Annotated in this window: 211 protein-coding genes and 1 pseudogene (1 of these 212 only partly in view); 95 read left to right on the top strand and 117 right to left on the bottom strand. The window is 72.3% G+C overall.

Going from position 1 to position 227,655, the window contains the following annotated elements; translation table 11 throughout:
* On the top strand, positions 1–579 hold a 579-nt coding region (locus ACZ7OH_RS22815), incomplete at its 5' end, for an integrase core domain-containing protein (RefSeq protein WP_470282611.1).
* Here the strand turns inward: ACZ7OH_RS22815 and ACZ7OH_RS22820 are convergent.
* The 5 genes from ACZ7OH_RS22820 to rpe form a co-directional block, all read right to left on the bottom strand.
* Positions 576–971, bottom strand: coding sequence for a PH domain-containing protein (locus ACZ7OH_RS22820; RefSeq protein ID WP_400893362.1), 396 nt, complete (start codon positions 969–971; stop codon positions 576–578). The two genes, ACZ7OH_RS22815 and ACZ7OH_RS22820, sit on opposite strands and share 4 nt — an antisense overlap.
* Before the next feature lie 35 nt (positions 972–1,006).
* Positions 1,007–1,513: a 6,7-dimethyl-8-ribityllumazine synthase gene (gene ribH / locus ACZ7OH_RS22825; protein WP_400890004.1), complete on the bottom strand. Its 507-nt coding sequence runs from the start codon at positions 1,511–1,513 to the stop codon at positions 1,007–1,009.
* Positions 1,510–2,778: a bifunctional 3,4-dihydroxy-2-butanone-4-phosphate synthase/GTP cyclohydrolase II gene (locus ACZ7OH_RS22830; protein ID WP_470282879.1), complete on the bottom strand. Its 1,269-nt coding sequence runs from the start codon at positions 2,776–2,778 to the stop codon at positions 1,510–1,512. Before ACZ7OH_RS22830 ends, ribH begins: the two co-directional genes overlap by 4 nt.
* Before the next feature lie 56 nt (positions 2,779–2,834).
* A complete protein-coding gene (locus tag ACZ7OH_RS22835) occupies positions 2,835–3,467 on the bottom strand; it encodes a riboflavin synthase (protein WP_470282612.1) in 633 nt (210 codons plus the stop codon).
* A 79-nt stretch (positions 3,468–3,546) separates the two neighbouring features.
* Positions 3,547–4,218 (bottom strand): ribulose-phosphate 3-epimerase, encoded by a 672-nt coding sequence (gene rpe / locus ACZ7OH_RS22840; RefSeq protein WP_470282880.1) that lies wholly within the window; start codon positions 4,216–4,218, stop codon positions 3,547–3,549.
* Positions 4,219–4,339: 121 nt separating this feature from the next.
* On the opposite strand from rpe, the gene ACZ7OH_RS22845 reads away from it, so the two are divergent.
* The 4 genes from ACZ7OH_RS22845 (at position 4,340) to ACZ7OH_RS22860 (ending at position 8,932) form a co-directional block, all read left to right on the top strand.
* Positions 4,340–5,539 (top strand): sensor histidine kinase, encoded by a 1,200-nt coding sequence (locus ACZ7OH_RS22845; RefSeq protein WP_470282613.1) that lies wholly within the window; start codon positions 4,340–4,342, stop codon positions 5,537–5,539.
* Complete coding sequence (locus ACZ7OH_RS22850; RefSeq protein ID WP_470282614.1) at positions 5,536–6,195, top strand: response regulator transcription factor; 660 nt, start codon at positions 5,536–5,538, stop codon at positions 6,193–6,195. Before ACZ7OH_RS22845 ends, ACZ7OH_RS22850 begins: the two co-directional genes overlap by 4 nt.
* A 157-nt stretch (positions 6,196–6,352) precedes the next feature.
* The gene (phoA, locus tag ACZ7OH_RS22855; protein ID WP_470282615.1) at positions 6,353–7,747 is read left to right on the top strand and encodes an alkaline phosphatase; all 1,395 of its coding nucleotides are present in this window, start codon (positions 6,353–6,355) and stop codon (positions 7,745–7,747) included.
* Between the two features lie 102 nt (positions 7,748–7,849).
* A complete protein-coding gene (locus ACZ7OH_RS22860) occupies positions 7,850–8,932 on the top strand; it encodes a serine hydrolase domain-containing protein (protein ID WP_470282616.1) in 1,083 nt (360 codons plus the stop codon).
* Between the two features lie 5 nt (positions 8,933–8,937).
* On the opposite strand, the gene ACZ7OH_RS22865 is transcribed toward ACZ7OH_RS22860, so the two are convergent.
* Genes ACZ7OH_RS22865 through fmt form a run of 3 tightly spaced genes read right to left on the bottom strand, consistent with a single transcriptional unit; the run spans position 8,938 to position 11,779 of the window.
* On the bottom strand, positions 8,938–9,435 hold the full coding sequence (locus tag ACZ7OH_RS22865) for a flavoprotein (RefSeq protein ID WP_470282617.1): 498 nt from the start codon (positions 9,433–9,435) through the stop codon (positions 8,938–8,940).
* Positions 9,432–10,856, bottom strand: a complete 1,425-nt coding sequence (locus ACZ7OH_RS22870; RefSeq protein WP_470282618.1) for an RsmB/NOP family class I SAM-dependent RNA methyltransferase — start codon at positions 10,854–10,856, stop codon at positions 9,432–9,434. Before ACZ7OH_RS22870 ends, ACZ7OH_RS22865 begins: the two co-directional genes overlap by 4 nt.
* Positions 10,853–11,779: a methionyl-tRNA formyltransferase gene (fmt, locus tag ACZ7OH_RS22875; RefSeq protein WP_470282619.1), complete on the bottom strand. Its 927-nt coding sequence runs from the start codon at positions 11,777–11,779 to the stop codon at positions 10,853–10,855. The genes ACZ7OH_RS22870 and fmt overlap by 4 nt, the downstream gene beginning before the upstream one ends.
* 137 nt (positions 11,780–11,916) lie before the next feature.
* On the opposite strand from fmt, the gene ACZ7OH_RS22880 reads away from it, so the two are divergent.
* Positions 11,917–12,861, top strand: coding sequence for a GNAT family N-acetyltransferase (locus ACZ7OH_RS22880; protein ID WP_470282620.1), 945 nt, complete (start codon positions 11,917–11,919; stop codon positions 12,859–12,861).
* Between the two features lie 34 nt (positions 12,862–12,895).
* On the opposite strand, the gene ggt is transcribed toward ACZ7OH_RS22880, so the two are convergent.
* Complete coding sequence (ggt, locus tag ACZ7OH_RS22885; RefSeq protein ID WP_470282621.1) at positions 12,896–14,698, bottom strand: gamma-glutamyltransferase; 1,803 nt, start codon at positions 14,696–14,698, stop codon at positions 12,896–12,898.
* A 214-nt stretch (positions 14,699–14,912) separates the two neighbouring features.
* Between ggt and ACZ7OH_RS22890 the strand changes: the two genes are divergently transcribed.
* From ACZ7OH_RS22890 to ACZ7OH_RS22900, 3 genes are all read left to right on the top strand, one after another.
* Positions 14,913–15,710 carry a lysozyme gene (locus ACZ7OH_RS22890; RefSeq protein ID WP_470282622.1) on the top strand — a complete coding sequence of 266 codons (798 nt, stop codon included), beginning with the start codon at positions 14,913–14,915 and terminating at the stop codon, positions 15,708–15,710.
* Positions 15,711–15,953: 243 nt separating this feature from the next.
* Complete coding sequence (locus ACZ7OH_RS22895) at positions 15,954–16,850, top strand: YncE family protein (protein WP_470282623.1); 897 nt, start codon at positions 15,954–15,956, stop codon at positions 16,848–16,850.
* A 79-nt stretch (positions 16,851–16,929) separates the two neighbouring features.
* Positions 16,930–18,276, top strand: a complete 1,347-nt coding sequence (locus ACZ7OH_RS22900; RefSeq protein ID WP_470282624.1) for a pyroglutamyl-peptidase I — start codon at positions 16,930–16,932, stop codon at positions 18,274–18,276.
* Between the two features lie 57 nt (positions 18,277–18,333).
* Here the strand turns inward: ACZ7OH_RS22900 and ACZ7OH_RS22905 are convergent, their stop codons facing one another.
* The 13 genes from ACZ7OH_RS22905 to pyrR all read right to left on the bottom strand — a co-directional run bounded on the left by ACZ7OH_RS22905 (position 18,334) and on the right by pyrR (position 32,968).
* Positions 18,334–20,430: a primosomal protein N' gene (locus ACZ7OH_RS22905; RefSeq protein ID WP_470282625.1), complete on the bottom strand. Its 2,097-nt coding sequence runs from the start codon at positions 20,428–20,430 to the stop codon at positions 18,334–18,336.
* Between the two features lie 90 nt (positions 20,431–20,520).
* Positions 20,521–21,723, bottom strand: coding sequence for a methionine adenosyltransferase (metK, locus tag ACZ7OH_RS22910; protein ID WP_470282881.1), 1,203 nt, complete (start codon positions 21,721–21,723; stop codon positions 20,521–20,523).
* A gap of 93 nt (positions 21,724–21,816) precedes the next feature.
* Positions 21,817–23,037, bottom strand: coding sequence for a bifunctional phosphopantothenoylcysteine decarboxylase/phosphopantothenate--cysteine ligase CoaBC (gene coaBC, locus ACZ7OH_RS22915; protein ID WP_470282626.1), 1,221 nt, complete (start codon positions 23,035–23,037; stop codon positions 21,817–21,819).
* Positions 23,030–23,299, bottom strand: a complete 270-nt coding sequence (rpoZ, locus tag ACZ7OH_RS22920) for a DNA-directed RNA polymerase subunit omega (RefSeq protein WP_470282627.1) — start codon at positions 23,297–23,299, stop codon at positions 23,030–23,032. Before rpoZ ends, coaBC begins: the two co-directional genes overlap by 8 nt.
* Positions 23,296–23,949 carry a guanylate kinase gene (gmk, locus tag ACZ7OH_RS22925; RefSeq protein ID WP_470282628.1) on the bottom strand — a complete coding sequence of 218 codons (654 nt, stop codon included), beginning with the start codon at positions 23,947–23,949 and terminating at the stop codon, positions 23,296–23,298. The genes rpoZ and gmk overlap by 4 nt, the downstream gene beginning before the upstream one ends.
* A complete protein-coding gene (gene mihF, locus ACZ7OH_RS22930; protein ID WP_003096398.1) occupies positions 23,946–24,263 on the bottom strand; it encodes an integration host factor, actinobacterial type in 318 nt (105 codons plus the stop codon). Before mihF ends, gmk begins: the two co-directional genes overlap by 4 nt.
* A gap of 107 nt (positions 24,264–24,370) precedes the next feature.
* Positions 24,371–25,219, bottom strand: coding sequence for an orotidine-5'-phosphate decarboxylase (pyrF, locus tag ACZ7OH_RS22935; protein WP_470282629.1), 849 nt, complete (start codon positions 25,217–25,219; stop codon positions 24,371–24,373).
* Positions 25,216–28,545, bottom strand: a complete 3,330-nt coding sequence (carB, locus tag ACZ7OH_RS22940) for a carbamoyl-phosphate synthase large subunit (protein ID WP_470282630.1) — start codon at positions 28,543–28,545, stop codon at positions 25,216–25,218. Before carB ends, pyrF begins: the two co-directional genes overlap by 4 nt.
* Positions 28,545–29,666, bottom strand: coding sequence for a glutamine-hydrolyzing carbamoyl-phosphate synthase small subunit (gene carA, locus ACZ7OH_RS22945; RefSeq protein WP_470282631.1), 1,122 nt, complete (start codon positions 29,664–29,666; stop codon positions 28,545–28,547). Before carA ends, carB begins: the two co-directional genes overlap by 1 nt.
* Positions 29,663–30,157 carry a PH-like domain-containing protein gene (locus ACZ7OH_RS22950; RefSeq protein WP_400889964.1) on the bottom strand — a complete coding sequence of 165 codons (495 nt, stop codon included), beginning with the start codon at positions 30,155–30,157 and terminating at the stop codon, positions 29,663–29,665. Before ACZ7OH_RS22950 ends, carA begins: the two co-directional genes overlap by 4 nt.
* Positions 30,157–31,443, bottom strand: a complete 1,287-nt coding sequence (locus ACZ7OH_RS22955; RefSeq protein WP_470282632.1) for a dihydroorotase — start codon at positions 31,441–31,443, stop codon at positions 30,157–30,159. Before ACZ7OH_RS22955 ends, ACZ7OH_RS22950 begins: the two co-directional genes overlap by 1 nt.
* Complete coding sequence (locus ACZ7OH_RS22960) at positions 31,440–32,372, bottom strand: aspartate carbamoyltransferase catalytic subunit (RefSeq protein WP_400880152.1); 933 nt, start codon at positions 32,370–32,372, stop codon at positions 31,440–31,442. The genes ACZ7OH_RS22955 and ACZ7OH_RS22960 overlap by 4 nt, the downstream gene beginning before the upstream one ends.
* Complete coding sequence (gene pyrR / locus ACZ7OH_RS22965; protein ID WP_400889960.1) at positions 32,369–32,968, bottom strand: bifunctional pyr operon transcriptional regulator/uracil phosphoribosyltransferase PyrR; 600 nt, start codon at positions 32,966–32,968, stop codon at positions 32,369–32,371. Before pyrR ends, ACZ7OH_RS22960 begins: the two co-directional genes overlap by 4 nt.
* A gap of 248 nt (positions 32,969–33,216) precedes the next feature.
* Here pyrR and bldD point away from each other — a divergent pair, with 248 nt between their 5' ends.
* Complete coding sequence (bldD, locus tag ACZ7OH_RS22970; RefSeq protein ID WP_003096372.1) at positions 33,217–33,705, top strand: transcriptional regulator BldD; 489 nt, start codon at positions 33,217–33,219, stop codon at positions 33,703–33,705.
* Positions 33,706–33,810: 105 nt separating this feature from the next.
* Here bldD and nusB read toward each other — a convergent pair whose 3' ends face one another.
* From nusB to ACZ7OH_RS22985, 3 genes are read right to left on the bottom strand one after another with little or no spacing between them, the layout of a single operon-like run.
* A complete protein-coding gene (nusB, locus tag ACZ7OH_RS22975; protein ID WP_470282633.1) occupies positions 33,811–34,266 on the bottom strand; it encodes a transcription antitermination factor NusB in 456 nt (151 codons plus the stop codon).
* Positions 34,266–34,829, bottom strand: coding sequence for an elongation factor P (gene efp / locus ACZ7OH_RS22980; protein ID WP_160703070.1), 564 nt, complete (start codon positions 34,827–34,829; stop codon positions 34,266–34,268). The genes nusB and efp overlap by 1 nt, the downstream gene beginning before the upstream one ends.
* Positions 34,830–34,872: 43 nt before the next feature.
* Positions 34,873–35,961 (bottom strand): M24 family metallopeptidase, encoded by a 1,089-nt coding sequence (locus tag ACZ7OH_RS22985; protein WP_400889958.1) that lies wholly within the window; start codon positions 35,959–35,961, stop codon positions 34,873–34,875.
* Between the two features lie 92 nt (positions 35,962–36,053).
* Between ACZ7OH_RS22985 and ACZ7OH_RS22990 the strand changes: the two are divergent.
* Positions 36,054–36,434 (top strand): annotated as a pseudogene (locus ACZ7OH_RS22990) (B-4DMT family transporter); the annotation flags it as partial.
* Positions 36,435–36,906: 472 nt separating this feature from the next.
* On the opposite strand, the gene ACZ7OH_RS22995 reads toward ACZ7OH_RS22990, so the two are convergent.
* The 10 genes from ACZ7OH_RS22995 to ACZ7OH_RS23040 all read right to left on the bottom strand — a co-directional run bounded on the left by ACZ7OH_RS22995 (position 36,907) and on the right by ACZ7OH_RS23040 (position 45,712).
* Positions 36,907–38,388 (bottom strand): glycoside hydrolase family protein, encoded by a 1,482-nt coding sequence (locus ACZ7OH_RS22995; RefSeq protein ID WP_470282634.1) that lies wholly within the window; start codon positions 38,386–38,388, stop codon positions 36,907–36,909.
* Between the two features lie 358 nt (positions 38,389–38,746).
* Complete coding sequence (locus ACZ7OH_RS23000) at positions 38,747–39,661, bottom strand: GNAT family N-acetyltransferase (RefSeq protein ID WP_470282635.1); 915 nt, start codon at positions 39,659–39,661, stop codon at positions 38,747–38,749.
* Positions 39,658–40,089 (bottom strand): type II 3-dehydroquinate dehydratase, encoded by a 432-nt coding sequence (gene aroQ, locus ACZ7OH_RS23005; protein ID WP_470282636.1) that lies wholly within the window; start codon positions 40,087–40,089, stop codon positions 39,658–39,660. Before aroQ ends, ACZ7OH_RS23000 begins: the two co-directional genes overlap by 4 nt.
* Complete coding sequence (gene aroB / locus ACZ7OH_RS23010) at positions 40,086–41,195, bottom strand: 3-dehydroquinate synthase (RefSeq protein ID WP_470282637.1); 1,110 nt, start codon at positions 41,193–41,195, stop codon at positions 40,086–40,088. Before aroB ends, aroQ begins: the two co-directional genes overlap by 4 nt.
* An 8-nt stretch (positions 41,196–41,203) precedes the next feature.
* Positions 41,204–41,725, bottom strand: a complete 522-nt coding sequence (locus ACZ7OH_RS23015) for a shikimate kinase (protein ID WP_470282638.1) — start codon at positions 41,723–41,725, stop codon at positions 41,204–41,206.
* A complete protein-coding gene (gene aroC, locus ACZ7OH_RS23020) occupies positions 41,722–42,909 on the bottom strand; it encodes a chorismate synthase (protein WP_470282639.1) in 1,188 nt (395 codons plus the stop codon). Before aroC ends, ACZ7OH_RS23015 begins: the two co-directional genes overlap by 4 nt.
* Positions 42,910–42,957: 48 nt before the next feature.
* Positions 42,958–44,034: a prepilin peptidase gene (locus tag ACZ7OH_RS23025; protein ID WP_470282640.1), complete on the bottom strand. Its 1,077-nt coding sequence runs from the start codon at positions 44,032–44,034 to the stop codon at positions 42,958–42,960.
* Positions 44,035–44,194: 160 nt separating this feature from the next.
* The gene (locus tag ACZ7OH_RS23030) at positions 44,195–44,830 is read right to left on the bottom strand and encodes an anti-sigma factor family protein (protein WP_470282641.1); all 636 of its coding nucleotides are present in this window, start codon (positions 44,828–44,830) and stop codon (positions 44,195–44,197) included.
* The gene (locus ACZ7OH_RS23035; protein WP_400889942.1) at positions 44,827–45,339 is read right to left on the bottom strand and encodes a sigma-70 family RNA polymerase sigma factor; all 513 of its coding nucleotides are present in this window, start codon (positions 45,337–45,339) and stop codon (positions 44,827–44,829) included. Before ACZ7OH_RS23035 ends, ACZ7OH_RS23030 begins: the two co-directional genes overlap by 4 nt.
* Positions 45,340–45,343: 4 nt before the next feature.
* Positions 45,344–45,712 carry a hypothetical protein gene (locus tag ACZ7OH_RS23040; RefSeq protein WP_470282642.1) on the bottom strand — a complete coding sequence of 123 codons (369 nt, stop codon included), beginning with the start codon at positions 45,710–45,712 and terminating at the stop codon, positions 45,344–45,346.
* 105 nt (positions 45,713–45,817) lie between these two features.
* Between ACZ7OH_RS23040 and ACZ7OH_RS23045 the strand changes: the two genes are divergently transcribed.
* A complete protein-coding gene (locus tag ACZ7OH_RS23045) occupies positions 45,818–46,252 on the top strand; it encodes a QcrA and Rieske domain-containing protein (protein WP_470282643.1) in 435 nt (144 codons plus the stop codon).
* 72 nt (positions 46,253–46,324) lie between these two features.
* On the opposite strand, the gene ACZ7OH_RS23050 is transcribed toward ACZ7OH_RS23045, so the two are convergent.
* Positions 46,325–46,780: a PTS sugar transporter subunit IIA gene (locus ACZ7OH_RS23050; RefSeq protein WP_470282644.1), complete on the bottom strand. Its 456-nt coding sequence runs from the start codon at positions 46,778–46,780 to the stop codon at positions 46,325–46,327.
* The gene (locus tag ACZ7OH_RS23055) at positions 46,777–47,016 is read right to left on the bottom strand and encodes a PTS sugar transporter subunit IIB (protein ID WP_372668022.1); all 240 of its coding nucleotides are present in this window, start codon (positions 47,014–47,016) and stop codon (positions 46,777–46,779) included. Before ACZ7OH_RS23055 ends, ACZ7OH_RS23050 begins: the two co-directional genes overlap by 4 nt.
* A 243-nt stretch (positions 47,017–47,259) precedes the next feature.
* Between ACZ7OH_RS23055 and ACZ7OH_RS23060 the strand changes: the two genes are divergently transcribed.
* From ACZ7OH_RS23060 to ACZ7OH_RS23080, 5 genes are all read left to right on the top strand, one after another.
* Complete coding sequence (locus ACZ7OH_RS23060; RefSeq protein ID WP_086678278.1) at positions 47,260–48,048, top strand: GntR family transcriptional regulator; 789 nt, start codon at positions 47,260–47,262, stop codon at positions 48,046–48,048.
* Positions 48,045–49,280 (top strand): PTS transporter subunit EIIC, encoded by a 1,236-nt coding sequence (locus ACZ7OH_RS23065; protein ID WP_470282645.1) that lies wholly within the window; start codon positions 48,045–48,047, stop codon positions 49,278–49,280. Before ACZ7OH_RS23060 ends, ACZ7OH_RS23065 begins: the two co-directional genes overlap by 4 nt.
* A 40-nt stretch (positions 49,281–49,320) precedes the next feature.
* Positions 49,321–49,587 carry an HPr family phosphocarrier protein gene (locus ACZ7OH_RS23070; RefSeq protein WP_013224593.1) on the top strand — a complete coding sequence of 89 codons (267 nt, stop codon included), beginning with the start codon at positions 49,321–49,323 and terminating at the stop codon, positions 49,585–49,587.
* A 79-nt stretch (positions 49,588–49,666) separates the two neighbouring features.
* Entirely contained in the window at positions 49,667–50,482 is an 816-nt protein-coding gene (locus ACZ7OH_RS23075) for a serine hydrolase domain-containing protein (protein WP_400889930.1), read from the top strand.
* The gene (locus ACZ7OH_RS23080; protein WP_470282646.1) at positions 50,479–51,960 is read left to right on the top strand and encodes an alpha/beta hydrolase; all 1,482 of its coding nucleotides are present in this window, start codon (positions 50,479–50,481) and stop codon (positions 51,958–51,960) included. The genes ACZ7OH_RS23075 and ACZ7OH_RS23080 overlap by 4 nt, the downstream gene beginning before the upstream one ends.
* Positions 51,961–52,146: 186 nt before the next feature.
* Here ACZ7OH_RS23080 and ACZ7OH_RS23085 read toward each other — a convergent pair whose 3' ends face one another.
* Positions 52,147–53,082 carry a D-2-hydroxyacid dehydrogenase family protein gene (locus ACZ7OH_RS23085; RefSeq protein ID WP_470282647.1) on the bottom strand — a complete coding sequence of 312 codons (936 nt, stop codon included), beginning with the start codon at positions 53,080–53,082 and terminating at the stop codon, positions 52,147–52,149.
* 105 nt (positions 53,083–53,187) lie between these two features.
* Between ACZ7OH_RS23085 and ACZ7OH_RS23090 the strand changes: the two genes are divergently transcribed.
* Positions 53,188–53,607, top strand: coding sequence for a hypothetical protein (locus ACZ7OH_RS23090; RefSeq protein ID WP_470282648.1), 420 nt, complete (start codon positions 53,188–53,190; stop codon positions 53,605–53,607).
* Positions 53,608–53,632: 25 nt separating this feature from the next.
* Positions 53,633–54,292 carry a TetR/AcrR family transcriptional regulator gene (locus ACZ7OH_RS23095; protein WP_470282649.1) on the top strand — a complete coding sequence of 220 codons (660 nt, stop codon included), beginning with the start codon at positions 53,633–53,635 and terminating at the stop codon, positions 54,290–54,292.
* Here the strand turns inward: ACZ7OH_RS23095 and ACZ7OH_RS23100 are convergent.
* The 7 genes from ACZ7OH_RS23100 to ACZ7OH_RS23130 form a co-directional block, all read right to left on the bottom strand.
* Positions 54,279–55,523 carry a GrpB family protein gene (locus ACZ7OH_RS23100; RefSeq protein ID WP_470282650.1) on the bottom strand — a complete coding sequence of 415 codons (1,245 nt, stop codon included), beginning with the start codon at positions 55,521–55,523 and terminating at the stop codon, positions 54,279–54,281. The genes ACZ7OH_RS23095 and ACZ7OH_RS23100 overlap by 14 nt on opposite strands.
* A 59-nt stretch (positions 55,524–55,582) precedes the next feature.
* A complete protein-coding gene (locus ACZ7OH_RS23105; RefSeq protein ID WP_470282882.1) occupies positions 55,583–56,410 on the bottom strand; it encodes a shikimate dehydrogenase in 828 nt (275 codons plus the stop codon).
* 16 nt (positions 56,411–56,426) lie between these two features.
* On the bottom strand, positions 56,427–58,724 hold the full coding sequence (mltG, locus tag ACZ7OH_RS23110; protein ID WP_470282651.1) for an endolytic transglycosylase MltG: 2,298 nt from the start codon (positions 58,722–58,724) through the stop codon (positions 56,427–56,429).
* Positions 58,721–59,149: a Holliday junction resolvase RuvX gene (ruvX, locus tag ACZ7OH_RS23115; protein WP_315863291.1), complete on the bottom strand. Its 429-nt coding sequence runs from the start codon at positions 59,147–59,149 to the stop codon at positions 58,721–58,723. Before ruvX ends, mltG begins: the two co-directional genes overlap by 4 nt.
* 64 nt (positions 59,150–59,213) lie before the next feature.
* Positions 59,214–61,874, bottom strand: a complete 2,661-nt coding sequence (gene alaS / locus ACZ7OH_RS23120) for an alanine--tRNA ligase (RefSeq protein ID WP_470282652.1) — start codon at positions 61,872–61,874, stop codon at positions 59,214–59,216.
* A 73-nt stretch (positions 61,875–61,947) separates the two neighbouring features.
* Complete coding sequence (locus tag ACZ7OH_RS23125; protein WP_470282653.1) at positions 61,948–62,253, bottom strand: hypothetical protein; 306 nt, start codon at positions 62,251–62,253, stop codon at positions 61,948–61,950.
* Positions 62,250–62,636, bottom strand: a complete 387-nt coding sequence (locus tag ACZ7OH_RS23130; RefSeq protein WP_400889913.1) for a DUF948 domain-containing protein — start codon at positions 62,634–62,636, stop codon at positions 62,250–62,252. The genes ACZ7OH_RS23125 and ACZ7OH_RS23130 overlap by 4 nt, the downstream gene beginning before the upstream one ends.
* Before the next feature lie 128 nt (positions 62,637–62,764).
* Here ACZ7OH_RS23130 and ACZ7OH_RS23135 point away from each other — a divergent pair, with 128 nt between their 5' ends.
* Positions 62,765–63,646 (top strand): hypothetical protein, encoded by an 882-nt coding sequence (locus ACZ7OH_RS23135; protein ID WP_470282654.1) that lies wholly within the window; start codon positions 62,765–62,767, stop codon positions 63,644–63,646.
* On the opposite strand, the gene ACZ7OH_RS23140 is transcribed toward ACZ7OH_RS23135, so the two are convergent.
* The 4 genes from ACZ7OH_RS23140 to ACZ7OH_RS23155 all read right to left on the bottom strand — a co-directional run bounded on the left by ACZ7OH_RS23140 (position 63,643) and on the right by ACZ7OH_RS23155 (position 68,125).
* A complete protein-coding gene (locus ACZ7OH_RS23140; protein ID WP_470282655.1) occupies positions 63,643–64,488 on the bottom strand; it encodes an NAD(P)-dependent oxidoreductase in 846 nt (281 codons plus the stop codon). The two genes, ACZ7OH_RS23135 and ACZ7OH_RS23140, sit on opposite strands and share 4 nt — an antisense overlap.
* A gap of 26 nt (positions 64,489–64,514) precedes the next feature.
* Entirely contained in the window at positions 64,515–64,892 is a 378-nt protein-coding gene (locus tag ACZ7OH_RS23145) for a VOC family protein (RefSeq protein ID WP_400889907.1), read from the bottom strand.
* A gap of 139 nt (positions 64,893–65,031) precedes the next feature.
* A complete protein-coding gene (locus ACZ7OH_RS23150; RefSeq protein ID WP_470282656.1) occupies positions 65,032–66,648 on the bottom strand; it encodes a purple acid phosphatase family protein in 1,617 nt (538 codons plus the stop codon).
* Positions 66,649–66,748: 100 nt separating this feature from the next.
* Positions 66,749–68,125 carry a replication-associated recombination protein A gene (locus tag ACZ7OH_RS23155; RefSeq protein ID WP_470282657.1) on the bottom strand — a complete coding sequence of 459 codons (1,377 nt, stop codon included), beginning with the start codon at positions 68,123–68,125 and terminating at the stop codon, positions 66,749–66,751.
* A gap of 142 nt (positions 68,126–68,267) precedes the next feature.
* On the opposite strand from ACZ7OH_RS23155, the gene ACZ7OH_RS23160 reads away from it, so the two are divergent.
* From ACZ7OH_RS23160 to ACZ7OH_RS23170, 3 genes are all read left to right on the top strand, one after another.
* On the top strand, positions 68,268–68,963 hold the full coding sequence (locus tag ACZ7OH_RS23160; protein WP_470282658.1) for a TetR/AcrR family transcriptional regulator: 696 nt from the start codon (positions 68,268–68,270) through the stop codon (positions 68,961–68,963).
* A 34-nt stretch (positions 68,964–68,997) separates the two neighbouring features.
* Positions 68,998–70,221, top strand: a complete 1,224-nt coding sequence (locus tag ACZ7OH_RS23165) for a cytochrome P450 (RefSeq protein WP_470282659.1) — start codon at positions 68,998–69,000, stop codon at positions 70,219–70,221.
* 62 nt (positions 70,222–70,283) lie between these two features.
* Positions 70,284–71,012, top strand: coding sequence for a metallophosphoesterase family protein (locus ACZ7OH_RS23170; protein WP_470282660.1), 729 nt, complete (start codon positions 70,284–70,286; stop codon positions 71,010–71,012).
* On the opposite strand, the gene ACZ7OH_RS23175 is transcribed toward ACZ7OH_RS23170, so the two are convergent.
* From ACZ7OH_RS23175 to sthA, 7 genes are all read right to left on the bottom strand, one after another.
* Positions 70,984–71,889, bottom strand: coding sequence for an SGNH/GDSL hydrolase family protein (locus tag ACZ7OH_RS23175; protein WP_470282661.1), 906 nt, complete (start codon positions 71,887–71,889; stop codon positions 70,984–70,986). The genes ACZ7OH_RS23170 and ACZ7OH_RS23175 overlap by 29 nt on opposite strands.
* Before the next feature lie 761 nt (positions 71,890–72,650).
* Complete coding sequence (locus ACZ7OH_RS23180) at positions 72,651–73,835, bottom strand: phosphotransferase (protein WP_470282662.1); 1,185 nt, start codon at positions 73,833–73,835, stop codon at positions 72,651–72,653.
* Positions 73,836–73,912: 77 nt separating this feature from the next.
* Positions 73,913–74,431, bottom strand: coding sequence for a DUF389 domain-containing protein (locus ACZ7OH_RS23185; protein ID WP_470282663.1), 519 nt, complete (start codon positions 74,429–74,431; stop codon positions 73,913–73,915).
* Entirely contained in the window at positions 74,431–76,206 is a 1,776-nt protein-coding gene (aspS, locus tag ACZ7OH_RS23190) for an aspartate--tRNA ligase (RefSeq protein WP_470282664.1), read from the bottom strand. Before aspS ends, ACZ7OH_RS23185 begins: the two co-directional genes overlap by 1 nt.
* A gap of 101 nt (positions 76,207–76,307) precedes the next feature.
* On the bottom strand, positions 76,308–76,910 hold the full coding sequence (merB, locus tag ACZ7OH_RS23195) for an organomercurial lyase (RefSeq protein ID WP_470282665.1): 603 nt from the start codon (positions 76,908–76,910) through the stop codon (positions 76,308–76,310).
* 323 nt (positions 76,911–77,233) lie between these two features.
* Complete coding sequence (locus ACZ7OH_RS23200) at positions 77,234–79,132, bottom strand: intein-containing Rv2578c family radical SAM protein (protein ID WP_470282666.1); 1,899 nt, start codon at positions 79,130–79,132, stop codon at positions 77,234–77,236.
* Between the two features lie 89 nt (positions 79,133–79,221).
* A complete protein-coding gene (gene sthA / locus ACZ7OH_RS23205) occupies positions 79,222–80,634 on the bottom strand; it encodes a Si-specific NAD(P)(+) transhydrogenase (protein ID WP_400889883.1) in 1,413 nt (470 codons plus the stop codon).
* Positions 80,635–80,724: 90 nt separating this feature from the next.
* Between sthA and ACZ7OH_RS23210 the strand changes: the two genes are divergently transcribed.
* Entirely contained in the window at positions 80,725–83,718 is a 2,994-nt protein-coding gene (locus ACZ7OH_RS23210) for an ATP-binding protein (protein WP_470282667.1), read from the top strand.
* A gap of 79 nt (positions 83,719–83,797) precedes the next feature.
* The gene (locus ACZ7OH_RS23215) at positions 83,798–85,186 is read left to right on the top strand and encodes an FAD-binding oxidoreductase (RefSeq protein ID WP_470282668.1); all 1,389 of its coding nucleotides are present in this window, start codon (positions 83,798–83,800) and stop codon (positions 85,184–85,186) included.
* 4 nt (positions 85,187–85,190) lie between these two features.
* Here the strand turns inward: ACZ7OH_RS23215 and ACZ7OH_RS23220 are convergent, their stop codons facing one another.
* Genes ACZ7OH_RS23220 through ACZ7OH_RS23235 form a run of 4 tightly spaced genes read right to left on the bottom strand, consistent with a single transcriptional unit; the run spans position 85,191 to position 91,283 of the window.
* Complete coding sequence (locus ACZ7OH_RS23220; protein WP_470282883.1) at positions 85,191–86,498, bottom strand: type I glutamate--ammonia ligase; 1,308 nt, start codon at positions 86,496–86,498, stop codon at positions 85,191–85,193.
* Positions 86,495–88,234 carry an IucA/IucC family protein gene (locus ACZ7OH_RS23225; RefSeq protein ID WP_470282669.1) on the bottom strand — a complete coding sequence of 580 codons (1,740 nt, stop codon included), beginning with the start codon at positions 88,232–88,234 and terminating at the stop codon, positions 86,495–86,497. Before ACZ7OH_RS23225 ends, ACZ7OH_RS23220 begins: the two co-directional genes overlap by 4 nt.
* Positions 88,231–89,508 (bottom strand): lysine N(6)-hydroxylase/L-ornithine N(5)-oxygenase family protein, encoded by a 1,278-nt coding sequence (locus tag ACZ7OH_RS23230; RefSeq protein WP_470282670.1) that lies wholly within the window; start codon positions 89,506–89,508, stop codon positions 88,231–88,233. Before ACZ7OH_RS23230 ends, ACZ7OH_RS23225 begins: the two co-directional genes overlap by 4 nt.
* Positions 89,505–91,283: a pyridoxal phosphate-dependent decarboxylase family protein gene (locus ACZ7OH_RS23235; RefSeq protein WP_470282671.1), complete on the bottom strand. Its 1,779-nt coding sequence runs from the start codon at positions 91,281–91,283 to the stop codon at positions 89,505–89,507. The genes ACZ7OH_RS23230 and ACZ7OH_RS23235 overlap by 4 nt, the downstream gene beginning before the upstream one ends.
* Positions 91,284–91,434: 151 nt before the next feature.
* Here ACZ7OH_RS23235 and ACZ7OH_RS23240 point away from each other — a divergent pair, with 151 nt between their 5' ends.
* Genes ACZ7OH_RS23240 through crcB form a run of 3 tightly spaced genes read left to right on the top strand, consistent with a single transcriptional unit; the run spans position 91,435 to position 92,530 of the window.
* Positions 91,435–91,827, top strand: a complete 393-nt coding sequence (locus ACZ7OH_RS23240) for a fluoride efflux transporter FluC (protein WP_470282672.1) — start codon at positions 91,435–91,437, stop codon at positions 91,825–91,827.
* A complete protein-coding gene (locus ACZ7OH_RS23245) occupies positions 91,827–92,159 on the top strand; it encodes a DUF190 domain-containing protein (protein WP_470282673.1) in 333 nt (110 codons plus the stop codon). Before ACZ7OH_RS23240 ends, ACZ7OH_RS23245 begins: the two co-directional genes overlap by 1 nt.
* Positions 92,156–92,530 (top strand): fluoride efflux transporter CrcB, encoded by a 375-nt coding sequence (gene crcB, locus ACZ7OH_RS23250; protein ID WP_470282674.1) that lies wholly within the window; start codon positions 92,156–92,158, stop codon positions 92,528–92,530. The genes ACZ7OH_RS23245 and crcB overlap by 4 nt, the downstream gene beginning before the upstream one ends.
* Here crcB and ACZ7OH_RS23255 read toward each other — a convergent pair.
* Genes ACZ7OH_RS23255 through ACZ7OH_RS23280 form a run of 6 tightly spaced genes read right to left on the bottom strand, consistent with a single transcriptional unit; the run spans position 92,527 to position 97,698 of the window.
* Positions 92,527–92,904: a hypothetical protein gene (locus tag ACZ7OH_RS23255; protein ID WP_470282675.1), complete on the bottom strand. Its 378-nt coding sequence runs from the start codon at positions 92,902–92,904 to the stop codon at positions 92,527–92,529. The genes crcB and ACZ7OH_RS23255 overlap by 4 nt on opposite strands.
* A 55-nt stretch (positions 92,905–92,959) precedes the next feature.
* A complete protein-coding gene (locus tag ACZ7OH_RS23260; RefSeq protein ID WP_470282676.1) occupies positions 92,960–93,910 on the bottom strand; it encodes an LLM class F420-dependent oxidoreductase in 951 nt (316 codons plus the stop codon).
* A complete protein-coding gene (locus tag ACZ7OH_RS23265) occupies positions 93,907–96,006 on the bottom strand; it encodes a S9 family peptidase (protein WP_470282677.1) in 2,100 nt (699 codons plus the stop codon). Before ACZ7OH_RS23265 ends, ACZ7OH_RS23260 begins: the two co-directional genes overlap by 4 nt.
* A 20-nt stretch (positions 96,007–96,026) precedes the next feature.
* Positions 96,027–96,878, bottom strand: a complete 852-nt coding sequence (locus ACZ7OH_RS23270; RefSeq protein WP_470282678.1) for a polyphosphate kinase 2 family protein — start codon at positions 96,876–96,878, stop codon at positions 96,027–96,029.
* Positions 96,879–96,895: 17 nt separating this feature from the next.
* On the bottom strand, positions 96,896–97,363 hold the full coding sequence (locus ACZ7OH_RS23275; RefSeq protein WP_470282679.1) for an SRPBCC family protein: 468 nt from the start codon (positions 97,361–97,363) through the stop codon (positions 96,896–96,898).
* Positions 97,360–97,698, bottom strand: coding sequence for an ArsR/SmtB family transcription factor (locus ACZ7OH_RS23280; RefSeq protein ID WP_470282680.1), 339 nt, complete (start codon positions 97,696–97,698; stop codon positions 97,360–97,362). Before ACZ7OH_RS23280 ends, ACZ7OH_RS23275 begins: the two co-directional genes overlap by 4 nt.
* 144 nt (positions 97,699–97,842) lie before the next feature.
* On the opposite strand from ACZ7OH_RS23280, the gene rocD reads away from it, so the two are divergent.
* Both rocD and ACZ7OH_RS23290 read left to right on the top strand, forming a co-directional pair.
* The gene (gene rocD, locus ACZ7OH_RS23285) at positions 97,843–99,075 is read left to right on the top strand and encodes an ornithine--oxo-acid transaminase (RefSeq protein WP_470282681.1); all 1,233 of its coding nucleotides are present in this window, start codon (positions 97,843–97,845) and stop codon (positions 99,073–99,075) included.
* A 493-nt stretch (positions 99,076–99,568) separates the two neighbouring features.
* The gene (locus tag ACZ7OH_RS23290; protein ID WP_470282682.1) at positions 99,569–100,918 is read left to right on the top strand and encodes a DUF2252 domain-containing protein; all 1,350 of its coding nucleotides are present in this window, start codon (positions 99,569–99,571) and stop codon (positions 100,916–100,918) included.
* Here ACZ7OH_RS23290 and ACZ7OH_RS23295 read toward each other — a convergent pair.
* A complete protein-coding gene (locus ACZ7OH_RS23295) occupies positions 100,905–101,783 on the bottom strand; it encodes an FAD-dependent oxidoreductase (RefSeq protein ID WP_470282683.1) in 879 nt (292 codons plus the stop codon). The genes ACZ7OH_RS23290 and ACZ7OH_RS23295 overlap by 14 nt on opposite strands.
* 62 nt (positions 101,784–101,845) lie before the next feature.
* Here ACZ7OH_RS23295 and ACZ7OH_RS23300 point away from each other — a divergent pair, with 62 nt between their 5' ends.
* Positions 101,846–102,403: a phosphatase PAP2 family protein gene (locus ACZ7OH_RS23300; protein WP_470282884.1), complete on the top strand. Its 558-nt coding sequence runs from the start codon at positions 101,846–101,848 to the stop codon at positions 102,401–102,403.
* On the opposite strand, the gene zapE is transcribed toward ACZ7OH_RS23300, so the two are convergent.
* Positions 102,357–103,376, bottom strand: a complete 1,020-nt coding sequence (gene zapE, locus ACZ7OH_RS23305) for a cell division protein ZapE (RefSeq protein WP_470282684.1) — start codon at positions 103,374–103,376, stop codon at positions 102,357–102,359. The genes ACZ7OH_RS23300 and zapE overlap by 47 nt on opposite strands.
* A 90-nt stretch (positions 103,377–103,466) precedes the next feature.
* On the opposite strand from zapE, the gene ACZ7OH_RS23310 reads away from it, so the two are divergent.
* The 11 genes from ACZ7OH_RS23310 to ACZ7OH_RS23360 all read left to right on the top strand — a co-directional run bounded on the left by ACZ7OH_RS23310 (position 103,467) and on the right by ACZ7OH_RS23360 (position 110,352).
* Positions 103,467–104,204 carry a pyrimidine reductase family protein gene (locus ACZ7OH_RS23310; protein WP_470282685.1) on the top strand — a complete coding sequence of 246 codons (738 nt, stop codon included), beginning with the start codon at positions 103,467–103,469 and terminating at the stop codon, positions 104,202–104,204.
* On the top strand, positions 104,201–104,755 hold the full coding sequence (locus ACZ7OH_RS23315; protein WP_470282686.1) for an RNA polymerase sigma factor: 555 nt from the start codon (positions 104,201–104,203) through the stop codon (positions 104,753–104,755). Before ACZ7OH_RS23310 ends, ACZ7OH_RS23315 begins: the two co-directional genes overlap by 4 nt.
* Positions 104,755–105,168, top strand: coding sequence for an Asp23/Gls24 family envelope stress response protein (locus ACZ7OH_RS23320; protein WP_470282687.1), 414 nt, complete (start codon positions 104,755–104,757; stop codon positions 105,166–105,168). The genes ACZ7OH_RS23315 and ACZ7OH_RS23320 overlap by 1 nt, the downstream gene beginning before the upstream one ends.
* 89 nt (positions 105,169–105,257) lie before the next feature.
* Positions 105,258–105,695 (top strand): Asp23/Gls24 family envelope stress response protein, encoded by a 438-nt coding sequence (locus tag ACZ7OH_RS23325; RefSeq protein ID WP_400889839.1) that lies wholly within the window; start codon positions 105,258–105,260, stop codon positions 105,693–105,695.
* Positions 105,692–105,931 carry a hypothetical protein gene (locus ACZ7OH_RS23330; protein ID WP_470282688.1) on the top strand — a complete coding sequence of 80 codons (240 nt, stop codon included), beginning with the start codon at positions 105,692–105,694 and terminating at the stop codon, positions 105,929–105,931. The genes ACZ7OH_RS23325 and ACZ7OH_RS23330 overlap by 4 nt, the downstream gene beginning before the upstream one ends.
* Positions 105,932–105,970: 39 nt before the next feature.
* Entirely contained in the window at positions 105,971–106,147 is a 177-nt protein-coding gene (locus ACZ7OH_RS23335; RefSeq protein ID WP_086674141.1) for a hypothetical protein, read from the top strand.
* Complete coding sequence (locus ACZ7OH_RS23340; RefSeq protein ID WP_470282689.1) at positions 106,144–106,494, top strand: Asp23/Gls24 family envelope stress response protein; 351 nt, start codon at positions 106,144–106,146, stop codon at positions 106,492–106,494. Before ACZ7OH_RS23335 ends, ACZ7OH_RS23340 begins: the two co-directional genes overlap by 4 nt.
* Positions 106,495–106,496: 2 nt before the next feature.
* The gene (locus ACZ7OH_RS23345) at positions 106,497–107,033 is read left to right on the top strand and encodes a DUF6286 domain-containing protein (protein WP_470282690.1); all 537 of its coding nucleotides are present in this window, start codon (positions 106,497–106,499) and stop codon (positions 107,031–107,033) included.
* On the top strand, positions 107,030–107,629 hold the full coding sequence (locus ACZ7OH_RS23350) for an Asp23/Gls24 family envelope stress response protein (protein ID WP_470282691.1): 600 nt from the start codon (positions 107,030–107,032) through the stop codon (positions 107,627–107,629). The genes ACZ7OH_RS23345 and ACZ7OH_RS23350 overlap by 4 nt, the downstream gene beginning before the upstream one ends.
* A 26-nt stretch (positions 107,630–107,655) precedes the next feature.
* Positions 107,656–108,735, top strand: a complete 1,080-nt coding sequence (locus tag ACZ7OH_RS23355; protein ID WP_400889829.1) for an ATP-dependent DNA ligase — start codon at positions 107,656–107,658, stop codon at positions 108,733–108,735.
* Between the two features lie 69 nt (positions 108,736–108,804).
* Positions 108,805–110,352 carry an alpha/beta hydrolase gene (locus ACZ7OH_RS23360; RefSeq protein ID WP_470282692.1) on the top strand — a complete coding sequence of 516 codons (1,548 nt, stop codon included), beginning with the start codon at positions 108,805–108,807 and terminating at the stop codon, positions 110,350–110,352.
* A gap of 45 nt (positions 110,353–110,397) precedes the next feature.
* On the opposite strand, the gene ACZ7OH_RS23365 is transcribed toward ACZ7OH_RS23360, so the two are convergent.
* Positions 110,398–110,640, bottom strand: a complete 243-nt coding sequence (locus ACZ7OH_RS23365) for a DUF2630 family protein (RefSeq protein ID WP_470282693.1) — start codon at positions 110,638–110,640, stop codon at positions 110,398–110,400.
* A gap of 83 nt (positions 110,641–110,723) precedes the next feature.
* On the opposite strand from ACZ7OH_RS23365, the gene trxA reads away from it, so the two are divergent.
* On the top strand, positions 110,724–111,095 hold the full coding sequence (gene trxA / locus ACZ7OH_RS23370; protein WP_470282694.1) for a thioredoxin: 372 nt from the start codon (positions 110,724–110,726) through the stop codon (positions 111,093–111,095).
* Between the two features lie 48 nt (positions 111,096–111,143).
* Here the strand turns inward: trxA and ACZ7OH_RS23375 are convergent, their stop codons facing one another.
* Both ACZ7OH_RS23375 and pruA read right to left on the bottom strand, forming a co-directional pair.
* Positions 111,144–112,073: a proline dehydrogenase family protein gene (locus ACZ7OH_RS23375; RefSeq protein ID WP_470282695.1), complete on the bottom strand. Its 930-nt coding sequence runs from the start codon at positions 112,071–112,073 to the stop codon at positions 111,144–111,146.
* Positions 112,074–112,087: 14 nt separating this feature from the next.
* Complete coding sequence (gene pruA, locus ACZ7OH_RS23380; protein ID WP_470282696.1) at positions 112,088–113,716, bottom strand: L-glutamate gamma-semialdehyde dehydrogenase; 1,629 nt, start codon at positions 113,714–113,716, stop codon at positions 112,088–112,090.
* A gap of 123 nt (positions 113,717–113,839) precedes the next feature.
* On the opposite strand from pruA, the gene ACZ7OH_RS23385 reads away from it, so the two are divergent.
* Both ACZ7OH_RS23385 and ACZ7OH_RS23390 read left to right on the top strand, forming a co-directional pair.
* Positions 113,840–115,393, top strand: a complete 1,554-nt coding sequence (locus tag ACZ7OH_RS23385; protein WP_470282697.1) for a PucR family transcriptional regulator — start codon at positions 113,840–113,842, stop codon at positions 115,391–115,393.
* Positions 115,394–115,423: 30 nt separating this feature from the next.
* Complete coding sequence (locus ACZ7OH_RS23390; protein ID WP_470282698.1) at positions 115,424–116,080, top strand: maleylpyruvate isomerase N-terminal domain-containing protein; 657 nt, start codon at positions 115,424–115,426, stop codon at positions 116,078–116,080.
* 30 nt (positions 116,081–116,110) lie between these two features.
* Here ACZ7OH_RS23390 and ACZ7OH_RS23395 read toward each other — a convergent pair whose 3' ends face one another.
* The 4 genes from ACZ7OH_RS23395 to ACZ7OH_RS23410 all read right to left on the bottom strand — a co-directional run bounded on the left by ACZ7OH_RS23395 (position 116,111) and on the right by ACZ7OH_RS23410 (position 119,324).
* Positions 116,111–116,329, bottom strand: coding sequence for a S1 RNA-binding domain-containing protein (locus ACZ7OH_RS23395; protein WP_400889811.1), 219 nt, complete (start codon positions 116,327–116,329; stop codon positions 116,111–116,113).
* 216 nt (positions 116,330–116,545) lie between these two features.
* Entirely contained in the window at positions 116,546–117,511 is a 966-nt protein-coding gene (locus ACZ7OH_RS23400) for an LLM class flavin-dependent oxidoreductase (RefSeq protein WP_470282699.1), read from the bottom strand.
* A gap of 48 nt (positions 117,512–117,559) precedes the next feature.
* On the bottom strand, positions 117,560–117,952 hold the full coding sequence (locus ACZ7OH_RS23405; protein ID WP_470282700.1) for a DUF6221 family protein: 393 nt from the start codon (positions 117,950–117,952) through the stop codon (positions 117,560–117,562).
* A gap of 352 nt (positions 117,953–118,304) precedes the next feature.
* Positions 118,305–119,324: a DNA polymerase domain-containing protein gene (locus ACZ7OH_RS23410; RefSeq protein ID WP_470282701.1), complete on the bottom strand. Its 1,020-nt coding sequence runs from the start codon at positions 119,322–119,324 to the stop codon at positions 118,305–118,307.
* 328 nt (positions 119,325–119,652) lie between these two features.
* Between ACZ7OH_RS23410 and ACZ7OH_RS23415 the strand changes: the two genes are divergently transcribed.
* The 9 genes from ACZ7OH_RS23415 to ACZ7OH_RS23455 all read left to right on the top strand — a co-directional run bounded on the left by ACZ7OH_RS23415 (position 119,653) and on the right by ACZ7OH_RS23455 (position 126,425).
* Complete coding sequence (locus tag ACZ7OH_RS23415; protein ID WP_470282702.1) at positions 119,653–120,375, top strand: TVP38/TMEM64 family protein; 723 nt, start codon at positions 119,653–119,655, stop codon at positions 120,373–120,375.
* A gap of 105 nt (positions 120,376–120,480) precedes the next feature.
* Entirely contained in the window at positions 120,481–122,091 is a 1,611-nt protein-coding gene (locus ACZ7OH_RS23420) for a serine/threonine-protein kinase (protein WP_470282703.1), read from the top strand.
* 53 nt (positions 122,092–122,144) lie between these two features.
* On the top strand, positions 122,145–122,450 hold the full coding sequence (locus tag ACZ7OH_RS23425; RefSeq protein ID WP_372668090.1) for an aminotransferase class IV: 306 nt from the start codon (positions 122,145–122,147) through the stop codon (positions 122,448–122,450).
* Between the two features lie 19 nt (positions 122,451–122,469).
* Entirely contained in the window at positions 122,470–122,892 is a 423-nt protein-coding gene (gene msrB / locus ACZ7OH_RS23430; protein WP_470282704.1) for a peptide-methionine (R)-S-oxide reductase MsrB, read from the top strand.
* A gap of 90 nt (positions 122,893–122,982) precedes the next feature.
* Positions 122,983–123,888: a TIGR04222 domain-containing membrane protein gene (locus tag ACZ7OH_RS23435; RefSeq protein WP_470282705.1), complete on the top strand. Its 906-nt coding sequence runs from the start codon at positions 122,983–122,985 to the stop codon at positions 123,886–123,888.
* A gap of 66 nt (positions 123,889–123,954) precedes the next feature.
* Positions 123,955–124,869, top strand: a complete 915-nt coding sequence (locus ACZ7OH_RS23440; protein ID WP_470282706.1) for a TIGR04222 domain-containing membrane protein — start codon at positions 123,955–123,957, stop codon at positions 124,867–124,869.
* A complete protein-coding gene (locus ACZ7OH_RS23445) occupies positions 124,862–125,662 on the top strand; it encodes an MbnB/TglH/ChrH family RiPP precursor modification enzyme (RefSeq protein ID WP_470282707.1) in 801 nt (266 codons plus the stop codon). Before ACZ7OH_RS23440 ends, ACZ7OH_RS23445 begins: the two co-directional genes overlap by 8 nt.
* Positions 125,659–125,997, top strand: a complete 339-nt coding sequence (locus ACZ7OH_RS23450) for an SCO6045 C-terminal-like domain-containing protein (RefSeq protein ID WP_470282708.1) — start codon at positions 125,659–125,661, stop codon at positions 125,995–125,997. The genes ACZ7OH_RS23445 and ACZ7OH_RS23450 overlap by 4 nt, the downstream gene beginning before the upstream one ends.
* A gap of 98 nt (positions 125,998–126,095) precedes the next feature.
* Complete coding sequence (locus tag ACZ7OH_RS23455) at positions 126,096–126,425, top strand: hypothetical protein (RefSeq protein ID WP_470282709.1); 330 nt, start codon at positions 126,096–126,098, stop codon at positions 126,423–126,425.
* 60 nt (positions 126,426–126,485) lie between these two features.
* On the opposite strand, the gene ACZ7OH_RS23460 is transcribed toward ACZ7OH_RS23455, so the two are convergent.
* From ACZ7OH_RS23460 to hemE, 4 genes are read right to left on the bottom strand one after another with little or no spacing between them, the layout of a single operon-like run.
* Positions 126,486–127,826, bottom strand: a complete 1,341-nt coding sequence (locus ACZ7OH_RS23460; RefSeq protein WP_470282710.1) for a CoA transferase — start codon at positions 127,824–127,826, stop codon at positions 126,486–126,488.
* Entirely contained in the window at positions 127,826–128,518 is a 693-nt protein-coding gene (gene hemQ / locus ACZ7OH_RS23465; RefSeq protein WP_470282711.1) for a hydrogen peroxide-dependent heme synthase, read from the bottom strand. Before hemQ ends, ACZ7OH_RS23460 begins: the two co-directional genes overlap by 1 nt.
* Positions 128,519–128,575: 57 nt before the next feature.
* Positions 128,576–129,976, bottom strand: a complete 1,401-nt coding sequence (gene hemG / locus ACZ7OH_RS23470; protein ID WP_470282712.1) for a protoporphyrinogen oxidase — start codon at positions 129,974–129,976, stop codon at positions 128,576–128,578.
* Positions 129,973–131,043 (bottom strand): uroporphyrinogen decarboxylase, encoded by a 1,071-nt coding sequence (gene hemE / locus ACZ7OH_RS23475; RefSeq protein WP_470282713.1) that lies wholly within the window; start codon positions 131,041–131,043, stop codon positions 129,973–129,975. The genes hemG and hemE overlap by 4 nt, the downstream gene beginning before the upstream one ends.
* 88 nt (positions 131,044–131,131) lie before the next feature.
* Between hemE and ACZ7OH_RS23480 the strand changes: the two genes are divergently transcribed.
* From ACZ7OH_RS23480 to ACZ7OH_RS23495, 4 genes are all read left to right on the top strand, one after another.
* The gene (locus ACZ7OH_RS23480; RefSeq protein ID WP_470282714.1) at positions 131,132–131,695 is read left to right on the top strand and encodes a DUF3000 domain-containing protein; all 564 of its coding nucleotides are present in this window, start codon (positions 131,132–131,134) and stop codon (positions 131,693–131,695) included.
* Between the two features lie 722 nt (positions 131,696–132,417).
* Entirely contained in the window at positions 132,418–133,134 is a 717-nt protein-coding gene (locus ACZ7OH_RS23485; RefSeq protein ID WP_033261886.1) for a response regulator, read from the top strand.
* Positions 133,135–133,232: 98 nt separating this feature from the next.
* Positions 133,233–134,456: an HRDC domain-containing protein gene (locus tag ACZ7OH_RS23490; RefSeq protein ID WP_470282885.1), complete on the top strand. Its 1,224-nt coding sequence runs from the start codon at positions 133,233–133,235 to the stop codon at positions 134,454–134,456.
* 110 nt (positions 134,457–134,566) lie between these two features.
* Positions 134,567–135,742 carry a toll/interleukin-1 receptor domain-containing protein gene (locus tag ACZ7OH_RS23495; RefSeq protein ID WP_470282715.1) on the top strand — a complete coding sequence of 392 codons (1,176 nt, stop codon included), beginning with the start codon at positions 134,567–134,569 and terminating at the stop codon, positions 135,740–135,742.
* Positions 135,743–135,755: 13 nt separating this feature from the next.
* On the opposite strand, the gene ACZ7OH_RS23500 is transcribed toward ACZ7OH_RS23495, so the two are convergent.
* Entirely contained in the window at positions 135,756–136,421 is a 666-nt protein-coding gene (locus tag ACZ7OH_RS23500; RefSeq protein WP_400889776.1) for a TetR/AcrR family transcriptional regulator, read from the bottom strand.
* A gap of 180 nt (positions 136,422–136,601) precedes the next feature.
* On the opposite strand from ACZ7OH_RS23500, the gene ACZ7OH_RS23505 reads away from it, so the two are divergent.
* The 9 genes from ACZ7OH_RS23505 (at position 136,602) to ACZ7OH_RS23545 (ending at position 150,115) form a co-directional block, all read left to right on the top strand.
* The gene (locus ACZ7OH_RS23505) at positions 136,602–138,071 is read left to right on the top strand and encodes an amino acid permease (protein ID WP_470282716.1); all 1,470 of its coding nucleotides are present in this window, start codon (positions 136,602–136,604) and stop codon (positions 138,069–138,071) included.
* Positions 138,072–138,083: 12 nt separating this feature from the next.
* Positions 138,084–138,917, top strand: a complete 834-nt coding sequence (locus tag ACZ7OH_RS23510; protein WP_470282717.1) for an urea amidolyase associated protein UAAP1 — start codon at positions 138,084–138,086, stop codon at positions 138,915–138,917.
* Positions 138,914–139,549, top strand: coding sequence for an urea amidolyase associated protein UAAP2 (locus ACZ7OH_RS23515; RefSeq protein WP_400889770.1), 636 nt, complete (start codon positions 138,914–138,916; stop codon positions 139,547–139,549). Before ACZ7OH_RS23510 ends, ACZ7OH_RS23515 begins: the two co-directional genes overlap by 4 nt.
* The gene (gene uca / locus ACZ7OH_RS23520) at positions 139,546–143,073 is read left to right on the top strand and encodes an urea carboxylase (RefSeq protein WP_470282718.1); all 3,528 of its coding nucleotides are present in this window, start codon (positions 139,546–139,548) and stop codon (positions 143,071–143,073) included. The genes ACZ7OH_RS23515 and uca overlap by 4 nt, the downstream gene beginning before the upstream one ends.
* Entirely contained in the window at positions 143,070–144,662 is a 1,593-nt protein-coding gene (locus tag ACZ7OH_RS23525; protein WP_470282719.1) for an allophanate hydrolase, read from the top strand. Before uca ends, ACZ7OH_RS23525 begins: the two co-directional genes overlap by 4 nt.
* A gap of 30 nt (positions 144,663–144,692) precedes the next feature.
* Entirely contained in the window at positions 144,693–145,928 is a 1,236-nt protein-coding gene (locus ACZ7OH_RS23530; RefSeq protein WP_470282720.1) for a hypothetical protein, read from the top strand.
* Between the two features lie 59 nt (positions 145,929–145,987).
* Positions 145,988–146,617: a DUF998 domain-containing protein gene (locus ACZ7OH_RS23535; protein WP_470282721.1), complete on the top strand. Its 630-nt coding sequence runs from the start codon at positions 145,988–145,990 to the stop codon at positions 146,615–146,617.
* 187 nt (positions 146,618–146,804) lie between these two features.
* Positions 146,805–148,004: a thiolase family protein gene (locus ACZ7OH_RS23540; RefSeq protein ID WP_470282886.1), complete on the top strand. Its 1,200-nt coding sequence runs from the start codon at positions 146,805–146,807 to the stop codon at positions 148,002–148,004.
* A complete protein-coding gene (locus tag ACZ7OH_RS23545; RefSeq protein ID WP_470282722.1) occupies positions 148,004–150,115 on the top strand; it encodes a 3-hydroxyacyl-CoA dehydrogenase NAD-binding domain-containing protein in 2,112 nt (703 codons plus the stop codon). The genes ACZ7OH_RS23540 and ACZ7OH_RS23545 overlap by 1 nt, the downstream gene beginning before the upstream one ends.
* Here ACZ7OH_RS23545 and ACZ7OH_RS23550 read toward each other — a convergent pair.
* Positions 150,112–150,552, bottom strand: a complete 441-nt coding sequence (locus tag ACZ7OH_RS23550; RefSeq protein ID WP_470282723.1) for a hypothetical protein — start codon at positions 150,550–150,552, stop codon at positions 150,112–150,114. The two genes, ACZ7OH_RS23545 and ACZ7OH_RS23550, sit on opposite strands and share 4 nt — an antisense overlap.
* A 57-nt stretch (positions 150,553–150,609) precedes the next feature.
* On the opposite strand from ACZ7OH_RS23550, the gene ACZ7OH_RS23555 reads away from it, so the two are divergent.
* Positions 150,610–152,136, top strand: a complete 1,527-nt coding sequence (locus ACZ7OH_RS23555; RefSeq protein ID WP_470282724.1) for a twin-arginine translocation signal domain-containing protein — start codon at positions 150,610–150,612, stop codon at positions 152,134–152,136.
* Complete coding sequence (locus ACZ7OH_RS23560; RefSeq protein ID WP_470282725.1) at positions 152,130–153,194, top strand: alpha/beta hydrolase; 1,065 nt, start codon at positions 152,130–152,132, stop codon at positions 153,192–153,194. Before ACZ7OH_RS23555 ends, ACZ7OH_RS23560 begins: the two co-directional genes overlap by 7 nt.
* Before the next feature lie 4 nt (positions 153,195–153,198).
* Here ACZ7OH_RS23560 and ACZ7OH_RS23565 read toward each other — a convergent pair whose 3' ends face one another.
* The 3 genes from ACZ7OH_RS23565 to ACZ7OH_RS23575 are packed head-to-tail and all read right to left on the bottom strand — an operon-like array spanning position 153,199 to position 156,546.
* The gene (locus ACZ7OH_RS23565) at positions 153,199–154,323 is read right to left on the bottom strand and encodes a sensor histidine kinase (protein WP_470282726.1); all 1,125 of its coding nucleotides are present in this window, start codon (positions 154,321–154,323) and stop codon (positions 153,199–153,201) included.
* Positions 154,320–154,997: a response regulator transcription factor gene (locus tag ACZ7OH_RS23570; protein WP_372668141.1), complete on the bottom strand. Its 678-nt coding sequence runs from the start codon at positions 154,995–154,997 to the stop codon at positions 154,320–154,322. Before ACZ7OH_RS23570 ends, ACZ7OH_RS23565 begins: the two co-directional genes overlap by 4 nt.
* A gap of 43 nt (positions 154,998–155,040) precedes the next feature.
* A complete protein-coding gene (locus ACZ7OH_RS23575) occupies positions 155,041–156,546 on the bottom strand; it encodes a PucR family transcriptional regulator (RefSeq protein ID WP_470282727.1) in 1,506 nt (501 codons plus the stop codon).
* A gap of 98 nt (positions 156,547–156,644) precedes the next feature.
* Between ACZ7OH_RS23575 and ACZ7OH_RS23580 the strand changes: the two genes are divergently transcribed.
* Genes ACZ7OH_RS23580 through ACZ7OH_RS23600 form a run of 5 tightly spaced genes read left to right on the top strand, consistent with a single transcriptional unit; the run spans position 156,645 to position 163,470 of the window.
* Positions 156,645–158,093: a sodium:solute symporter family protein gene (locus ACZ7OH_RS23580; protein ID WP_470282728.1), complete on the top strand. Its 1,449-nt coding sequence runs from the start codon at positions 156,645–156,647 to the stop codon at positions 158,091–158,093.
* The gene (gene speB, locus ACZ7OH_RS23585) at positions 158,086–159,030 is read left to right on the top strand and encodes an agmatinase (RefSeq protein ID WP_470282729.1); all 945 of its coding nucleotides are present in this window, start codon (positions 158,086–158,088) and stop codon (positions 159,028–159,030) included. Before ACZ7OH_RS23580 ends, speB begins: the two co-directional genes overlap by 8 nt.
* Positions 159,027–160,670 carry a thiamine pyrophosphate-binding protein gene (locus ACZ7OH_RS23590; protein ID WP_470282730.1) on the top strand — a complete coding sequence of 548 codons (1,644 nt, stop codon included), beginning with the start codon at positions 159,027–159,029 and terminating at the stop codon, positions 160,668–160,670. The genes speB and ACZ7OH_RS23590 overlap by 4 nt, the downstream gene beginning before the upstream one ends.
* Positions 160,667–162,025 carry an aminobutyraldehyde dehydrogenase gene (locus ACZ7OH_RS23595; protein ID WP_470282731.1) on the top strand — a complete coding sequence of 453 codons (1,359 nt, stop codon included), beginning with the start codon at positions 160,667–160,669 and terminating at the stop codon, positions 162,023–162,025. The genes ACZ7OH_RS23590 and ACZ7OH_RS23595 overlap by 4 nt, the downstream gene beginning before the upstream one ends.
* Entirely contained in the window at positions 162,022–163,470 is a 1,449-nt protein-coding gene (locus ACZ7OH_RS23600; RefSeq protein ID WP_470282732.1) for a purine-cytosine permease family protein, read from the top strand. The genes ACZ7OH_RS23595 and ACZ7OH_RS23600 overlap by 4 nt, the downstream gene beginning before the upstream one ends.
* 47 nt (positions 163,471–163,517) lie before the next feature.
* Here the strand turns inward: ACZ7OH_RS23600 and dxs are convergent, their stop codons facing one another.
* Positions 163,518–165,437, bottom strand: coding sequence for a 1-deoxy-D-xylulose-5-phosphate synthase (dxs, locus tag ACZ7OH_RS23605; protein WP_470282733.1), 1,920 nt, complete (start codon positions 165,435–165,437; stop codon positions 163,518–163,520).
* Between the two features lie 185 nt (positions 165,438–165,622).
* On the opposite strand from dxs, the gene ACZ7OH_RS23610 reads away from it, so the two are divergent.
* From ACZ7OH_RS23610 to ACZ7OH_RS23625, 4 genes are all read left to right on the top strand, one after another.
* Entirely contained in the window at positions 165,623–167,092 is a 1,470-nt protein-coding gene (locus tag ACZ7OH_RS23610; RefSeq protein ID WP_470282734.1) for an aldehyde dehydrogenase family protein, read from the top strand.
* Positions 167,093–167,176: 84 nt separating this feature from the next.
* Positions 167,177–167,599, top strand: a complete 423-nt coding sequence (locus tag ACZ7OH_RS23615) for a hypothetical protein (protein ID WP_470282735.1) — start codon at positions 167,177–167,179, stop codon at positions 167,597–167,599.
* A 43-nt stretch (positions 167,600–167,642) separates the two neighbouring features.
* On the top strand, positions 167,643–168,080 hold the full coding sequence (locus ACZ7OH_RS23620; protein ID WP_470282736.1) for a MarR family winged helix-turn-helix transcriptional regulator: 438 nt from the start codon (positions 167,643–167,645) through the stop codon (positions 168,078–168,080).
* A gap of 2 nt (positions 168,081–168,082) precedes the next feature.
* The gene (locus tag ACZ7OH_RS23625) at positions 168,083–168,535 is read left to right on the top strand and encodes a hypothetical protein (protein WP_470282737.1); all 453 of its coding nucleotides are present in this window, start codon (positions 168,083–168,085) and stop codon (positions 168,533–168,535) included.
* Here ACZ7OH_RS23625 and ACZ7OH_RS23630 read toward each other — a convergent pair.
* The 3 genes from ACZ7OH_RS23630 to ACZ7OH_RS23640 are packed head-to-tail and all read right to left on the bottom strand — an operon-like array spanning position 168,532 to position 172,340.
* A complete protein-coding gene (locus tag ACZ7OH_RS23630) occupies positions 168,532–169,089 on the bottom strand; it encodes a TIGR03086 family metal-binding protein (RefSeq protein WP_470282738.1) in 558 nt (185 codons plus the stop codon). The genes ACZ7OH_RS23625 and ACZ7OH_RS23630 overlap by 4 nt on opposite strands.
* A 33-nt stretch (positions 169,090–169,122) precedes the next feature.
* Positions 169,123–170,310: a class I SAM-dependent RNA methyltransferase gene (locus ACZ7OH_RS23635; protein ID WP_470282739.1), complete on the bottom strand. Its 1,188-nt coding sequence runs from the start codon at positions 170,308–170,310 to the stop codon at positions 169,123–169,125.
* Entirely contained in the window at positions 170,307–172,340 is a 2,034-nt protein-coding gene (locus tag ACZ7OH_RS23640; RefSeq protein ID WP_470282740.1) for an APC family permease, read from the bottom strand. The genes ACZ7OH_RS23635 and ACZ7OH_RS23640 overlap by 4 nt, the downstream gene beginning before the upstream one ends.
* 93 nt (positions 172,341–172,433) lie before the next feature.
* Here ACZ7OH_RS23640 and ACZ7OH_RS23645 point away from each other — a divergent pair, with 93 nt between their 5' ends.
* Both ACZ7OH_RS23645 and ACZ7OH_RS23650 read left to right on the top strand, forming a co-directional pair.
* Positions 172,434–173,099: a potassium channel family protein gene (locus ACZ7OH_RS23645; RefSeq protein WP_400889725.1), complete on the top strand. Its 666-nt coding sequence runs from the start codon at positions 172,434–172,436 to the stop codon at positions 173,097–173,099.
* A complete protein-coding gene (locus ACZ7OH_RS23650; RefSeq protein WP_372668168.1) occupies positions 173,096–173,752 on the top strand; it encodes a potassium channel family protein in 657 nt (218 codons plus the stop codon). Before ACZ7OH_RS23645 ends, ACZ7OH_RS23650 begins: the two co-directional genes overlap by 4 nt.
* Before the next feature lie 112 nt (positions 173,753–173,864).
* Here ACZ7OH_RS23650 and ACZ7OH_RS23655 read toward each other — a convergent pair whose 3' ends face one another.
* Together ACZ7OH_RS23655 and ACZ7OH_RS23660 are read right to left on the bottom strand one after the other, a co-directional pair.
* A complete protein-coding gene (locus ACZ7OH_RS23655; RefSeq protein ID WP_470282741.1) occupies positions 173,865–174,587 on the bottom strand; it encodes a DUF3159 domain-containing protein in 723 nt (240 codons plus the stop codon).
* Between the two features lie 9 nt (positions 174,588–174,596).
* Positions 174,597–174,977, bottom strand: coding sequence for an OB-fold nucleic acid binding domain-containing protein (locus ACZ7OH_RS23660; RefSeq protein ID WP_072480405.1), 381 nt, complete (start codon positions 174,975–174,977; stop codon positions 174,597–174,599).
* A 136-nt stretch (positions 174,978–175,113) separates the two neighbouring features.
* Between ACZ7OH_RS23660 and ACZ7OH_RS23665 the strand changes: the two genes are divergently transcribed.
* Positions 175,114–175,797, top strand: a complete 684-nt coding sequence (locus ACZ7OH_RS23665) for an alpha/beta fold hydrolase (protein ID WP_470282887.1) — start codon at positions 175,114–175,116, stop codon at positions 175,795–175,797.
* Positions 175,798–175,840: 43 nt separating this feature from the next.
* Here the strand turns inward: ACZ7OH_RS23665 and ACZ7OH_RS23670 are convergent, their stop codons facing one another.
* Both ACZ7OH_RS23670 and dut read right to left on the bottom strand, forming a co-directional pair.
* Complete coding sequence (locus ACZ7OH_RS23670; protein ID WP_400889721.1) at positions 175,841–176,503, bottom strand: DUF3710 domain-containing protein; 663 nt, start codon at positions 176,501–176,503, stop codon at positions 175,841–175,843.
* Complete coding sequence (gene dut / locus ACZ7OH_RS23675) at positions 176,503–177,006, bottom strand: dUTP diphosphatase (RefSeq protein WP_470282742.1); 504 nt, start codon at positions 177,004–177,006, stop codon at positions 176,503–176,505. The genes ACZ7OH_RS23670 and dut overlap by 1 nt, the downstream gene beginning before the upstream one ends.
* Positions 177,007–177,030: 24 nt before the next feature.
* Here dut and ACZ7OH_RS23680 point away from each other — a divergent pair, with 24 nt between their 5' ends.
* Positions 177,031–177,513 carry a DUF3093 domain-containing protein gene (locus ACZ7OH_RS23680; protein WP_470282743.1) on the top strand — a complete coding sequence of 161 codons (483 nt, stop codon included), beginning with the start codon at positions 177,031–177,033 and terminating at the stop codon, positions 177,511–177,513.
* A 139-nt stretch (positions 177,514–177,652) separates the two neighbouring features.
* On the opposite strand, the gene ACZ7OH_RS23685 is transcribed toward ACZ7OH_RS23680, so the two are convergent.
* Positions 177,653–177,961 (bottom strand): DUF4193 domain-containing protein, encoded by a 309-nt coding sequence (locus tag ACZ7OH_RS23685; RefSeq protein WP_013224476.1) that lies wholly within the window; start codon positions 177,959–177,961, stop codon positions 177,653–177,655.
* A gap of 515 nt (positions 177,962–178,476) precedes the next feature.
* On the opposite strand from ACZ7OH_RS23685, the gene cei reads away from it, so the two are divergent.
* Complete coding sequence (cei, locus tag ACZ7OH_RS23690; RefSeq protein ID WP_470282744.1) at positions 178,477–179,160, top strand: envelope integrity protein Cei; 684 nt, start codon at positions 178,477–178,479, stop codon at positions 179,158–179,160.
* A 233-nt stretch (positions 179,161–179,393) separates the two neighbouring features.
* On the opposite strand, the gene ACZ7OH_RS23695 is transcribed toward cei, so the two are convergent.
* Positions 179,394–180,212, bottom strand: coding sequence for an inositol monophosphatase family protein (locus tag ACZ7OH_RS23695; protein ID WP_470282745.1), 819 nt, complete (start codon positions 180,210–180,212; stop codon positions 179,394–179,396).
* A gap of 64 nt (positions 180,213–180,276) precedes the next feature.
* On the opposite strand from ACZ7OH_RS23695, the gene ppgK reads away from it, so the two are divergent.
* Entirely contained in the window at positions 180,277–181,044 is a 768-nt protein-coding gene (ppgK, locus tag ACZ7OH_RS23700) for a polyphosphate--glucose phosphotransferase (RefSeq protein ID WP_470282888.1), read from the top strand.
* A gap of 185 nt (positions 181,045–181,229) precedes the next feature.
* Entirely contained in the window at positions 181,230–182,642 is a 1,413-nt protein-coding gene (locus ACZ7OH_RS23705) for an RNA polymerase sigma factor (RefSeq protein WP_470282746.1), read from the top strand.
* Between the two features lie 59 nt (positions 182,643–182,701).
* On the opposite strand, the gene ACZ7OH_RS23710 is transcribed toward ACZ7OH_RS23705, so the two are convergent.
* The 11 genes from ACZ7OH_RS23710 to malQ form a co-directional block, all read right to left on the bottom strand.
* Entirely contained in the window at positions 182,702–183,886 is a 1,185-nt protein-coding gene (locus ACZ7OH_RS23710) for a hypothetical protein (protein ID WP_470282747.1), read from the bottom strand.
* 40 nt (positions 183,887–183,926) lie between these two features.
* Positions 183,927–184,319 carry a hypothetical protein gene (locus ACZ7OH_RS23715; protein WP_400889707.1) on the bottom strand — a complete coding sequence of 131 codons (393 nt, stop codon included), beginning with the start codon at positions 184,317–184,319 and terminating at the stop codon, positions 183,927–183,929.
* Between the two features lie 135 nt (positions 184,320–184,454).
* Positions 184,455–186,689, bottom strand: coding sequence for a 1,4-alpha-glucan branching protein GlgB (gene glgB / locus ACZ7OH_RS23720; protein ID WP_470282748.1), 2,235 nt, complete (start codon positions 186,687–186,689; stop codon positions 184,455–184,457).
* Positions 186,690–186,693: 4 nt separating this feature from the next.
* The gene (locus ACZ7OH_RS23725) at positions 186,694–188,067 is read right to left on the bottom strand and encodes a maltokinase N-terminal cap-like domain-containing protein (protein ID WP_470282749.1); all 1,374 of its coding nucleotides are present in this window, start codon (positions 188,065–188,067) and stop codon (positions 186,694–186,696) included.
* Positions 188,068–188,072: 5 nt separating this feature from the next.
* Complete coding sequence (gene treS, locus ACZ7OH_RS23730) at positions 188,073–189,881, bottom strand: maltose alpha-D-glucosyltransferase (protein ID WP_400889701.1); 1,809 nt, start codon at positions 189,879–189,881, stop codon at positions 188,073–188,075.
* Between the two features lie 39 nt (positions 189,882–189,920).
* The gene (locus ACZ7OH_RS23735; protein ID WP_470282750.1) at positions 189,921–191,903 is read right to left on the bottom strand and encodes a maltotransferase domain-containing protein; all 1,983 of its coding nucleotides are present in this window, start codon (positions 191,901–191,903) and stop codon (positions 189,921–189,923) included.
* 254 nt (positions 191,904–192,157) lie between these two features.
* Positions 192,158–194,305: a glycogen debranching protein GlgX gene (glgX, locus tag ACZ7OH_RS23740; RefSeq protein ID WP_470282751.1), complete on the bottom strand. Its 2,148-nt coding sequence runs from the start codon at positions 194,303–194,305 to the stop codon at positions 192,158–192,160.
* Positions 194,306–194,357: 52 nt separating this feature from the next.
* Positions 194,358–196,079 (bottom strand): malto-oligosyltrehalose trehalohydrolase, encoded by a 1,722-nt coding sequence (gene treZ, locus ACZ7OH_RS23745; protein WP_470282752.1) that lies wholly within the window; start codon positions 196,077–196,079, stop codon positions 194,358–194,360.
* A complete protein-coding gene (gene treY, locus ACZ7OH_RS23750) occupies positions 196,076–198,352 on the bottom strand; it encodes a malto-oligosyltrehalose synthase (RefSeq protein ID WP_470282753.1) in 2,277 nt (758 codons plus the stop codon). Before treY ends, treZ begins: the two co-directional genes overlap by 4 nt.
* On the bottom strand, positions 198,349–200,469 hold the full coding sequence (gene glgX, locus ACZ7OH_RS23755) for a glycogen debranching protein GlgX (RefSeq protein WP_400889691.1): 2,121 nt from the start codon (positions 200,467–200,469) through the stop codon (positions 198,349–198,351). The genes treY and glgX (ACZ7OH_RS23755) overlap by 4 nt, the downstream gene beginning before the upstream one ends.
* Positions 200,470–200,562: 93 nt before the next feature.
* Positions 200,563–202,512, bottom strand: a complete 1,950-nt coding sequence (gene malQ / locus ACZ7OH_RS23760; protein WP_470282754.1) for a 4-alpha-glucanotransferase — start codon at positions 202,510–202,512, stop codon at positions 200,563–200,565.
* 127 nt (positions 202,513–202,639) lie between these two features.
* Here malQ and ACZ7OH_RS23765 point away from each other — a divergent pair, with 127 nt between their 5' ends.
* Positions 202,640–204,079, top strand: a complete 1,440-nt coding sequence (locus ACZ7OH_RS23765) for an APC family permease (protein ID WP_470282889.1) — start codon at positions 202,640–202,642, stop codon at positions 204,077–204,079.
* Here ACZ7OH_RS23765 and ACZ7OH_RS23770 read toward each other — a convergent pair.
* The 3 genes from ACZ7OH_RS23770 to ACZ7OH_RS23780 form a co-directional block, all read right to left on the bottom strand.
* The gene (locus ACZ7OH_RS23770; protein WP_470282755.1) at positions 204,057–204,839 is read right to left on the bottom strand and encodes a DUF6885 family protein; all 783 of its coding nucleotides are present in this window, start codon (positions 204,837–204,839) and stop codon (positions 204,057–204,059) included. The genes ACZ7OH_RS23765 and ACZ7OH_RS23770 overlap by 23 nt on opposite strands.
* 31 nt (positions 204,840–204,870) lie before the next feature.
* The gene (locus ACZ7OH_RS23775) at positions 204,871–206,223 is read right to left on the bottom strand and encodes a type I glutamate--ammonia ligase (RefSeq protein ID WP_470282756.1); all 1,353 of its coding nucleotides are present in this window, start codon (positions 206,221–206,223) and stop codon (positions 204,871–204,873) included.
* Between the two features lie 843 nt (positions 206,224–207,066).
* Complete coding sequence (locus ACZ7OH_RS23780; RefSeq protein ID WP_470282757.1) at positions 207,067–207,864, bottom strand: EamA family transporter; 798 nt, start codon at positions 207,862–207,864, stop codon at positions 207,067–207,069.
* 342 nt (positions 207,865–208,206) lie between these two features.
* Here ACZ7OH_RS23780 and ACZ7OH_RS23785 point away from each other — a divergent pair, with 342 nt between their 5' ends.
* Positions 208,207–208,386, top strand: a complete 180-nt coding sequence (locus ACZ7OH_RS23785; protein WP_086862682.1) for a DUF7455 domain-containing protein — start codon at positions 208,207–208,209, stop codon at positions 208,384–208,386.
* A gap of 130 nt (positions 208,387–208,516) precedes the next feature.
* On the opposite strand, the gene ACZ7OH_RS23790 is transcribed toward ACZ7OH_RS23785, so the two are convergent.
* The 5 genes from ACZ7OH_RS23790 to ACZ7OH_RS23810 form a co-directional block, all read right to left on the bottom strand.
* Complete coding sequence (locus ACZ7OH_RS23790) at positions 208,517–209,698, bottom strand: ROK family protein (protein ID WP_470282758.1); 1,182 nt, start codon at positions 209,696–209,698, stop codon at positions 208,517–208,519.
* 11 nt (positions 209,699–209,709) lie between these two features.
* Positions 209,710–211,173: a sugar ABC transporter permease gene (locus ACZ7OH_RS23795; RefSeq protein ID WP_470282759.1), complete on the bottom strand. Its 1,464-nt coding sequence runs from the start codon at positions 211,171–211,173 to the stop codon at positions 209,710–209,712.
* A gap of 20 nt (positions 211,174–211,193) precedes the next feature.
* Entirely contained in the window at positions 211,194–211,967 is a 774-nt protein-coding gene (locus ACZ7OH_RS23800) for an ATP-binding cassette domain-containing protein (RefSeq protein ID WP_400889675.1), read from the bottom strand.
* Positions 211,968–212,093: 126 nt separating this feature from the next.
* Complete coding sequence (locus tag ACZ7OH_RS23805) at positions 212,094–213,230, bottom strand: sugar ABC transporter substrate-binding protein (protein WP_470282760.1); 1,137 nt, start codon at positions 213,228–213,230, stop codon at positions 212,094–212,096.
* 975 nt (positions 213,231–214,205) lie between these two features.
* The gene (locus ACZ7OH_RS23810; RefSeq protein WP_470282761.1) at positions 214,206–215,942 is read right to left on the bottom strand and encodes a DEAD/DEAH box helicase; all 1,737 of its coding nucleotides are present in this window, start codon (positions 215,940–215,942) and stop codon (positions 214,206–214,208) included.
* Between the two features lie 225 nt (positions 215,943–216,167).
* Between ACZ7OH_RS23810 and ACZ7OH_RS23815 the strand changes: the two genes are divergently transcribed.
* Together ACZ7OH_RS23815 and ACZ7OH_RS23820 are read left to right on the top strand one after the other, a co-directional pair.
* Positions 216,168–217,328: a YihY/virulence factor BrkB family protein gene (locus ACZ7OH_RS23815; protein ID WP_470282762.1), complete on the top strand. Its 1,161-nt coding sequence runs from the start codon at positions 216,168–216,170 to the stop codon at positions 217,326–217,328.
* A 90-nt stretch (positions 217,329–217,418) separates the two neighbouring features.
* The gene (locus ACZ7OH_RS23820; protein ID WP_470282763.1) at positions 217,419–220,565 is read left to right on the top strand and encodes an efflux RND transporter permease subunit; all 3,147 of its coding nucleotides are present in this window, start codon (positions 217,419–217,421) and stop codon (positions 220,563–220,565) included.
* A 53-nt stretch (positions 220,566–220,618) separates the two neighbouring features.
* Here ACZ7OH_RS23820 and ACZ7OH_RS23825 read toward each other — a convergent pair whose 3' ends face one another.
* The gene (locus tag ACZ7OH_RS23825; RefSeq protein WP_470282764.1) at positions 220,619–221,455 is read right to left on the bottom strand and encodes a hypothetical protein; all 837 of its coding nucleotides are present in this window, start codon (positions 221,453–221,455) and stop codon (positions 220,619–220,621) included.
* 163 nt (positions 221,456–221,618) lie between these two features.
* Positions 221,619–221,861, bottom strand: coding sequence for a DUF3039 domain-containing protein (locus tag ACZ7OH_RS23830; protein ID WP_167379801.1), 243 nt, complete (start codon positions 221,859–221,861; stop codon positions 221,619–221,621).
* A 58-nt stretch (positions 221,862–221,919) separates the two neighbouring features.
* Between ACZ7OH_RS23830 and ACZ7OH_RS23835 the strand changes: the two genes are divergently transcribed.
* From ACZ7OH_RS23835 to ACZ7OH_RS23855, 5 genes are read left to right on the top strand one after another with little or no spacing between them, the layout of a single operon-like run.
* Complete coding sequence (locus ACZ7OH_RS23835; protein ID WP_470282765.1) at positions 221,920–222,708, top strand: sporulation protein; 789 nt, start codon at positions 221,920–221,922, stop codon at positions 222,706–222,708.
* Positions 222,708–223,199 (top strand): TIGR03618 family F420-dependent PPOX class oxidoreductase, encoded by a 492-nt coding sequence (locus ACZ7OH_RS23840; RefSeq protein WP_470282766.1) that lies wholly within the window; start codon positions 222,708–222,710, stop codon positions 223,197–223,199. Before ACZ7OH_RS23835 ends, ACZ7OH_RS23840 begins: the two co-directional genes overlap by 1 nt.
* Entirely contained in the window at positions 223,196–223,813 is a 618-nt protein-coding gene (locus ACZ7OH_RS23845) for an HD domain-containing protein (RefSeq protein ID WP_470282767.1), read from the top strand. Before ACZ7OH_RS23840 ends, ACZ7OH_RS23845 begins: the two co-directional genes overlap by 4 nt.
* 9 nt (positions 223,814–223,822) lie before the next feature.
* A complete protein-coding gene (locus ACZ7OH_RS23850) occupies positions 223,823–224,728 on the top strand; it encodes a pseudouridine-5'-phosphate glycosidase (protein ID WP_400889657.1) in 906 nt (301 codons plus the stop codon).
* Positions 224,725–225,597, top strand: coding sequence for a carbohydrate kinase family protein (locus tag ACZ7OH_RS23855; protein ID WP_470282768.1), 873 nt, complete (start codon positions 224,725–224,727; stop codon positions 225,595–225,597). Before ACZ7OH_RS23850 ends, ACZ7OH_RS23855 begins: the two co-directional genes overlap by 4 nt.
* Here the strand turns inward: ACZ7OH_RS23855 and ACZ7OH_RS23860 are convergent.
* Positions 225,594–225,908, bottom strand: coding sequence for a DUF3099 domain-containing protein (locus ACZ7OH_RS23860; protein WP_470282769.1), 315 nt, complete (start codon positions 225,906–225,908; stop codon positions 225,594–225,596). The two genes, ACZ7OH_RS23855 and ACZ7OH_RS23860, sit on opposite strands and share 4 nt — an antisense overlap.
* 38 nt (positions 225,909–225,946) lie before the next feature.
* Positions 225,947–227,221, bottom strand: coding sequence for an amidohydrolase (locus tag ACZ7OH_RS23865; protein WP_470282770.1), 1,275 nt, complete (start codon positions 227,219–227,221; stop codon positions 225,947–225,949).
* A 19-nt stretch (positions 227,222–227,240) separates the two neighbouring features.
* Here ACZ7OH_RS23865 and ACZ7OH_RS23870 point away from each other — a divergent pair, with 19 nt between their 5' ends.
* Positions 227,241–227,655 carry the 5' end (the start) of a DUF7782 domain-containing protein gene (locus ACZ7OH_RS23870; RefSeq protein ID WP_470282771.1) on the top strand. The gene runs 1,088 nt beyond the window's last position, so only the first 415 of its 1,503 coding nucleotides appear in the window; its start codon is at positions 227,241–227,243; its stop codon lies off the right edge, out of view.

Here is a 227,655-nt window from a genome sequence, read left to right on the forward strand (position 1 = left end):
CACCAGCAGCGGTGGAAGCGGTATGAGAAGCAGCGTCCCGGCCACCAGCTGCAGATCGACGTCAAGTTCGTCGAACCGATCACCGACGACGCCGGTCGGAAGAAGCGGTACTACCAGTACACCGCGATCGACGACTGCACCCGTCTGCGGATCTTGCGGATCTACCCCCGTTCCGATCAGAAGACCGCGATCCAGTTCCTGGACTATGTGCTGTCCCGGTTGCCGTTCCAGGTCGAGAAGATCCAGACCGACAACGGCGCCGAGTTCCAGTCCGCATTCCACTGGCACCTGCTCGACCAGGGCATCGGGCACGTCTACATCAGGCCCGCCACACCGCGACTCAACGGGAAGGTCGAGCGTTCGCATCGCATCGACGCCGAAGAGTTCTACCGCCTGCTCGACGGCGTCGTCCTCGGCGACATCGGAGCGTTCAACGACAAGCTCAAAGAGTGGGAGGACTACTACAACTACCACCGCCCGCACGGGAGCCTGGCCGGCCAGACCCCATATGAGAGGCTGCTACAGAAAACCCAACCCCCATCCCAGGGTGTCAACGACCTGAAACAGCAGTACAGCTAGCCGCCGGTGGCTGCGCGGTGCAGTTTTCGCAATGCCCGCACCGCTTCCACCGCGCGGGCCCGGTCCACGGCCTGGATCGCCATCACCGCGTGGTACTCGTCGTCCGGCAGTTCCAGCCGTGCCCACGAGGCGCCGTCCGGGAAGCTCACCGAAAGCACTTCCTGCCAGGCGAACCGGCGGGTGACGAGCACGTTCCGGACCTCGATGCCCTCTTCGTCCGCGCGGACCCGGGCGATCGCGAACAGCATCACGCCGCACGCCAGCAGGATGCCGATGCCGATCATCGCCGCCTGGTCGGACCGCTGGAAGTGGACGCCCGTGTCGCCGTTGCGCAGCAGCACCGCCACCACCACGAACACCGCCAGCAGCGCCACCGCCAGCACGCTGCACATGATCAGCGCACGGCGCGGGCGGATCACCAAGAGCGTCACACGAAACCCCGCTCGGTCCACGGCTGGCGCAGGCTCCGCAGCACGTGGGCCGTGTCCAGGGCCGCCACCGTCGCCTCGTAGCCCTTGTCTTCCTTCGCGCCCGGGCGGCCCGACCGGTCGACCGCCTGCTCGTGCGTGTCGCACGTCAGGACGCCGTTGCCGACCGGGGTGCTCTCGTCGAGCGCCACCCGGGTCAGGCCCGCCGTCACCGCGTCGCACACGTACTCGAAGTGCGGGGTGCCGCCGCGGATGACCACGCCCAGCGCCACCACCGCGTCGTGGTTGCGGGCCAGCGCCTGCACCACCACCGGCAGCTCGATCGCGCCCGCGACGTGGACGACCGTCGGGTCCTCCTCCAGCTCCGCCTCACGGGCCGCCACCAGCGCCCGCTCCAGGAGGACGTCGGTGATGTCCGAGTTCCACTTCGTGGCCACGATGCCGAGCTTGAGGGACTTGCAGCCGGTCAGGTCCAGGGAAACGTCCGGACGGCCGTCACCGCTCACTGTGGTCCTCCATCCGCGTGCTCGGTGCCGGCGCCGACCTGGTCGTAGTGCTCCAGCTGGGCCAGGTCGTGGCCCATCCGGTCGCGCTTGGTGCGCAGGTAGCGCAGGTTCTCCGGGTTCGGCGAGATCGGCAGCGGCACCCGCCCGGTGACGCGCAGGCCGTAGCCCTCCAGGCCGATCCGCTTGGCCGGGTTGTTCGACAGCAGCCGCATGGTGCGGACGCCGAGGTCGCACAGGATCTGCGCGCCGGTGCCGTAGTCACGGGCGTCGGCCGGGACGCCGAGGGCGAGGTTCGCGTCGACGGTGTCGGCGCCGTCGTCCTGCAGCTGGTAGGCCTGCAGCTTGTGCAGCAGCCCGATGCCGCGGCCCTCGTGGCCGCGGATGTAGAGCACGACGCCGCGGCCCTCGGCCGCCACCGCTTCCAGGGCCGCTTCCAGCTGCGGGCCGCAGTCGCAGCGCAGCGAGCCGAAGACGTCGCCGGTCAGGCACTCGGAGTGGACGCGCACCAGGATGTCCTGGCCGTCGCCGATCTCGCCGTAGACGAACGCGACGTGCTCGATGCCGTCCAGCAGCGAGTCGTAGCCGACCGCGCGGAACGTGCCCGCGGCCAGCGGGATCCGCGCCTCGGCGACGCGCTCGACCTGCTTCTCGGTGCGGCGGCGGTAGGCGATCAGGTCGGCGATGGTGATGATCGCGAGGTCGTGGTCGGCGGCGAACACCTCGAGCTCGTCGCGGCGCGCCATGTCGCCTTCGTCCTTCTGCGACACGATTTCGCAGAGCACGCCGGCGGGGGCGAGCCCGGCCATCCGGGCCAGGTCGACCGACGCCTCGGTGTGCCCGGGGCGCCGCAGCACGCCGCCCTCCTTCGCCCGCAGCGGCACGACGTGCCCGGGGCGCCGGAAGTCCTTCGCCGTGGACGCGGGGTCGGCCAGCAGCCGGATCGTGTGCGCGCGGTCGGCGGCGGAGATGCCGGTGCTGATGCCCTCGGCGGCGTCGACCGTGACGCTGTACGCGGTCCCGCGCGCGTCCTGGTTGGTGTGGTACATCGGCGGCAGGTCCAGCCGGTCGGCCTCGGCCTCGGTCAGCGCCACGCAGACGTAGCCCGACGTGTAGCGGACCATGAACGCCAGCAGCTCCGGCGTCGCCTTCTCCGCGGCGAAGATGAGGTCGCCCTCGTTCTCGCGGTCTTCGTCGTCGACCACGACGACCGGCCGGCCCGCCGCGACGTCCGCGATCGCCCGTTCGATGGCGTCGGCGTCGAACATCGCCCCGGTGCCGCAGGGGGTCCAGCCCGCTTCGGGCTCTGCCGCACTCGACTCACTCATGACCGCTCCTCCGTGCCGCCGCCGTCCCGATTCTGCACCTGGTCGCGGATGTGTGCCTCGGCCAGCTTCTCCACGTACTTCGCGACCACATCGACCTCGAGGTTGACCTGGTCGCCGGCTTCCCGGCCGCCGAGGGTGGTCGCTTCGAGCGTGGTCGGGATCAACGCCACCTGGAACCGGTCGTCGGTGACGGCGGCGACGGTCAGGGAGATCCCGTCGACCGCGATCGAGCCCTTCTCGACCACGTACCGCGCGAGGTGCGCGGGCAGCGAGAAGGTCGTGACGCCGTTCTCGTCGCGGCCGAGGTACGTCCCGGTGCCGTCGACGTGGCCCTGCATGATGTGCCCGCCGAGCCGTCCGCCCGCGGGCGTGGCGCGTTCCAGGTTGACCCGGTCGCCGGTCGCGACCTTTGCCAGGCTCGAGCGCTGCAGCGTCTCGTTCACGACGTCGACGGTGAACTCGCCGCCAGCCACCTCGACGACCGTGAGGCACACCCCGCTGACCGCGATCGAGTCGCCGTGCCCGGCGTCGCTGGTGACCAGCGGGCCGCGTACGCGCAGCCGTGCCGCGTTGGTCAGCTGCTCGACCGCGGTGACCTCGCCGATCTCCTCGACTATGCCGGTGAACACGTCCGCTGCCTCCTTGTGAGCCGGTCTTCCCATCCAACACCCGCCGCGGCGCCGGGGCTTCCCCGGTGCCGCCGCGAGGTCAGCCCGCCCGGCCGCGGGCCGCCTGCTCGCGCAGCGCGGCGACCGCCTTGCCCGGGTCGCCGGCGCCGTAGACGGCCGAACCCGCGACGAAGCAGTCGACGCCCGCTTCGGCGGCCTGCTCGATGGTGTCGGTGTTGATCCCGCCGTCGATCTCGACGACCAGCTTCAGGTGCCCGGTGTCGACGAGCCGCCGCGCGGCGCGGACCTTGTCCAGGACCTCGGCGATGAACGACTGGCCGCCGAAGCCCGGCTCGACGGACATGATCAGCAGCGTGTCGTAGTGCTTGAGGACGTCCAGCCACGGCTCGAGCGCGGTGCCCGGCTTGAGGGACAGGCCGGCCTTCGCGCCCGCGGCGCGCAGGTTCTTGGCCAGCGCGACCGGGTCTTTCGCGGCCTCGGCGTGCACGGTGACGTTGTAGGCGCCGGCCTCGGCGTAGCCGATCGCCCAGCGGTCCGGGTCGTCGATCATCAGGTGGCAGTCGATCGGCACGTCGGTGCTCTTCAGCAGCGCCTTCACCACGGGCAGGCCGAGGGTCAGGTTGGGCACGAAGTGCGCGTCCATGACGTCGACGTGGACCCAGTCGGCGCGGGTCTCCCCGGCGCCGGCGACGGCGGCGATCTCCTCGCCGAGCCGGGCGAAGTCCGCGGACAGGATGCTGGGGGCGATCAGGGGTCGGTCTGCCACGTCCTGAGTGTAGGAGGAGCGTGCTAACGCTCACTAACCGGTTGTGACCAGGATCTGGCTCCGCGGAGGGAGGCGGCGGCCACACCGGCCGCCCTACGCTCGCCGCATGTCCGGATTCTTCCGCTCCCTGGCGAGGCTCGGCAGCTACCGCGCCCTCCCGTTCGCCGTCGCGGGTGCCCTGGTGATGATGCCGGTGTCCCCCTTCGCCTTCGCCGCGGCGGTGTCCGTCGAAGCCGATTCGCGGGTGCGGGCGCTGCTCGCCCTGGTGGCGATGGCGGCGCTCACGGGCCTGCTGGGCCTGCTGGGGCCGGTGCGGCGCGCGGGGATCGGGCTGGCGAACCTCCTGCTCGGGACCACCGTCCCGGCACCGGCCGGGCGCCCCGACGCGGGCTCGCGGCTGCGCTCGGGGCTGTGGCTCGCCCTGCACACGCTGCTGAGCGGCGTGCTGCTCACCGCGCTCGCGTTCCTCGGGCTCGGCCTGCTGGTCCCCGCGGTGTGGCTGGCCGGCGGGCAGGACCGGATCAGCCTGTTCTGGGACGACGTCCCGCTCGGCGGGTGGACGGTCCCGTTCGGCCTCGTACTGCTCTTCGGCACGTTCGTGCTGATCGCGGGCGCCACCCGCGCGTTCCGGGCCGGCGCGGAGGCGCTGCTCGGACCGTCCGACACCGAACGCGCGGCGCTCGCCGAGCGCCGCGCCGCCGTGCTCGCCCAGCGCAACCGGCTGGCCCGCGAGCTGCACGACTCGATCGGGCACACGCTGACGACGTCGACCATCCAGGCAGCCGCGGCGGCCGAGCTGGTCGAGGCCGACCCGGCCCAGGTGCGGCGTGCGCTCGGCACGATCGAAGAAGCCTCCCGATCCGCCCTCGAGGACCTCGACCACGTTCTCGGCCTGCTGCGCGAGGAACCGGCGGCGAAGGAGCCCACCCGGACGCTCGCCGAGGTGGACGTCCTCGCCGTGCGCGCCCGCGAAGCCGGGATCGACGTCCATCTGACCGTCACCGGGCCGGTCGCCGCGCTGCCCGCCGCCGTGTCGCGCGAGGGGTACCGGATCGTCCAGGAAGGCTTGACCAACGCGCTGCGCCACGCCGGCCCGGGCGCCGTCGAGGTCCGCGTCGAAGCCGGGCCGGAGCAGCTCGCGATCGCCGTCGTCAACGCGCTGCCCGGCGTCGGGCCGCGGCCGGGGCGGCGCGGGCTGGCCGGGCTCGCCGAGCGCGTCGAAGCCCTGCGCGGCGAGCTCGACGCGGGCCCGGACGGGCCGCGGTGGCGGCTGTCCGCGACGATCCCGCTGCGGGCGGGCGCGTGACGCCCACCGTCCTGCTCGCCGACGACGAGCCGCTGGTCCGCACCGGCCTGCGGGCGCTGCTGGAGCAGCAGGGCATCCCCGTGGTCGGCGAAGCGGCCGACGGCGCCGAAGTGCTGCCCGCGGTGCGCCGCACCCGGCCGGACGTCGTGCTGATGGACGTCCGGATGCCCGGCACGGACGGCATCGAGGCGACCCGGCAGCTGCTCGCCGAGCTGGCCGAGCCGCCGAAGGTCCTCGTCGTCACGACGTTCGACAACGACGACTACGTGCACGAGGCGCTGCTGGCCGGCGCGAGCGGGTTCCTGCTGAAGCGGGCGCGCAAGGAGGAGATCGCGCACGCCGTCCGGACCGTCGCGACCGGGGAGTCGCTGCTGTTCCCCGAGGCGATCCGGCGGCTGGTGGCCGGCCGGGCGGCCGGCGGGCGGTACGCGCGGGCCGCGAAAACGCTCACCCGGCGCGAAGCCGAGGTGCTCCGGCTGGTCGCGCGCGGGCTGTCCAACCAGGACATCGCCGCCGAGCTGGTGATCAGCCTCGAGACCGTGAAGACCCACGTGGGCAACGTCTTCGGCAAGCTCGGCGCGGCCAACCGCAGCCAGGCAGTGGTCATGGCGTACGAATCGGGCGTCGTCCGGCCGGGGCACCTCGCCGGTCGATGACCGACGTGCTTCCGGTCACCCGCGGGAAGCCATGAGTTCGATCAGCGGCCACCCGGCGGTCACCTTCAGTCTCTTCGCACCACACATGCAGAAGGACTAATAGCGCTTGTCCGAAATCCGGGCAGTTATCCCCCGAAGTCCCCCAATGAGGAGAAACATGGCTTCGCTGTTCGCCGGCCGCCGCCGGTGGCTGGTCGCGGGCGCACTCGGCGCCGCATTGGTCGCCGCCGCCCCGGTCGCCTTCGCCACCAGCGGTTCCGACAACGCCGACGCGCGCTCGTCGGCCGGTACCGGTGACCGCACCAACGACGTCCGCTCCGCGATCCAGGGTGGGCACGCCCGCAACGTGATCCTGTTCCTCGGCGACGGCATGGGCCAGTCCGAGATCACCGCCGCCCGCAACTACGAGCGCGGCGCCGCGGGCCGGCTCGCCATGGACGAGCTGCCGCTGACCGGCGACTACACGACGTACGCCGTCGAGCAGAACAACCCGGCCAAGCCGAACTACGTGACCGACTCGGCCGCGTCCGGCACCGGCTGGGCCACCGGCACCAAGACCTACAACGGCGCCATCTCCGTCGACGCGTACGGCAACGACGTCCCGACGATCCTGGAGATCGCCAAGCGCAACGGACTTCGCACCGGCGACGTCACCACCGCCGAGGTCCAGGACGCGACTCCGGCCGTGCTCGGCGCGCACGTCGTCAGCCGCGACTGCAAGGGCCCGGTCGAGACGACCGCGAAGTGCGCGAAGAACGCCAAGGAGAACGGCGGCCTCGGCTCGATCTCCGAGCAGCTGGTGCAGACCCGCCCCGACGTCCTGCTGGGTGGCGGCGCGAAGTACTTCAACCAGCCCGCGACGACCGGCAAGTTCAAGGGCAAGCCCGTGCTCGACCAGGCCAAGGCGGCCGGCTACAACGTCGTGAACACCGCGGCCGACCTGGCGAAGGCGCCGAAGGGCAAGCCGGTCCTCGGCCTGTTCGCCGACGGCAACATGCCGGTCAACTGGACCGGCCCCGCGGCCGTGCACGGCGGCACCGCGCCGACCCGCTGCACCCCGAACCCGAAGCTGCCGTCGACCCAGCCGAAGCTGGCCGACCAGACCCGCAAGGCGATCGAGCTGCTCGACGACCGCCGCAGCGACAAGGGCTTCTTCCTGCAGGTCGAGGGCGCGAGCATCGACAAGCAGGACCACGCGGCCGACCCGTGCGGCCAGATCGGCGAAACGATCGACTTCGACGCGGCCATCGCGGCGGGCACGGCGTTCGCCCGCAGCCACCCGGACACCCTGGTGCTGGTGACGGCCGACCACGGCCACAGCAGCCAGATCGTCGAGCCCACCGCCACCCCGGGCCTGACCGCGACGCTCATCACCAACGAGGGCGCGAACATGACCCTGGCCTACGGCACCGCGGAGGCCGGCGGCTCGCAGTCGCACACCGGTACCCAGGTGCGCATCGCGGGCCTCGGCCCGCAGGCGGCCAACATCGTCGGGCTGACCAACCAGACCGACCTGTTCGGCACCCTCAAGCGCGCACTCAAGCTGCGCTGACCCGGTGGGGCAGGCCCCCGGAGGGTTCCGGCGGCCTGCCCCATGCCCCCTGGTGTCCCGGCTCCCTAGCGTGGGAGTACCGAGACACCAGGGGGTTCTTTCATGCGGAAGTCAGTGCGGATCGCCGCCGCCGGCACGCTGGTCGTGCTGCTCGCGGCGACCACGGCGGCGCCGGCGCTCGCCGCCGGTTCGGTGCAGGGGAGCTTGGACGTCCTCACCGCCCAGGACGGCGTACCGGGCGCCGAGGCGGTGATCCAGGACGGCCACCGGACGCGGGTGGTACGCAGCGGCGTGGGCGACGTCAAGACGGGGAAACCGTTCCCGCGCAACGGTTCTTTCCGGGCGGGCAGCGTCACCAAGTCGTTCGTGGCCACGGTCGTGCTGCAGCTCGTCGGCGAAGGCCGGGTCAAGCTGGACGCGCCGGTTTCGCGGTACCTGCCGGGGTTGCTGCCGGATCGGCGGATCACGGTCCGGCAGCTGCTGCAGCACATGAGCGGCCTCTACAACTACACCGACGACCTGGACCTGTCGGATCCGGAAGCCCTGCGCCACCGCGGCGCCGAGCCGGCCGAGCTGGTGGCGATGGCGCTGAAGCACCCGGCGTTGTTCCCGCCGGGCACGAGCTGGTCGTACTCCAACACGAACTACATCGTGGCCGGGATGCTCGCCGAGAAGGTCACCGGGCACGCGCTGAGCGATCTGATCGCCCAGCGGATCACCCGCCCGCTCAGCCTGCGCGACACGTACTTGCCGCGCCGCGGAGACGAGCGGCTGCCGGACCCGCACGCGGTGGGCTACACGCCGGATCTGGTGGATTTCAGCGACTTCGACGCGACGATCGCCGGGGCGGCGGGCGGCCTGGTCTCGACCCCGGCCGACCTGGACCGGTTCTACGGAGCCCTGCTGGGAGGACGCCTGTTGCGCCCGGCGGAGCTGGCCGAGATGCGGCGGACGGTGCCTGCTGAGCTCGGCGTGCCGGGAGCTCGGTACGGGCTGGGGTTGGGCAGCATCCCGTTGTCGTGCGGGGAGTTCTGGGGGCACGAGGGCGGGATCATCGGCTTCACGAACCTGGCCGGCGTCGGTCCGGGCGGCCGCCGGGTGACGGTGGTGCTGAACGAGAACCCCACCCCGGCCGAGACGAACGGCCACCTGCTGGCCGCGACCGACGCGGCGGTGTGTTCATAACGACCTCAGGGCAGCAGGTCGAGGGCCTCGGTCCACGGGCGCCCGATGTCCAGCCGGTGCAGCGTCACCCCGGCTCCCGCGAGGGTGTCGAGGTGGCGCTGCCACGCCGGGTGGAACACCCGCGTCTCCTGGATCTGGTACGCCACCACCATCGTGATCCCCGGCGCGCCCAAGACATCTCCCAGCACCGTCAGCGCCTGGTTGTCCGCGATCCCCAGCGCCAGCTTGGCCACCGAATTGGCCGACGCCGGCGCGAACAGGAACACCGACGGGTCCGGGTGCGGCCGCGGCTCGCCCGGCAACCGCGAGACGCTCCGCACCGGCAAGTCGCAGCAAGCGGCCACCTCGGCCAGCCCACCCGTCGACTCCAGCCAGCGCGAAGCCGTCGGCGTCAACGTGATCGCCGGGCGCCAGCCGCGCTCGGCCGCGGGCCGGACCAGCTCGGCGGCGAAGCGGGTGTCCAGCCCGCCGCACGAGCCGGCCACCAGCCCGAGATCCCTCACGGCTTGCGGAGCACGGCGCAGAACATCGCGTCGGTGCCGTGGCGGTGCGGCCACAGCTGCACGTACGGCCCGTCGCCCAGCTCCGGCACGCCCGGGAACAGCTCGCGCGCGTCCAGCACCTCGGCCTTCAGCCGCCGCGCCGTCTCGCCGAACACGCCCTCGGTCTCGGCCAGGTGCGGCGAGCAGACGACGTACGTCAGCGCGCCGCCGGGCCGCAGCAGCTCGTAAGCCGCGGCCAGCAGCTCGCCCTGCAGCTTCGTCAGGTCCGCGACGTCGGACGGCTGACGGCGCCACCGCGCCTCCGGCCGCCGCCGCAGGGCGCCGAGCCCGCTGCACGGCGCGTCCACCAGGATCCGGTCGTAGCCCGGCTCCAGCCCGGACTCGCGGCCGTCGGCGACGTGCACCTTCACCGGCAGGCCGCCCGTGGCCTTCTCGACGAGCTTCGCGCGGTGCGGAGCCTTCTCGACGGCGTCCACGGTCGCCCCGCTCAGCGCCGCCAGCGCGCCGAGCAGCGCGGCCTTGCCGCCGGGGCCGGCGCACAGGTCGAGCCACCGCTCGTCGGTGCCTTCGACGGGCACCTTCGTCGCGGCGATCGCACACAGCTGGCTGCCCTCGTCCTGGACGGCGGCCAGCCGCTCGCGGACCGGCTCGGCGTCGGCCGGGTCGCCGGCGCCCGCGGGCAGGCGGACGCCGTAGGGCGAGTACGGCGCCGGGTCGCCGCCGGTGATCGCGGCCAGCTCGTCGGCGCTGATCTCGCCCGGCCGGGCGACCAGGTGCACCTCGGGCCGGGCGTCGTCGGCTTCGAGCGCGGCCTTGAGGCCCTCGCCCTTGTCCCCCAGCGCTTCGGCGAACGACCGGGCGATCCAGCGCGGGTGCGCGGTGCGCAGCGCGTAGGCGCCGATCGGGTCGGTGGAGTCGTCCGGCGCCAGCTCGTCCAGCCACGCGGCTTCGTCCTTTTCGGACACCTTGCGCATGATCGCGTTGGCGAAACCGGTGGCCCACGAACCGGCCTCCGCGCGCACGAGGTCCACAGTGGACGTCACGGCGGCGTGCTCGGGGATGCGCGTGCGCAGCAGCTGGTAGGCGCCGAGGCGCAGCGCGTCGAGCACCGCCGGGTCGGTCTGCGACAGCGGGCGCTCGGCGCAGGCCGCGATGACGGCGTCGAGCAGGCCCTGGGCCCGCGACGCGCCGTACGCGAGTTCGGTGGCCAGTGCCGCGTCGCGGCCGGTGATCCGCCGCTCGCGCAGCAGGTCGGGCAGGACGAGGTTGGCGTACGCGTCCTTCGTGCGCACGGCCGCGAGGACGTCGAACGCGGCCTGCCGGGGCGCGTCCACCGCCGGCGGGCGACGCGGGCCTTCCTTGCGCGGTGCGGGGCGGCCCCGTTGCGGCCGCGACGGACGTCGTTCCCTGTGGTCGTTCACCGGAGGCGTTCTCCCTGCTCGATGCGTGATCCGCGAGCCCAGTCGGTGGCCGCCATCCGTTTCTTGCCGGGTGCCTGGACCTCGCCGAGCCGCAACGGCTTTGTCGCCGTCCCGACCAGCACCCGCTTGCGTTCGACCACGATCTCGCCCGGCGGCGGGCCGGGTTCGTCGAGCACCGTGACCGGGCCGAGCTTCAGCCGTTCCCCGCGGAACTCCGCCCACGCGCCCGGGTCCGGGGTGACCGACCGGATCTGCCGGTCGACCGCCGAGGCCGGGTCGGCGAAGGACACGCGCGCGTCCTCGACCGTCACCTTCGGCGCGTAGCTGACGCCCTCGGCGGGCTGGTCGCGGGCGACCAGGCTGCCGTCGGCCAGACCGTCCATGGTGGACAGCAGGAGCTTGGCCCCGGACTCCGCGAGCCGCCCGAGCAGGCCGCCCGCGGTGTCGGTCGCGCCGATCGCCTCGGTGACGACGCCGTAGACCGGGCCCGCGTCCAGCTCCTTGACGATCCGGAACGTCGAGGCGCCGGTGATCTCGTCGCCGGCGCGGATGGCGGCCTGCACCGGCGCCGCGCCCCGCCACGCGGGCAGCAGCGAGAAGTGCAGGTTCACCCAGCCGAGGCGCGGGATGTCGAGTGCGGCCTGCGGCAGCAGCGCGCCGTAGGCGACGACGGGACAGGCGTCCGGCGCCAGTTCGGTCAGGCGCGCGAGGAAGGCCGGGTCGCCGGCGCGCGCGGGCGTCAGGACCTCGATGCCGTGCTCGTCGGCGAGGGCGCCGACCGGCGACCGGACGACGCGGCGGCCGCGCCCGGCCTGGGCGTCGGGCCGGGTGACGACGGCGACGACCTCGTGGCGGCCGGAGTCGAGCAGGGCGCGCAGCGCGGGGACGGCCGGCTCGGGGGTGCCGGCGAAGACGAGCTTCATCGGCCCACCCCCGGTGGGGAGGGTTCAGGTGGCTGGAACATCGCGCCTGAGTCTAGAAGGCCCCCGTGATCGCGGCGCGCCCGCGCCCGCCGGTAAACGAGGCGACAGCCCGCCGGGGCCCGGTTAGCGTCGCCGGTATGCACGGACTGACGTGGCGCCCGCTCACCCGCGAAGACGCCCAGGCGGCGGCCGACCTGCTCAACGCCATGGAATCCGTGGACGGGATCGGCGAGCACTACACCGCCGAAGACACCCTCCAGGAGCTGGCCGACCCGTACGCCGACCTGGAGCGCGGCAGCCTCGCGGCCTTCGACGGCGACGTCATGATCGGCTTCATGAAGATCCGCTTCAAGCCGGCCGCGCAGGAGGTGCACCGGGTCTTCCTGGACGGCGGCGTCCATCCCGGCCATCGTCGCCGCGGTATCGGCACCAGGCTCGTCGAGGCCGGGGTCGCCGCCGCGAAGGTCCTGCACGCCCGGCACCACCCGGGCCTGCGGCTCGCGGTGGACGTCCACCGGCCCGGGCACATCGCCGGGCTGGGCGAGCTGATGCGGTCCCGGGGCTTCGCGCCGGTCCGGTACTTCCGGCGCATGGAGCACCCGCTGCGGGACGTCTCGCCGGTGCGAGCGCGGATCGAGCCGTGGTCGGCGGAGACCGACGAGGACTTCCGGCGGGTCCGGAACGCGGCTTTCGAGGACCACTGGGGCGCCGTGCCGATGCCGCCGGACATGTGGCGGAACAAGATCGTCAACCAGACGTTCCGCCCCGAGGTCAGCTTCCTGTTCCGGGACGCGGACGGGACGCCGGCGGGCCTGCTGGTGACGCTGTCGTGGGACGCCGACACCGAGGCCACCGGGATCCGCGACGCGCACTTCATGGTCGTCGGGACGCTCCCCGAGCACCGCAAGCGCGGCATCGCCGGCGCGCTGCTGGCGCACGCGTTGCGCGCCGCGGCGGAGCAGGGTTACGACCGGGCGAGCCTGGTCGTCGACTCGGCGAGCCCGTCCGGGGCTTCCGGGGTGTTCGAGAAGGCCGGGTTCGTGCCGAAGACGCGGTACATCCGCTGGGCGCTCGAACCCTGAGCCGGCGGTCGCCCGCCGGCCCAGGGCCTCCGCGCTACCAGTGGGCCGGCCACACCACCTGCGCCGCGCCCTGGCCGCGGCGGACCGGTTCCGCCGCCGCCAGCCAGCGGCCGTCGCGCAGGTGCTCGACGCCGGTGGCCGCGCCGATCTCCGCCGGGGCCGTCGAGAAGCGCTGGCCGCGGGCCTTCAGGTCCGCGGTCTCCGGCTGGTCCAGGAACGCCTGCTCGACCTGGGCGGCCGCCGAGTTCCGCTGCGACGCCCGCGGCGCCGCGATCGCGTCCTCCAGGGACAGCCCGCGGTCGAGGCGGCCGAGGATCACCTGCAGCACCGTCGTGATGATCGACGCGCCGCCCGGCGAGCCCGTCGCGAAGAACGGGCGGCCGTGGTCGAGCACGATCGTCGGCGCCATCGACGAGCGCGGCCGCTTGCCCGGGCCGGGCAGGTTCGGGTCGGGCACGCCCGGCGTCACCGGCGTGAACGAGAAGTCGGTCAGCTCGTTGTTGAGCAGGAACCCGCGACCCGGCACGACGATCCCGCTGCCGCCCTCCTGCTCGATGGTCAACGTGTAGGCGACGACGTTGCCCCACTTGTCGGCGACCGTCAGGTGCGTGGTGTTCTCGCCCTCGTACGGCGTCGGCGCGGCCGTCGTGCCCGCCGCGCACGGCGTGGGGTGCTTCGGGTCGGCCGGGGCGACCGGGCTGGTCGCGGCCTTGTCCTTCGAGATCAGGCACGCGCGGGTGTCGGCGAAGCGCTGGCTCAGCAGCTCCTTGGCCGGGACGTCGATCACGGCCGGGTCGCCGATCCAGCGGTTGCGGTCGGCGAAGGCGAACCGCGTCGACTCCAGGAAGTACTGCAGGTAGTCGGCCTTGCTCGCGTGCTTCAGGTCGAAGTTCTCGAGGATGTTGAGGGCCTCGCCGACGGTGAGCCCGCCGGAGGACGGCGCCGGCATGCCGTAGACGTCGAGGCCCTCGTAACGCACGTGGGTCGGGTCGCGCTCGATGGCGCGGTAGGCGGCGAGGTCCGCGGTGCTCAGCTTGCCGGGGCGCACGTTCAGCGTCGAAGCGGGGTCCTTCGGCGGCTGCTGGACGGTCTTCGCGACGTCGGCGCCGATCGGGCCGCGGTACAGCGCGTCGACGCCCTGGCGCTCGAGCTGCGCGTACGTGTCCGCGAGGTCGGGGTTGCGGAAGACGGTCCCGGGCACCGGCGGCGCGCCGCCGGGCAGGTACAGCGACCGCGTCGAGGGGAACGCGGCGAACCGCGCGGCGTTGTTCGAGACCTGCGTCTGGAACGTCTGGTCGACGACGAATCCCTTGCGCGCCAGGTCTTCCGCGGGCTTCAGCGACTTCGCCAGTGAGCGCGTCCCCCACTTGCGCAGGGCCTCGGACCAGGTCGCGGGCGTGCCGGGGACGCCGACGCTGAGCCCGCTCGTGACGGCGTCGGCGAACGGCAGCGGCTGGCCGTTCTCGACGAAGAGGTTCGCGTCGGCGGTCTTCGGCGCGGTCTCCCGGCCGTCGAGCGTGTGGACGCGGTGGGTCTTCGCGTCGTAGTAGACGAAGAACCCGCCGCCGCCGACGCCGGCGGAGAACGGGTCGGTGACGCCGAGGGCGGCGGCGACAGCGACGGCCGCGTCGACGGCGTTCCCACCGTCGCGCAGGACCTTGGTGCCGATCGCGGTGGCATCGGCGTCGATGCTGGCCACGGCGCCCCCGAACCCGACCGCGACCGGGGACTTCGGCGTCGGGGTGGCGGCGGAGGCCGGCCCCGCCGCGACGACGGTGGAGGCGAGCGCGGCGGTGGCGGCGAGGACGAGGACTCGGCGGCGTCTGAGCGGCGGCATGCGGGCGAGTCTGCCCCTCGGATCAAGCGCCTTCAAGACGCCAAAGGCGCGGATCGGGCGGATTCGCCCGGTTTGCCAAAATTTTACAAGTTTCCCCAGACTTCGAAATTGCTTCACATGGAGCAGTGACGTTGTGGTACTCGCTGTAACAGAATCATGCCGCGCGGCCTGCACACCGCGCGTTCGCGAGGGCAACCGAAAGGAACAACCGAAGATGACTGCACCACGGAGATGGCGCCGCCTGCTCGGCGCCGCTGTCGCGGTTTCGGCCTCCCTGCTGGCCGTGACCGCCCCCGGCGCGTCGGCGGCGCCGGACCCGGACAACCACGAGATGGGCGCGTCGATCCGCGCCCACGACGGAGTGGCTTCGGGAGGGCTCCTGCCCGCGTCGGTCGACGCGAGCGTCCCGGGCATCGACGTCAGCTCCTACCAGGGCAACGTCAACTGGGCGTCGTACTGGAGCGCGGGCAAGAAGTTCGCCTACGTCAAGGCGACCGAGGGCACCGGCTACCAGAACGCGTACTTCAGCCAGCAGTACACGGGCTCGTACAACGTCGGCATGATCCGTGGCGCGTACCACTACGGCCGCCCGGACACCTCGGGCGGCGCGGCCCAGGCGGACTATTTCGTCGCCCACGGCGGCGGCTGGTCGAAGGACGGCAAAACGCTCCCGGGCACACTCGACATCGAGTGGGGCCCGAACAACGCGTGCTACGGCAAGACGCCGGCCCAGATGGTGGCGTGGATCAAGGCGTTCAGCGACGAGTACCACGCGAAGACAACCCGCTGGCCGGTGATCTACACGGCAACGAGCTGGTGGAGCCAGTGCACCGCCAACACGGGCGACTTCAGCTCGACGAACCCCCTGTGGGTGGCGCGGTACGCGTCCTCGGCGGGGACGCTGCCGTACAACTGGGGGTTCTATACGTTCTGGCAGTACAGCTCTTCGCCCATTGACCAGGACCAGTTCAGCGCGGACATCACGCGGTTGAAGGTCCTCGCGACCGGCTGATTCCAGTGGTCGGGAGCACGCGCTGTGTGTGCTCCCGACCCGACACCGGTCGCCGCCGTAGCACCGTCAGGCTCGCCGGCCACACCGACGCCATGCGAAGCCGACGGTTCTTTCCGGGCAGGACATCGACCCCGGCCGGGTGTCTGGTCACCTTCGTGCTGGTCGTCACCGCAACGGCCTGTGCGCCCTCACCTGCCCGCGACGGATCCGGAGCGGCCGACCCGCGCTCCCGTGAGGTACGAGGTGATCGCCGCAGTCGCCGCCGGACGTCAACCGTTCGGCGTCACCGTCGATCCCACCCTGCGAAGGGTTTTCGCCGCCGACGACGCCATGGACTCCAGTCGCAGCGTAACGACGTTCGACGTCGACAGCACCAGGCGGTTGTCGTCGTTTCCGGCGCAGGTCGGAACTGACACCGTCCTCGACATCACGGTCGATCCGCTGACGCACTCCGTCTACCTGCCGCACTACTCCGAGGAAGCCCGTGGCGGGGTCAGCGTGATCAACGCCGAAAAGGGAGCCGTCACGGCCGACATTCCCGTGGGCTCCGCCCCCTACGCCACCGACGACGATCCTGGCGAACACGTGCTCTACGTCGCCAACCACGGTGACAACACCGTCTCGGTGATCGACGAGCGGAGCAACACGGTTTCGGCCGTGCTCCCGGCGGGGGAAAGCCCGATGGACATCGCCGTCGATCCCACGACGCACTTGGTGTATTGCGTGAACCAAGCCGGTAGCGTCACCGTCATCGACGGAATCGCCCGCTCGGTGCGGAAGACCATTCCAGTCGGGCGCAACGCCAGCAGCATCGCCGTCGCACCGGACACGCACACCGCCTTCGTCTCCAACCACGGTGACAACACCATCTCCGTCATCGACGGTGCCGAGAACGTCGTCACAGCAACAGTCGCGATCCCCGGCCAACCCGGCCGTCTCGCCGTCGACCCCGGTCGCCGCGTTTTGTACGTGGGGAGCTCCGATACCTCGGTCTCGGTGGTCGACACGGTGAACTACTCGGTCATCGCAACAGTGCCGGTGGGCCAGTACCCGACCTCGATTGCGGTCGACCCGGTCACCCACCACGCCTACGTGACGAGCAGCAAGACCGACACCCTCTCGGTCATCGCGAATCGCTGATCCCGACTTCCGCGGGTTACGCGGCCGGCGCGGTCGACGGAAGACTCGACCGCGTCACCCACGCCGTGGAGGGAAACCCGTGCGCCTGACCGCTCTGCTCCCCCTGCTCGCCGCCGTTCCGCTGTTCGCCTCCCCCGGGGTGGCCGCCGCCGCGCCCGGGTGCTTCGACTCCGCCGCGCCCCTCACCGTCGAGGAACAGCGCCTGACCGCGTCGCTGCCCGCGGGTGGGCCCGCCGTCGGCCCGGAGCTCGTGCGGCTGGCCGGCCTCGATCCCTTCGTCGCCGAGGTGAAGCACGACCTCTGCGCGGCGCGGACGCCGCGCCGGGCCGAACGCGTCGTCACGCAAGCCGGTGATCGGCTGTGGCGGACGGCCGTCGACCGCGCGCAGGGCCGGCGGCCGGACCTCGGCGCCTGGGACCGGTTCGACGACCGGCCGCTGTACTGGGCGCGGCTGCAGCTCAGCAGCGCGATCCGCCAGTGGACGCCGGCGTTCCCCACACGGCGGGACGCGCTGCTGACGGCGTTCGACCGCGGTTCGCGCGGCCTCGACGACGTCCGGTTCCCGCTCGGGCCGACGCGGCGGATCATGGTCAGCGGGTTCGACCCGTTCCAGCTCGACGGCCGCGGCCTGTCCATCTCCAACCCGGCGGGGGCGTCGGCGCTGCAGCTGGACGGGCGCGTCCTGGACACGCCGTCCGGCCGGGCGGTCGTGCAGGCGGTGAGTTTCCCCGTGGTGTGGGGGTATTTCGACGAAGGGATCGTCGAAGCGGCCTACGGAACGGCGTTGCGCGACCGCGCGCGGCGGCCGGACGTGGTCATGACGATCAGCCAGGGCCGCCCCGGCCGGTTCGACATCGAGCGCTGGGCGGGAGCGTGGCGCGGCGGCTTCCCGGACAACAACAACGCGTCGGTGACGGGCGGCGTGCCCCCGGCGGCAGGCTGGCCGCAGCCGGACGTCCAGTTCATCGAGACGACGTTGCCTTACCAGAAGATGCTCGAGGTGCCGGGCGCGTACCCGGTCAACTTCAACCAGGCGTTCTGCGTGTGGCCGGATTCCGCGCACCCGGGCGTGGGGACGCCGGTGTGCCGCTCGGACGCTCCGTTGCCGGGCGAAATCGCACAGTCCGGTGGCGGCGGCAACTACCTGTCCAACGAATCGATGTTCCGCGCGAACCGGATCCGGCTCGGGCTCGGGTTGACGTCGGTGGCGGGCGGGCACCTGCACACGCCGGTGCTGGGCCAGCCGGCGGACCCGGCGGCGTTGACGGACCCCGCGTTCGAGGAGCGGCGGCAAGCGATCGCGGCCCAGGTGATCGCGTTGACAACGGCGGCCGCCGACGGCTCCCGGCCGGCGAACCCGCCTCAGGCAACGGAATCCCCGCGGGCGGCGCTGGAGTCGTTGCCGGGCACGGTGTTGGACCGCTGATCCGGCCCGTTCCGCCCGCACGCCAACGGATTCCCGCGCGCGAGCGAGGCGGAACGGCTAAATCAGGTCCAGCGGGTCCAGCTGGATGCGAATCGGTTCCGTGGCCTTCTTCGCGTCCCGCCGGGCGGCCGCCGCGTGGATCGCCGACGACAGCGCCTTGCCCTCGGCGCGGGAAACCCTGACCAGCGCCCGCTCGCGAGCAGCGTTGCCCTCTTCGTCCACCTCTCCCAGCGGCACCGGACCGAGTACCTCGCCGGACGGGGGCAACGGCAAGTCCGCCAGCAGCGCGGCCACCGCGTCCGGGCTTCCCTCCACGCTCGCCATCCGCATCGCGGGCGGGAAGCCCAGCTCGCGTCGCTCCGCCAGTTCCTGTCCCGCGTGCCACGCCGGATCCCAACGGACCAACGCCTGGACCACCGCCAACCCCGCCTCCGCCCCCACGATCACCCGGCCGCCGGAAGAACCCGGGCGCACCAACGCCGCCGCCGCCATCCAGCGGCGCAGCGTCTCCTCGCCCGCTCGCAAGTCCTGGCGGCCCAGCAATGCCCAGCCGTCCAGCAGCAGAGCCGCGCCGTAGCCGCCTTCGGCCACCGGCTCCGCCCCCGGCGTGCACACCACCAGTGCCGGCTTGCCGGGGACCGACGCCAGCACCTCCGCCGCTCCCGACGTGCGGACCGGGATGCCCGGGAACGCCCGCCCCAGCTCCTCCGCCGTCCGCTTCGCGCCGACGATCACCGCGCGCAGCCGCACCGAGCCGCACGCCGTGCAGCGGAACGCCGTCTCCGGGACGCCGCACCAGCGGCACGCCGGGGGCTTCGGCTGCCCGTCCACCGAACCGCCCGGCAGCGCCAACGGCCCCGCGCACCGGCGGCAGTGGGCCGGCGTTCGGCAGTTTCCGCAGGCCAGACCCGGGACGTACCCGCGCCGCGGGACCTGGATCAGTGCCGGGTGGCCCGCCGCGAACGCCTGGCGCGCCGCTTCGAACGCCACCGCCGGCAGGCGCGCCACCCGCGCCGCCTCGTCGCGGGCCACGTCGAAGTCTTCGCCGACCGGTGTGACGCGCGGGGCCGCGGACCGCAGCACCGTGCGGTCGGCCAGCACCGGCGCGGCCCAGCCCGACTCGACCAGCAGCTGCGCCTCGGCCGTCCGAGCGAACCCGCCGACCAGCAGCGACGCCTTCGCCGCGTGCGCGCGGTCCATCAGCACGTCCCGCACGTGCGGGTACGGCGCGTGCTGGTCGAGGTGCAGGTCGTCGCCGTCGTCCCAGACGACGAACAGGCCCGGGTCGTGGACCGGCGCGAACATCGCCGCCCGCGTGCCGACCACCACCCGCACCGCGCCGCGCAGCACCGCCAGCCAGCGCCGGTAGCGCTCCGCGGGCCCGAGGCCGGCGATCAGCGCCACGACGGCGTCCTCCCCCACGACCGCCGCGCACGCGTCGTGGACCCGGGTCAGGTCGCGGTGGTCCGGCACCACCAGCACCGCGCCCCGGCCCGACGCGGCCACCACGCCGGCGGCCTCGGCCAGCCGGCTCGGCCAGTCCTCGCCCGGTAGGGCCTGCCAGACGGCGTTCGCGGGCTTCCCCTCCCCCAGGGCCTCCAGGAACGCCGGACCGCGCTGGTAGCGCGCCCAGGCCGTCGTATCGGGCGCGTCCGGAGGAGCCGCCGGCGCCACGGCCGGCTCCCCTTCGGCCTTCGCGTGCCGGGGCGGGATCGCCAGGCGCAGGACGTCGGACAGCGTGCCGCCGTAGCGGTCGGCGACCGCCCGGCAGAGCGCGTGCAGCGACGGCGGCAGCACCGGCTCCGGCGAGGTGACGCGGTCGAGGAACGCCAGCTTGCTGCCGTAGTCGCTGGTCTCGCCGCGCTCGATCAGGTAGCCGTCGACGAGCTGCCCGGCGAACCGGACGCGCACCCGGCACCCGGGCACGGCGGTCTCGTGCAGCTTCTCCGGCACGAGGTAGTCGAACGTGCGGTCCAGGTGCGCGAGGGGGATGTCGACGACGATCCGCGCGACCGGCCGCTCGGGCGCGGGCTTTTGCGCGCCCTTGGCCTTCGCGCCCGGCTTCGGCGGTTTCCGGGCACGCGAGGGGGCCGCCTCGGGGGCAGGCGGCGTCTCCGGGAGGTCCCAGAGAGCGGCGGGCTCGGAGCTACTCACGCCACGATCTCTACCAGACCCCTCCGACAGCCCGGACGCCAGGAAGGCCCACCCCGCGCTGCTCGGGGTGGGCCTTCACCGGATCGTGCGTCAGGCGCCGGCCGCGGCCTTCAGGGCCTCGGCGCGGGCCGTGCTCTCCCACGGCAGGTCGAGCTCGGGCCGGCCGAAGTGGCCGTACGCCGCCGTCGGGGCGTAGATCGGGCGCAGCAGGTCGAGGTCGCGGATGATCGCGGCGGGCCGCAGGTCGAAGACCTCGGTGATGGCCTGCTGGATCTTCGACGGGTCGACCGTCTCGGTCCCGAACGTCTCGACGAACAGGCCGACCGGGGCCGCCTTGCCGATCGCGTACGCGACCTGCACCTCGGTGCGGGAGGCCAGGCCCGCCGCGACGACGTTCTTGGCCACCCAGCGCATCGCGTACGCGGCGGAACGGTCGACCTTCGACGGGTCCTTGCCGGAGAACGCGCCGCCACCGTGGCGGGCCATGCCGCCGTAGGTGTCGACGATGATCTTGCGGCCGGTCAAGCCCGCGTCGCCCATCGGGCCGCCGATGACGAACCGGCCGGTCGGGTTGACCAGCAGCCGCGCGCCGGAGGTGTCGATGCCCAGGCCGTCGAGCTCGGGGCCGACGACGTGCTCCTTGACGTCGACGCTGAGCATCCGGTCGAGGTCGATGCCGTCGGCGTGCTGCGAGGACACGACGACCGTGTCGAGCCGGACCGGCTGGTCGCCGGCGTACTCGATGGTGACCTGGGTCTTGCCGTCCGGGCGCAGGTACGGCAGCACGCCGTCCTTGCGGACCGCGGTCAGCCGCTTCGAGAGCCGGTGCGCGAGCGCGATCGGCAGCGGCATCAGCTCGGGGGTGTCGGAGCAGGCGTAGCCGAACATCAGGCCCTGGTCGCCGGCGCCCTGGCGGTTGATCTCGTCCTCGTCGGACTCGACCCGCGACTCGTAGGCGGTGTCGACGCCCTGCGCGATGTCGGCCGACTGGGAGCCGATCGCGACGTTGACGCCGCAGGAGTTGCCGTCGAAGCCCTTGGCCGAGGAGTCGTAGCCGATCTTCAGGATGACGTCGCGGACGATCGTGGGGATGTCGGCGTACGCCTCCGTGGTCACCTCGCCGGCGACGTGCACCTGGCCGGTGGTGATCAGGGTTTCGACCGCGACGCGGCTGCGCGGGTCCTTCGACAGCAGGCCGTCGAGGATCGAGTCGCTGATGGCGTCGCAAATCTTGTCGGGGTGCCCTTCGGTCACCGACTCCGAGGTGAACAATCTGCTGCTAGACGCGGTCACGGTGGCCGTCACTTCCTCACCTTGTCGTCGGATGCCCCGAAAGTTAGGCACCCCTTACCTGTGCAAGCGTACTGACTATCGCTCGGAGGACGGTCAACGCTTCATGAAGCTCACAACAGCGTCCCACAGAGTGGACGCCAGTTCAGCCTTCGCGCCCAGAGGTATAGGGATTTCCGTGCCGTCGGACCCGAGCAGCCAGCCCGAATTGTCCTCCGTGCCGAACGCCTTCCCGTCGCCGACGGCGTTCACCACCAGCAGATCCGCGCCTTTTCGCTTGAGCTTCACGCGGGCGTGGTCGAGGACGTCGCCGTGCTCGTCCCCGGTTTCCGCGGCGAATCCCACGACGACCTGACCGGGACGCCGGTTTCGCACCAATTCGGCGAGGATGTCGGCGTTGCGGTCGAGCGTGATCACCGGGTCGGGCTGGTCGTCCGACTTCTTGATCTTGTGGTCGGCCCGGTTCGCCGGCCGGAAGTCGGCGACGGCGGCGGCCATCACGACGACGTCGGCGCTTTCCGACGCCGCGTGCACCGCCTGACGCAGCTCCTCGGCCGTCGAGACATGCTCCACGGTCGCGCCCGCCGGGTCGGGCAGCGCGACGGTGTGCGCGGTGACCAGGGTGACCCGGGCGCCGCGCTGGGCGGCGACGCGGGCCAGCGCGTAGCCCTGCTTGCCGGACGAGCGGTTGCCGAGGTAGCGGACCGGGTCGAGGGGCTCGCGCGTGCCGCCGGCCGACACGACGACGCGGACGCCTTCGAGGTCGCGCGGGAGGGCGTCCGGGCGGGCCAGCAGCAGCTTGGCGAGGTCGACGATCTCGGCGGGGTTCGCGAGGCGGCCCTTGCCGGTGTCGACGCCGGTCAACCGGCCCGAGTCGGGCTCGGTGACGATGGCGCCGCGCGAGCGCAGCAGGGCCACGTTGTCGCGGGTCGCGGGGTGCTCCCACATCTCCGTGTGCATCGCCGGGAAGAAGGCGACCGGGCACCGGGCGGTGAGCAGGGTGTTCGTCAGCAGGTCGTCGGCGAGGCCGTGGGCGGCCTTGGCGAGGAGGTTCGCCGTGGCCGGGACGACCAGGACGAGGTCGGCTTCCTTGCCGACGCGGACGTGCTGGACCTCGGGCACCTCGGTGAACACGCCCGTGTGCACCGGGTGCCCGGAGAGGGCTTCGAAAGTCGCCGCGCCGACGAAGTTCAGCGCGGCTTCCGTGGGGACCACGCGGACGTCGTGACCGGACTCGGTCAGCCCGCGCAGGACCTCACAGGCCTTGTAGGCGGCGATCCCGCCGCCCACGCCCAGGACGACCTTGGGTTTACTCACCCTCGGTGTGCTCGAGCAGGCCGCCGTGGATCTCGCGCAGCGCGATCGAGAGCGGCTTCTCGCGCGGGCCCGGCTCGACGAGCGGGCCGACGTACTCGAGCAAACCCTCGCCCAGCTGGGCGTAGTAGTCGTTGATCTGGCGGGCGCGCTTGGCCGAGTAGATCACCAGCGCGTACTTCGAGCTGACCTTCTCGAGCAGGTCGTCGATCGGGGGGTTGGTGATGCCCTCGAGCTCTTCGGTCAAGGCGATCTGGGTGGTCACGCGTGGTGCTCCGATTCGTCGGAAGACTGATCAGTTATCAAGTTTAGCAAGTGCTCGGCCGCCTCCCGCACGTCGGCGTTGACGAGGCGGTGGTCGAACTCCCCCGCCGCCGCCAGCTCGCGCTCCGCTTCGGCCAGCCGGGCCTGCACCGCGGCCTCGCTTTCGGTGCCGCGCCCGGTGAGCCGGCCGACCAGTTCCTCCCAGGACGGCGGCATCAGCATCACCAGCCGGGCCTCCGGCATCGCCGCGCGGACCTGGCGGGCGCCCTGCAGCTCGATCTCCAGGACGGCCGGGCGGCCCTCGGCGAGGGCCTTCTCGACGGGCTCGCGCGGGGTGCCGTAGCGGTTGCCCGCGAACTCGGCCCACTCCAGCAGCCTGCCGTCGGCGACCATGGCGTCGAACTCCACCCGGTCGACGAAGTGGTAGTGCGCCCCGTCGATCTCACCGGGGCGTGCCTTGCGCGTGGTCACCGAGACGCTGAACCAGACGTCGGGCTCCAGCTTCCGCAGCTCGCCCACCACGCTCGACTTCCCGACCCCCGAAGGCCCCGATACGACGGTGAGCCGGTGCCGGGGGATGTCCCCCGCCACCGGCTCACTGCCGCGGTCGGTGCCCGGGTTCACCGGGTAGTCACGACCGGCGCCGTTCACTCGCCGCTGAACTCGGCCAGCAGCGCCTTGCGCTGCCGGTCGCCGAGGCCGCGAAGGCGACGGCTGGGGGCGATCTCCAGTCGTTCCATGGTCTGCTGCGCGCGGACCTTGCCGACGCCCGGTAGGGCCTCGAGCAGAGCCGAAACCTTCATCTTGCCGAGGACTTCGTTCTCCTCGGCCTGCTTCAGCACGTCGACCAGAGTGGTACCGCCCCGCTTCAGCCGCTCCTTCAGCTCAGCACGGATGCGGCGAGCGGCGGCGGCCTTCTCCAGCGCCGCAGCGCGCTGTTCCTCTGTCAGCTGGGGAAGTGCCACGTTTTCCTCCGGTAGTTCTCAAATCTGGGTGGGTGACGCGACGGTACCCACCCGTGAGCACCGGCCACAATGCGGGGGTGCCTGGTGGGACCCGGTTCCGGGCCCTGCTATTGGCCGTTTTCCTGCGGGTCGGCCAGCAGTTCGGCGACCCGTTCGACCGCTTGGCGCAAAGCCGCTTGCTCCGGACCGTGCTTCAGGATGTCCCGGGACGACGCGGGCAGCACGCCCGGCAGTCCGGCTCCGAAAAGCGCCTTCAAATCGGCCACAGTGGCTCCCTGGGCCCCGAAACCGGGCGCCAGCACCGGACCGTTCAGCCCGGAGAGATCCAGGTCCCCCGGCGCGATGGTGGCGCCGACGACGACCCCCACATCGCCGAGCGGTGCCGCGGATGCGTTGAGCGCCGCCGCGGAATCGACGATCGACTGCCCCACCGTGCGGCCGTCGGGGAGCTTCGCGTTCTGCACGGCGGCCGCTTCGGGGTTCGAAGTCCGCGCAAGCACGAAGATGCCGCGCCCCGCCGAGACGGCCGTTTCGGCGCATTGGGCCAAAGAGCCGAACCCGAGGTACGGCGAAACGGTGATCGCGTCGGCCGCGATCGCCGCCCCGTCGGCCACGTACGCGGCCGTGTACGCCGCCATCGTCGAGCCGATGTCGCCGCGCTTGACGTCCAGCAGCACCAGCGCACCCGCCTCGCGGGCCGTCTCGACGACCCGCTCCAGCACGCGGACGCCGGCCGCTCCGAAACTTTCGAAGAACGCCGACTGCGGCTTCACGACCGCCGCGCGGGCCGCCAGGACCTCCGTGGCGGACAGCGCGAACCGCTCCAGGCCCGACGCGTCCACCGGGAGCCCCCAGGCCTCGATGAGGCCCGGGTGGGGGTCGATCCCGGCGCACAGCGGGCCCCGGGCCGCGACGGCCTTCGCCAGCCGCGCCCCGAACCGCTCCCGCGTGCTCACGACCGCGCCTTCAGCGCCGCCTGGAGCTCCTGCAGGGACTTGACCCCGATGTCGCCCCGGATCAGCGCTTCGATGCCGTGCACGGCCGCCGCGGCGCCCTGCACGGTCGTCACGCACGGGATGTCGCGGGACACCGCCGCGGTGCGGATTTCGTAGCCGTCGACGCGCGGACCGCTGTTCCCGTAGGGAGTGTTGATCACCATGTCGACGTCGCCGTTGAGGATGACGTCCACGATGTTCGGCTCGGCTTCGGTCGAACCCTCGTAGTGCTTGCGCACGACCGTGCACGCGACCCCGTTGCGCCGCAGCACTTCCGCGGTGCCGGACGTGGCGAGGATCTCGAACCCGAGGTCCGCCAGGCGCTTCACCGGGAACACCAGCGAGCGCTTGTCGCGGTTGGCGACCGAGACGAACACGCGCCCGGACGTCGGCAGCGAGCCGTACGCGCCGCTCTGCGACTTCGCGAACGCCTTGCCGAAGGAGACGTCGACGCCCATCACCTCGCCGGTGGACTTCATCTCCGGGCCCAGCAAGGAATCCACGCCGTGGCCTTCCGGGGTGCGGAAGCGGTGGAACGGCAGGACCGCTTCCTTGACCGCGACCGGCGAGTCGGCCGGCATCCGCCCGCCGTCACCCTCGGCCGGCAGGACACCGCTCGCGCGCAGGTCCTTGATCGTCGAGCCGGTCATGATCAGCGCGGCGGCCTTGGCCAGCGGCACGGCCGTCGCCTTGGACACGAACGGCACCGTGCGCGACGCGCGCGGGTTGGCCTCCAGGACGTACAGGACGTCGTCCTTGAGCGCGTACTGGACGTTCAGGAGCCCCCGCACGCCCACCCCGCGGGCGATCGCCTCGGTGGAGCGGCGGACGGCCTGCAGGTCCGTGTGCCCGAGGGTGATCGGCGGCAGCGCGCAAGAGGAGTCGCCGGAGTGGATCCCGGCCTCCTCGATGTGCTCCATGACGCCGCCGAGGTAGAGCTCCTCGCCGTCGAACAGGGCGTCGACGTCGATTTCGATGGCGTCGTCGAGGAAGCGGTCCACCAGCACCGGGTGCTCGGGGTTGATCTCCGTCGCGCGGCTGATGTAGCCGGCCAGGGTCTCCTCGTCGTAGACGATCTCCATGCCGCGGCCGCCGAGGACGTACGACGGCCGGACGAGCACCGGGTAGCCGATCTCGTCGGCGATCCGCTTGGCGCCCTCGAAGGACGTCGCCGTGCCGTAGCGCGGTGCGGGCAGCCCGGCGTCGGTGAGGACCTCGCCGAACGCGCCGCGGTCCTCGGCCAGGTTGATCGCCTCCGGCGGCGTCCCGACCACCGGCACCCCGGCGTCGGCGAGCTTCTTCGCCAGGCCCAGCGGGGTCTGGCCGCCGAGCTGGACGATGACGCCGGCGACCGTGCCGGACGCCTGCTCGGCGTGCACGACCTCGAGGACGTCCTCGAAGGACAGCGGCTCGAAGTACAGCCGGTCGGACGTGTCGTAGTCGGTGGACACGGTTTCCGGGTTGCAGTTGACCATGACGGCCTCGAACCCGGCCTCCCGCAACGCGATCGCCGCGTGCACGCAGGAGTAGTCGAACTCGATGCCCTGCCCGATCCGGTTCGGGCCGGAGCCGAGGATGAGCACCTTCGGCTTGTCGCTCTGCGCGGCCACTTCGGACTGCGCTTCGGGGTCGGACTCGTAGGCCGAGTAGTGGTACGGCGTCTTGGCCGCGAACTCGGCCGCGCAGGTGTCCACGGTCTTGAACACCGGCCGCACGCCGAGGCGGTGGCGCAGCGCGCGGACGCCGTCCTCGCCGGCCAGTTCCGGCCGCAGGGCGGCGATCTGGCGGTCCGAGAGGCCGGTGCGCTTGGCGCGGCGGAGCAGCTCCCCGTCCAGCACGGGCGCGTCGCGGACCTCGGCGCCGACCTCGCCGATGAGGGCGATCTGGTCGATGAACCACGGGTCGATGCCGGAGGCCTCGTGGACTTCCTGCACGGAGGCGCCCAGCCGCAGCGCGCGTTCCACTTCGTACAGCCGGCCCTCTTGCGGCGTGCGCAGTGAGTCCAAAGTGGACTCCACGGTCGCGCCCTCGGGGTCGGGCAGCGTCCAGAACCCGGTCGCCTTGGTCTCGATCGACCGCATCACCTTGCCGAGCGCCTCGGGGAAGCTGCGGCCGAACGACATCGCCTCGCCGACGCTCTTCATCGTCGTGGTCAGCGTCGGGTCCGCGCCCGGGAACTTCTCGAAGGCGAACCGCGGCATCTTCACGACGACGTAGTCCAGCGCGGGCTCGAACGACGCCGGCGTCTCACCGGTGATGTCGTTCCGGATCTCGTCGAGCGTGTAGCCGATGGCGAGCTTCGCGGCGATCTTGGCGATCGGGAACCCGGTCGCCTTCGACGCCAGCGCGGAGCTTCGCGAAACGCGGGGGTTCATCTCGATGACGACCATCCGGCCGTCGGCCGGGTTGATCGCGAACTGGATGTTGCAGCCGCCGGTGTCGACCCCGACCTCGCGCAGCACCGCGATGCCGACGTCGCGCATCACCTGGTACTCGCGGTCGGTGAGCGTCATCGTCGGGGCGACGGTGACCGAGTCGCCGGTGTGCACGCCCATCGCGTCGACGTTCTCGATCGAGCAGACGACCACGACGTTGTCGCTCTTGTCGCGCATCAGCTCGAGCTCGTACTCCTTCCAGCCGAGCACGCTCTCCTCGATGAGCACCTCGGTGACCGGGGACTCGGTGAGCCCGGTGGAGGCGAGCCGCTCGAGGTCCTCGGGCGTGTGCGCCATGCCGGACCCGAGCCCGCCCATGGTGAACGACGGCCGGATGACGACCGGGAGACCCAGCTCCTTGACGGTGTCGCGGACCTCGTCCATGTCGTGGCAGACGCGGGAGCGCGGGACCTCGGCGCCGATGGTGCGCACGATGTCCTTGAACTTCTGCCGGTCCTCGCCGCGCTGGATGGCGTCGATGTCGGCGCCGATCAGCTCGACGCCGTACTTGTCGAGCACGCCGCGCTCGTGCAGCGCGACCGCGCAGTTCAGCGCGGTCTGCCCGCCGAGGGTGGCCAGAAGAGCATCGACGGGCGTACCCCGTTGACTTTCACACGCGATGACCTTCTCGACGAAGTCCGGCGTGACCGGCTCGATGTAGGTGGCGTCGGCGAACTCGGGGTCGGTCATGATGGTGGCCGGGTTCGAGTTCACCAGGGACACGCGCAGGCCTTCGCTGCGCAGCACCCGGCAGGCCTGGGTGCCGGAGTAGTCGAACTCCGCGGCCTGCCCGATCACGATCGGCCCGGAGCCGATCACCAGCACGTGCTGGATGTCCGTCCTCTTCGGCATCAGGCCTTCTTCTCCATGAGCGAAACGAAATCGTCGAACAGGGGGGCCGCGTCGTGCGGGCCGGCCGCGGCTTCGGGGTGGTACTGCACCGAGAACGCCGGGACGTCGAAGGCCCGCAGGCCCTCGACCGCGCCGTCGTTGGCGCAGTAGTGGCTGACCTGAGCCGCGCCGAAGGGCGACTCGAAGCGCTGCCCGGGCTCGCCTTCGAGGGCGAAGCCGTGGTTCTGCGCGGTGATCGCGACCCGCTGGGTCGCGACGTCGATCACCGGGATGTTGATGCCGCGGTGGCCGTAGCGCATCTTGTACGTCCCCAGGCCGAGCGCGCGGCCCAGGACCTGGTTGCCGAAGCAGATGCCGAACAGCGGGATCTCCCGGCCGAGGACCTGCTTGGTCAGCTCGGTGGCGTGCGTCGTCGTGGCCGGGTCGCCCGGGCCGTTGGAGAGGAAGACGCCGTCCGGCTCGACCGCCAGCAGCTCGTCCAGCGTCGACGTCGAGGGCAGCACGTGCACCTCGATGCCGCGCTTGACCATCTGGCGCGGGGTGTTGGACTTGATGCCCAGGTCCAGCGCGACGACCCGGAAGCGCGTCTCGCCCTCGGGCGAGATGACGTACGGCTTGGGCGTGGTGACCTGGCCGGCCAGGTCGGCACCCTCCATCTTCGGGCTGGCCAGCACCTCGGCGACCATCTCGTCGACGGTGCCCAGCGCGTCGCCGGAGAACACCCCGGCGCGCATTGCGCCGAGCTCGCGCAGGTGGCGGGTCAGCGAGCGGGTGTCGACCTCGGCGATGCCGACGATGCCCTGGTTCACCAGCTCCTCGTCCAGCGTGCGCTTCGAGCGCCAGTTGGACGGAGTGCGCGCGGGGTCGCGCACCACGTAGCCGTTGACCCAGATCCTCGAGGACTCGTCGTCCTCGTCGTTCCAGCCGGTGTTGCCGATCTGCGGCGCAGTCTGCACCACGATCTGCCCGTGGTAGGACGGGTCGGTCAGCGTCTCCTGGTAGCCGGTCATGCCGGTGCAGAACACCGCCTCGCCGAGGGTTCGCCCCTGCGCGCCGTAGGCAGCGCCGCGGAACACCCGGCCGTCTTCGAGTACCAGTGCGGCCTGAGCGCGCGCGTTCACTGGGCACCTCCCTTGATCTTGAGCTGTTCGATCCACTGTGGATAGTCGTCGAGGTCGTCGCCGCGGAAGCCGGTGTCCAGCTCGGCGTCGCCGAGCCGCCAGGTGAGCACCAGCAGCGCGTCGGTGCCCATCACCTTCCCGGCGATCTTCGTGTCCCGCCGGACGCCGGTGACGGCGTCGCGCGGGATCCAGAAGTCGGGCGCTCCCCCGCGTTCGACCGCGATCCCGTCGGCGTGCAGGCGCCACACCGCGCCGGTGCGCAGGCCCGCCCCCCGGGTGACGATCCGGTTCTGCCACTCCCCCGCGACCGTCGTCGCCAGGTAGACGCCGGTCGACTCCAGCAGCACCTCGCCGGTGTCTTCGGGGATGGCGGGGAACGGCGGCACCTGCGCGCTCTGCGAGCGGGACTTGCGCCGCCAGCCGACGTACATGCCCCAGAGGCAGAGCAGGAAGAAGGCGACGATCGCCAGCACCAGCCAAAGGCGTTCCATCAGCAGATCTTCCCGTCCCGGGCGGTGACCCGCCCGCGCAGCAGCGTGGCGGTCACCACGCCGGGCAGCCGCATTCCCTCGTACGGGGTGTTGGCCGCGATGCTGGCCAGCTCGGCGCCCCGGACCGTCCACTCGGCGTCCGGGTCGACGAGCGCCAGGTTCGCCGGCTCGCCGACCGCGATCGGCCGGCCCTGGTCGGCCAGGTTGCCGATCTCGGCCGGGCGTTCGCTCATCACGCGGGCGACGCCGCGCCAGTCGAGCAGGCCGGTCCGGACCATGGTTTCGGCCACGATCGACAGGGCCGTCTGGAGCCCGAGCATGCCCGGCCGGGCCGCGGTCCACTCGGTGTCCTTGTCCTGCACGGCGTGCGGCGCGTGGTCGGTGGCGACGCAGTCGATGACACCCTCGGCCAGGGCCGCGCGCAGCTTCTCGGCGTCGGACTCCGTGCGCAGCGGCGGGTTCACCTTGTTGACCGGGTCGTAGGTGGCCAGGCGCTCGTCGGTGAGCAGTAGGTGGTGCGGGGTGACCTCGGCCGACACCTTCGTGCCGCGGTCCTTCGCCCAGCGCAGCACGTCGGCGGTGCCCGACGTCGAGACGTGGCAGACGTGCAGCCGCGCGTTGGCGTGGAGCGCCAGGAGGCAGTCGCGGGCGACGATGGACTCCTCGGCGGCGGCGGGCCAGCCGGTGTAGCCCAGCCGGGCCGCGCGCTCGCCCTCGTGGGCCTGGGCGCCGACGGTCAGCCGCGGCTCCTCGGCGTGCTGCGCGATGACGGCGTCCAGCGCCGTCGAGTACTCCAGCGCGCGGCGCATGAGCAGCGGGTCGGCGACGCAGAGGCCGTCGTCGGAGAACACCGTCACCCGGGCCTGCGCATTCGCCATGGTGCCCAGCTCGGCGAGCTTCTCGCCCTTGAGCCCGACGGTGACCGCGCCGACCGGGTGGACGTCGACCAGGCCGACCTCCTGCCCGCGCCGCCACACGTGGTCGACGACCACGGCGTTGTCGGCGACCGGGCTCGTGTTGGCCATGGCGAACACCGCGGTGTAGCCGCCGAGCGCCGCCGCGGCCGAGCCGGTGTCGATGGTCTCGGTGTCCTCGCGGCCGGGTTCGCGCAGGTGGGTGTGCAAGTCGACGAAGCCGGGCAGCAGCACCTGACCGGCGGCTTCGATGATCTCGGCGTCTTCGGGTGCTTGGACGGTGCCGATCCCGGTGATCACCCCGTCCTCGACCAGGACGTCGACCGGGTCACCCTCTCCGTACGGGCGGGCGCCCTTGATCACGGTGCTCACGCAGCGGCTCCTTCGCTGGCCAGGAGGTGGTAGAGGACCGCCATGCGCACGTGGACGCCGTTGCGGACCTGTTCGGTGATGGCCGAGGCCGGGGAGTCGGCGACCGCGCTCGCGATCTCCATCCCGCGCAGCATCGGGCCGGGGTGCAGCACGACCGCGTGGTCCGGCAGCAGCTTCTGCCGCTTTTCCGAGAGGCCGTACGCGATCGAGTACTCGCGCGCGCTCGGGAAGAACCCGCCGTGCATCCGTTCCGCCTGGACCCGCAGCATCATCACCGCGTCGACCGCGGGCAGCTCGGCGTCCAGGTCGTGCGAGACGGTCACCGGCAGGCTCTCGACGCCGTAGGGCAGCAACGTCGGCGGCGCGACGAGCACCACCTCCGCGCCGAGCGCCGAGAGCAGGTGGATGTTCGAGCGGGCGACGCGGCTGTGCAGGACGTCCCCGACGATCGCGACCCGGCGGTCCTTCAGCGAGCCGAGGCGCTCGCGCAGGGTCGCCGCGTCGAGCAGCGCCTGCGTCGGGTGCTCGTGGGTGCCGTCGCCGGCGTTGACCACCGAGGTGCCCGGCTCGGCCAGCCACTCCGAGAGCCGCTGGGCGGCGCCGCTGGCGGGGTGCCGGACGATCACGCAGTCGGCGCCCGCGGCGGCCAGCGTCAGGGCCGTGTCGCGCAGGGATTCGCCCTTGTTGACCGAGGAGCTGGACGCGGAGACGTTGATCACGTCCGCGCTCATCCACTTCCCGGCGATCTCGAACGACACCCGCGTGCGGGTCGAGTTCTCGTAGAACAGGGTGATCACCGTGCGGCCGCGCAGCGTCGGCAGCTTCTTGACCTCGCGCCCGAGCAGCGTGTGCTTCAGCTCGTCGGCGGTGTCGAGCACGGCCGTGGCGACCGCCGGGTCCAGGCCGTCGGTGGCGAGCAGGTGCTTCACGAGTCCTCTCCAGGGGCTTCCGACGGGCGCAGCAGCACCGCGTCGCGGCCGTCGATCTCGGCCAGCAGGACGGACACACCCTCGGTGCGCGCGGTCGGGACGTTCTTGCCCACGTAGTCGGCGCGGATCGGCAGCTCCCGGTGACCGCGGTCGACCAGCACGGCCAGCTGCACCGCGCGGGGGCGGCCGTGATCACGGAGGGCATCGAGCGCGGCCCGGATCGTCCGGCCGGAGAAGAGCACGTCGTCGACCAGGATCACCACACGGTCGTCGATGCCGTCGGCGGGCAGCTGCGTCTGCTCGAGCGCGCGCGGCGGGCGGCGGCGGAGGTCGTCCCGGTAGAGGGTGATGTCGAGGGCGCCGGCGGGCGGCCGGACCCCGGAGAACTCGCCGATCTTGTCGGCCAGCCGGACGGCGAGCGGGGTGCCGCGGGACGGGATCCCGAGCAACACGGGCGGGGTAGTGCTTTCCGCACCGTTCGCGGTCTTTTCGATGACCTGATGGGCCATTCGGGCGATCGTGCGCGCGACATCGCCGGCCGTCAGGAGCTCGCGCTCCCCGGCCGAACCAGCCGCGCCACGCGGACGTGACGACACTTCGGACTCCTTCCCCGCCTCACCGGACGGGTCCTTAAAGGACGTCTGTTCCCCTGCTGGTCGGGGCTTTCCCACCGACAGTAGCAGGCACTTTGCTCAGTCTTACGGGTGGTGTGGCGTGATTCGCGGCAAGCTCGCGCTTGACCTGGTGACAACAATGCGTAACCATTACTCTGAGTATTCGACTCGAAGAGTCCCCTGGACCGGTCACCCCGACCGGGAGGGGGTGGAGAACGGAGAACGACCAGATGGGCGATTACGCCAAGGCGCTCGGGGCCAAGCTCCGCGGGATCCGCCAGCAGCAGGGCCTGTCCCTGCACGGGGTCGAGCAGAAGTCCGGTGGGCGCTGGAAGGCCGTCGTCGTCGGCTCGTACGAGCGTGGCGACCGTGCCGTCACGGTGCAGAAGCTGGCCGAGCTGGCCGACTTCTACGGTGTGCCGGTGGTCGAGCTGCTGCCCGAGGGCCGGGTCCCCTCCGGTGCCGAGCCCGCCACCAAGATCGTCATCAACCTCGAACGCCTGCAGCAGCTGCCGGCCGAGAAGGTGGGCCCCCTGGCCCGCTACGCGGCGACGATCCAGAGCCAGCGCGGCGACTACAACGGCAAGGTGCTCTCGATCCGCACCGAGGACCTGCGGTCCCTGGCGATCATCTACGACATGACCCCGGGCGAGCTCACCGAGCAGCTCATCGACTGGGGCGTCCTGCCGCCGGAGGCCCGTCCTTCCAAGGAGGACTGATCGCCGGATGTGCTGTGACCGACGCAGTGAGCGTTCCCGGCGGGGCACCGGAGACGCTCACTGACTCGTCGGGGGGCACGCAGCACCCGGATGTTCTTCTCTTCGTCAGAGCACGGCGCGGAGGCGGTCGGCGATCGTGCCGATCCGGCCCAGCACGCCGTTGACGAACCGCGGCGAGTCGTCCGTGGACAGCTCCTTCGCCAGGCCGACGGCCTCGTCGATCGCGACCGGGTCCGGCACGTCCTCGGCCCAGAGCAGCTCGTAGACCCCGACCCGCAGCACCGCGAGGTCGACCTTCGGCATCCGCTCCAGGGTCCAGCCCTGCGCGTGCTCGGCCAGCAGCTCGTCGATCTGCGCCTTCCGGGCGGTCACGCCCTCGACCAGGCTGATCGTGTAGTCCGCGATCGGGTCGACCTCGGTCGCGCCGACGCGGTCGGCCAGCAGCGACACCGCGTCGGTGTCGCGCTGCACGGCCTCGTACAGCATTTCCACCGCGCGGCGGCGCGCCTGCCTGCGGCTGATCGCGCCGCCGCGGTTCGGGTGGGGCTTCGAAGTCGGCATCAGCTGGAGACGCGGCCCAGGTAACGGCCGTCGCGGGTGTCGACCTTGATCTTCTCGCCGGTGGACAGGAACAGCGGGACCTGGATCTCCGCGCCGGTCTCCAGCGTCGCCGGCTTGGTGCCGCCGGTCGAGCGGTCGCCCTGCAGGCCCGGGTCGGTGTGCTGGATGATGATCTCGACCGACGTCGGGAGCTCGACGTACAGCGGCTCGTTCTCGTGCACCGCGACCTGGACCTCGGTGTTCTCGAGCATGTAGTTGGCGTTGTCGCCGACGACCTCGGCCGGGACCGTGATCTGGTCGTAGGTGTCGCCGTCCATGAAGACGAAGTCGGCGCCGTCCTTGTACAGGTACGTCATGTTCCGGCGGTCCACCGTGGCCGTGTCGACCTTCGTGCCCGCGTTGAACGTCTTGTCGACCACCTTGCCGGTGAGCACGTGCTTGAGGGTCGTGCGCACGAAGGCGCCGCCCTTGCCCGGCTTGACGTGCTGGAACGCGGTGACGGTCCACAGCTGGCCCTCGAGGTTGAGGACGAGCCCGTTCTTCAGGTCGTTGGTCGTGGCCACGAGCTTGCAGTCTCCTGTGTCGATCTACGGTTCGCGGCCGCTGTCAGACGACCACGAGGTTCTTGGTGCTCAGGGTGAGGAGTTCGGGCTCCCCAGCCCGCACGACGAGCGTGTCCTCGATGCGCACGCCACCGCGCCCCGCGAGGTAGACGCCGGGCTCGACGGTGACCGCCATACCGGCGGACAGTGTACCGACGCCCGTGGCGGCGAAGCTGGGCGCCTCGTGGATCTGCAGGCCGACGCCGTGCCCGAGCCCGTGGGCGAAGTGCTCGCCGTGGCCCGCGTCCGCGATCACCTTCCGCGCCGCGGCGTCCACATCGGACACCTCGGCGCCCGGCACGACGGCGTCGACCCCGGCCGCCTGGGCGGCGTGCACGAGGTCGTACACCTCCCGCTGCCAGTCCGCGGGCTCGCCGAGGACGAAGGTGCGGGTCATGTCCGAGTGGTAGCCGTCGACGGTCGCGCCGAAGTCCATCTTCACGAAGTCGCCGCGCTTGAGCTCGGCGTGCGTCGGCTGGTGGTGCGGGATGGCCGAGTGCGCGCCGGCGGCGATGATGGAGGCGAAGCTGGGCTCGCTCGAGCCGTGCTCCAGCATCCGGTTCTCCAGGTCGCGGGCGATGTCCAGCTCGGTCCGCCCGGGGCGCAGGCCGCCCGCGGCGACGAGGTCGTCGAGCGCCCGGTCGGCGGCGGCGCACGCCTGGCGCAGCGCGTCGATCTCGGCTTCGTCCTTGACCAGGCGCAGCCGCTCCACGAGGCCGGGAGAGCGTTCGAGGGCCACGTCCTTCTTGAGGGCCTCGTACTCTTCGACGCTGACGTGCTGGCTCTCGAAGCCGACGCGCCCGTAGGTCTTGGCGTCCTTCGCGGCTCTGGCGACGAGGGCGGCGGCGCTGGCCCGGTCGACGACCTTGTCGAGGTCGGGCACCTCGGCGGCCGACTGGGTCGTGTAGCGGCCGTCGGTGCAGAAGAGCGTCTTCGCGTCACCCTCGGCGTGCAGCAGCACGGCGGCGTTCGACCCGGTGAACCCGGTGAGGTAGCGGATGTTGAGCAGATCGGTGACCAGCAGCGCGTCCAGGCCGGCTTCGGTCAGAAGCCCGCGCAGCGCCGCCCGGCGTCGTCCATGGGTTTCAGGCACGGGCCCAGCCTAGTGGGCGCTTGCCGGGCAACTCGCCAGTAACCTGGCCTACACTCCGCAGGATGAGCGCTTGGGTGATCCGCGGACTCGGGATGGCGCTGCTGCACGGCGTGGCGCTGACGCTGCTGGCCAAGTACGCCGTCTACCACCCGACGGACCAGACGCTGATGACCTCGGTGGCCCTGGCGGTCCTGGTCGGCGCGGCGGCGCTGTGGAGCGCGTTGGACGCGTGGCGGGGGCTGCCGGATCGCGGCCGCGCGTGGTTCATCGCGGCGCTGGTGGCGGGAGTCGTGTCGGGGATCCTGTACGTGATCGGCCGGGCGGTGTTCGTCGACCAGACGGGGGTTTCGGAGCTGGGCGCCGCGTTGACCGGAGGGGCGGCGTTTTCGGCGTTGCTGGTGCTGATCCCCGCCGGGTTGGGGCTGTTCGTGGGCGGGCGGATCGGACGTGCCCGGCCGGTGGATGAAGAGCCTCGCGAGGTGCCGTCGCCTCGGCCTCGAAGTGGGGAGGCTTCGCCTTCGCCGCGCTCGCGCCGGCCGGTCGAGTCTTCCGGCGAAGCGCCTTCGCCCCGGCCCCGACGGCGAGCTGAGCCGTCCGAGGAAGTCTCGCCCCGACCGCGCCGGCGAGCTGATGACTCCGGCGAAGAAGCCTCGCCGCGGCCCCGCCGGCTTGGTCAGCGAAGCCGGGAACCCCGCGTCTAGCTGCTCACCGGCCGGCCCGGTCACCGGCGCGCTCGCCTGACCGGCCGAACCCGCCACAAGGGCCCTCGAACCCTGTCCCAGGCCCGGCTCGGCGGCGCTGAACTGGCTGAACACCCGGCTCCAGCCTGCTCGCCCGCACAGCGGCCCTCGCTGGCCGAACCCGCCGCCGACGGAGCAGCCCTGGCCTGCTCGCCCAGCCGAGTCACCATCGCACTCGTTCGAGCGGCCGACCGCGAGCGCTGTGTCAGCCGACCAGTGAGGGGCCTTGCTGGGCGCCGTCCCACTGGGCGTCTGTCACCGGCTTTGTCGCCGAGCCGTTGCCGGCCACTATTCCGCCGTCCGGGATGCGCCACAGGCGGCGGTCGTCGAGGACCAGTGCCAAGCCGCGGCCCGGGGCCTGGAGCGCGTCCGCGCCGGAGCGCAGCCGCGTTGCCACCGGGAGCCCCGCCACCTCGGGCGGCTCCTTCTCCAGCAACTCTCCGGCCAGAGCCGCCGCGACCCCGCGCCGGTCCACCCGCACCCGCTGCCCGGCGCGGACCAGGTCCATCGTGCGGTCGGGCGAGGGCATCGTCACGCCGTCGAACGTCGCGGCCACCCGGCTCGCGCTCGCGCAGGCCTGGCTGCCCACCAGGTCGAGCCCGTAGTGCCGCAGATCGGTCGGCGCCCCGGCGGAGCCGATGACCGTCGCGCGCACGACGTCGAGCGGCACCCGGTCGCACGGCACGGCCGACGACAGCGGTGCGTGCCCGTCCGCGCGCCGCACCAGCCCCGGCCCCTCCTTCCAGGGGCCCGGGACGACCACCGGCTTGTACGGGTTCTCGGTGAAGTCCGCGGTCCAGAACGTCAGCGTGGTCCCTGTGTCGGTCTCGTGCGCGATGACGAACGCGTCCAGCGCGCCCACCCACATCAGGTCCGCGCTGAACCCCTCGACGACCGAACGGCCGCGCGGCGCCGACGTCGTCGCGACCGGCACGAACCCGCCGACGTCGAGCGCCTGCACCCCGGAGCCGAACGCGGGATCGCGCGACCGGAGCACGAACTGCCCGGCCCCGTTCCACGCGGCGGCGCGGCCGGTGGTGTCGGTGAACATCAAGTAGAACCAGCCGTCGAGGTAGACGGCCGAGGGCTGGCCGGCGCCGTAGACGTTGTCGCGGTGCACGTCGTGCGACGGCCCGAGGATCGGTTTCCCGCCCGCGGCGCGGGTCCAGTGGACGCCGTCCGGGCTGGTGGCGAGCCCGACGGCGTTGCCGAGCGCGTGGTCGCCCGCCGCCCCGGTGTAGTAGAGGTAGTAGGTCGTGCCGACGCGCAGCACGGACGGGTCGCAGGTGTGCATGCCGTCGAACTGCCCGGGCGCCCCGGAGAAGACGGCGGCCGGGATCCCGCCGCCGGGCCCGGTGAACGGCCCGTCGATCGACTGGGCCTGGGCGTAGAGGATGTCGTCGCCGGCGGGTCCGGCGCCGCCGTACTGGCTGCACCACCACATCCGGGTCTGCCCGCGGTCGAGCATGACGGAGGGTCCGTAGTTGTAGACGGCGTCCGCCCCACCGGCGGCGATCACGCCGCCACTCTGCCGGGGGTCACCCGAAGCGAGCTTGACATCGACAGGCCGAGGCGCAGCGGAGGTCTTGCCGCCCGCGATGGCGGGTTTGTCCCCCGCGGCTTGGGGCTGGGCGTAACCCTCGGTGCACCCGGCGACGAGCAGCCCGGCCAGAACACTGGCGAGCAAGGCACGAGCGGGTCGCCGACCCCCACGACGAAACGGGCGCACGACATCGGAGTGTAGCGAGAGCCGCCCCGTACGGGTGACGGCACGCCTGGTCGACGGTCGCTCGATCGCAGCCAAGATCGCGGGTGGGGCAAGGGGTTTCGGAGTGTGCGCCGGTCAGACCGGGTGGCCGGCCGCCGGGCGGTGGCCGGGTTCGCGCTGCCGGGCCCTCTGGTGTCTTGAATGAGTCATTCAGGTCGCCGGCAGACTCGGCGCGGGGGCAGCCTCCGGCGGGCACGCGGGTCAGGCCCCGGCCGACTGGGCTCGGATCAGCCTCCGGCCGACCAGGCGCGGTCAATCCCGGCCGACTCGGCGCGGGTCAGTCCTCGGCCGGTGGGCCTTCGAGTGCGACCAGCTCGACCTCGAAACCCGCCTCGTTCTCGAGGTACGCCGCGTAATGCGCCTCCCCTCCCGCGTACGGGTAGCGGTCGGCGAACATCCCGTGCCAGCCGTGGTCTGGTGCGCTCTCGACCAACGCGTCCACCTCGGCTCGGGTGGCCACGTGCAGCGCCAGGTGGTTCAGCCCCGGCCGCGTGCGCTCGTGCGCCGAAGCGCTCATCGCCGGGGACTCCTCGACCACCAGGTACGTGCCGCCGCGGCGCCAGCTGACTCCCGCCGGCCAGCGTTGGAACTCTCGCCAGCCCAGCTCGCCCAGCAACCAGCCCCAGCTCCGCTCCGCCTCGGCCAGGTCCGGCACCCACAGCTCGATGTGGTGCGGCCGCCCGTGGACCGGCGCCGTCGCGACCAGGACCCGGTGCAGGTCGCCGTAGTGGATTCCGCTGCCCACGTCGAGGAAACCCAAGCGCCCGGCCACTTTGCGGCTCGCCGCGTTGTTCTCGTGCACCAGGGCCCAGATCGCCGGGAGCCCGAGCGCGTCGAGGCCGTGGTCGAGCACCGCCCGGGCCGCCTCGGTCGCCAACCCCTGGCCCGCGTGCGCGCTCGCGACGTAGTAGCCCAGCTCGGCCACCCCGCCCGGCAGCTCCGACGACGGCCGCAGGTGCGCGACGCCGATCACCTCGCCGTCGCGCTCGATCACCCAGTGGCCCTGGCCCGCCGGGCCGCGGTAGGACAGGCGGCGGTCGACCATCGCGCTCGCCGCGGCCGGGTCCGAGAAGTCCGCCGCGAAGAATCGGCTCATCTCCGGGTCGGAGAACACCTTCACGACGGCTTCGCGGTCGGCCTCGACCAGCTGACGCAGCTTCAGCCGCGCCGTGGTCAGCTCCGGCAGCGTCATCCCGGGTGCGCGGCGAGCCACCGCAGGGCGAGCGGGTATCCGTCGACGCCCAGGCCGGCGATCACCGCGGTCGCCATGTCCGACAGCACGCTGTGGTGCCGGAACGCCTCGCGCTTGTGCACGTTCGAGATGTGCAGCTCGATCAGCGGCGCGGACAGCTGCGCCGCGGCGTCGCGCACCGCGATCGAGTAGTGCGTCCACGCGCCCGCGTTGAGCACCACCGGGTGGCCGCCGTCGGCCGCCTCGTGCAGCCAGCCGACCATTTCGCCTTCGTGGTCGGTCTGCCGGACCTCGACCTCGATGCCGAGCTCTTCCCCCGCCTTGACGCACAGCGCCGCGAGGTCGTCGTGGGTGGTCGAGCCGTACACCGAGGGCTCGCGCTTCCCGAGCCGTCCCAGGTTGGGGCCGTTGAACACGAACGCCTTCACAGCAGCACGCTCCCGCCGCTCTTCGGGGCGTCGGCGGCGATCGCCGAATACGCCGCGGCCAGCAGCGACGGGTCCGGGCCCTCGAGCCGGCCGGGCTTGGCGAGACCGTCGAGGACGACGAACCGCAGCACCCCTGACCGGGTCTTCTTGTCGCCCTTCATGGTTTCCAGCAGCTGCGGCAACGCGTCGGCGTCGTACGTCGTCGGCAGGCCGAGCAGCTTCAGCACGGCGGCGTGCCGCTCGGCGGTGGCGTCGTCGAGCCGCCCCGCGAGGCGCGCCAGCTCGGCGGCGAAGACCAGCCCGACGCTCACCGCGGCGCCGTGGCGCCACCGGTACCGCTCGCGGCGCTCGATGGCGTGACCGAGCGTGTGGCCGTAGTTGAGGATCTCCCGCAGGTCCGACTCGCGCAGGTCGGCGGCGACGACGTCGGCCTTGACCTGGATCGACCGGCGGACCAGCTCGCCCAGCACCTCGCCGCTCGCGTCGAGCGCCGCGGCCGGGTCGGCTTCGATCAGCTCGAGGATCCGCGGGTCGGCGATGAAGCCGGTCTTCACGACCTCGGCCATCCCGGCGACGAGCTCGTTCGGCGGCAGCGTCTCCAGCGTCGCGAGGTCGACGAACACCGCGCTCGGCTCGTGGAACACCCCGACGAGGTTCTTGCCCGCCTCGGTGTTGATGCCGGTCTTGCCTCCGACCGCGGCGTCGACCATGCCGAGCAGCGTCGTCGGGACGTTGACCAGCCGGACCCCGCGCATCCACGTGCCCGCGACGAACCCGGCGAGGTCGGTGACGGCGCCGCCGCCGAGCCCGACGACCACCCCGCGGCGGTCCAGCCCGATCCGGCCGAGCACCTCCCAGCAGAAGCTCGCGACGCTGAGCGCCTTGCCGTCCTCGGCGTCCGGGATTTCGACGCGGTGGGCGTCGAGCCCGGCCGCGATCAGCTCGTCGCGGATGGCCTCGGCCGTGGTGGTCAGCGTCGGCGGGTGGATCAGCGCGATCTTCGAGGCGTCGGCCAGCTGCGTGGTGAGGTCGCCGAGCAGGCCGCGCCCGACCACGACGTCGCAGGGATGGGCAGTGGCGACCGGGATGCGCACCGGATCGGACACGGGGTGATTCACTCCTTGGCTTCGGCGGGGGCGAGCCGCGCGGCGAGGTCCGCGACGATCTCGGCGGGCGTCCGGTCGTCGGTGACGACCTCGACGGTGGCGACCTCGCGGTAGACGGGCACGCGCTCGTCGAGCAGTTTCTTGAACGTGGCGCGGGGGTTCACCCCGGCCAGCAGCGGCCGCGCACTCGACAGCCCGGTGCGCTGCACGCCGGCGGCGAGGCCGACGTTGAGGAACACGACGGTGTGTTCGGCCAGCCGCGCCCGGGTGCCCGGGGTGAGCGGGGCGCCGCCGCCGAGCGACAGCACTCCCCCGTGTTCCGCCAGCGCCGTCGTGACCGCTTCTTCTTCCAGCGCGCGGAAAGCGGGTTCGCCGTCCTCCGCGAAGATGTCGGCGATGCTGCGCCCGGTGCGCGCGACGATGTCGTCGTCGCTGTCGCGAAATTCGACGCCGAGTGCCTTGGCGAGCAGCGGTCCGACCGTGCTCTTGCCCGAGCCGGGCGGGCCGACGACCACCGCGCGAGGGCTCACCAGCGCTCCTCGAGGGCCTTCAGGTACGCCTCGGCGTTGCGCTTGCTTTCGGCGAGGGAGTCGCCGCCGAACTTCTCGAGCGCGGCATCGGCGAGGACGAGCGCCACGACCGACTCCAGCACGACGCCGGCGCGCGGCACGGCGCAGACGTCCGACCGCTGGTGGATCGCGACGGCCGGCTCGCCGGTCTTGACGTCCACTGTGGACAGTGCTTTGGGGACGGTCGAGATCGGCTTCATCGCGACGCGCACCCGCAGCGGCTCGCCGTTGGTGATGCCGCCTTCGAGGCCGCCCGCGCGGTTGGACCGGCGGGTGACGCCGACCGGGCCGGTGCCGCGGTCGATCTCGTCGTGCGCCTGGCTGCCCCAGCGGCGGGCGGTGGTGAAGCCGTCGCCGACCTCGACGCCCTTCATGGCCTGGACGCCCATCAGCGCGCCGCCGAGGCGGGCGTCGAGCCGCCGGTCCCAGTGGACGTGGGAGCCGAGGCCCGGCGGGAGGCCGTAGGCGAGGACCTCGATCACGCCGCCGACGGTGTCGCCCGCCTTCCGCACGGCGTCGACCTCGGCGACCATGGCGTCGGTGCCTTCCTGGCCGAACGCGCGCACCGGGCTTTCGTCGATGGCGGCCAGGTCGGCGGCGACGGGCAGCGGGCCCTCGGGAGCGTCCGCGCCGCCGATCGAGACGACGTGGCTGAGGATTTCGACGCCGAGCAGCTGCTTCAGGTAGTTGCGCGCGACGGTGCCGAGCGCGGTCCGCGACGCCGTTTCGCGGGCGCTGGCGCGCTCGAGGACGGGACGGGCCTCGTCGAAGCCGTACTTCTGCATGCCGGGCAGGTCGGCGTGGCCGGGGCGGGGGCGGGTGAGCGGTTCGTTGCGGGCGAGGCCTTCGAGGACCTGCGGGTCGACCGGGTCGGCCGCCATGACCTGCTCCCACTTGGGCCACTCGGCGTTCTCGATCTGGATCGCGACCGGGCCGCCCTGGGTGAGGCCGTGGCGGACGCCGCCGAGGAAGTCGATGTGGTCGGTCTCGAAGCCCATCCGCGGGCTGCGCCCGAAGCCCAGGCGGCGCCGGGCGAGCTGCTCGGTGACGTCGGCGGTGGTGACGCCGACGCCGGCGGGCATGCCTTCGAGCACGGCGGCCAGCGCGGGTCCGTGCGATTCACCTGCGGTGATCCAGCGCAACATGGGCTCAATCCTGTCACGGGGGCCGGGCGGGCCCGAAGAGTGTTCCGGTCATGGCGCACCCGGGAAGAGGGCGCACAGCCAGGTGGCGGCGAGGAGGGCGGGACCGTGGGGCACGCGGGGGCCGCTGAAGGGAGCAGCGGGGCGCGGGGTGGGCGCTGGTCGGGAGGCTGACGCGGGGTTCCGGGCGGGTCGGGGGTCGCGGGTCGGGGCCGCTCGCGGGCCGGGTGCCGGTGGCGCGGCCGGGTGCTGGGCACCTGCCGGCGAGGCAGGGCCAGCGGGGTGCAGGTCGGCCGCGAGGTGCGGGCTGGGCGGGGAGTTGCGGGTCGGGACCGCTCGCGGGTTGGGTGCGGCCGGGCGCCGGGCAGGTGCCGGCGATGCAGGTCCGGCCAGGTGCAGGTCGGCCGCGGGCTCCGCGGGGTGCGGGCCGGGCGCTGGTCGCGGAGGGGGTGCCGATCCGGCGGGCTGCAGGTCGGCCCTCGGCTCCGTCGGGCGCGGGCTGGGCGCCGGTCGCGGTCTGGCGGCCTGCAGGTCGACCGCGGCGGGGTCCCGAGCCGTCGCGCGGTGTGCTCGTGCGCTGGCTCGGCTTCGGGCCGTCTGCGCGAGCGCGAGGGCCAAGCTGAACAACGCCGCCAAGACCGCCGCCAACGCGAGCGCGGGCCAGCCTGCCGCTCCCAGCACCATGCCCAGGCTGCCGGACAGCTTCACGTCTCCCGCGCCCAGACTGCCCGGCGCCAAGCGGGCCACCAGCGCGTGCGCACCACCGAACAGCACGGCGCCCGCGACCGCGCGCGCCGCGAGGGATGGGCCTCCGCCGCCGAGGGCGGCCGCGCCGATCGCTGCCCCTAACAGCGGGTACGCCGGCAACGTCAAGATGTCCGGGAGGCGCAGGTGACGAAGATCGGCCAACCCCAGCGGGACCGCGACGACCGTCAGCGCCACCGGGACCGGCAGCCACCACGTCGGCCAAGCCCCGGCCAGCCAGCGTGTCGAGACCACCGTGACACCGAGAGCCGCCAGCATCGCCGCTAACCCGCGCGGGATCGGGGCACCGGCTCGGTCGAGGGCACGGGCCGTGATGGGCGCCGTGGCCAGCGCGGCGGCGAGGAGCAAGATCGTCGAGGACATGACCCCAGGCTGCCGCCACCCGGCTGAGCTGGGCAAATGCCGGGCGTAGCGAAAGGACCGTTCGCGACGTTCCGCACCGGTTTTCACTCCTGTGAGCGACACGAAAACAAAAGACCAGGGCTCGTCCGGGACCCCCTGCGTCCCGGACGAACCCCACCCGTCACAACGTCAACCGCAGCAACGGGCGCCCACTGCCCCCGCGCACCTCCAGCGCCGCCAGGTCGGTCCTCTTCAACGCCGTCCCGATCACGATGCGGGCCGTGTTGTCGGGCACCGCCTTCCACGTCGCCAGCTGCGTCTCGGCTCCCGACCGCGAGATCGCCACCAGGACGTACTCGCCGCTGCTGCGGTCGCCCGTGTAGCTGCACGACATGTCGACCTGGGTGCCCCAGTCGAACGCGTCGAGGCGGGCGTCCGCGCGGACCGGGAACGCGCCCAGCGCCGTCATCGCGATGCCCGGGGACGGGGCAGGCGCCGACGCCACCACCGCCAGCGCCACGCACGCCGACACCGCGAGCGCCGCCGAGGCCGACGTCACGGCCAACCGGATCCGGCGGCCACGACGGACCCGGCGGAGCACCTTCGGCAGCAGATCCGGCGGGGGTGCCGCCAGCTCGGGCGTGACCGCCGGCGCGTCCACCCTGGCCAGCAACCCCGGCAGCCCCGCCAGTTCGCGCACCGATGCCGCGCAGCGGTCGCACGTCCGCAGGTGCGCCTCGAACCGCTGGCGGTCCTCGGGGGCCAGCGCCCCGAGGACGTACGCCGCGTCGAACGTCGCGAACGGGTCCTCGCTCACTGGGTCACCCCCCTCTCCTCGAGCACCAGGCGCAGGGCGCGCAACGCGTAGTGCGTGCGCGACTTGACCGTCCCTTCGGCCACGCCCAGGCGCGTCGCCGCGTCCGCTACGGAATAGCCCTGGAAGTAACACAGGAGCAGCACCTCGCGGTGCCGCTCCGACAGCTCGGCGAGCGCCTCGGCCACCAGCCAGCCCTGCACCGCGCGGTCGGTGCCGTCCGCGACCGCCCGTTCCGGCGGCTGGTCGGTGACCACCTCGGAGCGGGCCGACGCCGAGCGCCAGCCGTCGATCGCGATGCGCCGCGCGACCGTGAACAGCCACGCCCGCGCCGAACCCGTCGACTGGTCCAGCACCGTCGTCGACCGCCAGGCGCGCAGCAGCGTCTCCTGGACGACGTCCTCGGCCCGGATCCGGTCCCCGGACGTCAGGTGGAGCGCGTACGACCACAGCGCGGCGGCGTGCTCCTCGTGGAGCGCGCGCATCAACGCGTCTTCGGCGACTTCCCCCACGAACTCAGGCCGAGACCCGGCGCCGGTCCTTCACGAACAGCAGCGCGAGGCCGCCGACGATGCAGACCGCCTCGGTGATCACGCCCCAGTACTCCGGCTGGCTGTTGAACTGGTCGTGGTTCCCGGCGAACCCGACCGTCGCGGCCAGCACGTACGCGCCGAGCGTCAACACACCGAACCCGACCGCGCCCAACGCCGGCAGCCAGTGCCGCCAGGCCAGCACCGCGATCGCGAGGACCAGGCCGCCGATCGCGTCGAGCAGGAACAACGGCCCGACGATGCCCGGGTAGTCCTCGGTCCACAAGAGGTAGTGCACGCCCGCCGAGCCGAGCAGCGCGGCCGCCACGACGATGCGTAGAACCCAACCCACCATGATCGTTCCTCCACTCCACACCCACTCGGGTACATACACGGAACAGGGGCCGATCGGGTTCACCGCGGATTGAACCGATGCGGTGTCGATCTCGTTCATTAGGGCATGACTGCCGAACTGCACTCCCGCCGCACCGTCCTGACCACGGGTGCCGCCGTCGCCGGTGCCGCCGTCGGCGCCGTCGCGCTCACCGCCTGCTCTTCGGACAACGCCAAGTCCGGCACCGCCCAGGCGCCGATCGCCGCCGGGACGCCGCTGGTCGCGCTCGCCGACGTCCCGGTCGGGCAGGCGAAAGCCGCCAAAGCGCCGGACGGCTCCGACGTGATCGTGGCCCGGACATCCGAAACGGCCTGCGCCGCCTTCAGCGCGATCTGCACGCACCAGGGCTGCACGGTCGCGCCGAAGGGCGCCGACCTCGTCTGCCCGTGCCACGGCTCGGTGTTCAACGCCCTCACCGGGGAGGTCAAGCAGGGCCCGGCTAAGAAGCCGCTGCCGAGCGTGCCGGTGAAGGTCGAGAACGGGAAGGTCGTCGCCGGCTGACGAGCCGGGAACGCCGGAGAGCCCTTGTGGACGGTCCCCGTCCGCAAGGGCTCTCCGTGTGACAGAAGCGACTCAGGCGTCCCAGCCGAACAGCTTCTCGCCGGCCGCGACATCGCGCTCGGCGTCCAAACCGGACAGAACGTCGGCCGAGGCGTCCAGTGCGACGACCGGGACGATCGCCGAATAGCCCGCCGCGGTCACCGCTTCCGGGTCCCAGCTGACGATCGGCTGCCCGGCCCGCACCTGCTCGCCCTTGACGACGTGCAGCGTGAAGCCTTCGCCCTTCTCCTTGACCGTGTCGATCCCGAGGTGCACCAGCACGGCCTTGCCGTCCTCGGTCGCGACGACGTAGGCGTGCGGGTGCAGCGTCGCGACGGTGCCGTCGACCGGCGCGACGGCGTCCGATCGCCCTCCCGTGGGCTGCACGGCGATGCCCGGACCCACCATGGCCTGCGCGAACACGGGGTCCGGGACCTCGGTGATCGGCACTACGCGCCCGGCCACCGGGCTGAGGATCTCCAGGCTCACAGCAGGTCCTCGATGTCGCTGGCGATCGTGTCCGCCTCCGGCCCGACGATCACCTGCAGCGCCGTCGACCCCATCTTCACGACGCCCATCGCGCCGGCCTTCTTCAGCGCCGCTTCGTCGACGAGGCTCATGTCCTCGACCTCGCAGCGCAGCCGCGTGATGCAGCCCTCGATCTCGGTGAGGTTCTCCGTGCCCCCGAGTGCGGCGAGGATCTTTTCGGGCCTGTCATCCGCCATCGCGGTCTCCTTGATCACTGTTTGTTCCCAACCTGACGCGAACCGCGTGTCCACCTGTACTACGCCGTTCGTCGGCATGCACCCCGCCGCGGGCCACGAACGGATAACGGTGGTTGACACCCGTCCGCACGGCGGAGCATCCTGCCCCATCGGATCATTGGTCTAGACCGGAACGTACCAATGTTCCGGGCCGGATGCGAGCACCGGTCCCCCGGTGACAGGAGAACGAGGAGGGTGACGCCGATGAGCGCGGCCGCGCACGTCCCGCCACCCGACCGGGTTGTCAACGGGCCCACGCCCAAGCACGCCCAGCTGCGGGAGATCCTCCGCCGCACGGTGGAACGGGAACTCCCGCCCGGCGCGCCGATCCCGTCGGAACGCGAGCTCGCCCAGCGCTACGGCGTGTCGCGGCTCACGGTCAGATCGGCGATCGGCAAGCTGGTCGAGGAAGGGCTGCTCGCCCGCGTCCGGGGCAAGGGCACGTTCACCGCGGCCCGGCGGATGGAGCTGCAGCTCTACCTGATGTCGTTCACCGACGACATGCGGCGGCGCGGGCTCACCCCGACGACCGAGGTGGTCTCCGCGGCCACCGAGGTCCCGCCGACCGCATCGGCGCACGCCCTCGGCCTCACCGAGGGCGCCCCCGCGCACCACCTGGTGCGGTTGCGCCACGCCGACGGCGTGCCCCTGGCCGTCGAACGGGGCTGGTACCACGCGGGCCGGGCTCCCGGCCTGCTCGAGCTCGACCTGACCCAGTCCATCTACGCGCAGCTGGCCGAGACGTACGACGTGCGTCCCGACCAGGCGTGGCAGACGGTCTGGGCCGAAGGCGCGGACCGCGAGACGGCCCGGCTGCTCGGCATGCGCGCCGGCAGTCCCCTGCTCGTGTTCCGCCGGGTCTCCAGCGCAGGCGGGGACCCGATCGAAGACATCACGTCCTGGTACCGGGGAGATCACTACCAGGTGACCATGCAGTTGGACCGGAACACCCCGGAACCCGGTCAACCACCCCACTATGGAGGATCCAGATGAGCTCCACCACCGCGGAGGGGGCGAAGAAGAGCGGCAGCGGTCTCGCCGGTCTTCAGCGCTTCGGCCGTAGCCTCATGCTCCCGATCGCCGTGCTCCCCGCGGCGGGCATCCTGCTCCGCTTCGGGCAGGACGACATGCTCGGCAAGGACGGCCTCGGCTGGAACAAGGTCGCTTCGGTGCTGGGCGCCGCGGGCGGCACGCTGTTCAACTGGCTGCCGCTGCTGTTCGCCGTCGGCATCGCCGTCGGCTTCGCCAAGAAGGGTGACGGCTCGACCGCCGTCGCCGCGGTCGTCGGCTTCTTCGTCTTCAGCGCCGTCGTCCAGGTGTTCGCCCCGCTGAGCGACCTGCCCGGCTACAAGGCGGGCGCGACCGAGCTGGCGCCGATCAAGTGGCCGTACTCGGTGCTCGCCGGTGTCGTGGTCGGTATCGTGGCCGCGCTGCTGTGGCAGAAGTACCACCGCATCAAGCTGCCCGCCTACCTGGCCTTCTTCGGCGGCCGCCGGTTCGTCCCGATCATCACCGCCGGCGTCATGGTGCTCCTCGGCGTGATCTTCGGCCTGGTCTTCCACTGGGTCGACCAGGGCATCCAGGCCGCCGGTGACGCGGTCACCGCGTCCCCGATCGTCGGTGGCGGCATCTACGGCGCGCTGAACCGCCTGCTCATCCCGGTCGGTCTGCACCAGCTGCTGAACGTCCCGGTGTGGTTCATCTTCGACGGCGGCGACATCAACAACTTCGTCGCGGGCAAGATGTCGGCGGGTTCGTTCACCACGGGCTTCTTCCCGATCTTCATGTTCGCGCTGCCCGCGGCGGCGCTGGCGATCTGGCAGACGGCCCGCCCGGCGCAGAAGAAGGTCGTCGGCGGTGTGATGATCGCCGGCGCGCTGACCTCCTTCCTCACCGGTGTCACCGAGCCGATCGAGTTCTCGTTCATGTTCGTCGCGTGGCCGCTGTACCTGTTCCACGCGATCATGACCGGCACCTCGCTGGCGATCTGCAACGCGCTGGGCATCCACCAGAGCTTCAACTTCTCGGCCGGCGCGATCGACTACCTGCTCAACTTCGGCGCCCCGGCGGCGCAGAAGCCGTGGCTGCTGATCCCGATCGGACTGGTCTACGCGGTGATCTACTACGTGGTCTTCCGGTTCGCGATCGTCAAGTTCAACCTGCGCACCCCGGGCCGCGAGGACGACTCGATCGAGTCGGACCTCGAGCGCACGGCCGCCGCGTAACATCCGTACCGACGTAAACCCCAGAAGCGAGAGGACGAACATGCCGGAGAAACGCGTCGCCGTGGCGAGCAAGGTGGGCCTGCACGCCAGGCCGGCCGCGCTGGTGGCGAAGGCGGCCGCGGCGCAACCCGTCGCGGTGCAGATCGCCAAGGCCGGCGGGAGCCCGGTGGCCGCCGGCAGCGTGCTCAACCTGATGACCCTCGCCGCCGGCTACGGCGACGAGGTCGTGATCAGCGCCGAGGGTGAGGGCGCCGAGGAGGCCGTGGAAGCGGTCGCCCAGCTGGTCGCCACCGACCTCGACGCCTGAGGTACCCCACCGCGAAGGCCTTCGCACCGGTCCCCGACACCGGTGCGGAGGCCTTCGCGGCGTTTCGTAGGGTGGACGCATGGAGAGCGTGCGCCTGATCGACGAGTGGCCGGTGGACACCGCCGCGACGGCCGTGGTGACGGCGGACGGCACCGTCGCGGGCCGCCACGGCGACACCGCGCGGAAGTTCCGGCTGGCCTCGGTCAGCAAGCCGCTGACCGCCTACGCGGCGCTCATCGCGATCGAAGAGGGCGTCGTCGACCTGGACACCCCGGCCGGTCCCGAAGGCTCGACCGTGCGGCACCTGCTGGCCCACACCTCCGGTCTCGCGTTCGACGCGCACAAGGCCATGGCCGAGCCCGGCACCCGGCGGCTCTACTCCAACGCCGGGTTCGAAGAGCTCGCCGACGCGCTGGCCGAGCACTCCGGCATCCCCTTCGCCCAGTACCAGGCCGAAGCGCTGTTCGCCCCGCTCGGCATGACGAGCACCACGCTCGACGGCTCGCCCGCCGCCGACGTCGTGTCCACTGTGGACGACCTGGCCGCGTTCGCCGCCGAGCTGCAGTCCCCCAAGCTGCTCGACCCGGCCACCGTCGCCGAGGCGACGAACGTCGTGTTCCCCGGCCTGTCCGGGGTGCTGCCCGGGTTCGGGCACCAGAAGCCCAACGACTGGGGCCTCGGCTTCGAGATCCGCGACCACAAGAGCCCGCACTGGACCGGCGCGAACAGCTCGCCGCGCACCTTCGGGCACTTCGGCCAGTCGGGCACGTTCCTCTGGGTCGACCCGGACGCGGGCGCGGCCTGCGTCGCGCTGACCGACCGCGCGTTCGGCCCGTGGGCCGCCGAGGTCTGGCCGCGCTACACCGACGCCGTCCTGGCGGAATTGAGCGCGTGAAGCCGCTCCTCCCCGCGCTGCTGCTCCTGCTCGCCGCCTGCAGCGCGCCCGCGGCCGCGCCCGCTCCCCCGTCGGCGTCCCCGGCTGCGGCCGCGGTCCCGCCGGCGCTCGGGACGAACGGCGCCGCCGTGCCGGCCCTGCGCTGGACGCCGTGCCACGGGAAGTACCAGTGCGCGGCCGCGTCCGTGCCGCTGAGCTACCGCGAGCCCCGGGGCGAGTCGATCACGCTGTCGGTGATCAAGCTGCCGGCGGGCGACCCGGGACGGCGGCTCGGCTCGTTGTTCTTCAACTTCGGCGGCCCGGGCACCGACGGCGTCGGCGAGCTGACGCGGTTCGCCGACCGCTACCCCGCCGAGGTCCGGGCCCGGTTCGACCTGGTGAGCTTCGACCCGCGCGGGATCGGCGGGTCTACGCCGATCAGCTGTCCGGGCGCCGACCACGTGCCCGCGCCGGGGTCGCCGCTGCGGCAGCCGGACGCGTTCTTCGCGGCGAGCGCCGCGACCGCCCGGGCCTGCGCCGCCTCGGGTGCGTTGCCGAGCCACCTGTCGACGGCGAACGTGGCGCGCGACCTGGAGCTGCTGCGCCAGGCCGTCGGCGACGCGACGCTGAACTTCTACGGCTACTCCTACGGCACCTACCTGGGCGGCACGTACGCGAACCTGTTCCCGGACAAGGTGCGCGCACTGGTCCTCGACGGCACGCTCGACCTGGTCGCGAACGCGACCGGCAAGCCGGGGCAGGAGAAGGAGCCGGTCGACGTCCGCGCCGACGTCGCCGGCGCGCAGCAGCAGGAGCTGGCCCAGTTCTTCGCGGTGTGCGCGGCGGCCGGCCCCGAGTGCGCGTTCTCCGGCGGCGACCCGAAGGCGAAGTTCGCCGGGATCTTCGCGCGGGCGTCGCGCACCACGGGCGTCGGATCGCTGATGCGGACGGTCGACAGCGCGCTGTACCAGTCCGGCCGGTGGAAGCGGCTCGCGCAGACCCTCGCGGCGATGCCGGCGGATTCCGGCCCCGCTTCGCCGGTGCTCGATCCGTACGTGCCGACGCACTCCGCGGCGTTCCTGGCGGTCCAGTGCGTCGACAGCGACAACCCCGGCTCACCCGCGGACTACGCGGCTCTGGCGGCTCGGGAGAGCAAGCGTCAGCCGTATTTCGGGCTGGGCGCGGTGTTCTCGATGGCCCAGTGCGTCGGCTGGCCGGCGCACGACGCCGACCGGTACACCGGGCCGTGGAACCGGGCGCGAAAGAACCCGATCCTGGTGCTGAACAACCGGTTCGACCCGGCGACACCGTTGCCCAACGCCCAGGCGACGGCGACGGAGCTGGGTGACGGCCGGGTGCTCGTGGTCGACGGCTACGGCCACACGTCACTGGACGCGCCGAGCGCGTGCGCTTCGGCGGCCGTGACGCGGTATCTGACGGACCTGGCGGCACCCGCGGAAGGGACGACCTGCGCGCCGGACGCGGTCCCGTTCTCGTGAGTGAGAAACGGTGTTCTGACACTGTTTCTCACTCACGACCAGCGAGCGCCCGCCGTTCAGCCGAACGGACGCCCCCACCAGGGTCTTTGGACCCTGCCGGGCGCGGTTTCCGGGTGGTGTCATGGTTCTCGTGCGGGCCCGCCGCCGGGCCGGTGCGGGGACCTCGGGCCCCGGCGGGCCGCACGCCTAACCCTCCATGACGCGGATCGGTTCCCCCGCCTGGTAGGCCGCGATGTCCTCGACCGCGTCGCCGTAGAAGATCTCGTACGTCTCGCGCGCGACGAACCCCAGGTGCGGGGTCAGGACCGCGTTGTCCATTGTCCTCAGTGGATGGTCGGCCGGGAACGGCTCGACGTCGTAGACATCCAGCGCTGCCGCCCGGATCTCCTTGCGCCGCAACGCGTCCACCAGTGCCGCCTCGTCGACGATCGGGCCGCGCGAGGTGTTCACCAGCACCGCGCTCGGCTTCATCGCGGCCAGCTCGGCCGCGCCGACCAGGCCGCGCGTGCGCCCGCTGAGCACCAGGTGGATCGACAGCACGTCCGAGCGGGCGAAAAGGTCCTCTTTGGACACCGCCGTCACGCCGTGCGGATCGGCCTTCTCCTGCGTGAGGTTCTGGCTCCAGGCGATGGTCTCCATGCCGAAGGCCTGCCCGATCTTCGCCGCGCCCGCCCCGAGGCGGCCGAGGCCGAGCAGCCCGAGCGTCTTGCCGTGCAGCATGGTCCCGACCGTCGTCTGCCAGCCGCCCTCGCGCATGGACCGGAACTCCTGCGGCAGGTTCCGCGCCGCGGCCAGGATCAGCGCCCACGTGTGCTCGGCGGTCGGCTCGCCGAGGTACCCGGTCCGCGACACGACGACGCCGTTGCGCTTCGCGGCCGGGACGTCGATGGCCGCGTTGCGCGGGCCGGTGCTGACCAGCAGTTTCAGGTCCGGCAGCCGGTCGAGCACCTCGGCCGGGAAGCGGGTGCGCTCGCGCATCGCGACGATCACTTCGAAGCCCCGCAGCTGCTCGACGACGTCGGTGAGGGGCTCGGTGAAGACGGTGATGTCGGCCTTCAGCGAGTCCCAGTCACCGAAGGTCAGAGCGACGTCCTGGTAGTCGTCGAGGATCGCGATGCGCATGTCCTCACCGTAGTGGCACGAAGTGGCCGGCACCGCCCCAGGGCTTGAACGTGTTCAAAAACAGGGCTACCGTCCTTCTTGAACACGTTCAAAAGAGGAGTAACCATGGACCGAGTAGTCGTCGCCTACGCGCTCTACCTGCTGATCAGCATCCCGCTGACCGTGCTGGTGGCCCGGACGCTGAGCAAGCACGGCCGCACTTTCCTGACCGAGGTCTTCGCCGACAGCCCCGGCCTGGCCAACGCCGTCAACCAGCTCCTGGTCGTCGGCTTCTACCTGGTCAGCCTGGGGTTCGTGACGCTCTTCCTGACCAGCCACGCCGACGTGACCACCGCGCGGCAGGTGTTCGAGCTGCTCTCGGTGAAGATCGGCGTCGTCGCGCTCATCCTCGGTGTGATGCACCTGACCAACGTGCTGGTCTTCAACGGCATCCGGCGCCGCCACCTGGCCCCGAAGCCCGAACCCCGGCCGCTGCCCGTGCCCTACCCCGGCATGCCGCAGGTGCCGCCCTTCCCCGCGCCCTGACGTGCCCGGCGCTAACGTGCCGCACGTGGCCAAGAGCGAGGAAACGCGGTCCCTGATCGTCACGACCGCGATGCGGCTGTTCACCGAGAACGGCTACGACCGCACGACGATGCGCGCGATCGCCGCCGAAGCGGGCGTCTCCGTCGGGAACGCGTACTACTACTTCTCGTCGAAGGAACAGCTCATCCAGGGCTTCTACGACGAGATCGCCCGCCAGCACCTCGACGAGGGCCGCGCCCGGATCGAGGGCGAAAGCGCCTTCGCGGTCCGGCTGAAGACCGTGCTGCTGTGCTGGCTGGACATCGCCGAGCCCTACCACCGCTTCGGCACGCAGTTCTTCGTCAACGCGGCCGACCCGGAGTCGCCGCTGAGCCCGTTCAGCGACGACTCCTCGGCCGCCCGCGAAGCGTCGATCGGCCTCATGCGCGAGGTCGTCGACGGCTCCGACGTCAAGCTCGACCCCGAGCTGCGCGACCAGCTGCCCGAACTGCTGTGGCTCTACCAGATGGGCGTGGTGCTGTACTGGATCCACGACCGCTCGGCCGCCGCGATGCGCAGCCGGATGCTGGTGGAGCGCAGCGTCCCGCTGATCGCGCGGGTGGCCGCGCTCTCCCGGCTGCGGGTGTTCCGCCCGGTCAGCCGGGAGATCGTCGACCTCATCCAGGACCTGGCTAAGCGGGACTGACCGCCCGGAAGTAGAGGAACCGCGGCTTGGTCCGCAGGTTCTCCGCCCACTTCGGGTCGGCTTCGGCCGCTTCCGGCGCCGGCATCGGCTCGACCAGCTGGTCGACGGCGAAGCCCGCGTCGCGGACCGCCTGGAACGTCCAGCTCAGCGGGCGCCGGTAGAAGCGCACCCGCTGACCGGGCGGGAACTCATCCTCCAGCAGCTCCACCTCGAAGTAGTTGTCCTTGTCGAACCAGTGCCAGTCCTCACCGGGGTGGTGCACCGAGAACACCAGCGCGCCCCCGGGTTTCAGGACCCGGCGGAACTCCGCGAGCGTCGGCCCCCAGTCCTTCAGGTAGTGCAGCACGAGCGACGCGGTGATGACGTCGATCGAGCCCGGCTCGAGTGGGAGCGGCCGGGTCACGTCGGCGACTTCGAAGCGCGCCACCTCGCCGAACTTCCGCTGGGCGGAGGAAACCATCCCCGCGCTCGCGTCGACGCCCAGGACGTCGGCGCCCCGCTCGGCCAGGAGCGCGCTCAGGTGCCCGGCCGCGCAGCCGACGTCCAGGACGCGCCGGCCCGACACGTCGCCGGCCAGGTCGAGGATCGCCGGGCGGTCGTACAGCGCGTTCATGACGTTCTTCTCCGCGTGCTCGGCATACGCGTCGCTGAACGCGTCGTACTGCGCCGCCCGCGCCCGGCCGAGGATCTCCTCGATCACCTCGGTCTTCGCGTCTGCGTAGTTCTGGACGTACTTCCACTCCTTCGCGGCGAGTTCGCGCTTCTTCGCCGCGTACAGGTCACGCTCCTCCGGGTGCGCGCGCATCCGGTCGCGCAGGAGCCGGTAGCGCTCGGTCTGGCCGTTGCCGGGCGAGTACACGTGCAGGTTGACGTTGGTGTCCGGGCCCTTGAAGCAACGGTGCTTCTCCCAGTCCGGCTCGCGGATGACGAGCCGGTAGCCCGCCTCCTCCAACGCGGGGACGTAGGCGTCCTCGTCGTCGGAATCCGGCACCACGAGCAGGATGTCGACGCACGGCTTGGCGCACAGGCCCGGCACCGACGTCGAGCCGACGTGCTCGAGGACGAGCACCTGGTCGCCGAGCACGTCCCGGATCCGCTCGGCCTCGCGCTCGAAGAGCTTCGGCCACTCCGGGTCGTAGTCGGCGAGCGTAACGGTCGAGTTGTGCTGCGGTGCTTCGCCGACCCAGATCCCCTGGATTTCGTCGTCGCTCAACGCGTCTTGGCTGGTCATTCCGGTTGACCCCCTTCTTGAAGGCAGTCGACCAGATTATCAACGCGCGCAAGCGATTTTCAGCTGATCGGCAGCGGCAGCAGGTTCCCGGTCGCTTCGCGCAGCGCGTCGCGCATCGCCGCGCGCGGGGCGGGCTGCCCGGTGAAGTGCTCGGCCTGCCCGAACGCCTGGTGCAGCAGCATGTCCAGCCCGGTCGCGAGCCGGCCGCCCCGCGCCGCGACGGCTTCGGCCAGCGGCGTCGGCCACGGGTGGTAGATGACGTCGAGGACGTGCGCGACACCCGCCAGCTCGGCCACGTGCGGGAGGACCGCGTCCGGCGGCACGGTGTTCACCAGCACCGTCGCGGTGCCGAGGTCCGCGAAGTCCGTCTCGGACCAGCGAAGCACGTCGACGTCGAGCGAAGCCCGCTTCGCCGCGTCGAGCGTTTCGCCCGCCCGAGCGGGTTCCCGCACGACGAGCCGGACCTGCCGCACGCCGAGCGCCGCGAGCCCGACGACCGCCGCGGCCGCCGTGCCGCCCGCGCCGAGCACGACCGCGGTGTCCGACGGGCTCGGCTCGTAACCGCCTGCCGCGCGCAGCGCCCCGGTGACGCCGTCGACGTCGGTGCAGTCCGCGAGCCAGCCCTTCGCCGTGCGGACCAAGGTGTTGGCCGCGCCGACCGCGGCCGCGCGCGGGGTCACCTCGTCGGCGTGGTCCAGCGCCGCGCGCTTGCCCGGCATGGTGACCGAGAGCCCGGCCCACTCCGGGCCGAGGCCGTCGACCAGGCCCGGCAGCTCGTCGGCGCCGGTCTCGATGCGCTCGTACGTCCAGCCGGTCAGGCCGAGCGCGGCGAACGCGGCGCCGTGCAGCACCGGCGACAGCGAGTGCGCCACCGGCTTTCCCAGCACGGCGGCGCGGCGAGGCTCAGAAGACACCACGTTGCTGGGCCAGCTTGACGTTCGCCTTGTGGTCGTCGAACGTGACCGCGAAGCAGGACAGGCCGTTCTTCTCGCACTTGACGAAGAACATCCAGTCGCCGGCCACCGGGTGCACCGCCGCCTGGATCGCGTCGGGACTCGGCACCGAGATCGGCGTCGGGGTCAGGCCGGTGTTCTTGTAGGTGTTGTAGGCCCCGGCGCGGTTCCGGTCGTCGTCGTTGGTCGCCAGGGTCGGGCGGTCCAGCACGTAGTTGACCGTGGAGTCCATCTGCAGCCGCATGTTGTTCGCCAGCCGGTTGTAGATGACCCGCGAGAGCTTCCCGAAGTCGGCCTTCACGGCTTCGCGTTCGATGATCGAGGCGATGATCAACGTCTGGTACGGCGTCATCCCGGGGCCGGTCGACTGCGGGCTCAGCCCCGCGTTCTGGATCGCCTCGGTCGAGCTGCGCACCAGCTGCCCGATGATCTCCTGCGCGGTCGCCCCGGGCCGGACGTCGTAGAGGCCCGGCGCGATCAGACCTTCCAGCCGCCGGTCCTTGCGGTCGGCCTTGTTGGCGGGCTCGATCGCCCAGTCGGGCACGCCGAGCGTCTTGAGGTCGGCGCTGTCGACGACCTTGCGCAGGTCGTCGGCGGTCACGCAGGTGCTCTTGCCGTTGATCTGCGCGCAGGACGCCTTCGCCATCAGGCTGTACACGCCGGGCGTGACCTTGCCGTCGGGCTGGGTGATGTCGTCGAACTGCGTGTACGGCCGGATCTCCAGCTGGCCGACGCGCGCGGCCGCGTCGGTGATCCGGTCGACCGCGCTGGCCCCCGACATGTGCGACTTCATCACGTAGAAGCCGTGCTGGATCCGGGCCAGCTTCGGGTTTTCCTCACCGGCCTTGACGAACGCCTTGCTGCTGGCGACGACCCCGGCCGTGGTGAGCTTCGCGCCGATCGCCGACGTCGAGTCGCCGTCGTCGACCTGGAACAGCACGTCCCCGTCGCCGGCGCCCTCGAAGTCGTCGTAGCCGAAGATCTTGTTGAAGCCGTAGTAGGCGCCGCCGGCGAGCAGCACGATCACGACCAGCGCGGCGACCCAGCCGAAGGCGCGCTTGCCCTTCTTCTTCTTCTTTCGCGGCTGTTCCGGCTCGTCGTCGTACTCGTCGTACTCCGCGTCGTCGTACTCGGCGTCGTCGTAGTCGTCGGCGTACTCGTCGTAGTCGTCGTACTCGGCGTCGTCGGCGAAGAACTCTTCGGGCTCTTCGTGCACCGGCTCCGGCTCGGTCTGGGCCGGGATGATGTCGGTCGGCGGGTCCTCGCGCGCCGGCGGGGGCGGCGGGCGGCGGCGCCGCGGCGGCTCCAGCCCGGGTTCGGGCACGCCGACAGACCGGTCACCCGGCTGGACGGGCCGCCGAGCGGGCGGCGGGGCTTCCGAGGCCCCGCGGCGGGGGTCGGCATCGGGGTCGAGCGCCGCGCGCCGCCGGTGTGACTCGCCGGCTTCGCCCGGGTCGGGCGCGGCACGCCGGCGTCCCGCCGGTGGCTCGACCGCCTCGGCTGGATCGGGCGCGGCACGCCGACGACCGACCGGTGGCTCGGCCGCCTCAGCTGGATCGGGCGCGGCACGCCGGCGTCCCGCCGGGGGCTCAGCGACCTCGGCCGGGTCGGGCTCGGCCCGGCGGCGGCGGCGTGGGGCCTGCCCTTCCTCCGGTGCGCCGCGCAGACGAGCGGCCTGTGCTTCGGCCGCCTCTTCCAGGTCGAGCATCGCCTGGTGCCGGCGGGCGGCGTCGGCTTCGGCCAGCTCTTCGGGACTCGGGCGGCGACGGCGGGCGTCGGCCTCGTCCGGGTTCGGCGCGGGACGGCGGCGGCGCGGCTGCTCTTCGGGGGCCGCGCGGCGGCGCCCGGGTTCGGGGGCCTCCGGAGCCGCCCGGCGGCGGCGTGGGGCCGGGCCGTCGGCACCGTCGTCGAGCCCGTGGCGGGCGCGGACGGGGGCCGAGCGCTCGGCTTCGCGGGGGTCGAAGTCGTCGTCGGCCGGGGGCAGCGTGCCCGGCGGCTCGAGGCGGCGACGGCGGCCGGACGGCGGCGCGTCGCGGCGGGGGTCGTAGCCCGGCTCGGGCCGCGCCCGGCGCGACGGCTGGGGCAGCTCGTGGGAGCCGCTGCGCCGCGACGGCTGCGGAAGCTCCTGGTACCCGCTCGCGCGCGGGTCCTCGCGGTTCGGTGCGGGCCGGGACGGCGGCGGGGTCGCCGCTTCCGGCTCGCGCAGTCGCCGGCGCCCGCGTGGGGGCTCAGGTGGCTGCTCGTTCATCGGTCTCCCTCCCGGGCGCGGTGCGCAGCGGCGGCGTCGATCCAGGCCTGCAGGATCTCCACGGCGGCGGCCTGGTCGACCACCGCGCGCTGCTTGCGGCCTTTGACCCCGCGCTGGGAGAGGATGCGGGATGCGGTGACCGTGGTCAGCCGCTCGTCGCCCAGCCGGACCGGCACGGGCGCTATCCGCCCGGCCAGGCGTTCAGAATACGCGATCGCCAGCTCGGCCGCCGGTCCCTGGCGGTTGGCGAGCGTTCGCGGCAGGCCCACGATCACCTCGACCACCTCGTGCTCGGTGACGAGGGCGGCCAGCTGGTCCAGATCACTGTCGTCGGTCGCATCGCGGGAGAGGGTAACCAATGGCGAGGCGAGCACGGGGGCCGGATCGCTCAGCGCCACTCCGACCCGGACGGATCCGACATCCACTCCGAGCCGACGGCCGCGGCCCGGATCGTCCTTGCCAGGCCGATCCGGGCCGCGGTTTCCGCGGTTAACCAATGCCGGCAATCGCCGCGCGCAGGGCCGTGACCGCGTCGGCCGCGCCGGCCGGGTTCGTGCCGCCGCCCTGGGCCATGTCGGGCTTGCCGCCGCCCCGGCCGCCGATCTTCTCGGCGAAGGACGGGACGAGCTTGCCCGCCGCGATGCCCTTGTCCTGGGCCGCCTTGGTCGTCGCGACGACGAAGCTCAGCTTCTCGCCGGCCGGCGAGAACAGCGCCACCACCCCGGGCCGGGAGCCGAGCCGGCCGCGGATGTCCGAGGCGAGCGCGCGCAGGCCGTTGCCGTCGACGTCCGGGACGACCTCGGCCACGACCGTGACGCCGCCGATCTCCTGCGCCTTGTCGACCAGCGCACCCGCCGAGCCCAGCACCTGCTGGGTCTTGAGCTGGGTGATCTCCTTCTCGGCGTTCTTCAGCCGGGTCAGGACGTCCTCGATGCGGCCGGGCAGCTGGTCCGACGGCACCTTGAAGGTGTTCGCCAGCTGCGAGACCAGCAGCTGCTCCTTGCGGACGTACTTCAGCGCGTCCGTGCCGACCAGCGCCTCGACGCGGTGGACACCCGAGCCGATGGAGGCGTCGGAAACGAGCTTGACCAGGCCGAGCTGGCCGATCCGCTCGACGTGCGTGCCACCGCAGAGCTCGCGGGAGTAGTCGCCCATGTCGACCACGCGGACGTCGTTGCCGTACTTCTCGCCGAACAGCGCGACCGCGCCCAGCTCGAGGGCCTTGTCCTTGGTCGTGGTGTAGCTCTGCACCTCGACGTTGGTCTGCAGGTAGTCGTTGACCTCCTGCTCGACCTCGGTCAGCACGTCCGCCGACACCGAGCCCGGGGTGGTGAAGTCGAACCGCATGCGGCCCGGCGAGTTCAGCGAACCCGCCTGCGCCGCGCGCTTGCCGTACGCGCCGCGGACGGCCGCGTGCACCAGGTGCGTCGCGGAGTGCGAGCGCTCGATGGACAGGCGGCGGTGCGCGTCGACCGAACCGGTCAGCTTGGTGTCCAGGCCGACCTCGCCCTCGGCGACCTCGACGCGGTGCACGTACAGGCCGGGGACGATCTTCTGGACGTCGAGGACCTTCAGCTCGACGCCGTCGCCGAGGAGCACGCCGGTGTCGGCGACCTGGCCACCGCTTTCGGCGTAGAACGGCGTCCGGTCGAGGACCAGCTCCGCCTTCTTGCCCGCGGAGACGCTGCGGACCGGCTGCCCGTCTTCGAGCAGGGCGACGACCTTGGCCTCGGCCTGCAGGTCGGTGTAGCCGAGGAACTCGGTCTCGCCGTGCTGCTCCAGGACCTTCCGGTACTCGGAGAGGTCGCCGTGGCCGGTCTTGCGGGCCGCCGCGTCCGCCTTCGCGCGGGTGCGCTGCTCGTTCATGAGCGTGCGGAAGCCGTCCTCGTCGACGGTCAGGCCCTGCTCGGCCGCCATCTCGAGAGTCAGGTCGATCGGGAAGCCGTAGGTGTCGTGCAGCTGGAACGCCTTGTCGCCGGCGAGCACGTCACTGCCGCCGCGCTTGGTCTCCTCGGCCGCGAGGTCGAAGATGCGCGAGCCGCTGGTCAGGGTCGAGAGGAAGGCCTCCTCCTCGATCCGGACGACCTCGCTGATGCGGTCGAAGCCGGAGACGAGCTCCGGGTAGGTCGGGCCCATCGTGTCGCGCACGACCTTGGCGAACTCCTGCAGCACCGGCTCCTGCACGCCCAGCAGGCGCGTGGAGCGGACGATGCGGCGCAGCAGGCGGCGCAGCACGTAGCCGCGGCCGTCGTTGCCCGGGGTGACGCCGTCGCCGATCAGCATGACGCCGGTGCGGGCGTGGTCGGCGATGACGCGGAAGCGGACGTCGTCGGCGTGGTTGACGCCGTAACGCCGGCCCGAGAACTCCTCCGCGCGGCCGATGACCGGGCGGACGAGGTCGGTCTCGTAGACGTTCTCGACGCCCTGCAGGATCGTCGCCACGCGCTCGACGCCCATGCCGGTGTCGATGTTCTTCGCGGGCAGCTCACCGAGGATCGGGAAGTCCTTCTTGCCGCTGCCCTCGCCCCGGATGTTCTGCATGAACACCAGGTTCCAGATCTCGATGTAGCGGTCCTCGTCGACGACCGGGCCGCCCTCGCGGCCGTACTCCGGGCCGCGGTCGTAGTAGATCTCCGAGCACGGGCCGCAGGGGCCGGGGATGCCCATCGACCAGAAGTTGTCGACCATGTCGCGCGCCTGGATGCGCTCGCCGGGCAGCCCGGTGAGCTTGCGCCACAGCCCGGCCGCCTCGGCGTCGTCCTCGTAGACGGTCGCCCAGATGCGGTCCGGGTCGAGGCCGAAGCCGCCTTCGCTCTGGGGCTTGGTGATCAGCTCCCAGGCGTACTCGATGGCGCCTTCCTTGAAGTAGTCGCCGAAGGAGAAGTTGCCCGCCATCTGGAAGAACGTGTTGTGCCGGGTGGTCTTGCCGACCTCGTCGATGTCCGGCGTGCGCACGCACTTCTGCACGGAGGTCGCGCGCGGGTACGGCGGCGGCGCCTCACCGAGGAAGTACGGCTTGAACGGCACCATGCCGGCGTTGACGAACAGCAGGTTCGGGTCGTCGAGGATCAGCGGCGCGCTGGGCACGCGCGTGTGGCCCTTGCTCTCGAAATGGCGCAGGAAACGATCGGTGATTTCGTGTGTGTCCACGGGTCAGTCCTTGTACTGGTGGCGACGAACGGGGTCGGACGGCGGCGGCGGAAGGGCTCCGGGCAGGCCCGGATCAGCCTTCCGCCCGGCGAGCTCGCCGGACCGGGCGCCGGGCGGCGGCCGCGTGGCGCCCCTCGGCGCGGGGCGGGGTCACGCCCGTCCGCTCCTCGACCATGTCGTGCAACTCCTGCTCCCGCTCGTTCATGCCCGCGCGCACCTCGGCGCCGAACGAGCCCACGGCGCCGGCCAGCTCGCGCACGGCGTCACCCAGGTTCGATGCTATCCCCGCCGGAGTGGCCTGACGAGCGGTTTCGGCGGCCTTGCGGGACAGCGCGACGCCCGCGACCACGCCGACGCCGAGCCAGAACAGCCGCTTCACTTGCCGGCCTTCTTCGCGGCCTTCAGCGCGTTCTTCTTCCGGCGCGCCCTGATCGCCTTGCTGAGCCCGTAGGACAGCGCCGCGGTCTTGACCAGCGGGCCGCCCAGCGTCGCGGTGAACACCGACGTCAGCGCGGAGACGTTCCCGGTGACCGCCTGCGCGTTCGACGTGATCCCGTCCACCCGCTCGAGCTGGGTGTTGACGTGCGTGATCGTCTGGTTCGCGCCGATCAGCAGCGGGTCGGTGTTGCTGTTGGTGCGCTCGATCGCCTCGGTGGCCGCGTCCAGCGTCTTGCCGAGCTTGATCAGCGGGATCGCCAGCAGGACGACCAGCACCACGAATGCTCCTGCGGCGATCAACGCGGCGATCTGCCCTGCCGACACGGGCCCTCCTCGGTTCACGGGTCTTGGGTGCCGATGAGGTTACCGCCTGGCCGGGTCCCCGACCGTGTCACCCCGCGCGGGCCGGAAAACGCGTCGACCCGGCGGTCGCGGGGCGGTACACCTGGGCGATGGGACACGACGGCGGACCGGTTTCGTTCAGGGTCCTTTCCGGGCCGGGCGGCACGGCGGCCGACGTGCTGGCCGCGTTGCCCGGCGCCGACCTGACGACGGTCCAGCTGGAGGTCGCGCGCCGCCGCGCGGCCCGGCTGTCCGGCCCCGACGTGCTGCGCCGCCACCGCGAAGACCGGTTCGCGGCGCCCAGCCCGTTGTCGTTCGCTTCGCTGCGGCGGGTCGAGGACGCGCTGCTCGGCGCGGCGGCGGCGTTCGAGCCGGTGGTGCTTTCCCCGCTGACGCCGCTCGGCACCCACTCGGCGGTGGCCGGGCTGGCCCAGCACCGGGTGGTCCCGACCGGCCGCGGCACCGAGGTGGCCGCGGATCCCACGACGGGCTTGGCCCTGGAAGCGGCGGTCCGGCGCGCTTCGGCTTCCGTGGTCCGCTTGGCGACGGTGCAGCGGGTCGTGCGCGCCCAGCGGGTCGCACCGGGGCTGTTCGCGCACTTCTCGCTGTTCGGGGCGGTGACGGCGGGCCGGGACACCGGCAACCTCGCGTTCGAACGGACCGCGCTGGCCGAGCACGCGCGGCTGGTGGTCGCCGGGTGCCGCGCGCTGGGCGCGACGGACGTCTCGCTCGGGGTCACGGTGCTGGACCCGCGGTTCGAGGACCTGCTCGACGCCGTGGAGGTACCGGTCCACCCGTTCCCGGACCGCGAAGGCGGCCGGGGCGGGTACTACGAAGGGCTGTGCTTCAAGGTGTACGCGGCCTTCGGCGGTTCCCCGGCCGAAGTCGGCGACGGCGGCTTCACCCCGTGGACGCGCAAGCTGCTCGGCAACGCGAAGGAGCGGCTGATGACGAGCGGCTTGGGCGTCGACCGGCTCGCGACGCTCGTCTAAAGCTCCTTCACGACCGCGCGGTAGAGCGCCGCCATGTCCTCGTCGCCGTGCCCCGCTTCCACCGCGGCTTCCAGGTGCGAGAGGACCGCGCGGGCGCCCGCGACGTCGACGTCGTCGCCCGCGGCCTCCACCACCAGCCGCGCGTCCTTCGCCGCCAAGCCCGCCGGGAACGACGGCGCGTAGTCGCCGGACAGCATCGCGCCGCCCTTCACGTGCGCGTAGCCGACGTCGAGGCCGCCGCCCTTGATCGTCTCCAGGAACAGCGCCGGGTCCAAGCCCAGCCCGGCGGCCAGGCCCAGGCTCTCCGCCGTGCCGTTGGTCAGCGCCAGCACCCAGGCGTTCATCACCAGCTTCAGCCGGCTGCCGTTGCCGGCCGGGCCGAGCCATTGCGTCTTCACGGCGACCGCGTCGAACACCGGTGTGGCCTTGGGCCGGGCTTCTTCCGGGCCGGACGCCAGGACCTGCAGCTGCGCCTGTTCCGCCGGCTGCCGCGTGCCGAGCACCGGCGCGTCCACGAAGACCACGCCCGCCTTCTCCGCCAGCGCGGCGAGCCGGTCGGTCCAGTCGAGGCCGACCGTGCTCATCTGCAGCCACAACGTGCCTGACGCGGGCGAAGCCGCTTCGAACGCTTCGGCGACCGCGGGTCCGTCGGCGAGCATCGTCACGAGGGTGTCCGCGCCCTCGGCCGCCGCGGCCGCCGAATCCGCGACCGCGGCGACGTCGGCGAGGGGCTCGGCTTTCGCCCGGGTCCGGTTCCAGACCCGGACGTCGAGGCCCGCCTTCGCGATGTTGGCCGCCATCGGCGCGCCCATGATTCCGGTTCCGAGAAACGCGACACTCATGCTCTCCACATTCCCGGAGAGTGCCCTCAGTAATCGCCGAGGAGGCAGAACGGGTGACCCGCCGGGTCGGCGTAGACGCGCCAGCCGCGCCCGCCGAGGTCGGGGTCGAGCAGCCGGCCGCCGTTCACCAGGACGGCGTGGTGCGACTCCCGGAAGTCGTCCACCTCGAAGTCGAGGTGGAACTGCTGCGGGCGCGCCGGGTCCGGCCAGCGCGGCGGCTGGTGGTCCGGCGCGCGCTGGAACCCGAGGACCATCCCGTTCACGTGCAGCGTCGACCAGTCCTCGTCGACCCGCCAGCGCGGGTCCGGCCGGTCCACCTCGCCGCCGAGCAGGGCCTGGTAGAACCGGGCGAGCACGGCCGGTTCCGGACAGTCCAGGACGATGCACTGCAGCGTCGCGGGCACGGGCACGCCTCCTGCCGTCGCCGGGCCCGGTTTCCGGGCCACCCCGAGGAAGCGGAGTGTACGGAAGCCGATCATGCCGCTGTGCGCCGGTCACCGGTGCACAGCCGGGGCGGGGATTTTCCCGCCCCGGCCGCGTCGCTCAGGCGTCGCCGGCGTCCGCGCCGAGGCCCGTGGCGGTCGCGCGCGGCGCGACGCCGAACCCGGTGTGCAGGCCCGCCGTGCGGCGCACGGTGAAGCGGTCGATCTCGGCGCCGTCGTTGCGGAGCGTCCGCACGGTCAGCGTCGTCTTGCGGCCGAACCACGCCGGCTCGACGTCGATCGCGAGGAACGAGTAGCCGGTGTAGCGCACGCGCGACCAGCCGACCGTCTCCGTCTCCTTGCCGCCGCCGCGAACCCAGTGGTAGGAGGTGAACTCACCGTCGAACGTGTCGGGCACCGGGAAGCTGTAGACGCTCCGGCCCCCGCCGCCGCAGGTCGCGTAGACCGTGCCGTCGCGGTCCGGGTCGACGGTGTCGCCGATGGCCACCTTGCGCGTCACGCGGCCGCCGCGCAGGGCGTCGGTGCGCTCGTAGATGTGGTTGTGCCCGTTGACGACCAGGTCGACGTGGTACTGGTCGAACAGCGGCACCCACTCCTCCCGCACGCCGCCCTCGGACGCGTGCTGGTTGGTCGTCGAGTAGGCGCAGTGGTGGAAGAACACGACGATGAAGTCGACGTCCGGCTGCAGCCGCAGGTACCGCAGGCGGCGCTTGAGCCACGCGGTCTGCGAGCCGTGCGAGTAGCCGAGGTTCGCCGGGATCTCGTAGGAGACGTCGTTGGCGTCGAGGGAGATCACGCCGACGTTGCCGTAGATGAACGAGTACACGCTCGGGCAGTCCGCCGGGCCGCTGCCGGGGAAGTCCCAGCGCGCGGTCTGGCCGCCGTAGCCGTCGGGCGAGTACAGCGCCTCCATGTCGTGGTTGCCGGTGGTGACCATCCACGGCACCGACGCCGCAACGCCTTCGATCTGGTTGTAGTAGGCGTCCCAGACCTTCGGGTCGAACAGGTCGTGGCCGCCGTCGGCGACCGGGCCCGGCGGGCGGCCGGCGCCGCTCGGGTCGGCGTAGGCGATGTCGCCGGCGAGCAGGTGGAACCGCGGGTTCTGCTTCGCGACGGCGCCGTCCTGGGCCAGCGCGGTGGTGGAGACGCCCTGGTCGCCAAAGGCGGTGAAGGTGAACTTCCCGGCCGGGAAGCCGCGGGCGGGCGCGGTGGTGAAGGTCGAGAGCGCGGCGGCACCGCCGTCGCCCTTGGCCGGGTCGAAGCCGTCGTGGCCGACGGCGTAGGTGTAGGTCCGGCCCGGCGCGAGGCCGCACGCCTCGGCGTGCAGGTAGTACTGGTCGTAGGGCGCGATGACCCCGGCGACCTCGGAGTGCAGTGCGCGCGTTTCGGCCGGGATCCGGTGCCCCCACTGGATTCCGCGGCGGTCGTGGTGGTCGGCGACGCGCAGGAACGGGTTCTTCACCCGGGCGGGCACCTGCCACGCGACCCGGATGTCGGTCCGCGGGTTGCGGCCGAACGCGAGGTGCCGGCCGGCGGGCGCGACCTTCCCGCCGTCGGCGTAGGCGGTGCCCGGCAGCAGGAGCGGGCCGGCGGCCAGCAGCGCGCCGGTCGCGGCCGCACCCTTGAGCAGGGAGCGGCGGCTGAGGTAGTCGTGTTGCTCGGCCATGGTGAGGCGGGCGGCCAGGGCGTCGGGGACACCGACTCTCGGGATTTCCATGCGCGGATGCTCGCCGACGGACGTGCCGGGCGCCCGACACCGAGACGAACGCGAGCGGTCGAGTTCCCCGGCCGCGGGTCAAGACTTTCCCAAGCCGCCTTTACCTTTCGCCGCGGATCGTGCGGCGCAGCTTCGGGACGCGCTCGGCGAGGGTGCGCTCGGCACCGCGCTGCGTGGGCTCGTAGTAGTCCCGGCCGACCAGCTCGTCCGGCGGGTACTGCTGGGCCAGCACGCCTTCCGGGACGTTGTGCGGGTACCGGTAGCCCTGGGCGTTGCCCAGCTTCTTGGCGCCCGCGTAGTGGCCGTCCCGCAGCGGCGGCGGGACCGCGCCGGCCAGCCCGGCCCGGACGTCCGCCAGCGCCGCGTCGATGCTCGTGACGACGGCGTTCGACTTCGGCGCGGTGGCCAGGTGGATGGTCGCCTGCGCGAGCGCCAGCCGGCCCTCCGGCATGCCGATGAACTGCACGGCGTGCGCGGCCGCGACGGCCGCCTGCAGCGCGGTCGGGTCGGCCAGGCCGACGTCCTCGCTGGCGTGCACGACCAGCCGCCGGGCGAGGAACCGCGGGTCCTCCCCCGCTTCGATCATCCGGGCCAGGTAGTGCAGCGCGGCGTCCACATCGGACCCGCGGATCGACTTGATGAACGCGCTGATGACGTCGTAGTGCTGGTCGCCGTCGCGGTCGTAGCGGACCGCCGCCTTGTCCACAGTGGACTCGACGATGGCGAGGTCGATCGTCTTCGCCTCGGTGGCCGACGCGGCGTCCGCCGCCGCCTCCAGCGCGGTGAGCGCGCGGCGCGCGTCCCCGCCCGCCAGCCGGACGAGGTGGGCGCGCGCGTCTTCGGTCAGCGTCAGCTCGCCGCCGAGGCCGCGTTCGTCGGCCAGCGCGCGCTCGATCAGGTGGGTGATGTCCTCGTCGGTCAGCGGACGCAGCTGCAGCACGAGCGAGCGCGACAACAGCGGCGAAACGACGGAGAACGACGGGTTCTCGGTGGTCGCCGCGACCAGCAGCACGGTGCGGTCCTCGACCGCGCCGAGCAGCGCGTCCTGCTGGGTCTTGGAGAACCGGTGCACCTCGTCGATGAACAGCACGGTGTTCTCGGCGTTGTACTGCCGGCGCCGCCGCGCCTCCTCGATGACGCCGCGCACCTCCTTGACGCCCGCCGAAAGCGCCGACATCGCGACGAACCGGCGTCCCGTCGCGATCGAGACGAGGTTGGCCAGCGTCGTCTTGCCCGTTCCGGGCGGGCCGTAGAGCAGCACCGACGCCGGCGCGGCGCCTTCGACGAGCCGCCGCAGCGGGGCGCCTTCGCGCAGCAGGTGCTGCTGGCCGACGACCTCCTCGAGCGAGCGCGGCCGCATCCGCACAGCCAGCGGCGAACTCGCCGGGTCCGCCTGCGGTTCGGCCGCGTTCGACGTCGTGCGCTCCGGCGGGGGCGCGACGTCGGCGTTCACGGTGAAGAGCTCGTCCTGTGCCACACCGATGACGTTAACCGACGGCACCGACAGAACCCTTGCCGTGGTCGGCGCACCGGCGCTACCGTCGTGATGACCGGTTGACCGAAAGTGCGATTCCGGTCAACTGGTCAAACTCTCAACGAACCAGCAGGTGGACGAACGCATGAGCCATCCCAACCGCGAGCGCGCCGACCGCATCCTGGACGCGGCGGGCGAGCTGCTGCTGCGCATGGGCTACCGGAAGGTGGCGGTCGACGACATCGCGCGCGCGGTCGGCATCGGCAAGGGCACCGTCTACCTGCACTGGCGCAACAAGGAACTGCTGTTCCAGGCGCTGATGATGCGCGAGTCGGCCGACCTGACCGACGAGCTCCTGCAGGCGATCAAGGCCGATCCGGCGATGATCCTCCCGCACCGGATGATCTCGGCGTCGTTCCTCACCACGCACCGCCGTCCGCTGGTGATGGCGATGCTGCGCGGCAACGCCGAGATGTTCGGCTCGCTCGGCGACCTCGCCCTGAAGAAGCAGCAGGACGAGCTGCGCACGCAGTTCGAGGAAACCATGCTGCGGCACGGCCTGGTCCGGTCGGACATCCCGAACCTGTCCTTCGCGCTCAACGCCACGGCAGTCGGCTTCTACTTCGGCGGGACGCTGACCGACGAGTTCGACGGCATCTCGCCGGAGGCGAAGGCGGAAGCCCTCGCGCACGTCATCCGCACCGCGTTCGAGCCGGCCGGGGAGCCCGATCCCGCGGCGGTCGCGGACGTGGCGGCGGAACTGGGTTCGGCGCTCGAGGAGCTTGTCTCGGGCTACCGGAAAGGGATCTACGCACACGATCCCACCAAGGCCCCCGGCTGATCCCGGGGCCACACAGGGGAAAGAAGGGGCGGACATGACCACCACACAAGCGGACACCTGGGGACTCCACGAAGCCCAGTTCTGGCTGCGGGGGAAGCAGCCGGAGGAGCGGGTGCACCACGCCGCCGACCTCGGGTTCTGGAACGTCTACGGGCACCCGGAGGCCGAAGAGGTGCTCCGCGACCCGGCGACGTACTCCTCGGACACCACCCGGCTGGTGCCGAAAGAGATGATGGCCGACGTCGACCCCGACGTCGACTTCGAGGAGATGCAGGCGGGCAACCTGCTGCAGCTGGACCCGCCGCTGCACAACAAGATGCGCAAGCTGGTCAGCCGTGCGTTCACGCCGAAGGTCGTCGCGGACCTGGAGCCGCGCATCGCCGCGGTGACGAACGAGATGCTCGACGCGGCGGGGTCCGCCGGCCGGCTGGAACTGGTCGAGGACCTGGCCTACCCGTTGCCGGTGATCGTCATCGCGGAGCTGCTGGGGGTCCCCGCGAGCGACCGGCACCTGTTCAAGGGCTGGGTGGACAAGCTGTTCAGCTCCTCGGAGCAGTTCTCGCTGAAGGACCAGACCGAGGGGCGGCAGGAGGCGGTCAAGAAGTCCCTCGAGGGGCAGAAGGCGCTCGTCGAGTACCTCGGCGGGCACGTCGACGAACGGCGGAAGCAGCCCCGGGAGGACCTGCTGACGAAGCTCGTCGAAGCCGAGCTCGACGGCGAGAAGCTGACCCGCAACGAGGTCGTCAACTTCGCCAACGTCCTGCTGCTGGCCGGGCACATCACCACCACGATGCTGCTCGGCAACGCGGTGCTGTGCCTGGACACGCACCCGGAGTGGGACGAGCGCGTGCGTGCCGACCGGTCGCTGGTGCCGCCGGTGATCGAGGAGTCGCTGCGGTACCTGTCGCCGTTCGCGGCGGTGGCCCGCGCGACGAACCGCGAGGTCGAGCTGGGCGGGACGACGGTGCCGGCGGACCAGATGCTGATGGTCTGGGTCGCGGCGGCCAACCGCGACGACCGCGTGTTCACCGACCCGGACACGTTCAACCCGCTGCGGGACCCCAACCCGCACCTCGCGTTCGGCCGCGGGATCCACTTCTGCATCGGGGCGCCGCTCGCGCGGCTCGAAGGCCGGGTGGCGCTGAACATCCTGTTCGACCGCTACCCCGCGCTGCGCACGATCCCGGGTGAGCCGCCGAAGTTCCAGGTCAACCCGAACATGACCGGGGTGCGGGAGCTGCCGCTCACCACCGCGTGAACCGGTTGCGCCCTGGGCGAAATCCCTCGCCCGGGGCGCTTGCCGTGTCCGAAGGTGGGGCGATGACGGTGGCGGTGCTGGCGGACATCCACGGCGTGCTCCCGGCGTTGGAGGCGGTGCTGGCCGAGCCGGACGTCGTGGCGGCGGACAAGATCGTGCTGCTCGGCGACATGCTGGCCGGCCCGATGCCGGCGGAGACCCTGGACCGGCTCCGTTCGCTGGGCTCCCGGGCGGTGTGGGTGCGCGGCAACGCCGACCGCGAGCTGGCGGCGTCGGCGCGCGGGACCGGGAAGTTCGTGCCGGACCCGATCTTCCCGTGGGCCGCGCGGCAGCTGCGTCCCGCGGACCTGCCGGTGCTCGACGCGCTGCCGCTGACGGTGTCGCTCGACGGCGTGCTGTTCTGCCACGCGACCCCGCGCGACGACACGGAAATCGTGCTCGTCGACAGCCCGCTGGAGCGCTGGGCGGAAGTCCTCGACGGCGTCACGGAGGACATCGTCGTCTGCGGACACACGCACATGCCGTTCGTCCGGCTCGCCGACCGGCGGCTGGTGGTCAACCCCGGCAGCGTCGGGATGCCGTACGGCGCCCGTGGTGCGCACTGGGCGTTGCTCGGCGACGGCGTCCGGCTGCGGCGGACGGTTTACGACGTCGAGGAGGCGTGTCGCTTCCTGATCGCGCGGTCGGGTTATCCCGGCATCGAGGAGTGGGTGGACTACTTCGTCCGCAACCCGGCTTCGGACGCCGAAGCGTTGCGCGTGTTCAGCGGGCGCGGAACGAGTTCCACATGATGACCGCGGCGTAGGGCAGGAACTCGCGGCCGCGGCGCCAGAGCCACGGGATTCCCTTGAGCACCAGCCACCCCACGTGCCCCGCGGCGCTCGGCTCGACCCCGCCGCCGCAGGTGAGGCTCACCGGCTCGGGCACGGCGAAGCCGGCTTCGGCGAGCAGGGCGGTGAAGCCGTCGGCGAGGAGGCGGTGGCCGAGTTCCGAGGGGTGCAGCCGGTCGACGCTCCAGACGGTGAGGTCGTAGGCGCCGGGGAGGCGGTCGAGGTCGAGGCAGGGGACGCCTTCGCGGGCGACGACCTCGTCGATGGCGGCGTTCAGCTCGGCGACGCGGGCGCTGAGGGCGCGCTTGAGCGACGGCGGCAGGCGGAAGACCTTGCTGTGGTCGTGGAACCGGACGGGGACGACGGTGGTGTTCACCGCGCGGAGCCGGTGGATGACCTCGGTGAGGTCGGCGGCGATCCGGGCGGCGTCGAAGTCCGGCCGCAGGGTGTCGTTCATGCCGGCGACGAGCAGCGCGACATCAGGCCGGTGCGCGACGGCGGCGGGGACTTGTTCGGTGAGCACGCACCGCATCCGCGCGCCGGTGAAGGCGGGGTTGAGGTAGCCACCGGGACCGACCCCCAGCGCGGCGGCGACGAGCGGGCCGACGCCCCGCCAGCCACCCCGTTTGGGCAGCGGATCCCCGAGCCCGACGGCGGTGGAGTCCCCAAGCACGACAAGCCGTTGGGCGTGCTTGGGGACGGTGGCGGTCGCAGTCGCCGGCACGGTCGCCGATACGACGGCCGGCACGGCGGCCGGCACGGCCGCAAGCGCGGGACGGGCGGGCCGGTGAGGTTCGGGAGTGACTTCGACACTGATCACGGTCACGCCCCCGACCATCGGCCACGGAGACTCACACCCGGTGAGGACGAGGTAACGCGCCTGGGACGGAGCGCCTAATTCTTGACGCTCACCTCACGTGGGCCGGAAATGTCCTGTTCGAGGCAACGGCAGCGAGGACACGACGCGCCGACCACCGGCCGAGAGGGCCACCGGCGCGCCTGACGCACTCAGCGCAGGGAGGCAGGGCGGGGGTGTCACGTACTTCCGCGGGCTGCACGTACCGAACTGCAGGCAGGAAGTACGTACTCCCGCCGAAATCACTACGCGGTCCCCGAGCGGGACACTACGCGGTTTTCCCAATTGACTGAGGCGGATCGTGACGAGACGCTTTTCAGGCCTCTTCGGGCGTGGATTTTGCTCTCAAGGAGAGGTGGATCGATGTCGGCAGGGGTGTGGCTCGCGCTGGCGGTGGTCGTTCCGGCGCTCTTCGGGCTTGGCCTGGTATGTCTCCTCCTCGTCAAGCTCGACGCCCGCAGATCCCTTCGGCGGATCAAGATCGATACGCACGTCGGTCGCTGGTTCGGCCTGGCGATTCAGGTTGACCGGGAACCCGCTCGCACCCCTCCGGTGGTCCTCTCCAGCGAGGTTCCCGCCCGGGAGGGGACCGAGGCTCCAGCGGCCGAGACGCGAAACGCAGCTCCTCGCGGCCCGACTACTGGGAACGAGCGGCAACCCCAGTCGCCGGGCAGCCGAACAAAGAGTGACCGATGATCACATAAGGCGAACATCTCGACGCCCTGTGGACAACCGCGTCCGCCTCAGCGGAAAGCCGGGTAGAACGCCAAATCCGCGTGCGGTCCCAACCGCGCCGCCAACGCCGCCGCCACCCGGGCCGCGAACTCCGATACCGCCGTCATCCGCACGTACCCCGCGTGCTTGGCCAAGTCGCGCCACCACGTCACCAGGGCCGCCTCGCGGCTCAGCGGGGCCGCGTGCCGGGACAGGTCCAGCGATCCCAGCTCCTCGCCCGTGATCAGCCACACCCGCAGCAGCTCGCTGGTCGTCAAATGCGAGGCCAGCACGTCGTCGTCGGCGAAGGTGGGCCACACCCCCACCACCTCCGCGCGCCACCCCGCGACCATCGCTTCGCTCATGCCCGCCGGCAGGGCCAGCGCGTCCGGCCAGCTCGCGAACGGCAGCCTCAGGTGCGCCGCGTCGACCAGGGCCGACCGGACGCAGCCGTACTCGAAGTCCAGGAACCGCACGCTCTCGCCCGTCACCAGGTTGTTGTCCGGGCTCAGCTCCACCGGGCTGAACGCGCGGAACCCCGCCGACCGCGACTGCTCGAGCGCGTCCGCCACCTGCGTCAGCACCTCGTCCGGCGCCGGGATGCCGAGGCGCTCCTGGATCACCGCCGGCACCCTCGCGCACAGCTCGTCGTCACCGCGACCGTCGTTCTTCGCCGGGCCGCCCAGGCGCCGCAGCAGCGCGTTGAAGTCCGCCTCGCGCCCCGCCGTGCTCGCGTGCAGCCGGCCCAGCGACCGCGCCCACGACAGCAGCGCGCGCTCGGCCGCGCGGGAGTCGCGGGCGTAGAGCTTGTCCTCCAGCGTCGGCGTGCGGCCGAGGTCCTCCAGCACCAGCACGCGGTCGCGGCCGTCGTGGGCCAGCAGCTCCGGGCACATCCGCTCGTCCGGCGCCAGCGCGGTGAACAGCTGGTAGCTGACCGCCTCCTGGGCGAACGGGTCGGCGCCCGAGGCCGGCTGGTCCGGGTAGTGCTTGATGACCAGCGTGCGCGGCAGCGCGAAGGACGACGACACCACGCGTGCCCGGACCACCGTGGCCGGCCCGCTCCCCGCGAGGTCCTCGGGCGCGACCAGCGTGATCGCACTGCCGAACCGGCGCGAAAGAACGGACTCGCCCGCCGCGACCGCCGCGGCGACGGCGAGCTGCTCGGCTCCTGCCCCGACCCCAGCGTCGCCGGAGGAGGAGGTGTCGACTGTCATTGTCACCGACCCTACTCGTGACTGAGCAACCATGACTACTGACATCCGGACAAGAAGTCGCCTCCCGTCCGGACCGGTCATCCCCGTGAAAGCGGACGCGTTCCCACCCGTGAACGTTGCCCATTCCGGCGCAGAGTCAACACAATGGCCGCTGCTGCAACGATTCCGAGAAGGTTGACGAGCAGCTGGCCGGCCGACTGGAGGCACCGGCTCCACTGCCCCGCGACCGCGGCCGACTTCGCCGACGTCATGGCGAGCATCCCGGCGACACCGGCGAGCATCGCGACGACCAGGGACGGCACGCCGACGGAAAAGACGAAGTCGACGTCGTGGTTCCGCTCCAGCTGGAACGCCTCCTCGCCGAAGACGCCGGTCGCGCGCACGAGCAGCGCGCCGCCCAGCGTCACGACCATCGCCAGCGGGAAGCCGACGCCCAGCGCCGCGCTCGCCCGGCGCAGGAGGTTCCCGCGGTCACCCGGCGGTTCCACGGCGACGCCGCGGTGCGCGACCAGGTGTGCCGTCCCGGCGTGGGCCCGCAGGACGTCCAGCGCTTGCGCGGTGGGCTCCGGCGGGCACACGGCCGTCAGGTGCAGCACTAGTTCTGCGGGGGCGCGGCGGGCTTCGCGTCGATGCCGGCTTCCTTGCGCTGCTGCGGCGTGATCGGCGCCGGCGCCGCGGTCAGCGGGTCGTAGCCGCCGCCCGTCTTCGGGAACGCGATCACGTCCCGCAGCGAGTCGGCCTTGGCCAGCAGCATGACGATGCGGTCCCAGCCGAACGCGATGCCGCCGTGCGGCGGCGGGCCGAAGGCGAAGGCGTCGAGCAGGAAGCCGAACTTCTCCTGCGCCTCCTCCTCGCCGAGGCCCATCAGCGCGAAGACGCGCTTCTGGACGTCGCCGCGGTGGATACGGATCGAGCCGCCGCCGATCTCGTTGCCGTTGCAGACGATGTCGTAGGCGTAGGCCAGCGCGTTGCCCGGGTCCTGCTCGAACTTGTCGATCCACTCGGGGGTCGGCGACGTGAACGCGTGGTGCACGGCGGTCCACTTGCCGGCGCCGACGGCGACGTCGTCGCCGATGTCCTCGACCGGCGCGAACAGCGGCGCGTCGACGACCCACACGAACGACCAGGCGTTCTCGTCGATCAGGCCGAGCCGCTTGCCGATCTCGTCGCGCGCGGCGCCCAGCAGCGGCTGCGTGCTCGACGCCTTGCCCGCGGAGAAGAAGATGCAGTCGCCCGGCTTGGCGCCCGCCGCGGCGGCGACGTTCTCGCGCTCGGTCTCGGACAGGTTCTTCGCGACCGGGCCGCCCAGGGTGCCGTCCTCGTTGACGAGGATGTACGCGAGGCCCCGCGCGCCGCGCTGCTTCGCCCACTCCTGCCACGCGTCGAGCTGGCGGCGCGGCTGGTCGGCGCCGCCGGCCATGACGACCGCGCCGACGTACGGCGCCTGGAACACGCGGAACGGCGTGTCGGCGAAGAACTCCGTCATGTCGGTGATCTCGAGGTCGAAGCGCAGGTCCGGCTTGTCCGAGCCGTACTTGGCCATCGCCTCGTGGTAGGTGATGCGCGGGATGGGCCGCGGGATCTCGTGCCCGATCAGCTTCCACAGCGCGGAGACGATGTCCTCGCCGAGCTTGATGACGTCGTCCTGCTCGACGAAGCTCATCTCGATGTCGAGCTGGGTGAACTCGGGCTGGCGGTCGGCGCGGAAGTCTTCGTCGCGGTAGCAGCGGGCGATCTGGTAGTACCGCTCCATGCCGCCGACCATGAGCAGCTGCTTGAACAGCTGCGGCGACTGCGGCAGCGCGTACCAGGAACCGGGCTTGAGCCGCGCGGGCACCAGGAAGTCGCGCGCGCCTTCGGGCGTCGAGCGGGTCAGCGTCGGGGTCTCGATCTCGACGAAGTCCTGGTTGTGCAGCACCTCGCGCGCGGCGCGGCTGACCTCGCTGCGCAGGCGCATGGCCGCGGCCGGGCCGCTGCGGCGCAGGTCGAGGTAGCGGTGCTTGAGGCGGACCTCTTCGCCGACGTCGACGCGGTCGTCGATCGGGAACGGCAGCGGCGCGGCTTCGGAGAGGACCTCGAGCTGGGTCGCGAGGACCTCGATCTCGCCGGTGGGGATCTCGGCGTTCGCGTTGCCCTCGGGGCGCTTCGCGACCTCGCCGACGATCTTCACACAGAACTCGGAACGCAGGGCGTGCGCGCGCTCGGCCATCTCGCCTTCGCGGAATACGACCTGGGCGACGCCGCTGGCGTCGCGGAGGTCGATGAAGATGACGCCGCCGTGATCGCGCCGCCGGGCCACCCATCCGGTGAGGGTGACGGTCTGTCCGGCCTGCCCGGCACGCAGGGTGCCGGCGTTGTGAGTGCGGAGCACTGCGACTGCTCTCCTTCGACCTGGGGTTATCGCTGTCCTGGAAGGCTAACGAACAACCCAGCGTACGACGTCGGCAGGCTTGGCTTGCGCTTGCGTGGTGGTCAGAGCACGAACTTCGGCCGGGTCTCCAGTGCCGCCACCAGCCGGTGGGCTTGGGCGAGGTAGGCGGCGACCTGGTAGACGCGGCCGCCGGGGTGGGCGACCAGCCAGCTCGCGGCCGCCGAGGCGGAGGCGAAGAACGGCTGGCCCGCGCAGGCCACCGCGTCGACGTGTTCGAGGCCGAAGCCCAGGTCGACCGCGGCGACGACGGCCGACGGCGGGTCGGCCTGCACGATCCCGTGCGCGGTGAGGTCGATCCGGATGCGGGTGCCGGTGACCGGGCAGGTCGCGGCCGCGTGCACGCGCTCGCCGGTGGCGATGGCCAGCAGGAACATGTCGACGGTGCCGTCGGGGCCGGCGCCGAGGGTGCCTTCGGCCGGGGCGAGGCGGTGGTGGGCGCCGCGGGGCGCGGGGCCGGTGCTGACGAGGTCGCGGTGGAGGGTGAAGCCGATGAGCTCGACGAGCCGGCGCGCTTCGAGGGGGGCGACGCCGACGGTCGCGGCGAGCCGTTCGACGCCGACGGGGTGACGCCCGGCCCGGGTCAGCTTCAGGGCGGCCCACGCGAGCCGGGCGGCCGCGACCCGGTCGGTCTGCGAGGTCGTCATCGCCGCTCTCCCTTCCGCATCGATCCCTTCGACGTTAGGCGTCGGCGAGGCGGAGCGACAACGACACGATCGGACATTTTTCCGCAAGCCGCCGACTCGGCCGCGCAATCGGGTGAGGACTACGGCGAACGGCGCAGTTCGACCGGTCCAGGAGGCGATTGGGGTGACGGCTTCACCCACACGGCGGCCCGGCGGATGATCACGGACCGGCGGGGGCGGATGTCCACAAAGGACAGCACGGCCGCGGCGGAGGGGCGGTCCGGATCGTCGGCGCGGCCGGAGCTGTTCCGCCACCGCGACCCGCGGCCTCAGCACACCCCAGCTCACAGCAACCGCAGCTGCTCCGCCGCCGGCACCTCGATCCGCGACTCGGGCACCGCCTCGATCCCCCGCGAATCCTCGCCGGGCCTTCTCATCAGCCCGTGCCGCCGGAGCAGCGGCGCCACCCGCTCGCCCAGCCTCTCCCGGTACGCCTTCTGCACGTAGCTCCCCCGCGCGTACAACTCGCGGTACCTCGGCACCAGCTCCGGATACGTCCCCGCCAGCCAGCGGCCGAACCACTCGCGCGCACCCGGGCGGAGGTGCAGCGGGATCACCGTCGCGCTCGTCGCGCCCGCTTCGGCCAGCTTGGCGAACAGCGCGTCGAGCGCCTCGGCCGAATCCGTCAGCCACGGCAGCACCGGGGCCACCAGCACCGAGCACGGCAACCCCGCGTCGCGGGCCTTGCGGATCAGCTCCAGCCGCGCCCGGGGGCTCGGCGTACCCGGTTCGAGGCGGTGCTGCAGCTCGCCGTCCAGCAACGCCAGCGAGACCGCGAGCGACACCGGCACGTCGTGGGCCACCTCCTGCAGCAGTGGCAGGTCGCGCGCGAGCACCGTGCCCTTCGTCAGCACCGACAGCGGCGTCCCCGATCGGGCCAGGGCCGTGATGATCCCCGGCATCAGCCGGTAGCGGCCCTCCGCGCGCTGGTACGGGTCGGTGTTCGTGCCCATCGCCACCGGCTCGCGCCGCCACGACGGCCGTTTCAGCTGGGCCGCGAGCACCTCCGGCGCGTTGACCTTCACGACGACCTGCGTGTCGAAGTCGTGGCCGGCGTCGAACTCCAGGTACGTGTGGGTGTTCCGGGCGAAGCAGTTGTGGGACACCATGCCGTCGGCGATGAAGTCGCCGGTGCCGGTGGTGATGTCGAACAGCGGCAGCTGCAGGCCCAGCGGCTCGATCGCCTCGACGCGGCGGCGGCTCGCGCCGATGACCGCGCCGTCCAGCGACCGCTTCCACGCCACCGCCGGGTTGCCCACGTGCAGGAACCGCAGCACCTCCGCGGTCCCGCCGAGCAGCCGGACTTCCTGCCGCGCGGGGAACTTCGGCACTTCGTCGATCTGGTGCGCGAAGCCGAACCGGGTCAGCGCGGCGGCGAACGCCTCGACGATCTCGGGTTCGTCGTGCGCCACGGCGAGGACGCCGCGGCCGTAGTCGCCCGCGAGGTCGAAGACGCCGGCGAGGAACCCGCGCTGCCAGTGCGCGTCCGGGTCCGGCGGCACCTGGAGGAACCCGACGGACGCGCCGAAGTCGGGCAGGTACCCGAGGGCGCGTGTGGCCGCGTCCGCCTCCGCGGCGAACCCGCCGGAGCGCAGCATCCCGCACAGGTAGCCGGCCCGGTACCCGAGCGTCTCGTCCGGCGTCGGCTCGAACCGGCCGACGCCGATCAGCTCGGTGCCGGGTTCCAGGTGCGGCCGTTGCGCGGCGCCGAACTTGCTGCCGGTGACGTGCTTCCAGCCCTTGCTCGTGAGGAACCGGTGGTCGCCGCCGGCGACCAGCCGGGTGCCGTCTTCGAGCGTCACGCGGTAGGCGGCGCGCAGGGTCGTCCAGTGCGCTTCGACCCGGGTCGGCACCAGCCGCCGGGACGCACCGTGGCCGCGGGTGCCGTAGATCTCGTCGCCGACCTTCAGCTCGGACAGCGCCCGCGTGCGGCCGTCGGCCAGCAGGATCTTCGTGCCGCCTTCGAGGCAGTACGTGCAGGCGTGCGAACAGCCGCGGTACGGGTTCACGGTCCAGTTGAAGGGGACGCCGGAGCCCGAAGGGACCTTGTTCAGCACCGAGCGCGCGTGCACCTCGTGAAAGGTGACGCCGTCGAACTCCGGTGACCGCACGGACCGCACCAGGCCCTCCAGCCCGGGCAGTGCCGGCTCACCCTCCCCCGCTCGCTGCCGATCCCATCGCACAGCGCCAGTCGAACATATGTTCTAGTCGAGTGTCAAACCGGTTCGCCGCAGGCGAATCGGCGTGGTGCGGGTGTGGCTGCTGGGGCGGTTCAGGACGAGAAGCGGTCCAGCGCCCGGATCTTGTTGGTCGCGTCCAGAGCGGCCACCTTGTACGCCTCCGACAGCGTCGGGTAGTTGAACACCGCGTCGACCAGGTAGTCGACCGTGCCGCCGCAGCCCATCACCGCCTGTCCGATGTGGACCAGGTCCGTCGCGCCCGTGCCGAACACGTGCACCCCGAGCAGTTTCCGGTCCTTGGTGGACACCAGGAGCTTCAGCATGCCGTAGCTGTCGCCGGTGATCTGGCCGCGGGCCAGCTCGCGGTAACGCGCGATGCCGACCTCGTACGGCACCGACGACGACGTCAGCTGGGCCTCCGTCGAGCCGACGTACGAGATCTCCGGGATCGTGTAGATGCCGATCGGCTGCAGCGCGCCCAGGCCGTTCGCCGGTTCGCCGAACGCGTGGTACGCCGCCAGCCGGCCCTGGTCCATCGACGTCGCCGCCAGGGCCGGGAAGCCGATCACGTCGCCGACCGCGTACACGTGCGGGACCTCGGTGCGGTAGTGCTCGTCGACCACGAGCCGGCCGCGCTCGTCCGCCTGCAGGCCCGCCGCCTCCAGCGCAAGCTCGCCGGTCATGCCCTGGCGGCCCGCGGAGTACATGACGCCGTCGGCCGGGATGCGCTTGCCGCTGACCAGCGTCGTGATCGTCGCGTCGTCGGACACCGCCACGTCCGCGACCTTCTCGCCGAAGCGGAACGTCACACCGAGGTCGCGCAGCTGGAACTTCAGCGACTCCACGATCTCCGGGTCGCAGAAGTCGAGCATCTGGTCGCGCTGCTCGACCACCGTGACGCGCGAGCCGAGCGCGGCGAACATCGACGCGTACTCGATCCCGATCACCCCGGCGCCCACCACGACCAGCGACGACGGGATCTGCTCGAGCCGCAGGATCTCGTCGGAGTCGAGCACGCGCGCGGCGTCGAAGTCCACCTGGGGCGGGCGCGCCGGGCGGGTGCCGGTGGCGATCACGACGTAGTCCGCGCTCAGCGTCCGGCGGTCGCCGGGGTGCTTGCTCTCGACGACCACCGTGTGCGGGTCGGCGAACGAGCCGGTGCCGGGGATCAGGTCGACGTGGTTGCGCAGCAGCTGCGCCCGTACGACCTGGACCTCGCGCCCGACGACGTGCTGCGTGCGCGCCAGCAGGTCGGCGATCGTGATGTCCTGCTTGACGCGGTAGCTGGCGCCGTAGAGCTCGCGCTGGTTCATGCCCGTCAGGTAGAGCACCGCTTCGCGCAGCGTCTTGGACGGGATCGTGCCGGTGTTGACGCACACCCCGCCGACCATGTCGTGCCGGTCCACGACCGCCACCCGCTTGCCCAGCTTCGCCGCGGCGATCGCGGCCTTCTGGCCGCCGGGGCCCGAACCGATGACGATGAGGTCGTACTCGTGCTCGCTCACGGTGTCGAGCCTGCGCACCCGGACGCCCCGGCGCAACCCCCGGCCGGTGAAGATCCGCGCGCGGGTCGGTTTCCGGGTTAGCGTGACCGGGTGCTGCGCGTCTCGCTGCTGGGCGAGCAGGTGATCGCCGACGACGCCACCGGCACCGTGCTGACGCGGTCGCCGCGCTCGGTCGCGCTCGTGGCCCACCTCGTCGTGCACGCCGGGCTGGCCCAGCCGCGCCGCCTGCTGGCCGGGCTGTTCTGGCCGGACTCCACCGACGCGCAGGCGCTGACCAACCTCCGCCGCGAGCTGCACCAGCTGCGCCGCGTCCTCGGCGACCTGCCCTCGCTCGCCGTCACCGGGCGGGACCTGTGCTGGCGGGACACGCCGTCGAGCCGGGTGGACGTGCGGGAGTTCGACGTCGCCCGCCGGGCCGCGCTGGCCGCCGAAGACCCCGGCGAAGCCGTCGCCCACGCCCAGGCCGCGCTCGCGGCCTACCGCGGCGAGCTGCTGCCCGGCCTGGCCGACGACTGGGTCCTGGCGGCCCGCGCCGAGCTCGACCGCCAGTGCGTCGAGCTGTGCGACCTCATCTGCCGGACCCCCGCGGGCGACCCGGCCGCCGCGCTCGCCGCGGCCCGCCGCCGGATCCGCCTGCGCCCGCTCGAAGAGACCGGCTACCGGACGCTGATGGGTCTGCAGGCCGACGCCGGCGACCGCGCGGGCGCGGTGAGCACGTACCACCGGTGCGCGTCGGTCCTCGAACGCGAGCTCGGCGTCGTCCCGGCCGAGCCGACCCGCGCGGCGCTGCGCCGGCTGCTCGCCCGGCCCGGCCCCGAGGTCCGGCGGGCCGCGGCCACCGGGCTCGTCGGCCGGACGGCCGAGCTGGCCCGGCTCGGCCGGCGGTGGCACGCGGCCGCCGCGGGCCGGGCCGGGATCGTCCTCGTGCGCGGCGACGCCGGGGTCGGCAAGACGCGGCTCGTCACCGAGCTCGCCGGGCTGGCGCGCGCGGAAGGCGCCGTCGTGGCCACCGGGCGCTGCTTCGGCTCGGCCGGCCGGCTCCCGCTGGCGCCGGTGGCCGACTGGCTGCGCACCCCCGCGGTGCAGCGGGCGGCCGCGGCCCTCGACCCGGGGTGGCGCGCCGAAGTCGACCGGCTGCGGCCGGCCGCGCGCCCGGCCGGGGGCGGCCACCCGACGGTCGACGCGTGGCAGCGCCTGCGGTTCTTCGAAGGGCTCGCCCGCGCGCTCACCGCCGGCGGCCGGCCCGTCCTGCTGGTGCTCGACAACGCGCAGTGGTGCGACGAGGAGACGGGCGCGTTCCTCGCCTTCTGCCTCGGCCTCCTGCCGGACGCGCCGCTGCTGGTCGCGGGAACCCTGCGCGACGGCGACCTCGACCCCGGCGTGGCCGCCTGGACCGGCCGGCTGCGCGACGACGGCAAGCTGACCGAGCTGCCGCTGCGCCCGTTCGACGCCGACGGCACCGCGCAGCTCGGCGAAGCGGTGGCCGGGCGCCCGTTGTCCGCGTCGGACCGCACGCTGCTGCACGCGGCCACCGGCGGGTTCCCGCTCTACGTCGTGGAAGCGTTGCGCACCAACGCTTCCCCGCCGTCCGGGCGCCTGGACGGCGTGCTGCGGGCCCGCCTCGAACAACCCGGCCCGGCAGCCCGCGAAGTCGCCGGGCTCGCCGCCGCGGCCGGCCGGGACTTCACCCTCGAGCTGCTCACCGAGGCGAGCGACCTCGACGCCGACACCGTCGTCGAGGCCGTCGACGAGCTGTGGCGGCGCCGGATCGTGCGCGAGGTCGGCGGCGGCTACGACTTCACCCACGACCTCCTGCGCGAGGCCGCCTACCAGCAGGTCAGCCCGCCGCGGCGGTGGCTCCTGCACCGGCGGCTGGCCCAGGGCCTGGAGCTGCTGCACGCCGAGGACCCCGACGCCGTGGCGGCGCAGCTGGCCGAGCAGTACGCCCGCGGCGGACGCCCCGACCGCGCCGTCGAGCACTACCGGCGCGCCGCCGCCGTCGCCGCCCGGACGTTCGCCCACGCCGAGGCGATCCGGCTGCTGAAGGAGGCCCTCGACCTGGTCCGCGCACGCCCGGCGAGCGGCAACCGCGACCGCGCCGAGCTCGACGTCCTCGAAGCGCTCGCCGGGCCGCTCAACGCCCACCACGGCTACTCCTCCCTCGAGCTGCAGCACGTCCTGGAACGGTCACTAGCGCTCGCGGAGTCCTCGGGCGGCAAGGAATCGGCGCTTACCGCGCTGCTGGAACTGTGGTCGTCGCGGTTCGTCCAAGGCCGGACGGCGGAAGCGCACCAAGCCGCCGAGCGGGCCCTCACGTTGCTCGTCCCCGGCACCAGCGCCGAGCAGGGCGGCTCGGCGCACTTCATCGTCGCGGGCTCCTCGCTGACCCTCGGGCACGACCCGGCCGAAGCGCTGCGGCACTTCGAGCTGGGCGCAGAGCGCACGCGCGGGGCGTCGTCGTGGCCGATCGGCACCCGGCCGGACGTGCACGGGCCGGCCTGGGCCGCGCACGCCCACTGGCTGCTCGGCCACGACGACGCGGCCGTGGCGAGCAGTGCCGACGCGATCGCGCTGGCCCGCCGGATCGAACAGCCGTACAGCCTGGCCATCGCGCTCGCGTACGCCGGGATCACCCACCAGATGCGCCGCGACCGGCCGGCCCTGTGGGCGACCGTTTCGGAGCTGCACGCGCTGTGCGACCGGTACGGCTTCGCCTACTACCGCGAGTGGGCGCTGGTGCTGGGCGGCTGGGCCCGCGGCGGCGCGGCCGGGCTGGCCGCGGCGCAGGAGGGCGTCGCGAACCTCAAGGCCGAGGGGTCGTTCGCCCGGATGCCGTACTGGCTGACGCTGGTCGCCGAGCTGACGGACCCGGCCGCGGCCCGGGCGACGCTCGACGCCGCCCTCGCCGCCGGGGAGGCCCGCGACGACCGCTGGTGGCTGCCGGAGGTGCTGCGGCTGCGGGCGGCGCACGACGCCGATCCGGTCCCCCGCCTGCGGGCGGCCGCCGAGCTGGCCCGCGTCCAGGGCAGCGTCGCCCTGCGCCGGCGGGCGGAGGCGGACCTGGGCGTTCGGCTCCCGTCCTGACCGGCGCGAACGGACCGAACGCTGCGCGAACGCCGGGTGCCTACGTTCGCCTCGAACCGGGAAATCCGAGAGGGGCACCATGACCACCACCGCACTGCCGCACGAGGAACTGGCCACCGCGCTGCGCGGCGACCTCATCACGCCGGCCGACCCGGGCTACGACGAAGCCCGCGCGGTCTACAACGCCATGATCGACAAGCGGCCGGCGGCGATCGCCTACTGCCGCGACGCCGCCGACGTCGTCACCTGCGTCCGCTACGGGCGCGAACAGGGCCTGGACCTGGCCGTGCGCGGCGGCGGCCACAACGCGGGCGGCCTCGGCGTCGCCGACGGCGCCCTGGTCATCGACCTGTCCGGGCTGCGCAGCACGACGGTGGACCCGGTCGACCACACCGTCCGCGCCGACGCGGGGTGCACGTGGGGCGACGTCGACCACGCGACGGTCGCGTTCGGGATGGCGACGCCGTCGGGCATCGTCTCCTCGACCGGTGTCGCGGGCCTGACGCTCGGCGGCGGCATCGGCTACCTCGCCCGCCGCTTCGGCCTGACGGTCGACAACCTGCTCGGCGCGGACGTCGTGCTCGCGGACGGCTCGTTCGTGCACGCTTCGGAGTCTTCGCACGAGGACCTGTTCTGGGCCCTGCGCGGCGGGGGCGGCAACTTCGGCGTCGTCACGTCGTTCACCTTCCGCTGCCACGACATCGGCGAGCGCGGCGTCGTGATCGGCGGCCCGGTGCTCTACGACCTGGCCGACACGCCCGACGTGCTGCGCTGGTACCGCGAGCTGCTGCCGTCGCTGCCGGAGGAGCTCAACGGCTGGTTCGGGCTGATCACGATCCCGCCGGCGCCGCCGTTCCCGGAGGAGCTGTGGGGCCGCAAGGCGTGCGGCATCGTCTGGTGCTACACGGGCGCGCACGACAAGGCCGACGAGGTCCTGGCGCCGGTCCGCTCGTTCGGGTCGCCACTGCTGGTGGGGCTGCAGGACATGCCGTACACGGCGTTGCAGGGAGCGTTCGACGCGCTGTACCCGGCCGGGCTGCAGTGGTACTGGCGCGCGGACGTGTTCCACGAGATCTCCGACGCGGCGATCGACATCCACGTCAAGTACGGCGAAAAGCTGCCGACGATGCACTCGTCGATGCACCTGTACCCGATCGACGGCGCGGCGAGCCGGGTGGCGCCGGACGCGACGGCGTTCCCGCACCGGTCGGGCGGCTGGTCGGGCGTGATCGTCGGGGTGGATCCGTCGCCGGAGAAGGCCGCGGCGATTTCGCAGTGGACGCGGGCGTACTGGGAGGAGCTGCACCCGACGTCGGCGGGCGGGGCGTACGTCAACTTCATGATGGAGGAGGGCCAGGACCGGGTGAAGGCGTCGTACGGCGCGAACTACGACCGGCTGGCGGCGGTGAAGCGGCGGTACGACCCGGACAACGTCTTCCACGTCAACCAGAACATCCGCCCGGCGTAACGGGTCAGGAGCGCAGGGCGCCGCGGCGGCGCTGCCAGCCGGTGACCGTGTCCAGCCCGGACTCGATCTCTTCGGTGAGCAGCGCCGTCAGCTGCGCCGCGACGTCCGGGCCCAGCAGCTCCCCCACCCGGTCCATCGACGACAGCGCCTCCCACGGCGAGCCCGCCAGCGAGTCCGAGACGACCCCCGGCTCCGGCGGCGTCAACCCTTCCTCCAGCCCGAACCGCCCGGCCGCCAGCAACGCCGCGACGACCAGGTGCGGCTGGGCGTCGGCGCCCGCGAAGCGGAACTCCAGCCGCGGATCCGACGGCGGCCCGGCCACCCGCACCGAGGCCGTCCGGTCGTCGTGGCCCCAGCGCACCTCGCGCGGCGAGAACGGCGCCGTCCGCAGCCGGACGTAGCTGTTCCACGTCGGCGCCCACACCGCCGTCAACGCCCGCGCGTCGCGCAGGACACCCGCCAGGAACCCGCCCAGCAGGTCCGGCGGCGACCCGTCCACAGTAGACAACGACAGGTGCACGTGGCCCGAGTTCCCCTGCCCGGGAAAGGGGGCGGCGAGATAGGACGCCGTGACGTCGTGGCGGGCGGCGGCCCGGCGCACGAGCAGCTGCTGCAGCAGCACGTCGTCGCACGCGGCCAAGGCGTCGCGGTGGCGCAGCACCACCTCGTACTGCCCCGGGTGGCACTCCGCGCGCGCCGACTCGACGCCGAGCCCGGCGTCGTGCACCGCCGTCCGCACGTCGGAAAGCAGCGGCGCCAGGCGTTCGGTGCCGCCGAGCGCGTAGTCGACCCCGTGGGATGTCAGGGGCGAGCCGGCGGCGTCGAGGAACACCACCTCGTGCTCGATGCCCACCGACGGCACCAGTCCCAGGCCTTCCAGCGCCGCGAGCTGGCCGCGCAGTACCTCGCGCGGGGCCAGTTCCGCGACCTGACCGGACGGCCACTCGGCGTCGCACACCACCGCCCACGTCCGGTCGCCCAGCGGGACCGCGGTCGCCGCGTCCGGGCGCACGCGCAGGTCGCCGAAGCCGTCGAGGTACCCGCCGAGCACGCCGGACTCCGGCAGCGGATCGCGCGACGGCGTCCACGCGAAGACGTAGCTGCAGATGCCGTACCCGTCGTCGAGCACCGAAGCGGCGAACGGCGCGGCCAGTTCGACCGCGGCGAACCGCGCGTGCGGGTCCGGCACCAGCAGGAGCAGCCGGGCGCCGTCCTCCTCGAGGACACCGCGCAGCACCTCCGTGCCCGCCTCGGCGACCGCGCGCCGGGTGGCCAGCGACCGCGGGCCGGCCGGGCGCGCGAACGGCGTCACCACGCGCCGCCGGGCTCCGGGGCGTGCAGCGGGTTCGGCACCCGCCCCCAGCGGACGTCGAACTCGTCGTCGCGCTCCACCTTGTCGAAGCCCTGGCCGGCGAAGTGCTCCCGGTTGAGCGTGACGCGCTCGACGTCCGGCGCGAACAGCCGGCACGCGTCGAACCGCGCGGCGACGTCCGGGTTCTCGTCGCGGTAGCGGCCGACGACCTCCCGCACCGGCGCCCAGAACCGCGCCCGCGGCAGGCCGAGCTCGTCGAGCAGGACCTCCGCCCAGAACCGGAACTGCCCGGAGAACACCGAGCTGAACAGCGACTGGGCCAGCAGGTGCGCGGGCCAGCGCAGCATGTCGGCGGCCGCTTCGGGCGGGAGCGACTCGTAGCTCTCGAGCCGCTCGTCGAGCAGGTCGACGCCCTGGGCGAAGTCCTTGATCAGCACCCGTTGCGGGACGCCGGCGGCGTCGACGACCAGGACGAGGTTCTGGCCGTGCGGGCAGAACCCGACGCCGTGGCGCAGCAGCCACTGCAGCAACGGCGTGAGCAGCAGGTCGAACAGCCGCGTCAGCCACGCTTCCGCGTCACCGCCGCCGATCAGGTGCGCCAGCATCGAAACGCCGTCGGGGCCGCGATAAGGCAGCGCCGCGAAGGAAATCGCGCGCTCGCCCCCGGCCAGCTGCGCGACCAGCGGCTCGCGCCACAACGCACCCAGCGTCTCGTGGAACCGGTAGGGCAGCTCGTCCAGGTGCCCGAACAGCGGGTGTCGCACGGACACGCTCGCGACCTCGCCGAGCAGCCCGAACCGGTACTTCTCGCTGACCAGCGGGTCGGCGGCGCTGATCCGGCGCAACCACGACGTCACCGACGGCCCGGCGAGCGTCGCCGCCGAGTTCAGCCCGCGGTAGACGAGCGTGTTCCGCACCGACACGGCGGTCTTGACGTCGTGCCGGCCCGGCGCGCTCACGTTGGCCAGGGTCCGGACCGTCTGGTGTGGACGGTAGGCGTCCGCGCTCTCGCCCAGGTCGACCATCACCCCGGTGGCGAGTTCGGCGGCGTAGAGCGTGCCGAGGATCTCGTCGGCCTGCCAAGGGTGGACCGGCACCCAGACGTAGTCCTCGGGCGCCCGCGCGGCGAACTCCGCGCGCTGCGCGCCGAGCTCGGCGTCGAGCAGCGCGTCCCGGCTCAGCTCGTCGACGCAGCGGAACTCGGCGTGGGCGGGGTGGACGGCGAACCAGCGCAGCCGGACGTCGGCGCCCGCCTCCGGGGCGTAGCTCGCGCGGTCGCGGGCGGAGAACCCGACGCGGCCCTTGTTGAGCACCAGCCGGGGATGCCCGGCCAGATGCCCGTCGGCCACGTTGTAGTCCATTGTAGACAAATCGGCCGCGGTCGGCGCGCGGCGCAGGCGGGCGGCCTCGTTGGCAACCGTCGCCGTCAGCTCGGCCAGGACGTCGGCCAGCCGCAACCCGCTGAGCCCCAGGACCTCCCGCGCGTCGACGACGAGCGTGCGCGGGTCGGTGGCCGGCTCGCCGGAGCGGTACGCACTGCCCGGGACGACCGTCCACGCGTCGAAGGCGCCGCGGCGCGCCTGGAACGTGTAGACGACGTCGTCCGGCAGCTCCAGCCGCCAGGAGCTGCCGTCCCCGACCGGCTCCAGCAGGTGCTCGTAGGACAGCTCGCCGAGCATCTTGTGCACGATCAGGGCACCGGCCGCGCGCCAGGCGGCCGCTTCGTCGAGGGTCACTTCTCCTCCAGGCCGAACGTGGTGAAGGCGGTGCGGTCGGGCAGGTCGTGCACGGTCTTGCCGCACACGGCGTTGAGGATCACGGCCGCGCGCCAGGCGCCGAGGCCGAGGTCGGGCGCGCCGGGGCCGTGGGTGTGCCGTTCCGCGTTCTGCACGAACAGCGCGCCGGGCACGTCGAGGGCGACGCGGTAGTCGGCGCCGACCACCAGGCGGCCGCGCGCGTCGCGGTGGACAGCGTCGCCGAGCCCGGCCAGCAGCGGCCCGATCGGCGTCTCGGCGTAGCCGGTCGCGGCGACGACGGCGGCGGTGCGCAGGGCGGCGTCGCGGCCCTGCTGCGCGTGCCGGAGGCCCAGTTCGACCCCTCCGTCCACAAGGGATGCCGAGACGACTTCGACGCCGGGCGTGAGCACCGCGCCCGGGGGCCCGGCGATGCTGCGGCGGTACAGCTCGTCGTGGATCGCGCCGATCGTCTCGGTGTCGATGCCCTTGTACAGCTGCCATTGCGCAGGCAGGAGGCGGTCGCGGACCGCTTCGGGCAGGCCGTGGAAGTACGCGGTGTAGTCCGGGGTGAACTGCTCCAGCCCGAGCTTCGAGTACTCCATCGGCGCGAACGCTGGGGTCCGCGCGAGCCAGCGCACGCCGTCCACAGTGGACCGTGAGCGCAGCAGGTCGAGGACCACTTCGGCACCCGACTGCCCGGAGCCGACCACGGTGACGCTGTCGGCGGCGAGGAGTTCTTGCCGGTGCGTCAGGTAGTCGGCCGAGTGCAGCGCGAGGACGGCCGGATCGTCGACGAGATCCTTCAGGGGCGCCGGCACCGACGGCACCGACCCGACGCCGAGCACGACGTTGTCCGCCAGCACCGGCTCGGCCCCGGTGATCGTCAGCTCGAAGGCGTCGCCCGCCCAGCGGATGCCGGTGACCTCGTGGCCGAACCGGCACGACGGCAGCCGGGCCGCGGCCCACCGGCCGTAGTCGTCGTACTCGACGCGCGGCATGTGGAACCGCTCGGCGAAGTAGAACGGCAGCAGGCGGCCGCGGTCGCGCAGGTAGTTGAGGAAGGAGAACGGGCTGGTCGGGTCGACCAGCGTCACCAGGTCGGCGAGGAAGGGCACCTGCAGCGTCGCGCCGTCGACGAGCAGCCCCGGGTGCCAGCGGAACCCGGGGCGGGCGTCGAAGAACACCGTGTCCAGGCCGGCGACCGGGGCGGCCAGCGCCGCGAGCGAGAGGTTGAACGGCCCGATGCCGATGCCCGCGAGGTGGTGGCGCCTCACGAAGCGACCGGGCTTTCCCGGCGGGCGACGAGCTCGGCCGACGCCGTGGCGACGATCCGGTCGAGCAGCGGGCGGTAGTCCTCGGCGGTGGTGTGCGGGTGCAGCAGGGTCAGCTTGAGCCACAGCTGGTTTTCGCCGCCGGGGCCGGTCGGCAGCGCGGCCCGGCCGATGACGGCGGTGCCCGCTTCCAGGAGCGCGCGGCGGACGCGGGCGACGAGCTCGTCGTCCCCGGTCTCGTCGGCGGCGACGGGCCGCAGCACGACGGTCGACAGCTCGGGCCGGCCCCAGAGGCGGAGGCCGGGGTGCCGCTCGACCCGCTCGGCGACCTCGGTCGCGGTGGCGCAGCAGCGTTCGACGAGCGCGCCGAGGCCGTCGGTGCCGAGCGCGCGCAAGGTGACGGCCATCCGGAACGCGTCGGGCCGGCGCGAGGTCCGGATCGAGCGGCCGAGCAGGTCCGGCAGGCCGGCCTCGGTGTCGTCGTCGGCGTTGAGGTACTCGGCCCGGACGGTGAGGGCGGCGAGGTCCGCGGCTTCGCGGGCGGCGAAGAGCCCGGCGGCGACCGGCTGCCAGCCGAACTTGTGCAGGTCGAGGGCGACGGAGTCGGCGAGTTCGAGCCCGGCGAGCTTGTGCTTGAGCGCGTCGCTGCACAGGGCGGTGCCGCCGTAGGCCGCGTCGACGTGCAGCCGGGATTTGTTACGGCGGCAGATTTCGGCGATTTCGGGCAGCGGGTCGAGCGTCCCGGTGTTGGTGGTCCCGGCGGTCGCGACGACGACGGTCCCCGGCCCGGCGACCTCCGCGAGGGTGGCGGGAAGCATGCGGTCGCCTTCGCAGGGGACGACGATCGGTGCGGGCAGGCCGAGCAGCCAGGCGGCGCGGGCGACGCTGTGGTGGGCGTTGGCGCCGCAGACGCTTTGGAGAATGCCGTTTTCGCGCGCCAAGAGGAGGCCGAGCAGGTTGGATTCGGTGCCACCGGTGGTCACGACGGCGTCCGGGGTTTCGGCGGCGGGGTAGCACAACCGGGCGATCCCGGTGGTGAACTCGCGTTCGAGCTCGCTCGCGACGGGGGCCTGGTCCCAGGAGTCCATGGAGGGGTTGAGCGCGCTGGCGACGACATCGGCGGCCACGGCCACGGCGAGGGGCGGGCAGTGCAGGTGGGCGGCGCAGGAGGGGTCGGCGGGATCCGCTGACCCGGCGGCGAGCAGCCGGCTCAGCTCCTCGAGAGCGGCTTCGGCGCCGACGCCGTGGCGGGGAAGTGCGGGTGGAAGTGGTGCGGACTCGGCGCTTCGGGTCGCGACCGGGCCGCCGGTCGGCTTCCGGTCGCCGCGCTCGGCTGCCGGTGCGGCATCAGCGGGGTTCGGGCCTCCGCGCTCGGCGGCCGAGTGGAGTGAGGATCCGGCGCCTCGCACCGTGGGCGCCCGCTCGGAAACAAGCGCGGCGGCCAAGGCCGGGCCGGACCCCGCGGCCTGCGTCGATGCCGCCTCGGCGGAGTTCCGGCCGTCGGGCTCGGCGGTGGCTCGCCCCGCGGCACCAGCCTGCGCGGCTGCGGCCTCAGGTTCCCGGCGCCCGCGCTCGGCGGGCGTCTCCGATCCCGCGCGGCCGGCGGCCAGCTCGCCACCCTCCGCGACCAGCGCCGCCGCTACCGCGGCCGGGCCGCCGGCCGGGATGGGGCCGCCGCGTTCCGCGACTCCCGCCGCCATTCCGCGCAGTGCCGCCGGGATCAGCTCGCCGAGCCGTTGCGCGCCGCCGTCGCCCCCGGCCAGCCCGTCTCCGCGCATGTACCCGCCTTCCTTAGGGTTGCCTTGCCTACGCTGAGCAACAGTACGGCGACCGACGGCTGCCTGTCATCCGGCCCCGTCCAGGATGCTCGACCGGGTGGCGGGGACGCGTCGGCCATCGGGAGTAGGTTCACCGCGAGGAGGTGATCACGTGCCCCGGTGGGACGTCCTGGCGGCCATCGGCGCCGGTGGCGCGCTGGGCAGCCTCGCCCGCTACGGCCTCTCCGTGGCGCTCCCGCACGCCCGCGGCGAGTTCGCCGTCGCGACCCTGCTCACCAACGTCCTCGGCTGCCTGCTCATCGGCGTCCTGATGGCGCTGCTGACCACCACCGCGCGCCCCCACCACCTGCTCCGGCCGTTCCTCGGCGTCGGGATCCTCGGCGGCTTCACGACGTTCTCCACGTTCGTGACCGACACCCTCGACGCGGCGACGACCGGGCGGATACTGGCTTCGCTCGCCTACGTGCTGGCGTCGGTGGTGTTCTGCCTCGCGGCGGTGACCGCCGGCCTGACGGCGACCCGCGCGATCCGGAAGGGACGCTGATGGAAGGCCCCGCGACGCGCCTGACGATCTACATCGGCGAAGACGACCACTGGCACCACAAGCCGCTCTACCACGAGATCGTCCGCCGGGCCCGCGACGCGGGACGCGCGGGCGCCTCGGTGCTCCGCGGCGTCGAAGGCTACGGCGCGTCGTCGCTGATCCACACGACGCGGATCCTCTCGCTGTCGGAGGACCTGCCGGTGGTCATCGTGATCATCGACCGCGAGGAGAAGCTGCGCGCGTTCCTGCCGCAGCTGGACGAGCTGATTGGCGAGGGCCTGGTGACGCTCGACCAGGTCGAGGTGGTCCGCTACGTGGGGCGGACGGAGTGACGCCGGTCCTGGTGGCCATCGGCGGGGCGGCGGGGTCGATCCTGCGCTACCTGACCGACCGGCGGGTCCAGGCGTGGCGCGACTCGCCGTTCCCGTTCGGGACGCTGACGGTGAACGTCGTGGGATCGTTCATCCTGGGCTTCCTGAGCGGCTGGCTCCTGCACGGCGCGGAGCCGTCGTCGGTGCGCGCGCTGGTGGCGGTGGGCTTCTGCGGCGGCCTCACGACGTTCTCGACGTTCGGCTACGAGACCGTCCGGCTGTTCCTGGAGAAGACGCGGCTGTACGCGGTGCTGAACGTCCTGGTGACGGTGATCGCGGGCTTGGCTTCGGGCGCACTCGGGTTGCTCCTCGCGACCGCGGTCTTCGCCTAGCGGTCCGGCCGTCCGAGCCGCCGCTGCACCCGGCCGAGGGCCTCCTCCAGCCGCCCGGCCCGGCCGCCTTCCCTCTCGGCGCGGCGTTCGACCTTCCACTCCACGTACTCGACGAGCGGGATGTCCGGCCACTTGCGCTTCACCTTGCGGCGCTTCCCCAGCAACCGCAGCTCGGCCGCTTCGGCGCGGACCTCGTCCGGGTTGCCGGTCGCCGCCCGCAGCGCCGAGCTTTCCCGTGCCCGACTGGTGCGCCGCGCGAACGCCTTGCTGCGCGCCAGGTTCTTGCGTGACGACTTGTCGTTCTCGCCGTACGCGTCGCGCCGGTCCTTGAGGTAGCTGAGCCGCTTCTTCTCCTGCGGCGTCTTCCGTCTCACCCGTCCTCCTCCGGCGCCCAGGAAACACCCGGGCGCCGGAGGCGGCAACGGAATATCAGCGCGGCGCCAGGCCGCGCACCTGCTCGAAGGGGTCCCCGCCGGTCGGCAGCAGCGCGATGATCGGCGTCGTCAGCCCGTTGTCCACATAGGACTGCACCTGTTCCCGGCACGACTCCACGCTGCCGTGGATCACCAGCTCGTCGACGACCGAGTCCGGGATCACCTGGTTCGCCTTCTGCCGGTCCCCGGCCGCCCACGCCTCGTGCATCGGGGCCAGCGCCTCGCCGCGGCCGAGCCACTCGTGGAACGCCGCGTACACCGGGACCGTCAGGTAGCTCGAGATCAGCATCCGACCCAGGCCGCGCGCCGCCTCGGCGTCTTCCGTGGGGCAGACGAAGATGCGGGCCGCCAGCTCGATGTCCGGACCCACCACCGACCGCACCCGGGGCACGTCCGAAGCCGCCAGCCAGTTCGTGATCGCGCCGTCGGCCTCGCGAGCCGCGAGGCGAAGCATGCCCGGGCGCAACGCCGCCAGCATGATCGACGGCGGCGGGTCGGCCGGGCGCTCCAGCCGGAACTTCGACACCGCGAACGTGTCGTACTTCTCGGTGACCTTCTCCCCCGCCAGCGCCGACCGCAGGAACCGCAGCGTGTCCCGCGTCCGCGCGAACGGCTCTTCGAAGGAGGCCGCGTTCCACTGGGAGACGATCACCGGGGACGACGCGCCGATGCCGAGGACGAACCGGCCGGGCGCCAGCTCCGCGACCGTCGCCGCCTGCATCGCCAGCAGCCCCGGGCCGCGCGTGTACACCGGGACGATCGCCGTGCCGAGGCGCAGCTGCGGCGCCCACTGCGAAGCCAGCACCAACGGCGTGAACGCGTCGGTCCCCGCCGTCTCCGCCGTCCACGCGTCGGTGTAGCCCAGGTCCGGCAGCTGCTCGACCAGCTCGCGGTGCGCCGTCAGCGGCACCCCGGTCAACGGGATCGTGAGGCCCCAGCGGCTCATGCGTTCTCCTTGTCCACGGCGGAAAGCTCGCGCAGCAGCCAGTCCACCTGCGTGCGCATCAGGTTCTCCGCGACCTCTTCGGCCTGCGGTGTCATGTGGGTGGCGCCCGCCAGCGGCAGGAAGACGTGCGGCCGCCCCTTCGCCAGCAACGCCGACGACAGCCGCAACGAGTGCGCGACGAACACGTTGTCGTCGGCCAGCCCGTGCACGATCAGCAGCGCGCGGCTCAATTCCGCAGCGCTCTCGATCAGCGAGTTGTGCGCGTAACTCTCGGCTTCGTCCTGCGGTTTGCCCAGGTACCGCTCGGTGTAGTGCGTGTCGTACAACGACCAGTCGGTGACCGGCGCGCCCGCGACCGCCGCGTGGAACACGTCCGGCCGGCGCAGCACCGCCAGCGCCGACAGGTAGCCGCCGTAGGACCAGCCCCGGATCGCGACACGCTCCACGTCCAGCTCCGGGAACTGAGCGGACGCCGCTTGCAGCGCGTCCACCTGGTCCTGCAAGGTGACGTCGGCGAGGCGGCCGTGGATCTCACGCTCCCACACCGCGCCGCGGCCCGGTGTGCCGCGGCCGTCCGCGACGAGCACCGCGAAGCCCTGGTCGGCCAGCCACTGTGACGTCAGGAAGGCGTTGCGGCTCTGCAGGACGCGCTGGGCGTGCGGGCCGCCGTACGGGTCGAGCAGCACCGGCAGCTTGCCCTCGCTCGGCTCGTAGCCGCGCGGCAGGAGCAGCGCCGCGCGCAGCCCCCGCTCCCCCAGCGTCAGCCAGGTCAGGTTGGGCACGATGTCCGGGTCCACAGTGGACGCCTCGATCGACGCCACCGGCGAGCCGTCGCGCAGCACCGAGACCCGAGGCCCGCTGTGTTCGAGGCTCCACGACGAAAGCACGGTGACCGCCGCATTCCCGGAGCCGTGGTGCACGCCGTCCACAGTGGACAGACGGCGGATCGACGCGCCCTCGGTCCGGAACACGTGGATCTGCGTCGGGTCGTCTTCGGAGGCGCTGAACAGGATCTCCTCGCCGACGTCGAGGACGGCGCGCAGCTGCAGCCCGGCCGGCGTGACGGCCTCGCCGCCGACGAACAGCCGGTGGTCGCCGTCCACCATGCCCTCGACGACCAGGCGGCCGTCGGGCGTCCACGCCGGGACGCCGCCGACGATGTCGATCCAGTGCTGGTCGGACGCGGTGTGCAGCACCGACGTCGAGCCGTCGGCGACGTCCAGGGCCAGGACGTCCATCCGCTTCTGGTCGCGCGGCTGCACGGCGAGCAGCGGCGCGCCGCCGGCCGACCAGTGCACCGAGGCCAGGTACTCCCACTCCCCCGGCGCGACGTCCACGCGGGAGCCGTCGAGGCCGAGCACGGAAAGCGAAACCAGCGCGTTCGTGGTGCCCGCGGCCGGGTACGCGACGACGTTGGCCGGGTTCTGCGGGTTGGCCGGGTCGGCGATGGTCCAGCGCGGCACCGGGCCGCGGTCGGAACGCTCGGCGAGGACGCTCCGGCCGTCCGGGGCCCACCAGTAGCCGCGGGTGCGGTCCATCTCCTCGGCCGCGATGAACTCGGCGAGGCCCCAGGCGATGTCCTCGCCGTCTTCCTCGACGAGCACGCGGTCGTCGCCGGTGGCCAGCTCCATGACGTGCAGCCGCCGGTTCTGCACGTACGCGACGTGCGTGCCGGTCGGGTTCGGCCGCGGGTCGATGACGGCGCCGTCGACACGCAGTGTCACCTCGCCGGACGCGAGGTCCAGGGTGTAGAGCTTGCCCGAGAGCGAGAACGCGGCGACCGTGAAGCCCGCGTCGACTCCGTAGTGGACGACGCCACCGCCGGTTTCGCGGGCGCGTTCGCGCCGCGCGCGCTCCTCGGCGGGCAGCTCCTCCTCGCCGGGCAGCAGCTCGGCGGCGTCGACCAGCTTCGTCTCGGCGCCGGTCGCGAGGTCGGCCGACCAGAGGCTGTGCCGGGGGTCGGTGCCCGACTCCGCGCGCAGGAACAGCACGCGCGAGGCGTCCGGGGCGACCCGGAACTCCTTCGGCGCGCCGAGGGTGAAGCGCTGGGTCCGGGCCTGCTTGCGGAGGAACGGGAGGTCGTCGACATCGGTCACGTCCGCACTCTTTCAGACGATCACGCGGGTACGCCAACGCCCTTCAGCTTCGCCAGCTCCTCGGCGACGTCGTAGTCCGGCTCCGGGAACGTCGGCTTCAGCTCCGTGAGGGTTTCGATCAGCAGTTCGGCGACGGCCCAGTTCCGGTACCACTTGTGGTCGGCGGGCACGACGTACCAGGGAGCGTGGGCGGTCGACGTCTTCTTGAAGATGTCGGCGTAGGCCTCCTGGTAGGCCGGCCAGTGCGAGCGCGCCTCGAGGTCGCCCGGGTTGTACTTCCAGCGCTTCTCGGGCGTCTCCAGCCGGGCCTTCAGCCGCCTGAGCTGCTCTTCCGGCGAGATGTGCAGGAACACCTTGACGACGGTCGTGCCCGTCTCCGTCAGCTCCTGCTCGAAGGCGTTGATCTCGCCGTAGCGGCGGCGGCGCTCGGCCGCGGTCAACAGCCCGGACACCCGCGGGACCAGGATGTCCTCGTAGTGCGAGCGGTCGAAGACGCCGATCTGGCCGGGCTTGGGCAGCTGCTTGCGGATCCGCCACAGGTAGTGGTGGCGCCGCTCGGCCGCGGTGGGCTTCTTGAACGCGGCGTAATGCACGCCCATCGGGTTCACCAGGCCGAGCACGTGCGAGACCGTGCCGCCCTTGCCCGAGGTGTCCATGCCCTGCAGCACCAGCAGCACGCTGCGCTGCCCGCCGCCGACGCCCTCGGCGTAGAGCGCCTCCTGCAGCGCCGACAACCGCTCGCCGGCGCTGTCGAGCTTGGCCAGCGCCTTGGGCTTCTTGCCGGGGCCGACCGGAGTCGAGCCCGGGTCCGGCAGCTCCGCGCCGACGCGCAGCGCGTCCCGGACCCGGCTTCCTGCGTCCTTCTTGGCCATCTCGCGAAGTTACCCGCTCAGGCGGCAGCTTTCTCGGCGAAGAGTTTCAGCAGACCGCCGTGCCCGCCGTCGGTGGACACGCCGTCACGGACCTTCTGCGCGGTTTCGCCGTGCCGCTCGAACTCCCGATGCTCCAGCTCCACGCGCGTACTGCGCGGCCCTTCCTCGATGAACCTGACTTCGATCTCGCTGGCGTGCGCCGGGTCCGGGTCGATCTTCCAGTCGCCGTCGATGCGCCACGACAGGACCACCCGGGCGGGTGGCTCCCAGACGAGCACCTCGCCCCACTGGCATTCGGCGCCGTCGACGGTCTTCTCGTACCAGCGGCCGCCCGGCTTCGGCTCCAGGACAGCCTCGGCGAGGTCGGCTTCGCCCAGGTGGTGCTCGCGCGGCCACCAGCTGTCGAAGGCCTCGGTGTAGGTCTTGAAGGCGTGCTCGCGCGAGCAGGCGACGGTGATCGTCTTGCGGATCGGTTCCAGGGTCATGACTGCTCCTCTTCGGTGGATCCCGTGGGTTCGGTGGCTTCGGCGTGCTCGGCGAACGAGCGCAGCGCGTCCGACCACATCCGGTCGAGGTAGGCGCGCACCGCGGCGATGCCGTCGGGCTCGAGGCGGTAGAGCCGCTTCGTGCCCTCGGCCCGGTCCGCGACCAGGCCGGCTTCTTTGAGCACCTTCAGGTGCTGGGAGACGGCCGGGCGGCTGATCGGCAGGTCCGCGGCCAGCTCGCCGACCGCGCGCGGCCCGGCGCGGAGCGCTTCGACGATCGCGCGCCGCGACGGGTCGGCCAGCGCGGCCAGCTGGTCGCTTCCGTAAGTCGCCACGAACCGTAAGTTACGGCTTACCAACGGGCTCGTCAACCGCCGCGCACTGTTTCGGGGGTGTTACCCGCGGATTGCGCAACGAAAGACGGGTGAAAGCAACGATTCCCGGCTGAACTCTGCGTCTTCTGCCTTTAACCTGAACGCATGACGACGTTCGCCGGCCGGGAGACCGCCGCCCCCACCGCCGCGAGCTTCATCGAGCTCGACGAGCGGTGGAGCACGCACAACTACCACCCCCTGCCCGTCGTGATCGCGGAAGCTTCCGGAGCTTCGGTGACCGACGTCGAAGGCCGCTCCTACCTGGACTTCCTGTCCGGCTACTCGGCCCTGAACTTCGGCCACCGCCACCCGGACCTGGTCGCCGCCGCCGTGGACCAGCTCGGCCGCGTCACGCTGACGTCGCGGGCGTTCCACCACGACCAGCTGGGCCTGTTCTGCCGCGAGCTGGCCGAGCTGACCGGCACCGAGCTGGTGCTGCCGATGAACTCCGGCGCCGAAGCCGTCGAGTCCGCGGTCAAGATCGCCCGGAAGTGGGCGCACCGGGTCAAGGGCGTACCGGACGGCACCGCCGAGATCATCGTCGCCGGCTCGAACTTCCACGGCCGGACGACGACGATCGTGTCCTTCTCGACCGACGAGACCGCGCGCGCCGACTTCGGCCCGTTCACGCCGGGCTTCGTCACGGTGAAGTACGGCGACGCCGCCGCACTGCGCGATGCGATCACCCCGCGCACCGCCGCGGTGCTGCTGGAGCCGGTGCAGGGCGAGGCCGGCGTGATCGTGCCGCCGGAGGGCTACTTCGCCGACGTCCGCGCGGCCTGCGACGAACACGGCGTGCTGCTGATCGCCGACGAGATCCAGTCCGGCCTGGCCCGCACGGGCACGGTGCTGGCGCTGGACCACGAAGGCGTCCGCGCGGACGTGTACACCCTCGGCAAGGCCCTCGGCGGCGGCATCATGCCGGTGTCCGCGGTGGTCGGCCGCCGCGACGTGCTGGGCGTGCTGAAGCCGGGCGAGCACGGCTCGACGTTCGGCGGCAACCCCCTGGCCTGCGCGATCGGCCGCGCGGTGGTCAAGCTCCTCGCCACGGGCGAGTTCCAGCAGCGCTCGACGGAGCTGGGCGCGCACCTGCACGCACGGCTGAACTCGCTGATCGGCCACGGGTTGTCCGAGGTCCGCGGCCGCGGCCTGTGGGCGGGCCTCGACATCGCCCCGGGCGGGCCGTCGGGCCGCGAGGCGTCGGAAGCCCTGGCCGGGCGCGGCGTGCTGTGCAAGGAGACGCACGAGCGCACGCTGCGCGTGGCGCCGCCGCTGGTGATCACCCGCGAGGAGCTGGACCGCGGCATCGACGCGATCGCCGAGGTCATCCGCCCCTGAGACGCCGGATGCCGCCGGGTGAGCCTCCCGCCCCGGCGGCATCCGGAGCACAACTCGCCGAACCGGCCGGCCGTCCGCGCCCGACGACGATCGGGCGCGGAGACTGGCCCTTCTTTGCCGCCGTGGTGCGGCAGCCGCGCCGCCCCCGCCGCCATGGCGCGGCAGCCCTCGCACCCCCGCCGCCGTGTCGCGGCAGCCCGCGCCACCCCCGCCGCCGTGGTGCGGCGGCCCTCGCCACCCCGCCGCCATGTCGCAGCAGCCCTCGCCACCCCGCCGCCATGTCGCAGCAGCCCTCGCAACCCCGCCACCGTGTTGCGACAGCCCTCGCAACCCCACCGCCGTGGTGCGGCAGCCCCGCCACCCCGCCGCCATGTCGCGGCAGCCCGCCCCACCCCGGTCGAACGCCCTCCCCGTCCCCCAGCCCGCGCAGCCCGGCCGGGCGACCACCCTCGCCGCCGGGAGCAGAACGTCCCCTTCGGACGTTGTGCCCGGTATGGGATTCGCGGAGCGCCCGCTGGTGGGCACGAACAGCGTCACACCGGCCGAGCTGTACGAGCAGGGGAAACAGCTCCGGGAGAAGCTCCCGGTCACCGCGCACGACCACGAGGCCGCCGGGGCGGGCCGGCCGAGCGCGAACCAGTACTTCGACGCCAGCAACGCGGGCCGTCTGCCGGAGCTGGTCGAACTCCGGCGCGAGCGCATGTCGGCGTCGCCGTTCACCTTCTTCCGCGGCGCCGCCGGGCTGATGGGCGCCGACCTCGCCGGGACGCCGGGCTCCGGGCTGACCGCCCAGCTCTGCGGCGACGCCCACGCCGCCAACTTCGGGCTCTACGGCACGCCCGAGGGCAAGATCGTGATGGACATCAACGACTTCGACCAGACCGTCCCGGGCCCGTGGGAGTGGGACCTCAAGCGGCTCGCCGCCAGCCTCGTGCTCGCCGGGCGCGAGGGCGGCATCGGCGAGGCCGGCTGCCGCGAGGCCGCCGAAGACGCCGTGAAGTCCTACCGGCGGACCATCCGCGCGCTGGCCGATCTACCGTTCCTGCGGTCGTGGAACGCGTTGCCGGACTCGTCGGTGCTGTCGAAGGCCCGCGCGGACGAGCTGATCGACGACTTCGCCGACGCCGCCGAGAAGGCCCGCAAGAACGACAGCGCGAAGGTCGCCGCGAAGTGGACCGAGCGCGTCGACGACCACGAGACCGGCTTGGCGCGCCACCGGTTCGTCGAGGACCCGCCGGTCCTCACGCACGTCGACGAGAAGACCGCCGAAGCCGTCGCCGCCGGATTGGTGTCCTATGTGGACACTCTGCGCGAGTCGCGGCGGACGCTGATCGAGCGGTACCGGATCGCCGACGTCGCCTTCCGCGTGGTCGGGACGGGCAGCGTCGGGCTGCGCAGCTACGTCGCCCTGCTGCACGGAAACGACGACGAAGACCTGGTCCTGCAGGTGAAGCAGGCGGCGAAGCCCGCGCTGGCGCCGTACCTCGACCTGCCGCCGGCGGACCACGAAGGACAGCGCATCGTCGACGGCGCCCGGCTGGTCCAGGCCGAGACGGACATCCTGCTGGGCTGGACCACGATCGACGGCGTCCCGTACATCGTGCGCCAGTTCCGCAACCTCAAGGGCGACATCGACCCGGCGGAGCTGGAGAAGGACCACCTCGACGACTACGGCCGACTGGCCGGCGCACTGCTGGCCCGAGCCCACACGCGCTCGCTGCACCCGAAGCTGCTGGCGGGGTATTTCGCCGACGACTCCGAATTGGACGAAGCCATGGGCGCGTACGCCGTGCGGTACGCCGACCGCACGGAAGCCGACCACGCCGCTTTCACCCGGCGCTGAACAGTTCGACGACGTCGGCGGCGCAGCCCCACGCCAACGTGATCCCCGCCCCGCCGTGCCCGTAGCAGTGCACGACCTCACCGGTTCGCTCCAGCCGCACCACCGGCCGGAACGGGCGCAACCCCACCGCCGACCGCAGCACCTCCGCGCCCGCCAACGCCGGCACCAGCTCGCGGCACCGGAGCACGATGTCCGCCGTCACGCCCGGGTTCGGGACCGTGTCTCCGCGGCCCGGCTCCTCCGTTCCGCCGCACACCACGTGGCCGCCGTGCGGGATGACGTACGTCACGCCCGGGCCCCTCTCGTCCACCACGAACTCCGGCAGGCCCGGGTCGGCCAGGTGCACGACCTGGCCGCCGATCGGGACCATCGAACCGTCGCCCGCCAACGGGCCCGCGCCCAGGCCCGCCGCGTTCACCAACGGACCCAGGCTCGCCAGCGAAGTCAGCGACCGGTGTTCGACCCGCACGCCCAGTGCGACCACCTGCGCCAGCAGCCACTGCAGGTACACCGGCGTGTCGGCCAGCGCCGTCGTGAACACCAGCTGGTCGCCGTCGCGGACCGGGTCGATCATCGCCCGGAGCCACTGCGGCTCCGGCTCCCCTGGCGCCGGCAGGACGCGGCCGCGGCGGAACCGCACCCCCGGCGCCTCCTGCGCCCGCAGGACGGCCAGGGTCTCCGCCGTCCAGCGCGCGATCCGCTTGTCCGGGCGGCGCACCGGCGGGTACAGCACCCCGCCCGCCACCGCCGACGTCGACTCCCCCGGGCCGGCCGCCGCGACGACCGTCACGTCGTGGCCCGCCCCGGCCAGCCGGTACGCGCAGCTCAGGCCGATGATCCCGGCCCCCGCCACCGTGATGCGCATTCCCGCATCGTGGCAGACAGCCGCACGACGGAGTCGCGGCTACCCTCGCGCGGGTGAGGACGATGTGGGTGCCGGCCGCGGTCTGCGGGCTGCTCGCGCTGCTGCTGGGACTGCCGTTCGCCGGCGGGTCCACCCCGGGCGCGATCGACGCCGTGGTCGCCGGGTGGACGGCGCACCTGAGCCCCGGCGTACTGCGCGCGCTGGTCTTCCCGACCGAGCCGTACGTCGTGTGCGCGCTCGGCGCCCTCGCCGTCGTCCTGTGCCTGCGCGCGGGCCGGAAACGGGAGGCCGTGCTCGCGCTCGCCGTGCCGCTGCTGGCGGTCCTGCTGACCGCCGTCCTGCTCAAACCGCTGTACGACCGGTGGAAGAACGACACCCTCGTATACCCGAGCGGCCACACCGTGAGCCTGGTCGCGGTGCTGACCGTGCTCGTGCTCGTCACGCGCAAGGCGTTCGTGGTGGTACTGAGCGCGCTGGCGCTGCTCGCCGCCGCGGCCGGGCTGGTCGGCCTCGGCTACCACTACCTCACCGACGTCGCCGGCGGCACGCTGTTCGCGGTCGCCGTCGTGCTTCTCATGTGGCCGGCGCCGCGTCCCGCGCCAGCGCCGTCAGCCGGCTGACCGCGCGCAGGTACTTCTTGCGGTAGCCGCCGTTCACCATCTCCTCGGTGAACAGCGCCGGCAGCGGCTCGCCGGAGACGACCACCGGAATGGCCCGGTCGTAGAGCCGGTCGGCGAACGCGACCAGCCGCAGTGCCACGTTCTGGTCCGGCGCCGGGTGGATGTCCCGCAGGTGCACCCGGGTGACGCCGTCGAGCAGCCGCCCGTACCGGGAAGGGTGCAGCGAAGCCAGGTGCTCGACCAACGCGTCGAAGTCGTCCACAGTGGACCCTTCGTGGGCCGCGACGGACTCTTCGAGGACCTCCGGCGAAACCGGCGGCGGCGCGTCCGGCAGGCCGCGGTGGCGGTAGTCCGGGCCGTCGACGCGCACGACGCCGAACCGGGCCGAGAGCGTCTGGATCTCGCGCAGGAAGTCTTCGGCGGCGAACCGGCCTTCGCCGAGCTTCTCCGGGAGGGTGTTCGACGTCGCCGCGACGTGGACGCCCGCGTCCATCAGCTCCTGCAGCAGCCGCGTGACCAGCGTGGTGTCGCCCGGGTCGTCCAGTTCGAACTCGTCGATGGCCAGGATCCGGTGCTCCGACAGGCGCCGCACGGCCTCGGCGAAGCCCAGCGCGCCGACCAGGTGCGTCAGCTCGACGAACGTCCCGTACGCCTTGGGCGAGGGCGCCGCGTGCCACGTCGAGGCGAGCAGGTGGGTCTTGCCGACGCCGAACCCGCCGTCGAGGTAGAGCCCCATCGGCCGGGCCGGCTCGGACGAGCCGCCGAAGAGCTTGAAGCGCTTCTTCTCCTTGCGCGCCCCGACCTTGGCGGCGAACGCCGAGCAGGACTCCACCGCGGCGGCCTGGCTGGGCTCGTCCGGGTTGGGAATGTACGTCTCGAACCGGACGGCGTCGAAGCGCGGCGGGGGCACCAGAGCGCCGATCAGCTCGTCGGAAGACAGCTCGGGACGGCGGTCGGTGAGGTGCGCGGGCATGGTCGCAGAGCCTAACGGCGCGGCTGACCCCACCGGGTGGCGATGTCCCCCGGTCGAGACGCACTTCACGCCCGTGCTGGGATTGTCGGCGTGCGGAGTGTGTGGCCCTCTACGACGGGCGAGCTGACCGGAGTCGACCTGGAAGAGATCTACGCCTACCCGAAGGACCTCGACCGCCCGTGGGTGCAGGTCAACTTCGTCGCCTCGGCCGACGGCGCCGTCGAGGTCGACACGACCTCCGCCGGGCTGTCGCACGCCGCCGACCGCAAGGTCTTCCTGCTCGGGCGCGACCTCGCCGACGTGATCCTGGTCGGCGCCGGCACCGCCCGCGCCGAGGACTACCGCGGCGTGGTCGCGGGCCCGAAACGCCTCGACCGCCGTCGCCGGCTCGGCTTCGACACCGTCCCGCCGATCGCCGTCGTGACGCGCACCGCGGACCTCGACCCCGCGTCCCGGCTGTTCACCGAGACCGTCGTGCCCCCGATCGTGGTGACCACGGAGACCGCCGAGACCGGACCGCTGGAGGAAGCCGGGGCGGAGATCCTGCGGGCCGGGGACACCGATGTCGACGTCCGGCGCGCGCTGGACCTGCTCGCCGCGCGCGGGCTGCGGCGCGTCGCGTGCGAGGGCGGGCCGCGGCTGTTCGCGCAGCTGGTCGAAGCCGATCTCGTCGACCAGCTGTGCCTGACGGTCGCGCCGCTGCTCGTGGCCGGTCCCGCGTCGCGGATCGCCGCGGGGCCGGTCGCCGTCCCGCGCCGGCTCGCGCTGGCGTCGATCCTGGTCGAGGACGGCTTCACGCTCCTGCGCTACCGCCGGGACGCCGGGTGAGCGACGACGCCGACCTGGTCTGCCGGGCCGCGGCCGGCGACGACGCCGCGTTCGGCGCGCTCGTGCGGCGGCACACGCCCCGGATGTACCGCGTCGCGCTGCGGATCACGGGCAGCGCGGCCGAAGCCGAGGACGTCGTGCAGGACTCGTGGCTCGCCGCGTGGCGCGCCCTTCCCGGCTTCCGGCACGAATCCGCCGTCTCGACGTGGCTCTACCGCGTGGTCACCAACAGCGCCCTCGCGCTCCTGCGCCGCCGCCGTCCGACGGTGTCGCTCGACGAGCCCGCCGATCGGTCCACTGTGGACACGGCGCTGCTCGCCGCCGCCGTCCCGGGCCCCGAAGGCCGGGTCGTGCAGGCCGAGGAGGTCGACGCGGTGCTGCGCGCGATCGGCCGGCTGGAGCTCTCGCAGCGGGTGCCGCTGGTGCTGCGCGAGCTGGAGGGGCTGAGCTACGAAGAGGTCGCCGAAGTGCTCGACGTGAACGTCGGTGCCTTGCGTTCCCGGCTGCACCGGGCCAGGGTGGCGCTGCTCGCCGAGTTGAGGGAGCGGTGATGGCCGAGCCACAGGACCCCGAGCGGGACCCCCGCTGGGACGCCGTGCGCGCGGCGGCCCGGCGCCGGGTGCCGACGCCGCCCGGGCTCGTCGAACGCGTGCTGCGGGCCGTCGCGCGCGGCCGCCGGACGGCCGTCGAGGTGCCCGGCGACGACGGTGACCTCCGCGTCGCGGAGAGCGTGGTCACCCGGCTGGCCACGGCGATCGCCGGCGAACGGGCGCCGGACGGGGTGCGGGTTTCGGCCGTCGCGGTCGAGGACGACGCCGTGCAGCTGCTGGTGTCGGTGCGGTTCGGCGTCGCCGCCGACGAAGCCGCCGAAGCGCTGCGGCGGGAGGTCACCGCACAGCTGGCTCGCCACCTCGGGACGCCGGCGACGGTGAACGTGCACGTCGTGGACGTCCACCGGGACTGACGTTCCCCCGATCGGGTGAGCTTCCGTGAGGTTTGGCCGCCCGTGGGCATCGTACGGGCGAGAGACCGCCGCGAGAGGAGCCCGCACGCATGCACCCGGAACGGACCGAAAGCCCCGGCACGGTGACCCCGCTCAACGAGGAAGGCACCGCCGGCCGCACCACCATCTCCTCGCTGGTCGTGCAGAAGGTCGCCGGCCTGGCCACCCGCGAGGTCCCCGGGGTGCACGCCCTGGGCGGCGGCGGGGTGTCGCGCGCGATCGGCGCGCTGCGCGAGCGCATCCCCGGCTCCGGCACGGTGAGCACCACCGGCGTGGCCGTGGAGGTCGGCGAGAAGCAGACGGCGATCGACCTCGACGTGATCGTCGAGTACGGCGCGCGCATCGCCGACGTCGCCCGCGCGGTGCGGCGCAACGTGATCACCGCGGTCGAGCAGATCACCGGCCTCGAGGTCATCGAGGTGAACATCGCGGTCAACGACATCCACCTGCCCGGCGAAGAAGAAGCCGAATCGACGCGGGTGGAATGACCGGGCGCGGCGGGGACGATCCGGCGGGCCGGGCGGCCTTCCGGGCGTTCGTCCGCGCCCACCACCCGGACGTGGGCGGCGACCCGGCGGTGTTCGCCGAAGGCCTGGCCCGGTTCCGCGCCGGGCAGTCCGAAGTGGACTCCCGCTACGACGCCCCGGTGAGCTTCACCGCCCGCCGCCGCGGGTTCGCCGCGCTCGTCGCCCGCTTCCGCCGGCGGCCACCCCGGGTGCGCTGAGGTGCACCTTCCGCACGAAGGACCGTCCAAGGAGGACATGTGAACGCAACGCAGACCGGGCTCCTGGCCGGGCTGATCCTCGGCCTCGCCGCGTCCCAGGGGTTCACCGCGTTCCTGGTGACGCTGGCCGTCGGCATCATCGGCCTGGTCGCCGGCCGGGTCCTCGACGGCGAGCTCGACCTCGGCGAGCTCTTCGGCAAGGGCCGCGACAAGTGAGCCGCGTCCTGGACGTGCCGCGCGAGCTCGCCGAACCGGCCGAGCGCGGCACCCTCACCGTCGGGCACGCCGTGGTGCGCAAGGTCGCCCAGCACGCCGCCGACCAGGTCCCCGGCACCGCGACCGACGGCAAGAAGGGCGCCAAGGCGAAGGTCGGCGGGCTCGACAACGACGTCGACCTCGCGCTGGACCTCGCCCTGCAGTACCCCGCGCCGGTGCGGACCGTCGTCGGGGTCGTGCGCGAGAAGGTCACCGAAGAGGTCGAGCTGCTCACCGGCTACCACGTGCGGACTCTCGCCGTGACGGTGTCCGCGCTGCGGCCCGCGGTGGCGCCGAGGGTGCGGTAGCCGTGCGCCTGGTCGTCCGCCTCCTGTCGACCCTGCTCGGCCTGGCCTTCGCCGCCGCCGGGGCGGTGCTCGCCCTGGAAGTCGGCTGGCACTGGTGGCGCCCGGCCGCGGGCCCGCTGCTGGTGCCGTGGCCGCGCTGGCAGGCGCAGCTCGCGTCGCTGGGCTGGGACGCCTACGTGGTACGCGTCGGTGCCGGCGTGCTCGCCGCCGCGGGCCTTGTCCTGCTGCTGTGCGCACTGGCCGCCGGCAACCGCGCGGTCCGGCTGACCGACCCGGCCGGCGAGGTGAGCGTCTCGACGTCGCCACGCTCGCTGGCCCGGCTGGTCGGGCTCACCGTGCGCGCGCAGGACAACGTCGCCGGCGCGACGGTCACCGCGAGCGCCCGCCGCGTCCGCGTCCGCGCGAAGAGCACCCTCGAAACCGAAGGCGAGCTGCGGCCGCGGCTGCTGGAAACCGTGTCCGCGCTGCTCGACGACGTCCCCCTCGCGCGGCGGCCGAAGGTGTCGGTCGTCGTCGACTCCCCGAAGGACCGCCGATGAGCAAGTCGGTCGCCGCGAAGGCGCTGTCCAGGTCGTACGCGGGCGAACGCGCGTGGGTGTTCCTCGTCGGGCTGCTGGCCCTGCTCGGCGGCGCGCTGGCCCTGGTGGTCGGCTTCGGCGTGCTGGGCGAGTTCCGCGGCCGCCGGCCGCTGCTCGACCCGATGGCGCTCGACTGGCTCGGCGGCCACGCCACGCCCGCCCGGATCGCCGCCATCGTGCTCGGGATCCTGCTGCTCGTGGCCGGCCTGCGCGGCACCGTGCGCTCGCTGCGCCCGGAGCCGCGGCCCGACCTGGACCTCGACCGCACCGAGGGCGCCGAACTGGTCGTCACCGCCGCCGCGATCTCCGGCGCGGTCCAGGCCGACGCCGAACAGCTCGACGGCGTGAGCCGCGCCCGGGTCCGCGCCGTCGGCTCCCGGACGTCTCCCGCGTTGCGCATCACCCTGTGGCTGCACGAGGGCACCGACCTCAAGAGCGTCTGGGAAGACCTCGACGCCCGCGTGCTGACCAGGGCCCGGGACTCGCTCGGCCTCGACGTCCTGCCCACGGCCGTCCGCCTGGAGCTCGACACGAGCACGGCGAAACGCGTGCGCTGAACGGCGTCTTTCCGCAGAATGCCCGCATGCCCCTACCGCTGCAGCCGCCGCTGAAGCCGATGCTCGCCAAGCCCGCGAAGGCCATCCCGGACTCCGGGGGCCTGCTGTTCGAACCGAAGTGGGACGGCTTCCGCTGCATCGTCTTCAAGGACGGCGACGAGCTGTACCTGCAGTCCCGCGCGGAAAAGCCGCTCAACCGGTACTTCCCGGAAGCCGTCGCGCGGCTGCTGGAGACGCTGCCGCCGCGGGTCGTGCTGGACGGCGAGCTCGTCGTCGCGCGCGGCGGGCGGCTGGACTTCGACGCCCTCACCGAGCGCATCCACCCGGCCGAAAGCCGCATCACGCTGCTGGCGGCCGAGCAGCCCGCCGAGTTCGTCGCCTTCGACGTCCTCGCCCTCGACGACGAGTCCCTGCTCGACGAGCCGACGTCGGCGCGCCGCGAGCGGCTCGTCGACCTGGCCGGCGACCGCTTCCCGCTGACCCCGGCGACCACCGACCCGGACACCGCGCGGCACTGGTTCGAGCTCTTCGAGGGCGCGGGCCTCGACGGCGTCATCGGCAAGCCCCTCGACGAGCCGTACACGCCCGGCAAGCGGGTGATGGTCAAGTACAAGCACCTGCGCACCGCGGACTGCGTGCTCGCCGGGCTGCGCTGGCACGTCGACGGCGGCCCCGGCGAGCTCGTCGGTTCCTTCCTGTTGGGCCTGCACGACGACAAGGGCGTGCTGCACCACGTCGGCACGGTCGGCTCGTTCCCCAAGGAACGCCGTCGCGAACTCGCCGAGGAGCTGGCGCCGCTGGTCACCGACGGCGAAGACCACCCGTGGGGCGGCCGCGCGACCGGCGAGGCCCAGCGGATCCCCGGCGGCGTCACGCGCTGGCGCGCCACCGAGCACGAATGGGTGCCGCTGCGGCCCGAGCGCGTCGTCGAGGTCGCCTACGAGAACACCGAAGGCGGCATGCCGTCGCGCTTCCGGCACAACGCGCGGTTCAAGCGCTGGCGCCCCGACCGCGAACCCGCGTCCTGCGACTACAGCCAGCTCGACGAGCCCGCCCGCTACGACCTCGACGCCGTGTTCCGCGGCCAGGTCGTGCGGACCCGCTAACCCTCGTCCCACACCGGCCGTGCGAAGCTCGGCACCACCCTGCCTGTGATCTACGTGAGGACCTCGCCCGTGCGCCGCCGCCGTACCCGTCTCCTGGTCGCGCTGCTCGCCCTGGCCTCCGCCGCGGGCTGCGCCGCGGGGCCGTCGGTCCGCCCGGCGCTCGTGGAGAACGACGGGAAGACGACACCCGCGTCGCCCACCGGCACCCCGCCGGTGCCGCTGCCGCCGCTGGCCGAGCCGCAGTCGCCGTCGCTGCGGTGGGCCGACTGCGACGACGACACCCGGCAGCGGATCGGCACCCCGGCCGTGCCGGACAGCCTGCACTTCACCTGCGCCCGCGTCACCGCGCCGCTCGACGCGCCCGGCGAGGCCCGGCGGTCGGTGGTGCGGCTGCTGGCGCTGAAGGTGGGCACCGGGCCGATCCCGCTGGTCGTGGTCAACGACGTCGACGGCGAGCCGGGCACGGTGTACGCCGCGCGGCTGGCCGCGACCTTGCCGCCGGCGTTCCTGGAGAAGTTCTCGCTGGTCGGGCTGGACCGGCGCGGCACCGGGCTCTCCGGCCCGGTCCAGTGCGTGCCGCCGGACATCCGGCACGACCTGATCGACGCCGACCCGGGGCAGGGCGACCTGCAGGGCGTGCTGGACGCGGCGCGCAAGGCCGGTCAGCAGTGCGCGATCGAGCTGGACGACTCCCAGACCGCGCTGGACAGCTGGCGCGGCGCCGGCGACCTCGAAGAGCTGCGGAAGGCGCTGGGTTCGGACCGGCTCAACGCGCTCGGCCGCGGCGACGGCTCGAAGCTGCTGTCCGAGTACGCCGTGCGCTTCCCCGGTCAGGTCGGCCGGATGGTGCTCGACGGCGTCCCCGACCCGGGCCCGGACACCGCGGCGGTGCTCGACGCCGTCGCCGCCGGCGCCCAGACGACGTTGGACGCGTTCGCCGCCGACTGCGCGGCCCGCAGATGCGCCCTGGGCGACCCGAAGGCGGCCCTGGCGGCGCTCACCGGGCAGCTGCGGACCGCGCCGCCGATGACCGACGACGCCGTCGCGTTCGGGCCCGGGGTGGCGATGTACGCGGTCTACTCGGGACTTTCGCAGCGCTCGCGGTGGCCGGAGCTGGCCGACGCGATCGTGGCGGCGCGGGGCGGGAACATCGCGCCGCTGGCGGCGTTCGCGGCGCCGGCGCTGCACGACTCGCGCGCGCAGCCGTCCCGGCTGGACGCGACGATCGCGACCCGCTGCAACGACAGCCAGACGCGGCTTTCGTCCGACCAGCTCGACCAGGTCGTCGCCGGGATGCGGACGAAGTACCCGCAGTTCGGCACGGTCGTCGCCCAGCAGCTGGCGTGGTGCGGGCCGTGGCCGGTCCGCACCGAGCCGCTGCCCCCGGCGGGCGCGACGGGCGCGCCGCCGATCCTGGTGACGGCGACAGCGGCCGACCCGGTGACCCCGCAGGTGGGCAGCACCCGCGCGGCGGACCAGATGCCGACGGCGGTGACGATCACCTGGCAGGGCGCGGGCCACGGCGCGGTGGGCACGTCCCCGTGCGTCACGGAGGCCGCCCGGGCGTTCCTCGTGGACGGCAAGGTCCCGGCCGACGGCACCCTCTGCCCCGCCTGACCCCCTCGTGAGTGGGAAACCGGGTTCCCCACTTACGAGCGAGCGTCACTGGCGGTAGGACTCCACCTCGGAGACCGGGCGGGCCTGCGCGTCGTCGGGGTTCTCGTGGAACTCCGACTTGGCGCGCCGCTGGCGGAGCAGGTCCCAGCACTGGTCGAGCTGCTGCTCGACCGTGGTGAGGCGGTCCTTGTCGCCGCCGCTCAGCCCCACGCCGACCGAGCGCGACCGGAGTTCGTGCTCCTCCGCGATCAGCTCGTCGATCCGGCCCAGGATTTCGCCGTCGGCCATGTGTCCTCCTCTTCACGGGTGCTCGGTGCAGACGCTACCCCGGACCCGGGAATTCCCGCCGCGCCCACTTCGTTGACCAGGGCATGAGCACCGTTGAGCTGACTGCCGAGAACTTCGACCAGACGGTAAACGACCACGAGTTCGTCCTGATCGACTTCTGGGCGAGCTGGTGCGGACCGTGCCGCCAGTTCGCGCCGGTCTACGAGAAGGCGTCCGAGAAGCACGACGACATCGTGTTCGCGAGCGTCGACACCGAAGCGCAGCAGCAGCTCGCCGCCGCCTTCGACGTCCGCTCCATCCCGACGCTGGCCATCATCCGCGACAAGACGCTGATCTACGCCCAGCCCGGCGCGCTGCCCGAGCCCGCCCTCGAAGAGCTCATCAAGCAGGCTCGCGAGGTCGACATGGACGAGGTCAAGCGCAAGGCCGCCGAAGCCGAGGCCGAACAGGCCTGACCACCACCACACGACGAAGGCCGCCCCGCGGGGCGGCCTTCGTCGTGTTCAGGAGCGGGTCGCGAGCCCGCGCAGGAAGAACGCCAGGTTCGCCGGGCGCTCGGCCAGCCGCCGCATGAAGTAGCCGTACCACTCGTCGCCGTAGGGCACGTAGACGCGCATGCGCGAGCCCGACGCGGCGATCCGTGCCTGCTCCTCCGGCCGGATGCCGTAGAGCATCTGGAACTCGTGGTCGTCGTCCTCGCGGCCGTTCTCCGCGGCCAGCGCGGCGGCGATCTCGATCATCCGCGGGTCGTGCGAGGCGACCATCGGGTAGCCCTGCCCGGCCATCAGGACGCGCAGGCAGCGGACGTAGGACTTGTCCACATCGGACTTCCCCTGGAACGCCACCGACTCCGGCTCGGCGTACGCGCCCTTGCACAGCCGCACGCGCGAACCCGGGCCCGACAGCTCCCGGCAGTCCTGCTCGGTGCGGCGCAGGTAGGCCTGCAGCACCGCGCCGACCCACGGGTACTCGCCGCGCAGCTCGCGCAGGATGCCGAGCGTCGAGTCCGTGGTGGTGTGGTCCTCCATGTCGAGCGTCACGGTCGCGCCGACCGCCTCGGCCGCCGCGCAGATCTTCCGCGCGTTCTCCAAGGCGACGTCCTCGCCGTTCGCCGGCAGGAACTGGCCCACCGCGGACAACTTCACCGAAACGTCGGCCCCTTCGGCCAGCCCTTCGGCCGCCAGCGCCGACAAAACGGCTTCGTAGGCCGCGACGGTCGCCGCCGCCTGCGCGGCGTCGGTCGTGTCCTCGCCCAGGTGGTCGAGGGTGATCCGCCGGCCGTCCGCGGCCAGTTCCCGGGCCACGCGGACGGCTTCGGCGGTCTCGGACCCGGCCACGAACCGGCGCACCACGGACCGCGTGGCGGGCACGGCCTCGACCAGCCGCCGGATGCCCTTCGAGCGGGCAGCGGCGAGCAACGGGGCACGCAACATGACGGTCTCCCCTCTCAGCCCTGGTGCGGGTAGCGCACGGAGGTCGGCGGGACGAAGGTCTCCTTGATGGAGCGCGGGCTGGTCCAGCGCTGCAGGTTGAAGATCGATCCGGCCTTGTCGTTGGTGCCCGAGGCCCGCGCGCCGCCGAACGGCTGCTGGCCGACGACGGCCCCGGTCGGCTTGTCGTTGACGTAGAAGTTGCCCGCGGCGAACCGCAGCGCCTCGGACGCCTTCGCCACGGCCGTGCGGTCGTTGGCGATGATCGCGCCGGTCAGGGCGTACGCGGCGGTCTCGTCGACGAGCTTGAGCACGGCGTCGAAGTCGCCGTCCTCGTAGACGTGCACCGACAGGATCGGGCCGAAGTACTCCGTCGAGAAGATCTCGTGCTTCGGGTTGTCCGAGACGAGGATCGTCGGCTGGACGAAGAAGCCGTCTTCGTCGTCGGCGGTGCCCCCGGTGAGGACTTCCACCGAAGCGTCGCTCTTGACGCGCTCGAACAGCTCCGCGTGCTTGGTGAACGCGCGCCGGTCGATCACCGCGCCGCCGAAGTGCGAGAGGTCGGTGACATCGCCGTAGGACAGCGCCTCGGTCTCGGAGACGAGACCGTCCTTCACCTGGCTCCAGACGCTGCGTGGGATGTAGGCGCGCGAAGCGGCGGAGCACTTCTGGCCCTGGTACTCGAAGGCGCCGCGGACGAGCGCGGTGCGCAGGACGTCGACGTCGGCCGACGGGTGCGCGAGCACGAAGTCCTTGCCGCCGGTCTCGCCGACCAGCCGCGGGTAGGAGCGGTAGCCGGCGATGTTCGCGCCGACCGTGGCCCACAGGTGCTGGAACGTCGCGGTCGAGCCGGTGAAGTGGATGCCGGCCAGGTCGCGGTGGGTCAGGGCGACCTCGGAGACGGCCTTGCCGTCGCCCGGCAGCAGGTTGATGACGCCCGGCGGCATACCCGCCTCTTCCAGCAGCCGCATGGTCAGGTGCGCGGCGAACGACTGCGTCGGCGACGGCTTCCACAGGACCGTGTTGCCCATCAGCGCGGGCGCGGTGGGCAGGTTGCCGGCGATCGCGGTGAAGTTGAACGGCGTGATCGCGTAGACGAAGCCCTCGAGCGGGCGGTGCTCCATCCGGTTCCACACGCCCGGCGAGCTGACCGGCTGCTCGGTGAGCACGCGGCGGCCGAACTCGACGTTGAAGCGCCAGAAGTCGGCGAGCTCGCAGGCGGCGTCGATCTCGGCCTGGGTCGCGGTCTTGGACTGGCCGAGCATGGTGGCGGCGTTGAGGGTGGCGCGCCACGGGCCGGTCAGCAGGTCGGCGGCGCGCAGCAGGATCGCGGCGCGGTCGTCGTAGGACAGCGCGCGCCATCCGGGCGCGGCCTTCGCGGCGGCGGCGATGGCGTCGGTCGCGTCCTGCTGGGTGGCGCTGTGGATGGTGCCCAGGACGTGCCGGTGGTTGTGCGGCTGGACGACCTCGATCTTCTCGCCGCCGCCGGGGCGCTGCTCGCCCCCGACGGTGACCGTGAGGTCGACGGGTTCCGCCTGGCCCAGCCGCTTGAGCGCACCCTCGAGTTCCGCGCGCTCAGCGCTGCCCGGCGCGTACGTGAGCACCGGCTCGTTCTTCGGGGCGGGGGTCTGGGTCACGGCGTCCACGGCGGCTCCTCTGCCTTCCACTACGTCCTTGATGCCCCGAACGGTAACTCCGGACACGTCGTGGCGGCTTGTTCGAACGGCTAAAATCGCTCGTATGATCTTGGCCGATCGGATAATCCCGCGATGACCTCGCTGCGCCACGTCCTGGCGACGCTGGGCGAGCCGCTGGTCGAGGTCGTCGTGGCCCCGCACGGCCTGGGCGTCCCGGTCGCCGACGTCGTGATCCTCGACCCCGAGGACCCCTTGGAGGCCTCCCCCGGCGACCTGGCGCTGGTCATCGGCGCACGCGGCCGGGCGGCGGCCCCGGCGATCCGCGCGGCCGGGCGCGGCGGGGCGGCCGCGGTGGCGGTCAAGGGCGCGACGGGCGCCGACGTCGCCGCCGACGCGGGCGTCGCGCTGCTGACGGTCGGTGCGGAGGCGCGCTGGGAGCAGGTGGAGTCCCTGGCGCGCGGGGTCGTCGACGCGGCGCGCGCGGGCGGCGAGGCGGCCAGCGGCGAGGTTCTCGGCGACCTGTTCGCGCTGGCCCAGACGATCGCGACGCTCACCGGCGGCCTGGTCAGCATCGAGGACACGGCCAACCGCGTCCTCGCGTACTCGCGGGCGGGCGACGAGGTCGACGAGCTGCGGCGGCTGTCGATCCTCGGCCGCGAAGGCCCGGAACGCTACCTCGCGATGCTGCGCGAATGGGGCGTCTACCAGCGGCTGCGCGCCGGCGAGGGGATCGTCCGGATCGACGAGCGGCCCGAGCTGGGCATCCGCCGGCGCATCGCGGCGGGCATCCACGCGGGCAAACAGCCGCTGGGCACGATCTGGGTCCAGGAAGGCGCGCAGCCGCTCACCGAACGCGCCGAGACGGCCCTGCTCGGCGCAAGCCGGACCCTCGCACCGCGGCTGATCCGCGCCCGCACGCTGCCCAGCCCCGAGCTGCGGCTGCGGGAGGACCTCCTCGCGAGCCTCCTGGAAGGGCGGCTGGACGCGGAGTCGGTCGCGGACGACATCGGCGCCGACCCCGCGCGGCCGGCCCAGGTGCTGGCGTTTTCGCTGGAACGGCCGGACAACCGGCAGCTGCGACGTGCCGAGCTGGTCCACCTGATCGCGGTGCACACGGCGGCCTACCGGCGCAGCGCGCTGGTCAGCGTGGTCGGCGGCCGCGTCTACGCGCTGCTGCCGGACCTGCCCGAGCACTCGGACGCGGCGGTGCTGGCGCTGGCCCGCGAGATCACCGGCACCGCGCGCCGCCACCTGGACGTCCCGGTCCGGGCGGCGCTGGGCGGGATCGTGCCGCGGCTGTCCGACGCGGCCGCGTCGAGGGGCGACGCCGACCGCGTCCTGGCGGCGATGGCCCGCGGGCGCTGGGCCGCCGACGTCGCCTCGCTGGCCGACGTCCGCGCGGAGGTGCTGCTGTCGGAGGTGCTGGCGTTCCTCGGTGAGCAGCCCCGCATCCGCGACCCGAGGCTGGTTTCGCTCGTGGAGCACGACGCCGAGCACGGCGGGATCCTGGTGCCGGCGGTGTTGGCCTGGCTGGACGCGTTCGGCGACGTCCGCGCGGCGGCCCGCGTCCTCAACATCCACCCGAACACCGTCCGCTACCGCGTCCGGCGGGCGGCCGAAGTGTCCGGAGTGGACTTCGACGACCCCGCCCAGCGGATCCTCACCCAGCTGCAGCTGCGCCTCTAAATGGCTGGCGCCCGCTGTTAGCTTGGCCTCGTGCACCTCTTCACCCGTACTTGGGCGGCGCTGCACGCCGCGGTCGCCGCCTTGTCCGCTGAAGACTTCTCCCGCCCGTCCGGCTGCCGGGGCTGGCTGGTCCGCGACCTGGTGTGCCACCTGATCGTCAACGCCCAGGACGTGCTGATCACCCTGGTGACCCCGGCCGGCACCGCACCGACCCACGATGCGATCACGTACTGGACGGTCACGGACGAGCCGCCGACCGGCGAAGACCCGGGGGACGCGGTGACCGTCCGCCTGGCGGCGGCGTACGGCGACCCGGCGCTGCTGCGGGCGCACTTGGACGACGTCGGCTCGGCCGCCGGCCGCGCGGCGGAGCTGGCCGACCCCGGCCTCGCGGTGAGCACCCAGGACATGGTGCTGACGGTGGACGACTTCCTCATGGTCTACGCACTGGAGTGGACGTTGCACCACCTGGACCTGATCGCCCACGTCCCGGGTGCGGAGCCCCCGCCCGCGGAAGGACTGGCCCGCACGCGCGAGATGCTGAAGAAGATCACCGGGGCGAGCTTCCCGGCGTCGTTCTCGGACCCGGACGTCCTGCTGGTGGCGACGGGCCGCCGTTCGCCGACGGAGGCCGAGGCGGCGGAGCTGGGCGACCTGGCCGCGCGGCTGCCGTTCGTGCTCGGGTGAGGCAGGGCGCCCTGCCTCACCCGGCTCGGATCACGCCTGCACCAGGCTGAACCGGCGGCGTTCCACGTCGATGGCTTCGATGCGGACGGTCACCCGGCTGCCCTGCTCGGGGACGCGGTCGGTCACGAGCAGGCCGTGCACGCCCGGCGCCACCTCGACGAACGCGCCGAACGGCAGCGTCCGCGCCACGACGCCGTCGAGCACCCCGCCCTCGGTGTGGGCGGCGACGAACTCCTGCCAGGGGGACATGCGGTTTCACCTCCTTCCCGCGCACGTTCCGGACTCGGAGAACGCGCGGGAGGCGGCGGGCCACGGGCCCGCCCGGAGGTCACGGCACAGCCGGGTACCCCGTCTGCTCACGGCTCGAGGCCGACCCGGCAGTCACGCCGGAAACCGTATCGCCGGAACCCGGAAATGCGCCAGCGGTAATTCTCCGACGCGATATCCGGCTACCGGGAAATCAGCTCACACAAGCGCGGGAAGATCGGCCAGCCGGGCGAGGGAATCGAGCCGCGCGGATTGGTCGTACGCGGCCGTCGTCACCAAAATCTCGTCCGCGCCCGTGGCCGCGATCAATGCGCCGAGCCGGTCCCCGACTTCGGCCGCGGTGCCCGAAATCTGGCCGTCCAAGGTCTCTTCGAGCCGCCTGCGCTCGCGGTCGGTCATGGGCAGCGCCAGGACCTCCGACGGCGGCGACAGCGGCGGGAAGACGCCGTGGGAGCGCGAATACACCGTCGCCCAGGCCTCCGACACGAGCAGGCGGCGCGCGTCGGCCGCCGAGTCCGCCACCGCGATCGCCGACGACACCACGACGTACGGCTCGCTCGCCCACGGGCCGGGGCGGAAGCCGTCCCGGTAGCGCGTCACGGCTTCGGCCAGCGCGCGTTCGCCGCGGACGGGCGCGATCACCAGCGGCAGCCCGAGCTCCGCGGCGAGGTCGGCGCCGGACCCGGTGGCCAGCAGGAACGGCGGCACGCGCAGGCCCTCGGCCGGGTAGGCGTGGACGCCGGGGTGCTCGCCCGCGAAGAACCCGAGCAGTTCCCGCACCTGCGCCCCGAAGTTGTCGGCCGCGTCCTTGCCGTGCCCCAGCGCCTCGCGGACGCCGGCGGTGAACCCGACCGACCGGCCGAGCCCCATGTCGATCCGGCCGGGGTACAGCGCTTCGAGCACGCCGAACTGCTCGGCGACGACCAGCGGCGGGTGGTTCGGTAGCATCACGCCGCCGGTGCCGACGCGGATCCGGCTCGTCGCGCCCGCGACGGCGGCGGCCAGGACGGTCGGCGCGGACCCCGCGACCCCGGGCACGCCGTGGTGCTCGGACACCCAGAACCGGTGGTAGCCCAGCCGTTCGACGTCGGCGGCGAAGGCGACGGTGTCCCGCAGCGCCCGCGCGGTCCCGGCGTGCGGGCGCACGGGCGAGCGATCGAGCACGGAAAACCTCACGCCGGGTGCAACGCCCGGCGTCCGGCGGGATTCCCGTCAGGGGCGCCAGCGCTCGCTGTAGTCCGGGTGGTCGGCGTAGGGCAGGGCCAGCAGGCGCAGCGTGAGGCACCAGTTGGAGCCGGCCTCGTCGGCGGGCACGTGGCAGGTCTCACACCAGTATTCGCTGCCGTAGAGCGGAAAACCGGGCACCTTCTCCGACACCGTGGTCCGGTGGGCGAGCAGGATCCGCCGCGTGGCTTCGATCTCGTTGATCATCTGGTTCACGACGTCGAGCTCGAGGTCGGTCAGCCCGCGGATCTTCTGCTCCACGGCGACCTTGGTCTCGCCGCGGTTCATCGCCTCGCCGGCCTTCGCCTTGTTGACGGCCTGCATGATCAACGCCTGCCGCGCGCCGACGCGCGCGGCGAGGAATGCGATCAGGTCGTCCACGAAGGGCCTCCCTCGAACTCGCCCCAGGACATGTCGTCGAGGAGTCGCCGATTCGGGACCGCACGTTACGCCGATCGTGGCGGTGGTCGAGACCACAGCGGCGGCCGTGCGAAATTTGTGACCCGAAAGGCGACAGCGGGCAGCGGGATGATCACTCCCCGTTTTCCGGCGTGACGTTCCGATGAAGTCCGGGCCGATTTGTTCCCCCGAAAGTGGCGCGCGGCACGGTTGTGTCCGTGATTACACGCGGTCCCGACCGGACGGCATTTCGGTACCGCTGAGTAACACCGGCCGTGCGGCGCTCGTGATCCCCGCGCTCGCGGCGGCTCGGCGAGAGCACCGAGCCGTGACCTCAGGACTCCGGGCGCGCCTTGCTGGGCTGGACCCGCTTGGGCTCCCCCGGCATCTTCGGGTAGTCCGGCGGGTACGGCATGTCCCCCAGCCCGTGGTCCCGCAGGTCGCGCTCGTACCACTCCAGCGCCGTCTCCAGGCCGAACGCCTCGGCGTCCATCCCCGCGTGCAGGTCGCCGTGGGACTCCAGGAACGCCGGGATCGTCAGCACGTCGAAGTCGTCCGCGTCGACCTCCGGCAGCAGGTCCCACGTCAACGGCGTCGACACCGTCGCCCGCGGGGTGCCGCGGACCGACCAGCTCGACGCCACCGTGCGGTCGCGCGCCGCCTGGTTGTAGTCCAGGAACACGCGCCCCTCGCGCTCCTCCTTCCACCACGCGATCGTCGCCTTGTCCGGGATCCGCCGCTCGACCTCGCGGCCCAGCGCGATCACCGCGTGGCGGACCTGGACGAAGTCCCACTCGGGGCGGATCCGGACCAGCACGTGGACCCCGCGGCCGCCGGACGTCTTCGGGTAGCTCGTCAGCCCCGCGTCCGCCAGCACCTCGCGGACCACCAGCGCCACCTCGACCGCGTCCGCGAAGCCGGCGCGGTCCGGCGGGTCGACGTCAATGCGCAGCTCGTCCGGGTGGTCGACGTCGGGACGGCGGACCGGCCACGGGTGGAAGTCGAACGTCCCCAGGTTGGCCGCCCACGCGAACACCGCCGGCTCGGTCGGGCACACCTCGGCGGCCTTGCGGCCCGACGGGAACGTGATCTCGGCCGTCTCCAGCCAGTCCGGCGCCCCCTTGGGCACGCGCTTGGCGTAGAACCACTCGCCTTCGACGCCGTCGACGTAGCGCTTCAGCGTCGTCGGCCGCTCGCCGATCGCGCGCAGCAGCGGCGCGCCGACGGTGATGTAGTGCTCGACGACCTGCCGCTTGGTGATGCCGCGCTGGGGGAAGTACACCTTGTCCGGGCTCGAGACGCGGACGGTCCGGCCGCCCACCTCGTACTCGACCGGGTCACCGTGCTTGGGCATGCGGCCACGCTAGCGGTGATCGCGCACCGCGGGGCCCGCGAAACCGCCCGCCCGGCTGTCTTGAACGAGTTGTTCGGGGCGCCGGAGGTCCTGAATGACACATCAAGACACGCGCCGAGAGCCCGGAGCCGGTGCGGCGGGAGGCCGGGCGCACCAGCCTCGGACGCGACGGGCGGCCTGGGCGGACCAGCCTCCGGCACGGCGTGGCGCCCGGGCGGACCAGCCCCCGGCACGGCGCGAGGCCCAGGCAGACCAGCCCCGGCACGGCGCGAGGCCCAGGCGGACCGGCCCCGGCGGCCCGCAAAGGCCGGCCGGTAGGCTGGAGCGGGTGTCCGGCCGCACCAAGCTGATCGTCGCGCTCGCCGTCGTCGCGCTCTTCGCGGCCGCCGCGGTGCTGGTGCCGATCCCCGGGCCGGCCGAGCTGCGCGCCTGGGCCGCCGCCACCGGGCCCGCCACCCCGGTCGTGCTGCTCGTCGCGTACTCGCTGCTCACCGTCGCGCCGATCCCGCGCACCGTCTTCAACCTGGCCGCCGGGCTGCTCGTCGGCACCGCGGCCGGGATCACCATCGGCCTGGTCGCCACCACCATCGCGGCCGGCCTGTCCTTCGGGCTGGCCCGGCTGCTCGGCCGGGACCTGGTCACCCGCCACCTGCACCGGTCGGCCGTGCGGACCGTCAACGACCGGCTCTCCGGCGGCGGCGTCCTCGCGATCACGTCGCTGCGGCTGATCCCGGTCGTGCCGTTCGCGCCCTTCAGCTACCTCTGCGGTGTGTCCTCGGTGCGGCTGCTCCCCTACCTGGCCGGTACGCTGCTCGGAAGCGTGCCCGGCACCGTCGCCGTGGTCGTCCTCGGCGACGCCCTGACCGGCGACACGCCACCCGCGCTGCTCGCCTGCTACGGCGTGTTCGCGCTGGCCGGGGCGATCGGGCTGGTCAAGGTGTTCAAGAAGCGGGCACCGGCCGCGGCGGGTCCGCCGGACCCACTGGCTGACGCGAACAGCACGGGGCCGACCGCTACACTCGATCGGGTGCGCGAACCGGAAACGCGCTGAGCAGGGCCACCATCACCGGGAATTTCGTCAGGAGCAGTCGCCATCGACACCGGTCAGCTGATCGCGGGGCACTACCGCCTCGTCGAGCACATTGGTAGCGGTGCCATGGGAGTCGTGTGGCGCGCCACTGACGTGCGCCTCGAGCGCACCGTCGCGATCAAGCAGATCCTCCCCCAGCCGGGCGTCTCCGAGACCGAACGCGACAACATGCGCCAGCGCGCCATGCGCGAGGCGAAGAACGCGGCCCGGTTCCAGCACCCGAACGCCATCGTCGTGTTCGACATCGCCGAGCACAACGGCGACCCGTGCCTGGTGATGGAGTACCTCGACGGGCCCAGCCTCTCCACGATCCTGTCCGAGGAGGGCACCCTCCCGTTGGGCCGGGTCGCCCGGATCGGCGAGCAGGTCGCGTCCGCGCTGGTCGCCGCGCACCGCGCCGGGATCGTGCACCGCGATGTCAAGCCGGGCAACATCCTCATCGACGAGACCGGCACCGCGAAGATCACCGACTTCGGCATCTCACGCGCGGCGGGCGACATGACGCTCACCGCCACCGGCCTCATCGGCGGCACCCCCGCCTACCTGGCGCCCGAGCTGGCCCGTGGCGCCGACCCGGTGCCCAGCTCCGACGTCTTCGCCCTCGGCGCGACCCTCTACCAGGCGATCGAGGGCACCACGCCGTACGGCAACACGACCAACCAGCTCGCGCTGCTCTACGCGGCCGCGAACGGCCAGATCAACCCGCCCGTGCAGGCCGGCGCGGCCACCGCGCTGCTGATGAGCCTGCTGCGCAGCGAGCCGGGCGAGCGGCCCAGCATGGCCGAGGCGCGTGAGCGGCTGGCCGCGCTGGCCCGCACCGAGCCGGGCGGCATGTCGGCGTCGCCGCCGCTGCTGTCGGGTGGCGCGGGCCGCAAGCCCGCCGCGCCCGCCGACGGCGGCGAGCGCCCGCCGTGGCAGCGCACCGACCAGAAGGCGCCGTCGTCACCACCGGTCGGCACGCCGGTGCCGGCGAACAAGGCGGCGTCGAACCCGCCGCGCCCGACCGCGGCGTTCATGCCGATGCGCTCGCCGGCCGCGCCGCCGAACACCCCGCCCAGACCGATGCCCGCGGCCGCGCCGTCGGCCAGGGCGCCCCAGTACTCGACGAACGCCCCGAAGCCGGACAACAAGCGCAAGTACGCGCTGCTCGCCGGCGGCGGCGCCGCGGTCGTCGTGGTCGCGGTCATCGTCTTCCTGGTGCTGAACTCCGGCAGCGGCGGCGGCACGGGCGGCACCACGAACGCCCAGTCGCCGGGTAACCAGCCGACCGCGGGGCAGAGCTCGCCCAAGACCTCCGGTCAGAGCAGCCCGGCGAACGTCCCCGCGGGCCTCGGCAAGACCCCGACCGAATCGCCGGTGAGCAACTACAGCGCGGCCGGCAACCTGATCATCGAATACTTCAGCGACCCCGCCTCGCACTGGGACATGCTCACCCCCGCCGCCCAGCAGGTCTACGGCGACCAGGGCAAGTACGCGGAGTACTGGGCCGTGAACAAGAAGAACATCAACGGTCCCACCAAGGCCCACGCCGACTCGGGCGGCAACGAGAGCGACGGCTCGCTCATCATGAACGTCAACGTGGGCGGCGCCCGCCCCGGTTACCGGCTGGTCAACGTGGGCGGCCGGACGCTGATCGACTCGAACACCGAGCTGGGTGGCTCGAACTCCGGCTACTGAGACTTAACGCGCCGCTGGTGGGTTCGCGGGCACCGATGGCCTACCGTGGAGGTATGGCCGACGACGGAGCTGCGCTGCCGGGCCAGAATCCTCGCTTCCACGAGGACCTGGTCGGCCTGGACCCGTACGACCCCGAGGCGCGGGCGTTCGCCGAGCACCTCGACCGGATCGAACGTTCCGGGCCGAACTACACCATCGAAGCCGCGCTGGACGGCGTGGCCGACTTCGCCGACTCCAGCAACCGCCTCGGTGGGCTGCGCTACTGGGTGTCGGCCCTCATCGTCGTCCTCATCGTGCTCGGCGTGATCGTGGCCGCATGGGACATCGTCGTGCACGCCCTCGCGTGGCTCGCGGCGTAACGTGGAACGGGTGAAAGGTATGAAACCCGTTGTCGGTGCGACCCCGCGCGTCGTGAAGTCCGAGCAGGAGTGGCGGGCGCAGCTCAGCCCCGACGAGTACGCCGTGCTCCGCCAAGCGGGGACCGAACGGCCCTTCACCGGCGAGTACACCGACACCAAGACCACCGGCGTCTACGAGTGCCGCGCCTGCGGTGCCGAGCTCTTCCGCAGCGACACGAAGTTCGAGAGCCACTGCGGCTGGCCGTCGTTCTTCGACCCGGCCGACTCCGACGCCGTGCTGCTGCGCGAAGACCGCACCATGGGCATGAAGCGGATCGAGGTGCTCTGCGGCTCCTGCCACAGCCACCTCGGGCACGTCTTCGAGGGCGAGGGTTACCCGACCCCGACCGACCAGCGGTACTGCATCAACTCGATTTCGCTGAAGCTCGTCCCCGGGTCGTAAGAACCCGCCGGCCTAAATCCTCCTTAAGCCGACAACCCGCCGCCCTCCCTCGAACGTAGTCTCCGCACACGGACGAGGGAGGGCGGACTCATGACCGACACCTGGGGCATCTCCGGACCGGCGTTCGCGGGCCTCTACCTGGGCCTGCTGCTCCTGCCGGCGCTGGTCGCCGTCGCGTACCGCGGGTTCCTGCTGCGCGGCCGCCCGGCCGGCGCGCCGGAGCGGCCCGAAGAGCTGGCGGTGCTGACAGGAGGCCGGCGGCGCTTCGGCGAGTACGTCGTCGCGAGCCTGCTGGACCAGCAGATCATCCGGATTTCGGGCAGCGGCTGGCTGAGCCGCGCCAAGGGCACCGCGGCCGACGCCGTGGGCCGCGAAGCCCTGAGCCGGATCGGCAAGCACGGCTCGTCCGTCGAGCGGGTGTGCGACGCCGCCGCTGAGCACAAGACCGCCCACGAGCTCGAGACCGCGCTGGTCGGCCGCGGGCTGCTCGCCGACCCGCGGAAAGCACGCGCGACCTGGGTCGCGACCGCGGTGGCGTACTGGCTGGTGCTCGTCCTCGGCGTGGTCCGGCTGATCGCCGGGGCGAGCACCGGGCACCCGGTGGGGATCCTGCTGGGCCTGCTCGCGGTGGGCACCGTCGTCGCGATCGCCGTCACCGTCAAAGCGCGCAACCGGCCGCAGGTCCAGGCCACCTTCGCCGGCAAGGCGGCCGTCGAAGCGGCCCGCCGGGCCGGGACGCTCACGGCCGGCCCGGCCGGGACGGTCGCGGCGCACGGGCTGAGCGGCCACCCCGACCAGGCCGTCCGGCAGGCCGCCACCCAGGCCGCGCGGCGCGCGGCCGTGCGGACGTCCAGCCGTCGCACCCGGTTCGCCGGCGCCGGCGGCGGGGTCGCCGTCGGCTACTGGGGCGGCAGCTCCTGCGGCGGTGGCGGCAGCTCCTGCGGCGGTGGGGGCGGCGGCTGCGGAGGGGGTGGCGGCGGGGGCTGCGGCGGTTGAAACGCCGACGCGACCAGCCGCGTCTCACAGCTACGGTAACCGCAACTCACTGAGGGGAGACGGGCGATGGACGACCCGTGGGGCATCTCCGGACCGGATTTCGTGGTCCTCTACATCGCACTGCTCGTCGCCGTGCTGCTGGTCCGGCTCGTCGTGTCCGGCGTCGCCGCCAGTCGCGCGCTGCGAGCGAACACCGAGCGGCCGGGCCCGCCGCCGACCGTCTACCAGCTGGCGTTCCTCGCGGGCGGCCCCGACCGGGCCACCGACGCGGCGATCGCGGCGCTGGTCGAGCGCGGCCAGGTGCGCGTCAACAGCTACAAGCAGATCAGCCAGGCCGGCACGTGGCCGGCCGAGCCGCTGGAGCAGGCCGTCTTCGACGCGGCGCAGCTGAAGACGACGTCGACGATCCGCGCGTACGTCCGCGGCTCGGCCGCGATGCGGGCCCTGGAGGACGGCCTCGACCAGCGGGACCTGCTGGCGTCGGCGGCCACGAAGCGCCAGTCTCGGACGATCGGGCTCGTGCTGCAGCTGGCCGTGCTGGTGCTCGGCGTGGTGCGGCTGGCCAACGGCATCTCGCTGGGCCGCCCGGTCGGCGTCCTGGTGTTCCTGGTGCTGGTCGCGGCCGTGCTGACGATCGTGGCGGCGGTCCGGCGATCCAAGACCGGGGCGCGGCAGCCCTCGGCCGCCGGGCACCGCGTGCTCGGCCAGGCCCGGGCCGCGTCGAGCGGTCCGCTGCCGGCGGGGATGCTGGCGGGCGGCGTGCTGCTCGGCGGCGCCGCGGCGGCGGTCGCCCTCGGCGGCTGGGCGATGTACCCGGACGAGGAGCTGAGCGCGGCGCTGACCCCGCCGGTGACGTCCTTCGGCGGCGGCGGTTCGTCCGGCGGATCTTCGTGCAGCAGCGGGTCGTCGTGCTCGAGCTCGTCGTGCAGCAGCGGCTCGTCGTGTGGTTCTTCGTGCGGCGGAGGAGGCTGCGGTGGGTGAGCTCGGCATCGGGATCGGCTGGCGGCACGAGCTGGACCTGTCGATCGCCCGGCTGCCCGGCGTCGACTGGGTGGAAGTGGTCGCGGAGAACCTGCACGCCGACCACCTCCCGGAGACGCTCGTGGCGTTGCGCCGGCGCGGGCTGCCGGTGCTGCCGCACGCGGTTTCGCTGTCCCTGGGCGGCGCCGAGCCGCTCGACACCGGGCGCGTCCAGCACCTCGCGGAGATCGCGCGGGCCGTGGACGCGCCGCTGGTCAGCGACCACGTGTGCTTCGTCCGCGCGGGCGGGCTCGACTCGGGCCACCTGATGCCGCTCCCCCGCACCCGCGAGGCGCTCGACGTGCTGGTGGCGAACGTCCGGCTGGCTCAGTCCATTGTGGACGTACCGTTCGCGCTGGAGAACATCGCGGCGGTGCTGGACTGGCCGGACCACGAGCTGACCGAGGAGCAGTTCCTCACGGAGCTGACCGAGCGGACGGACTGCCGGCTGATCATCGACGTCGCCAACCTGTACGCGAACGCGCGCAACATCGGCACCGACCCGGTGAAGTTCCTCGACGGGATCCCGTGGGAGCGCCTGGCGTACGTGCACATGGCGGGCGGGATCGAGCGCGACGGCGTCTACCACGACACGCACGCGCACCCGGTGCTGCCGGAGGTGCTGTCGCTGCTGGCGGAGCTGCGGCGCCGCACGGACCCCCCGGGAGTGTTGCTGGAGCGCGACGACGACTACCCGACGGACGACGAGCTGGCCGCGGAGCTGGCGGCCCTGCGCGCGGCGGTGACGGTGTGAGCCGCGCAGACTTGGCGGCCCGGCAGGCGGAACTGCTGCAGGCGCTGCTGAATTCCGGCCCGGCGCCGGCGGGCTTCGACGCTTCGCGGCTGCGGGTGGAGGCGTCGGTGTTGCGACGCAAGCACGGGCGGGTGCTGGCGCATCAGCGGCCGGAGGTGGCGGAGGCGCTGGGAGAGCGGTTCGGGCCGTTGTTCGCGGAGTTCACCGCGGGGCGGCCGAAGCGGGACACCGAGCGGTCGGGGGCGTACGCGGACGAGTTCGTGACGTGGCTGATCGCCGGGGGTCACCTGCCGAAACCGAGGCGGGGCTTGGTGTCCCGCCTCCGGCGCCGGTAGTCCCGAGGCGACCGGACTGCCATTCGGGTGAATGGTGCGACGGCGATTCAACGCTCCCGCGGCCGGTCGGGCCCGAAACGTCGAGGGGACCTGCCGATATGACCATGAAGACCCGCTTGCGGACCGGCTTGACGGCGGTGGCCGCGGTCTCGCACGACTTCTTCCTCTCGGGCGCTGACGGCGCCAGCTCCAACCGCTCGGCCAACGTCTCGGGGACCTTCCACGCCGTCGGGTGCAAGCGGTTCTACGCCTCGGCGCACGCCGGCTCCACCCAGCTGGACATCAGGAGCACGAGCACCCACTGCAACGCCACCACATCGGAGAACATCCCGCTGAAGGCCGATGTCGTCGGCGGGGCGAACCGCATCCGCGTCGCCTTGACCGACCAAAACGGCCAGAACGGCACCGGTGGGGACATCTACCGCTGAGAGCGTTCGGGCGGGAGTGCGGCGAGCGGACCGGCCGCACTCCCGCCCGAGCGGGACCTCCTAAGGGGTCCAGGTCGGTTTGTCGACTCCCGGCAGCCGCGTGCCGAAGTCCCAGTGCGGCTCCGCTCCCGGCAGACCGCCCGCCATGCGGACCCGGGTCAGCCGGCCGTAGCCGCTGTCCGCCTCCTCCAGCAAGTCGCCGAAATCGACGGCCGCGCTCGCGGGATCCTTGCGGCCCAGCGAATCCAGCCACCGCGCCGTCCCGGCCAGCGACAGCCGGACCCGCCAGGTGCCGCCGTCGGTCACCTGCCGGCGCAACGCCGTCATGATCGCCGCCGCCGCGAGCCAGCCCGTTGCGTGGTCCAGCGCCTGGACCGGCAACGGCGACGGCCCGTCCGGCGAGAACGCCATGCCGTTCGCCATCTGGACCAAGCTGTCGAACCCGCGCCGGCGCGCCCACGGCCCTTCCCAGCCGTACGCGCTCAAGTCCGCGATCACCAAACCGGGCCGCAGCTCAGCCAGCTCCGGAGCACCGAAGCCGATCCGCTCCAAAGCACCCGGGCGGAACGACTGGACCAGCACGTCCGCCCGGCTGATCAGCTTCTTCAGCCGCGCGCGCCCACCTTCGGTGTCGAGCGCGACGAACGCCGAACGCTTGCCCTGCCCCGTGTCGCGCACCAACGCCTCGACCCGCGGGAGGTGCGCCGCGCCGATGTGCAGCACGTCCGCGCCGTGCGCCGCCAGTACCCGGCCGGCCACCGGGCCCGCCAGCACGTGCGTCAGCTCCAGCACCCGGACCCCGCCCAGCGGCCGGTCCGAGTAGAACAACGTCCGCTTGGGAGCGTCACCCACCGGGGCCGACGAGACCAGCGGAAGTGAAGCCACGACGGAACCCTGCGGGTGCACGGCCCACTCCTCCGGCGACCGCAGCTGCGCGGCCGCTCCCCCGGCGGAGACCACGGCGTGCTCGATCTCACGCGCGGTCCGCCCGGCGACCGCCTTCGCGACCGCGTCGCGGGTGCCCGGCACGCCGAGGCCCCAGCACACCGCCGCTTCGTGCCGCGGGTAGTTGCAGTGCAGGCGCACCCAGCCGTCGGCCGCGCGGTAGTTGCCCGACAGCGGTGCCCACATCGACTCCGCGCCGGCGCCGTCCACCCGCAGCAGCTGCTCGCTGTGGAACGCCGCCGCCGCGTGGCGCGTGTCCGCCGTGACGACGCCGGGGTCGATCTCGCGCAGCTTCAGCATCTCGGCGGCCGCCAGCGTGGCCGCCGCGATCGAAGCCGTGGCCGCCGCGGCCACCCGGTACGGACCGGGCAGCACGTCTTCGGCGCCGGTCAGCTCGAAGGCGCCCGGCTGCGACTCGGTGAGGGCGTGCCAGACGCCCTCCACTGCCTCGCGCACTACGGCAGCGCCGCGACGAGCTCGGCCGGCGGCACGCGCGTGCCCGTGTAGAACGGGATCTCTTCCCGCACGTGGAGCCGCGCTTCGGTGCCGCGCAGGTGGCGCATCAGGTCGACGATCCGGTGCAGCTCGTCGGCCTCGAAGGCGAGGATCCACTCGTAGTCGCCCAGCGCGAACGACGCGACGGTGTTGGCGCGGACGTCCGGGTAGTCGCGGGCTTCCTTGCCGTGGTCGGCCAGCATCTTGCGGCGGTCGGCGTCCGGCAGCAGGTACCACTCGTAGGACCGCACGAACGGGTAGACGCAGATGTACTTGCGCGCCTCTTCGCCCGCCAGGAACGCCGGGATGTGGCTCTTGTTGAACTCGGCCGGCCGGTGCAGCGCGGTCTGGCTCCAGACCGGCGTCGACGCGCGGCCGAGCGGGGTGCGGCGGAAGCCGGAGTAGGCGGCCTGCACCTGCTCGATCTCCTCGGCGTGCCACCAGATCATGTAGTCGGCGTCGGCGCGCAGCGCGGAGACGTCGTAGACACCCCGGACGACGACGCCCTTGGACTCGAGACCGTCGAGGTACTCGGTCGTCTCGCGGCCCGCGGCCCCGCGGTCCTCACCCAGCCGGCCGGGCTCGATCCGGAAGACCGACCAGGTCGTGTAGCGGATGGTGTCGTTGAGCTCGTTGTAGTTGACCCGCGCCATGGTTCCATCCTGTCACCGCGGCCCCGGGAACGCCGCCACGGGGCCGGGTGAGCGCACTCACGCGAAAAGGTGGGCCGCGATCCGGTGCGCCGCCGCCTCGGCCGTCGCGACGCAGGCCGGCAGCCCGACGCCGTGCAGGGTCGCCCCCGCCACCGCGAGCCCCGGCACCCCGGCGACCGCCTTCTCGATCCGCTCCACGCGCTCGAGGTGCCCGGTGCCGTACTGCGGCAGGCCGCCGCCCCAGCGCGTCACCAGGGTCTCGATCGGCGCCGCCGTCACGCCCGTCAGCCGCGCGAGGTCGTCGCGGACCACGCGGACCAGCTCGACGTCGTCGGCCTGCAACGCGCCCAGCTCACCGAACCGGCCCACCGAACCGCGGACCAGCACCGGCCCGGAGCCGAAGTGCCCCCACTTACGCGAAGAGAACGTGAACGCCTTCGCCGCGTACGGCACGCCCGAAGCGTCCCGTTCGCCTTGGCCGATGAGGATCCCAGAAGCGTCGGGCAGCACCGTTCCCGGTGGCAGCGCCAGCGCGACCACCGCCATCGACGCCAGCTCGACCTCGCCGAACGCCGCCGACGCCGCGGGCACCAGGTCGGCCAGCAGCCGCCGGGCCGAGGGCGCCGGGACCGCGAGCAGCACGGCGTCGGCTTCGATCGTGTTGTCCGCGGGCGCGTGCGCGGTCGGGTTCGCGCCGATCCGCAGCCGCCAGCCCGCGCCGTGCCGTTCGATGTCGCACACCGGCAGCCCGGTCCGCAGCTCGGCGCCGGACAGCTCGGTCAGCCGGTCGATCACCGTGCCCAGGCCGCCCGGGACCGTGCCGAACACCGGCGCCGTACCGGGCGACGCGGGCAGCTGCGCCTTCGCGGCCGCCGTCAGCGAGCCGGCGCCCGCGGCCACCGCCGCGGCCAGGCCCGGCATGGTCGCGCGCAGGCCCAGGCCGTCCGCGCCGCCGGCGTAGACGCCGCCGAGCAGGGGGTCGACGAGCCGGTCGACCAGCTCGTCGCCGAACCGCTCGCGCAGCAGCGGCCCGAGCGGCAGGTCCCCGCTCGGGAGCCGCAGCTCGGGCAGCGACGGCTCGGCTTCGACGGCCCGCCGCCCCGCCTCCGACAGCACCCCGGCGACGGACTCGGCCGACGCCGGAACACCCATGACGGTGCCCGGCGGCAGGCCGGTGACACTGCCGCCGGCGTGGATCTTCGCGCGCGCCTTCGTCGGGTTCACGACGTCGAGCCCGAGCTCGCGGACCAGCCCGAGCATCTCGGGACGGCGGACGAGGAACGCTTCCGCGCCGACGTCGTAGGGGACGCCGGCCAGCTCGGCCGTGCGCAGCTTCCCGCCGGGCGTCTTCGTCTTCTCGAAGACGACGATCTCGGCGGTGTCGCCCAGCAGGCGCCGCAGGCGGTACGCCGCGGTCAGGCCGGAGACACCGCCACCGACGACCGCAACGCGCTTCACAGCTCGTGCACCAGTCCGACCACGCGGGTCAGCACGTCCGGGTCGACGCCCGGCAGCACGCCGTGGCCCAGGTTGAAGATGTGGCCGTCGGCCGCCTTGCCCTCTTCGACGATCCGGCGGACCTCGGCTTCGAGCACCGGCCAGGACGCGTGCAGCAGCGCCGGGTCGAGGTTGCCCTGCACGACGGCGTGCCCGCCGAGCCGGCGGACGGCTTCGTCCAGCGGGATCCGCCAGTCGACGCCGACGACGTCCGCGCCGGCGTCGCGCATCGCGGGCAGCAGCTCGCCGGTGCCGACGCCGAAGTGGATGCGCGGCACGCCGTAGGAGGCGACGCCCTCGAGGACCTTCGCCGAGTGCGGCAGGACGAACCGGCGGTAGTCCCGCTCGGACAGCGCGCCGGCCCAGGAGTCGAACAGCTGGACCGCGTCGACGCCGGCGTCGAGCTGCGCGCGCAGGAACGTCAGCGCGATGTCGGCCAGGCGCCCGGCCAGCTCGTGCCAGACCTCCGGCGCCGAGTGCATCAGCGCTTTGGTGTGCTCGTGGTTGCGGCTCGGGCCGCCCTCGATGAGGTAGCTGGCCAGCGTGAACGGCGCGCCGGCGAAGCCGATCAGCGGCGTCTCGCCCAGCCGCTCGACCAGCAGCCCGACGCCGTCCGCGACCTTTTCGACCTGCTCCGGAGCCAGCTCCGGCAGGGCCTTCACCGCGGCGAGGTCGCGCACCGGCGCCGCGACCACCGGGCCGGTGCCGGGGACGATGTCGATGTCGACGCCCGCGGCCTTCAGCGGCACGACGATGTCGCTGAAGAGGATGGCCGCGTCGACGCCGTGCCGGCGGACCGGCTGCAGCGTGATCTCGGCGAGCATCTCGGGGTCGAAACAGGCGTCCAGCATCGGCACGCCCTCGCGCAGCGCGCGGTACTCGGGCAGCGAGCGGCCCGCCTGGCGCATGAACCAGACGGGCGTGCGGGCCGGGCGTCCGCCGCGCGCGGCGGCCAGGAACGGGGCTTCGGGCAGCTCGCGGCGCCCGGACGGGGCGGCCTGCTGCGGCAAGGGCGTGGTGGGTGACATCGCCGTCAATCGTGCCACGAGCCCGCCGACGCCCTTCTCTCGGCGCGCCTGCGCCCGCAACGGGGCGTGCCCGCCCTAAAGTCGAAGCGTGACCGCGATGACGCCAGTGCCCGAACTCTTCCGTGAAGCAGTTTCGGCGCTGCAGTCCGTCCGGCCCCGCCGGGAGGTGCTGCTGGAGCCGATGCGGCCCCCGCAGCGGCTCGCGCCGTGGTCGTACGCGGTCAGCTGCGAAGTCGCCGGTCCCGCGGACGTGCTGGCTTCGGGCCGGCTGGTCCTGCTGCACGACCCGGACGGCCAGGAGGGCTGGGACGGCGTGCTGCGCCTGGTCATGTACGTGCGCGCGGAGCTGGACCGCGAACTGGCGACGGACCCGTTCCTGCCGCAGGTCGGCTGGTCGTGGCTCACCGACGCCCTGGAGGTGTCGGGCGCGAGCTGGACGGCGCTGGGCGGCACGGTGACGGAGACGTCGTCGGCCCGCTTCGGCGACATCTCCGGCCCGGCCCGGACCGACGACCTGGAGCTGCGGGCGTCTTGGACCCCGACGGACGCGGAGCTGCTGCCGCACGGGCAGGCGTTCTGCCAGGTCATGGCGAGCGTCGTCGGCCTGCCGCCGGTCGGCGTGACGCTCTTCGGGCAGCGCCAGAGCTCCTGACGCGCGGCGTTCGGGCGATCGTCGGCAACGAATCGGCAACGGTGGAGTGCCGCCGTCCGGTCCGTCAGGGGCCGCTTGTACGGATGTGAGCAAATCTCACGTCCACTGAACGCCGTTCACCCCGAACGGCCGCCCCAAGCGCCACCGGACGGGCGAAGCCATCCGGACCAGCCCCGCACCCCACCGGGCCCCGCACGCGGCTCTGAGGCCGTTTCACGTCTCCTCGTTCGTGACTCCGCGCGGTCACGCACCGCAACAAGATCAACTAGAGGCTCCGAGGCCCGCGACCGCCTCCGGTCGCCACGGACAGTCACCGAAAAGACCCGCCGCGAGGCTCGCCGGAAGCGGCCGACGGAGTTGATCATGCCCCGGCCGGAGCCACATTCCGACCCGTCGTGACCCCCATCCGGCCCCTGGTCACTAGGCGCACCGGCAGCTGCACACCTCATCTGCACGGCCATTTGGGCGCCGGTAACTTCTTTGCATCGTGTTCGCTGGGCTATCCGTTAACAACCGGCCGTGTACTAGCCCGATCGTGTTACTACGAACCCACTGAGTGACTGTTCGTTTGAGATAGATACCCATTCGATCCCCCCGCAACGGCCTGAAGGCGGCTACAGTGCCTTCGACGACACCACTTTCGGTCTAAAGCTGGCGCGGCTGAACGGCCGAAGGTCCCGGTGCCGGTCGGGGGGCACGACCGACTCCAGGGAGGTAGTGACGTGGCTACCGTCGGCATTTCTCAGGCCGTCCGATCCACGCCAGCCGGCGCGTTGCCGGCGAGCATGGTTCCGCACCCGCGGGAAGAGCTCTTTTCGGTATTGGTGGTCGACGACCACCCGCTGTTGAGGGAGGCAATCGCAGCAAGACTCGCACAGATGGGTGCGGGGACCGTCCACGAGGCCGCCACGGTGGCCGAGGCGAGGGCGCGAGCACAGGCCACCGGGCCTTGTGACCTGGCGATCCTCGATCTCGGGCTGCCGGACGGCAGCGGCATCGAGCTGGTTACGGAACTCCGTAGCCACGGCTGGCCGCGCGTGGTGGTACTCGCATCCTCGGACGACCCGTACGCGGTCCGCTCGGCCTTCCAGGCCGGGGCCCAGGCGTACCTGCTGAAGTCCGCGTCGCCGGTCGTCGTGACCGACGGCGTGCGGCGCGTGCTCGAAGGCGGCGTCTACGCCGACCCGAGCGTGGCTCCGGTGCTCGCCACCGGGACCCGCGTCGCGGGCACCGACAACACCCCCCGCGAGCTGTCCGCTCGTGAGGTGGAGGTGCTCCAGCTGGTCGCCGACGGGCAGTCCAACAAGGAGATCGGCGAGGAGCTTTCGCTCTCCGCTCTCACCGTCAAGTCCCACCTGTCCCGGATCGGGCGCAAGCTCGGCACGGGCGACCGGGCCCAGATGGTGGCGCTGGCCATGCGGGCCGGCGTGATCCGCTGACGCAAGCGAACAGCCCTGCGGGGCGGGCAGACCAGGCGCGGTATGCCCGTCCCGTAGGGTCGTCGGTTATGGGAAGTGCAGAGGCCGAGGACACCGGGATGGAGATCGAGTCCACGGGCGGCCCTGTGCTGCTACGCGAACCCGCCGAGGGCACGCCCCCGGTGATCACCGATCCGTCCGCGCTGGCCGAGGCCTGCGCGAGACTCGCCGCGGGCACCGGCGCGGTCGCCGTCGACACCGAACGCGCGTCCGGCTACCGGTACTGGCCCAAGGCCTACCTCGTGCAGCTGCGCCGCGAGGGTTCCGGCACGGTGCTGATCGACCCGATCGCACTGGCCGACGACCTCCAGCCGCTGCGCGACGTCCTCAACGACCTGGAGTGGGTGCTGCACGCCGCCTCCCAGGACCTCCCCTGCCTCGCCGAGCTGGACCTGCGCCCGGCGGCGCTGTTCGACACCGAGCTGGCCGGCCGGCTGGCGGGCTACGAACGCGTGGCGCTGGGGACCCTCGTCGAGCTGCTGCTCGGCTACACCCTCGAGAAGGGGCACAGCGCGGCGGACTGGTCCAAGCGGCCGCTGCCCGTCGACTGGCTCAACTACGCGGCCCTCGACGTCGAGCTGCTCGTCCAGCTGCGCGAAAAGCTGGAAGCGGAGCTGGGCGCCCAGGGCAAGCTGGAGTGGGCGCGGCAGGAGTTCGAGTACGTCCGCACGGCCCCGCCGCCCGGGCCGCGGGCCGAGCCGTGGCGCCGGACGTCCGGCGTGCACAAGATCCGCAGCCCGCGCGGGCTGGCCGCGGTCCGCGAGCTGTGGCAGGCCCGCGACGAGCTGGCCCGCAAGCGCGACCGAGCCCCGAGCCGCATCCTGCCCGACAGCGCGATCATCAACGCGGTGACGGCCGACCCGAAGACCGTCGAGGAGCTGCAGGCGCTCCCGGTGTTCAGCGGCCGGGTCCAGCGCAAGTACACGGCGAGCTGGCTGCGGCACCTGCAGGCGGCCCGCGCGCTCCCGGCGTCGGAGCTGCCGTCGCCGTCGCAGCCGACGGACGGCCCGCCCCCGGTGAACCGCTGGGCGGACAAGGACCCGGACGCGGCGGCCCGGCTGGCGGCGGCCCGGGCCGGGCTGGCGGCGATCGCGGAGGACCGCCGGCTGCCGGTGGAGAACCTGCTGCTGCCGGACCTCGTGCGGCGGACGTGCTGGCGCCCGCCGGCGGAGACCGACGAAGAGTCGGTCGCCGAGGTCCTGCGCGCCGGCGGGGCGCGCCCCTGGCAGGTCGAGCTGACGGCGGCCGCGCTGAGCAAGGCGCTGCAGACCACGGCTTCCTGAACGGACAGTTCCGGGACAGTTCCGGCTGGGTCGCCGGAACCGCCCGCAATCGCTCTCGGGCTCCCCTAGGCTGCGCCGCGCAATGCCGCGACAGCGCCGAAGGTAGCTCGATGACCGATTTCATGTCCGATCAGCCCGCCGTGCAGTGCTTTCTCAGCTTCACCCACGAAGATGACAGTTTTCTCAATTTCGTCACGCCGCTGAAGAGCTCACTGGAAAAGTTCTGCGCGTCCGCGCACGGCCGCAAGATCGAAGTGTTCGTCGACCGCGAGAGCATCGGGTGGGGCGAGGACTGGCGGACGAAGATCCAGGACGGGCTCAACGCCGCGATGGTGTTCATCCCGGCCATCTCGATGAACTACTTCTACGAGAGCAGCGCCTGCCGCGAAGAGCTGACCGCCTTCTACGCCAAGGCGAACGAGCTCGGTCTCACCCAGCTGATCCTGCCGCTGATCGTGCTGGGCCACGAGCTGATCACCGGCCAGAGCGACGACGCGAACATCCGGATCATCGAAAAGCTCCAGTACGTCGACATCAAGCAGGCCGTGCTCGCCGGTTCCGGCACCGCCGAATGGCGGCGGACCATGGATCTGGTCGCGGACCGGTTGATCAAAGCGATCCGTTCCGCGGAAGCGACCCTGGAAAAGCTCAAGAAATGCGACCAGCTGCTGCTCGACGGGTTCGTTCCCGAAAAAGACGGACCCGGGCTGCAGGAATACAACGAAAACCTGACGAAGATCGGGGAACTGCTGGAGCGCCAGTTCGACGCGATCAGCCGGTCGCTGGACGACCTGGCCGATGAGATGCGCCAGGTGACCGGGGACGTGGCCGGGATGGCCCCCGACGCCATCAAGGCGCGGGTCGTGCGGGCCGCGGACACGATCAAGCCGATGGCGGTCACCATCCAGCAGGTCGGCACCGACTTCGAAGCGACCGTCGCCGAGACCGACTCCACGATCCGCTCGTACATGCGCCTGATGGACTCGCACATGACCCCGGAGCTGTTCGACCGGGCGCGCCGGGAGTACGACGAGTTCGTCGAGATGCTGGACGGCCTGCTGCAGCTGGACGTCCGGATCACCGAGTTCCTCACGCAGATCCGCCCGCTGGAGGCGATCAACGCTCCCCTGCGCGCGGCCATCCGGCCGCTGCGGGTCGGCGCCCAGTCGATCCAGCTGGGCATGCGCACGATGCGCGAGCTGTCACGGATCATCAGCGACCTGCTGGCCGGCCGCCCGGCACGACCGGCGCAGCTCGGCGGCCAGCCGCCGGCCCCGGTGTGCTGAGCCCGGGCCGGCGCTAGTCGGCGAGCGTCGCCAGCAGGGTGTGCGCCTGGGCCCGCAGTTCGTCCGTCGGTTCCGGCAGCCCGACCAGCCGGACCACGCCGTCGGCCCCTTCGCGCACGTGGGCCTCGACGTCCAGCTCCGGGTCGTCCCGGCGGATCACCGCGATGCTCTCCACCAGCCCGAACACCAGGTCCGTCCGGATCCCGACCGACTCGGCGGCGACTCCGGCCGCCGCCACCAAGCTCCCGTACGCCGCCTTCAGGTCCGCCCGCTCGGCGCGGAACCGGGCCAGGTTGGGCGAGGAGACCTCGGGCAGCAGGTACAGCGCGCCCAGGTTGTGGCGGGCGCCGCCGAGCAGGCCGATGTCCGCGTACGCCAGCGCCCACAGCCGGACCGCCGCCGGGGCCGGGCCCGCGACGAGGCGGGCGGCCAGCTCCAGCGACGGGCGGACCGTCTCGGCCAGCAGCGCCGCGAGGATGTCTTCCTTGGCCGGGAAGTGGTAGTAGAGCGACGCCTGGCGCAGGCCCGCGCGTTCGGCGATCGCCCGCGTCGTCGTCGCCGCGTAGCCGGCTCCCGTGAACAGCTCGCCCGCGGCGTCGAGCACCGCTTGCCGCGCGTCCGGCCGGTTCGCCGCCGCGCCGCTCGCCCTGGGCCTGCCGACCCCCGCCCCTTTGACCACGCCGGTGATCTTGCCAGGTCCGGCGCCCGGACACCCGCACCGACGTGCGGTTACCCCCGGATGTCGCCGTTGACGTCCCGTCGGCCGGGGCGTTAACGAGCCGCTAACACGCCGGAGATCATCACGTCGTGGCGGCGGCTTAATTTCTGTCAAGCGATCGAAACGAGGTCAGGAGCCCGCATGACGCCACCCGACGAACTCGCCGCCTTCGGCTACCGCCAGGAGCTACGCCGGTCGCTGGGCGGGTTTTCCGCCTTCGCCGCCGGCTTCTCCTTCGTCTCGATCCTCACGACCGTCTTCCAGCTCTTCGGCTTCGGCTACTCCTTCGGCGGTCCGCTCTTCTTCTGGACGTGGCCGGTCGTCCTCGCCGGCCAGCTGCTCGTGGCCCTGAACTTCGCCGAGCTCGCCGCGCGCTACCCGCTCGCCGGATCCGTGTACCAGTGGGCGAAACAGCTCACCCGCGGGTTCCTCGGCTGGCTCGCCGGCTGGATGATGCTGCTCGGCTGCGTCGTCGCCCTCGCCGCCGCCGCGATCGCGCTGCAGGTCGTGCTGCCGTCGGTGTGGGACGGCTTCCAGCTCCTCGGCGGCGACCCGGCGGTGACGTCGCCGTCCGGCGCGGCCAACGCCGTGCTGCTCGGCACCCTGCTACTCGTCTTCACCACGCTCGTCAACGCCGGCGGGGTCCGGCTGATGGCGCGGATCAACGACGTCGGGGTCGCGGCGGAGCTGCTCGGCGTCGTCGTGCTCGTCACCGGGCTCGGGCTGTTCGCCGTCCGCGGGCCGCAGGTCGTGCTGCACGACGCCCCGGGTACGAGCGCCGGGATCGGCGGCGTGCTCGCTTCCGCGCTCATGGCGGCGTACGTCCTCTACGGCTTCGACACCGCCGCCTCGGTCGCGGAGGAGACGAAGAACGCGCGGAAGACAGCGCCGCGCGCGGTGCTGCGGGCCGTGCTCGTGTCCGGGATCGGCGGGCTGGCCGTCGTGGTCACCGCGCTGATGGCGGCGCCGAGCCTGACCGACGGACAGCTCGCCGGGCACGGCCTGCCGTACGTGATCACCGCCGTCTTCGGCGACACCCTCGGCCGCGTCTTCCTCGCCGACGTCGCAGTCGCCGTCGTCGTCTGCACCTTGACCATCCAGACCGGCACGGTCCGGCTGATCTACGCGATGGCCCGCGACGGCGCGCTCCCCGCGTCCACCCGACTTTCGTCGGTGAGTCCGCGCACGGGGACGCCGGTCGCGCCGGCCCTGCTCTCCGGTGGGCTCGCGATCGGGCTGCTGCTGCTCAACTTCGGCAACCCGACGCTGTTCAGCACGATCACCGGCACGTCCGTGGTCGTCGTCTACCTGGCGTACCTGCTGGTCACCGGGCCCTTGCTGGTCCAGCGGCTGCGCGGGAAGTTCCCCGCGGAGCCGGGCCGGTTCTCCTTGGGACGGTGGGGCGTTCCGCTGAACGGGGCAGCCGTGCTCTACGGGATCGCGATGATCGTCAACATCGGCTGGCCGCGCGCGGAGATCTACGACGTGACCGGTTCGGGCGGCCCCTGGATGCTGCTGTTCCCGATAGAGTTCGTCGGCGGCGCACTGGTGATCGGCTGGCTCTGCTGGCTGCGGCTGCGCCCCGCTCCCGCCCTCGAACCCGCGATCTGAGAGAGGACGTCCATGAGCACCACCGCCACCACCTACGGCGCCCGCGACCACGCCCGCGCCCAGGCCGGCACCGTGGTCGAAACGATGCCGTCGATCCCGGCGAGCACCTGGCCCGCTCCCCCACCCGGGGTGGCGCCCGAGGCGCTGACCTGGGCGGAGACCGTGGCAGGGGGCGGCTACACGCACAAGGTGCTGGCCCGCGGGACGCGGCTGCGGCTGACCGACGTCGAGGGCGACGCCTGCGCGCACGTACTGCTGTTCAACGCCAACCAGCCGTGGGAGCGGCTGAACGTCGCCGACACGGTGAAGGTGCAGTGGAACGCCTACCTCGGCGAGAGGGTGGCGCTGCTGTCGGACCAGGCCCGGGTGCTCGCGACGATCGTCGCGGACTCGAGCGGACGGCACGACGCCCTGTGCGGGACGTCCACTGTGGACGGCAATACCGAGCGCTACGGCGACGGCTCCCCGCAGGGCTCCTCCCCCGCCGGGCTGCCGCTGTTCACCTTGGCGGCGGCCAAGAACGGCCTCGGGCCGCGGGACCTGCCGCCGAGCCTGGCGTTCTTCCAGGGCGTGCGGGTGCAGCCGGAGGGCAACCTGGAGTTCACCGGCTCCGCGGGTGCCGGCAAGTCCGTCGAGCTGCGGATCGAGATCCCGTCGGTCGTGCTGCTCGTCAACGTGCCGCACCCGGTCGACCCGCGGCCGGACTACACCGCGACGAACCTCGAAGTCCTCGCCTGGCGCGACCACCCGTCCACTCCGGACAGTCCGGAGTGGACGCACTCGCCGGAGGCGCAGCGGGCGTTCGAGAACACCGCCGACTACCTGACCGCCCGGGGGATCGCATGAGCACGGCGTACGAGTCCCGGCTGGAGCTGACGTTCGACGTCCCGGCGCGCGCCCCGTTCTCGACGGTGCTGAAGCGCGGCAGCGAGCTGGCGATCGTCGACCTGGGCGGCAACCAGGCCGTCGACTTCCTCTGCTACGACGCCAACGACACGGCCAAGCGCTACAGCGCGGCGGCGACGATCGCCGCGCAGCGCAACATCTTCCTCACCACGGGCAGCGTCCTGCGCACCCAGGAGGGCGCGCCGCTGCTGACCGTCGTCGCCGACACGTGCGGGCGCCACGACACGCTCGGCGGCGCGTGCAGCAAGGAGTCCAACAGCCTCCGCTACGGCCAGCACACCCGCTTCCAGCACGCCTGCGTCGAGAACTTCCTCATCGAAGGCGCGAAGTGGGGCCTGGGCAAGCGGGACCTGGTCAGCAACGTCAACTGGTACATGAACGTGCCGGTCGAGGAAGACGGCACGCTCGGCATCGTCGACGGGATCTCCGCGCCGGGCCTGGAGGTCCGGCTGCGCGCCGAGACCGACGTCCTCGTGCTCGTGTCGAACTGCCCGCAGATCAACAACCCCTGCAACGGGTTCGACCCGACGCCGGTCCGCATGTTCGTGACGTCCCCCGGGGGCAGCGAGTGAGGCTGCTCGTCGCCAACCGCGGCGAGATCGCGGTCCGGATCCTGCGCAGTGCCGGGGAACTGGGTCTCGAGACCGTCGCGGTGTACTCCGACGCCGACCGCCTCGCCCCGCACGTGCGGCTCGCCGATCGGGCCGTGCGGCTCGGCCCGGCGCCCGCCGCCGAGAGCTACCTGCGGGCCGACGCGATCGTCCTGGCCGCCCTCTACACCAGCTGCGACGCCGTCCACCCCGGCTACGGCTTCCTGTCCGAGGACGCGGCGTTCGCCCGGGCTTGCGAGGACGCCGGGCTCGTGTTCGCCGGCCCGGCGCCGGAGCACCTGGAGGTGTTCGGCAGCAAGCACACCGCGCGCGAGGCGGCGATCGCGGCCGGCGTGCCGCTGCTGGCCGGCACCGGCCTCCTGTCCGATGTGGACGAAGCGCTGGCACGGGCGGCGGACATCGGCTACCCGGTGATGCTCAAGGCGACCGGGGGCGGCGGCGGGATCGGCATGCGCGCTTGCTCGACGCCTGACGAGCTGCGCGAGGCGTGGGACAGCGTCCGCAGCGTCGCGGCCAAGAGCTTCGCGAACTCCGGCGTTTTCCTCGAACGGCTGGTGCGCCGTGCCCGGCACGTCGAGGTCCAGGTGTTCGGCGACGGCTTCGGCGAGGTCCTGGCGCTGGGCACGCGCGACTGCTCGCTGCAGCGGCGCAACCAGAAGGTCGTCGAGGAGTGCCCGGCGCCGGACCTGCCCGCCGCCGTCCGCCAGCAGCTCGTCGACTCCGCCGTCGCGCTGTGCTCGTCCGTGCGGTACCGCTCCGCGGGCACGGTCGAGTACGTCTACGACCCCGAGCGCGAAGAGGCGGCGTTCCTCGAGGTCAACACCCGGCTGCAGGTCGAGCACCCGGTCACCGAGGCGGTGTACGGCGTCGACCTCGTCGCCTGGATGCTGCGCCTCGCCCAGGGCGACCGCGCGATGTTCCGCGCGGTGCCGGTGGCGCGCGGGCACGCCGTCGAGGCCCGGGTGTACGCCGAGGACCCGAGCGCCGGGCACCGGCCGAGCGCGGGTCTCGTCACGCGGGTCGCGCTGCCCGCGGACGTCCGCGTGGACACGTGGGTCGAGCCGGGTACGAATGTCACGACGCACTACGACCCGTTGCTGGCCAAGGTGATCTGCACCGGCATCGACCGCGACGACGCCCTCGCAAGCCTGCGGGAAGCGCTCGCGACGACCCGCGTCGACGGCGTCCGCACCAACCTCGGGCAGCTGCGCGCGGCGGCCGCCGACGCGGCGTTCGGCGCGGCGGCGCACGACACGTCCACTTTGGACGGCATCGAGGACGCGGAACCCCGCATCGACGTCGTGCGCGGCGGGACGATGACCACCGTGCAGGACTGGCCGGGCCGCACCGGGTTCTGGCACGTCGGCGTGCCGCCGAGCGGCCCGATGGACGACCGTTCGCTGCGGCTGGGCAACCTCGCGCTGGGCAACCCCGAGGGCGCGCCCGGCCTGGAGTGCACTGTGGACGGCGTGACGCTGCGGTTCTCCCACGCCACCCAGGTGTGCGTCACCGGCGCTCCCACCACAGTGCTCGCCGACGGTGTCGAATTTCCCTTGTGGACACCGGTCGAGGTGCCCGCCGGCGGCACGCTCGACGTCCGGGCGTGCACGGCCGGGTTGCGCAGCTACGTGCTCGTCCGCGGCGGGGTCGACGTCCCGGCGTTCCTCGGCAGCGCGGCGACGTTCACCCTGGGCAAGTTCGGCGGGCACGGCGGCCGCGCACTGGCCGTGGGTGACGTCCTGCGGCCCGGGCCCGAGCCCGCGGACCCGGTCGTCGGGCCGGTGGCCGACCGTCCGGACTTCGCGTCGCACTGGACGATCGGGGCGCTCGAAGGCCCCCACGCGGCACCGGAGTTCTTCACCCCCGAAGACGTCGACACGTTCTACGCCACCGACTGGCAGGTGCACTTCAACTCCGCCCGCACCGGCGTCCGGCTCGTCGGGCCGCGGCCCGGATGGTCCCGCGCGGACGGCGGCGAGGCGGGCCTGCACCCGTCGAACATCCACGACACGCCGTACGCGATCGGCGCCGTCGACTACACCGGCGACCTGCCGATCCTGCTCGGCCCGGACGGGCCCAGCCTCGGCGGGTTCGTCTGCCCGGCGACGGTCGCCACCGGCGAGCGGTGGAAGCTCGGGCAGCTGCGCCCGGGCGACACCGTGCGGTTCGTGCCCATCGACACCGACCACGCGGCGGCGCTGCGGCAACGGCCCGCGACGGCGGTGACGTCCACTCGGGACGGTCGCCACGACGGCGGTGTCCTGGGCCGGCAGACGTCCACCGGCGACGAGCCGTCGGTCACCTACCGCCGCAGCGGGGACGACAACCTGCTCGTCGAGTACGGCGAGATGAAGCTCGACCTGGCGCTGCGGATGCGGGTGCACGCGCTCGGCGAGCGGCTGGCGGCCGAAGGCGTGCCGGGGATCGTCGACCTGACCCCGGGCATCCGGTCGCTGCAGGTGCACGTCGACCCGGACGCGCTGCCCGTCGGCAAGGCGCTGGGGCTGGTGCGGGAGCTCGAGCGGGACCTGCCGCCGACCGCCGACCTCGAGGTGCCGAGCCGCAGCGTCCGGCTGCCGCTGTCGTGGGACGACCCGGCGACGCGCGAGGCGATCGAGCGGTACATGACCGGCGTGCGCGACGACGCGCCGTGGTGCCCGTGGAACATCGAGTTCATCCGGCGCGTCAACGGGCTGTCTACTGTGGACGATGTGTACCGCACGGTGTTCGACGCGGAGTACCTGGTGCTCGGCCTCGGCGACGTCTACCTCGGCGCGCCGGTCGCGACGCCGCTGGACCCGCGGCACCGGCTCGTTACGACGAAGTACAACCCGGCGCGGACGTGGACCGCGGAGAACTCCGTCGGCATCGGCGGCGCCTACCTCTGCATCTACGGCATGGAAGGCCCTGGCGGCTACCAGTTCGTCGGGCGGACCGTCCAGGTGTGGAACAGCTGGCACGGCGGCGACCAGCCGTGGAACCTGCGGTTCTTCGACCGGATCTCCTGGTACCCGGTGTCGGCCGAGGAACTCCTCAACCTGCGGGCGCAGAGCTCGTCCGGGCAATTGGCGCTGGACACCAGTGACGGCACTTTCAAGCTGGCCGAGTACCAGAAGTTCTTGGCGGACAACGCTTCGGGCATCGCGGAGTTCCGGGCGACGCAGTCGGCGGCGTTCGAGGCGGAGCGGCGCGCGTGGGCCGCGGCGGGCGAGTTCGACCCGAAGCCGGAACCGGTGACGCGGCCGCCGAAGCGGGTCGAAGCCCCGGAGGGTGGGCACGTCGTCGAGGCGCCGTTCGCGGCGACGGTGTGGCGGGTGGACGTCACCGCGGGCGAACGCGTCGAGGACGCGCAGTCGCTGGTGACGCTGGAAGCGATGAAGACGGAGGCGCGGATCCCCGCGCCGGCCGGCGGTGAGGTGGTCGAAGTGCTCGTGTCCCCCGGTGACCAGGTCGCGCCCGGCACGCCGTTGGTGGTGCTGGGATGACCGCCATCGAGGAACGCGTGCGGGCCGCGTACCGGCGGATCGAGCAGGTGGACCGGCCGGAGATCTGGATCGACCTCCGGCCGGAAGCCGAAGTGCTCGCCGAAGCCGCCGCACTGGAAGAGCGTGGGCTGCCGCTGTACGGCAAGCTCGTCGCGGTCAAGGGCAACATCGACGTCGCCGGGTTGCCGACGACGGCCGGGTGCCCGGCCTACGCGTACAAGCCGGAGGTGGACGCGCCGGTCGTCGCGCGGCTGCGGGCGGCCGGGGCGCTGGTGCTCGGCACGACCAACCTCGACCAGTTCGCGACCGGCCTGGTCGGGACGCGCAGCCCATACGGCGCGGTCCGCAACGCCGTCGACCCGGCTTACGTTTCGGGCGGATCGAGTTCCGGGTCCGCGGTGGCCGTCGCGCTGGGCATCGCGGATCTCGCGCTCGGCACGGACACCGCGGGCTCCGGACGGGTGCCGGCGGCGTTCAACGGGATCGTCGGGCTCAAGCCGACACCCGGGCTGCTGCCGACGGAAGGGGTCGTCCCGGCGTGCGCGAGCATCGACTGCGTGTCGCTGTTCGCGCGGACGGTCGAGGAAGCGTCGTTCGCGCTGACCTGCGTGGCCGAGCCCGCGCAGGTCCACACGGGACGGTTCCGGCTGGGCGTGCCGTCCGAGCTGGGACCGTTGGCGGCGGGTTGGGCGGAGGCGTTCGAGGCCGCCGTCGCGGACTACGCCGCGGCCGGTGCCGAGATGACCACTGTGGACACTGCGCCGTTCCTGGAGGCGGCGGAACTGTTGTACGGCGGCGCGTTCGTGGCCGAGCGGTATACGGCGGTGGGCGAGTTCCTCGACGCGCACCCTTCCGACTGCGACCCGGTGGTACACGGCATCATCACCGGCGCCCGGAACATCCCGGCTCACCGGCTGTTCGCGGACCAGGCGAAGCTGGCCGGGATGCGGGCGGAGGCGCGGGCGGCGCTGGCCGGCGTCGACGCGCTGCTGTTCCCGACGACGACCGAGCACCCGACGCTCGCGGAGGTCGCCGCGGACCCGGTCGCGGTCAACGCGCGGCTGGGCCGGTTCACCAACTCGACCAACCTGTTCGGACTGTCCGCCTTGGCGGTCCCGGCGGGCACGGTGGCCGGGCGCCCGTTCGGCGTGATGCTGGTCGGCGCCCCGCACGACGACCTGAAGCTGGCGGCCTTGGCGGGCCTGCGCGCCGAACGGGTCCCGCTGGCGGTGGTCGGCGCGCACCTGCGCGGGCAGCCGTTGAACCACGAGCTGACTTCGCACGGTGGTCGGTTCGTCGCTTCGGTTTCCACGGCGGATGCGTACCGGCTGTTCGCGTTGGACACCGTGCCGCCGAAGCCGGGGCTGGTGCGAGTGGCGTCGGGCGGGGTCGCGATCGCGGCGGAAGTGTGGGACCTGCCGGTGCGGGGCTTCGGGGAGTTCGTGGCCCGGGTGCCATCGCCGCTGGCGATCGGGAAGGTGGAGCTGGCCGACGGCACATGGGTGTCCGGCTTCCTGTGCGAACCGGCGGCGACAGAGGGCGCGGAGGATATCTCGTCGAAGGGCGGCTGGCTGGCGCACTTGGGATAAATCGGATGCGCGCCACCGGATACTGGGTGGGTGAACGTTTCTTCGTGCGGCCATCTCGCACCGGCCGCCGGGGCGCGTGTCTGCGCCCACCTCACCACCGACAACGGACCGGGCTGCTTCCGCGTGCTCACCGGCGTCGCGACCCGATACGACCTGCTGTGCCAAGCGTGCGCCGAAGCCGTAGCGCCCGAATTGCTGGAAGCGTGTGTCGGCTGCTTCGAACGCGCTGACGGCGATGCCTACCTCGGCTGGCGCGGCGACCCCGAGGTCCTCCGACGGGACCGGGATCTCGGCGGCACCTGGACGACGACGCCCCGTGCGGTCACCCCGCTGAACGACCGGTGCCTCGCGCCGCTGCCGGACGGCTGGCTCGCGCTCACCGCGGCCGGCCTGGTCGGGATCGACGGCGAACCCCGGCTCGTCGGGCCGGTCGACCTGCCACCGGAACCGCCGGAGGAGTGGGCCGGCCACGTCCGCGGCCCGGCCCTGTACACCTCCGGAGACGGCCGGTTCGCGGCCGTGGTCACCGACCACGGCCGCCACGGCGCGGTCGTCGACCTCGGTTCGGGTGTGGTGACCCTCGCACTGGACCGGCAGGATCACCACACCGAGACCACCCGGTTCCCCGTCGCGTTCGTCGACGCCGGGACCGGCCCGCTGGTCGTCACGGCGACGGACTGGAACCGGCTCGACGTCTTCGACGCCGCCACCGGGCGCCCGCTCACCGAGCGCGTCACGACTCGCGACGAGAACCCCGAGCACTACCTCGACTACTTCCAGGGCGCGCTGCTGCCGAGCCCGTCCGGGCGGTCCCTCCTCGTCGACGGCTGGGCTTGGCACCCGGTGGGGATCCCGCTGGCGCTCGACTTCCAGGCATGGCTCGCCGGTGATCGGCACACGCCCGAACACGGTCGGATGCTCGCCGACCGCGGCTACTCCTGGAACACCCCGATGGCCTGGATCGGCGAGGAGACCGTTGCTCTCCAAGGCATCGGCGAGGACGAGCCGATGCTCGAAGGCGTCGAGCTGCGCGACGCCGGCGGCGGCTCCCGGCTCGGGATGTTCGCGGGTCCGAAAGGACCGATGTGGGGCCACCGCGGCCTGCTGTACGTCACCGCCGAAGCCGGCTTCGAGGTCTGGGACCCCGCCGACGGCGCCCGGATCGGGTTCGCGGAGGGCTTCCGCCCCACCGCGCACGACCCGGCGAGCGGCGCCTTCGCCGAACTCCGTAACGATCAGCTGAGGATCTGGGCACCCGTCGGATAACAACGCTCCTCCCGGGGCAGAAGAACGCCGATGAACCTCGGTGAGACCCCGGAGGCGGCATGACCACGGCAACCCGATCCCCGCAGAGCACGCTCGTCCACTCGTACCTGTTCCTCCGGCGGGCCATCGGGCTCATCGGCCTGGCCCTGCCGTTCGTCCTCATCTTCGGCAAGCAGGTCTTCGACGGCGGCGACCTCGCCGGCTCGCTCAGCGCCTACTACTACACCGACGTCCGCGATGTCTTCGTCGGCTCGATGTGCGCGGCCGGGGTGTTCCTGCTCGCTTACTACGGCCACGACTTCGTCGACAACGTCGCCAGCAGCGTCGCCGGCCTCGGTGCGATCGGGCTCGCGCTCTTCCCGACGACGCCGGGCCGCGACGTGACGGCCTGGGACCGCACGTCGGGGGTGCTGCACCTGGTCTTCGCCGCGGTCTTCTTCCTGATGCTGGCCTACTTCTGCCTGCGCCTGTTCCCCCACGACGGCGAGCAGCCCGCGGGCGTCGGGGTCGTCTACCGCGTCTGCGGCGTGGCGATCCTCGCGTGCCTGGTCCTCATCGCCGTCACCAAGGCGCTCGACCTGGTGCCGGAATGGCACCCGGCGCTGTGGCTGGAGAGCGTCGCCGTCTGGTCGTTCGGCGTGGCGTGGCTGCTCAAGGGCCAGACGCTCACCCCCAAGAGTGTGCCGTAGCCCACTCGACCGGGCCACAGCACTAGTTACCGGCGGGTAACAAGGGCTATCGTGCGGGCAGTGACAACCGGGGCTTCGCCCCGGGCCGGGGGCTCCGCCACCCGGACCCCCGAACGAACGCAGACCTCTACTTCATGGAGCTTCAGTGGCCGCACCAGCAACGCCGCTCGCGCCGAACGCGCGGGGCGTGCGAAACGTCGCCTTCGTCGAGGGGGTACGCACCCCCTTCGGCAAGGCCGGCGACAAGGGCATCTACGCCGGGACCCGCGCCGACGACCTCGTCGTCAACGCCATCCGTGAGCTGCTGCGGCGGCACCCCGAACTGCCGCCCGAGCGCGTCGACGAGGTGGCCATCGCCGCCACCACGCAGATCGGCGACCAGGGCCTGACCATCGGCCGCACCGCCGCGCTGCTCGCCGGCCTGCCGAAGTCGGTCCCCGGCTTCGCCATCGACCGCATGTGCGCCGGCGCCATGACCGCTGTCACGTCCGTCGCCTCCGGCATCGGCTTCGGTGCCTACGACATCGCCATCGCCGGCGGCGTCGAGCACATGGGCCGCCACCCGATGGGCGAGGGCGTCGACCCGAACCCGCGGATCATCGCCGACAAGCTCGTCGACCCGACCGCGCTCGTCATGGGCCAGACCGCCGAGAACCTGCACGACCGGTTCCCCGCGATCACCAAGCAGCGCACCGACGCCTACGCCGCGCGCAGCCAGGAGCGCTACGCCGAAGCCGTCAAGACCGGCAAGATCGGCCCCGAGCTGGTCCCCGTCGCGACGCGCTCGAAGGAGCTGGGCTGGGGCCTGGCCACCGAGGACGAGCCGCCCCGCCCGGGCACCACGCTCGAAACCCTCGCGAACCTGAAGACGCCGTTCCGCCCGCACGGCCGGATCACCGCGGGCAACGCGGCCGGCCTCAACGACGGCGCGACCGCCTCGATCCTCGCCGACGAGGACACCGCCCGCGAGCTGGGCCTGCCCGTCGCCATGCGGCTGGTCGGCTACTCCTTCGCCGGCGTCGAGCCGGAGGTCATGGGCATCGGCCCGGTGCCGGCCACCGAGAAGCTGTTCAAGCGCACCGGCCTCTCCATCGACGACATCGGCCTGTTCGAGATCAACGAGGCCTTCGCCGTGCAGGTGCTGGCCTTCCTCGACCACTTCGGCATCGACGACGAAGACCCGCGCGTCAACCAGTGGGGCGGCGCCATCGCGTGCGGCCACCCGCTGGCCTCGTCCGGCGTCCGGCTCATGACGCAGCTGGCCCGCCAGTTCGCCGAGCGGCCCGACGTCCGGTACGGCATGACGACGATGTGCATCGGCATCGGCATGGGCGGCACCGTGATCTGGGAGAACCCGGCCTACAACGGACTCCAGGGGGCGAAGTAATGACTTTCACCGCAGAAGAAGCGAAGGCCGCCTTCCCGGACGAGGTCGTCACCAACGCCGTGACGCGGCTGGTGAAGGTGCCCGGGCTCGCCAAGCCCGTCGCGCTGATCACGCTCGACAACGGCCACGACCACACCCGGCCGAACACCTTCGGCCCGCAGGGGCTCGTGTCCTTGAACACCGCGCTGGACAAGGCGTTCGAGGCCGAGCCGGCCGCGATCGCCGTCACCGGCAAGCCGTTCATCTTCGCCGTCGGCGCCGACCTCTCGGGCGTCGAGTCCGTGAGCGACCCGAAGCTGGCGCGCGAGATCGCCCAGACCGGGCACGACGTGTTCCGCCGGCTCACCGAGTCGAAGATCCCGACGTTCGGGTTCATCAACGGCGCGGTCATGGGCGGCGGCCTCGAGCTGGCGCTGTCCTGCCACTACCGGACGCTCTCGGAGAACACCGCCGCGATCGCGTTCCCCGAGGTCTTCCTCGGCCTGTTCCCCGGCTGGGGCGGCACGCAGCTGCTGCCGAACCTCATCGGCGCGGACGCGGCCGTCACGGTGATCATCGAGAACGCCCTGGCGCAGAACAAGATGCTCAACGTCAAGCAGACGGCCGAGCTCGGCATCGTCGACGCGGTCTTCGGCTCGGCCGACTACCTCGAGCAGTCGCTGCTGTGGCTGGCCAAGGTCGTCAACGGCGAAATCACCCCGGAGCGCCGCGAGATCGACCGCGGCTCGGGCTGGGACGCCGCCATCGCCCGCGCCAAATCCCTTGTGGACGGTCGCACGCACGGCGCGTCGCCGGGCGCGACCAAGGCCGTCGAGCTGCTGGAGCTGGCCCGCGAAAACGATCTGGACCGCGGCTACGCGGCCGAGACCGACGGCCTCGCCGAACTGCTCATGTCCGACGTCCTGCGCGCCGGGCTGTACTCGTTCAACCTGGTCAACAAGCGCGCCAAGCGCCCGGCCGGCGCGCCGGACAAGTCCCTGGCGCGCAAGGTGAACAAGGTCGGCATCGTCGGCGCCGGCCTGATGGCCAGCCAGCTCGCGCTGCTGTTCGTGCGACGGCTGAAGGTGCCGGTCGTGCTGACCGACGTCGACCAGGAGCGCGTCGACAAGGGCGTCGGCTACGTCCACGCCGAGATCGACAAGCTCCTGAGCAAGAAGCGCGTCTCCCCGGACGGCGCCAACCGGCTCAAGGCACTGGTCTCCGGCTCGCTCGACAAGGCCGCCTTCTCCGACGCCGACTTCGTCATCGAAGCCGTCTTCGAGGAGCTGGGCGTCAAGCAGCAGGTGTTCGCCGAGCTGGAGCAGCACGTCTCCCCCGAGGCGATCCTCGCGACGAACACCTCGTCGCTGTCGATCACCGCGATGGCGTCGAAGCTGCAGCACCCCGAGCGCGTGGTCGGCTTCCACTTCTTCAACCCGGTCGCCGTGCTGCCGCTGCTGGAGATCGTCCGCGGCGAGCGGACCGACGACGCGTCGCTCGCGACGGCGTTCTCGGTCGGCAAGCAGCTGAAGAAGTCCAGCGTGCTGGTCAAGGACGCGAGCGCGTTCGTCGTCAACCGGCTCCTGCTGCGCTTCCTCGGCGAGGTGCTGGTCACCGTCGACGAGGGCACGCCGTTCGACGTGGCCGACCGGGCCCTCGAGCCGCTGGGCCTGCCGATGACGCCGCTGACGCTGATGCAGCTCGTCGGCCCGGCCATCGCGCTGCACGTCGGCGAGACGCTGCACGAGGCGTTCCCGGACCGCTTCACGGTGTCCGACAACCTCGCCAAGTTCGTCAAGGCGGGCAAGAAGGGCGTCTGGGTCTGGGACGACAAGGGCAACCAGTCGCCCGACCCCGAGGTCGTCGAACTCTGGACGCAGGGCGACCGGCCGTCCACTTCGGAGCAGGTGCGCGAGCGGGCGCTGTCGGCCATCGCCGAGGAGATCCGGATCATGCTCGACGAGGGCGTGGTCGCGGAGGCGCAGGACATCGACCTGTGCCTGATCCTCGGCGCGGGCTGGCCGTTCTGGAACGGCGGCATCACGCCGTACCTGGACCGCTCCGGCGTGTCCGAGCGCGTGAACGGCAAGCCGTTCCTCGCCCCGGGCGTCGCCTCGGTCCCGGCGCGCTAGTACTCGCCCTCACGAGGGCACTTCGGCGGCGGCGCGGTGAGTTTCAGCTGCGCCGCCGTCGCGTCGGAGTCGATGACCGTCACCCGCTCGGCCGTGCGGAAGCGGGCGTGCAGCTCCTGCGCCCACGCCTTGAGGTCGGTGCCCGGGACGGCGAGCAACGAGACCGACGGCGGGTCCACGAACACCCGCCGGACCTTCGGGTCGTCGCGCACGGCCGGCATCGCCACCCGCAGCTCGGCGTCGGCGGGGAAGACCACGACGACGGCCGCGCACAGCGTGTGCCCCGCCAGGGGCGCGGGGTTCGTGTCGACCGGCAGGTCCGACGGCCGCTTCAAGGCCGCGACGCCGAAGGCCAGCCCCACCCCCGCGGCCACGGCGAGCGCAACGGCCGGGGCGACCACGCGGACCAGCGGCTTGTCCTCCACGCCCAAGATCACAGCACACGTTGGCCGCCGGGACACCGCCCGTTCACCCCGGCGGCTTAGCGTCCGCGCGTGACCACCGACAGACGCCGGTTCCTCAAGGGCGCCGGGCTCGCGGCCGCCGCCGCGGGAATCCCCCTCCCCGATCCCGACGTCGACCTGAGCCTATTGTGCGGCCGCTACCAGTGGCTGGTGGGCGACCACCACACGCACAGCCAGTACTCGTACGACGCGATGTACCGGATCGACCAGATCGCGCGCGGCGGCCGGGCGCACGGCGCCGACTGGATCGTCTTCACCGACCACGGGCACGCCGAGCACGAGAAGGTGTCGGTCGAACCGACGGAACAGGACTTCCTCGCCGCCCGGCGGAAGTACCCCGACCTGCTGCTGTGGCACGGCATGGAGTGGAACGTCCCGGGCGCCGAACACGCGACCGTGTTCTTCCAGGCCGGTTCGGAGCAGGCGGCCAAGCTGCGCGAGTTCGAGCGGAGCTTCGACTGGCGGCTGACGAACTCCGAGGCGTCGAGCCCGGCGAACGAGGCCCTCGCGCTGCGGGCGTTGCGCTGGCTGGCGGCGGAGGAACAGGCGAAGCGGATCCACGCACCGGTCGTGCTGGTCAACCACCCGCTGCGCAACGGCCGCGTCGCGCCGCACGAGCTGCGCGCCTACCGCGACGCCGCGCCGGACATCGTCATCGGCATGGAGGGCGCGCCCGGCGCGCAGGCCGACGGCTTCCCGAAGCCGCTCGGCAACGGCGGCGCGCGCGGCGGCTACGCGAACAGCCCCGGGCCGAACTCCTGGCCGGGCTTCCCGGCCGAGGCGTACCGGACGTTCGGCGGCTGGGACTGGGCGACGGCGACGGTCGGCGGGCTGTGGGACTCGCTGCTCGCCGAGGGCAAGCCGTGGTGGGTCACCACGAACTCCGACTCGCACTACAACCGCGGCGACACGCTGGTGCGGCCGCAGGTGGCGGACGGCTGGTACGACACGCACGGCAAGTTCCCGGACCCGGTCGACACCGGCTCCCCGCAGCTGCTGGCACCGTACGCGGACTTCTACCCCGGGGAGTTCAGCCGCACGTACGTCGGCGTGACTCGGCGAAGCCTCGAAGGCGTCCTGGAAGGCCTGGGGGCCGGACGGGTCTGGGGCGTGCACGGCGGGCTCGTCCAGTCGCTCGAGGTCGGCGCGTACGGCGACGGCGCCGCGGTGACGCTGGGCGGGCGGCTGCGGGTGCGGCGCGGTTCGGACGTCACGCTGACCCTCTCGGCCCGGCTGGCTTCGCGTCCCAACGGCGGCGGCTCGGTGCCGCGGCTGGCGCGGCTGGACGTCGTCGCGGGCCCGGTGACCGGCCCGGCCGCCGATCCGGACACGATGACGGCGCCGGGCACGCGGGTCGTCGATTCGTTCGAGCCGCGCTGGGCGCCCGGGCGGCAGGTGGTCTTCCGGCACACCTTCCGGAACGTGCGCTCGCCGTTCTACGCGCGGGTCCGCGGCTCGAACGGCACTTCGGAGCCCACTCCGGACGTCATCGGGCAGGCAAACCCGTTCGAGGACTTGTGGATGTACGCGAACCCGATTTTCGTGGACGTGTGCTGAACGGAAGAGTGCTGCTCGTCCGGTCGATCATGGTCGGGTTGCGATGGCTGCTGCGCCTGCCTTCGCCGGTGCTGCGCGTGCTCGCGGGCCGGCCGGTGGTCGTGGACGGGCGGCAGCCGGTGCCGACCGCGCGGATGCTGATGCGCGTGTCGCGGTTCGCGCCGTTCGACGCGCCGCACCGCAACGGCAGCCTCACGCGGGCCCGGGCCGAGCTGAACCTGGCGGGCGCGCTCGCGGGTGCGGGCATCTGCCCGGGCGTCCGGACGCGGGATTCGTCGTGGCCCGGGCCCGGCGGCCCGCTGCCGCTGCGGCGGTACGAACCGGCCGGGCTCCCGGCGCCCGGGCCGGCGATCGTGTACTTCCACGGCGGCGGGTTCGTCCTCGGCAGCCTGGACACGCACGAGGGCGCGTGCCGGCTGCTGGCGGAAGAAGCCGGGGTGCGGGTGGTGTCGATGGGCTACCGGCTGGCCCCGGAACACCCGTTCCCGGCCGCGGCTTCCGATGCCGTGGCGGCGTTCGCCTTCGTCCACGAGCACGCGGCGGAGTTCGGCATCGACCCGGCCCGGCTCGCGGTGGGCGGCGACAGCAGCGGCGGCAACCTGGCGGCGGTGGTGGCCCACGCGGCGGCCCGCGGCGAGCTGCCCCGCCCGGCGTTCAGCCTGCTGCTCACCCCGGCGACGGACGCGCTCGGCGGGTCGGAGTCCCACCGGCGGTTCGGCTCGGGTTTCCGGCTGGACCGGGACGAATGGGTCTGGTACCGCGAGCAGTACGTGCGAGACCCGGCGCTGTACTCGGACCCGCGGGCGTCGGTGTTGTACGACGACGCGCTCGAGGGTCTCCCGCCGACGTACGTGGCCACGTGCGGCTTCGACCTGCTGCGCGACGAAGGCGAGGCGTACGCGGCCCGCCTGGCTTCGGCCGGGGTCCCGCTGGTGCACCGCCAGCACGAGGGTCAGCTGCACGGGTTCGCGAACCGGGTCGGCATCGACCCGGACGCCCGCGCGGCGATGCTCCACGCGGCGGGGGTGCTCCGCGCCGGTCTCGCGCTCGTCCGCTGACCGCTCAGCGGACGGGGAGGTGGACCGTCACGCCCAAGCCGCCGCCCACGATGGGTTCCGCCGTCACGCTTCCGCCGTGCGCCGCCACCGCCGCCCGGACGATCGACAGCCCCAGTCCCGCGCCCGACCGCGCCGTCCGGGCCACGCCCGCTCGGCGGAACGGCTCGAACAGCTCCGCCACCGTCGCCGGGTCCACCAGGCCGCCCGACGAACGCACCCGCAGCGTCGACCACTGCGGTCCCGGCTGGGTCATGACCTCCAGCCAGCCGCCCTCGACGTTGTGGCGGACCGCGTTCTCCAGCAGGTTGCCCGCGATCCGCTCCAGCAGCGCCGGGTCGCCGAACGCCGGCGCCGGTACCACCGCGAACGTCGCCCGGATCCCGCGTTTCTCGGCTTCGAGCCGGACCGCGCGCCACGCCCGGTCGATCACCACGGCCAGGTCGACCGGCTCGCGGACGCCGAGCCCGGCGCCGTCGGTGCGGGCGAGCAGCAGCAGCGAGTTCACCAGCTGCCCGGCGCGTTCGGTCGCGTCGCGGACCACCCCGCCCATCCGGCGCAGCTCGGCTTCGTCGGCGTCGTCGTCGGCGAGGGTGACGTCGAGCTCCGTGCGGATCACCGACAACGGCGTCCGCAGCTCGTGGCTCGCGTTCGCGACGAAGTGGCGTTGCGCGTCGAAGGCGGCTTGGAGCCGGTCGAGCATGTCGTCGAACGTCTCGGCCAGCACGGCCAGCTCGTCACGCGGGCGCACCGCGCCGATCCGCTCACCCAGCGACTCGACCGAAAGCCGCCGCGCGGTGCCGGTGATCTCGCGCAGCGGCAGCAGGACGCGGGAGGTGAACGTCCAGGCGAGGATCGCCGCGGCCGCCACCACCAGCAGGAACGCGATCGACCCGAACAGCAGCATCCGGTCGCGGGCGTGCACGCGCAGGTGCTCGGCGAGCGTCGAGGCGTCGACCGTGACGCCGTCGACGACGACCGTGCTGCCCGGCGGCATCTGCGGGACGGTGTCGAGCGAGTCCCGCACCAGCGTCCAGGCGAGCCAGAGCAGCAGCAGGCTGACGGCGGCGACCAGCACGGTCGCCAGCAGGGTGATCCGGGCGCGGAGGCTGCGGATGCCCGGCAGGTTCACGCGCGCTGCGCGCCGGGTTCCGGCACCCGGTACCCGGATCCGACGACCGTCTCGATGATCCCCGGTTCGCCGAGCTTCTTGCGCAGCGTCATGACGGTGACCCGGACGGTCGTGGTGAAGGGGTCGGCGTTCTCGTCCCAGACGCGTTCGAGGAGCTCCTCGCTGCTGACCACGGATCCGGCGGCCTGCAGGAGGACCTCGAGGACGCCGAACTCCTTGCGCGTCAGCTCGACCGGCCCGCTCGCCCGCCGCACGGTCCGCTTGGCCGGGTCCAGCTCGACGTCCCCGGCGGTGAGCAGCGGCGGCGCGGCCGGCGTGGCCCGGCGGCCGAGCGCCCGGACGCGGGCGACCAGCTCGGGGAAGGCGAAGGGCTTGGCGAGGTAGTCGTCGGCGCCGAGGGAAAGCCCCTCGACGCGGTCGGACACCGAGCTGCTCGCGGTGAGCATCAGCACCCGGGTCAGCTCCCCGGACGCGACGATCTCCCGGCACAGCTCGTCCCCGGACATCCCGGGCAGGTCCCGGTCCAGCAACACGACGTCGTACCGCGTGACGGCGGCCTTTTCGTGCCCATCGTCGCCGGTGAGCGCGACGTCCACCGCCATGCCTTCGCGGCGCAGGCCACGGGCGATCGCGTCGGCCAGGGGTTCTTCGTCCTCGACTACCAAAACTCGCACGAGCCCACAATCCCATATTTTCCTGAGAGTGCCCTTTAAGGCTTTAAGGACTGTGTGTGACCGGTGAGAGCCACCGCAGCGCGAACCACAGCCGCATCCGGACCTCCGGGTCCGCCAAATCCACCGCCAGTGCCTTCTCCACCTGCGCGATCCGGTGCCGGACGCTGTTGCGGTGCACCCCCAGCTCCGCAGCCGTCGGCTCCCAGGCGCCGTGATGGGCCAGCCACGTCCGCAGCGTCAGCACCAATGACCGGTCCCCGGCCTGATCGAGCGCCACCAACGGCTCCAGGGCCTTCGCCGCGAACCCCCGGGAAGCGTCCGGAGCCACCAGAGCGTCGAAATCCAGCGGCGAATCCCCCGCCACCACCGGGCGCCCCAGGGACTGGGCGCGTGCGAGCAGCAAGTCGACTTCGCCCTCGGACAGCCGGCCCGCCGGCGCCGGTGAGCCGACCGCCGCCAGCCAGCCGTGGGCGCGCAGGTCCTCCAGCACCGCGAGCGGCGGCGCGGACCCGGCGATCGCCACGAACCGGCCGGGCAGCACCGAGACCAGCGGGGTGTCCAGCCGCGCGCGCAGCCAGTCCGGTCGCCGGGCCACCTCGTCCGGACCGCGCCGGTGGGCCGCCCCGGCGACCAGCCGGACGACCTTCGACCCCAGCACCGACCCGGCCGCGTCCCCGGGGGACACCCGGCCGAGCAGCAGCCCGGTGGCCGCCGCGCCCAGCTCGGCCGCGTCCGAGCCCGCGCGGCCGACCAGGCCCAGCAGGGCCGCGCCGACCGCGAGGATCGCCCGCTCGGCGCCGTCGAGCCGCCGGGGCCGGCCGACGACCACCAGGTGCGACGCCGTGGCCTGCGGGTACACCGGCTGGACGACGACGAAGCCGCCGTCGGCCTCGGTGGTCGCGCTCCGGATCCCACTGCCCGCCCGCACGGTCGCCATCAGCTCCCGCACCGCCGCCGGCAGCGGCGTGGGCGCGTCGTGCGCCGAGGCCAGTGCGTCCCCGGCGCCGACCAGGGCCACCCAGGACCGCAGCACCGCCGCCAGCGCAGACGTCAGCTCGCCGAGCCCGCCACCCGCGGCACGCGTGAGCGTCTCGCGCGCCGCCGTGATCCGCCGCTGGTCCCGCTGGCCGGCCTCGGTCAACGCCACCGAGACCGCCCGGTTGACCGCCAGGAACGGCGTGCGCGACGGCACCACCAGCAGCGGCAGCCCGCGCCGCGCGCACGCCCGGCGCAGGGGTTCCGGCAGGGTCTCGTGCACCGTCGGGGTGAGCCCGAACCCCAACGCCGTCACGCCGGCGTCGCGCAGCCCGCGCACGTACCGGTCGATCTGCTCCGGCAGGTTGACCCCGGCGGTGAGGATCAGCTCGCCGCCCAGCAGGTACGGCGCGGGATCCTGCAGCTCACTCACGTGCGCCCAGCGCACCGGGGCGTCCAGCGCGCCCGGCCGCAGGGTTTCGGGGACGACCTCGAGCGCGAGCTCCCGGTTGCCGACCACGTCCCGTAACGGGACATTCACCTCCGTGGACAGTGAATCCGTGATCTGGGTCATTTCATCCCTATTGATGTCGACGTGGGGACGAATCATCCCATGCCGAGGGGGTGGCGGGCGAATCTACGGTGGCCCGAAACCGACGTGAGGAGGACACCGTGACCGGCGACTACGCGGTGATCGCGCTGTACATCGCGGGAATGCTCGGGGTCGGCTGGTACGGCCTCCGGCTCGCGAAGACGAAGTCCGACTACCTGGTGGCCGGCCGGCGGCTGGGCTGGTTCATGTACTCCGGCACGATGTCGGCCGTCGTGCTCGGCGGCGCGTCCACGGTCGGCGGCGTCAAGCTGGGGTACAAGTTCGGTATTTCCGGGATGTGGCTGGTGGTCAGCATCGGCGTCGGCATCCTCGTGCTGCACGCGCTGTTCGCGCGGCGGCTGGTCCGGCTGAAGGTCTACACCGTCGGCGAGATGCTCGACCTGCGCTACGGCGGCCGCACCAGCGCGGTGTCCGGCGTCGTCATGTGGGGCTACACCCTGATGCTGACGGTCACCTCGACGCTGGCGTTCGCGACCATCTTCAAGGTGCTGTTCGACCTGCCGAACTGGGCCGGGATCGCGGTCGGCGGCTCGATCGTCGTGCTCTACTCGGTGCTCGGCGGCATGTGGTCGATCACGCTCACCGACATCGCCCAGTTCGTCATCAAGACCATCGGCATCCTGGTGATCCTGCTGCCGGTCGCGATCAGCTCCGCCGGCGGGTTCGACGGCATGAGGGCCAAGCTCGACGCGAGCTTCTTCAGCTTCACCTCGATCGGCACCGACACGATCATCACCTACTTCGTCATCTACACCTTCGGCCTGCTGATCGGCCAGGACATCTGGCAGCGCGTGTTCACCGCCCGCACGCCGGCGATCGCGACGTCCGGCGGCATCACCTCCGGCGTCTACTGCCTGGTCTACGGTCTCGCCGGCGCCCTGATCGGCACCGCGGCGCACGCGCTGTACCCGGACATCGCGAGCGCGCAGGACGCCTTCGCGACGATCGTCGAGCGCCTGCTGCCCACCGGCGTCCGCGGCCTGGTGCTGGCCGCCGCGCTGTCGGCGATGATGTCGACCGCGAGCGGCGCGTTGATCGCGTGCTCGACCACGACGACGTCGGACCTGCTCTCCAAGCTGGGCCTGAAGAAGGGCGGCGAGGTCAGCCGCAACCGGCTCGCCACGCTCGTGCTCGGCCTCCTGGCCATCGGCATCGCGATGATCGTCGACGACGTCGTCAACGCGCTCACCATCGCCTACGACATCCTCGTCGGCGGCCTGCTGGTGGCGATCGTCGGCGCGCTGTTCTGGAAGCGCGGCACGCGGCAGGGCGCGTACGCGTCGATGGTCGCCGGCACGGTGTCCGTGGTCGCGTTCATGATCATCGACGGCGTCGACGCCAACACCCCGATCTACTGGGGCCTCGGCGCCAGCCTGGTGGTGTACCTGGCGGTCAGCTTCGCGACGCCGCGCACGGCCGACTCGATCCTTTCCGTCTGGACCCGCCGTCTCAACGGCGAAGACACCACCACCACCGAGACCCGGGAACAGGAGCCCACCAGTGCCTAACATCGGACCCCTCGACTCGTCGCGCGTCCCCCGGTTCGCCGGCTTCGCGACCTTCGCGCGGCTGCCGCGGATCGACCAGGTCGACCGCGCCGACGTCGCCGTCGTCGGGGTGCCCTTCGACTCCGGCGTGTCCTACCGGCCCGGCGCGCGGTTCGGCCCGGCGGCCGTCCGCGAGGCGAGCCGGCTGCTGCGGCCGTACCACCCGGAGCTGGACGTCTCGCCGTTCGCCGAAAAGCAGGTCGTCGACGCGGGCGACATCGCGGTCAACCCGTTCAACATCGGCGAGGCGATCGAGACGCTGCAGCAGGAAGCCGAGGCGCTGCAAGCGAACGGGACGCGGCTGGTGACCGTCGGCGGCGACCACACGATCGCGCTGCCGCTGCTGCGCGCCGCGGCCAAGAAGCACGGACCCGTTGCCCTGCTGCACTTCGACGCGCACCTCGACACCTGGGACACCTACTTCGGCGAGCCGTACACCCACGGCACCCCGTTCCGGCGGGCGTCGGAGGAAGGCATCCTCGACACGAGCGCGCTGTCGCACGTCGGCACGCGCGGGCCGCTCTACGGCAAGCGCGACCTGGAGGAGGACCGCCGGCTCGGCTTCGGCATCGTCACCTCCGGCGACGTCCTGCGCCGCGGCGTCGCCGAGATCGTCGACGCGCTGCGGCAGCGCATCGGCGACCGGCCGCTGTACGTCTCGGTCGACATCGACGTCCTCGACCCGGCCCACGCGCCCGGCACCGGAACGCCCGAGGCGGGCGGGATGACCAGCCGCGAGCTCCTCGAGATCCTGCGCGGGCTGCGCGACCTCAACCTGGTCGGCGCGGACGTCGTCGAGCTGGCCCCGGCCTACGACCACGCCGAGATCACCGCCATCGCGGCCTCCCACGTCGCCTACGACCTGGTCAGCCTGCTGTCGCTGGGGAAGGGCGAATGACCCGCATCGGCGGCGACGTCGTCGTCGAAACCCTCCGCGCGCTGGGCGCCGACACGGTGTTCGGCCTGCCCGGCCAGCACGCGCTGGGCCTGTTCGAGGCCCTGCGACGCACCGATGACCTGCGCGTGCTCAGCGGCCGCGTCGAGAACAACCTCGCCTTCGCCGCCGACGGGTTCGCCCGCGCGCGGCTCGCGGCGAACCCGGACGGGCCGGTGCCGGTGACGCCGCTGATCGTGTCGACGGGCCCGGGTGCGCTGCTGACGTTGGCTTCCCTGCAGGAGTCTCGCGCGGCGTCGGTGCCGGTACTCGGCATCTCGAGCCAGGTCCCGGTCGCCGGTCTCGGCGGTGGGCGGCACGGCTACCTGCACGAGCTGCCCGACCAGCAGGCAAGCTTCCGCGACGTCGTGAAATCGGTGCACGTCGTGCGGCGGGCGAGCCAGATCCCGACGGCGTTGCGGGAGGCGTGGACGTCGGCCGCGACCGCACCCTACGGCCCGGTGTGGGTCGAGATCCCCCAGGACGTGCTGCTCGGGCCGGCCGGGGTCCCGCCGGTCACGTCGGTTTCGGCTGCTCCCCCGGTGCTGGAACCCCTTCCGGAGCTGGTCACCGCCGCGGCGGACCTGCTGGGCGCGGCGTCGAACCCGGTGATCCTCGCCGGCGGTGGAGCGCTGCGGTCCGGGGCACACGCCGAGCTGACGGCCCTCGCGGAAGCGCTGCGGGCGCCAGTGATCTCGACGTTCGGCGGCAAGGGCGTCTTCGGCTGGGACCACGAGCTGTCCGGGCGGTCGTGGCTGGAGGACTGGCACACCACGGAGTTCCTGGCGGACGCCGACGTGCTGCTCGTGCTCGGTTCCGGGCTCGGCGAGCTGTCCAGCAACTACCGCGAGTTCGCGCCGCGCGGCCGGGTGATCCAGGTCGAGGCCGACCTCGGCAAGCTGGAGTCGAACTACGCCGCTCTCGGCATCCACGCCGACGTGCGGCTCACGCTGCAGGCGCTGCTGGAGTGGGTGCCGATGCGGGCGTCCGACGGCCGGGCCGAGAAGGCGGTTTCTTCGCTGGTGTCCGCGGTGGAGTCCCGGTTGGACGGTCAGGACCTGGCTGCCGAACGGAAGCTGATCGACGACATCCGCGCGGCGCTGCCCGACGGCACGCAGACGTTCTGGGACATGACGATCGCCGCGTACTGGGCCTGGTCGGCGTGGAACCCCGAGGACGCGCCGATCCACACCGCGCAGGGCGCGGGCGGGCTGGGCTACGGCCTGCCGGGCGCGCTCGGCGGCGCGGCCGCCGGTGGTCCGGCGCTCGCCGTGTCCGGTGACGGCGGCGCGATGTACGGCGTCGCCGAGCTGGCCACGGCGGTGCAGCACGGCCTCGACGTCACGTGGCTGATCGTCGACGACGGCGGCTACGGCGTGCTGCGCGAGTACCTCACGGACGCGTTCGGCCAGACGACGGCCACCGAACTGGCCCGGCCCGACTTCGTGGCGCTCGCCTCTTCGTTCGGCGTCCCGGCCCGGCTCTCCTCTTTGGACACCGTGGGCGCGGACCTCGCCGACGCGCTGCGCACGCCGGGGCCGTCCGTCGTCGTCCTCCCCGCGTTGCTGAAGCTGTTCGCGCCGACCCACCTGGAGAAGGCATGACCCGCACGCTCGACCTGACGAACCCGGCGACCGGCGAGGTGTTCGGCACCAGTCCGGTCGCCTCGCAGTCCGATGTGGACACCGCGCTCGAAGCCGCCGCGCAAGCGTTTGCGGTGTGGCGGCGCAGCACCCCGGCGCAGCGGCAGCTGGCCCTGCTGAAGATCGCCGACGCGCTGGAGGCCCGCGCTTCCGAGTTCGCCGACCTCGAGGTGCGCGAAACCGGCAAGATCCGGTCGGTGGTGCTCGAAGAAGAGATCCCGGAGTGCGTGAGCGCGCTGCGGTTCTTCGCCGGGGCCGCGCGGCACCTGGAGGGCACCGCGGCCGGCGAGTACGCGCCGGGGCACACGTCGGTGATCCGCCGTGAGCCGGTCGGCGTCTGCGCGCAGATAGCGCCGTGGAACTACCCGCTGATGATGGCGGTCTGGAAGATCGCCCCGGCACTGGCGGCGGGCAACACGGTGGTGCTCAAGCCGGCCGAGACAACACCGTCGACGGCACTGCTGCTGGCCGAGGTGGCCGCGGAGTTCCTGCCTCCGGGAGCGTTCACCGTGCTGACCGGCGACCGCGACACCGGCCGGGCGCTGGTCAAGCACCCGATCACCTCGCTCGTCTCGATCACCGGGTCGACGCGCGCGGGCATCGACGTCGCCACCGTCGCGGCCGCCGACCTCAAGCGCACCCACCTGGAACTGGGCGGCAACGCACCACTGCTGGTGTTCCCCGACGTCGACCTCGCCGCGACGGCCGAGGGCATCGTGGGCGCGGCGTTCTACAACGCGGGCCAGGACTGCACGGCGGGCAGCCGGGTCCTGGTGCACGCGTCGATCCACGACGACTTCGTCGCCGCACTGGCGAAGGTCGCCGCTTCGCAGACTCCGGGCGTCGACTACGGGCCGCTGAACAGCGCGGCGCAGTTCTCGCGCGTCGAGGGCCTGATCTCCCGGCTGCCGTCGCACGCGCGGATCGAAACCGGCGGCTCGCGCTTCGGCTCGCAGGGGTTCTACTTCTCCCCCACGGTGATTTCGGGAGTGCGCCAGGACGACGAGATCGTCCAGGAGGAGATCTTCGGCCCGGTCATCACGGTCCAGTCCTTTTCGGACGAAGCCGACGGCGTGGCGCTGGCCAACGGCGTCCCTTATGGACTGGCGTCGTCGGTCTGGACGAAGGACCTCGGCGTCGCCGCGCGTGTGTCGGCCGAGCTGGACTTCGGGTGCGTGTGGGTGAACACGCACGGGCCGCTGGTCGCCGAGATGCCCCACGGCGGGTTCGGCCACTCGGGTCACGGCAAGGACCTCTCGTCGTACGCGTTCGCCGAGTACACCCGCGTCAAGCACGTGATGACGAGGTTCGCATGAGCGAGAAGATCACGGAGGTCGAGCAGCACGGCATCGCGCCGATCCCGCCGGAGGAGCAGACGTCGCGGCCGCGCGACCTGTTCCGGATGGCGTTCGGAGGCGCGAACACGTTCGCCACGATCATCCTGGGCACGCTCCCGATCGCGTACGGGCTGAGCTTCCGCGACGCGGCCCTGGCCACAGCGCTCGGGGTGGTCGTCGGCGGCTTGGTCCTGGCACCGATGGCGTTGTTCGGACCGCGCACGCGCACGAACAACGCGGTGTCGTCGGGCGCGCACTTCGGCGTGGTCGGCCGGTGCGTCGGCTCGTTCCTGTCGTTGCTGACGGCGATCACGTTCTTCGCGATCTCGGTGTGGGTGAGCGGCGACGCGGTGGCCGGCGCGGCGCAACGTCTGTTCGGCTTCGACGGCGGCGCGGTGCTGCGCGGCGTCGCGTACGGCGTGATCGCGATCGCGACGCTGGTGGTCTGCATCTACGGCTACCGGTTCATGCTGCTGGTGAACCGGATCGCGGTGGTGCTGGGAACGCTGATCATGCTCCTGGGCGTGGTCGCGTACGGCGGCTCGTTCGACCCGGGCTACGCGGGCACCGGGACGTACGCCCTGGGCACGTTCTGGCCGACGTTCACGCTGGCGGCGTTGACGGCCTTGGCGAACCCGATCTCGTTCGGCGCGTTCCTCGGCGACTGGGCCCGCTACATCCCCGCGCGTTACAGCAAGCGCTCTCTGCTGACGGCGCCATTCCTGGCCCAGGTGGCAACGCTGCTGCCGTTCGGCTTCGGCATCGCTACGGCGACACTGGTCGCGGACCCGGCCGACTACATCACGGGCCTGACGGCGATTTCCCCGCTGTGGTACGCGATCCCGCTGATCGTGGTAGCCCTGATCGGCGGCCTGTCGACGGGCACGACGTCGTTGTACGGGACAGGCCTGGACTTCAGTTCGATCTTCCCCAAGCTGTCCCGCGTCCAGGCAACGCTGCTGATCGGAACGCTGAGCGTGGCGTTCATCTTCGTGGGCAATTTCGTGCTGGACATGGTGTCGAGCATCAACGCGTTCGCAACGCTGATCGTGCTGTGCACGAGCCCGTGGATGGTGATCATGATGATCGGCTTCGTCCAGCGCCGCGGCTTTTACGACGTGGCGGACTTGCAGGTGTTCAACGAGGGCCGCAAGGGCGGAAGGTACTGGTTCACCCGAGGGGTGAACTGGCGAGCAATGGCGGCCTGGATCCCGGCGACAACATTGGGGCTGCTGTGCGCGAACACACCGATGATCGCAGGCCCCCTACGAGACGTGGCGGGAGGAGTGGACATCAGCCTGCTGGTCACCCTGGTAACAGCGGCAGTGGCATATCCGGCACTGGTAAAGCTGTTCCCGGAGCCACCAGAGGTCTTCGCCCGGGTTCCCCGACCGGTAACCGAAGCCGTCCCAGCAGATGCCTGAGCTGGTGGTCATCCCAGAGCCTGCCGGTCCGGCGAGGACAATCTTTTTCAGTTGCGGTTCGCGTCCTTCTTCGCCGCCACAGAGGTTTCCGAAGACCCCAACCGGCCGGAAGCCCACTCGGTAACCCGACGAGCAACATCCTGAGCAGTCAACCCGATCCGCCCAAGCACTTCATCCCGGCTCCCCAAGTCATGGAAAGCCTGCGGCACAGCCAAATCCCGCAGCGGCACATCGCACTCAGCATCCCGGAACAGCGCAGCCAAAGCCGACCCGAACCCCCCGTGCCGCCCACTGTCCTCCACAGTCACGACAAGCTTGTGCTGCGAAGCCAGCGCAACCAGCTCGGCCGGAACCGGAAGCACCCACCGCGGGTCAACCACGGTAACCCCAATACCCTGATCGGCAAGCCGATCCGCGGCCGCCAACCCCAGCGTCGCAAAAGCCCCGACCGTCACGAGCAGAACGTCAGCACCTTCACCAGGCCGACGCAGCACATCAACGGTGCCGATCCGCTCGATGGCCGTCACATCCGTACCGACCTTGCCCTTCGAGAACCGCAGCGCAGTCGGCCCATCGGAAACGGCAACCGCCTCACGCAGCTCCTCACGCAGCGTCCCCGGATCCCGCGGAGCGGCCACGCGCATCCCCGGCACCATGCCGAGCAGCGACAGGTCCCACATACCGTGGTGACTCGGCCCATCCGGCCCGGTGATCCCGGCCCGGTCGAGCACCAGCGTCACCGGCTGGCGGTGCAGCGCGACATCCATCAGCACCTGGTCGAAGGCGCGGTTGAGGAACGTCGAGTAGATCGCGACGACGGGATGCAGCCCACCCATCGCCAACCCCGCCGCCGACGTCACCGCGTGCTGCTCCGCGATGCCGACGTCGTACCACCGGTCCGGGAACGCCTCGGCGAACTTGTCGAGCCCGGTCGAGCGCAGCATCGCCGCCGTGATCGCGACGACGTCCTCGCGCTCGGCACCGATCTTCGCGAGCTCGTCGCCGAACACGCCGGTCCAGCTCGGCCCCTTGACCGGCGGCAGGCCGGTCTCCGGGTCGATCGGGTCGGTCTGGTGCATCTGGTCGTGCTCGTTGTTGACTGCGGGCGCGTAACCGTGGCCCTTCTCGGTCACCACGTGCACGATCACCGCGCCGCCGAACGCCTTCGCGCTGTGCAGGGCCTTCTCCAGCGCCACCTGGTCGTGGCCGTCGACCGGGCCGAGGTACTTCAGGCCCAGGTCGGAGAACATCGCCTGCGGGCTGAGCGCGTCCTTCAGGCCGGCCTTCGCGGCGTGCAGCGCGGCGTAGATCGGCTTGCCGACGACCGGGGTGTGCTTGAGGATCTCGCGGCCGCCGTCGAGCAGCCGCTCGTAGCCCGGCTGCAGGCGCAGCGCGGCGAGGTGGTCGGCCAGGCCGCCGATGGTCGGCGAGTAGGAGCGGCCGTTGTCGTTGATGACGATGACGACCGGGCGCTCGCGGTGCGCGGCGATGTTGTTGAGCGCTTCCCAGCACATGCCGCCGGTGAGCGCGCCGTCGCCGACGACGGCGATCGCGTGCCGCCCGGCACCGTCCAGCGCGAACGCCTTCGCCAGGCCGTCCACATAGGACAGACCGGAGGACGCGTGGCTGCTTTCGACCCAGTCGTGCTCACTCTCCGCGCGCGACGGGTAACCGGTGACGCCGCCGGTCTGGCGCAGCAGGTCGAACCCCTCCGCGCGGCCGGTGACGATCTTGTGCACGTAGGCCTGGTGCCCGACGTCCCAGACGATCGCGTCGCGCGGCGAGTCGAACACGCGGTGCAACGCCAGGGTGAGCTCGACGACGCCGAGGTTGGGCCCCAGGTGGCCGCCGGCGCGGCGGACCTTGTCGACGAGGAAGTCCCGGATCTCCGCGGCCAGTTCGCCGAGGTCCTCGACACTCATGCGCTTCAGGTCCGCCGGTCCGTCCAGGGACTCCAGCAACGTCACTCGTCTCCACCTCACTAGTTCGACACAGCCCGCGTCCGGCCCAGTCTACGGAGGACGGCCACCGCCCTTCCGCCCGCCGCGTCCGGCGTCACAGGCGGAGCGCGAGCACCCGTCATCTCCTGAGGTGAACCTCGTCTCCCCGCAGTGCTGTGGCGGTCACGCGGCGTGGCCACGAGAATGGGTCCATGGCGGACTTCTTCATCGGCGGCGACTGGGTGGACGCGATCGGCGGCGGGCGCCGGGAGATCCGCTGCCCGGCCGACGGCTCCCCGGTCGCGTCGGTCGCCGAGGGCACCGCCGCGGACACCGAGGCCGCCATCGCGGCGGCGCGCCGGGCGTTCGACAGCGGGCCGTGGCCCGGCACGCCCGCCCACCTGCGCGGCGACCTGCTGCTGCGCACCGCGGACCTGCTGGACCGCGACGCCGAGGCGTTCGCCCGCGCGGAGTCGCTCGACACCGGCAAGCGGCTGGTCGAGAGCCGCTACGACATGGCCGACATCGCCGCCTGCCTGCGCTACTTCGGCAAGCTCGCGGCCCAGGACGCCGGGCGCGTCGTCGACACCGGCAACCCGGACGCGATCAGCCGGATCGTGCACGAGCCGGTCGGCGTCTGCGGGCTGATCACGCCGTGGAACTACCCGCTGCTGCAGACCGTGTGGAAGATCGCGCCGGCGCTGGCGGCGGGCAACACGTTCGTGCTCAAGCCCAGCGAGCTGACGCCGCACACCGCGATCCTGTTCATGAAGCTGCTGACCGAGGCGGGCCTGCCGCCGGGCGTCGCGAACCTGGTGCTGGGCGCGGGCGCCGAGGTGGGCGCGCCGCTGGCGGCGCACCCGGATGTGGACCTCGTGTCGTTCACCGGCGGCCTGGCGACCGGCAAGGTGATCGCGGCCGCGGCCGCCGGGACGGTCAAGAAAGTGGCCCTGGAGCTGGGCGGGAAGAACCCGAACGTGGTGTTCGCCGACGCCGACTTCGAGACGGCCGTCGACTACGCGCTGACGGCGGTGTTCCTGCACTCGGGCCAGGTGTGCTCGGCGGGCACGCGGCTGATCGTGCAGCGGGAGTGGCACGACGAGTTCGTCGACGAGCTGGTGCGCCGCGCCGAGCGGATCCGGCTGGGCGGGCCGTTCGACCCGCACGCCGAGACGGGACCGCTGATCTCGGCGGCCCACCGCGAGAAGGTCGAGGCGTACGTGGCGGCGGCGCTGGCCGAGGGCGCGGTGCTGCGGACGGGCGGGCGCCGGCCCGAAGACCCGGCCCTCGCCGACGGCTTCTACTACCTGCCGACGATCCTGGACCAGGTGAAGCAGGGCTCGTCGGCGGTGGTCGAGGAGTCGTTCGGGCCGGTGCTGACGGTCGAGACGTTCACCGACGAGGACGACGCCGTCCGCATCGCCAACGACACCCACTACGGCCTGGCCGGGGCGGTGTTCACGCAGGACGCGTCGCGCGCGCAGCGGGTGGCCGGGCGGCTGCGCCACGGGACGATCTGGATCAACGACTTCCACCCGTACCTGCCGCAGGCCGAGTGGGGCGGCTACAAGCAGTCCGGGTTCGGCCGCGAGCTGGGGCCGACGGGCCTGGGCGAGTACACCGAGGTCAAGCACATCTACCAGAACCTCCGGCCGGCACCGCAGCGCTGGTTCGCCGGCTGAGCCGTCGCCCGATCGGGATCCACCGAACGGCCCAGCGCCGGAAACGCGGTCGGAAAGGGGGTTTCCGCGTTTTATGCTGCGTGCGTGACGCGAGCTTGGCGGGGGCCACGAGCGGTGGCGGCGGGGATCGCCGGCCTCGGCGTGATCGCCGGGCTGACCCTGCGCACGGCGGACTACCCGGGGGTGCTGCCCCCGGGCACGCCGGACCCCGAGCTGGACCTCGGCCTGCGCCTGGTCTGCGCGGCGGCGGTCCTGATCGCGGGCACGCTGGCGTACCTGACGTTCGCGCGCCGCCAGGACGAGCCCCTGGCGATGGCGTCCCTGCCGGGCCTCGTGGTGACGGGCGTGGTCCTGCGGCACCTGGTGGTGACACTCCCCGGCGTGACGCGTATCCAGCCGGCGGCGCGGGTGGTGCCCGGCGCCGGGGCGTGGGTGCTGCTGGCGTCGGGCATCGCGATGACGGCCGCCGGGCTGGCCGCGGCGTTCGCCGTGCGCCGGGCGGCCTGAACCTCTCGGCTCCGAGCGGTACCCGGCCGGAGCCCGGGCCGTCATGGAGCTCATCGACCAGGGGCACCGGCGGATTTCGCGGCGGATCGACCTGACCCGTGTCCGCATGCTCGGGCTCCTCGCGGCCCGGGGCCCGCTGCGGCCGCGCGACATCGCCGCGGAGCTCGGCCTCACCGCGTCCGCGACCAGCCGGCACCTCACCGCCCTCGAGCGGGACGGCCACGTCGCCGTCGAGGCGGATCCGGCCGACTCACGCACGTTCCTCGTGCGGGTCGCCCCGGCCGGCCAGGCCGAGATCGACGCCACCGTCGACGCCGGCGCCGCGGTGTTCGCGCAGGTCATCGCCGACTGGCCGGCCGAGGACGTCACCACCGCGCGCGTCCTGATCACCCGCCTCAACGAGGCCTGGGCCCGCCGTGGCGACGCCCCCGCCCCACCGGCCGGCCCGCGCTGGCAGCGAGCCCGCGCGAAGGAAGACTGACCGTGGACGCGACCTCCCGGACGCAGAGCGTGCCGAAGCCCGTCCAGGCCGCCCGGGCGCTGCTGGCCGTCGTCGGTCTCGGCCACCTCGTCATCGCGATCGTCATGGCCGCGCGCGAGGACGCGCTGCGAGACGGGATCACCGCCCAGCACCCGGACTTCAGCGCCGCCGAGGTCGCGCGGTCGGCCGACATCGCCGTCGTTTCCGGCGCCGTCTTCCACGGCTTGCTGCTCCTGCTTTGCGCCCTCCTGGTCGTCAAGCTGGACTCGGGCCGGCTGTGGCCGCACCGGCTCGCGATCGTCTCCCAGTTGCTCTCGGTGGTCTTCGGGTTCGTCTCGTGGTCGTCGTCGCCGATGTTCCACGCGGTCATCCCGGTGGTCGCCGCCGCGCAGCTCGCCGTCGTCGTCCTGGTGTGGGCGCCCCGGCCGGCGCGGGACTTCTTCGCCAAGAGCTAGGCGTTCACCGCCTTCCGGCCGAGGAACGCCGCCAGCCGGTCCGCCGCCGTGGCGCCGGGCGGCGCCGCCGTCTCGGGCCCGAACGGCCCGCCCGGCTGCCGCGGCGTGTCCCCGAACCGCGCCCGCCACTGCTCCAGCGCCCGCGCCGCCAGCTCCGGCAGCAGATCCGTCGAAGCCCCCGTCGCGTCGGCGATGTCCCAGCCGTGGACGACGTACTCGTTGACCCGCATGTGCACGAGGAACACCCCCGGCACCTCGCCGAGCGGGGTCGTCACCTTCCGCTCGAACAACCCGGGCGAAGCCAGCACCGCCCGGGCCGCCGCCACGGAAGCGACGAACGCCTCGACCGGCGCGGAACCCAGGTAGTCCCCCTCCGGCGCCGGTGGCCCCATCCCGGCCCAGAACGCCACCTTCGCGTTGCCGTGCGCCAAGTGGTTCACCACGGCACGCACGTCCCAGTCCGCGCACGCCGTGGGCGCGTCCCAGGACTCGATGCCCGCGACCAGGCCGGTCACCGTCGTAGCTGCCAGATCGAATTCGTCGAGTGGAGTCATGCGAGCAGTGTGACGATCACCACCGACAAAAACTCACGACAGCAGCGCCACGCACTCCACGTGGTGGGTCATCGGGAAGGCGTCGAACGCCCGCAGATCCGTCAAGCCGTAGCCGTGCGAAGCGAAAGTCGCCAGGTCACGGGCCAGTGCCGCGGGGTCGCACGCCACGTAGACGATCCGATCGGGTGAACCCGCGACGATCGACTCCACCACCGCCTTGCCAGCGCCCTTGCGCGGCGGGTCCAGCACCACGACGTCCACCGGCTTCTCGGCCGAGGCCAGCGCGTGCTCCACCCGCCCGGCCTGCCAGGTCACCTGCGGCAGGTCGGCCAGGTTCTTCTCGCCGTCGGCGACCGCGCGCCGGCCGGACTCGACCGCCAGCACCCGGCCCGCCGGGCCGACCTGCGAAGCCAGCACCGACGCGAACAGCCCGACCCCGGCGTAGAGGTCCCACGCCGTGCCGCCGGACGGGGCCTCCGCCCACTCCCCTACGACCGCCGCGAGCGTCGACGCCGCGTCGGGGTGGACCTGCCAGAAGCCGTGCGCGTCGAGGTGCCAGTCGCGGCCCGCCGCGTGCTGCACCGCCACCCCGCCGGCCAGCTGCCGCGCCCGGACCTTGCCGCGCACCGTCGACAGCTCGCGGACGTGCACGCCGCCGTCGCCGTCGCTGGTGACCTCGATCTCGCTGCCCGGCCGCCAGCGCCGCGCCAGGACGTCGTCGAGCTCGCCGGGGACCGCGATCGGGCAGTCCTCGATGGCGACGACCCGGTGGCTGTGGTGCGCGCGCAGCCCCGCGCGCCCCTCCCCGTCGGCGACCAGCCGGACGCGGCTGCGCCAGTCCAGCGGCCCGCCGTCCAGGGCCTCGACGATGACCTCGCGTTCGATGCCCGCCAGCCGCTGCAGCTGCTCCGCCACCACCGCCGCCTTCAGCGAGCGCTGGTAGTCCGGGTCGGCGTGCTGCCAGTCGCAGCCGCCGCAGCCGCCCGGCACCGCGAGCGGGCACGGCGGCTCGACCCGGAACTCCGACGCCGAGAGCACCTCGATCGCGTCGCCGCGGCAGAACGAGCCACCGTTGTCCTCGGTGACCTCGACCCGCACCTGTTCGCCCGGCAGCGCGTGCCGGACGAACACGACCCGGCCTTCGGCGCGCGCCACGCAGTGGCCGCCGTGCGCCACCGCGCCGACCTCGACCTCGAGGACCCGGCCCAGCCAGCTCGTCATTCGGCCGGCTCCTTGGGTTTCGGCGCCGCGACCGGCTTGCCGTTGGGCGAGAAGCCGCGGCGGACGTCGCCGGCCGCGGGGCGTTCGTTCCGGACGCGCGCGGCCGCCTTGGCCGACGACTCCAGCTGCCACGGCACGCTCGCCACGATCACGCCGGACTGGAACAGCAGGCGACCCTTGAGCCGCAGCGCGCTCTGGTTGTGCAGCACCTGCTCCCACCAGTGCCCGACCACGTACTCCGGGATGAACACCGTGACGACGTTGCGCGGATTGTCGCCGCGCACCCGCTTCACGTAGTCGAGGACCGGCTTCGTGATCTCGCGGTAGGGCGACTCGACGACCTTCAGCGGCACCTTGAAGTTGTGGGCGTCCCACTCGGCGGTGAGCCTTCGCGTGTCCGCGTCGTCCACGTTGACCGTCACGGCTTCGAGGACGTCCGGGCGCATCGCCTTGGCGTAGGCCAGCGCGCGCAACGTCGGGCGGTGCAGTTTGGACACCAGGACGATCGCGTGGTTGCGCGAGGGCAGGACGGTCGGGGTGTCGCCGAGCTCCTTCAGCTCGTCGGCGACGCGGTCGTAGTGCCGCCGGATCGCCGTCATCAGCACGAAGATCGCCACCATCGCGGCGATCGCGATCCACGCGCCGAGCAGGAACTTGGTGATCAGCACGATCACCAGCACGACGCCGGTGCAGGTGAGGCCGACCGCGTTGACCGTCTGGGAGCGCCGCATCCGCCGCCGCTTGGCGGGGTCGGTTTCCTTGGCCAGCAACCGGTTCCAGTGCCGGATCATGCCGGCCTGGCTCACCGTGAACGACACGAACACGCCCACGATGTACAGCTGGATGAGCCGGGTGACCTCGGCGTCGAACGCGATGATCAGGACCAGCGCGAACGCCGCCAGGAACAGGATCCCGTTGGAGAACGCGAGCCGGTCGCCGCGGGTGTGCAGCTGCCGCGGCAGGTAGCGGTCCTGCGCGAGGATCGAACCCAGCACCGGGAAGCCGTTGAACGCGGTGTTCGCGGCCAGCAGCAGGATGATGCCGGTGGAGAAGGAGATGTAGTAGAACGCCGGCGGGAAGTCGGCGAACACCGCGTGCGCGATCTGCGCGACGATCGTCTTCTGCTCGTAGCCCGCGGGCGCGCCGGCGAGCTGCCGCGACGGGTCCTCGGCGAACTTGACGTCGGTGATCGAGGCCAGCGTGATGATGCCGACCAGCATGGTGACCGCGAGCAGGCCCATCATCAGCAGCGTGGTGGCCGCGTTCTTGGACTTGGGTTTCTGGAACGCCGGGACGCCGTTGCTGATCGCCTCGACCCCGGTCAGCGCCGCGGCGCCGGAGGAGAACGCCCGCAGCACCAGGAACGCGTACGCGACGCCCGCGAAGGTTCCCTCGGCGTTCAGCGTGAACCCGGCGCTCTCGGCCTTCATCTCGGTGCCGGTCGCCGCCTGCACCAGGCCCCACACGACCATGACCAGAATGCCCAGGATGAACCCGTAAGTCGGGATCGCGAAGGCCTTCCCCGACTCCCGGATGCCACGCAGGTTCAGCGACGTCAGCACGACGACGATGACGACCGAGGCCAGCACCTTGTGCTGGGCCACCCACGGCACGGCGGACCCGATGTTGGCCACACCGGACGAAGTGGACACCGCGACCGTCAGCACGTAGTCGACGAGCAGCGCGCTCGCCACCGTCAGCCCGAACTTCCCGCCCAGGTTGGTGGTGGCGACCTCGTAGTCGCCGCCGCCGCTCGGGTAGGCGTGCACGTTCTGCCGGTAGGACGCGACGACGACCAGCATGACGAGGGCGACCATGATGCCGATCCACGGCGCCAGCGCGTAGGCGGACAGGCCCGCCACGCTCAGCGTCAGGAAGATCTCTTCGGGCGCGTACGCCACGCTCGAGAGCGCGTCGGACGCGAAGATCGGCAGCGCGATGCGCTTGGGCAGCAGCGTGTGGGACAGCCGGTCACTGCGGAACGGGCGTCCGAGGACCAGGCGTTTCAGCACGGTCGGGAACTTCGACACCACGGAAGCGTAACCGTCGGGGCGCACGGTAGGTTCGGCGCTGGCATGTCGGGGTAGGTACGGACGGGTTAACCGCCGAAGAGGAGGCAGGGCGTGCACGTGGTGATCATGGGGTGCGGCCGGGTAGGCGCGTCCCTGGCCGCTGCGCTGGAGCGGCTCGGCCACGAGGTGGCCGTCATCGACAAGAGCCAGCAGGCGTTCCGCCGGCTCGGCAGCGACTTCCACGGCCAGCAGGTCGTCGGGGTCGGGTTCGACCGCAAGGTGCTGATCGAAGCGGGCATCGAGCGGGCCGGCGCGTTCGCCGCGGTGTCCAGCGGCGACAACTCGAACATCATCTCCGCGCGGGTCGCCCGCGAGAACTTCGGCATCGAGCACGTCGTCGCGCGGATCTACGACCACAAGCGCGCGGCCGTGTACGAGCGGCTGGGCATCCCGACGGTGGCGACCGTGCCGTGGACCACCGACCGGTTCCTGCGGACGCTGCTGCCGGACGGCGTGGCGTCGGCGTGGCGAGACCCTTCGGGCAACGTCGCGCTGCTGCAGCTGCCGCTGCACGAGGGCTGGGTCGGGCACTCGGTGAAGTCCCTGCAGGAGGCGTCCGGCGCGCGGGTGGCGTTCATCATGCGCTTCGGCACGCCGGTGCTGCCCGACAACAAGACCGTGGTCCAGGACGGCGACGACGTGTGGGTCGCCGCGCGCTCCGGCACCGTCAGCGACGTGACGAGTGTGGCCAACCGCGAACCGGAGGACGAGGCATGAGGGTCGCGATCGCCGGTGCGGGCGCGGTGGGGCGTTCCATCGCCAACGAGCTGATCGACGGCAGGCACCAGGTCATGCTCATCGAGCGGGAGGCCGACCAGTTCGAGCCGCACACCGTCGAGCAGGCCGACTGGGTGCTCGGGGACGCGTGCGAGGTGTCGATCCTGGAGGAGTCCGGGATCGAGCAGTGCGACGTCGTGATCGCCGCGACGGGCGACGACAAGGCGAACCTGGTCGTCTCGCTGCTGGCGAAGACGGAGTTCGCGGTCCGGCGCGTGGTGGCCCGGGTGAACAACCCGGCCAACGAGTGGCTGTTCACCGACGCGTGGGGCGTCGACGTGGCGGTCTCGACCCCCCGCATGCTCGCGGCGATGGTCGAGGAGGCGGTCAGCGTCGGCGACCTGGTCCGCCTGATGACGTTCCGGCAGAGCAACGCGAACCTGGTCGAGCTGACGCTGCCGGCGGAGACGCCGCTGGCGGGCAAGCCGGTGAGCGAGCTGACGCTGCCGCGCGACGCGGCGTTGGTGACGATCCTGCGGGGTGACCGGGTGATCGTGCCGCAGCCGGAGGACCCGCTGGAGCCGGGGGACGAGCTGTTGTTCGTCGCCACGGCGGACGTCGAGCCCGAGATCCGGACGGCGTTGGGGTACTGAGTCGACGAAGAAGGCCCCCGGCTTGTGCGCCGGGGGCCTTTCTCGTGGCTCGGAAACTGTCGGTGCCTGCCGGTAGCGTTGAAACCGGGGGCTCCCCTACGCGCGCGGGTTGTCAGGCTTCGGGGGCCGCGTACTTCTCGCGCAGCCGGGCTTCGACCTCGGCGTCCGACTCCGGCTTCGGCGTCGTCTCCTCCAGCGCCTTCAGGCGCTTGTCCGACCGCCGCACCGCCCACACCACCACCAGCAGGCCCAGCGCGTACAGCGGGTACCCCATCGCGATCTTCGCGAAGGCCAGCCAGCCGGTGTAGTCCGCCTGGTACAGCCACCGTTGCACGACGAACCGGGCGGCGAACACCAGCGCCAGCGCCAGCGTCGCGATGTCGTAGCCGTAACGGGACGGCTTGTCCTTGCGCCACGCCTGGCCCGTGCCGTTCAGCACGTTCCACACCACGCCCGCGATCGGCCAGCGCACCAGCACCGACAGCACGAACACGCCGCAGTACACCAGGCTCGCGTAGATCCCGAAGAGGAAGAACCCCTTCGCGGACCCGGTGCGGTAGGCGATGAACGCCGCGATCGCGACGCCGAAGAACCCGGAGATCGCCGGCTGCAGGGGCTCCTTGCGGACGACCCGCAGCACGGTGATCGCCACCGCGCTGCCCACCGACGTCCAGATGGCGGCGGTCAGGCCGAAGAACGCGTTCGCCAGCACGAAGACGATCACCGGCACCGACGAGTAGATCAGGCCGGACACGCCGCCCATCTGCTCGAGCAGGGTCGGCTGCGGTTCTTCCTCCGCGTCGGTCTTCTTCTCGCTCGGGGCGGGTTCAGTCACGATGGGTGATCAACTCACTGGGCTCTGGAGCTCGTAATAGGGGTTGTACAGCACCTTCTGGCCGTCACGCTCGGCCATCCGGCCGCGCACCTTGATCGTCCGGCCAGGCTCGATGCCCGGGATCCGGCGGCGGCCGAGCCAGATTAGCGTCACGCCCTGTGTCCCGTCGAACAGCTCCGCCTCCAGCGTGGCGGCCTCGTTCGTCGGGCAGAGCTCCACGCTGCGGAGTCTCCCCATCACGGTGACCTCTTCGCCGGAACGGCAGTCGCAGGCCCGCTGCGCGCCCTCGGCGCCGGACCTCATGGACATCTCGTCGGCGTCGAGCTCGTCGACGTCGCTGGTCAGCTTGCGTACCAACCGGCTGAAGTAGCCGCCGTCTTTGGCGGACATAGGTGCTCCTGTGCTCCGGGGCCCCCGACATAAGTGCTTGCGGCCCGTGCGATTCCAGCGTACTGCGGTCCCCGCCAGGGAAACGCCTTTGCGCAAAGATCGCAACGTGACGTCCGCAATCGAAGTTCCCGCCGCGGTGCTCCTGCCCGGCACCGGCTCGGACGAGGTGTTCGTCCGGGCGGTCTTCGCCGGCCCGCTGCGCGCCCTCGGTGTCCCGCTCGTCGCGCCACCGCCGCCGCCCGGTGCGGCGCTGGCGGACGGGTACCTGGCCACCCTCGACGCGCTCGCGGACGAACACGGCGAACTGCTCGTAGGCGGCATTTCGTTCGGCGCCCACCTCGCCGCGGAGTGGGCGGTCGCCAACCCGGGGCGTTGCGGGGGCCTGCTGGCCGCGCTCCCGGCCTGGAACGGCGCCCCGGGCTCAGCACCCGCGTCGCTGGCCGCGACGCTGTCCGCCGATCTGGTGGCCGGCTCCGGGGTCGACGCGGCGCTGGCGCAGACGGCGGGCAGCCCGGACTGGCTGCGGGCCGAGCTCGACCGGGCGTGGCGCCGGCACGGCGCCGGGCTGGCCGACGGCCTGCGCGTCGCGGCGGGCCGGCCTTCGCCCACGCTCGGCGAGCTGGCGGCCCTCGACGTCCCGGCCGGGATCGGCACGTGCACCGACGACCCGGTCCACCCGACGAAAGTCGCATCGGAGTGGGCCAGCGCACTCCCCCGCGCCGTCCTCGGCGAGACGACGCTCACGGCGCTGGGCGCGGACCGCGAGTCCCTCGGCCGGGCGACCGTCCTCGCCTTCCTGCGGGCCCTCGAAATCCCCTGAGGGGCACCTTCATGGCCATGAAGGTGCCCCTCAGGGGACGTGCTCAGCCCTGTTGCTGCTGGGCCGCGATGTGCTCGGCGACCGCCTCGGGCAGCGTGATGGTCAGCGGGGTGCGGACCGGCATCGGCGCGTCACCGCGGTCGACGATCGTGCGCCGCACGATCCCGCGCAGCACCTCGACCGCCGCCGCGGCCTCCGACTGCGGCCCGGCGATGACGCCGCGCAGCATCCAGCGCGGCCGGTCGACGCCGACGAAGCGCAGCGAGACGTCGCCGACGATGGCCGAGATCTCCAGGCCCCACACGCCGCGGCCGATGTTGACCTTCGCGCCGTCGGCCCGCAGCTGCTCGGCCAGCTCGGTGCTGACCTCGCGCCAGAGCCCGCCCGAGCGCGGCGCGGCGTAGGCGCTGACCGTGATCTGGCCCTGCTCGGTGACGACGTGCACGGCGCGCACGCCCTGCGTCTCGGGGTCCATCTCGACCTGCACCTGGGAACCGTCCGGCACCGGCACCTTCACCGAGCCGAGGTCGATCCGCGGGACGCCGTCGTCCTCGAAGTCCGCGACGTCGAACGGGCCGTCGGAGACGTCCGAGAGCTCCCCGTCCTCGTCGTACTCGTCGTCCTCGATCGTGTCGTCGGCCTCGGGCGCGGCGTGCCGTCCGGCGGACCCGCCCTCGGTCCGCCGCTTGCGTCCGAAAATCCCCACTACTTCTCCGTTCCTTCCCCCGTGCCGGCGCTCGCGGCGAGCGCCGGTGCTCCCAGTGTGGCGTGTCCACCCGTGGAGCCGTAGCCTCCGTCGCCCCGCTCGGTCGTGTCGAGCTCGGCGACCTCGACGAACACCGCGTGCTCGACCCGCTGCACGACGAGCTGCGCGATCCGGTCGCCGCGCGCGAGCCGCACCGGGTGCACCGGGTCGTGGTTGATCAGGCAGACCTTGATCTCCCCGCGGTAGCCCGCGTCGATCGTGCCCGGCGTGTTCACCACCGAGAGGCCGACCCGGGCGGCCAGGCCCGACCGCGGGTGGACGAACCCCGCGTACCCGGGCGGGAGGGCGATGGCGACGCCGGTGCCGACGACACCGCGTTCCCCGGGTTTCAGCACGATATCCGAGGTCGTGACGAGATCGGCGCCCGCGTCGCCCGGCCGGGCGTAGGCGGGCAGCGGGACTTCCGGGTCGAGCCGGGAGAGGAGTACCTGAACGCTGGACACGGGCGGCGAGATTACTCTCTACCCGTGGGTGAATCTGCGAAGACGGCACCGAGTGCCGCGGTCCGGCACTCCGAACGGCTGTACGTCCCGTGGTGGGGCTGGCCGCTGCCGGTGCTGGGCGCGATCCTGCTCGCGGCCGAGGTCGACATGGGCTACCCGGGCGTCCGGGCGTGGCTGCCGTACGTGATCGCGCTGCCGGTCGTCGTCGGGCTGATGCTGTCGCTCGGCCGGTCCAAGGTCCGCGTCACCGGGGGTGACGAGCCGGAGCTGTGGGTCGGCGACGCGCACCTGCCGCTGCGCTACGCCGGCGAGGTCGAGATCTTCGACAAGGAGGCCAAGCGCAAGGTGCTGGGCCGCGACGGCGACCCCGCCGCCTACGTCCTGCACCGCGGCTGGGTCGGCCCGGTCGTGCGGATCCGGCTGACCGACCCCGCCGACCCGACGCCGTACTGGCTGTTCAGCACCCGCCACCCCGAGCGCATCGCCGAGCTGGTCAAGGGCGCCTGACCCCCGAGACATGGGAAGGGGGCCGGCCTGCCGGCCGGCCCCCTTGTCCCCAGCGCGCTTCGAGCCTCCCCCTTCATGCCCTCGAGGCTCTCCGTCGCGTCTGTTCGTCCCCTGAACCCCTGTCCGAGATCCCGCGCGATCAGGCGCAGTCGCGGCAGATCAGGCGTCCGCCGTTGTCCTCGGCCAGTCGGCTGCGGTGGTGCACCAGGAAGCACACGGAGCAGGTGAACTCGTCCGCCTGCTTCGGCACCACCTTCACGGTCATGTCCTCACCGGAAAGCCCGGAGAGGTCGGCACCCGGCAGCTCGAAGTTCTCGGCGGTCGCGTCCTCGTCGACGTCGACGACGCCGGACTGGTTCTCGTTCCGCCGGGCCTTGAGCTCCTCCAACGAGTCTTCGGCCAGCTCGTCGGCTTCGCTGCGGCGCGGAGCGTCGTAGTCGGTAGCCATGTGTCCCTCACCCCTGCGATCAGCTTGTGTAGTCGTTTTCCCGGACCCCCGGGTGCGCCCGTGAGTCCGCCGTGCCGCTGGTCAACGTTCCAGGGCCCCTGTTTGTGCCCGACGGCCGAAGTGACCGAGGTCTCTTCTTTATGGGCCTCTTCCTGCGGCCGGAGCCCGGGAAGGGTAGCTCACGCCCGCGACGGTTCTGCAACGAGTCAGACATTGCCGGGGAATCGTCACCCGACAGGGGGAACCCGCAGGTAAGACGCGGTGTCGTCCATTCGGGTTGCCCGCGGGTGGAGAACTTCACCGGCGGCCCGTGTCCGCTTGCCCCCGCCGGCCCCGACGTGGTGCGATCGCCGCACGGGGATCGGCCGCGGGCGGGGCACGCGGCGACGAGCGGGCACAGATGTTCCGGCGGGTGACCCGGGACGGTGCGCGCCGGCCGCAGCGCCTAGGCTGAGCGGCCACGACGGTGCCGGGTTCGCACCGGCCGGGTTCGGTGTTCGGGAAGGGACGGGCGGGTGGCGTCGGGGAACGGCATCGGGGACCGTGGGGCGCGGCCGTATCGCAAGCACAAGCCGCTGCCGGCGCTGATCGTCATCGGTGTGCTCGCGCTCGGCGCGATCGTCGTCTGGATCAACGCGGCCGTCGGCAAGGGGGACGTCGACGAGGCCGTGAAGTGCGACCCGGCCGCGAGCCCGCCGCCGGGCGTCACGTTCAGCACCCTCCCCCACAACGCCCTCGACGACCGCGCGCCGGTGCCGCCGGACAAGGTCGCGGTGAAGGTGCTCAACGCGTCGGGCACCCGCGGCCAGGGCGGCATCACGACCACCGCGCTCAAGGAGCTGGGGTTCACCGGGGCGGGTGACCCGGCCAACGACCCGGCCTACGAGGGCCGCGCGGCCAAGTGCCGCGGCCAGATCCGGTTCGGCGAGAACGGCGTCACGGCGGCCCGCACGCTCAGCCTGGTGGTGCCGTGCACCGAGCTGGTGAAGGACAACCGCAAGGACGCGAGCGTCGACCTGGTCACGGGCACGCTGTTCGGCGACATCCAGCCGCGCGCGGAGGCCCGCCAGATCCTCACGCAGCTCGCCGACTGGTCCAAGGCCCACCAGGGCGGCGGCACGAACGAGCAGTCCGCGGGCGCGAAGGCCCCGGTCATCGACCAGACCCTGCTGGCCTCGGCTCGCGACGTCGCCTGCTGAGCCGGTCCCACGCGCGGCAGTTCTGGAAGCTCCGGTCCCGATGCGGCGGACCGGCCGGGCTCGCCGAGACCGGCTACCGCAAGCTTCCGGCGAATGGAGCGCCACCCTCACCGGCACCGCCGCGAGGAGGCACAACCCGCGCGCGTAGGGGCGCCCCCGGTTTTCACGTTACCGGTGGGCACCGACAGTTCCGGCCGCCCGACGCCCTGAACGACTCATTCGGGGCCGCTCGCTCAGACCTCCGCCGCGCCGCAGTCGGCCAGTACCTTGCGCAGCGGGTCCGCGATCGACGGCGCCGCCGCGTACGTCGCGTCCGTGCCCAGCTCCGGGGCCGTTCCCGGCAACCTCACCTGGGCGCCCGCCTCCGCCGCGATCAGGGCCCCCGCCGCCCAGTCCCAGCGGTGCAGCCCGTGCTCCACGTACGCGTCCAGCCAGCCCGCCGCCACCGCGCACAGGTCCAGCGATGCCGCCCCGTTGCGGCGGATGTCCCGGACCCGCCCCAGCAGCTCCGCCGCGAAGCGCGACTGCCGCGTCCGGCGCTCGACCGAATATGCGAAACCGGTCCCGACGAGCGTCAGCTCCAGCCGCGCGGGGGCCGACACCGACAGCCGGCGGTCGCCGAGCAACGCTCCCTGCCCGCGCGCCGCCGACCAGACTCGGCCGCTCGCCGGCTCCACCACCGCGCCGGCCACCGACTCGCCGCCGACCTGCGCCGCCACCGACACCGCGAACCAGGGCAGGCCGTAGAGGAAGTTGACCGTCCCGTCGATCGGGTCGACGACCCACGTCACGCCGTCGCCGGCCGCGCCGCCGCCCTCTTCGCCCAGCACCGGCTCCCCCGGCCGCAGCGAAGCCAGCCGGTCCCGCACGAGCCGCTCCGACTCGTGGTCCACCGCGGTGACGACGTCGGTGTCCGCGGACTTGGTGCCCACGTCCACCGCCCGGCCCCGGGCCATCCCCTCCCAGGCCTCGCGGACCAGCTCGGCGGCGTCCGTCGCGACCTGCACCGCGACGCTTTTCAGCAACGACTCGTCAACTCCCACGTCCGACATGTCACCACATCCGGTTAAAGTCTCCGAGGCAGGCTTCTGAATCGTGCGAGAAGGGACCACGTCCGTGGTGGAGGCGACCCGCCGAGGTTTCGGCATCGACATCGGCGGCAGCGGCATCAAGGGCGCCTTGGTGGATCTGGACAAGGGACAGCTCATCGGCGACCGGATCCGGATCGAGACGCCGAAGCCGTCCACCCCGTCGGCGGTGGCGGACGTCGTCCACGACGTCGTCACGCAGGCGGGCTGGGACGGCCCGGTCGGCGTGACGCTCCCGGCGGTCGTGAAGAAGGGCGTCGCGCACACCGCCGCCAACATCGACAAGCAGTGGATCGGCACCGACGCCGACGCCCTCTTCGCCAAGCGGCTCGGCCGCAGCGTCGACCAGATCGCGATGCTCAACGACGCCGACGCGGCGGGCATGGCCGAGATCCGCTTCGGCGACCCGGTCGCGCGCCGGGGCGTCACCGCGCTGCTCACCTTCGGCACCGGCATCGGCAGCGCGGTGTTCCAGGACGGCAAGCTCGTCCCGAACACCGAGTTCGGCCACCTGGAGATCGACGGGCACGACGCGGAGAAGCGCGCGGCCGCCTCCGTGAAGGACAACGAGGGGCTCTCCTACCCCGAATGGGCCAAGCGCGTGCACCGTTATCTGACCGTGCTCGAAAACCTGATCTGGCCCGACCTGTTCATCGTCGGCGGCGGGGTCAGCAAGAAGGCCGAGAAATGGGTGCCGCTGCTGGACATCCGCACTCCGGTGCTGGTCGCGACGCTGCAGAACAACGCCGGGATCGTGGGTGCCGCGGCGGCCGCCGCGGAGGGCATCCAGCACTGAATCCGGTCCGAAACCGGGCCGGAGGGTGATCGCTTCGCGACGCATGCGCGTACCGTCGTTACAATGGAACACGGCCCACGGCTGCGGAGGCGAAAACCGCAGGCCGAGGCGTGATCCCCGAATGTGAGGCAGCAGTGGCACCCGTGCCGTTGCTCGTCATGATCGACCGCTGCGAAAGGGCGTAAGTGGCAGCCGCAAGAACCGCAACCCGAGGCGGGACGAAGACCGCGACCGCAGCCGGCGAGCCGGCCGAAGAGGCAGCCACCGGGACGGCGAAGCCAGCGGCGCGCAAGACCACCACCGCCAAGAAGGCGCCGGCCAAGAAGGCCCCGGCCAAGAAGCCCGCGGCCAAGGGCGCGAAGACCGAAGACGGCGAGCCGGACGGTTCCGGCGAGCTCGACGAGGCCGAACTCGACTCGCCCGACCTGTCGGACCTGGAAGAGGTCGAGGTCGAGGTCGACGTCGTCGACGAGACGGTCAACGACGAGCCGGACGCCGACTCGGCCGACGACGACGATGACGACGACGAGTCGGACGAGGAGACCCCGGCGCAGCGTCGCCGCGGTGCTGCCGCCGACAAGGCGGCGGCCGCCAAGAGCTCCGACAACCCGGACTTCGTCTGGGACGAGGAGGAGTCCGAGGCGCTGCGTCAGGCGCGCAAGGACGCCGAGCTCACCGCGTCCGCCGACTCCGTCCGCGCCTACCTCAAGCAGATCGGCAAGGTCGCGCTGCTGAACGCGGAGGAGGAGGTGGAGCTGGCCAAGCGGATCGAGGCCGGGCTCTACGCCGCCGAGCGCGTGCGCACCGCCGAGGAGGAGGGCGAGAAGCTCGTCACCCAGATGCGCCGCGATCTCAAGTGGATCGTGCGTGACGGCGAGCGCGCCAAGAACCACCTGCTGGAGGCGAACCTCCGGCTCGTGGTGTCGCTGGCCAAGCGCTACACCGGCCGCGGCATGGCGTTCCTGGACCTGATCCAGGAGGGCAACCTCGGCCTGATCCGCGCGGTGGAGAAGTTCGACTACACCAAGGGCTACAAGTTCTCGACGTACGCCACGTGGTGGATCCGCCAGGCGATCACCCGCGCGATGGCCGACCAGGCCCGCACCATCCGCATCCCGGTGCACATGGTCGAGGTCATCAACAAGCTCGGCCGCATACAGCGTGAGCTGCTCCAGGACCTCGGCCGCGAGCCGACCCCGGAAGAGCTGGCCAAGGAGATGGACATCTCCCCGGAGAAGGTCCTCGAGATCCAGCAGTACGCGCGTGAGCCGATCTCGCTCGACCAGACGATCGGCGACGAGGGCGACTCGCAGCTCGGTGACTTCATCGAAGACTCCGAAGCGGTCGTCGCGGTGGACGCGGTGTCGTTCACGCTGCTGCAGGACCAGCTCCAGTCGGTGCTGCAGACGCTGTCCGAGCGCGAGGCGGGCGTGGTCCGGCTGCGCTTCGGCCTCACGGACGGCCAGCCGCGCACGCTCGACGAGATCGGCCAGGTGTACGGGGTGACCCGGGAGCGCATCCGGCAGATCGAGTCGAAGACGATGTCGAAGCTGCGCCACCCGTCGCGGTCGCAGGTTCTGCGCGACTACCTGGACTGAGTTCCCTTACGGGACAACGGAAGAACCCCGTCACCTCGGTGGCGGGGTTCTTCCGCGTTTCAGGGCCGTCCGGTGAGCGTGGTCCACGGGACGTGGACCACCACGCGCTCCCGGAGCTGCTCGTTCAGCAGCCACAGCTCGCCCGTCGCCGGCCAGTACGACAGGTTCTGGCTGTTCACCGGGGCCTGGCCGGCCAGTCTCGACGTCGATACGCCGCCGACTCCCCCGTGCAGGCACGACGGGTGGTCACCCGCGACCCCCGCGTACTCCGGGCAGACTCCCGTCAGCACGAAGTAGCCGTCCCGCGACACCGCTCCCTGCATCCCCCACACCGGGGACGAGAACCCCTCGACCGCGTGCACCAGCCCGTCCGCTGAGGTCTTGAGGCGGCCGGCCGCCGGGTCGAACGGCCAGCGCAGGACGCGGCCCCCCGATTCGGGCGCGTGCTCGGCCGTCACGAACGTGGAATCGCTGTGGTCGAAGGAAAGCGTGGACAGGCACGGGCGCGCGCCCGTCGCCGTCGTGCACGCTCCGCCGCCCGGGTACCAGTACGCGCCGATCTGCGGCATCGCGTAGTCGTAGTACGCCGCGTGGTACTTGCCGTCGGTGCCCAGGCCGACCGTGGCCGCGCTGTCGTCGACCTTCCAGAAGTGCGTCGTGTCGAACACGCGGATCAGGCCGCCCGTGGTCGCGACGAACAGCAGGTTGCCGGACCAGGTCATGCCGTGCCCGTGGCCGGCGACGGCCGCGAAGTCGGTGTCGGACGTCGGTTCCACGAGCAGCACGTGCCGGTAGCCCAGACCGCTCGCGTCCACAAAGGACAGCCGGACCATCGTGTCGCCCGGCGTGTGCCACGACGTCGCCACGACGCGCTTGCCGCCCGCCGTCCCGGTCGCCGGGTCCGCGTCGCCGGAGCCGGTGAGGCCCTGCGGGATCCAGTCGTTGGTCTGGTCGTCGTTCGCGTCCTCCCAGCAGAACCCGGCGGGCTTCAGCGCGGCCGCGAGGTACGTGCCGTGGCAGAGCGGACGGGCCTTGCGGTTGGCGTCGCCGAGCACGGACGCCAGCCCGCGCGGCGGGAGTTTCCGGTCGAGCGCGGTGATCCGGCTGCCGTAGGTGGCGAAGGAGCCGCCGGGGGTCAGCTGGTAGGCGTCGACGCCGGTGAGGCGGGGGAAGTTCGCGGCGGCCTGGGCCGTCGTCGTCAGGCCGAGCAGCAGCAGCGCCACGAGGCCGAATACGAATCGCATGCCGGCAGCGTGCCCGGGACGCGTACACGGGCCGTACAAGTCAGGGCACGGCCAGGCCGCGCTCCCGCAGCGACTCCTCGACGCGCAGGCGTTCGATCTCGCGGTCCATGCCCTCGGGCAGCTCGGCGAGCCGGTGCGGGACGTCCACCTGGCGACACGCCTGGGTGAGCAGCTCGTCGTACGCCTGGCGGGTGCCGAGCCGCCGCGCGGCCGGGGTGCCGGACGGGTAGCCGGCCAGCAGCCGGTGCACCCGCCGCAGGTCCGCGGCGACGCGCTCGATCGGCGGCCCCTCGGGTTGCGGCTTCGCGCGCTTCTCGCGGATCCGGTGAACCAGCCTGGGGACGCGGAGTGCGCACCAGAACAGCACCGTGGGAGCGATGCAGACCACGGCGAAGAGGATCAGGTTCACGAGGACGCCGCCGGCGCCGGTCATGCACCGATGGTAAGCCCGCGCGGGGCCGCGGGCGGAGGGAATTTCCGCGCCCGGGCAGGGCGGTCGGCCGATGGCGGGACTCCCGCGCGCCGGGGGTGGCGCTTTCCCGGAAAACCCCCACGCCCGGCGGTGAAGTCACGGGAGCTCGGGGGCCTCCGGGACGACCAGGGTCTCGGGCGTCGCCGGGTTCTCCTCGACCAGCCACAGCACACCCGCCGGCGGCAGCTGGAGCACCGCCGAGGCCGGCTGGCCGTGCCACGCGTCCTCGGTGGCCTCGACCGCGCCCAGGTTGCCGACGCCCGAGCCGCCGTACGCCTCCGCGTCGGTGTTGACCACCTCGCGCCAGCGTCCCGCGGCAGGCAGGCCGACGCGGTAGTCGTGGTGCGGCACGCCTGAGAAGTTCGCGATGCAGGCCAGCCGCGAACCGTCGGTCCCGATGCGCAGGAAGCTCAGCACGTTGCCGCTGGAGTCGTTCGCGTCGATCCAGCGGAAGCCGTCCGGGGACGTGTCCTGGCTGAACAGCGCCGGAGTCGACTTGTACACCGAGTTCAGCGACCGCAGCAGGTCCTGGACGCCGCGGTGCAGCGGCTCGTCCAGCAGGTGCCAGTCCAGCGACCGCTGCTCCGACCACTCGGACGGCTGGCCGAACTCGCCGCCCATGAACAGCAGCTGCTTGCCCGGGTGCGCCCACATGAACGCCAGCAGCGAGCGCAGCCCGGCCGCCTTGTTCCACGCGTCGCCCGGCATGCGGCCCCACAGGGATCCCTTGCCGTGCACCACTTCGTCGTGCGACAGCGGCAGGACGAAGTTCTCGCTCCACGCGTACACCAGCGAGAAGGTCATCTCGTTGTGGTGGTACGCGCGGTGGATCGGCTCGTGGGACAGGTATCGGAGCGTGTCGTGCATCCAGCCCATGTTCCACTTGAAGCCGAACCCGAGGCCGCCCAGGTGGGTCGGGCGCGTGACGCCCGGCCACGCCGTCGACTCCTCGGCCACCATCACGATGCCCGGGTGTCGCTTGTAGACGGTCGCGTTCAGCTCCTGCAGGAACCTCACCGCGTCCAGGTTTTCGCGGCCGCCGTACTGGTTCGGCAGCCACTCCCCTTCGTTGCGGGAGTAGTCGAGGTAGAGCATCGAGGCCACCGCGTCCACGCGCAGGCCGTCGAGGTGGAACTCCTCGATCCAGTACAGCGCGTTGGCGACGAGGAAGTTGCGGACCTCGTTGCGGCCGAAGTCGAACACGAGCGTGCCCCAGTCGGGCTGCTCCCCTCTCCGCGGGTCCGCGTGCTCGTACAGCGCGGTGCCGTCGAACTTCGCCAGCGCCCAGCTGTCCTTCGGGAAGTGCGCGGGCACCCAGTCGACGAGCACGCCGATGCCCCGCTGGTGCAGGCGGTCGACGAAGTAGCGGAAGTCGTCCGGGGAGCCGAAGCGGGACGTCGGCGCGTAGTACGACGTCACCTGGTAGCCCCACGAGCCGCCGAACGGGTGCTCCGACACCGGCAGCAGCTCCACGTGCGTGAAGCCGGTCTCGACCAGGTAGTCGCCGAGCTGGTCGGCCAGCTCCCGGTAGTCGAGCCCGGGCCGCCACGAGCCGAGGTGGACCTCGTAGACGCTCATCGGCGCCGCGGCCCACTGGGTCGCTTCGCGGGTGTCCACCCACTCGTCGTCTTCCCACACGTAGGACGACGTGGTGACGACCGAGGCCGTCGCGGGCGGCTGCTCGGTCCCGAACGCCATCGGGTCGGCCTTCTCGTGCCAGTTCCCGTCGGCGCCGAGGATGCGGAACTTGTAGCAGGTACCCGCGCCGACGCCGGGGACGAACAGCTCCCAGATCCCCGACGAGCCGAGCGAGCGCATCGCGTGGCCGCGCCCGTCCCAGCCGTTGAAGTCGCCGATCACGCGGATGCCGCGGGCGTTCGGCGCCCACACCGCGAACGACGTCCCCTCGACGACCCCGTTCGGCGTCTCGTACGAGCGGACGTGCGCGCCGAGCACCTCCCAGAGCCGCTCGTGGCGCCCTTCGCCGATCAGGTGCAGGTCGAGCTCGCCGACCGTGGGCAGCCAGCGGTAGGGGTCGTCGGTGGTGACGGTGTGCCCGTCGTACTCGACCTCCAGCCGGTAGTCGCCCGGGTGCTCCGGCACCGCGGCGGCGAACAGCGCGTCGATCACCGGCTCCAGCGGGTAGCGGTGCTCGCCCGCGAGCAGCGTGACCCCCTTGGCGCCGGGCAGCAGCGCCCGGGCCGCGAAGCCCTTGCCCACCGCGTGCACGCCCAGCACCGAGTGCGGGTCGTGGTGCGAGCCGGCGAGCAGCCGGTCGATGTCCGCGGCCGGCGGGGCCGCGGCCGGGAGGCCTTCCGGTACCGCGTTCACGGTGTCATCCCTCTCCGTCGGTGATCCGGGCGATCGAGGCGAGCGGCACGCCCAGCCAGTCCGGCCGGTTCGCGTGCTCGTAGCCCACCTCGTAGACCGCCTTGTCCAGTTCGAAGGCGCGCAGCAGCTCGCCCGCCTCGCGCGGGTCCGCCGCCACCGCCGCGTAGCCCTCGCAGAACGCCGCGCGGTTGCGTTCCGACCACTCGTGGGCGCGCTCGGCCAGCGCCGGGTCGTCCGGCTGGCCGACCAGCATCTGCTGGGCCGCGTAGTCGAACGACCTCAGCATGCCCGCCACGTCGCGCAACGGCGACCGCAGCGCGTGCCGCTCCTCGACCGGGGCCGCGGGCTCGCCCTCGAAGTCGATCAGCAGCCAGCCGCCGACCGTCCGCAGCACCTGGCCGAGGTGCAGGTCGCCGTGGATGTACTGCATGGTGACCGAGTCCAGCGGCAGCGTGCGCAGCTTCTCGAACGCCGCCCGCAGCGCCGGGGCGTGCGCGGCCAGCTCGGGCACCCGGCCGGCGATCGTGTCGAGCCGGTCGAGCATCGCCTTGGCCGAGCGTTCCAGCTCGTCGGCGTCGACCGGCTCGGTGCCGAGCGCCTCGGCCAGGTCCGCGTGCACCTCGGCGACCGCGCGCCCGAGCCGCTCGGCCTCGCCCGCGAAGTCGCCGCCGACCTCCCCGGCGTGCAGCTCCGGCGCCGCCATCAGGTCGCGGACGCTGGTGGTGGCCATCGCCCAGCCGTCGACCGCGTCGGAGACGAACTGCTGGAGCATGCCGACCGTGGTCGGCTCGCCGTCGAGGTCGCCGGTGATCGAGCCGAGCGGGGCCGCGATGTGCTTGCTGCCGACACCCTGCAGCGCGCGGTGCAGCAGCAGGTCCTTGTTCTTGCCCGGGCTCAGCTTCCGGAACAGCTTGAGGATGTACTGCCCGCCGTAGACCAGGGAGGTGTTGCTCTGCTCCGACGTGATCGGCCGCGCGCGCAAACCGGTCTCCAGCTCGACGCCCGGCTCGTGCTCGAAGACGAGCGAGCCGACGCTGCCCTCCCGCGCCATCAGGTCCAGCAGCACGCCGGTGACGTCGAGGTCGCCGGACGCCTCGTAGGCGTTGAGGTCGCCGACCGCGCCGATCCAGCTGCTGGACGCGATCTCCGGCGGGTGCGTCCGCCGGCCCACGAGCAGCTGGTACGGCTCGCGCCGGTCGTCCTGGACGACCTCGACGACCACGTGCAGCAGCTGCGGATCGCCTGCGACCAGCTCGGTCACGCCGAGCGGCCGGACGCCGGTCACCGGCCGGTCCTTGCCGGCGAACCAGCGCTGCTCCGGCAGCCAGCGCTTCAGGTCCTCGGTCAGGTCGTCGACCAGCTCACGCGGGTCGGACAAGGGACTCACCTCGCTTCGCCTTCGTCTCCCGAGCTCGTCAGCTGGAACCAGTAGAAGCCGTGCCCCGGCAGCGTCAGCAGGTACGACAGCTCCCCGATGCTGGGGAACCGCACGCCGCCGGTGAGCTCCACCGGCGTGCACCCGCGGTGCGCGGACAGATCCAGCTCCACCGGCTGCGGGAACCGGGAGAGGTTGTTCACGCAGAGCACGACGTCTTCGCCGCCGTCCGGGCGCCGCCACTGGCGCTTGTACGCCAGCACGCTCGGGTTGGACCCGCCGAGGTCGACGAACTCGCCTTCGGCGAACGCGTGGTGCTGCTTGCGCACCTCGATCATCCGCCGGGTCCAGTTGAGCAGCGAGGCGTCGTTGTTCGACTGCGCCTCGACGTTCAGGCCCTGGTAGCCGTACACCGGGTCCATGATCACCGGCAGGTAGATCCGGCCCGGGTCGCAGGAGGAGAACCCGGCGTTGCGGTCCGGGGTCCACTGCATGGGGGTGCGCACCGCGTCGCGGTCGCCGAGCCAGATGTTGTCTCCCATGCCGATCTCGTCACCGTAGTACAGAACGGGCGAGCCCGGCAGGGACAGCAGCATCGCGGTGAACAGCTCCTGCTGGTTGCGGTCGTTGTCCAGCAGCGGGGCCAGCCTCCGGCGGATGCCGATGTTGGCCTTCATGCGCGGGTCCTTGGCGTACTCCGCGTACATGTAGTCGCGCTCTTCGTCGGTGACCATCTCGAGGGTCAGCTCGTCGTGGTTGCGCAGGAAGATGCCCCACTGGGCCCCGCTGGGGATGGTCGGGGTCTGGGTGAGGATCTCCGAGATCGGGAACCGGGACTCGCGGCGCACGGCCATGAAGATCCGCGGCATCAGCGGGAAGTGGAACGCCATGTGGCACTCGTCGCCGCCGACCGCCGGGTCGCCGAAGTACTCGACGACGTCCGACGGCCACTGGTTCGCTTCGGCCAGCAGGATGCGGCCCGGGTACTCGTCGTCGACGACCTTGCGGCAGCGCTTGAGGAACTCGTGCGTGCGCGGCAGGTTCTCGCAGTTGGTGCCCTCCTGCTCGAACAGGTACGGCACGGCGTCCAGGCGGAACCCGTCGATGCCCAGGTCGAGCCAGAACCGCAGGGTGTCGATCATCGCGTTCTGGACGTCGACGTTCTCGAAGTTCAGGTCGGGCTGGTGGGAGAAGAACCGGTGCCAGTAGAACTGGCCGCGCACCGGGTCGTAGGTCCAGTTCGACGTCTCGGTGTCGACGAAGATGATCCGCGCGTCGGCGTAGCGGGAGTCGTCGTCGCTCCACACGTAGTAGTCGCCGTACGGGCCGTCGGGGTCCTGGCGGGACTGCTGGAACCACGGGTGGGCGTCCGAGGTGTGGTTGAGCACCAGGTCGGTGATCACCCGGATGCCCCGCCGGTGGGCCTCGTTGAGCAGGAAGACGAAGTCTTCGACGCTGCCGAACTCCGGCAGCACCGCGCGGAAGTCGCTGATGTCGTACCCGCCGTCGCGCAGCGGCGACGCGTAGAACGGCGGCAGCCACAGGCAGTCGATGCCCAGCCAGGCCAGGTAGTCCAGCCGGCCGGCCAGGCCTCTCAGGTCGCCGGTGCCGTCGCCGTTGGAGTCGGCGAACGCGCGCACCAGCACCTCGTAGAACACCGCGCCCTTGAACCACTCCGGGTTGCTCGGCGCCTGCTGCGCCGACCGGAAGTCCCCGGCCTGCGGCTCGACGAGCATGCCGTCCGCGGTCATCGCCTCACCGGTGTGCGGCACGCCCTCCAGTCCCAGAGCCGCGTCGGGCCGGGTTTCTTCCGCCATGTGTTCCACCTCGTCCCTCGAGTCCCTGTCCTTCCCCGCTCAGCCGGCCAGCCGGCGTCTCACCGACACGACGTGCGCCACCGCGCGCCAGGGTTCGAGCCGGACGTAGTTCGCCGGGCCCCAGTCCCAGGTGTCGCCGGTGACCTCGTCGTGAGCGATCAGCCGTTCGTGGGCCTCGAACCCGAGCGCCTCCGTGTCGAGCCAGAGCGTGCCCTCCTGGGGCCCGTACGGGTCGAGGGTGACGACGGTGACCACGGTGTCGCCGGTGGCCGGGTCCTGTTTGGAGTAGGCCAGCAGCGCGTCGTTGTCGATGTGGTGGAAGTGCAGCGTGCGCATCTGCTGCAGCGCCGGGTGCGCGCGGCGGACAGCGTTGAGCTTCGCGATCCACGGCTCCAGCGAGCGGCCCTCGGCGAGCGCGCGCTCGAAGTCGCGCGGCCGCAGCTGGTACTTCTCGGAGTCGAGGTACTCCTCGCTGCCGTCGCGGACCGGGACGTGCTCGAACAGCTCGTAGCCGGAGTAGACGCCCCACGTCGGCGAGATCGTCGCGGCGAGCGCGGCCCGCAGCGCGAACATGCCCGGGCCGCCGCGCTGCAGCGACTCGTGGAGGATGTCCGGCGTGTTGACGAACAGGTTCGGCCGGCCCTCGTTCCAGTGGTCGCGCAGGTCGACGGCGAAGTCGATCAGCTCCTGCTTGCCGGTCCGCCACGTGAAGTACGTGTAGCTCTGGGTGAAGCCGAGCCGGGCCAGGCCCCACAGCCGCGCCGGGCGGGTGAACGCCTCGGCGAGGAACAGGACGTCCGGGTGGGCGTCCTTGACCGACTGGATCAGCCAGGCCCAGAAGTCCGGCGGCTTGGTGTGCGGGTTGTCGACCCGGAAGATCTTGACCCCGTGGTCGATCCAGACCGTGATGACCCGCAGCATCTCCTCGTAGACGCCCTTGGGGTCGTTGTCGAAGTTGATCGGGTAGATGTCCTGGTACTTCTTCGGCGGGTTCTCCGCGTACGCGATCGAGCCGTCCGGGCGGGTGGTGAAGAACTCCTGGTTCTTGAGCACCCACGGGTGGTCCGGCGCGGCCTGCAGCGCGAAGTCCAGCGCCACCTCCATGCCCAGCTCCTCGGAGCGGGCGACGAAGGCGTCGAAGTCCTCGAAGGTGCCGAGGTCGGGGTGGATGGCGTCGTGCCCGCCCTCGTCGGAGCCGATGGCCCACGGCGAGCCGACGTCGTCGGGCTTGGCGTCGAGGGTGTTGTTGGGGCCCTTGCGGTTCACGCGGCCGATGGGGTGGATCGGCGGCAGGTAGACGACGTCGAAGCCCATCTTCGCGACGCGGTCGAGCGCGGCCGCGGCGGTGGTGAAGGTGCCGTGCACCGGCTTGCCCTCGGCGTCGAGCCCGCCGGTGGAACGGGGGAACAGCTCGTACCAGGAGCCGAACGCGGCCCGGCGGCGGTCGACCCAGACCTTGTGCGGCTTGCCCTTGGTGATCAGCTCGCGCACCGGGAACTCGCGCATGAGCTGGCGGATCTCGGGCGACAGCGCGGGCCCGACCCGCTCGGCGAGGCCGCGCTCTTGGTCGCGCAACGCCGCCACCGCGCCGGTCAAGAGCGCTTTCTCGGCCCGGCGGTCCGGGCGGCGGGAGACGCGCTCCAGCAGCCGGGCGCCGTTCTCGAGGTCGTTCGCGAGATCCTCGGGTCCCTGCCCGGCGGCGACCTTCACCTCGACGTTGTGCTCCCACGTCGCCCAGGGGTCGCCCCACGCGTCGATGCGGTAGGTCCACAGACCCGTGGTGTCCGGGACGATCACCGCGGCGAACTCGTCGGGGTGGTCGGGACCGCGCGGCACCATCCGCGTCTGGCGGGTCAGCCGGTCGGCCGGACCGCGCCACGCGACGGTGGCCGCGACGGCGTCGTGGCCTTCCCGCCAGACGGTCGCGGTGACCGGGATGTGTTCCCCCACAACGGCTTTGGCCGGATACCGGCCGCAGCTCACGCTGGGGGAGACGTCGTCGATGCCGAGCCGGCCGGTCATGGGCAACGCCCCTCGGTGTGTTCGGTTGGACGCAGGCGACGCCAGTCTGCCTGACTCGATCAAGCGCCTGGGAGGCAGGGTTCTCTACGGTGTACCCACGCGGCCGCGGACGAAACGCTTTCCCCGCAACGAATTTCCGGATGATGTCCGGGACGTGAAGATCGTGTGCGAATGCGCGGGACCGACACGCGGACCCGAACGGCGAACACCCGTACCCGAATGGACGAACCGGCCACCGCCGGACCGGATCGCCGTCAGGGGCCTTCGATCGGCGTCTCCGCCGCCAGGCGCGGGGCCCGCAGCAGGAGCAGCGACCGCGACTGCAGCGTCACCCGGCTCTTGGCCTCCAGGGCACCCGGGTTGGCCGGGCTGCCGTCGGCGGTGCTCGTGTCGAGCGTCGGCTTGAACGTCTCGCCGTACTCGCGGCCGGGCAGCACCACTTCGGCCGGCTCGTCGCCCGCGTGCAGCCACAGCAGCCACGAGTGGTCGGCCACCAGTTCGCCGTCGCGGTTGCGGGCCTGGCTGTTCGAGCCGTCGATCCACATGCCGAGCGTGTGCCGGTCCTCGAACCAGTCGGTCTCGCCGAACTCCTCGCCGTCCGGGCGGAACCAGACCAGGTCCGGCTGGCCGGTCGGCGTCGTCCGGCCTTCGAAGAACTCCGGCTGCCGCAGCGCCGGGCTGTTCGCCCGCAGCCGCACGACGCGGCGGGCGAAGGTCAACATGGCCTCGGCCTCGGGATCTTCCGGCGTCCAGTCCAGCCAGGACGTCTCGTCGTCGACGCAGTACGCGTTGTTGTTGCCGCCCTGGGTCCGCCAGAACTCGTCGCCCGCGGTGATCATCGGGGTGCCGGTGGACAGCAGCAGCGTCGCGAACAGGTTGCGCACCTGCCGCGCGCGCAGCTGGCGGATCTCGGGGTCGGTGGTGTCGCCCTCGGTGCCGTGGTTCCACGAGCGGTTGTCGTTGCCGCCGTCGCGGTTGTCCTCGCCGTTGGCCTCGTTGTGCTTTTCGTTGTAGGACACCAGGTCCCGCAGCGTGAAGCCGTCGTGGGCGGTGACGAAGTTGATCGACTGCCACGGCCGGCGCAGGTTGTGGTCGTACAGGTCCGACGAACCGGACAGCCGGTAGGCGAGGTCGCGGACGCCGGTCGCGCCGCGCCAGAAGTCGCGCACGGTGTCGCGGTAGCGGCCGTTCCACTCCGCCCACTGGGCGCCGAAGCCGCCGACGCGGTAGCCCTCGCCGGTGGCGTCCCACGGCTCGGCGATGAGCTTGCAGCGCGAGAGCACCGGGTCGGTGGTGATCGCGGTGAGCAGCGTCGACGCCGGGTCGAACGGGCCGCCACGGGCCCGGCCGAGCGTGCTGGCCAGGTCGAACCGGAAGCCGTCGACGCCCAGCTCCTGCGTCCAGTACCGCAGTGAGTCGGTGACCAGCCGGACCACGGTCGGCGAGCCGGCCTCCAGGGTGTTGCCGCAGCCGGTGATGTCGGCCATGTGCCCGCGGTCGGTGTGCAGGTAGTACACCGGCGCGTTCAGCCCGCGGAAGCTCAGCGTCGGGCCGTCCGGGCCGCCTTCGCAGGTGTGGTTGAACACGACGTCGACGATGACCTCGATGCCGGCCGCGTGCAGGGCGGCCACCATCAGCCGGAACTCCTCGACCTCGTGGCCGGGCTCGCTGGCGTAGGCGGCGTGCGGCGCGAAGAAGCCGAGCGGCGAGTACCCCCAGTAGTTGTGCCGCCCGGCCCGCACCAGCGACGGCTCGTCGAGGAACGTGTGCACCGGCAGCAGCTCCACCGAGGTGACGCCGAGCCGGGTCAGGTACTCGATGGCGACCGGGTGGGCCAGGCCGAGGTAGGTGCCGCGCAGCGCCTCCGGGATGAACGGGTGCCGCTGGGTGAACCCCTTGACGTGCAGCTCGTAGATCACCGCCTCTTCGAACGGGACCTCCGGCTTGACGCCGGTGTCCGGGCCGCCGGGCGAGGACACCACCGACAGAGGCACGCTGCCCAGGGAGTCCACAGTGGACATCGGACCGCGTTCGGGGTCGCCGGTGAAGCCCTGGGCCGCGCTCAGGTCGGTGAGGCCGCCGGTGATCTGCCGGGCGTAGGGGTCGACGAGCAGCTTGTGCGGGTTGCAGCGCAGGCCGCGGGCCGGGTCGTACGGGCCGTGGACGCGGTAGCCGTAGCGCTGCCCCGGCGTCACCCCGGGCACCAGGCCGTGCCAGACGCCGAACGTGCGCTCGGTGAGCGCGATCCGGCGTTCCGACCCGTCGGCGTCGATCAGGCACAGGTCGACCGCGTCCGCGACGGCGGAGGTGATCGCGAACCGGACCCCGCCCGCCTCGGGGTGGGCCCCGAGCGGGAACGGGCGTCCGGCGCGGACGTGCTGGGTCGAGGGTCGTGTGGCCATTCCTGAATCGTCCCAGATCCGGCCCGTCCCCCGCGCCCCTATACCGGGACGGTTACCGGGCCGCCGCCGTTTCGACGAGGACGAAGGTGTCCGGCGGCAGCTGCGCGGCACCCCCGTCCACAGTGGCTTCCGCCCAGGTCAGCAGGGTCGTCGTGGCCCCAAGCGGGAGCGTGACCGGGCCTTCGCCGAAGTTGACGGCCAGCCGCAGCGCGCCGCGGTGCAGCACGAGCCAGGACCCGTCCGGCGCGGAGTCGACGCGCAGGTCGCCGACCCGGGGGTCCGCGAGCTCGGGGTGGTCGCGGCGCAGCCGGATCAACGCTCGGTACAGGTCCAGCACCTCGCGGTGACCGGGCTGGTCGGCCTCGGCCCAGTCGAGCCGGGAGCGGTCGACCGTGGCCGGGTCCATCGGGTCGGGCACCTCGGACTCGCCCCAGCCGTGCCGGGCGAACTCGCGGCGGCGGCCCGTGCGGACCGCCTCGGCGAGCTCCGGGTCCGGGAAGGAGGCGAAGAACTGCCACGGCGTGCTCGCCGCCCACTCCTCCCCCATGAACACCATCGGCGTGAACGGCGAGCAGAACAGGATCGCCGCGCCGCAGGCCAGCCGGTCCCGGGACACGGTCGCGGACAGCCGGTCGCCGGTCGCGCGGTTGCCGATCTGGTCGTGGTTCTGCAGGTAGGCGAGGAAGCGGTGGCCCGGCACGGTCCGGGTGTCGACCGGGCGGCCGTGCGTCCGCTCCCGGAACGACGACCAGGTCCCGGCGTGGAAGAACACCTCGCGCAGGACCCGCTCGACGGCGTCCTGCGCGGCGAAGTCCGTGTAGTAACCGGACGTCTCGCCGGTGAGCTTGACGTGCAGGGCGTGGTGGAAGTCGTCCGACCACTGGGCGTGCAGGCCGTACCCGCCGCGCTCGCGGGGGGTCACCAGCCGCGGGTCGTTCAGGTCGGACTCGGCGATCAGCGTCAGCGGCCGGTTCAACGCCGCCGACAGCGCCTCGGTCTCGGTGGCGAGCTGTTCGAGCAGGTGGACCGCGCGCCGGTCGAGCAGCGCGTGCACCGCGTCCAGGCGCAGCGCGTCGACGTGGAAGTCGCGGAACCAGCTCAGGGCGTTGTCGACGACGTACCGGCGGACCTCGTCCGAGCCGGCGCCGTCGAGGTTGAGGCCGGGGCCCCAGTCGTTCTGCCCGGCGAAGTACGGCCCGAACTTGTCGAGGTAGGCCCCCGACGGCCCGAGGTGGTTGTAGACGACGTCGAGCACGACGGCCAGCCCCCGCGCGTGCGCCGCGTCGACGAACCGCTTGAAGCCGTCCGGCCCGCCGTAGGGCTCGTGGACCGCGCCCCAGAGGACGCCGTCGTAGCCCCAGCCGGCGGTGCCGTCGAAGGAGTTGACCGGCAGCAGCTCGACGTGGGTGATGCCGAGCTCGACGAGGTGGCCGAGCCGGTCGATCGCCGCGTCGAAGGTGCCGCCCTCGGTGAAGGTGCCGATGTGCAGCTCGTAGACGACCCCGCCGGGGAGCTGGCGGCCGTGCCAGGCGTCGTCCGTCCAGTCGAACTCGGCGTGGTCGTAGACGCGCGACTCCTGGTGGACGCCGTGGGGCTGCCACCGCGACCTCGGGTCGGGCAGCCGCTTCTCGTCGTCGTCCAGCAGGAAGGCGTAGTTGATGCCCTCGGCCTCGGCGTGCCACCAGCCGCCCTCGCCGGCGGTCATCTCGTGCACGCCGGCGTCGACGCTCACCCGGACCCGACCGGCGGCCGGGGCCCACACGCTGAACCTCATGCCTCTCCTCGCACCAGCAACGCGACGGGATACCGGTCGAACAGGGTGGCCACGTCCGGAGTCGCGTCGCGGCCGGTCAGGACGTCGGTCCAGACGCCGTCGGGCAGCGGCAGCACGGTGTCGCCCCAGCCGCCGCCGGCCTCGAGCCCGACCGGCAGCCGGGTCACCGCGACGGCCAGGTCCGCGGAGCGCGTGAAGGCCAGGACGTGCTTCGCGGCCGCGCCTTCGGCCCGCAGCGGCCGGTAGCCGCGGAACAGCGCCGGGTGTTCGCGGCGCAGCCGCAGTGCCTTGTGCACGACCAGGAGCTTCGCCGCGCCGGACGCGTCGATCTCCGGCTGCTCGCCATCGGCGACCCGGGCCAGGATCTCGCGGCGGACCGCGTAGTCGACCGGACGGCGGTTGTCCGGGTCGACCAGCGAGAAGTCCCACAGCTCGGTGCCCTGGTAGACGTCGGGGACGCCGGGCGCGGTCAGCTGGACGAGCTTCTGGCCCAGCGAGTTCGCGTAGCCGGGCCGCTCGATCCGCGCGACGAACGCTTCGATGTCCGCCGCCAGCTCGGCGTCACCGATGACGTCCGCCGGCCACGCGGCGACGTCGGCCTCGAACGTCTCGTCGTGGTCGGTCCAGCTGGTCCGGAGCTTGGCCTCCTTGGCCGCCTTGTCGAGGTAGCCGCGCAGCCGGTCCGGCTCGATCGGCCAGGTCGACACCAGCGTCTGCCAGGCGAGGAGGTTCAGCGCCGGCTCGGCGATCCCGCGGCGCACCGTCCACCGGCGGACGGCGTCGGCGAACTCGCCGGGCAGCTCGGCCAGCACGGCCATCCGCGCGCGGGTGTCCTCCGAGCGCTTGGTGTCGTGCGTGGTCAGCGTCGTCATCGCGGCCGGGTGCCCGGCCTCGCGCTCGGCCGCCAGGCGGTGGAACTCCTCGACGTCCAGGCCGAACCGGTCCGGGTTGCCGCCGACCTCGTTGAGCGCGGCGAAGCGGGTGTAGCGGTAGAACGTCGTGTCCTCGGTGCCCTTGGCCACGACCATGCCGGAGGTCTGCTGCAGCCGGGTGGCCAGCTCGCCGTCCGGCTCGGCGCGGACCTGCGCGTCGAGGGCGTCCAGCGCGGCGCCGAGGTCGGGCCGGGCTTGCCGCGCCCCGGCGATCGCGGCCGCCCAGTGCGCCGCGCCTTCGGGCAGGTACGAGCGGTAGACGGGGAACGCGATCATGGTCTCGGCGACGGCCGCGCGCGCCGCGTCCTGGTCCAGCCCGCGCAGCAGCGCCGCGATCCGCCGGACCTCGGCGACGAGGATGCGGTCGGTGACCAGCCGCCGGGCCTCGGCCTCGACGCGGTGGTAGCCGGTCTTCACGCCCAGTTCGGTGGCCAGCTCGGTGAAGCCGGGCTCGCCCGCCGGGTCGACGAAGACGCCGGCGATCTCGCGCAGGGCGTCGTAGCCGGTGGTGCCGTCGACCGGCCAGCTCTGCGGCAGCGGCTCGCCCGGGTGCAGGATCTTCTCCGCGACGATCCACGCGTTCGGCGCGTTCTCCCGCAGCCGCCGGAAGTAGCCGCCCGGGTCGGCGAGGCCGTCCGGGTGGTCGACGCGCAGGCCGGTGACGTCGCCGTCGGCGACCCAGCGCAGGACCTCGCCGTGCGTCTCGGCGAACACCTTCGGGTCCTCGACGCGGACCGCGGCCAGGTTCGTGATGTCGAAGAACCGGCGGTAGCCCAGCTCCGCGTTGCCGCGGCGCCAGCCGATCAGGCGGTAGTGCTGGCGCTCGTGGACCTCCTGGGGCGTCCCGGCTTCCGTGCCGGGCGCGATCGGGAAGCGGTGGTCGTAGTAGGCCAGCTCGCCGTCCTCGACCGACAGCTCGGCGACGGCGTCGTCGTCGCCGAGCACGGGCAGCAGCAGCGGGCCGCGCTCCCAGTCGATGTCGAAGAAGGACGCGTACTCGGAGTCGCGGCCGCGCTCGAGCACGTCCCACCACCAGCGGTTGAGCTTCGGCACCTCGACCGACATGTGGTTCGGCACGATGTCGACCACCAGCCCGAGCCCGAGCTCCTTCAGCAGCGCGCTGAGCTCCTGGCGCGCCGCCTCGCCGCCCAGCTCCGGCCGCGCGCGCGTCGGGTCGACGACGTCGTAACCGTGGGTCGAGCCGGGTGCCGCGTCCAGCACCGGCGATGCGTAGAGCGCGCCGATGCCCAGGTCGCGCAGGTAACCGGCGATGCCGGCGGCGTCACCGAACGGGAACTCCGGGCGCAGCTGCACCCGGTAGGTCGACTCCGGCACCGTCATGCGGGCTCCGTCCGCTGCAGCACGATCAGGGACCGGGCGGGCAGGGTGAGCTGGCCGCCCCCTTCGATGGGTTTCGCGTCGAGGGGCTCGACCTCGCCGGTCGCCGTGTCGACGACGACCGTCCAGGCCTGGCCGTAGCCGTTGCCCGGCAGCTTGGCGTCGATGTCCTCGTAGTGCGCATTGAACGCGAGCAGGAACGAGTCGTCCTCGACGTGCATCCCGCGCGGGTCGAGGTCCGGGATGGCCTGGCCGTTGAGGAAGACGACGACCGCCTTGCCGAAGCCGTCGTCCCAGTTCTGCTCGGTCATCTCCTCGCCGGCCGGGGTGAACCAGGCGATGTCGCCGAGCTTGTCGCCCTTGCCGACCGGGCCGCCCTGGAAGAACCGGCGGCGGCGGAACACCGGGTGGCGGTGCCGGAACGCGCCCAGCCCGCCGGTGAACCGGACCAGGTCGGCGTGCTCGGTGGCCAGCTCCCAGTCCATCCAGGACAGCTCGGAGTCCTGGCAGTAGACGTTGTTGTTGCCCTGCTGGGTCCGGCCGAACTCGTCGCCGTGCAGGATCATCGGCACGCCCTGCGACAGCATCACCGTCGCCAGCATGTTGCGCTGCTGGCGGGCGCGCAGCTCGTTGACCTCCGGGTCGTCGGTCTCGCCCTCGACCCCGCAGTTCCACGACCGGTTGTCGTCGGCGCCGTCGCGGCCGTCCTCGCCGTTGGCCTCGTTGTGCTTTTCGTTGTAGGACACCAGGTCCCGCAGCGTGAAGCCGTCGTGCGCGGTGACGAAGTTGATCGACGCGAACGGGCGGCGGCCGTCGTCCTGGTAGAGGTCGGACGAGCCGGTGATCCGCGACGCGAACTCGCCCAGCGTCGAGGGCTCGCCACGCCAGAAGTCGCGGACGGTGTCGCGGTACTGCCCGTTCCACTCCGTCCACAGCGGCGGGAAGTTGCCGACCTGGTAGCCACCGGGACCGACGTCCCACGGCTCGGCGATCAGCTTCACCTGGCTGACGATCGGGTCCTGCTGCACGAGGTCGAAGAACGTGGACAGCCGGTCGACGTCGTAGAACTCGCGCGCCAGGGCCGAGGCGAGGTCGAAGCGGAAGCCGTCGACGTGCATCTCCGTCACCCAGTACCGCAGCGAGTCCATGATCAGCTGCAGGGTGTGCGGGTTGCGCACGTTGAGGGAGTTCCCGGTGCCGGTGTAGTCCATGTAGTACTCGGGCTCCCCCTCCACCAGCCGGTAGTAGGCCTCGTTGTCGATGCCCCGCATCGACAGCGTCGGCCCGAGGTGGTTGCCCTCGGCGGTGTGGTTGTAAACCACGTCGAGGATCACTTCGATGCCGGCCTCGTGGAAGGCCTTCACCATCCCCTTGAACTCCTGGACCTGGCCGCCCTCGCCGGGCATCGCGGCGTAGGCGTCGTGCGGCGCGAAGTAGCCGATCGTGTTGTAGCCCCAGTAGTTCGTGAGGCCCTTCTCCTCCAGCCCGTGGTCGGAGACGAACTGGTGCACCGGCAGCAGCTCGACCGCCGTCACGCCGAGCTTCTGCAGGTGCTCGACGACGGCGGGGTGCGCCATCCCGGCGTACGTGCCCCGCAGCGCCTCCGGCACGAACGGGTGGTTCACCGTCATGCCCTTGACGTGGGCTTCGTAGATGACCGTCTCGTTGTACGGCCGCTTCGGCTGGCGGTCGTTACCCCAGTCGAAGAACGGGCTCGCCACCAGCGAGTACGGCACCCGGCCGGCGGAGTCGGCGTCGTTGCGCTCCTCCGGGTTGCCGAACTGGTAGCCGAAGAGCGATTCGTCCCACTTCACGCCGTGCGAGACGGCCTTCGCGTACGGGTCGATGAGCAGCTTGTTCGGGTTGCAGCGCAGGCCGCGGGCCGGGTCGTACGGGCCGTGCACCCGGAACCCGTAGCGCTGGCCGGGGCCGACGTTGAGCAGGTAGCCGTGGTGGACGAAGCCGTCCACCTCTTCGAGCGCGTACCGCGTCTCGTTGCCCTCGGCGTCGAACAGGCACAGTTCGACTCGCTCGGCGACCTCGGAGAACAGGGCGAAGTTCGTCCCGACTCCGTCGTAGGTCGCGCCGAGCGGGTAGGGCGTTCCGGGCCAGGGCCGCACTGGGGTCTCCTCGAGCTTTCACAGGGTTGTTCCGGGCGCGTCCGCGCTCGCGGACGCGCATCACTGCGGGGGTCGTACGCCGGGGAGTACCCGTTACCCGGGCAACGGACGCGCCGCTGCCAGCGGCGCCACCGCGGCGCGCACCCCCTTCGCGGTGAAGAAGCCGTCGACGCTGACGGGAAGGGGAATCCGCCAGTTAGGGTACTGGTCGACTGTCCCGGGCAGATTCGGCTGCCGCACCTGGCCCGCGACGTCGGCCGGAGACGTCAGCACCAGCCGGGATGCCGCTCGCGCGAGCAGGGTGTGCAGCGCGACGACCATGTCGTCTTCCGGAATCCCTTCCCGGGCAAGGAGTTCCCGCAGCGCTTGCCGTTCGGCGGCGGCCGCTTCTTCCTCCGCTTCGACGCCCCGGTCCAGCAGGCCCAGCTCGGCCCGGACGCGGACGTGCTCCCCCTCCAGCCAGCCGGAGACGGTCGGCAGGTCGTGGGTGGAGATGCTGGCCATGGCCTCCGGGTCCCAGGTGGCCGGGCGCGTGAACGGCTTGCCCGGCGCGTCCCAGTCGCGTTCGAACCACAGCACGGCCGAGCTGAGCATGCCGCGCTCGTGCATGGTCTCGGTGACCGTCTCCTCAACCGTGCCGAGGTCCTCCCCCACGACGACCGCGCCGGCCCGGTGCGCCTCCAGCGCGAGCACACCGACCATGGCCTCGGCGTCGTAGTGGACGTACGTGCCGCGGTGCGCGGGCTCGCCCGGTGGGATCCACCACAGCCGCCAGAGCCCGGCGATGTGGTCGACGCGGATGCCGTCGGCGTACCGCAGGACGCCGCGGATGACGTCCCGGAACGGCGCGTAGCCGGCTTCGGCGAGCTTGTCCGGCCGCCACGGCGGCAGGTTCCAGTCCTGGCCCTGCTGGTTGAAGGCGTCCGGCGGCGCGCCGACGCGGACGTCGGCGGCGAAGACGTCCCGCACCGCCCAGGTGTCGGCCCCGCCGGGGTGCACGCCGACCGGCAGGTCGTGCACGATCCCGACGGTCATCCCGGCTTCGCGGGCCTTCCTGCGGGCCTCTTCCAGCTGGATCCGGCAGAGGTGCTGCAGCCACGTGTGGAAGCCGACGCGCTCCTTCAGCTCTTCGCGGGCCTTCTCGACTTCGGGGCCGGCCGGGTCGCGCAGCGGCTCCGGCCAGTCCCGCCAGTCGGCGCCGTGCTGCTTGGCGAGGGCGCAGAAGAGGGCGAAGTCTTCGAGGTCGGCGTCCGTGGGCAGCTCTTCGACGCGGTGCGGCCAGAGCAGTTCGAGGGCGGCGCGCTTCGCCGTCCAGACGGCGTCGTAGTCGATCAGCTCGCCGTCGCGGTCCGGGGCGAGCGAGACGACCGCCTCCTGCGTGGCGGCGTCGGCCTGCTCGAACGTCTCGGTCGCGGTGACGCGCAGGTAGATCGGGTTGGCGAAGCGCCGGCTCGCGGGCGAGTACGGCGACCGCTCGACCGGGTGGGCCGGGCTGAAGGCCTGGACGGGGTTGACCAGCAGGACGCCGGCGTCCAGCTCCGAGGCCGAGCGGGCGGCGAAGGTGGCGAGGTCGGCGTAGTCGCCGATGCCCCAGGAGCCGGCCGAGTGCAGGGCGTAGAGCTGCAGCATCCAGCCCCAGGCAGGCGGGACGTCCGGCAGCTTCGCGGGCACGACGGCGAGCACGACGTCCTGCCCGGCGGTGACCACCCGGTGCCAGCCGAGCGGCAGGTCGTCCGGCAGCGCGCCGGTCACCCGGCGCCGGGACCCGTCTTCGAGGATCACCTCGGCGTCCGCGGGCAGCGGCCGGCCGGTGCCCTCCTTGAGCACGATGGTCGGCGGCAGCCGGTCGGGAGCCTGCTCGGACAGGGCGGCGGCGACGGCGTCGTCGCTGGTGGCGTCGACCCCGAACTGGCCCAGCACGGCGACGACGACGTCGTCTTCGACTTCGACCCACTCCTGGTCGGCGTTCTCGTACCGGGTGGCGACGCCGTGGCGGTCGGCGAGCTGGTGCAGGGCGCTGCGGGCGGGGATCTCGTCGGGCACGGGACCAGCATTCCGGTGCTGGGCCGTTCCCGCCATCTGCACGGCCCAGCGTCACTCCGGGAGCCGATCTGCGCGAATCCCCGTGACCTTCTAACTTCTCCTCATGGGTGTGCGGAGAACCTTGAACGTGGACGAAGTCCTGAAGCGCCAGGACTCGGGGGAGCTCAAGCGGCGGCTGCGCGGGCGCGACCTGGTCGGCTTCGGCATCGGGATCATCATCGGCACCGGGATCTTCACCCTCGCGGGCGTCGAGGCGAAGACCCACGCCGGGCCGTCGGTGACGCTGTCGTTCGTGCTCGGCGCGGTCGTCGCCGGCCTCGCGGCGCTCTGCTACGCCGAGCTCGCCTCGAGCGTCCCGACCGCCGGAAGCGCCTACACCTACGCCTTCGCCACCCTCGGCGAGATCTTCGCTTGGATCATCGGCTGGGACCTGCTGCTGGAGTTCGCGCTGGGCGCCGCCGTGGTGTCGCGCGGCTGGTCCGGCTACCTCGCCAACCTGCTCGGGCTGTCGCCGGAGTGGTTCGGCGAGGACGCGAAGGTCAACATCGGCGCGGTGCTGATCATCGCCGTGCTGACCGTGGTCGCCGTGCTGGGGATCAAGGAGTCGGCCTGGCTGACGAACCTGCTCGTCTGCGTGAAGGTCGCGGTGTGCGTGCTGGTCCTGGCGGTCGGCCTGTTCTTCGTCAAGGGCGCGAACCTGACGCCGTTCATCCCGCCGGCCCAGCCGGCCGCGAGCGGGTCGACGGTGCTGGAGCAGCCGCTCGTACAGGCCGCGCTCGGCCTGGAGCAGTCGGTCTACGGCATCGCCGGCATGGTCACCGCCGCCGCGATCGTGTTCTTCGCCTACACCGGCTTCGAGGCGCTCGCCAACCTCGGCGAGGAGACGCTCAACCCGCGCAAGGACCTGCGCGTCGGCATCCTCGGCGCGCTCGGCGTGTGCGCGCTGCTCTACATCGGCGTGTCGATCGTGCTGACCGGCATGATCCCGTTCACCGACATCGACACGGGCGCGCCGCTGGCCGACGCGTTCGACCGGGTCGGCCAGCACTGGGTCGGCGCGCTCATCTCGCTCGGCGCGGTGACCGGCCTGACGTCGGTGATGATGGTCGAGCTGGTGACGATCGGCCGCATCGGCTTCGCGATGGGCCGCGACGGCCTGCTCCCGAAGGCCCTCGGCACGGCGCACCCGAAGTGGGGCACCCCGCACCGGATGACCATCGGCGGCGCGGCGCTGATCGCCGTACTGGCGGCGTTCATCCCGATCTCCGAGCTGGCCGACATGGTCAGCATCGGTGCGCTGTCGGCGATGATCATCGTGGCGGTGGCGGTCCCGGTGCTGCGCCGCCGCCGTCCCGACCTCGAGCGGCCGTTCAGGGTGCCGTTCTCGCCGGTGGTCCCGATCTTGGCGGCGCTGGCATGCTTCTACCTGACGCTCAACTTGAACGTGCTGACCTGGATCCGCTTCGCGGCGTGGCTGGTGATCGGTTTGGTGATCTACTTCGCCTACGGCCGCAAGCACTCCCGCTTCGCGACCGGCTCGGAGGTCAGTCCCAGTAGGACGGAGTGAGGCCGGCGACGCGGGCCGCCTCGCGCGTGGCCGCTTCCTGGTCCGCGTCTACGACCACCAGGACCCCCAGCCCGGCCAGCGCCGCCGTCATCCACTCGACCGGCTGGTCGTGGATTCCGTTGTCCCCGAACGACGGGTAAGTGTCCACAACGGACAGCAGCGTGCCTTCCGCGCCGATGCGGATGCCCGCCACCAGCACGAAGTGGCCGCCGGGCGGACGCCAGCGGGACGTCCACAGTGGAGGGATGCCCGTGTCGAGGTAGTCGAGCAGCGCGCGCTCCGGGGTGTCGTGCGCGCCGAGCTCGGCGGCGTCGATCCGGGCGATCACCGCGACGCGCGGGATGTCCCAGAGGCCGGCCAGCAGGTCGAAGAGCGTCTCGGTGGTCCACTCCCCCGTCACCGGCACCGCCGCGAGGGCGCCGCCCGACAGCGCGCCGATCGCCGTAGCCAGCCCGGAAACTCGCGTTCCCGCCGCGGCCGGGTCGTCGACCAGCGGCACCGGCAGCCGGAAGTCCGGCCGCCCCGCCTCGCCCCGCGGGCGCACGACCGGCCCGCGGACGGTGCCTGCGGCCACCGCGACGGCGTCCTGGTCGAGCACGTCGAGCCCGGCCGCGCGCAGCGCCGCCAGGCCGCAGAACGCCGCGGCCAGGCCGTCCTTCTGGGGCAGCTCCGCCTGGGCCACCGCGGCCAGCCGGGCGCCGCCCGGCAGCCACCGCACCCCGGACAGGTCGAGCTGCCCGCCGTCGATCCCCGAAGACATCGGTCCCCTCAGCGACTTCCTTTTCCGGTCCTCAATAGCGCCACAGGTGTGCGGCGACGATCTCCTCGACGCTCCGCTCGGCCGCCCACGCCGCGTCCGACGCCCGGACCGCGCGGAACGCGCCCAGGAGCTCGTCGCCGAGCACGCCGGCGATCCGCGGCGAAGCGAGCAGCGCGGCGTCCTGTTCGACGGTGTCGGCCGGCAGCCGGCGCACGCCGCGCGTTTCGCGTTCGCCTTCGGTCCAGCCGCCGGGGTCCTCCGCGATCGGGTCGGGCAGCGCGACCGCGTCTTCGATGCCGGCCATCCCGGCTGCGAGCACGACGGCCAGCGCGAGGTAGGGGTTGGCCGAGGCGTCGGACGTCTTGAGCTCGACGTTCGCGTGGTCGGCGCCCAGCAGCGGCGAGCCCGGTACGTACCTCAGCGGCGCTTCGCGGTTCTCGACGCCCCAGAAGGCGTACGCGCCCGCGAAGAAGCCGGGGCGCAGCCGCAGGGTCGACGGGACGCTCGGCGCGGTGATCGCGGTCAGCGCCGGGAGGTCGCGCAGGAGCCCGGCGAGGTAGCCCTCGTCGGCCGGTCTGCCGTCGCCGCCGGGTTCGAGGAGGTTGCGGCCCTTGCGGCGGACGGAGGTGTGCAGGTGCCAGCCGTTGCCGGCGGCGCCGAGCCCGATCAGCGGCGCGAAGCTGGCGACGAGGCCGTGCGTGCGGGCGGCGGCGTGGATGGTCTGGCGGGCCAGGAGCTGGTCGTCGGCGGCGGAGACGGGGTCGGTGGCGGCGAGCGAGAGCTCGAGCTGCGCGACGCCGTACTCGGCGTGCAGCTGGCCGATCCGCAGGCCGTTGGCGGCGAAGTCGTGCAGCAGGGCGGCGACGAAGCCGTCGAGGCCGATGAGGGCGTGCGGGCTGTAGGCGGGCCCGGGGTGCCCGGGGTTCTCGGTAATGCCGGCACTCCCCGCGGGCGCGACGGCGAACTCGAGCTCGTAGCCCGCCCGGAACTCCAGCCCCCGCCGCGCGCCCTCGGCGACCTGCGCTTCGAGGACGGCGCGCTGGCAATACGGCCAGGGCTCGCCGTCCTGGGTGACCTGCCGCACGGGCGCCCAGGCGAGCGCGGGCTGCCCGGCGAGCCGCCGCAGCCGCTCGACGACGGGCACGAGCCGGATGTCCCCGGAGGGCGTGGCGAGGCCGGCGTGGCCGTAGGTGATGGCGTCGTGGCTGTCGAAGACGGCGAAGAGCGAGGTGGCCCCGACGCCACGGGTGGCGGCCTCGGCGAGCCCGGCGACAGGGACGATGCGCGAGCGCGGGATGCCGTTGTTGTCCGCCCAGGCGAGGTGGACCCCACCCACCCCGGCGGCCGCGAAGTCCTTCGCCGCCGCCGACGCCGCTTTGGTCATGACCACCTGCTTCCGCTCGGCCCGGAGGTAAGTATCCCGGTCACCGACGGCGACGGCCATCACGATCCGGGCCGGGGCGCGCCCCCGTCCTGAGTCGGGCTTGCGCGACCAGCTCGGCGGCGATGCGCAAGGCCCGCCGCGCTGCGACGACATGAGCGACCCGTTCAGGTCGTCCGGAAAGGTAAACGAGTAGTTGACCAGGCCCAGGCCGCCGAGCCGCCGCCTCGCCCGCGCCACCTGTCCTGCTCCTCCGCCTGGCCAGCCGACACCCCGCCCTTCCCTGGGGGCGTCCCCTGTCCAGCGTATCGGCGGGGCCCGACGAAAACCCTCTGCGAGCGGTTGGCTGGGCTCGGTTGTCCACATCACTGGTCGCCTGTGGGCAACTCGGCTCGGCCGAGGTCTTGGATGACTCATTCAGGACCTCCCGAGACCTCAATGAGTCGTTCAAGGCATCGCCCGTGCCCTCGCCGGGCGTCGGCCAGGAGTCTTGGATGGGTCGTTCAGGACGTCCGGTGACGTCGGCCGCGCCTGCCAGGCGGCCAGCCTGGTTCGCGACCCAGGTCGGGCCAGGGCCGCCGTCGGTTCGCCAGCACGACCGAAGTGGCCTCGGTGCGCTCGCCCCAATCAGAGTGGCCTCCGCACAACCCAAGCGCCCAAGACAGCCCTCGGTGCGCCTCATGCACCCAGAGGCGCGGGTCGGTGCGCTCCTCGCACCCAGGGGATCGCGAAGTGACCCATCCGGGCCCGCACAAGGAGTGGGCCATCCGCTCGGCCAAAGCGGCCCCAGGGGGCTTCTCCGGCCCATCCCCGCGCAGCCGAACCACAGCCGAACTCAAGCCCGCGTCACCCCGGCGGCTCCGGCACCGCCCCGTCCCGGCTCCGCAGCGCCACCCCCGCCACCACGGCCAACGTCCCCACCGCCTCCGGCACCGAAGGCACCTGCCCCAGCAGCACGAACCCCATCACCCCGGCCGTCACCGGCAGCAAAGCCAACAACACGGCGAACCGAGCCTGCCCCAGCCGCCGCAAGACCACCTGGTCCAGCGCGTACGGCACCACAGTCGACAGCACCCCCACCCCGACGCCCGACAGCAGCATCCGTGGCGAAGACCACACCGCCCCCGTCCCGAACGCCAGCGGCGACAGCACCACCGTCGCCGCCGCGAAGCCGATCGCCAGGCTGTCCAAGCCCGAGGAGGACCTCGAAGCCACCCTCTTGCCCAGCACTATGTACCCCGCCCAAGCCGCCGCCGCGCCGAACGCGAACAGCACCCCCGGCACGGACCCGGACAGCTGGACGTCCGCGATCGCCACCACGCCGCACGCCACCAGGACCACCGCCAGCACGTCCCGCAGCGACCGCGATCCGAACGCCGCCACCAGGACCGGGCCGGCGAACTCCAGCGCCACCACCGTGCCCAGCGGGAGGCGTGCGATCGCCTCGTAGAAGAGCACGTTCATGCCCGCCGTCACCACGCCGAACACGATCGCCAGCCACAGCCCGCGACCGCGCCACGCCGCCCGCCCGGGACGGCGCCACGCCAGCAGCACCACCGCCGCGCCGAGGCACCGCAGCCACGCCACCCCCGCCGGTGTCGCGTGGCCGAAAAGATCGACCGCGATGGCCGCGCCCGCGTACATCGAAATTCCGCTGAGAACGAACAAGAGCGGAGCGGGTACCCGGGAAACCCCTCGGGGCGAAGTCACCGTACTCACCACCTCATGGTGCCTGACCACGGAAAACGTAACTCTCCGGGTATTCGTCTCCTGCATTGCGGGACGCGGCTACGACATCCGGGGTAAATCGGCGTGACTCAGGTCCCACCGGCGCGGGAACACTTGCGAGCCGCGAAACGTCTGGAAGAGTGGAAGCACGAACACCGCGGAGCCGAAGGCGATCGCCGCCGGCGGCATCACTCCCGAAGTGGGCGTAGCTGGATCGATGGCACCGGGCAACCGGTGCCGGGACGGAGGGAGACCCCCATGACAACGCCGACGCTCACCCGCCCCGAACTGACCGCCGCCGACCGCTGTGACCGGTGCGGAGCAGCAGCTCAGGTACGCGCTGTCCTCTCCGGAGGCGGCGAACTGCTCTTCTGCGGGCACCACGCCCGCGAGCACGAGGCCAAGCTCAAGGAACTGTCCGCCGACATCCAGCGGTAACGACCCAGACGCGAAAGGCGGCCGGTGCGCACAGGCGCCGGCCGCCTTTCTGCATCTTGCAAACTGCGTGTCCGAAATCACGGTACGGCCGCGAACCGAAGTGATTGCGGACACGAAAGCGGACAAGAAATCAGACAGAATCCAGCACCACTTCGAACGCCACTTCCGCGGCGCCGAGCAGCTTCCCGTCGGCCCCCAGCGCGGAACTGACGATCCGGGTGCCGCCGACCGCGCGGCTCACCAGGCTGCGCCGCCGCACCTCGGTGCCGACGTGCCGCAGCACCGCCTCCGGCAGCACCGTCAGCAGGTCGCCGAGGATCACCAGCTGCGGCCCGAGCAGGTTGACGACGTTGATCAGCCCCAGCGTCAGCCATTCGGCGAACTCCGCGAGCCGGGTCAGCGCCGCCTCCGGGTCGCGGCCCAGCTCGCGCAGCTCGAACAGGATCGCGCCACGCGCCGTGTCCTCCGGCAGCCCGAGCGCCCGGCACAGCGCCGCCTCGCCGACCTCGGTCTCCCAGCAGCCGCTGCTGCCGCAGTAGCAGGCGCGCCCGTCCGGGCGGATCACCATGTGCCCGATCTCGCCGACGTAGCCCGAGCCGCCGCGCAGCGCCGAGCCTTCGGCGATGACGCCGCCGCCGACCCCGACGTCCGCCGAGATGTACACCACGTCGGACGCCCCGCGGGCCGCGCCGCGCAGGTGCTCGGCGACCGCGCCGAACTCGGCGTCGTTGCCGACCAGGATCGGGATCTGCAGCACCCCGCCGAGCCGCTCGCCGAGGGCGACGTCGGTCCAGCGCAGGTTCGGGGCCTCGTGCACGTGCCCGTCCGCCCGCCGCACGACACCGGGCACCGACACCCCGGCCGCCACCGGGGTCACGTCGAGGTCGCCGGCCAGGATGGTCGTCGACTCGATGATGTGCGTGATGACCTCGTCGGGCTGGCCCATCCGGCCGCGCAGGTTCCAGCTGTTGCGGCCCAGGATCTGGCCGCCCAGCCCGACCAGCGCGATCGCGACGTGCTCGACCTGCAGGTCGACCGCGAGCACGACCGCCGCGTGCGGCTGGGGCAGGACCAGGAGCGAGGGGCGGCCCGCCCCTCGTCCCGGCCTCGGCACCTTCTCCTCGACGACACCGGCTTCGGCGAGCCCGTCGACGAGGGTCTTGATCGTGCTCCGGTTGAGCCCCAGCTCCGCGGCCAGGGTCGCCCGGGTGCTCGGCCCGCCGACGTGCAGCAGGCGGAGCAGGGTCGTGCGGTTGTGCCGGCGCACCTCGTCCGGTCGAGCAACGGGTGAGCTGGACACGGGCTTGATCATCCCATGCTGGTTCAGCGCGTCGACGCAGCCGCGCGGCGCCGGGACAGCGCGTCGACCGTGGCGGCGAGCAACAGGACGAGACCGGTGATGATGTTGACCACCGCGGCGGGCTGCTTGAGCAGGCCCAGACCGTTGATGACCACGGCGATCACCAGGCCACCGACGACCGCGTCGGACACCCGGCCCTTGCCGCCGAACAGCGACGTGCCGCCGATGACGGCCGAGCCGACCGCGAACAGCAGCGTGTTGAGGCCACCGGACTGCGGGCTGACCGAACCGACCTTCGACGCGGCGACGATGCCGCCGATGGCCGCGATCGCCGAGCCGATGACGAACACACTCGCGCGGATCTTCGGCACGTCGATACCGGCGCGGCGGGCGGCTTCCTTGTTGCCGCCGACCGCGTAGACGTACCGGCCGTACTTGGTCCGGTTGAGCACGTAGGTCCCGGCCACCAGCAGCGCCAGCATGATCGGGATGACGTACGGGACGCCCTCGATCGTGACGACGGCCTTGTTCGGCGAGCGGTTGATCGTCAGCAGCCAGGTGCCGATCGCCGACAGCACGACGAGCGCGCCGACCTTGACCATCACCAGCGCCGTCGGCTGGACGACCAGGCCGCGCTGAAGGCGCTTGAAGTGGCTGAGCAGCGTGATCACCGCGAACCCGCCCGCGGCGACGAGGAAGAAGATCCAGCTGCCGAGGATGTTCAGGTTGCCGTTGGCGATCTTGTACAGGATGTCGGAGTTGGTGATGCCGATCGTGCCGCCCTCACCGATGAACTGCAGCAGGACGCCCTGCCACACGATGAACAGCGCCAGCGTCACGACGAAGGACGGCATGCCGATCTTCGACACGAGGAAGCCGGTGATGCAGCCGATCGCGGTGCCGACGCAGATGGCCAGCAGGATCTCCAGCCAGGCGTTGGCGGGAACGCCGATCGCGACGATCAGCAGGCCGACCAGCGACAGCCCCGCGCCGGCCCAGATCCGCTGGTAGGCCGACAGCAGCATGGCGACCGCGAGCACCGCGATGAACGTGATGAACACGCCGGAGCCCATGGAGCCCAGCAAGTTGCCCGCGTGGACGTAGTGCAGGGCCATCACCGACGCGGCGGTACCGGACGCGACACCGGCGGCGAGGTCGATCTCGCCGAGCAGCAGCACGAAGACGATGCCCATCGCGATGATGATCACGCCCGCGCCCTGCGGGAAGACGTTGGCGATGTTGGCCAGCGTGAAGAAGTTGTCCGACAGCGCGCTGAACAGGATGACCAGCACGAGCAGGCCGAACAGCGACGGCAGCGCGCCGAGCTCGCCGGCCCGCAGGCGGGCGAAGTAGTCGCGGACGGCTTCGCCGGTTGACATCGATGTCGTGTCGATGCCGAAGTCGGTGATCGCCGCGGTCGGGTTCTGGGTCTGCGCGAGCGCGTCGGCGGGGGTGCCGACCTCGTGCTTGGCAGGGGTTTCAGTCATTTCCGGTTCTTTCTTCCCGCTCACAGGACCACGGCTTCGGGCCGGGCCAGGCCGAGGTCACCGGAGCGACCCGCCGTGATCAGCTCCACGACCTGGCCGTGGGTGACGTCCTTCGTGTGCACCTCGGCGACGAGCCGGCCGAGGTAGAGCACCGCGATGCGGTCGGCCACCTCGAACACGTCGGCCATGTTGTGGCTGATCAGCACGACGCCGAGGCCCTGCTCGGCCAGCCGGCGGACCAGGTCGAGCACCTGCCGGGTCTGCGCGACGCCGAGCGCGGCGGTCGGCTCGTCGAGCACGACGACCTTGCTGTTCCACAGCACCGACTTCGCGATGGCGACGGTCTGGCGCTGACCACCGGACAGCGAGGAGACCGGCGTGCGGACGGACTTCACGGTCCGGACCGACAGGGAGGCCAGCGTTTCGCGGGCCGCCTTCTCCATGGCGGCCTCGTCCAGCTTCCACGAGCTGCCGCGCTCGCGGCCGAGGAACATGTTCTGGACGATGTCGAGGTTGTCGGCGAGCGCGAGGTCCTGGTAGACGACCTCGATGCCGAGGTCGGCGGCGTCGCGCGGGCCGCGGATGTGGGTGTCCTGCCCGTTGAACCGCACGGCCCCCGAGTCGTACGGGTGGATGCCGGCGATGCACTTGACGAGGGTCGACTTGCCGGCGCCGTTGTCGCCGACCAGCGCGGTCACTTCCCCCGCACGCACGTCGAAGTCCACGTCGTGGAGGACGTGGACGGGGCCGAAGCTCTTGTTCAGGCCCTTGATCTCGAGAATGGGCTCACTCATGGCTGGCTCTACTCCGAATTTCTGCTGCCCTGTGCCGCCGCTCGGGTCAGACGGGTGGGGACCGGGCCGGGACGCGCCGTCGGGGTGCGCGTCCCGGCCCGGCTGTTCATGGGAGGTGCGGGCGGCTCAGGAGATGCCGAGCGAGCTGCACTTGGCGGCGAGGTCGCCACCGCAGATCTCGCTGGCCTTCACGTAGCCCTGGGTCACGACGGTCTTGATGTCCTTCTCGAGGATCAGGGTCGGCGTGAGCAGCACGGACTTGATGTCGCGGTTGTTCTTCGGGTCGTGGAGCTTGCCCGTCGCGATCGCGTCCGCACCGGCGGTGTCACCCTTGGCCAGGGCGGCGGCCAGCTTGGCGGTGGCCTCGGCCTCTTCCTTGATCGGCTTGAAGATCGTCAGGTACTGGTCGCCGCGCATGATCGCCATCAGGCCGTCGGCGGTCGCGTCCTGGCCGGTGACCGGGACCTTCCCGTTGAGGCCGTTCTTCTTGAGGATGGTGATGACCGCGCCGGCCAGACCGTCGTTCGCCGCGACGACGCCGTCGACCTTGCCGCCGTTGCCCTGCAGGATCTGCTCGAACGTGGTGCCGCCGAGCTGGTTGTCCCAGTCGTTGATCGGCTGCTTCTGGACCAGCTTCAGCGCGTTGCTGGCGAACAGGGGCGCGAGGACGGAGTCCTGGCCCTTGGTGAACAGCGTCGCGTTGTTGTCGGTCGGGGCACCCTCGATCTGGATGACCTGCGCGCCCGGCTTGTCCTTCAGCTTGTCCGCGAGGCCCTGACCCTGCAGCTGGCCGACCTTCTCGTTGTCGAACGAGACGTAGTAGTCGGCGGACCCGCCGAGGCTCGGCCGGTCGTAGTCGATGACCGGGATGCCGGCGCCCTTCGCCTTCGCCTCGACGGCGGCACCGACGGCCGGGTCGGACGGGGCGATGATCAGGGCCTTGACGCCGGAGCTGATGAAGCCGTCGGCCAGGGTGGAGAACTTCTGGCTGTCACCCTGGGCGTTCTGGATGTCGGCCTCGAAGCCCTGCGCCGAAAGCGCGGCCTGCAGCATCGGCTTGTCGAAGGCCTCCCAGCGCGCCGAGGTGGCGGTCTCCGGGAGGATGACGCCGACCTTGCCGCTGGCACCGCCACCGGCCTGCGCGGACGAGGAAGCGGAGCTGCTCCCCGTGCCCCCGCTGTTTGAACTGTTGGCACCGCAAGCGGTCAGCACCAGGCCGGTGCTCACCGTGGCGGCGAGGAGGGTAAGGGTTCTGCTGCGCATCCTCGTTCCTTCCGGATCCAAGCATTGGTGACGAGCGGGCCCTCGACGTCGTCTCGGGCCCTGCGGGGCGGTGATCCGGAGGGTCCCGGCGCACCGTCGCGCATATGTTGTGGGCGACAACATATGCCGCTGAGCGGCTGCGGGGAAGATAGCTGGATCGATTAAATGACACCAATTGGACACGGTTCGGCAACACGGGCTGAACCTCGCCCGGAAAGAGTAGATCCGCTGACGATGTGATCGCCAGCACTCACCCTCTGTTACATCCAGGTTTCTTGACGGCTTGAAGGTACTCCGCAGGGGTGTACGCAGCGCAATCCGCCGCGAAGTGGTGGCGAACCCACGTGCCGGGCCGCTGATTGGTCGCCGACTTGCGAACTTCGGAGCGGAAGGTGCCCGGAGGGGCATCGAGTGGGGGACGCACGGGCAGGCGAGGCGTGACGGAGGGGGTACGGAGGGTCACGTTCGGGCTGGTACTTACCAGGAACGGACGGTGACGGTGGAGTTCAACCGGCTGGGCGACACCTGGTGGGCTGGAGGGGGACCCGGTGGGGCTGGCCGGGAGGGCGGGGTCGGTTGGGAGGCTGAGGCCCGGCGACGCGGTTCGGAGCGGCCGGAGGCCGCGTTGGTTGCGGGTGGCGCAACAAGCGGTGGCCGGGGCGCTGACTTTGCAGCGCTTCCCAGCGGAGCGAGGCGGCGGAGGCGGGTTGAAGCCCGGCGGCGCAGGTGAGGTGTAGTTCGCAGCGGCCGGAGGCCGCGCGGGTTGCGGGTGGCGCAACCGGGGCCCGGCTCGGGGCTGCTCGCCAGGCAGGCAAAGGAACGAGCGGCGGCGATCCGGCTCAGTTCACGCCCGGCGGCAACCTCCCCGCCGGCGACCTTCCCGGCGGCCAACCGAACCCGGGCGGCGATCACCCACCGGCAACCTCTCCCCCGGCGGCCAACCGCACCCCCGGCCGCGGCGCCCAGCCGAACCGCCTACCAGGACCGCAGGGTCACGATCCGTTCTTCGAGCTGTTCAACAGTCGCCATAGCAGTCACCGGCCCACCGCAAACCCGCCGAAGCTCGTTGTGGATCGCGCCATGCGGCTTCTTCGTGCGGTGGTGGTACATCCCCACCAGCGCGTTCAGCTCTTTCCGCAGCGCACCGAGCCGCTCGCTCACCGACTGCGGGCGAGCCGCCGGGGGCGGGGCCTCCTCCTTTGCCGGCTTGCGGCGCTTCTCGTCCGCGACCTGCTCCTCCTGGCGCTTGCGCAGCAGCGCCCGGACCTGGTCCGGCTCGAGCAGCCCCGGCAACCCCAGGTACTCCTGCTCCTCGTCGGAACCCGAGAACACTGCCGTGCCGAAGGAGTTTCCGTCGTAGATGACCTGGTCGAGCTCGGCCGAGGCGCCCAGCGACGTGAACGCCTTCTCCTCCTCGCCCGGCTCGTCCTCCGTGCGGTTGGCCTGGGCCAGGAGCTCGTCCTCCCAGCCCTCCTTCTCGCGGTGCGGCTTGCCCAGCACGTGGTCGCGCTGCGCCTCCAGCTCGCTCGCCAGCTCCAGCAGCACCGGCACCGACGGCAGGAACACGCTCGCCGTCTCGCCCTTCTTGCGGGCGCGCACGTAACGGCCGATCGCCTGGGCGAAGAACAGCGGCGTCGACGCGCTCGTCGCGTACACGCCGACCCCCAGCCGCGGGACGTCGACGCCCTCCGAGACCATGCGGACCGCCACGATCCAGCGCTCGTTCGTCTCCGAGAACTCCTTGATCCGGCCCGACGCCTTCGGGTCGTCCGACAGCACCAGCGTCGGCATCTCGCCCGAAATGCGCTCCAGGATCTTCGCGTACGCCCGCGCCGACTCCTGGTCGGTCGCGATCACCAGGCCGCCGGCGTCCGGCACGTGCTGGCGGACCTGCGACAACCGCGTGTCGGCCGCCTGCAGCACCGCCGGGATCCACTCGCCCGCCGGGTCGAGCGCCGTGCGCCACGCCCGGGCGTTCTGCTCCGCCGTCAATGGCTCGCCGAGCCGCGCGGTGAACTCCTCCCCCGCGCTCGTGCGCCAGGAGGCCTCACCGGAGTACGCGAGGAAGACGACCGGCCGGACCACGCCGTCGGCCAGCGCGTCCGCGTAGCCGTACGAATGGTCGGCCTTGCTGCGCTGGAAGCCGCCCGCGTCCGGCTCGTAGGTGACGAACGGGATGGCCGAGTCGTCGGAGCGGAACGGGGTCCCGGTCAGCGACAGGCGCCGCACGGCCGGGGTGAACGCCTCGCGGATCGCGTCGCCCCAGGACTTCGCGTCGCCGCCGTGGTGGATCTCGTCGAGGATCACCAGCGTCTTGCGGTTCTCGGTGCGCACCCGGTGCAGCGTCGGGTGCGCCGCGACCTGCGCGTACGTCAGCGCGACGCCGTTGTAGTCCGACGACGTGACGCCGGTGGTGTTGCGGAAGTTCGAGTCGATGGCGATGCCGGCCGCCGCGGCCGACGCCGCCCACTGGTGCTTGAGGTGCTCGGTCGGGGTGACGATGGTGATCGCCTCGACCGTGCGGTCGCTCAGCAGTTCCGCGGCGATCCGCAGGCCGAACACCGTCTTGCCGGCACCGGGCGTCGCCACCGCGAGGAAGTCCTTGGGCTTCTGCGTCAGGTACTTCGTGAGCGCCCGCCGCTGCCACGCCCGCAGCGGGCGCGCGGTCGAGTCCTTCTCCGCGGGAGGCGCCCCGAGCTGCGTCTCCGTCATGCCGGTCCTCCCCCTCGCTCATGCCTTTGACGTGCGAAAACCCTCACTGTGGAACCGACTGCTGCTGCATTGAGCTGCCGGCGGCTTGCGGTGAGGGCACTGAAGCGAGTCTACCGGCCGGGTCCGACAGTTCCGGGCACCGGCACGGGTGATGTCCCCCGACACGCCCGGCCGCAGGGGGTGTGACGAGCCAAATCAGCACCGATGGACCATGCTGGACACGTCATGGGTGAGGTGCAGCCGTCCGCAGCGACGAAGGTGGCCCGCAAGGGGCCGTGGCGCCTCCTCACGCGCACGCTCGGCAAGGCCTGGGAGGGCAACATCTTCTCCGAGGCCGCCGAAGCGGCCTTCTGGCAGACGCTGTCGCTGCCCCCGCTGCTGCTCGGGCTGCTCGGCAGCCTCGGCTTCGTCGGCGAGTGGTTCGGCCAGGACGTCGTCGCCGCGGTGCACGACCGGATCATCGGCTTCTGCCGGACCGTCTTCAGCGCCAACGCCGTCCACGACATCATCGAGCCGACCGTGAACAGCATCCTCACCGTCGGCAAGGGCGAGATCGTCTCGGTCGGCTTCCTGATCTCGCTGTGGGCGGGTTCGTCGGCGATGTCGTCCTTCGTGGACGCGATCACCGTCGCGCACGACCAGTACGGCGTCCGCAACGACGTCTGGCAGCGGATCTTCGCGCTGCTGCTCTACTTGTGCGGCCTGGTCATCCTGGTCGTCGGGCTGCCGCTGCTGGCGATCGGGCCCGACCTGCTGCCGGAGTTCTTCCCGGCCGCCTGGCGCCCGACCGTGACGGCGTGGGTGAGCGCGCTGTACTTCCCCACCCTCGGGGTGATGATCACGCTCGCGCTGACCACGCTGTACAAGCTCGCCCTGCCGCGGAAGCTGCCGTGGCACCGCGGCCTGCCGGGCGCGGTGCTCGCGATGGTCGTGTTCCTGCTCTCTTCGGTCGGCCTGCGCATCTACCTCAACTGGATCACCAAGACCGGCTACACCTACGGCGCGCTCGCCGCGCCGATCGCGTTCCTGCTGCTGATGTTCTTCATCGGCCTGGCCGTGGTCGGCGGGGCCTACTTCAACAGCGCGATCCAGGAGCTGTGGCCGGCCAAGGCGACGCGGCGGCAGCGGCGCAAGTGGCGGCGGCTGGAGATGGAACGCGCCTCCGAACGGCTGCGCTCGGAAGAGGGCCGCAAGCTGTGGGAGCGCACGACCACGCCGCTGCGCCGCCCGCGCGCCGAAGACGCCTCCGCCAACGGCGAAGCACCAACCGGAGAAGCACCGTCCGAAGAGGACGAGCCGTCACCGAGCGCGGCCGAACCGGCACCCAGCGCTCCTCAGGGTCGCGTCTCCTCCCAGGGGACGACCCGGAATCCACCCCCAGACTGAGTCGCTCCTCAGGTCGGACGTGGCACGCTTCCCCACATCGCGCGCGCCGGCGTCGGCCGCCGCGCCATTCCCGAGGGGGTTTCCACAGCCATGTCCGTGCTGGCCAGATTGAGCCTGCGCAACCGAAGCCTGATCGGCCTGCTCGCGCTGGTGGTCATCGGCTTCGGTGCTTTCGCGCTGCCGCAGATCAAGCAGCAGCTGTTCCCGTCGCTGCAGTTCCCGCAGGCGCAGATCGTCACCTCGTACGCGGGCGCATCGCCGGACGCGGTCGACCGCCAGGTCTCCGAGCCCCTCGAAGGCGCGCTGCAGGGGCTGAAGGGCCTGGAGTCGATCAACTCCACGTCGTCGGACGGCGTTTCGCGCGTCGTCACGCAGTTCGCGTTCGGCACCGACCTCGACGCCGCGGTCTCCCAGATCCAGCAGGCGGTGAACCAGGTCCGGCCGCGGCTGCCGCAGAACTCCGAGCCGTCCGTGTCCGCCGGCAGCACCGACGACCTGCCGGTCGTGCTGGTCGCCGCGGGCACCTCCGGTGACCCGCAGCAGCTCGCGCCCGCGCTGACCGACCAGGTCGCGCCGGAACTGCGGAAGATCGACGGCGTCCGCACGGTGACCGTGACCGGCGTTCGGCAGCCGCGCGTCACGATCGCGCTCGACTACGCGAAGCTGGCCGCGGCCGGCGTCGACCCGGCGTCGATCGCGACCACGCTGCAGACCGCCGGCGCCGCCGTGCCGGCCGGCACGCTGACCGAAGGCGACAAGACGCTGAGCGTCCAGGTCGGCGGCGGGCAGACCACTGTGGACACGATCCGCAACCTCTACCTGACGCCGAGCGCGGCGTCCGCCGGCGGCGCTCGCGCACCGGCCCGCGGCCCCGTGAAGCTGGGTGACGTCGCCGACGTGCAGACCGGCTTCGCGCCGCCGACGTCGATCACGCGCACCAACGGGAAGCCGAGCCTCGGCCTCTCGATCACCATGGTGGACAACGGGAACGCCGTCGCGATCTCCGACGCCGTCCGCGCCAAGCTGCCGGACCTGGCGAAGAAGACCGGCTCCGAGATGAGCGTCGTGTTCGATCAGGGCACGCCGGTGAAGGACGCGATCAGCGGCCTGACCACCGAAGGCCTGCTGGGCCTGGCGTTCGCCGTCATCGTGATCCTGCTGTTCCTGCTGTCGGTGCGCTCGACGCTGGTGACCGCGGTGTCGATCCCGCTGTCGGTGGTGGTCGCGCTGATCGCGCTGTGGACCGGCGACCTGTCGCTCAACCTGCTCACCCTCGGCGCGCTGACCATCGCGATCGGCCGGGTGGTCGACGACTCGATCGTCGTGCTCGAGAACATCAAGCGGCACCTGGGTTACGGCGAGGAGAAGCAACGAGCGGTGCTCGACGGCGTCCGCGAAGTGGCCGGCGCGGTGACGTCGTCCACGCTGACGACCGTCGCGGTGTTCCTGCCGATCGCGTTCGTCGGCGGGTTCGTCGGCGAGCTGTTCTCGCCCTTCGCGATCACCGTGACCGTCGCGCTGCTGGCGTCGCTGCTCGTCTCGCTGACCGTCGTTCCCGTGCTGGCGTACTGGTTCCTGAAGCCGCCCGCGGTCCCGGCGGACGCGATCGAGGCCGAGCGCGCCCGCGAAGCCGCCGTGGAGAAGGAGCGCCGCAGTTTCCTGCAGCGCGCCTACCTGCCGGTGATCCGGTTCGCGACCAAGCGGCGGCTGACCGTCGTCCTGCTGGCGCTGCTGATCTTCGCCGGCACGGTCGGGCTCGCGACGCGCTTGAACACGAACTTCCTCGACCAGTCCGGGGGCACCACGCTGAACATGACGCAGAAGCTGCCCGCGGGCACGAGCGTCGAGGCGAAGGAGAAGGCGTCGACGGCCGTCGAGCAGGCGCTGGCCGCGGAGCCGGCGGTGCAGACCTACCAGGTCAGCATCGGCGGCGGTGGCACGTTCGGCTTCGGTGGCGGGACCAACACGAGCATCTCGGTCACCGTCGCGAAGGGCACCGACCTCGACGCGCTGTCGAACCGGCTGCGCTCGAAGCTGACCTCGCGGCCGGAACTGGGCGAGGTCAAGATCGGCGCGGACGCGTCCGGGTTCAACTCCGACCAGGTCTCGGTGACGGTCACCGCGCCGTCGGAGGCCGCGCTCAAGCCCGCGTCCGACCAGGTCGTGCGGGCGCTGGGCGGGGTGTCCGGGCTGACCGAGGTGTCCAGTGACCTGGCCGTCGGTTCGCCGCGGGTGCAGGTCGAGGTGGACGACGCCGCGGCCGCCGCGCACGGGCTGTCGGCGAGCGCCATCGGCCAGGTCGCCAACCAGGCGATCGCCGGCCGGACGGTGACGCAGCTGCCGGTCGACGGCCAGCGCACGGACGTCGTGCTGCGCGCCGGCACGGCTCCGGTGACGGTCGACCAGGTGAAGGGCCTGCCGATCCCCGGTCCGACCGGGGTCGTCCGGCTCGACGAGGTCGCCAAGGTGTCCACTGTGGACGGACCGGCGTCGGTGCACCGCACCGGCGGCGACCTGAGCACCACGGTGACCGCCAAGAACACCGGCGCCGACCTGACCAAGACGACCGCGGACATCAAGTCCAAACTGGACGGACTGACGTTCACCGGTGGCGCGTCGTACTCACTCGGCGGTGTGAGCCAGGACCAGCAGGAGGCGTTCTCGAACCTGTTCCTGGCGCTGCTGGCGGCGATCGCGATCGTGTTCCTCATCATGGTCGCGACGTTCCGGAGCCTGATCCAGCCGCTGATCCTGCTGGTGTCGATCCCGTTCGCGGCGACCGGCGCGATCGGGCTGCTGCTGGCCACCGGCACCGCGCTCGGCCTGCCGGCGCTGATCGGCATGCTGATGCTGGTCGGGATCGTGGTGACGAACGCGATCGTGCTGATCGACCTGATCAACCAGTACCGCGCGGAGGGCATGAGCGTCACCGAGGCGGTGACCGAGGGCGGCCGGCGACGGCTGCGCCCGATCCTGATGACCGCGGCGGCGACGATCTTCGCGCTCGTCCCGATGGCGCTGGGCATCACCGGCCAGGGCGGCTTCATCGGCCAGCCCCTCGCCATCGTGGTGATCGGCGGCCTGGTCAGCTCGACGCTGCTGACGCTGGTGCTGGTCCCGACGCTCTACACGATGGTCGAGACCCGCAAGGAACGGCGGCGCGCGCGTCGCGAAGCCAAGCGGACCCCGGCGAAGGCGCCGGAGTCGGAGTCCCTGGACCCCGCCCCGACCGCCTGACCGCATCACGAAGGCCCGGCACTTTCCCTGGGGAAGTGCCGGGCCTTCGGCGTTCACTGCTTGAAGCGGTAGGTCATCGAGTCGAAGAGGATGCAGATGCCCGGCGACATGACGATCACGCGCAGGGTGCCGTCGCGCTCGTCGAAGTCGATGCCCTCCACCTCGAAGGACCCGCTGCAGCCGCTGCGCAGCGGGAGCTGCCCCAGCGACGTCACGTGCCCGGTGACGTCGGAGCCGTTGAGCGCGCCGGCCAGGTCCACCTGCAGCAGCGGCTTCGTCGTGCCGAAGAGGCTGCCGTCCGGGTCGTCGGACGCGCAGAGCAGGCGGGTCGCCGTCTGGAAGTCGCAGCCCTGGACGTCGCGGACCGGGTGGTCGAGACGGATCGCCGCCGCGTACGGCAGGTTCTGCGCCGGGTCCGTCGCCACCACGCCGGGCATGGGGTGGACCAGGAGCCGGTCCATCGTGCCCCACTCCCCCGCGACCAGCCAGCGCGCGTCGGGCGACACCGCGGCGAAGGAGTTGTTGTTGGCTTCCCACGACTCGAGGTTGTGCTTGTAGTTCGCCCACGAGCCGTCCGGGGCTTGGACGCGGAAGAGCTTCGCGCCGCGGTCGTCGCGCTGGTAGGGCTCGACGTACCAGCCCTGGGCCGAGCCCGGGTCGCCGACGTGGTTCCAGCCCTGGGAGTTGAGGTCCGCGGGGATGGTGCCGACCCCGGTGTAGCGGATGGTGGTGCCCGACGGCCGGACGATCGTGGCGAGCCCCTGGCTCTCGTCGAGGGCGCGAGCGTGGTCGGATCCGACCTCCGTCCAGCCCGTGGCGGCCTGGGCCAGTGCGGGCGAGAACGCGGTCAGCAGGGCGGCGACGGCGAGGGCGATCCCGGTTCTGCGCATGTGCGACTCCGGTGGGTGAGGGAACCTGGCACGGAGGATTTACCAGCTCACCGGCACCCGACACACCCGCCGAATGAAGGTTTTTCACGTTTGTTCGACGACTTGTCCGCTTCCGGACAGCAAGAAGCCCCGGCGGGCTCACCCGCCGGGGATCAGCCCGGGGTCACTCCCCCGGGCGCAACCCGTCGAAGATCTCCTTGCAGGCCGGGCAGACCGGCGACCCGGGCTTCGGCGACTTCGTCACCGGGAAGACCTCGCCGCAGAGCGCCACCACGTGATTGCCCATGACCGCGCTCTCGGCGATCTTGTTCTTCTTCACGTAGTGGAACATCTTCGGGGTGTCGTCGTCGGTGGTGTCCGTGCCCTCGGGCGTGGTTTCCGGCTTCGTCAGCGTCTCGGTGCTCACCCGCCCATTGTGCCTGAGTCCCCGCGCGAAAGGTCTTCGGCCTGGCAGGATCCACGGCATGTTCCAGAAGGTGCTCGCGACGTTCGGCTCGGGCGGGGCGAAGATCGACGCCCGCCTCCTCGACCGGACCGCAACCCCCGGCCGGCCCCTGCACGGCGAGGTCCTGCTGGCCGGCGGCGACGTCGACCAGGAGATCAAGGGCCTCGCGGTGACCCTGCTGGCCCGCGTCCAGGTCCCCGGCGCCGACAAGACCGAAGACCTCCCCTTCGGCACCCAGCAGCTCGTCGGGCGCGAGGTCATCCGCGCCGGCCGGCAGGTGCGGGTGCCGTTCGAGGTGCCGCTGCCCTGGGAGACGCCGGTGACCAGCGTCTACGGCAAGCCGCTCACCGGCACGGCGGTCGGCGTCCGGGCCGAGCTGGACCTCGCGGCGGCGGTGTCCGACCCGTTCGACGCCGACGCCGTCGCGATCGAGCCGCTCCCCGCGCAGAAGCGGGTCCTCGACGCGCTGAGCCGGATCGGCTTCACTTTCCGCGAGGCGATTCTCGAGCAGGGCCGGATCAACGGCGCCCAGCAGCAGCTGCCGTTCTTCCAAGAGGTCCGCTTCACGCCTTCGCCGCGCTTCGCGAACGTGTTCTCGCAGCTCGCGGTGACGTTCCTGGCGTCGTCGGACCGCACGGACGTCGTCCTGGAGGTCACCAAGCGGGTCCGGGTCTCGAAGACGGGCGGCTTCGGCGGCCGCGGGCAGGACTTCCTTGGGATGTTCACGATGAAGCCGGACGTGAACTGGGAGAAGCAGCTCGACGACTGGCTGGACCAGGTCGCCCGGCCGCGGGGGATCTTCGACTGATGGACGAGCCCCGCGCCGCCCGGCCGCACATGCCGGGCTACGGCATCACGGCCGGTCCCGCCGGGCTATTGCCCTGGTCCTGGGCCGACGAGCGGCTGCGGGACTCGCACGACTTCTGGCTGGCGACCGTCACCCCCGGCGGGCGCCCGCACCTGATGCCGGTCTGGGCGGTGTGGACCGGCGAGGTGCTGTGGTTCTCCTCGTCCCGGCGGTCGGTGAAGGCCCGGAACATCGCCGGAGGTTCGGCGGTGTCGATCGCCACGGACGATCCGTACGAGCCCGTCGTCGTCGAGGGGACGGCCGAGATCGTCACCGACCCGGCGGCACTCCGGGAGTTCCTGGCCGCGATGAACGCGAAGTACGCGACAGCGTACGAAGAAGACTTCCTCGACCCCGCCGACAACGCGTCGATGCGGCTGCGGCCGGAGAAGGTCATCGGCCTGCGGGAGAAGGACTTCACGCGCACTCCGACCCGCTGGACGTTCCCGTGAAGTGGGCCGAAGCGATCGCCGTCCTCGGCGGCACGCCCGGCGCCTGGCCGGAACTCCGGGCCCGCTACGGCGAACACCACCGCCGCTACCACACCCTCACCCATGCGGCCGCCGTCGCGCGGGACTCCGCCTGGCTGGCCGAAGACCTCGGCGAAACCGACCGCGCGATCGTCGCCGTCGCCGCGTGGACCCACGACGTCGTCTACGACGCCAAGCCCGGCGAAGACGAACGCGCCAGCGCGCGCTGGGCCCGCGAAGCGCTGGACGGAGTCGACGAAACCGCCAAGCACCGCGTCGAAGGCCTGATCCTCGCGACGATCAAGCACGACGCCCCACCGGACGACCGCCTCGCCACCGCGCTCCTCGACGCCGACCTCGCCGTCCTCGGCGCGGCCGCCGAGGACTACGCGGTCTACGCGGAAGGCGTGCGGGAGGAGTACGCGAAGTACCCCGACGACGTCTGGCGCGAAGGGCGCATCGCCGTCCTCGAAGGCATGCTCGCGCGGCCGCTCTACCGCAGCGAAGCCGCGCGGACACGCTGGGCGAGCGCCGCGGAAACGAACCTCGCCGCCGAGCTGACCCACTGGCGCGGCGAGCGGGACGATCACCGATGATGGTTCCTCGTGACCACCCCACTCAACCTGCACGAAGAGGTCGCCTCGGCGCTGCGTGACGGGCACCCCGTCGTCGCGTTGGAGAGCACCATCCTGTCCCACGGGCTGCCGCCGGGCCGCAACCTCGACGTCGCCCGCCGGCTCGAGCGCGTGGTGCGCGACGGTGGTGCCGTCCCGGCCACCATCGCCGTGCTCGACGGGCGCGTCGTCGTCGGACTCTCCCCCGCCGAGCTCGAGCGCGTCTGCGCGCCGGACGCCGGCCTCGACAAGCTCTCGCTACGCGACCTCGGGCCGGCCGTCGGCCTCGGCCGCTCGGGCGCGACGACCGTCGCGAGCACGTCGGCGCTGGCCGCCGCGGCCGGCATCGGCATGTTCGCCACCGGCGGGCTCGGCGGCGTGCACGTCGGCGCGGCGCAGTCCTGGGACGTCTCGGCGGACCTCGGCGTGCTGGCGAAGGTGCCGACCGTGGTCGTCTGCTCCGGCGTGAAGTCGGTCCTCGACATCCCGGCCACGCTCGAAGTGCTGGAGACGAACTCGGTGCCGGTGCTGGGCTACCGCACCGACGACTTCCCGGCGTTCTACCTCCGCTCGTCCGGGCACCGGGTCGGCTGGCGGGTCGACGACCCGAAGCAGGCCGCCGCGGTGGTCGCTGCGCACCGCGCGTACGCGGGTTCCGGTGTCCTGCTGGCGAACCCGATCCCGGAAGTGTCCGAAATGGACAAAGAGCTGCACGACCGGCTGCTCGCCGAAGGCCTCGCGCTGGTCGCCGAGCGAGGCGTGCACGGCGCCGACGTCACGCCGGTGCTGCTGGAGCACTTCCACACGGCCAGCGGCGGCGTGAGCATCGACGCCAACGAAGCCCTGGTGCTCAACAACGCGAAGCTGGCGACCGAAGTCGCGGTGGCGCTGGCATGAGCGGGATCGTGGTGGTCGGCGATGCGGCCCTCGACGTGATCGCCCGGCACGACAAGCCGCTGCCGCACGGCGGCGACGCCCGCGCGAAGATCCGCTTCACCGGCGGCGGCTCGGGCGCCAACACAGCACTGTGGCTCCGGCACCTCGGTGCGGAGACGACGCTGGTCGCCCGCATCGGCGACGACCCCGGCGGCCGGCTGATCCGCGCCGAACTGGAGGCGGCGGGCGTGCGGTGCGCGTTCGCCGTCGACCCCGAGGCTCCGACGTGTTGCGTCGTGGTGATGGTCGACGGCTCGGGGCAGCGCAGCATGCTCGCCGACCGCGGCGCGAACCAGCGCTTCGCCCCCGAGGACGTCACGCCCGAAGCCCTGTCCGGCGCTCGGCATCTCCACTTGTCCGGGTACGTGCTGCTCGACCCGCCGTCCCGCGCGGCCGGGCTGGCCTCGTTGGCCGCCGCGCGCGAGGCGGGGCTGACGACGTCGGTCGACCCGCAGGCGGCCGCGCACATCACCGACCCGGCGGCGTTCCTCGACGACGTCCGCGGGGTCGACCTGCTGATGCCGAACACCGAGGAACTGGTGGCGCTGACCGGCTCGGCGGACCCGGCGTCGGCGAAGGAGCTGCTCGGCACGGTCGGCGCGGTGGTGGTGACCGCCGGGCTGGACGGCGCGAGCTGGGTCGACGACGGCGGCGTCACGAGCGTCCCGGCCGTCGAAGCCGAGTGCGTCGACTCCACCGGCGCGGGCGACGCGTTCGACGCGGGCGTGCTCACCGGCTGGCTGGCCGGGGAGTCCACTGTGGACGTCCTGCGGCACGGGACGCGGCTCGGCGCGCTGGCCGTCGGGAAGGTGGGGCCCCAGCCGGTTTAGCCGTCGATGACGCGGTGGGGGGTGCTCTCGATCGCCTTCGCCTCGCGCTGGTAGGTCGAGACGTTCTCGGACTTGCGGGGCGGGCGGTCGTTGGCGATCAGCACCGCGATCCACGGCAGCGGCACCGAGATCGCGAGGAACCCCAGCGCCAGCCACCACACGTGGTAGGTCAGCCCGGCCGCGATCAGGCACGGGATGCGGCAGCACATCATGATGACGTACTTGCGCTTGCGTGCCTTGAACTGCTCTTCGTACGACGGGGCCGCCCCGGTGATCAGCACCGGGTCCGAGTCGTTGGCGGGCATGGTCACTGCACCACCTCCGCGATCCATCGTCCCACCTGTGGGGCTCATGCGTCACCTGGGTGGGACAACCGGCTCAGCGCCGCTGTCACCAACGTCTCGATGCCCGTGCGCAGCGTCGGGTGCAGCACCGGGGCGAAGCGCGGCGAGTGGTTGGACGGGACGTCGCGCTCGAACCGGCCCTCGGTCATCGCCGTGATGACCGTCTCCGGGTCGAAGCCGCCGACCAGCCAGAACACCGACGGCACCCCGGCCGCGCGGCCGAACTCGCTGAAGTCCTCGCTGCCGGTGACCAGCGGGGCCGGCAGCACGACGTCGGCGCCGAACCGCGCGCGGAAGACCTCGGTGAGCGCGTCGTTGGCGGCCTCGTCGTTTTCGGTGATCGGGTAGGAGCCGGACCGGACGATCTCGGGCGGCTTCGGCGCACCGGCCGTGGCCGCCTCGCCGTGGACGATCCGCTCGACCGCGGCCAGCACCCGCTCGCGGACGGCCTGGTCGAACGACCGGACGTTGACCTCGAGGACGGCGTCGTCGGCGATCACGTTGCTCGCCGTGCCCACGTGCAGCGAGCCGACGGTGACCACCGCCGAGTCGGTGGCGGCGATCTCGCGCGAGACGATCGTCTGCAGCTTGAGCACCACCGACGCGGCCAGCACGGCCGGGTCGACGGTCGTCTCCGGGCGCGAACCGTGCCCGCCGCGGCCGTACAGGGTGATCCGCAGGGTGTCGGTCGCGGCCATGATCACGCCGGGCCGTGTGAGCACCCAGCCGGCCGGCCCGGGCACCAGGTGCTGGCCGAACACGACGTCGGGGGTGCCCGCCCGGTCGAAGAGGCCGTCCCGGATCATCCGGGCGGCGCCGCCCGCGCCCTCCTCGCCCGGCTGGAAGACCACCTGCAGCGTGCCGGACCAGGCGTCCCGGCCCTTCGCGAGCAGCGCGGCGGCGCCGGAGAGCCAGGTCGCGTGCATGTCGTGGCCGCACGCGTGCATGACCGGGACGTCCTTGCCGTGCTCGTCGGTGCCGCGCGCGGTGCTCGCGTACGACAGCCCGGTCTTCTCCTCGACCGGCAGCGCGTCGATGTCGGCGCGCAGCAGCACCGTCGGGCCCTCGCCGTTGCGCAGCACGCCCAGCACCCCGGTGCCGGCGATGCCGGTGTGCACCTCGTAGCCGTCGCGCTCCAGCCGGCGGGCCAGCTCGGCCGCCGTCCGGGTCTCGGCGAAGGACAGCTCGGGGTGCCGGTGGAGGTCGATGTACAGCGCTTCGAGCTCGGGCAGCGCCGCGTCGAGCGGGGCGAGGACGCGTTCATGGGTCACGGGGGCCATCGTGGCAGCATTACCCACCGTGAGCACGCGAAGCGTACTGCCCGACCTGTCCGACGACGTCTGCGCGCGGCTGCGCGAGGCCTTCCGGCGCACCTCCTACGACGCCGACGGCGTCGTGGCCGCCCTCGGCGGGGCCGCCCACGCGGCGCTGGGCCGCGGCGAGCCGCTGCCCGCCGAACGCGCGAGCCGGGACGCCGGTGACCTGGGCACGCTGATCCGGCTGTTCCTGCTGGGCGGGACCGAGCCGGAGACCGCGGTCAAGGCCGCCTTCGCGCCGCTCACGCCGTCGGACGCGGTGGCCGCGGGTGTGCTGGCTTCGGTGTCCGACGGATACCGCGCCGCCCTCGACATCCGGCCGCACGGTGACGACGAAGGCTCCTGGTGGGTCGTGTCCGACCTCGACGCCGACGTGCTCGGCACCACCGTGCCCGAGG

The sequence above is a fragment of the Amycolatopsis sp. NPDC114478 genome (genome assembly GCF_055633805.1).

Coding starts and splice junctions, on each gene's coding strand:
- ACZ7OH_RS23375 (WP_470282695.1), bottom strand. CDS start 112,073: ATGTTGCGTGCCCCGTTGCTCGCCGCTGCCCGCTCGAAGGGCATCCGG.
- merB (WP_470282665.1), bottom strand. CDS start 76,910: ATGACGACCTCGCAGACCGACCGGGTCGCGGCCGCCCGGCTCGCGTGG.
- ACZ7OH_RS23070 (WP_013224593.1), top strand. CDS start 49,321: ATGCCGGAGAAACGCGTCGCCGTGGCGAGCAAGGTGGGCCTGCACGCC.
- ACZ7OH_RS23715 (WP_400889707.1), bottom strand. CDS start 184,319: ATGACCGGCGCCGGCGGCGTCCTCGTGAACCTGATCCTCTTCGCCGTG.
- ACZ7OH_RS23100 (WP_470282650.1), bottom strand. CDS start 55,523: ATGACCAGCCAAGACGCGTTGAGCGACGACGAAATCCAGGGGATCTGG.
- ACZ7OH_RS23065 (WP_470282645.1), top strand. CDS start 48,045: ATGAGCTCCACCACCGCGGAGGGGGCGAAGAAGAGCGGCAGCGGTCTC.
- ACZ7OH_RS22820 (WP_400893362.1), bottom strand. CDS start 971: ATGTGCAGCGTGCTGGCGGTGGCGCTGCTGGCGGTGTTCGTGGTGGTG.
- ACZ7OH_RS23180 (WP_470282662.1), bottom strand. CDS start 73,835: ATGACAGTCGACACCTCCTCCTCCGGCGACGCTGGGGTCGGGGCAGGA.
- ACZ7OH_RS23270 (WP_470282678.1), bottom strand. CDS start 96,878: ATGGCCAAGAAGGACGCAGGAAGCCGGGTCCGGGACGCGCTGCGCGTC.
- hemE (WP_470282713.1), bottom strand. CDS start 131,043: ATGTCACCCACCACGCCCTTGCCGCAGCAGGCCGCCCCGTCCGGGCGC.
- ACZ7OH_RS23820 (WP_470282763.1), top strand. CDS start 217,419: ATGTCCGTGCTGGCCAGATTGAGCCTGCGCAACCGAAGCCTGATCGGC.
- ACZ7OH_RS23840 (WP_470282766.1), top strand. CDS start 222,708: ATGGACGAGCCCCGCGCCGCCCGGCCGCACATGCCGGGCTACGGCATC.
- ACZ7OH_RS23635 (WP_470282739.1), bottom strand. CDS start 170,310: ATGACGAGCTGGCTGGGCCGGGTCCTCGAGGTCGAGGTCGGCGCGGTG.
- ACZ7OH_RS23000 (WP_470282635.1), bottom strand. CDS start 39,661: ATGACGCTGCCGGAGCTGACCACGGCGCGGCTGAAGCTGCGTCAGCTG.
- ACZ7OH_RS23510 (WP_470282717.1), top strand. CDS start 138,084: ATGAGCACCACCGCCACCACCTACGGCGCCCGCGACCACGCCCGCGCC.
- ACZ7OH_RS23150 (WP_470282656.1), bottom strand. CDS start 66,648: ATGGAAATCCCGAGAGTCGGTGTCCCCGACGCCCTGGCCGCCCGCCTC.
- ACZ7OH_RS23515 (WP_400889770.1), top strand. CDS start 138,914: ATGAGCACGGCGTACGAGTCCCGGCTGGAGCTGACGTTCGACGTCCCG.
- ACZ7OH_RS22950 (WP_400889964.1), bottom strand. CDS start 30,157: ATGGAACGCCTTTGGCTGGTGCTGGCGATCGTCGCCTTCTTCCTGCTC.
- ACZ7OH_RS23410 (WP_470282701.1), bottom strand. CDS start 119,324: ATGCCCAAGCACGGTGACCCGGTCGAGTACGAGGTGGGCGGCCGGACC.
- ACZ7OH_RS23075 (WP_400889930.1), top strand. CDS start 49,667: ATGGAGAGCGTGCGCCTGATCGACGAGTGGCCGGTGGACACCGCCGCG.
- ACZ7OH_RS23775 (WP_470282756.1), bottom strand. CDS start 206,223: ATGACCAAAGCGGCGTCGGCGGCGGCGAAGGACTTCGCGGCCGCCGGG.
- ACZ7OH_RS23595 (WP_470282731.1), top strand. CDS start 160,667: ATGACCCGCACGCTCGACCTGACGAACCCGGCGACCGGCGAGGTGTTC.
- ACZ7OH_RS23300 (WP_470282884.1), top strand. CDS start 101,846: ATGTGGGTGCCGGCCGCGGTCTGCGGGCTGCTCGCGCTGCTGCTGGGA.
- ACZ7OH_RS23600 (WP_470282732.1), top strand. CDS start 162,022: ATGAGCGAGAAGATCACGGAGGTCGAGCAGCACGGCATCGCGCCGATC.
- ACZ7OH_RS23055 (WP_372668022.1), bottom strand. CDS start 47,016: ATGGCGGATGACAGGCCCGAAAAGATCCTCGCCGCACTCGGGGGCACG.
- ACZ7OH_RS22880 (WP_470282620.1), top strand. CDS start 11,917: ATGCACGGACTGACGTGGCGCCCGCTCACCCGCGAAGACGCCCAGGCG.
- ACZ7OH_RS23815 (WP_470282762.1), top strand. CDS start 216,168: ATGGGTGAGGTGCAGCCGTCCGCAGCGACGAAGGTGGCCCGCAAGGGG.
- ACZ7OH_RS23780 (WP_470282757.1), bottom strand. CDS start 207,864: ATGTACGCGGGCGCGGCCATCGCGGTCGATCTTTTCGGCCACGCGACA.
- ACZ7OH_RS23785 (WP_086862682.1), top strand. CDS start 208,207: ATGACAACGCCGACGCTCACCCGCCCCGAACTGACCGCCGCCGACCGC.
- ACZ7OH_RS23620 (WP_470282736.1), top strand. CDS start 167,643: ATGGAGCTCATCGACCAGGGGCACCGGCGGATTTCGCGGCGGATCGAC.
- ACZ7OH_RS23235 (WP_470282671.1), bottom strand. CDS start 91,283: ATGCGCGGAGACGGGCTGGCCGGGGGCGACGGCGGCGCGCAACGGCTC.
- ACZ7OH_RS23650 (WP_372668168.1), top strand. CDS start 173,096: ATGAGGGTCGCGATCGCCGGTGCGGGCGCGGTGGGGCGTTCCATCGCC.
- ACZ7OH_RS23835 (WP_470282765.1), top strand. CDS start 221,920: ATGTTCCAGAAGGTGCTCGCGACGTTCGGCTCGGGCGGGGCGAAGATC.
- ACZ7OH_RS23590 (WP_470282730.1), top strand. CDS start 159,027: ATGACCCGCATCGGCGGCGACGTCGTCGTCGAAACCCTCCGCGCGCTG.
- ACZ7OH_RS23275 (WP_470282679.1), bottom strand. CDS start 97,363: ATGACCCTGGAACCGATCCGCAAGACGATCACCGTCGCCTGCTCGCGC.
- ACZ7OH_RS23160 (WP_470282658.1), top strand. CDS start 68,268: ATGAGCCATCCCAACCGCGAGCGCGCCGACCGCATCCTGGACGCGGCG.
- ACZ7OH_RS23525 (WP_470282719.1), top strand. CDS start 143,070: ATGACCGCCATCGAGGAACGCGTGCGGGCCGCGTACCGGCGGATCGAG.
- ACZ7OH_RS22890 (WP_470282622.1), top strand. CDS start 14,913: ATGACTGCACCACGGAGATGGCGCCGCCTGCTCGGCGCCGCTGTCGCG.
- fmt (WP_470282619.1), bottom strand. CDS start 11,779: ATGAAGCTCGTCTTCGCCGGCACCCCCGAGCCGGCCGTCCCCGCGCTG.
- trxA (WP_470282694.1), top strand. CDS start 110,724: ATGAGCACCGTTGAGCTGACTGCCGAGAACTTCGACCAGACGGTAAAC.
- ACZ7OH_RS23135 (WP_470282654.1), top strand. CDS start 62,765: ATGGGACACGACGGCGGACCGGTTTCGTTCAGGGTCCTTTCCGGGCCG.
- ACZ7OH_RS23790 (WP_470282758.1), bottom strand. CDS start 209,698: ATGATCAAGCCCGTGTCCAGCTCACCCGTTGCTCGACCGGACGAGGTG.
- ACZ7OH_RS23330 (WP_470282688.1), top strand. CDS start 105,692: ATGACCGGGCGCGGCGGGGACGATCCGGCGGGCCGGGCGGCCTTCCGG.
- ggt (WP_470282621.1), bottom strand. CDS start 14,698: ATGCCGCCGCTCAGACGCCGCCGAGTCCTCGTCCTCGCCGCCACCGCC.
- ACZ7OH_RS23685 (WP_013224476.1), bottom strand. CDS start 177,961: ATGGCTACCGACTACGACGCTCCGCGCCGCAGCGAAGCCGACGAGCTG.
- ACZ7OH_RS23295 (WP_470282683.1), bottom strand. CDS start 101,783: ATGCGCATCACGGTGGCGGGGGCCGGGATCATCGGCCTGAGCTGCGCG.
- ACZ7OH_RS23710 (WP_470282747.1), bottom strand. CDS start 183,886: ATGCGATTCGTATTCGGCCTCGTGGCGCTGCTGCTGCTCGGCCTGACG.
- phoA (WP_470282615.1), top strand. CDS start 6,353: ATGGCTTCGCTGTTCGCCGGCCGCCGCCGGTGGCTGGTCGCGGGCGCA.
- ACZ7OH_RS23855 (WP_470282768.1), top strand. CDS start 224,725: ATGAGCGGGATCGTGGTGGTCGGCGATGCGGCCCTCGACGTGATCGCC.
- ACZ7OH_RS22830 (WP_470282879.1), bottom strand. CDS start 2,778: ATGTTCGACGCCGACGCCATCGAACGGGCGATCGCGGACGTCGCGGCG.
- ACZ7OH_RS23610 (WP_470282734.1), top strand. CDS start 165,623: ATGGCGGACTTCTTCATCGGCGGCGACTGGGTGGACGCGATCGGCGGC.
- ACZ7OH_RS23385 (WP_470282697.1), top strand. CDS start 113,840: ATGACCTCGCTGCGCCACGTCCTGGCGACGCTGGGCGAGCCGCTGGTC.
- ACZ7OH_RS23660 (WP_072480405.1), bottom strand. CDS start 174,977: ATGTCCGCCAAAGACGGCGGCTACTTCAGCCGGTTGGTACGCAAGCTG.
- ACZ7OH_RS23865 (WP_470282770.1), bottom strand. CDS start 227,221: ATGGCCCCCGTGACCCATGAACGCGTCCTCGCCCCGCTCGACGCGGCG.
- ACZ7OH_RS23495 (WP_470282715.1), top strand. CDS start 134,567: ATGACCGATTTCATGTCCGATCAGCCCGCCGTGCAGTGCTTTCTCAGC.
- aroC (WP_470282639.1), bottom strand. CDS start 42,909: ATGTTGCGCTGGATCACCGCAGGTGAATCGCACGGACCCGCGCTGGCC.
- ACZ7OH_RS23170 (WP_470282660.1), top strand. CDS start 70,284: ATGACGGTGGCGGTGCTGGCGGACATCCACGGCGTGCTCCCGGCGTTG.
- ACZ7OH_RS23825 (WP_470282764.1), bottom strand. CDS start 221,455: ATGCGCAGAACCGGGATCGCCCTCGCCGTCGCCGCCCTGCTGACCGCG.
- ACZ7OH_RS23140 (WP_470282655.1), bottom strand. CDS start 64,488: ATGAGTGTCGCGTTTCTCGGAACCGGAATCATGGGCGCGCCGATGGCG.
- ACZ7OH_RS23060 (WP_086678278.1), top strand. CDS start 47,260: ATGAGCGCGGCCGCGCACGTCCCGCCACCCGACCGGGTTGTCAACGGG.
- ACZ7OH_RS23425 (WP_372668090.1), top strand. CDS start 122,145: ATGGCCGACGACGGAGCTGCGCTGCCGGGCCAGAATCCTCGCTTCCAC.
- ACZ7OH_RS23260 (WP_470282676.1), bottom strand. CDS start 93,910: ATGAGCCGCTGGGGCCTCACGATCCCGTTGACCGGGGTGCCGCTGACG.
- treS (WP_400889701.1), bottom strand. CDS start 189,881: ATGGCGGAAGAAACCCGGCCCGACGCGGCTCTGGGACTGGAGGGCGTG.
- ACZ7OH_RS23290 (WP_470282682.1), top strand. CDS start 99,569: ATGGGATTCGCGGAGCGCCCGCTGGTGGGCACGAACAGCGTCACACCG.
- glgX (WP_470282751.1), bottom strand. CDS start 194,305: ATGGCCACACGACCCTCGACCCAGCACGTCCGCGCCGGACGCCCGTTC.
- ACZ7OH_RS23455 (WP_470282709.1), top strand. CDS start 126,096: ATGACCATGAAGACCCGCTTGCGGACCGGCTTGACGGCGGTGGCCGCG.
- carB (WP_470282630.1), bottom strand. CDS start 28,545: ATGCCGAAGAGGACGGACATCCAGCACGTGCTGGTGATCGGCTCCGGG.
- ACZ7OH_RS23355 (WP_400889829.1), top strand. CDS start 107,656: ATGCCCCTACCGCTGCAGCCGCCGCTGAAGCCGATGCTCGCCAAGCCC.
- ACZ7OH_RS23800 (WP_400889675.1), bottom strand. CDS start 211,967: ATGAGTGAGCCCATTCTCGAGATCAAGGGCCTGAACAAGAGCTTCGGC.
- hemQ (WP_470282711.1), bottom strand. CDS start 128,518: ATGGCGCGGGTCAACTACAACGAGCTCAACGACACCATCCGCTACACG.
- ACZ7OH_RS23490 (WP_470282885.1), top strand. CDS start 133,233: ATGGAGATCGAGTCCACGGGCGGCCCTGTGCTGCTACGCGAACCCGCC.
- ACZ7OH_RS23435 (WP_470282705.1), top strand. CDS start 122,983: ATGACCGACACCTGGGGCATCTCCGGACCGGCGTTCGCGGGCCTCTAC.
- ACZ7OH_RS23090 (WP_470282648.1), top strand. CDS start 53,188: ATGGACCGAGTAGTCGTCGCCTACGCGCTCTACCTGCTGATCAGCATC.
- ACZ7OH_RS23420 (WP_470282703.1), top strand. CDS start 120,481: ATGGGAGTCGTGTGGCGCGCCACTGACGTGCGCCTCGAGCGCACCGTC.
- ACZ7OH_RS23770 (WP_470282755.1), bottom strand. CDS start 204,839: ATGTCTTCGGGGATCGACGGCGGGCAGCTCGACCTGTCCGGGGTGCGG.
- ACZ7OH_RS23165 (WP_470282659.1), top strand. CDS start 68,998: ATGACCACCACACAAGCGGACACCTGGGGACTCCACGAAGCCCAGTTC.
- ACZ7OH_RS22845 (WP_470282613.1), top strand. CDS start 4,340: ATGTCCGGATTCTTCCGCTCCCTGGCGAGGCTCGGCAGCTACCGCGCC.
- ACZ7OH_RS22860 (WP_470282616.1), top strand. CDS start 7,850: ATGCGGAAGTCAGTGCGGATCGCCGCCGCCGGCACGCTGGTCGTGCTG.
- ACZ7OH_RS23395 (WP_400889811.1), bottom strand. CDS start 116,329: ATGTCCCCCTGGCAGGAGTTCGTCGCCGCCCACACCGAGGGCGGGGTG.
- ACZ7OH_RS23695 (WP_470282745.1), bottom strand. CDS start 180,212: ATGTCGGACGTGGGAGTTGACGAGTCGTTGCTGAAAAGCGTCGCGGTG.
- ACZ7OH_RS23810 (WP_470282761.1), bottom strand. CDS start 215,942: ATGACGGAGACGCAGCTCGGGGCGCCTCCCGCGGAGAAGGACTCGACC.
- mltG (WP_470282651.1), bottom strand. CDS start 58,724: ATGAACGAGCAGCCACCTGAGCCCCCACGCGGGCGCCGGCGACTGCGC.
- ACZ7OH_RS23350 (WP_470282691.1), top strand. CDS start 107,030: ATGAGCAAGTCGGTCGCCGCGAAGGCGCTGTCCAGGTCGTACGCGGGC.
- nusB (WP_470282633.1), bottom strand. CDS start 34,266: ATGCCGACTTCGAAGCCCCACCCGAACCGCGGCGGCGCGATCAGCCGC.
- ACZ7OH_RS23630 (WP_470282738.1), bottom strand. CDS start 169,089: ATGACTCCACTCGACGAATTCGATCTGGCAGCTACGACGGTGACCGGC.
- ACZ7OH_RS23320 (WP_470282687.1), top strand. CDS start 104,755: ATGGCCGAGCCACAGGACCCCGAGCGGGACCCCCGCTGGGACGCCGTG.
- ACZ7OH_RS23365 (WP_470282693.1), bottom strand. CDS start 110,640: ATGGCCGACGGCGAAATCCTGGGCCGGATCGACGAGCTGATCGCGGAG.
- ACZ7OH_RS23325 (WP_400889839.1), top strand. CDS start 105,258: ATGCACCCGGAACGGACCGAAAGCCCCGGCACGGTGACCCCGCTCAAC.
- ACZ7OH_RS23175 (WP_470282661.1), bottom strand. CDS start 71,889: ATGGTCGGGGGCGTGACCGTGATCAGTGTCGAAGTCACTCCCGAACCT.
- ACZ7OH_RS23025 (WP_470282640.1), bottom strand. CDS start 44,034: ATGTCCTCGACGATCTTGCTCCTCGCCGCCGCGCTGGCCACGGCGCCC.
- ACZ7OH_RS23545 (WP_470282722.1), top strand. CDS start 148,004: ATGACTTTCACCGCAGAAGAAGCGAAGGCCGCCTTCCCGGACGAGGTC.
- ACZ7OH_RS23735 (WP_470282750.1), bottom strand. CDS start 191,903: ATGACCGGCCGGCTCGGCATCGACGACGTCTCCCCCAGCGTGAGCTGC.
- ACZ7OH_RS23440 (WP_470282706.1), top strand. CDS start 123,955: ATGGACGACCCGTGGGGCATCTCCGGACCGGATTTCGTGGTCCTCTAC.
- msrB (WP_470282704.1), top strand. CDS start 122,470: ATGAAACCCGTTGTCGGTGCGACCCCGCGCGTCGTGAAGTCCGAGCAG.
- ACZ7OH_RS23795 (WP_470282759.1), bottom strand. CDS start 211,173: ATGACTGAAACCCCTGCCAAGCACGAGGTCGGCACCCCCGCCGACGCG.
- treY (WP_470282753.1), bottom strand. CDS start 198,352: ATGACGGTGCCGGAGTCGACCTACCGGGTGCAGCTGCGCCCGGAGTTC.
- ACZ7OH_RS23040 (WP_470282642.1), bottom strand. CDS start 45,712: ATGGTGGGTTGGGTTCTACGCATCGTCGTGGCGGCCGCGCTGCTCGGC.
- ACZ7OH_RS23575 (WP_470282727.1), bottom strand. CDS start 156,546: ATGACCCAGATCACGGATTCACTGTCCACGGAGGTGAATGTCCCGTTA.
- ACZ7OH_RS23215 (WP_470282668.1), top strand. CDS start 83,798: ATGACCACCACCGCACTGCCGCACGAGGAACTGGCCACCGCGCTGCGC.
- zapE (WP_470282684.1), bottom strand. CDS start 103,376: ATGCCCGCGCACCTCACCGACCGCCGTCCCGAGCTGTCTTCCGACGAG.
- ACZ7OH_RS23085 (WP_470282647.1), bottom strand. CDS start 53,082: ATGCGCATCGCGATCCTCGACGACTACCAGGACGTCGCTCTGACCTTC.
- ACZ7OH_RS23805 (WP_470282760.1), bottom strand. CDS start 213,230: ATGCGCAGCAGAACCCTTACCCTCCTCGCCGCCACGGTGAGCACCGGC.
- ACZ7OH_RS23245 (WP_470282673.1), top strand. CDS start 91,827: ATGGAAGGCCCCGCGACGCGCCTGACGATCTACATCGGCGAAGACGAC.
- ACZ7OH_RS23535 (WP_470282721.1), top strand. CDS start 145,988: ATGACCACGGCAACCCGATCCCCGCAGAGCACGCTCGTCCACTCGTAC.
- treZ (WP_470282752.1), bottom strand. CDS start 196,079: ATGAGGTTCAGCGTGTGGGCCCCGGCCGCCGGTCGGGTCCGGGTGAGC.
- rocD (WP_470282681.1), top strand. CDS start 97,843: ATGACGACGTTCGCCGGCCGGGAGACCGCCGCCCCCACCGCCGCGAGC.
- bldD (WP_003096372.1), top strand. CDS start 33,217: ATGGGCGATTACGCCAAGGCGCTCGGGGCCAAGCTCCGCGGGATCCGC.
- ACZ7OH_RS23505 (WP_470282716.1), top strand. CDS start 136,602: ATGACGCCACCCGACGAACTCGCCGCCTTCGGCTACCGCCAGGAGCTA.
- ACZ7OH_RS23045 (WP_470282643.1), top strand. CDS start 45,818: ATGACTGCCGAACTGCACTCCCGCCGCACCGTCCTGACCACGGGTGCC.